Consider the following 197,800-nt stretch of genomic DNA (forward strand, 5'->3'; position numbering starts at 1 on the left):
GAGTTCCAGCAGGGCGTTGGCGGCGCGGGAGACCTCGTCCTTGAGCTGGGCGTAGGTGATCGAGCGGCTGTCGCCGGGCTCGCCCTCGAAGTGGAGGGCGATCCGGTCGCCGTTGCCCGCCTCGACGTGCCGGTCGACGCAGTTGTAGGCCACGTTGAGCCTGCCGTCGGCGAACCACTTGGCGAACGGCGGGTTGGACCAGTCGAGCGTCTCGGTGGGCTCGACGGCCCAGCTGAGGCGGCGGGCCTGCTCGGCCCAGAAGCCCAGGCGGTCCTCGGAGGCCCGCGCGTACGCGGCCGCGGTGACGTTGGCGGCTGCGGCGAGCTCTGCCGGCGGGGCGAAGCGCCGCTCCTCCTTGAGCAGGTTGGCCAGGCTCTCGTTGCTCAACGCGCACTCCTCATCGAGTCATGATCGGGGTCGTTCCCGTGCGTGGGGATTGTCCCGTGTGTCCCAGCGCACAGCTCACCAGGCGAAGAGGCCTGTTGACAAGAGGCTCCTGGGAATTGGTGTAGACCTTTGATCGAGTGTCGAACGCGTAGGTCGAACTGGGGGGCGGCCCGCGCCCCCGCCCGCCTGGTGGGGGCGCGGGCCGGCTCTCAGGCGGCCAGTCGGGGATCGCCCCCGGTCGTGGCGGTGACGTCCAGGCCGGCTCCGGCGACCTGTTCGATTTCGTTCACCCGCTCGGGCGTGTCGCAGGGCGCGGAACCGGCCGTTCCGGCGTGGAGCGCCTCGACCGGGCTGAACCGGCCGCTCTCGCGGTCGAGCACGTAGGCCTGGGCGGTGGCGAAGTCGAAGTACATCCCCACCAGCCGCAGCGTGCCCTCGGCGACCCGGCGCTCCACCGCGGGGTTCGCCATCAGCTGGTCCAGCTGCTGGACCACGTTGGTGATGCAGAGCTGTTCGACCAGGTCGACCACCGGCCGGGCGGTGAACTCGGCGGGGACGCGGCGCAGCCGGTCGAGCGAGCCGCGGCCGTTGCGCAGCCAGCGGGCCAGCGCGGTCGGCGGCCCCGGGAGCTCGTGCACGCCGTCCAGCAGGGCCTTCATCGCGCCGCAGCCGGAGTGCCCGCAGACCGTGATGGACCGCACCTCCAGCACCTCGACGGCGTACTGCACCGCGGCGGCCACCGAGTCGTCGTTGGCGCCGGGCTCGAACGGCGCGGGTACCAGGTTGCCCACGTTGCGCACGGTGAAGAGGTCACCGGGGCCGCTGTTGGTGATCATGCTGGTGACCATCCGCGAGTCCGCGCAGGTCAGGAAGAGCTGGGAGGGCGTCTGGCCCTCCCGGGCGAGCCTGGCCAGCTCGGGGCGGATCAGCGGGGCGGTGTGCAGCTGGAAACCCCGCACGCCGTCCAGCAGCCGGCCGTGCGGATCCTCCTGCTGTTCGATGCAGTGGTGCCCGACCCACGGGGTCCAGGCCCGGCAGCGGTGCGGGCCGGGGGAGCTGCCCGTCCGGACCGTCCCGTCCGGGTCGAGCACCTCGTCGTCCTGGCGGCGCGTCACCATCGTGACCCGGCGGCCGGCCGCCTGATGGCCGGCCCGCCAACTGTGCAGCGTCTCGTACGCGGCGTGGTCCAGGAAGGAGCCGTCGTGGACGACCGTCACGTCGGCGGTGGCGGGGATGCCGGCCAGCGCGCGGCTCAGCCGGGGCACGGCGGTGAAGGTGAGCGGGCCGTGCGTCTGCACGGTGACCGAGCCGTCCGGACCGGCCAGGACGTCCACGTGGGCGCGGGTCAGTCGGTAGAGCGCCAGCAGGACGGCCATCGCCGCGCCCAGGGCCACGCCCGACAGGACGCCGAGCAGCACCACTCCGAGCACGGTGATGAGGTAGACCGGGAACTCCCGGTGCCGGTGCACCTTGCGGATGTGCGCGAAGCTCACCATCTGCAGCCCGACGACCAGGACCAGGGCGGCGAGGGCGGCGAGCGGGATCCGGCGCAGCCCGCCGGTGAGCGCCAGCGCCGCGGCGAGCACCCAGGCGCCGTGCAGGATCGAGGACCAGCGACTCCGCGCGCCGGCCCGGACGTTGGCCGTGCTGCGCACCGCGCCGCCGGCGATCGGCAGGCCGCCGAGCAGGCCGCTGACCATGTTGGCGATGCCCTGGCCGCGCAGTTCGCGGTCGAGGTCCCCGGTGCGGTGCGACATCCGGTCGATCGCGACGGCGGAGAGCAGCGACTCGACGCTCGCCACGGCGGTGACGGTCAGCACGGCGGCGAGGATCGCGGCGAGCGGCCCGTGCGGAAGCTCGGGGATGAGGTCGTGCGGCTCCCACGCGGGCAGTTCGACCCGGGCCAGGTCCAGGCCGAGGGTCATGGCGAGGGCCGTCGCGGCGGCGACGGCCGCCAGCGGGCCCGGCAGCTTGGCCAACCGAGTGCCGAACTCCCCGGCCCTGCCCGGGAGTCGGCCGAGCCGTGGCCAGCCGAGCAGGACGGCTGCGGTGAGCGCCCCCACGGTCAGTGCGGCCGGGTGCGGGCCCGCCAACTGGCCGGGCAGCGCCAGCAGGTTGGCGAGGGCCGAGCTTTGCGGGGAACCGCCGAGGACGACGTGCAGCTGGGCGAGGGCGATGGTGAGGCCGACGCCGGCCAGCATGCCGTGCACGATGGCGGGTGAGACGGCGAGCGCCGTCCGGGCCACCCGTCGTACGCCGAGCAGGAGTTGGAGCAGGCCGGCGGCGAGTGTGATGGCGCAGGTGGCCTGCCAGCCGTACTGGGAGATCAGCCCTGCGGTGATCACGGTCAGAGCGGCGGAGGGGCCGCTGACCTGGAGGGGGGTGCCGCCGAGGAGGCCGACCACGATGCCGCCGACGGCCGCCGCGGCGAGGCCGGCCGTGAGCGGGGCTCCGGTGGCCAGGGCGATGCCGAGGGAGAACGGCACGGCGATCAGGAAGACCACCAGGGAGGCCGAGAGGTCCTGCAGCCAGCGGGTGCGGGAGGGCGGGCCCGGCGGGGCGTGGTCGTTGGTGTCGGAGGCGATGGGGGCGCTGGAGATGTCGAGGGTCATTGTCTTCCCGTCTTTTCCGGGGGAACGAACGCAGTCAGGTCCGGCGGTGAGTCCGGTTGTGCGGCTCGGGGAGCCGGATCGGCTGTCGTGGGTCGCGACGGTGTGGCGGGATGGCGTGGGCGCGGCGGGGAGTGCGGGGTGTCACCGGCCGGGCCGTGGACCATCAGCGGGCCTCGACGAGGCGAGGGCGGGCATGCCTCGAAGAGGACCATCAAGACTCGGTAAACCGAGGGTAATGAAAGCTTTGCACAGCGTCATCCCGGGCGACAGGGGGAAAAGCCCGGATTCACCCCATTGGGTGGTAGTCGAACCGAGGGGAATCTGCTGACGCACGGGCGTGTCCGCCCGGCCCGGAGCGGGGCGGGCGACACGCGAACGGGCTGCGGCCACCCCCCGACGGAGGGAGGCCGCAGCCCGTTCGGTGCCGGCCGCCGGAGTCGGCCGGCGGTGCCCGTCAGACGTGCGCGCCCGCCGCGGCGGGCTGCTCGCCGCCGAGCACGAAGTCCCGGTCCACCTGGGTCGCGAGGTCGACGCCGACCTTGGCGTTGGCCCAGCTCTCGGCGTTGCGGAGGTGGAAGAGCACGGCCTGCTCGGTGTAGCGGCGCGGGTCCCGCAGGCCGTGGGCGGCGTCGGCCTCCTCGCGCAGCCGCTCCAGCACGGCCCGGTTGCCCGGCTCCAGCGTCCGCAGCGGCGGCTCGGCGCCCTGCTCCAGCCGGCGCACCCAGTCGGAGTGGCCGAAGGTTGCCAGCAGGTCGTCGCCGGCCTCGCGGCGCAGGAACTCGACGTCCTCCGGGCCCTGGACCTTGTTGCCGATCACCCGCAGCTGCACGCCGAAGTCGCGTGCGTAGTCCTTGTACTGGCGGTACACCGAGACGCCCTTGCGGGTCGGCTCCGCGACCAGGAAGGTCAGGTCGAAACGGGTGAACAGGCCGGAGGCGAAGGAGTCGGAGCCCGCGGTCATGTCGGTGACCACGTACTCGTCCCGGCCGTCGACCAGGTGGTTGAGCAGCAGTTCGACCGCGCCGACCTTGGAGTGGTAGCAGGCGACCCCGAGGTCCTCGTCGGTGAAGGCGCCGGTCGCCAGCAGCCGCACCGAGCCCTCGTCCAGCGCGATCGGGCGGGCGCAGGCCGCGTAGACCGGGTTCTCCTCGACGATCCGGAGCAGGCGCGAACCCCGGCCGGGCGGCGTGGTCTTGATCATCTCGTCGGCGGAGCGGATCAGCGGGTTGCTGCCGCGCAGGTACTCCTTGATCTCGGGCAGGTGGGCGCCGAGCGAGGGCAGTTCGGCGGCCTGGGCGTCCGTCAGGCCGAGCGCGGGGCCGAGGTGCTGGTTGATGTCGGCGTCGACGGCGATGACCGGGCGGCCCGCGGCGGCCAGGTGGCGGATGAACAGTGAGGACAGCGTGGTCTTGCCGCTGCCGCCCTTGCCGACGAAGGCGATCTTCATCTGGGACTCCGGCTCTCGCTCTGGGGCCCGTGCGCGGGGCCGCTTGCTCGGTGCCTCGCCGCTGCTTCCGGGTCGCTCGTTCCGCGCCGCTTCCGCTCCGCGCCGGGGCCGACGATCTCCAGAGTTGGAAATCGTTATCGTCTCCGATAGTGGCATGCTATCCGGGGTTTCGGCTTCCCCGTCGGAGGGGAGTGACGATTGCCTCTAACGGGTGATCCGGGGTTGCTGTTCCGGGAGTGGCCCCCTGGTCATTACCCTCGGGTAGGTGAGCACTGGAACAGATCCCCTCGCCCCGCTGGCCCAGCTCCCCGGGGTGCCCGACGCGGTGGCCGAGGTGCGCAAGGCCGTCGACCGCCTCTACGGGCACCGGGTGATGCGCCGCCGCGCGGCCGAGGTCACCTCCGAGTCCGCGCTGCGCGGCGCCCGCGCCTCGGCGGCGCTGGCCGGGGCGGACTGGCCGCTGGAGGAGGTCCGGCGCCGCAGCGACTTCAGCGCCGACCCCGAGTCGCGCACGGTCGGCGCCGCGCTGCGGATCGCCGCCGAGGCGGGCCAGCTTCTGAGCGTCTGGCGGCACTCCCCGCTCCAGGTGCTGGCCCGGCTGCACCTGCTGGCGGTCGGCGACGCCGACGCCGGCGCGGGCCGGCCGCGGCAGGGCGGGGAGGCCGCCGAGGAGCTGTTCCCGCTGGAGCTCGAGCCGGCGGAGAGCGTCGAGGCCGATCCGGCGGCCGGCGAGCCGGTGGCCGCGCTGCCGCCGGCCCCCGGCGCCGACGAGGTCGCCGCCCGGCTCGACCAGCTCTCCCGGCTGCTGGTCGCCCGGGCCGAGGGGCAGGGCGTCGGGACGCCGGCCCTGGTGGTGGCCTCGGTGGTGCACGGGGAGCTGCTCGCGCTGCGGCCGTTCCGCTCGTACAACGGCGTGATCGCGCGGGCGGCGCAGCGCATCGTGCTGATCGCGGAGGGGCTCGACCCGAAGTCGATCTGCCCGGCCGAGGTCGGGTTCGCGGAGCTCGGCACGGACGCCTACCGGCGGGCGCTGGCCGGCTACCTGTCGGGGACCCCGGAGGGGATGGCGGCCTGGATCGCGTACTCCGGCCGGGCGCTGCGGCTCGGCGTGCGGGAGAGCACGGCGGTCTGCGAGGCGATGCAGCGCGGCATGGTCTGAGTCCGGAGCTCCGGACGGCGAGATGCGGCGACGGCGAGATGCGGCGACGGACAGAGAGATGCGGCGGCACCTGATCCTGCCGGGTGCCGCCGCTGGCACAGGTACCGGGTGACCAAGCATGCACCGGAAGTGCCCATCAGACGGGGATCCTGCCCGTTCGTCTGGTGCGGCGGCCCGACAGCGGGTCGGCTGCATGTGGGTGCTCGGTTATCTGTACGCGCGGTCCGTGGGGCCTGAACTGCGTTGTCGGTTTGACCTCTTCGGTCCTGACCGGGTCTCGCGGGCCGTGCTTCATTTGTATCGCGTTTCGGGCGAAAGGGGAACCCGAAACGAGAAGTCTTCGGCTTTTGCCCGTTTTGTCCCAAAAGTTGCCGCTTGGCCCGGGTGTTCGGGTCGCCGTCCGGGCCGGACGCCGGCCCGCCCCGGGCGGCGATCCCGCCCGGGGCGTCCGGCGGTTGCTCAGGCGGCCGGCCGGCGGCGGCGCGCCACGTACCAGATCACCCCGGCCGTCAGCACGGCCGTCCCGACCGCCACGGCGGTGAGCACCGAGCCGCTCGGCGCGGAGAACTCCGGGAGCCGCCGCCGCAGTTCCACCGGGCGGTCGAAGACCAGCACCGGCCACTCGCGGGCCGCCGCCTCCTTGCGCAGCGCGCGGTCCGGGTTGACGGCGGACGGGTGGCCGACCGCCTCCAGCAGCGGCAGGTCGGTGGAGGAGTCGCTGTAGGCGTAGCAGTCGGCGAGGTCGTAGCCCTCGGCCTCGGCCAACTCCCGGATGGCGGCGGCCTTGTTCTCGGCGTAGGCGTAGTACTCGATCTCGCCCGTGTAGCAGCCGTCCTCGATCTTCAGCCGGGTGGCGATCACGTGGTCGGCGCCGAGCAGCGCGCCGATCGGCTCGACCACCTCGGAGCCGGAGCTGCTGACGATCACCACGTCGCGGCCGGCCGCGTGGTGCTGCTCGATCAGCGAGGCGGCCTCGTCGTAGATGATCGGGTCGATCAGGTTGTGCAGGGTCTCGGCGACGATCTCGCGGACCTGCTGGACGTTCCAGCCCCGGGTGAGCGCGGAGAGGTACTCGCGCATCTTCTCCATCTGGTCGTGGTCCGCGCCGCCGACCAGGAAGACGAACTGGGCGTAGGCGCTGCGCAGTACGGCCCGACGGTTGATCAGGCCGCCCTGGTAGAAGGGCCGGCTGAAGGCCAGGGCGCTCGACTTGGCGATGATGGTCTTGTCGAGGTCGAAGAAGGCCGCGGTCCGGGGGCCGGCCGCGCGCGGCCGGGCGGCCGGGGGCCTGGGATCGGCGTTCCCGGCGTTCTCGGCGTTCTCCGCGGGCGCGGCGGTGGAGTCCGGGGACTCGTCGGCGTACTCGTCGGCGTTCTCGGTGGTGTCCACGGGAACCGAGGATAGAGGGCGCCGCAAAAGGGCCCGCCATTCGGCGTACTCGTGGGCGCGCGGGTTTGTGTTTCTGGCCGCTCGGGTACACCATGGAAGTCACGGATCGTTCGCGACCGTGCTAACCCGGTCCGGCTCCTCCCCCCCGAGTCGGGCTGTGGATAGACGACCCCCGCTCTCCCCCCCGGCGGGGGTCGTCGCACGTCCGGGGCCATTTTCAGGGCTTGAAGGCTGCTGGGGCCGATCCGGCGGGGGCCGCGCGGCGGTCTACAGGGGGTGTCGGGGCGCGGCGGCGCCGGACCACTTTCGTCACTCTGTGTTGCTGCTTGCTCATGACTGCCCGCGGGCCGGGTCGGGCTGCCGAATCGGCCCCTAGAGCCCTCCCGGGGACCTCGGCGGCGCCGGGCGGGGCCGCCCGGCGGACGGTGCCGGTTCTTCTCGGTGAGGCCCTTTCGTCAATTCTTTGCTCAATAGCCCCCCGCCCGGGTGAACGTTGTTATCCACAACCCCGAGTTGTCCACAGGGATTCGGAACCGGGCTGACGGAATCCCGATCTCCCCCCCACCGTGATGCACGGCAGCGGTTCCCGGGCGCCTCCTACGGGCGCTCCCGGCCCACCGCCTGCCGGAACCATCCGGACGTGGGCCCCTGGCGCCACCCCCGGGCCGGGGCGGGCCCGGGGGGGCCACCCTGTCGACCCCGATCACCGGGGCCGCCGCGTGTCCCCGGCCCGGGGGCCCCGGGCCCCCCCGGCGGCCGCGCCCCCCCCCCGCCCGCCCCCACCCCCCGGCCGGGGCCCCCCCGCCGCCCCCGGCGGGCGCCCCCGGCACAGGGGAGACCACCATGTCGACACCGATCACCGGGCACGCCGCCGTCCACGGCCCGGAGGCCACCGGGCCGCTCGTCGTCACCGACGACGAGGGCCTGGCCGAGCACCTGCTGCGGCTCTGCGCGGCCGCCGGCACCGAACCGCAGCTGGTCCGGGGCGGCGCCCCGCCGCCGCGCGGGCTCTGGGAGGGCTCGTCCCTCGTGCTGGTCGGGGACGACCAGGCCGAGCGGTGCGCCGGGCTGCCCCGCCGCACCGGGGTGCTGCTGCTCGGGCTGGACCTCGACGACTCCGGGGTGTGGGTCAGAGCCGTCCAACTCGGCGCCGAGCACGTGCTGTTCCTGCCCGATGCCGAGGCCTGGCTGCTCGACCGGATCGCCGACGCCGCCGAGGGCATCGGCACACCGGCGCTGACCGTCGCCGTTCTCGGCGGCCGGGGCGGGGCCGGTGCCTCCACCCTGGCCTGCGCGCTCGCGGTCACGGCCGCGCGCACGGGCCGGCGGACCATACTCGTCGACGGCGATCCGCTGGGCGGCGGGCTCGACATCCTGCTCGGCGGCGAGACGGCCGGCGGGCTCCGGTGGCCCGACCTGGCCGGCTCGCGCGGCCGGGTCAGCGGTGCCGAGCTGGCCAAGGCCCTGCCGGTGCTGAAACGGCTGACCGCGCTGTCCTGTCTGTCCTGGGACCGCGGGGACACCCTCGCGGTGCCGCCGGAGGCCATGCGCAGCGTGCTGGCCGCGTCCCGGCGGCGGGGCGGGCTGGTCGTCGTCGATGTGCCGCGCCACCTCGATCCGGCGGCCGGGCAGGCGCTGGAGCAGTCCGACACCGCGCTGCTGGTGGTACCGGCCGAGCTTCGCGCGGTGGCGGCCGCGGACCGGGTCGCGGCCGCCGTCCGGATGCGACTGGACGACGTCCGGGTGGTGGTCCGCCCGCTGCGCTTGTTCGGCCTCCCGGCCCACCGGATCGCGCGGGGGCTGCGGCTCCGGCTCGCCGGGGAGCTGGCGGCGGAGCCCGGGCTGGCAGCCGACGTCGAGCAGGGCGTGCCGCCCGGCATCCGGGAGAACGGCCCGCTGGCGCGGTTCTGCGAGAGCTTCCTGGCCGAGGTGCTGCCGCCGGTTCCGGCCGTCGGGGGAGGTGTGTACTGATGGTCCGTCTGCGCGGAACGGGCACCGGCGGCGGCGCGGGAGCCGGGGCCGACGGCCGGGGCGGCGGCGTGCGGGAGCGGCGGCCGCTCAGGAACGTCACGGCGGCGGCGCAGCCAGCGGGGCCGGCCGGGCCGCCGCCGTACGGGCGGACGGCCCGGGAGGAACGCACCGCGGCGCTGCTCGACGCGGTACGGCTCAGGCTGGCCGAGTCCGGGGCGCCGCCGACGGCCGGGTCCGTCGCGGCGGTGCTGCGGGCCACCCGGCCGCCGCTCGGCGGCGACGAAGTCCTCGACACCGTGCGCACGCTGCGCGCCGAGCTGGTGGGTGCGGGCCCGCTGGACCGGCTGCTGGCGGCGCCGGACGTCACGGACGTGCTGGTCAACGGCCCGGACGAGGTCTGGGTCGACCGGGGCGGCGGTCTGCGGCGGGCGGTGGGTGTGCGCTTCCCCGACGCCGAAGCGGTCCGGCGGCTGGCCCACCGGCTGGCCACCGCCGCCGGGCGGCGGCTGGACGACGCCCGGCCCTGGGTGGACGCCCGCCTGCCCGACGGCACCCGCCTCCATGCGGTGCTGCCGCCGATCGCCACCGGATGCACGCACATCTCCCTGCGGGTCTGCCGTCCACGGCCGTTCACGCTCGACGAGCTGGTGGCGGGCGGGGCGCTGCCCGCCGCCGGGGCCGAAGTGCTCGCGGGCATCCTGCGGGCGAGGCTGTCCGTCCTGGTCAGCGGCGGCACGGGGACGGGCAAGACCACCCTGTTGGCGGCACTGCTCGGGCTGGTCGGGCCGGACGAGCGGATCGTCGTCGTCGAGGACTCCGCCGAGTTGCGACCCGCCCATCCGCACGTGGTCCGGCTGCAGAGCCGCCCGCCCAACCAGGAGGGCCTGGGCGAGCTGGCCCTGCGCGACCTCGTGCGCCAGGCCCTGCGGATGCGCCCCGACCGGCTGGTCGTCGGGGAGGTCAGGGGCGCCGAAGTCGCCGACCTGTTGGCCGCGTTGAACACCGGCCACGAAGGCGGCTGCGGCACCGTGCACGCCAACACGGCGGCCGACGTGCCGGTCCGGCTGGAGGCGCTCGGGGCACTCGCCGGGCTGGACCGACCGGCCCTGCACAGCCAACTCCGCGCGGCGCTCGACGTGGTGGTGCACCTGGTCCGGGAGCCCGCCGCCGGGCGGCGGCGGGTCGCCGAGATCCACGTGCTGGCCGGCGACCGGGCGGGCCTGGCCGTCACCACCCCGGCGGCGACGTTCACGCCGGACGGCGCCGTCGTCCCCGGGGAGGGGTGGGAGCGGCTCATCCGCCTGCTGGCGGTGCGCGGAGTGGTGCTCAGGGGCGGTCCACCGTGACGGCGGCACGGGCGGAGGTGCTGTTCGTCCTGTGGCTGTGCGGCTGCGTGGTGGGAGCCCTGGCGTTGCTCGGGCCCGGCGTGCGACTCCCGCCCGCCCGGCCGCCCGCCCGGCGAAGGAGAGACGCCACCGAGGTCGTGGCCGAGCAGGACGGAAGGAAAGGAAGGTCATCGAGGTGATGAAGGATCAGATCGCGTTGTGCTGGGTGGCGGTGCTCTGTCTGGGTGCGCTCGCCGCGTGGTGCGCGCTGCAACGCGCGGCCACGGGTGCGCGCGGCCGCAGGCTCCTGCCGGCCGGTAACGGCCCTGGGGGAGAGGGTGGTTGTGGGGCGTGGGCTGCCCGCTGGAGTCCGGTGGCGGCCACGGCCGGGTGGCGGGCGCGGCACCGGCCCGAATGGCTCGGTCCCGAACTGCTGGTCTTCCCGGGCGGGTTGTCCGCCTGGCCGGTCACGGGCTCACCCGTCCCGTTGCTGGTGTCCGCGCTGGCGTACGTGCCGCTGCGCCGCTGGCGGCAACGCCGCGGTGTGGCGGCGCAGGCCGGGCAGCGGGCGGCGGCGATCGTCGACCTCTGTGCCGGGCTGGCAGGGGAGTTGCGCAGCGGGGCGACACCCGAGCAAGCGTTGCACGTGGTGACGACGCGCATCGCCGCCGACCGCGAGGCACTGCGCCGGCTCGGCGCGGAACCGGTGGCGCGGCTGGCTGCCGGCCGCTACGGCGGGGACGTCCCGCTGGCGTTCCAGCTGCTCGCGGAGCTGCCGGGTGGCAGCGGGGCGACCGCGATCGCCGCCTGCTGGCGGGTCACCGCCGACGGCGGCTCGGGCCTGGCCGCGGGGTTGGACGGGGTCGCCGAAGCGCTGTGCGCGGAACAGGCGTTGGCCGAGGAGATCACCGCCGAGCTGGCGGCTCCGCGGACCACGATCGCCGTCCTGGCGGCCCTCCCGGTGGCCGGCCTGCTGCTCGGGGCCGCGCTCGGAGCCCGTCCGCTGACCGTCTTGCTCCACACCCCTGCCGGCCTGGCCTGTCTGGCGGGCGGGGCTGTCCTGGAGGGCCTGGGCCTGGCGTGGACGGCGCGCATCGTCCGGGCGGCGGCCCGAGGAGCCCTGGAGACGCCCCAGGACGTCGAACGGGCGGAGCCCGCGGCCGGGGCGGCGGCAGGGCGGGGCGGGTGGCGCTGCGGCCTCTCGCGCACGAGGGCACGGCCGGGGCGGCCGAGCGGTTCGTTCCGGGCGGAGGTGATGTCCGCATGAGGCGGGCGGCCGACTGGGCCGTCCTGGTGTCCGCGGCGGCGGCGGGCGGGCTGCTCCTCGGCGGGTGGTCGGCGCGGTGGACGGGACGGCGGCGGTCGGCGGCCTGGCTCGGCACCCGGGCCCGGTCGCGGGTTCGGGTCCCCCGTCGGCGCGCCGGACCGGGCCGGCGGGCGGCGCCTCGTCCCGGTCGGCGCGACGGTGCCGGTCAGGCGCGGCGGGCGGTCCTGGCGGCCGGTGCCGGGATCGGTGCCGTGGTGGTGCTCGGGGGCGGCACCGGACTGGCGGTGGGCGCGCTGCTGGCCGTGGCGCTGCACCGGTGGCTGCCCAGGGCGAGGTCCCCGGACGAACGGCGGGCCGTGCTGGAGGAGGAACAGCTCACCCGGCAACTCCCGCTCACCGCCGAACTCCTGGCCGCCTGTCTCGGTTCGGCCGCCTCTCCGGCCGTGGCGGTCGCGGCGGTCGGCCGGAGCGTCGGCGCCCCGATGGGGCCCCGGCTGGTGGCGATCGCGGCCGAACTGGCCCTGGGGGCGCCGCCGGAGGTCTGCTGGATCCGGTTGGGCGACGAGCACCCGGCGCTGGCGCCGTTGGCCCGCTGCCTGGTCCGGACGAGCATCAGCGGGGCTCCGGCGGCCGGGCTGCTGATCGGCCTGGCGCACGGCAGGCGGACGGCCGCCGCCCGCACGGCGCACGCCCGCGTCCGGCGGGCCGGGGTCCTCGCCACCGCGCCACTCGGCCTCTGTTTCCTCCCGGCCTTCGTGCTGATCAGCGTCGTCCCGGTGGTCATCGGGCTCACCACGCGTTTTGCGCAGGCGATGTGAGCCCACGGCGGCGGCCTTCGCCCGGCGCCTGACCAGCGACCCACTCACTCCCTTACCAACTCACCCACTCGACACGAGGAGAAGTCCATGGCCGTAGTGCTCTCACCCGAACGCGTCACCACGCGGCGCCCGGGTCACCGGCTGCTGGAGCTGTGCCGCCGACGGGGCCGCTGGGCGGCCGGCCGGGCCAGACAGTCGGCCCGGATCAGGGGCAGGTCGGATGCCGGAATGACCACGGCGGAATACGCGGTCGGCACGCTGGGGGCCTGTGCCCTGGCCGCCGCGCTGTACAAGGTGGTGACCAGTCCGACCGTGATCAGCACGCTGACCGAGCTGCTGGACCGGGCGCTCCATGCGACGTGACGGCACGTCGGTGCGGCGGCCGCGGCGGATCCGCCGGTGTCCCTGGCGCTGTCGGCGGCGGCGACGGGGCCGAGGCCGGGGCGACGCGGGCTTCGTCACGGCTGAGACGGCGGTCGCCCTCCCGGCGCTCGTGCTGCTCGCCGTGATGCTGATCTGGGGTGTGCTCGCGGCCGGTGCGCAGCTCCGCTGCGTGGACGCCGCACGGGTGGGCGCCAGGGCGGCCGCTCGCGGGGAGCCGGACGCGGCCGCGATCGCCGGTTCGGCGGCCCCTCCCGGGGCGGTGGTCCGGATCGCGGTGGAGGGCGACACGGTCCGGGTCACGGTGGACGCACCGTCGGCGGCTCCGGGCCGGCTCGGGGCCCTGTTGTCGGTGCGGCTGGGCGCGGCCGCCGTGGCGGCCCGCGAGGACACCCTGACCGGGAGCGGAGGAACAGGAGGTGGCCCGTGGCCGTCCTGAGGCAGGGTGCGGTTGCGGCGGTGAAGGGGCTGCGGGAGGGGTCGCGGCGGGCAGGTCGCCGTGTCGTCCGGGGCCGCACCGCCCGGGCGGTGGCAGCGGGCCGCCGTGGCGACGCAGGGTCCGCGACGGTGTGGCTGGTCGCGTTCGCGGTGCTCGGCTGCGCGGCGTTCACCGCGACCCTCGCGGTGGGGGCGGTGGCCGCTGCCCGGCACCGGGCGGAGTCCGCCGCCGATCTGGCGGCCCTGGCTGCCGCCGACCGGCTGCTGTCGGACGTGGACGGCGGCTGCGGCCGGGCGGCGGGGATCGCGGCCGCGCAGGCGGCCACCGTGGTGTCCTGCACGGTGGACCGGGAGGCGGACGCGGTCGAGGTGGTGGCCGAGGTCCCGGTCGGCGGGCTCCCGGTGCGGCTGCCGGTCGGGCCGGCCCGCGCCCGGTCCCGCGCCGGCCCGGTCCGAGCGACGGCGGCCGCGACGGCTGCGGTGGACACGGACGCGGCCGCAGTCGCAGCCGCAGCCGCGTCCGCCGAGGCCGTCGCGGAGGCGGGTACGACAGGGGCCGCGGCGGGGGCTGCGACAGGGGCCGCGGGCTTGGGCCTCAGGGCGACGGCGGGTGGCTCATGAACCTTCCGCGCCCCTGTCCGCCTCCCTGGCCTCCGTCGGCTCCCCGGGCGCCTCGGCCGTCTCGGCCCGGGCCCCGGTCCCGCCGCCGTCCCCGGTTCCGGTCCCGCCGCCGTCCCCGGTTCCGGTCCCGTCCCCGTCCCCGTCCGCCGTGCTCGCCGCCGTCGGGGCGCCGGCGAGCAGGATGTCCAGCAGCCGGACGGCGGCCGCCTTGTCCAGCGGGTCGTTGCCGTTGCCGCACTTGGGTGACTGCACGCACGAGGGGCAGCCGCGCTCGCACTCGCAGGCGGCGATCGCCTCCCGGGTGGCCGTCAGCCACTGGACGGCCCGCTGGAAGCCGCGTTCGGCGAAGCCGGCCCCGCCGGGGTGGCCGTCGTAGACGAACACGGTGGGCAGCAGGGTGTCGGGGTGCAGCGGCACCGAGACGCCGCCGATGTCCCAGCGGTCGCAGGTGGCGAACAGCGGCAGCAGGCCGATGGAGGCGTGCTCGGCGGCGTGCGCGGCACCGGGCAGCTGGTCGGGCGGGATGTCCGCGTCGAGCAGCTGGTCCTCGGTGACGGACCACCAGACCGCGCGGGTGCGCAGGGTCCGGGGCGGCAGGTCGAGCTTGGTCTCGCCCATGATCTCCCCGGTCGAGATCCGCTTGCGGAGGTAGCCGACCACCTGGTTGACCACCTCCACAGAACCGAAACTGAGCCGGCCCTCGCCCCAGTCGACGGAGGTGTCGGTCGAGAGCACGGAGATGGAGGTGATGTCCCGGGCGGAGGTCGTGTAGGGCGGGTCGGCCGGGTCGACCAGGGCGACGGAGCTCTCCAGGTCGAGGTCCCGGACGAGGTAGCTGCGGCCCTGGTGGAGGTGGACGGCCCCGGTGTGGACGGTGGTGTGGGCGGCGGAGGCGTCCACGGTGCCGAGCAGCCGGCCGGTCGGGGCCTCGACGATCTGCACCGGGCTGCCCCCGCTGCCGCGCAGGTCCACGGCGTCGGCGGCGCGCTCGCGGCGGGTCCAGTACCAGGCGTCGCCCCGGCGGCGGAGCAGTCCGCGGCGTTCCAGGACGGGCAGCAGCTGGCCGGCCGAGGGGCCGAACAGCTCCAGGTCGGGGTCGGTGAGCGGCAGCTCGGCGGCCGCCGCGCAGAGGTGCGGGGCGAGCACGTGCGGGTTGTCGGGGTCGAGCACGGTGGCCTCGACGGGCGTCGCGAACAGCGCCTCGGGGTGGTGCACCAGGTAGGTGTCCAGCGGGTCGTCCCGGGCGATCAGGACGGCGAGCGCCCCCTGGGCCTCGCGCCCGGCCCGTCCGGCCTGCTGCCAGAGCGAGGCCCTGGTGCCGGGGTAGCCGGCCATCAGGACGGCGTCGAGGCCGGAGATGTCGACGCCGAGTTCGAGAGCGGAGGTGGAGGCGAGGCCGAGCAGACGGCCGGTGTGCAGGTCGCGTTCGAGGGCACGGCGTTCGTCGGCGAGGTAGCCGCCGCGGTAGGCGGCCACCCGGTCGGCGAGCGGCCGGCCGAGCTGGTCCTGGGCCTGCAGGGCGACCAGCTCGGCGGCCCGGCGGGAACGGACGAAGACGACGGCGCGGGTCTGCCGTTCGACCAGGTCGGTCAGCAGGTGGGCGGCCTCGGCGGTGGCCGTCCGCCGGACGGGCGCGCCGTGCTCGCCGACGTTCTCGGTGAGCGGCGGCTCCCAGAGGCCGAAGACCATCGGGCCGCGCGGCGAGGCGTCCTCGGTGACCGCCTCGGCCGGCAGTCCGGTCAGCCGGCGGGCGGTGACGGCCGGGTCGGCGGTGGTGGCCGAGGCGAGCAGGAAGGTGGGCGAGGACCCGTACCGGGCGCAGATCCGGCGCAGCCGCCGCAGCACCTGGGCGACGTGCGAGCCGAACACGCCGCGGTAGCTGTGGCACTCGTCCACGACCACGTAGCGCAGGGTCTTGAGGAAGGAGGACCAGCGGGCATGGGCGGGCAGGATGCCGCGGTGCAGCATGTCCGGGTTGGTGAGCACGTAGGAGGCGTACTGGCGGACCCACTCGCGTTCCTCGGGCGGGGTGTCGCCGTCGTAGAGGGCGGCCCGGACCCTGGGCGGGGCGAGTTCGGCGGCCCGCCGGCGCTGGTCGGCGGCGAGCGCCTTGGTCGGGGCCAGGTAGAGCGCGGTGGCGCCGCGGCCGTTGCGGGCCTCGGTGCCGTCCAGCAGGTCGCTCAGCACCGGGGCCAGGTAGCCGAGCGACTTGCCCGAGGCGGTTCCGGTGGCGATCACCACGGAATGACCGGTTTTGGCCAGATTCATGGCTTCTGCCTGATGGGCCCAGGGCTGTTCCACGCCCAGGTCCAGCGCGGCGTTCACGATCTCCGGCCGGATCGAGTCGGGCCACGGCGAATAACGGGCAGGTCGGGCGGGAAGGTGCTCCGTATGGGTGAGCCGGTCCGACCGCCCCCGGGTGGTGGACAGGGTCGCGAGCAGTGCCTCGGGCAGGCTGTGACGGGGCGGCATGAGGACCCAGTGTGTCACCGGCGTGACGGAGAATCGTTGTAAGCCATCGTGCGGGCATGGTCGCAGGTGGTTGAATGTGGCCGTGACGGCCGTACGGCCGGGGGTCGCAGCGCTGAGGCTTGCCACGCGTTCGCTGGGCGCGCCCGGGGCTCGCGACCATGCGGTGGCGGCCGTCCGGCCGAAGATCGCAATGACGTAGCAAGGCAAGGTGCTGGAGGTTCCGTGGACCTGTCCCTGTCGACCCGTACAGTCGGCGATCGCACGGTCGTCGAGGTTGGCGGCGAGATCGATGTGTACACCGCCCCGAAGCTGCGTGAGCAGTTGGTCGAGCTCGTCAACGACGGCAACTACCACCTCGTCGTCGACATGGAGGGCGTTGACTTCCTCGACTCGACCGGTCTGGGCGTACTGGTGGGCGGTCTGAAGCGAGTGCGTGCCCACGAGGGCTCGCTGCGCCTGGTGTGCAACCAGGAGCGCATTCTGAAGATCTTCCGCATCACCGGCCTGACCAAGGTCTTCCCGATCCACAACTCGGTGGACGACGCGGTCAACTCGACCGACTGACGCGGCCGGGCCGGCCTACGCGCCGGCCCGCCCGATTCCTGCGTCCGGCGGCGCCGGGGCCGCGTGCGGCCCCGGGCCGACCCGGCGCTCCAGGGCCGGTGCGGACCGGCCCAGGGGCCGCATGCCCGGGGCCCCGGTCGGACACCCCGAAGGGGAGAAGATGGCAACCGTCGAACTTCGATTCAGTGCGCTTCCCGAGCACGTGCGTACGGCCCGGCTGGTCGCCGCGGCGGTCGCGAGACGGGCGGGGGTCGACGAGTCGGTGCTCGACGAGGTGCGGCTCGCCGTCGGTGAGGCGTGCTCCCGCGCCGTCGGCCTGCACCAGCGCGGTGGCATCACCGGCACGGTCCGGGTCGCGCTCATTGACCAGGAGAAGCGTTTCCTCATCGAGGTCGAGGACGAGGCGGGCCATGCCACGGTCCCGGCCCCGGGTGCTGCCGAGGGCGCCGACCCGGAGGAGGACACCCTGGGTCTCGCGGTCATCACCGGCCTGGTCGAGGACCTGGAGGTCAGCAACGGCGCCGACGGCGGCGTGATCCGGATGAGCTGGCCGGTTTCGGTCGGCGCCGTGGCGGTCTGACCCCGGCCCTCCGGCCTGCGCGGGTCCAGTTCCCGGGCGCGCGTTGACAAACTGTTGAGCATGGCGGTTCGCTGCTCTCGGCACGACCGGGTCCGATCGGTGATCGGGCCTGTCGTATGAAGAGGGAACCCCATGCGGATACGCATTCTGTGGCCGGCCGGGCAAGCGACCGCCACGCTGGCGGCGACGCCCACCACCGAGGCGCTCTGGGACGCGCTGCCAATCAGTTCGTCGGCCAACACCTGGGGCGAGGAGGTCTACTTCGACACCCCGGTCAGCGTCCCGAGGGAGCCCGACGCCCGGCAGGTCGTCGAGCCCGGCACGGTGGCGTTCTGGACGGACGGTGACAGCCTCGCGCTCCCGTACGGGCCGACGCCGATCTCGCGGGACGGCGAGTGCCGACTGGCCAGCGCGTGCAACGTCCTCGGGGCGCTGGACGGGGACGCCCAGGTCCTGCGCACCGTCCGGCCGGGCGATCCGATCCGGGTCGAACGGGCCTGAGCGTCGAGCGGGCCTGAAGGCCGAACGGGCCTGAGCGTCGAGCGGGTCCGAGTGTCGAGCCGCGTCTGAACCCGGCCCGAGCCAGGTGGGCCCGGCCCCGATCGGGCAAGGCCACGGCCTCGGCAGGGGCCGGGGGTGGGCCGAGCGCGGGCCGAGGGCGGGAACCGGGGGCGGGGCGGCGGCCGTGTAGGTTCGCAGTTCGACGACCGAAGACGAACGCGACCGAAAGGCTTCCCCCGGTGAACAAGCGACTGCTGGCCGTACCCGCGCTCGGCGCGCTGCTTGCGTTCGGCGCCGTCGGCTGCGGCGACGACAACAGCAAGCAGCTGGAGTCCTGGGCGACGAGCGTCTGCGGCGCGGCCAAGGACCCGATCGCCCAGGCGCAGACCGCGCTCGCCGACTCCGGGCAGGTGAAGACCGGCGAGGCCCCGGCCGACCTGCAGAAGCGTCTCTCCGCGGACATCGGCCGGCTGGCCAAGACGAACCAGGACATCGCCACCGCCATCGATTCCGCCGGGGCGCCCAAGGTGGACGACGGAGCCACCCTGCAGAAGGACACCGTCGCCGAGCTGAACAAGGCGGCGGACGGCTACCTGGAGGTCCAGAAGAAGCTGGACGCGCTGACCAACACGGACCAGGCGAAGTTCGCGGACGGGCTGCGCAGCGTCGCCGACCAGGTGCAGAAGCTGGCCTCGCTCTCCACCGAGGCGCAGGCCAAGCTGCAGCGCGGCGAACTCGGTGCGGCGATGGCCAAGCAGGACGGCTGCAAGCCGGGCGCCGCCGCCGCGGCCCCGACCGGCGGCGCGAGCGGTACCCCCGCGGCCGGGGCCACCGGTTCGCCGGCGGCCGGCGCGACGCCCGGGGCCACCGCTCCCGCGACGGACGGCGCGAGCCCTGCCGCCGTCCCGTCCGCGAGCCAGGCCGCCGCGTCCACCCCCGCCCCCTCGGCGAGCTGACGGACCACCCGCGCCGACCCGGCAGTCCCGCACTCCCCGCATCCCCGCACTCCCCGCATCCCCGCACTCCCCGCATCCCCGCACGCCCCCTCCGCCCCCGGCCGAGGGGGCGCGTCGGTCCGGGCGCGTCGGTCCGGGCGCGTCGGTCCGGGAAGCGGCGCGGGTGTCCCGACGGCAGGGGCCGGGCGAAGCCGGGAGGGCGACGGCCGTCGCGGACGGGCACGGCCCGCCGCGCGGGGGACAATGGCGGGGTGATCAGTAGCCCCGCTCTCGACCCGACCCGCCTCGCCAAGCTGCGCGAGGCGCTGCTCGCCGCCTCGTTCACCGCCGACGGCTGCCTCGACCTGCTCGGGCCCACCGGGTACGCGGCGCTGGCCCGCAGCGAGGCGGTGCCGGCGCTGCGCGCGACCCGTGGCGGCAGCCCGCTGGAGACGCTGGTGCGGCTGTTCCTGCTGCAGCAGCCCGTGCCGTACAAGGCGGCCGCCGCCGCGCTGCCGGTCGAGGACTGCCTGGCCGACGGCTGGCTGCGCCCGGACGGCGACTCGGTGCGCGCCACCGTGGACGTCCGCCCCTACGCCAACGAGGTGGCCGGCCTGCCGAGTTCGGACGCCTGGGTGGTCTCCGACCTGGGCTGCGCGGTCGGCGGAGCGGGCGGCATCGGCTCCGGCGAGACCGCGCACGGCGTGGACCGCAAGGACCTGGTGCTCGGCGTGGGCGGCGCGTCCACCACGCTGGCCAACATCACCGTGCGCCGGCCGGTCCGGGCGGCGCTGGACCTCGGTTCGGGCTCCGGTGTGCAGGCGCTGCACGCCGCCCGGCACGCCCAGCGGGTCACCGCGACCGACCTCAACCCGCGCGCGCTGCGGTTCACCGAGCTGACTCTCGCGCTCTCCGGTTTCGAGAACACCGACACCGCCGCCGGCAGCCTCTTCGAGCCGGTCGGGGAGCGGAAGTTCGACCTGATCGTCTCCAACCCGCCGTTCGTGATCTCGCCCGCCGGCCGGTTCACCTACCGCGACGGCGGGATGGCGGGCGACGACCTCTGCCGCAGCCTGGTCCGCTCCGCCGCCGCCCACCTGGAACCCGGCGGTTACTGTCAGTTGCTCGCCAACTGGCAGCACGTCAAGGGCGAGGACTGGCGCGAGCGGCTGGCGGGCTGGGTGGCCGGCACCGGCCTGGACGCCTGGATCGTCCAGCGGGAGGTCCAGGACGTCGCGCAGTACGCCGAGTTGTGGCTGCGGGACGGCGGTGACCACCGGGGCCCGGGCGGCGACTACCAGGCCCGGTACGGCGAGTGGCTGGAGGCGTTCGAGGCGGGCCGGGTCGAGGGCATCGGGTTCGGCTGGATCACGCTGCGGGCGAGCGGCGCCGAGCGGCCGACCGTCCGGGTGGAGGAGTGGCCGCACCCGGTCGAGCAGCCGCTCGGCCCGCACATCGAGGAGTGGTTCGCCCGGCAGGACTTCCTGCGCACGCACGACGACGCGGGGCTGCTCGCGGCCCGGTACGTGCTCGCCGACGAGGTCGTCCAGGAGCAGGTCGGCGCGCCCGGGGCGGAGGACCCGGAGCACGTGATCCTGCGGCACAACCGGGGCATGCGCCGGGCCACCAAGGTGGACACGGTGGGTGCCGGGTTCGTCGGCGTCTGCGACGGGACGCTGTCGGCGGGCGAGATCGTGGACGCCATCGCGCAGCTGCTCGGGGAGGACCGGGTGGTGCTGCGGGACCGGGTGCCGGAGTCGCTCCGCTTGCTCACCGAGCAGGGGTTCATCCAGCCGCTGGGCTGAGCCGCCCGGAGGCGCCCGGTTCACCTCGCCGTACTCCCTGGTTCGCCCGGCGGTCGCCGGGCGGCCGTCCCCCGTTGGCCCCCGGCTGTGAGGCTCTGTCCACAGGCTGTGGACAGAGCTGGGGGCGAGGGGTGGAGACGACGACGGCCGCGGTGGGTGGCGCGGTGCTCGCACTGTTCGGCGGCGCGCTGCTGTTCTGGTGCGCCGCCGAGGTTCGCCTGCGCCACGGTGTGCGCCGCCGGGGCACGGCGGCGGTGGCCACCGTCGTCGCCGAGACCGAAGCGCACGGCGGACTCGACAGCGCGCCGCTGCTCACCTTCTCCGCCCCCGCCGTGATCGGCGGTCCCGGCGCGGCCCGCCGGTCCGAGGTGGTGCTCACCCGCCCGCGCGGTCACACTCCGCTGCGCCGCCCGCCCCGGTTCACGCCCGGCACGTCGGTCCGCGTCTCCTACGACCCGCGACGGCCGAGCCGGGTGGTGCTGGCGGCGACGGAGACCGGCCGGGCCGTGGTGACCGACCTCCTGTGGACGGCCCTGGGCGTCGGCTGCTTGGCGGCGGGGGCCGTCCTCCTCGCGGCGGTCGCCCCCGCCGGCTGAGCCGCCCGCGCCGCGGCACCGTCGGCCGAGCCGCCCCCACCCGCCTCCGCCGGCCGAGCCGCGTGCCGCGCCTCCGCCGGCCCAGCCGTCCGGCCGCCTCCGCCGGCCGAGCCGTCCGGTCGCGCCCTGCCGACCGGCCCGAACCGGCCGCCGTGTCCGGAAAACGCCCCCGGACGAAGCGCCCGGATCGTTCGCGGCACCCCTTACCACCAGCACCGCCGCCCGGCGCCGATTTTCCGTTGACAGATTTTGAAATCCGTCATTCCATCCTTCGAAACCCGCCGAAGCCCCCCTCCACGGGGCGCGATCCTCCATCATCGGGTTACCGTTCGAGTGGCGTCGGTCGGCCTTGCCGGTGAAAAAGCGGGATCCGTCCGTTTGACAAGGGTGGCCGGGGTACGGTCACACTCCGCTGGTGGGGTCGTCGTACAGCGGCAGCCCCGGGACGGTGGAGGGGTCGGGCGGAGCGCAGCCCGTGCTGCCAGCGCCGACCAGCTCACATAACGACCGGGAGAGAAGAGCGAAGGTGTCCCCGAGCAGCGAGACCGCGCACGGACAGCGACTCGTCATTGTCGAGTCGCCGGCCAAGGCGAAGACGATCAAGGGCTACCTTGGCCCCGGCTACATCGTCGAGGCGAGCGTCGGGCACATCCGGGACCTGCCCAGCACGGCGGCCGAGGTCCCGGACAAGTACACCGGCGAGGTGCGCCGCCTCGGGGTGGACGTCGACCACGACTTCGCCCCCATCTATGTGGTCAACGCGGACAAGAAGTCCCAGGTCAGCAAGTTGAAGTCGCTCCTCGCGGAGTCGGACGAGCTCTTCCTCGCCACCGATGAGGACCGCGAGGGCGAGGCCATCGCGTGGCACCTCCAGCAGGTGCTGAAGCCCAAGGTGCCGGTGCACCGGATGGTGTTCCACGAGATCACCAAGTCGGCCATCCAGGAGGCCGTGGCCAACCCGCGCGAGCTGAACCAGCGCCTGGTCGACGCCCAGGAGACCCGCCGCATCCTCGACCGCCTGTACGGCTTCGAGGTCTCGCCGGTGCTGTGGAAGAAGGTCATGCCGAAGCTGTCGGCGGGCCGCGTGCAGTCCGTCGCGACCCGGCTGGTGGTCGAGCGCGAGCGCGAGCGGATGGCCTTCCGCACCGCCTCCTACTGGGACCTGGTCGGCACCTTCGGCACCGGCCGCACCCCGGCCGACGCCGCCAACCCGGAGACGTTCGGCGCCCGGCTCTCCGCCGTCGACGGCAAGCGGATCGCCAGCGGCCGCGACTTCGGCCCGGACGGGCAGCTCAAGGCCGGCAGCGCCAACACCCTGCACCTGGACGAGCAGGCCGCCCGCGCGCTGGCCGCCGCCCTGGAGCAGACCGCGTTCGGCGTCCGCAGCGTCGAGTCCAAGCCCTACCGCCGCTCGCCGTACGCGCCGTTCCGCACCACCACGCTCCAGCAGGAGGCCAGCCGCAAGCTGGGCTTCGGCGCCAAGCGGACCATGCAGGTGGCCCAGAAGCTGTACGAGAACGGCTTCATCACCTACATGCGCACCGACTCGACGACGCTCTCGGACACCGCGATCGCGGCCGCCCGGGCGCAGGTCACCCAGCTCTACGGCGCCGACTACCTGCCGGACGCGCCGCGCACCTACGCCAGCAAGGTGAAGAACGCCCAGGAGGCGCACGAGGCCGTCCGCCCGTCCGGCGACCGCTTCCGCACCCCGGCCGAGACCGGCCTGAGCGGCGACGACTTCCGGCTGTACGAGCTGATCTGGATGCGCACCGTCGCCTCCCAGATGAAGGACGCGGTCGGCCAGTCGGTCACCGTCAAGGTCGGCGGCCGCGCCGCGGACGGCCGGGACGCCGAGTTCTCCGCCTCCGGCAAGATCATCACCTTCCACGGCTTCCTCAAGGCCTACGTCGAGGGCGCCGACGACCCGAACGCCGAGCTCGACGACCGCGAGCGCCGCCTGCCGCAGGTCGCCGAGGGCGACCCGCTGGCCGCCGAGCGGCTCACCCCCGAGGGCCACGCGACCAAGCCGCCGGCCCGCTACACCGAGGCCTCGCTGGTCAAGGAGCTGGAGGACCGGGAGATCGGCCGCCCCTCCACCTACGCCTCGATCATCGACACGATCATCGGCCGTCGCTACGTCTTCAAGAAGGGGACGGCGCTGGTGCCGTCGTTCCTCTCCTTCGCCGTGGTCAACCTGCTGGAGAAGCACTTCGGCCGACTGGTCGACTACGACTTCACCGCCAAGATGGAGGACGACCTCGACCGCATCGCGGCCGGCGAGGCGCAGTCCGTGCCGTGGCTGAAGCGCTTCTACTTCGGCGAGGGCGAGGGCCACGCGACCGGCGGCGCCGCCGAGGCCGGCAACGGCGACGGCGACCACCTGGGCGGGCTGAAGGAGCTGGTCACCGACCTCGGCGCGATCGACGCCCGGGAGATCAGCTCGTTCAAGGTCAGCGACGACATCACCCTGCGGGTCGGCCGCTACGGCCCGTACGTCGAGCGCGCCTCCGCCGTCGAGGGCGAGCCCGGCCAGCGCGCCGACATCCCGGACGACCTGCCGCCGGACGAGCTGACCGTCCAGCTGGCCGAGGAGCTGCTGGCCAAGCCCAGCGGTGACTTCGAGCTCGGCCGGGACCCGGTCACCGGCAACCTGCTGGTCGCCAAGGACGGCCGGTACGGCCCGTACGTGACCGAGATCCTGCCCGAGGGCACGCCGAAGACCGGCAAGAACGCCGTCAAGCCGCGCACCGCGTCGCTGCTCAAGACGATGTCGCTGGACACCGTCACGCTCGAGGACGCGCTGAAGCTGCTGTCGCTGCCGCGCGTGGTCGGGGTCGACCCGGAGGGCGTGGAGATCACCGCGCAGAACGGCCGGTACGGCCCGTACCTCAAGCGGGGCAGCGACTCGCGCTCGCTCACCAGCGAGGAGCAGATGTTCACGGTCACCCTCGAGGAGGCCCTGGCCATCTACGCCCAGCCGAAGCAGCGCGGCCGGGCCGCCGCCGCGCCGCCGCTGAAGGAGCTGGGCACCGACCCGGTCAGCGAGCGTCCCGTCGTGGTGAAGGACGGCCGCTTCGGGCCGTACGTCACCGACGGCGAGACCAACGCGACGCTGCGCAAGGACGACGACGTCGAGACCATCACGCCGGAGCGCGGCTACGAGCTGCTCGCCGAGAAGCGGGCGCGCGGGCCGGTGAAGAAGGCGGCGAAGAAGGCCCCGGCCAAGAAGGCCACCGCGAAGAAGACGGCGACCAAGACGGCGGCGACCAAGACGGCGGCGAAGAAGACCGCCACCGCCAAGACGGCCGCCAAGAAGACGACCACGGCCAAGACCGCCACCGCCAAGAAGACGGCGGCGAAGAAGACGGCCGCCGGCAAGACCGCCACCACCGACGAGGGCTGACCCCCCGCCAGTGGCACCGGGCCCGCACCTCCCCCTCCGGAGGTGCGGGCCCGCGGCGTCGGGGCCTCGTCGCAGGCCCCGCCCGCGGCTCGGTGGCATAGCTGTGCGCGGTGCGTCACAACCCTGCAATGACGGGCATCCGGAAGGCCGCTCCCCCCTTTTGCGGCAACCGTCGACCGCTACGCTGACCGTATGACGAGCGAGGAGCAGCCCACCCCCAGCGCCGGCGCGGCCGCCGGAGCCGGCGCGCCCGACCTGCCCGAGGTCGCGCCCGCCGGAACCCCCGGCGAGCGGGCCCGCGCGCTGCTGCGGCTGCGGCCCTACCGCCGCCTGTGGACCACCCAGCTGATCGGCGGCACCGCCGACCGGCTCGGCCTGTTGGTGCTGCTCGCGCTCACCGTGGTCGCCGCCGCGGTCGGCCGGCCGTTCGGCGACCTGCCGCGCAGCCTCGCCTTCGCGGTCGCCGCCGTCTTCGCCGTCCGGCTGGCCGCCACCGTGCTGGTCGGCGCCGCCCTGCTCGGCCCGGTGCACGGGCTGCTCAGCGGCAGCCTCGACCGCCGCTGGACGCTGTTCGGCGCCGACGCGCTGCGGGCCGTGCTGGTCGGCGTCGCGCCGTGGTGGATCGTCTGGCTGGGCTCCGGCAGCGAACCCTCCGGCACCGCGACCTACGTGCTGCTCGGCACCGTCTTCGTGACCGGCGCCGCCGAGCGGGTCTGGGCGATCGCCAAGGGCGCCGCCGTCTCCGGCCTGCTGCCGTCGGCCAACCCCTACGCGGCCCCCGCCGAGCGGCGCCCGGCCGCCGCCGACCTGGACACCGTCCGGACGCTCGACCGCCGCACCGGCTGGGCCACCGTGCCGCTCGCGGCCACCGCGCTGGTCGGGCTGACCCTGCTCAACAACGTCTTCGCGGCGCTCGGCTCGGACTGGCTGCGCGCCCACCAGACCACCTTCGCCGCGCTCGGTGCGGCCGCGCTGTTCGCGGCCTCCGCCGCCCGGGTCTACGTGCAGGAGCTGCCCGGCGGACCCGCCGCGGTCGCCCCGCAGTCCCCGCTGCAGGGCCTGCGGGCCCCGACCGACGCGACGCCCGGCCCCGCGCTGAGCAAGGGCCGCACCGGCTCCGCCCCGTACTTCACCTTCTCGGTCGCCGCCGCCTACGCCTCGATGGCGGGCGTCGCCGCGCTCGCGCTGCTCACCGCCGTCGAGCACCGGGCCGGGCCGATCGGCTACGGCCTGCTGGTGCTCGCCGCCGCCGGTGCGCCCGCGCTCGGCTCCCGGCTCACCCGGGCCACCCTGCCCTCGCTCTCCCGCCGCCGGCTGCTCGCGCTCGCGCTGCTGACCCAGGGCGTCGCACTGATCCTGGCCGGCCTGGTGCTGGACTTCGTGCTGGTCCTGCTGCTGACCGTGCTGGCCGGTCTGGCCGCCGGGATCGTCGTCTCGGCCGGGCGCACCCTGCTCGCCCAGGAGGTCGAGGAGGCCCGGCTGCCGAAGGTCACCGAGCACCTGTTCGCGGTGCTGCGGGCCGTGGTGGGCGCCGCGCTGGTGGTCGTGCCGCTGATCGCCGCCGGTTTCGGGGACGTGAAGTACGGCACGGTCGAGCCCGGCTCGTTCACCTTCATCCACGGCGGTGCGGCCCTCGCGGTCGCCACCGCGGGCCTGCTGACCCTGGTGCTGGCCGCCGTCGTGCTGCTCAAGACCGACGACCGGCGGGGGATCGCACCCTTCGGCCGGGACCTGCTGGAGGCCCTGCGCGGCGAATCGGCGCTGCCGCCGCACCGGACCACCGGCACCGGGTTCTTCATCGCCCTGGAGGGCGGCGACGGTGCGGGCAAGTCGACCCAGGCGCAGGCCCTCGCCGAGTGGATCAGGGGCAAGGGCCACGAGGTGGTGCTCACCCGCGAGCCCGGCGGCAGCCCGGTCGGGCAGCGGCTGCGCGGCCTCGTCCTGGACGTCGCCAACACCGGCCTGTCCCACCGTGCCGAGGCGCTGATCTACGCGGCCGACCGCGCCGAGCACGTCGAGAACGTCATCCGGCCCGCGCTCGCCCGCGGCGCCGTGGTGATCACCGACCGGTACATGGACTCCTCGATCGCCTACCAGGGCGCCGGCCGCGACCTGGCCGCGACCGAGGTGGCCCGGATCTCGCGCTGGGCGATCGGCGGGCTGCTGCCCGACCTGACCGTCGTCCTGGACGTCGACCCGACCAAGGCCCGCGAGCGGTTCACCGAGGCGCTGGACCGGCTCGAATCCGAGCCGACCGAGTTCCACCAGCGGGTCCGGGCCGGCTTCCTCGCGCTGGCCGCCGCCGACCCGGCGCGCTACCTGGTCGTCGACGGCAGCCAGCAGCCCGGCTTCGTCACCACCGCGATCCGCCACCGGCTCGACCGCGAGCTGCCGCTCTCCGAGCAGGAGAAGGCCGCCCGCGCCGAGCAGGAGCGGCTCGCCCGGGAGGAGGCCGAGCGCCGCGCCGCCGAGGAGGCCCGGAAGAAAGCCGAGGCGGAGGCTGCCGAGCGCAAGCGGCAGGAGCTGCTGGAGCAGCTCCGGGCCGAGCAGGCGGAGAAGGAGCGGCTGGCCAAGGAGGAGGCCGAGCGCAAGGCCGCGGAGGCGGCGCGCAAGGCCGCCGAGGAGGCCCGGCGCAGGGCGGAGGAGCAAGCCCGCCGGCAGGCCGAGGAGGAGGCGAAGCTGCGCGCCGCCGAGGAGGCCCGGCTGGCCGCCGAGGCCGCCGAGCGCAAGCGGCTCGCCGACGAGGCGGCCGCGCAGGCGGAGCTCCAGCGGCAGCGGGAGCTGGCGCGCGAGGAGCAGCGGCGGCGGGCCGAGGAGGCGCTGCAGCGGGCCGAGGAGGCGCGGCTGGCGCAGGCCGCCGCGCTCGCCGCGGCGGCCGCGGCGGCCGAGAGCGCCGCGGACCGGGCCGAGGGCGGAGCGGACCGCGCAGGGAGCGCTGCGGACCGGGCCGACGGTGCCGGGGCTACCGACGCCGCGGACCGGGCCGACCGTCCGGCTCCGGGGGAGGCCGTCACCACCGAGCTGCGGATGGTGAAGGGGAACGACGACGTCACCCAGGAGATCTCCGAGCGCGACCGCCGCGCCGCCGTCCGGGCGGCCGAGGCGGGTGCCGGGCCGATGCCCGGTGAGGTCGACGCGACGACGAAGCTGCCGGTCGTGCCCGCCGCTCCCGCGGACGAGACGGCCGTGCTGCCCCGGGTGCCCTCGGCGGACGTCCGTCCCGCTCCGACCGACCGGACCGAGGTGCTGCCGCGGATCGAGCCGGGCGGTCCGGCCGACCGGGTGCCGCCGGGCCTCTGGCGGGACGGCCAGGCCGCTCCGGCCGGGCGGGGCGCGCAGCCGCAGCCGGTCGACAGCACGCGGGAGCTGCCGGTGGTCGACGAGGAGCCGCCGTCCCCGGAGCCGCGCCCCCGGCCGTCCTGGGCCGAGGAGACCCCGATGGACGACCTGCCCAGCCTGACCGACACCCTGCTCGGCTCGCGCGACGAGTGGGCCCGCTGGGAGCAGGGCGGCCGCGCCCAGGCGGGCCCGCAGGACCCGCGCCTCGCCCACGGCGGCGACGCGGCCGGCCAGGACGGCGGCCAGGGCGGCCAGGACGAGGACGGCAAGGGCAAGGGCCGCCGTTGGGGGCGGCGCCGGGGCTGACCCCGGACGGCCGGTGGCGAGCCGGCGCCGGACGATGGGCGACGGACGACTGACGTGGCCCCGGACGACGGACGGCGGACGGCGGAGGTGACGGGCGGTGCGGCCGGGGCGGTGCTCCGGCGGCACCGCCCGCCGTCGTAGGGCGTGCTTCCGCACGCACCGCCCGCTGTCGTGGCGGGCACGTATCCTCGACCGCGGGGATCGGGAGACCGGGCCGGGCACGAGGCCCGGGGTCCGTCCGAGGCCCGAGGCAGTCCGTACCGAGCTTGGGAGCAGCAGTGGCCGTCTGGGACGACCTGGTGGGCCAGGAGCGGGTGGTCGAGCAGCTGACCGCCGCGGCCCGGGCGGCCGGGGCGACGGTCGCCGCCGGCCGCGGGGCCGCGCCGGAGCCGGGCGGCAACGCCTCGCTGATGACGCACGCCTGGCTGTTCACCGGGCCGCCCGGGGCCGGCCAGACCACCGCCGCCCGCGCCTTCGCCGCCGCCCTCCAGTGCACCAGTCCGGACCTCGCGCTCGGCGGCACGCCCGGCTGCGGGTTCTGCGACGGCTGCCACACCGTGCTGGCGGGCAGCCACGCGGACGTGAAGTACGTGCGCACCGACGGCCTGTCGATCGGCGTCGGCGACATGCGTGACCTGGTGCTGCGCGCGTCCAGTTACCCGACCGGCGGCCGCTGGTCGGTGATCCTGGTCGACGCCGCCCACCGGCTCACCGAGGCCGCCGCCAACGCCCTGCTCAAGGGCGTCGAGGAGCCCTCGCCGCGCACCGTCTGGCTGCTCTGCGCGCCCTCCGTCCAGGACGTGCTGCCGACCATCCGCTCGCGCTGCCGCCTACTGGTGCTGCGCCAGCCCTCCGCCGACGCGGTCGCCGACATGCTGGTGGGTCGCGACGGCGTCGACCCGGCGACGGCCCGGCTGGCCGCGCTCGCCGGCCAGGGGGACATCGAGCGCTCCCGCCGGCTGGCCGTGGACGAGGAGGTCCGCAGCCGCCGGGCCGAGGTGCTGCGGATCCCGCTGGAGGTCGCCGACATCGGCGGCTGCCTGGCCGCCGCCCAGCGGCTGGTCGACACCGCCAAGGCGGACGCCGAGGCGCTCGCCGAGACCCAGGACGCCAAGGAGACCGACGACCTCAAGGCCGCCTACGGTGCGGCCGAGGGCGGCAAGGCGCCGCGCGGCATGGCCGGGGCGGTCAAGGAGCTGGAGAAGCGGCAGAAGAGCCGGGCCACCCGCACCCGCCGCGAGACGCTCGGCGTCGCGCTGCTCGACCTGCTGGGCTTCTACCGGGACGTGCTCGCCCTGCAACTCGGCTCGACCGGCGCGCTCGCCAACGAGGACCAGCGGCCGGCGCTGGACCGCGTCGCGCAGGCCGGCCCGCCGGAGGGCACCCTGCGGCGGATCGAGGCGGTGCTCGCCTGCCGGCAGGCGCTGGACCGCAACGTCGACCCGCTGCTCGCCGTCGAGGCGATGACGGTGGCGCTGCGCGCGGGCTGAGCCGCCGCCTTGGGCGTGGGGCGTTCCAACGCCTGGCGGTCGGTAGGGCTTCCCGCGCTAGCCGGATGTCCCACCTTCGAGTGAACGGGCCGTACGCGCCGGGCACACCCGCGTGTGACCGCCGGGTCGTCTTGCACGCTGGGGCCGACTGCGCCCCGACGCCGGGGCCGTCGCTCCCGTCCGGCACCGGCCCCACCGGTGGCCCGGCCCTCCTCCCGAGGCGGTGCGTCCCATGGTCCGTTCGCTCCTCGTCGTCCCCCTGCTGGCCGCCGCCGCGGGCGGGGTCTGGCTCGCGCGCGGCGCCCTGCTGCGCTGGCGCGACCTGCGGGCCGCCGAGACCTACGAGCTCACCGGTGACCAGCGGCCGATGCTGCTGCGCGCGGCCGGGGCGATGGTGTGCGGCGTCTGTGTCACGGCGCTGGCCCTGCTGACGGCGCTGGGGACGTTCGGCGGCCCGGGCGCGCCGGGCCCGCGGTCCGGCTCCGCGGAGGTCGGCTCCGGTCCCGGTCCCGGTTCCGGTTCCGTGTCGGGCTCCGACTCGGACGCCGCGGCCGGGGCCACCCGGCAGGCGGCCCCGCCGGCCGGCGGGAACGCCCAGGCGGCCCCGGCCCAGGCCGCCGCGGCCCCCGCCGCGGCCACCCCCGCCGTGGTGCCCGGCCCGCCGCCGGCCCCCGCGCCCGTGGCCAGCCGGTTCGACAGCGTCGGCCACCCGGGCGGCGGCGAACTGCTGCAGTCCGCCGTGCTCGGCCCGGACGGCCACCCGCGCAACGTCCGGGTCTGGCTGCCGGCCCAGTACGCCAAGGACCCGAACGCCCGCTTCCCGGTGGTCGTGATGCACGCCGCCACCCCGCGGAAGACCGCCGACACCGAGGTGCCCGACGTCTTCGAGGGCCTCGGCTCGGCCGTCCAGACCGGCAAGGCCCGCCCGTTCATCCTGGTCGCCCCGGAGGCGCCGAACGGCACCGCGCACCCCTGCGACCTGGTCGCCGCCGCCCCGCAGGCCGTCGCCGACGACGCCGCGCTGCGCGCCACCATCGCGGCGACCTTCCGCACCCTGCCGGCCGGCCCCGCCTCCTGGGGCGCGCTCGGCGTCGAGGGCGGCGCGCCCTGCGCCGCGGCCGCCGCGCTGGCCCGCCCGGACCTGTACGGCGCGGCCGCCGCGGTCTCCGGCCGGTACGACGCCGCGGCGCTGACCCAGACCGGCGCCGAGGCCCCCGGCAACGCCGCCCCCAAGCTGCTGCTGGCCGCCGCCAAGGCCGACACCGCCGGGCTGGATGCGGCCCGCAAGCTGCAGACCGCGCTGCGCGGCGGCACCGGCGCGGCGGCCCGCGCCGAGGTGCGGATCTCCGACAACGTGCAGGACTACACGCCGGACCGGGAGCGGCTGCGGCTGGTCCGGCAGGCGGCGCAGTACCTGGCGGAGACGCTGGCCAAGACGTCCTGAGCGACAGGCCCCCGCTCTCCGGCGGGGCTACGCTTCGCCGTACGCGGGCGCCGGCAGCGGCCGCGTCCCAGCACCCGAGGGGGAGCAGATGAGGGCAGAGCGCGACCGACGCGGTGCGGCGGTGGCCGCGGTGCTGGCCGCCGGACTGCTGCTCGGCGGGTGCAGCTCCAGCCCCTCCACGCCGGGCGCCTCGTCCTCGGACACGGTCGCGCCCGGCCCGGCCACGGCGAGCGGCGGCGCCACCCCGACGGCGGCGGCCTTCCGCGCCGGCGTCACCCCGCTGGAGCCGCTCCCGGCGGCCGTGCCCGCCGCGCTCGCTCCGTACTACGGGCAGAAGCTCGCCTGGCAGCCGTGCGACGAGGGCTTCGAGTGCGCCACCTTCACCGTGCCGCTGGACTACGAGCACCCGGCGGGCGGGGACCTCACGCTGTCGGCGGTCCGCGCCCCCGCGGGCTCCTCGGGAGGGCCGGCGGGTTCGGCGGCGGGCGCGTCCGGCGCGGGGCGGCTCGGTTCGCTGCTGCTCAACCCCGGTGGCCCGGGCGGCTCGGCGGTCGAGTACGTGGAGGGCGTCGCGAAGACCTACGACAGCGGGGTGCGCGCCCGCTACGACCTGGTCGGCGTCGACCCGCGCGGGGTCGGTCGCAGCGCCCCGGTGACCTGCCTGAGCGGCGAGCGGATGGACGCGTACACCGCCGTCGACATCACCCCCGACGACCAGGCCGAGATCGACGCCCTGGTGGCCGCCGACAAGGAGTTCGCCGAGGGCTGCCGGCAACGGGCGGGCGACCGGCTCGGCCACCTGAGCACCGTCGAAGCCGCCCGCGACCTGGACGTCCTGCGGGCGCTGCTCGGCGACGAGAAGCTGAACTACGTCGGCAAGTCCTACGGGACCTTCCTCGGCGCCACCTACGCCGGGCTCTTCCCGGGCCGCGTCGGCCGGATGGTGCTGGACGGCGCGATGGACCCGTCGCTGGACGCGCTCAGCGGCAACCGCACCCAGGCCGGCGGCTTCGAGACCGCCTGGAGGGCCTTCGCCCAGGACTGCACCAAGCGCGAGGACTGCCCGCTCGGCCGGACCGAACAGCAGGCGGGGGAGCAGCTCACCGCCCTGTTCCGGACCGTCGACGCCCAGCCGCTGCCCACCACCGACGGCACCCGCCGGCTCACCGAGGCGCAGGCCACCACCGGCGTCATCCAGGCCATGTACGCGGACTTCCTCTGGCCCAAGCTGCGCACCGCGCTCGCCGACGCTAAGGCCGGCGACGGCACGGCCCTGCTCAAGCTGTCGGACTCGTACTACGAACGCGGCTCGGACGGCTCGTACCCCAACCTGATGTTCGCCAACATGGCGGTGAACTGCCTGGACCTGCCGGCGCCGTTCACCGGCCCGGCCGACGCCCAGCAGGCGGTGCCGGACTTCGAGCGGACCTCGCCGCGGTTCGGCCGCGACATGGCCTGGATGGCGCTGACCTGCAGCTACTGGCCGGTCAAGGCCACCGGCGCGCCGCACACCGTCCGGGCGGCCGGCGCCGCCCCGATCGTGGTGGTCGGCACCACCCGCGACCCGGCCACCCCGTACGCCTGGGCGCAGTCGCTCGCCGGGCAGCTGGAGTCCGGTCGGCTGCTGACCTACGAGGGCGACGGGCACACCGCGTACGGCCGGCACGACGCGTGCGTCGACGGGGCGGTCAACCGCTACCTGCTGGGCGGGGAGACCCCGGAGCAGGGCAAGCGCTGCGGCGCGTAGGGCCGGAACGAGGCCGGAGCGGGGCAGACCGGGTAATTTCCGCTTCAACTGCCACCCGGTGCGAAGTTACGATGAGCGGCCTCATCCGCCCGTCCCCGCCCACCCCCACCGGAGCCGCACCGTGCTCGGAGTCAACGACCTGGCGACGTACGTCCTCGGCGCCCTCGTCATCATCCTCCTCCCCGGCCCCAACTCGCTGTACGTGCTGTCCGTCGCCGCCCGCAAGGGCGTCCGGACCGGCTACACCGCCGCCGCGGGCGTCTTCGTCGGCGACTTCACCCTGATCAGCCTCACCTCGCTGGGCGCCGCCTCGCTCCTGGAGGCCAACCCGGCCGTCTTCGCCGTGGTGAAGTTCGGCGGCGCCGCCTACCTGCTCTGGATCGGCATCGGCATGCTCCGCGCCGCCCGCCAGCTCTGGCGCGAACGCCGCGCCGCCGCCGAGGCCCCCGACACCGCCGCCACCCCCGCCCCCGAGCCCACCGAGCGCCCCTTCCGCCGCGCCCTGGTGATCAGCCTGCTGAACCCGAAGGCGATCCTCTTCCTGCTCTCCTTCTTCACCCAGTTCGTGGACCCGTCCTACGGGAAGCCCGCGCTCTCCTTCGCCCTGCTCGGCGGCATCCTGCAGACCTTCAGCATGCTCTACCTCACCATGCTGATCTTCGCGGGCACCACCCTCGCCACCGCCTTCCGCCGCCGCAAGCGCCTCTCCGCCGGCCTCACCAGCGGCGTCGCCGTCCTCTTCGCCGGCTTCGCCGCCAAACTCGCCGTTTCCTCCGCCTGACCCCCCGGGACCCCACCCCGGTACGGATCACCCCCGAACCTGTGTAGACTGGCCCGCGTTGCCACCACATGTGGCAGCGGCGCCGCCTTAGCTCAGTTGGCCAGAGCAACGCACTCGTAATGCGTAGGTCATGGGTTCGAATCCCATAGGCGGCTCAGTAAAGGCCCAGGTCAGATAGCCGCTGACCTGGGCCTTTTGTTGGTTCTCGGCGTGCGGGCAGACGTCGCCGGGGCGCTACGGGATCATCTGCGTGAGCGATGCGTGAGCGCCGGTGTCGATCTTGGGTCAGACCTTGGTCTTCTTGGCCTTGGTCGTCGCCTTCTTCTTCGCGGCCTTCCGTTCGGCCTTCTCGGCTTCGGCCGCGGCCTTGGTGCGGGCCTCGGCCTCGGTCTTCCGCTGGAGGGGTACGAGCCGCGCGGCGGCCTCGGCCGCGCCCTTGGCGATCTCGGGCAGGACGCTGGTGTAGGTGTCCGACGTGATCTTGATGGAGGAGTGGCCGAGCATCTCGGACACCACCTTCATGTCCACCCCGCCGGCGAGGGCGAGCGTGGCCGCGCCGTGGCGGAGGTCGTGCAGGCGGATCGGCGGCTGCCCGGACGCGGCGATCAGCCGCGCGAACATCTCGGTGACCTTGCCGGGGTGGAGCCAGGACCCGTCCTCGTTGGTGAAGACCCGGCCGGTGTCCTTCCAAGCCAGTCCCCAGTCGGCCCGTTCCTTCCGCTGCTGCTCGCGGTGGCGCCGCAGGACGGCCACCGTGTCGTCGTCGAGGGCCACCGTCCGGAAGCTTCCGTCGGTCTTCGGGGCGGACTCCCCGACCTCCCAGCCGTCCTGCACGAGCTGGGTTGTCACCGTCAGCGAGCTATCATCGAGGTTGGTCTCGGACCACAGTTGCCCGCACGCCTCGCCTCGGCGAAGGCCGCGGAAGGCGATCACGTGCCACATCGCGTACAGCCGGTCGTCGGCGACGGAGTCGAGGAACGCGCCGGTCTGCTGCGGCGTCCAGACCATCACGGGGGAGGGCTTCACGCTGGTTTCCCGCCACTGCGCGACCCGCTCGGGCTTCCAGACCAGGCCCTTCGGCTTGGTGGCCGGGTCGAGCTTGACGTGGGCGGCCGGGTTGAGGGTGATCAGGCCCTCGGGGATCGCGGCGTTCAAGGCGGTCCGGAGCGTGGCCCTGATGCGCTGGCGGGTGGCCGCGCCGGTCGTGCGTCGGAAGGGTGGCATCCCGGCGAGCTCGGCGTGCAGGGCCTTGCGGCGGGCGCGGTTCTCCGCGCCCTTGTGCGGGACCGTGGCCAGCTCGGCCTTCAGCGCGTGCCGCAGGGCGTTGTTCTCCAGGATCTCCTCGTTGGCGTCGGCGATGGCCGTGAACATCTCGGCGAGCGTGCTCACCCGCAGCCGGTCGACGCGGATGTGCCCGATGCGGGGCTTGAGGTGGATCCGGACGTCGCACTCGTACCGGGTGAGGCCGGACTTGCGGATCTTCTTGCTGGCCAGCCAGGTGTCGAGCCACTCGCCCACGGTGACGCGGGTCGAGAGGTCCTGACCGCTCTTCAGACGGTTGCGGGTCTCCTCGATGTCGGGCAGCTGGGCCTTCTCGTCGGCGACCTTCACCAGGAGCTCCGCGACCAGGGCCAGGTCCTCGGCGTCGTCCTTGCCGAGGGCGAGCAGACCGCGGACGTGGTCGAGGTCGGCCTGGGCCTCCTTGAGCGTCCCGTAGCCGGAGCGGTTGAACGAACGGCGGGTGCCGTCCTCGGCGTTGGGCAGCTCCTGGCGTATGGAGTAGGCGCCGTGCTTGCGGCTGCCGAGCTTCGGGCACGCCTTGCCGAGCGGCTTGCCGGTCTCGGCATCGCGGCAGTAGCAGCGGTGGTAGGTGGAACCCTTCATTCGTCCTCCAGGTCGAAATCGGTTTTGAGAGTGGGGAGTTCGGCGTCGAGAAAACCGAGGCTTGGTGCGAGGGGCGGAACTTCCAGGCCGATCTCGCGCAGGCGTGCCCTGACGGGTTGAAGCCGCTCGCGGACGGCGGCGACGAAAGCGTCGAGTTTCTCCTGTGAGCCGGGAGGCCATTCCTCCCGGAACAACTTGAACTCCAGCTGGAACGCATCGTGATGCTCCTCCTGGAGCTCTTGCCAGACCCGTTCGTGCTCCCGGTAGAGGCGGAGCCGGTACATCCCGAGCGAGTGGCGGGCCTCTCCTGTGAAGTGGGTGAGCGCCGACCAGCGGTTGCTGGGCATCTCTGGCAGGTAGTCGACCCAGCCGCCGAGGGCTGGGGAGAAGAGCAGCTCGACCGGTGCGATGTCCAGGGCCTCGGCCACGACGATCAGCTCGGGAATCGTGATCGTCTTGCGCCTGCCGGACTCCCAGTTGGCGATGACGTTCCGGGGTACTTCGTAACCCAAGACCCCTGTTTCGTCGGCCAGATCCTGCGCGGACAGTCCAAGGTCTTTCCTCCTTCGGGTGATTGCTTGGATCACGTCCTTGGTGATCCGTTCGGGCCAGTCGGGCGCGTCTTCGTCGTCGGGGGACCAGTGTTCCTCGCGGCGTTGTGTCATATCGACACAGTAGCCACTGGAAAGCTCTTCTCCGTTGCGGCACTCCGCCGCAGCCCCCCGTCCGGGGGGCAGCTCGGATTTGGAGTTCATGTGCGAACTGGTGACATATCGGCGACGGCGCAGGGGATGGGTCGGGCCGAACTTCTCAGGCTGCCGGCGGCGATCGACCTCGACACCGCCAACCGGGCCATCGGCCTCGGGCGGAGCAAGGGCTACGAGCTGGCCCGCCTCGGCGCCTACCCCTGCCGGGTCCTGCGGCTGGGCAAGAAGTACCGCGTGATCACAGCGGATCTTCTGCGCCTGCTCGGCATCGACGGGGCGCTCGGCGAAGGTTCGGCGGCTGATGCAGCTTGACGTGGTTAGAGCCCGATCCACAAGCCTGTCTGCCGTGGGCGTACTTGCCCGATTGGAGTGGATCTTCCAGCGGCATGACCGTACGTTCGTGGTCCCTCGGCGGCCGAGGCCGCTGAGGGACCACCGCCAAGGTGCAAGCAGTCCCTGTGAGTTGAGAGGGCCAGGATCTCCGGCCCGACCGCCCCAGGGCGCACGAAGGCCCCCGGTGCTGCGAACACCGAGGGCCAGGCGAAGTCCTTACCCACGACCTTCATCGGCGGCGCGCGACGGATCAGGTCCCGCGTCCCAGTCTGGAGCTTCAGCATGGAGTCTACGTCTCACCAGCCTGATCCGGCAGCTTCCACCGTGAGTTGGCCGCCGGTCGCCAAGCCGGGCGAGCCCGGATCCTTCCTGCAGGGCCAACAGCCCGAGCCTGTGTCCCCAGCCTGTGGGCAGGATGCCGAGGCGGCGCCTGCCGAGCCTGCTGTCCCGGACGGGTCCGACCTGATGCCCGACACCGAGGCGACCGAGGGCGCTGACCTGCTCGCGCAGATGAGGGCCCAGATCGCGAAGTTCGTGATCCTTCCCTCCGACCAGGCCCTGGACGCCACCACGCTGTGGGTCGCCGCGACCCACCTGCAAGGCTCGTGGCAGCACGCCCCGCGCCTGGCCGTGGTCGGCCCGGCCAAGCGCTGCGGCAAGTCCCGCCTGCTCGACGTCCTCACCGAGACGGTGCACAACCCCGTGGCGACGGTGAACTCGTCTCCAGCCGCGATTTTCCGCTCCATCACCGAGGAGCCGCCCACCCTGCTGGTGGACGAGGCGGACACGATCTTCGGCAGCCCGAAGATGGCCGAGAAGAACGAGGAGATGCGCGGCCTGCTCAACGCCGGGCACCAGCGCGACCGCTACGTCCTGCGCGTGGTCGGCAAGGAGCACGCCCCGGGCAGGTTCCCCACCTTCGCCATGGCGGCCATCGCCGGTATCGGCGACCTCCCCGACACGATCATGGACCGCTCCATCGTGATCCGCATGCGCCGCCGCGCCGAGGGCGAGCGCGTCTCCCCGTACCGCACCAAGCGCGACCGCCCCGCCCTGCACGCGATCCGCGACAAGATCGCCCGCTGGACGGCACCGCTCGCCGACCAGGCCCTGTGCCTTGAGCCCGCCATGCCGGTCGAGGACCGCGCGGCCGACACCTGGGAGCCCCTGGTGATCATCGCCGACCTCGCCGGAGGCCCCTGGCCCCGCCGTGCGCGCCAGGCGTGCAAGCGCATGGTCGACGCCGAGGCGAAGGCGGAGGAGGACAACCCCGGCGGCGCGCGGATCCTCGCCGACATCCGCCGGATCTTCCACGCCAACCGCGAGGCGGACAGCCTGACCACCGACCAGCTGCTGCGCGAGCTCAACGACAACGCCGAGGCCCCGTGGGCCGAGGTGGCCCGAGGCGGCCTGACCCCGCGCGCACTCGGCGCGATGCTCCGCGAGTTCGGCATCACCTCCGGCAACGTGCGCCTCGGCGACGGAACCCAGCGCAAGGGCTATACGCGCCACAAGTTCCTCGACGCCTGGCGCCGTTACTGCCCCGCCGTCCACCCCGTCACCACGGCCACGGCCGAGAGTACGGGCACGGGCAGCAGAGGCTGACCAGCCTCCCCGAACTGCCGTCCTTGCCGTCCCTGCCGTAACAGCGCAGGTCACAGCACCTGCCGCCGGGACGGAACGGCCGCCCAAGGCGGAAACGCGCCCACCCCGGGACGGCAGTACCCCGCCTGCAAGACGGCGCGTGGGACGGCAACCGCCCCACGCCGTCATCGGCCCGCCGCCGCCCGAACCACGGTGCGAGCGGGGCCCGCCCCGGGACGGGAACCACAACCGTCTTGTGCCGTCCCAGCCGTCCCTGCCGTAAAGCCGCAGGTCAAAGGCCCTTCCGCTGGGACGGATACGGGACCCAAGACGGATACGCGCCGTGTCCCGAACCTGAACAGCGCCGCGCCCACGGTGCTACCGGCCAGCCGCGCCCGCCCCAGCCCAGAGCCCGTCCGACAGCGCCAAGACGGCAAGACGGCAAAGACGGCAATCCCGCAAACCACCACCCGATCCGCGAGGACCACCTTCCGCATGACCGCCACCAACTCCATACGCCCCCGCCTGGACGCTGTCCTCGTGCAGGCCGCCATCGCGGGCGCCCTGTCCTTCGCCCACCTCCACGACATCGCCGAAGCCGCCGGACAACACGGCTGGAAAGCCTGGGCCTACCCCGTCTCGGTCGACCTGCTGCTCGTCGCCGCCTGGCACCGCATGCGCAACCTGCGCACCACCAGCCGCCCCGCCGGCGCCGCCTGGACCTGGTTCGCCATCGCCCTGACCGCCTCCCTCGGCGCGAACGTCGCCACCGCTGGACTCCTAGACCTCGACCGCGTCCCGGCCTGGCTGCGGATCCTGGTCGCCGGATGGCCCGCCCTCGCCTTCTTCGGCGGCACCCTCCTCGCCCACAACACCACCACGACCAAGGCCCCCGCCGAACCCGAACCCGCCAAGGACGAACTCCCGCTCCACGAAAACCCCGAGCCCTCCCCGGCACCCCAGCCCGTACCAAACGCGGAGCAGGACGGCCTGTCCAGCCCCGCGCCGGTGGCTGAGCACAGGGACGACGTCCCGGCCTCCGCCGAAGAACCGGCCGCGCCTCGCAAGCGCACCGGACGCCCACCGGCGAAGACCATGGACCAGCTCGTGGAGATGATGCGGCCGGTCATCGCCGAGCACGGTGTCAGCGTCGCAGTGGTCGAGAAGGCCCTCAGCGACGCCGGGATTCCGATCAGCAGCAAGCGGCGGACGGAGCTGATGACGCTCCTGCGGGATGAGCCGGCCGACCCTCAGCCCGACCACGCCGACCGCGAGCCTGAGCAGGCGCGTGAGCACCCGGTGCCCGCCTGACGCGTCACCGCCCCATGGGTGGCCGCCCGCCAACGACCCGCACGGCGCTTGGCGGGCGGCCCCTTCATCGCCAAGTGGTCTGGCGGATGTCCACCTCGTGGTCAGCGAGATCCGCCAAAGCACCGGATCACCCTTCCGCCGAACCGGTCGCCGCCCGAACCGGTCCCGCGCCGCGTTCGCATCCCGCTCGCACCACAGCACCTCGACGACCCCGCAACAGGAGATCAGCCAGTGACCGACACCCAGTACCCGCGCGGCGCCGCCAGCGAGAGCGCGAAGGAGAGGAGGAAGTCCCATACCGTGAAGGGTCTTTGGCAGCGGGCGTTCGGTAACCGTGCCCCTGGCGGAGCCAGTAGTACCGCGTGTCCGACTCGTGGCCGGACTCGCGGGATCTCCGCCCCAGGGGTGGCGGAGACGGCCCAGCGCGAGGGCGCGCTGGGCAAGGAGGTCGGGGCCGAGGACGGCCCCGACCAGGACAAGCTCCTTGCTGTCCAGCAGCAGATCCTCGCCGACGTCCGCCCGACCGAGACCGACAACGAGTCCTCCGACCACAGCACCGCCGATGATGCCGCGCCGAAGAACCGCCGCTACACCGGCACCAAGCGCGAAGAGCGCGTCGGCCCTCTGCGGTTCGAACCCGAGGAAGAGCCTCGGCTGCGTGCTGCTGCCACCGCCAACGGCTACCGCGGCCTGTCCGGGTTCGCCGCCGACGTCGTCCTGGCCTTCATAGCCGGCCGGTTCTTCATCGACCTGCCCCTGGCGGAAGAACGCCGACTCATCCACGAGTTCCGCGCCCGCGTCCTTCGCCAGATCAGCGGTATCGCCAGCAACGTCAACCAGATCGCCCGAGCCCTCAACGGCGGATACGAGCCACCGGTCGACATCCGCCGCACCCTCGACGAACTGCACGGCCTGCTCACCGAGATCGCCGAGGCCCTTCGCCAGCCCGCCAACCAGGAAGACCGAACACCGCCGTGATCGCCCCCATCAAGAACCCCGGCTCCAACACCCGCGGCCTGCTCGCCTACCTCTACGGACCCGGCCGCCACGACGAGCACCGCGACCCGCACATCGTCGCTGGCTTCGCCATGCTCGCCATGCCCGACCCCGGCCGCGACGAGAACGCCACCCTCACCCAGCTCGCCCGCTACCTCGACGAGCCCGTCCGCCTGCGCAACAGCGAGCCCGGCAAGAAGCTCACCGACCACGTCTGGCACTGCCCCGTACGCGCCGCACCCGAGGACCGCTACCTCTCCGACGCCGAGTGGTCCGAGATCGCCGAGCGCATCGTCCGGGCCGCCGGCATCGCTCCCAAGGACGACGACCTGGCGTGCCGGTGGATCGCTGTGCGCCACGCGGACGACCACATCCACATCCTCGCCACCACCGTCCGCGAGGACGGCCGCCGCCCCAAGCTCCACAACAGCGGCCAGCGCGTCGGCGCCCAGTGCCGCGAGATCGAGGAGGACTACGGCCTGCGTCGGCTCGGGACCGGCGACCGGACCGCCGAACGCCGCCCCACCCAGGCCGAGATGCACAAGGCCAAGCGCATCGGCTGGGAACAGACCAGCCGCGAGTGGCTCCAGGACCGCATCCGCGCCGCCATCCCCCACGCGAGCAACGCTGAGGAGCTTCTCGCCTACCTCCAGGCCGATGGTGTCGAGGTCAAGATCCTCCGTTTCCCGTCCGGCGACCTTCGGGGCTACTCCGTCGCTCGCTCCGGCGACCTGAAAGCCAACGGGCAGCCGAACTACATCCCCGGCGGGAAGATCGCCCCCGACCTGTCCCTGCCCAAGCTCCAGGCGCTCCTTGCGGCCGGCAAGCCGGAGGAGCACCCCACTGCCCGCCGCAACAAGCCCGCCACCCGCTGGCAGCACGCCACCAATGCCCTCGACACATTCACCACCGACCACGACACCACCGACGACAGTGGTGACGCGCGTGCGCAGGCGCACATCACCGCCCTCGGGGAACTGATCGAGGCCACCGCCCAGACTGCGCCCCAGGACCTGCGCGCCGAACTCCGAGTAGCAGCAAAGACCTTCGCCCGCGCCCAGCGCTCCCAGATCCGTGCCGACCACGAGGCCGCCTCCGGCCTGCGGCAAGCTGCCCGCGACCTCGTGAACGCCAGCAGCGGCAAGGACGGCAGCACCCTCGCCGCCTTCGTCGCAGCCCTCGTCTGGGCCGCGATCCTCTCCCAGCGCTGGCACACCGCCAAAGGCCATGCCCAGCAGGCCGAAGCCGCGCGCCGAACCGTCCAGCACCTCCAGGCCGCCTACGACCAGGCCGCCGCCGACCAGCTCGCCTTCCTCGCCCAGCGCCAGCCCAAGGAGCAGACCCGCAACACCCTCGCCAGCGACGTCCGCGCCGCCATTCCCGACCACGCGACGCGGATCCTCGCCGACCCCAACTGGCCCGCCCTCGCCACCGTGCTCGCCGACGCCGAGGCTGGCGGCTACATACCCCACCAACTCCTCACCGAGGCCGCCGCCCGCCGCGAACTCGGCAGCGCCCACCTGCCCGCCAAGGTCCTCATCGCCCGCATCCAGCACACCAGCTACAACCCCGCACCCAACCGCACCGTCGAGGCGGCACTCCTGCGCTCGTCTGCCGCCCCGACCGTCCGCCACCCCACGACCAACCCGTCATCCGCCACGACTGCCCTGCAGCGCCCCGTCACCCAATCCCGACACCGCTGATCACCAGCGACCGGAATTCTGCTGCCGCTGTGGGCGGCCACCAGTTGGTGGTCGCCCTTAGCTGTTCACTCAGCCCTTGAGCGCGATATCCAGGTATGCCTGCACTGGCTCGAAGATCCCGTATGGGACGTATTCGGGGATCTCTGCAAGCGCCACCCACGCCAGTGCGTCCAGTTCTCGTAGGTCACCGACGGCAGCGGTGCCGCTGACGATCTCGCAGACCATGTACGACATCCATCGGCCAGTCTCCGGGTGGACGCGCTCGCCGAGGACCTTGATGGCGGCCACGTTCAGCCCCGTCTCCTCCGCGGTCTCGCGAACAGCCGCTTGCTCGGGAGACTCGCCGGGCTCGATCTTGCCTGCCGGGAACTGCCACGAGAGCTGGCCCTCGCTGACTCGGCGCCGGACCATCAGCACCCGACCCTCTCGGATCACGATCGCGGCAGCGATACCTGGCTGTCCGTCTGAAGCCGGGTGCATCGGCTAATCCCTCTCCGTCGCTGAGGCCGCCACGGGGCGGAGCAGGTCGAGGACGTGGGTCCAGTTGTACCTGTCGCGGCCCCCGCCAGCCTTGGGCTTGTGGGGGACGTAGTCGCCGATCAGGACGCCTATCGACCGGAGCCGGGCCAGGCTCTCCCCGTACGCCGGGTGGGCAGCCTGGGCGGAGTTGACGTAGGGCTGGACGGCCACGGGGATGCCGAGTCCGTAGGCCTCGCAGAGGATGCCGAGCGCGAGAGTGTCGGAGATGCCGGCGGCCCACTTATTGATGGTGTTGAAGGTGGCCGGGGCGACGGCGATGGCGTCGGCAGGGGGCAGCGGCTGGGGGATGCTCGGTGTGCGCCAGACCGAGCGGATCGGGTAGCCGGTCTGGGCTTCGATGGCTTCCTGGTCTATGAACCCGAGTCCGTTTGGGGTAGCGATCACGCCAACTCCCCAGCCCTCGGCATGGGCAGCGGTGACCAGCTCGCCCACTCCGTCGGCGATGCCCGACGCGCAGACGACGACGTACAGGAACGGCTTGCGGTGCTCGGTCAAACCTGGACTCCCAACTCCTGGCAGAAACGGCGAAGCTCCGGGACGGCGGTGCGTCGGTCGCGAGCGGCCATGTCACCGGCCAGCTCGAGCACGCTGGGCCGTCGGCGGATGTCCTCCGAGGCACAGCTCTCCGCGATCCTGAGCGCTTTGTATCCCTCGGCCAGTCTGCCCTGCTGGCTGTAGGCACGTGCAGCCTCCACCCACAGTGCCGCCCGGCGTTCGGGGACCGGGATGCGCCTGCGCATCAGCGGCTGGGCGGCTTCCAGCGCCGCTCCGGCGTCGCCCAGGACGACCGAGGCGCTCACCGAGTGGAGCGCGACGTTGGTCGGACTGAAGTTCGCCCACGCTTCGGGGCTGTCGAGGTCGACATAGCGTGCGACCTCCTGGGCCTCGGCGAGGAAATCGGCGGTCGTAGCGCGGTCGCCGCCGGCGCTTGCGGCCGTCACCCCGCGAAGGAGCATGAGCCCCAGCGCGGCGAGGTACTCGGGTGGGCGCCGGTCGTAGCTGCCGGAGAGCTGGTCGGCGGTGTGCCGGATGAGGCTGATGGCGGGCGCGGTGTGCCTGTCGCGCGCGAGGACGTGCGCTTGGACGCGGACGCTGGAGGCCATCACGACGGGGTCGGCGCTCCGTTCGGCCTCGGCCATGGCACGGCCGACCGCCAGCCAGGCGTTGCCATGGTCGCCGAGCTTGAGCAGCAGGCTGACCGCGGTCTGGTACGCCGTCGCGAGGAGGCCGGACAGGACCTGATCGCCGCCGTGGGAGGCATCCTGGGCCTGGCGAAGGTCGGCGATCAGCGACGGCAGCGTGCCTTCGAGTTCGGCGTACCGGCAGGTGTAGAAGAGCCTCCGCGCCTGGGAGAGCCGGGCCGCGAGTGCGGCCTGGGGTTGTGGCGCGTGATCGGCTGGAACAGGTCCAGGCAGCAGCGCCTGGACCAGCTCTATCCCCACGCGGGGACGGGGCGTCGGGGTCGCGAGCGCGGCGACGCTCGCGGCCAGGAAGTTGCGACGGTGCATGTCGTCCGTCCTGCTGTCCGCACTGGTATGGGAGGACAGGCCGAGGCTTTCCAGTGGGATGTCGAGCACGGCTGCGACAGAGCGCAGGACGTCGATGTCCTGCGTCCCCTTGCCGCTCTCCAACCGGCTGATCTTCGACTGGTGGTAGCCCAGTTCGGTGGCCACGTCCGCCTGCGACCGGCCGCTCAACACTCGCGCGCGGCGGATCACCTCTCCGATCCCACCCGCAGCGGAGTGTCCTGTGGCCGTCCGCGACATGGCTTCTCCTGCCAATGCTGATCCTGCCCTGGCGAGCGGAGCGTAGCCGCACCAGGACAACCCGGCATGCACGATCTGCATGGATCATGCACGCGGAGCCCATGCCCTAACCGTGGTGCATCGAGATGGAGTTGTCTGGACGTCAGCAGCTCGACCACCCTCGCAGCTCGCGATTCCCCGCTCCCGCATGACCGAGGCCCATCTGCGGTCATGCGCGGCTCTACCCAGTGGCTAAGGAGAAGCGCCGATGACCCTCCGCTCGAACGCCCAGAGAGGCGCTACCACGCACCAGCGGGACGCGGACGCGGCGGCCGTTCCTCTCGCTTCGGAAGACGGCCGGGCGTCGAACGCAACCGCGAGCCCCACGGATCACGCCGCTGAGCGTCGCGAGCGCCTCGCCACCGCCAGCACCCACGCCCGAGAGGTCCTCGACCGCCACCAGTTCGAGGACGGCCGGTGCAGCGATGGCTGTGGCCCCTGGCCGTGCAACAGCGTTGTCGACGCGGTCCAAGCCTGCGACGGTGACCAGTGATCGCCTCCACTCACGCCCGACGTATCTCGCTCATCGGCACCAGGCGCGACCACGTCCCGCCGGCCCGGGAAGCCGTCGTCCGAGTCGCCCGCTCGTGGGGGATCGACCCGACTTCGCTGGGTGACATCGCGCTGGTCGCCGACGAGCTGCTCGCCAACGCGGTCATCCACGCGCCAGGAAGACTGCTGGTCGGCATCTACCTCTCCCCGGACGGCGACCGGGTGGTGATCGAGGTCTACGACCCGTCGCGCCGGATGCCCACCGGGGCCGCCAACTTCGGCAACGACGAACTGACCACCGGCCGAGGCATGTTGCTGATCGAGGGCCTGTCGGAGACCTGGGGCGCGGAGCCGACGACCCATGGCAAGAAGGTCTGGGCTGAACTGGCGGTGCCCGCTGTCGCGGTACCCGAGCACCCTCGCTCGGCCCGCAGGGCGGCACTCATCGCCAGCCTCGTCCGCACCGACCGTCCCAGGCCCCGTCCCCACGCGCCCGCCTGGCCCAGCGCCCGCGCGTACAGATGGTTCTCGCAGCGCCGCTCGCCGCGCGCCTACCGACTCCGTCCGTGCTGGTCCAGGCGCACCGGCCGGGCGGTGACGGGGGCCGGTCGCTCTTTCCCCCGGGAGCGGCCGGCCCCACCCCGTCCGACTCGCGCGGAGCAGCCGTGCTCCACCCGAACTCTGCTCTACGGAAGGATGGATGGATGAGTGACTGGGAGTTCGTGAAGGACAGAACGGCCACGCAGGGCGCGGTGTGGAGGTCCGCCGACGGCCTGCTCTACAAGCGGACCGGCGGTGAGGATCTGCGGGTTGAGACCGAGTTCCAGCAGCTGGCCGCCGGCCTTGGTTACCCGGTGCCGGAGATCGTCGACAGCGGGTCGGAGAACGAGACCTACTTCGTCATCGAGCGCGCCATCGGCGACAGCTCGCTTCACGAGGAGGCGCTGGCCGACGCCAGGCAGGACGGTCAGGTCAGCTACCAGGTGATCAGCACGGCGGCGGGCGTCGCATCGAAGCTCCTGCAGGCCCAGGCGAGGCACCCCCTCCCCGCCACGCCGTGGTTCGAGAAGGCGGCCTTCGCGGCAGAGGTCTTCGAGGAGAACCCGGACTTCGACACCCCGCGCGTCCACGAAGCGGTCAAGCACGCCCTCGACCGGCTGGCCCAGCTCCCGATGGTGCACGGGCATCTCGACTACGGCCTGCCCAACGTCCTTCAGGACGGCGTCATCGACTGGCAGCACCACGGACCGGTCCCGCTCGGCTACGACGTCTACCCCGCGCTCGACATCGTGGCCTTCAAGGGCGGAGGCAAGGGCTACAGCATCACCTTGGAACAGCGCGCCGCCTACACCGGCGCACTCGACGAGACCACCGCATCCCTGATCGGGCAGCGGGTGAGCGAGTATCTGGGCGACTTCCTGCTCGTCAAGTGCTTCTTCTTCCTCGCCCTCATGCGGCCCACCGACCCCACACGGCACGACAAGCACATCAAGTGGCAGTACCGCCGCACCCTCTTCACGATGGGACTTGATCAGTATGAGTCGTCCAACACGATCGACACCGGCACCTTCCCCACTCTGGAACGGTTCACCGCTGAACACCGGTAGGCCGGTTCCCACCGTTCGTGACCGCGACTACCTGATGGACCACCACGGAGTCGTCTTCAAGGTCATCGGCGACAGCCACCCCGGCAGCCACTACCTCGGCTACGTCAAGTACCACCCCGACGAGAAGGGCGACCGTCGGCTCTTCGACCGGACCTACCGGCAGAACAGCGTCGTGTCGAAGTCCTTCGGTATCCTCGCCGGCAGGCCGGAGTGCTACGTCTACTCCGACACCCTCGGCTGTGTCATCACCGGCATCCCGCGCGAGGACGTGGCCGTCCACTACTCCTGCCGCCAGGCCCTCGCCGCCATCCACGAGGAGCCTGGCGCGGTCGCCGACAACCCGGCAGGCAAGGACCTCCTGGCGATCACCGAGTGGATCACCGCGAACGGCGCCCAGGGCCTGATCGGCGTCACCGGCTCCTTCCTCGTTGGCTGCTTCAACGAGCGCTCCGACATCGACCTCGTCTGCTACGGACCCGAGGGCTACCAGGCCGCACAGGAGCTCTTCCAGCAGACCGAGCTGATCCGGCCGTACGACGGAGACGACCTCACCCGGCTGTACATCCGCCGGGCCAAGTACCTGGAGGGCACTTCCTTCGACGCCCTCGTCAAGCAGGAACGCCGCAAGCTCCAAGGACTCACCGCCAACGCCGGCGCGCACATCAACTGCGAACCCATCCGCTCCGACCGCGACAAGACCTTCGCCCGGATCTCCTCCAAGGAGATCGGCGAGATCTCCCTCCTCGCCAAGATCACCGACCACGCCGAGGGCCTCACCACCCCGGCCGTCTACGGGATCAAGGTCAAGACCATCCTCAGCTCGACCATCGACCAGGCCGACTCCTTCGCCCGCCGGATCACCCACATGCGCTCGTACCTCGGCGCCTACACCGGAGCGTTCCGATCCGGCGACACCGTGCACCTGTCCGGCAAGCTCGTCCACACCCAGGACGGCGAACGCAGCGGCTTCGGCATCGAACTCACCCCCTGGACCGTCAGCGGCTCCTACGTCGCCAATCTCGCCGGATAGGAGCCTCGTCTTGCCCCTGCTCGTCATCCGGCACGCCGAGTCCGTCGAGAACGCCGACAAGGACAACGGCTTCTACCAGGACCCCCGCCCCTACAGCGGAGCCGCCGCGCACGCCATTTCCCGCACCATCGTCGGCCTGACCCCGCGCGGCTTCCGGCAGGCCCAGTGGCTCGCCGAGGTCCTCCCGCAGCTCGCGGGCTCCGAGCTGCTGCACGTCTACACCTCGACCTACCGCAGGGCGATCGACACCGCCGCGATCGCCCTGCCGGCCCTCCCCGATGGCTGGCCCCGGCAGACGGCGCTCCTGGACGAGCAGCACTACGGCGACGCCACCTACATGACCAAGCGCGAGCTGTACGAGAGCTACCCCGCACTCGCCGAGGACCGCCGCCTGCGCAAGCACGTCTGGACCGCGCCGGGCGGCGGTGAGTCGCTCGCCGAGGGCGTGCTCAGCCGGGCCGCCGAGTTCGCCGCCCTCGCCCAGGCCGAACTCCAGGGAGCGCGCACCGTCGTCGCCTTCACCCACCAGACCGCTGCGGTGGCGCTGCGATCCCTGCTCGAATCCCGCGCCTTGCCCGAGATCCTCGCCGAGGAGCGGAAGGGCAAGATGCCCAACGCCGCGATCCTCCACTACGAACTGCGAGACGGCCGGTTCACCCGGACGGGAACCACCACCCCGCCGATCTAGGAGGAGCCCGTGCGACACCTGTTCCTCAACGGGCCCGTCCAGAACGGCCCCTTCACCTTCGACACCCGCCCCGGCAAGGCCGTGGGCATCCGCCTCGCCGCCGCCCTCAACGCCATCCTGGGCTTACCGTCCGCACCACACCTGTGGAACACCGTCACCCTCGCCGGAGACCTCCGCCACCGCCAGGCCGAGGGCCCGAAGATCCCCCGCCAGCGGTTCGAGGCCGACCTGATAACCGACAAGTACCCGCCCGGACAGTTCCCGGTGGGCGGCATCATGACCGACACCGACGCGGAGGTCGCCAACCTCGCGCTGGAGATGATCGAGAACAACCTCCGCGCCGGCACCCTCACCATCAGCCGCGAGACCGTCCCCACTTGCCGGTCCTGCGGTCACATGACCGGCACCGGCAGCCACCACTGCAACGCCTGTGGCAGCACCGAAACCGAAGACTGCACGGGCCTCCACCTCGTCGCCGAACTCGCGAAGGACCGCCCCGTCCTCGACCGCTCGGACATCCACGCCAGCCACCGCCAGCAGCCCAAGCACCTCCAGCACACCGCCGGCAATGTAGCCGAGCGCCTGATCCTCTCCCGAACCCGCGACCACGGCATCGACCTCTCGCCCCTCGGCCTCAACCGTCTCGTCCTCGACCCGCGCGTCGGCATCCACGCCACCGTCCTCGCCGCAGCCCGAAGGCGCGAAGCGGACATTGCCGTCATGACCATCACCGAGAACGCCGCCAACCACATTGCCGCCCACGGCCAGTACTTCCGCGAACACGACGGCACCCGGCTCCAGTACGCCCTGCACGGCCACCTCCCGTACGACCACATGGCCAGCCTGCAGCCGCTGCACGACGCTTACCGAGCCACCCAGGTGATCAGGGATGACTTCGAAGCGTGGTTCCTCCCGGTCTTCTCACTGAGAGCCAAGACCGGAACTCGGCCGGACCAGTTGCGCGCGCTCTTCAAGCAGTACATGCGCGCATACCTGGCCAAGCCTGCCGCAGCCGACGAAGCCGTGCTCGAAGCGGTTCGGCAATCGGTCTCTGCTGGGGACACGGAATGGGTGACGAAAAAGCAGGCGCTGGCCAACGTGATGGCTGGCTGCAGGACAGCGCCAGCCGCTGCCGCCGGTACCTGACAAGCCGCTCCGACGTTTGCGCCTCGGGCTCAGGGAGTGCCGAGGTCGAGGAACATGTCGGCGGCTGGATGGGGCCATGCGAGTGAGTCGTAGCCGCTGACCTGCTGCTCGATATGCGCCTTTGCAATGGCGATCAGCGATTCGGGATCGTAGACCACCCCGCCGTGGGTGCGCCGACGACCGTCGTGCACGGTGTCCCACATGCTCTTCTTACTCTTGCGGGTAGTGGCTCCCTGCTCCTTGCTGCCGAAGCCCTTGAGCCTGCTGTTCCAGATCGGCTGGTAGCCGACGCGCAGACCATTTTCGCCCAGATCGGCGTGCACATCGGGGAGCAGGAGAGCCCGGAAGCGGAACTCGGCGATGGGCAGGCCACCCTCGATGATCGAAAGCCGGTGCTGCTTGAGGCGACTGTGAAGGGGGAACTTCTCCCGGACCTTCTCCCCGGTGGCACTGTTACTGGAGAGCGCCTGGCCCGCGTACACGGGGATCTGCAGGTGAGCGAGGGGCGAGTACAAGTCCACGCTCGTGCCCCGGTAATAGAGCGCGTACAGCCCAGAACCCTCGAATCGAGGGATCTCGTGGGTCATGGAGACCAGCGGCTGTCGTTCGAAGGTCTCGCAGATGGTGTTCGCGATCTGCTCGGTCGACAGGGGATCGAACGAGTTCGGCGTGTACTCGGGGGCCATGTCTTCTCTGCTCAATCAGAGCCAGGTCCAGCCTGGGCCGGCGGGCGCGGCCAGGCTGGGATCGGGCTCATTGGCTGGTGGGCTTGCGAGATCAATCCTCGTCGAAGATGTCGTCCTGGCCCATCTCCTCGGGTGAGGCCTCGGGCTCAGCGTCGAGCACCGTCCCGGACCGGAAGTATCGCCACGCGCTCTTGTACTCGTTCGGCGAGTCCCCGTACATGATCACGTACCCCATGAGAGCCGCAACCTGCCATGCTTCCGGCAGCGCCTCGGAGAGCATGCGGAATGCGTCGTTGGCCGACAGCCCACCGTGCGGCACAGTCACGAACGAGGACTTCGAGCGCGGTGGCTCCGCGTATCGGAAGTTGTAGGGCAGCCCACCCTTGAGTGCCTTCAAGAAGGCGTGGAGAGAGGTATCACCCGGGACAAGCCCTTCGACTGGTCGATCCAGGTCGATCGGGAACACGACGTCGAAGTGGTTGTTCTTCAGAATCGTGCTGTCACGCTGGCGCCCCGGGTCCTTGTTGCCGAAACCGTTGTTGTTCCAGGGGATGTTGCCCATCTCCTTGTGGTGGCTGATGAGCAGCTGCTCCGGCGCGAGGGCGGAGAAGTCCTCCGCGACGTACAGGCAGGAGAAGGCGACGTCGGCGAGGTCGATGTTGCGGCGCCCCGAGAGCTTGCGCAAGTGGTTCCTCAGCCGCCCGGGCAGGGTCTTGTCGGCCTTACCGACGTAGACGAAGTCGCCATCGAGGTAGAGCTGGTACACGCCGGGCCGGTCGTCGAGTTGCGCGAGGTTCTCGTCGGCCAGGGGCGCGCGCCCCAAATGGGACAGCGCATCGGCCAGCTGATCACCAAGGGCCTTGGTGATGCTCAGCCGGAAGTCGTCGTGGTAGGTGCCCCGACCGTTCCGCCTGGCCGCCTGCGTCATGTCGCCCCGCTCATAGTCCGACGTTGATCAAGGCAACCCTATGTTCTTGCTCACTATCGGGGGACACGTTCGGGTGAAATCCTGCCAAGATCGCCATCTCCGCGGTATGGTTCTCGCATGGTTGACCAGCCACAAGACATGAAGAAGCCGCGCACTAGTGTTGAGCTGTTCGCGGGCGGGGGCGGCCTTGCCATGGCGGTCCACCAGGCGGGCTTCCGCCCGCTACTGTTCAACGAGTTCAACAACAGGGCCTGCGAGACCCTCGTGGCCAGCGCGCGGAAGACTCTTGGTGTCGACGGCCTGCTGCGTACCGAGGAGCGGAAGCCCATTCCTCCGAAGCCCGGCGAGGCGGCCCCGCTCTATCCGGGGGACGTCCGCGATCTCGACATGAGCGCGCTCGAGGGGAAGGTCGACGTCCTTGCCGGCGGGCCCCCGTGCCAACCGTTCAGCGCCGGCGGAGTCGCCAAGGGCGACGAGGACAAGCGCAACATGTTCCCCGCCATGTTCAAGGCTGTGCGGGAGATCCGGCCGAAGGCCGTCATCTGCGAGAACGTCCGGGGCCTGCTGCGGCCGTCGTTCGCGGAGTACTTCCAGTACATCCAGAACGAGCTCAGCCTCCCGTTCGAGAAGCGCGATGACGAGGTGAGGTGGCAGGACCACAACGCGCAGCTGACACGCATCCTCGGAGGACTCTCCGATGACGACGGCGACCCCGACCACTACAAGGTGGTGATGGTCCCAGTCAACGCCGCCGACTATGGCGTCCCGCAGATACGGAATCGTGTGGTCATCGTGGCCTTCCGGGCCGACCTGGGCGTCGACATCGAGGCCTTCACGAAGTACGTCAAGACGCAGCGGTTTTCGGAGCCCGCTCTGCAGCGCTCCATGCGTGACGAGGACGGCCCCTATTGGCAGCGCCACCCGGATGTGCCAGGTCACGTGCGTGACCGGGTTCGGGCCCGCCTGCCCAAGGTAATCAAGGAAGACGACTGTCAGCCATGGCGCACGCTCCGCGACGCCATCCAGGGCTACGGCACGGACGCAAGGCTTCCCGCGCTGCCGGCGGTGGACCTGAACCGACTGTACGAGAAGTTCGACTTCGGCAAGGAGATCGGCGTCGTCGATCACATCGGCTGGCCAGGTGCCCGGATCTACAAGGGCCACACGCCGAACGAGCTCGACCGGCCAGCCAAGACCGTCAAGGCCGGCGTTCACGGCGTTCCCGGAGGAGAGTCGGTAATGCTTACCGACAAGCTTGTCCGTGGTTCCTCGTCGTTCGACGGCGAGACCTACCAGCACCGCTACATGACCGTGCGGGAGACCGCCCGCGTCATGACGTTTCCCGACGAGTGGCTTGGCTCCGGCCCCCGTGGCGAGCAGATGCGGCAGCTGGGCAACGCGGTTCCGGTTGTGCTCGGCGAGTTCTTCGCCAACGCCGTCGCCGACGCCCTGACGGCAGCGGGGCACTGATCACATGCCGCAGATAGGGGACGGGGGGCACTGGAAAGAGCGGCTCCCCCCGGAGCGCGCGTACAAGCGACGCGCTGGCTCCATCGCGCCAGCGCTGGAGCAGGACCGCGCCGCTGGAGGCCGCAACCATCGCAGCGTCGCTCTCGGAGACGGGCGCTACGCGCGTGCCTCGATCACCCTTCGGCTGTACCGGCGTACGCGACGCATTCGCGCGTACCTGCGCTGGTCGCAGGACGGTGAAACCCAGGAGAGGTACGTCTGCGAGGTCGAGCGAGACTCCCGCAAGGAGAACTTGGCCGAGGCATGGCGACACGCACGGGAAAAGGGGTTGGTGACGGAGGAGCCGCTGCCGCCCGAGTCGACGGCCTCCTCGCAGGAGGTGCGCGCATCTATGCGAGCCAACCGAGGCAAGGACACCGGACCGGAACTGGCGCTGCGCAGCCTGCTCTACAATCGCGGCCTGCGTTACAGGGTCAACGCCAGGCCGCTGGCTGAAATTCGACGCAGCGCGGACCTGGTGTTCCCGCGCGACAAGGTCGCGGTCTTCGTAGACGGGTGCTTCTGGCATGGCTGCCCCGAGCACTACCGGCCGGCGACCAGGAACGCGGACTTCTGGCGAGAGAAGATCGAGGGCAATCGTGCCCGGGACGCCGAGACCACGGAGAAGCTGAGTGCGGCTGGCTGGACGGTCATCCGAGTCTGGGAGCACGAGGACCCAGCCGCGGCAGCGGAACGGGTCGACCAATGGCTCCGACAGCTGCGGAGCTCGGTGCCTTCCGGGAAGCCAACAGTGGTTGGCGGTTGAAGTGCCGTCACCGGTTCCGAGCTCCCGCCGGCAATGGCGCTCGGCCTGGTTGTCCGAAGACGGGGTCTGTCAGCGGCAGCGCGACATCGCGGCGCACTGCGGCATCGACCTGGCTCATCTGCACCAGACCATGATCGTAAATCCGGACTACGTGGGCTGAAGCCGCCTCGCCGATTGGGATCGCGTCGTCGCAGACGGCGGCTCGTTGGCTGCCGCCGTCTGCAACTCATCAGATCAGTTCACTCTGCGGGCTGCGGTAGCCAAGAAGCCGGTCGGACCGAAGAGGGAAGTCCGGTTCAGGTAGCGGTTGAAGTAGTCGCAGGCGGGTTCCCCGAGATGCAGGCACGCATAACAGGCGCCGCCGTTGCGCTCACACGCGGGATCCATGGCGCACCTCGATTCCGCACCAGCGATGGTTGCCAGGAGGAGGTGGAGGTCATTCTCGAAGACGGCCTGCAGCCCGCCCAGCACGAAGTCCCCGCGGCTGGCAGCGAAGACGAAGAATCCGTTGTGCCTCGGGACGAGGTACTCGCCGAGACCTTCACGGTCAACGCCGGCGAAGACAGCGAGTTGACGGATGGCGCGGTGGGCGTAGGAGTGGATGAGCGTCAGCAGGTCCCGGCCCACGGGTGCGGCGTCCACTGGGTCGCTGAACCGCGAAGGCGGGGCCACCTGAGCGGCAAGGACACTCCGAGCAGTGCGCGCGTCCTGGGCGGCCGGCAGGGAGTGGCCCCGCTGGCTCAGGGCGGCGTGGACCAGCAGGGGGTCGAGGCGGAAGAAGAGTGCTTCCGTTGCGCGCAGGTCAGCGTAGACGCGACGGCCACTTCTACCTGTGAACAGGCTCAAGCGAGACGCCCCTGGCTCGCCGCTTCCTCGGGTGTAGCCGTAGACGGCTTTGAGGACGGGGAAGTCGGTGAACAGATCGACCCCGGCCAGTCCAGCCCGGCGCAGTGCGGCGGGGTACTCCACCTCGTAGCGGTGGAGCGCATCAGCGGGCGTCGTAGGCGTGACGAGGTCGCCGATGCGTCGACGCGAATCCTTCTCGGTGGCAGCGAGCGCGACATCGACAGCCTCACGCTCGGCCGCTTCGATCTGCGAGGCAGGCGCACTTGCCAGCGCTCCAAGGTCCTCTTCGACGCCAAGTTCTCCTGCCTGACTGGCCACAGTCGCCATTTGCTCGGCCACTGCCCGCGTCAGGCCTGACGCCACCAGCTGGTCGACCAGGGAGGTCTGGGTCTGGCGGCCTGCCCCAGGCTCTGCGTCCTCGAACCCGCCCAGCGCCCAGGTTAGTGCTCGTCGCGGACCACCGGACTCGGTGACGCGGCGCATCGCGGCACGGCTGGCAGGGTTTACCTGAGTGAAGGTCTGAGGGGTATAGACACTGGCTGAGCGGTGCACGTTGTAGCGGATGAATTCGGCGGCCTTCCCTTCCGAGTAGCGCCGCCCGCACGGACACTTGCGGAACCCGAAGCCCTTCTGGAGCTCCCGGTGGCATACCGGGCAGTCGAAGCGAACGCGTGCGGCATCCATGCTGGACTGGTGCGGCATGCGCACCTGGTGATGCTCGCGGCATCTTGGAATGACAGGCTGCTCAAGTAGCCCGCAGTCGTGGAACCCGACGAAGTGCAATTGCTCCCAGCGGTTGTTGCCGCATGGGCAGCTCTTGGGGTTGCCAGTCTCCACCCGGCGACAGACCCGGCAAACCCAGACGAGCGGGAAACGCTCCACGCGCACGCCGCGTTCGGGGTTGACTGCCACCACCTCGATCGGCCCCCCGGAGCGCAGGAAGCTTACGGCGCTAGGGTCCATGCCATGCTCAACCCAACCCTGCAGTTCAGCGATGAGGCGTCCCCGGATGATCGCGTCGTCGACATCAACGACGCGCGGATCCTTCCACTCGGTGGTGCGCCAGATTCCGCCCTTGAGATCGGCGGTCTGCTGGGGCAGGAAGCCGTACAGGATCTGTGAGCCGCTGCGCTGGTCCTTCATGTGTGCTTCTCCGAGTTCGGTCAGTCGTCGCTGACAGGGATCTGCGCCTCGACGTCGCGCAGCGAGCGCATAGGAGCGCGTGAGAGCAGTTGCTGTGGCCATCGGGCACCGTCGCCGGGGTTCTCCAACCGCATGAAGTACGTCTCCAGCTGGCGAGCGACATCTCCGACCGCCAGGTGGTGCTGGCTTTCCAAACCGAGGGCTACGGCGCAGGCTCGGGCTTCCTCGCCGGCCGCCAGGCCCGTTTGGCTCGCGTACTTGCGAAGTAGATCCACTGTGGTCAGTCGGCCGCCAGCGGACCGCGGCTCGTGAACGAAAAGGCGGCGCGCCTCAATGGCAGCGCTGGTTGTCAGCTCAAGGACACGGCGGCTCGACCGGGTGACGGGGATGGGTTCCACGAACCGGTCACCCTGCTCAATGAAGGGAATGAAGTGCGAGAAGACAGCGGCGTCGCGTTCGCGCCCGATCTTGTGAATGACGTAGACCAAGCCTGGGTGGGCTCGCCCAACACGCGCGGTGGCCTGAATGAACTCGGCGGTGGTGAGCGGCACGCCAAGTACGGTCATGATGTTCAGACGGTCGACGTCCACCCCGTGAGAGATCATCGACGAGGCTGTGATCACGTGAAGACGGTCATGGAAATCCTCCTCCGGCCGAAGCAGCCGACGCAAAGTCTCGCGGACCTCGTCAAACGGTGTCTGACCAGTCAACTGAGCGGTGTTCAGCGGACTGACAGGCACCTGTGTCCCCAGAGAGCGCCTGGCTGCCTCCACATCGCGCACGGTGTTCCCGTACACGACGTGCGTACCGTAAAGATCGAGGAGCATCGGTACATGGATCGTGTCGATGCCGGCCTGAGCACAAACAACGTCAGCGTCTTCGAGAAGCCGGCGCACTGACTGCTGCACGATGGTCGTAGTGCGGTCGGAGACCCACTCAAGGGTGACTCCGCGAGGCCACACCGCGACGAATCTGCGCAGCGGATTGTCCGTCTCACGAGTCCAGAAGGATTCGCGAGCCGATGGTCCGGGGACGGGGAAGACCCGGCCGGAGCGGTTGTACAGGACCTGTACCTGCCGATCGAACCCTGTCAGAGTTGCGGATGAGGCGATGATCTTCGGCGTGTGGCCGGTAAGTTCCAGCTGCAGCGCGTCCAACAGTGACTCGTAGTGGGAGTCCACCGCGCCCAGGGAGTCGCGCAAGAGGTGCAGTTCGTCCTGCAGTCGGAATGACGGAGCGAAGCGCACGCGCGTCGCAGGGCTCAGCGGAACCACGCTCGCCTCGCAATCGGGAACCAGGCAGCCGCTCGGGCGCTTGGAACGCTTGGCGTAGGTGAAGCCGTGGCCGGGGCGTGAGCACTCGCCCGCCGGGCCTTCAACGAAGGCGCGCATGCCTGCTTGCATAGCGATCAAGGCGGCCTTGTCCAGGGTGCCGATGACCACGGTGGGCAGGAAGCGATAGATCTCCTGATCGACAACGTAGACAGGGAGCGGTTGGCCTCCCGAGGGACATTGGGGCGCCGGACAGACATGACGCAAGGTCCAGTCGCCCCGGTGGAATTTCATGCGGATCTGTTCCGATCCGCAGAATGGGCAGGCGTTGAGCACCTGGTACCGATTGGCCATTCCGGGCTCGTCAACATCGATCGGGTTGAACTCGGTGGGTGCCGTAGGGATCTCGTTGGGTGTGGCGCTGGAACCGATGAAGTAACCAAGCGAGATCGGCGAGCCGACCACATCGTACTCGCGGCGGACCAGTTCGGCCGCAGCCAGCGCGTCCGCGAAGCGCTGGGTCTGCTGCAGAGACAGCATGCGCAACGGAAACCTGCTCCAGGCGGTGATGCCCGCCAGCTTCCCCCGGAGACGGTCGTAGAAGGCAGCGAGTACGAGCAGCCCCAGATAGGTCTCCGTCTTGCCGCCACCAGTGGCGAACCAGACGGTGTCCACCGTCTGCCAGTCAGTGCCCTGGCGGACGAGCGACGGCAATACCGAGAGCACGAAGCCGATCTGGAACGGGCGCCATCCTTCGTACCTGCCCCGAGCCGCGCGGTGCATCGCCCGATTCATCAGCCTAAACGCCTGGCGAAGATTGTCGTCCATCTCAAGCGCCGTGACTCCAGCGCGCAGTCGTTCCAGCTCGACGACGTGTTCAGCGGCCGCATCCCGGGCCTGGTCGAGCATCTCAGGCTGCCACTGTCCCTCCGCGGCTCGACGTTTCAGACTGTCCGGTGACCAGTGATCGTCCCCCCACGACGCGTAAGCGTCGACCAACTGCGTCAGCGTGGCAATCGGGTCCTCCGACAGCCGCTCGAAAGTCAGCGACAGGACCGCCGGATCGGTGCGCTCGAAGGTGTATTCGGGCCGACGCCGCTCAACAACCACCTGGTCGGTGGTGGTCAGCTCGCGGGGGCTCACGACGTCCACGCCGCAGTTCATTCCGATCGCTGGAATACGCCGGTCGTAGCGGAAGCTATCGGGCAACGACTCCAGCAGGAACGGCAGAGTCGGGAGTTCCTGCACTCTGAGCTCTACCTCGAAGAGGTGGCGCTCGCCGCGCTGGCGCGGCCCCTCAGCGGTCGTGTTGACAAGTTCCACCACAAGCTCGGGCGCCCCGCGCCATGACTCGTCAGTGATTCGCACTTCGGCACTGGAGCCGCTGGCTCCGACGCGTTCCAGGGCGACGGCAATCTGTTGCGCCCCGAACCTCTGTCCCACCGCGCCCGCCGGGGCTTCGATGTGCACGAGCTCATCGATGCACCCGGTCTTCTCCCACTTTTCGTTCCGCTCCTGCGCGTCCCTCACTCGGTTCCAGGCCAGTGCACGCACTCGGACCGCGAAGGACCAAGGGCCCGACTGCGCAGGACGCAGACGCATCCCAATGGCACAGGGATCCATGCGTCGCTCCCGGCCCACCGCCGCGGCATCGCTTTCAGGCGCGAGCCGTCCCAGCCAGTACACCCCAGACGGATCAGCGTCCAGCACATCGTCGCCATCGCCTCGCCCTTCGGCCGTGACCTGCCGGTCAAGCCAGGCCACGAAGCGGCTCTGGGCCTCAATCACATCCTGCGTCATGCCGCTGCCTCCCGTCCCAAGTACTCCGCCGTCAGCGTCTTGAGTCCTTCGTTCGTCTTCAGTCGCTCGAGCAACTTCTTCTCCAACTGGCGCACGCGCTCGCGAGTGATGCCGAACTCCTTGCCCAGCGCGTCCAAAGTCATCGGCTCCTCGCCGTCGAGGCCGAAGCGGCCCTCGAGCAAGCGGGCGAGCCGCGGATCTGTGCCAGCTAGCAGGGTGTTGATTGTGTCGAAGATCTGTTCCCACAGGAGATGCCGCATGGACTCCTCCTCCGGAAGCTCGACCTTGGACGCGAGTACGAGATCCCCCAGAGTCGCGCCGCCCTCCTCATCGACCGGCACGTCCAGGTGGATGACGGGCGCGGAGTAGTCCAGCAGCGCGCGAATCTCCGCTGGCTTCTCCCCGAGCCCTTCGGCCAGCTCCGCCAGCGAGGGCTTCCGGCCGTTGCGCTCCTCGAAGCCACGCGCGTATCGATCGACACGGCGGAGATCCTCGCGCACATGCACTGGCAAGCGCACCACTGAGCCCGTGTTCGCGATGGCGCGACTGATGGACTGTCGAACCCACCAGGTCGCATACGTTGAAAACTTGTACCCCAGTGTCGGGTCGAACTTCTCCGCAGCGCGGTTCAGCCCCAGGACACCTTCCTGGATCAAGTCGTCCAGCTCCAGGTCGCCCGCGCCTGGGAGAAACCGCTTTGCGATGTCGATCGCCAGGCGCACGTTGTGACGAACCAGGGTGTTGCGAGCGGCCTCGCCGTCCTGTACTAGCTCAGCGGCATCGCCCAGCTTTTCGCCGGCAGCTAGAGACAGGGCCGCGCGCTGGCCCATCTGAATCGTCCGCCCGAGCCGTACCTCCTCCTCGGCGCTCAGGATGCGGTGGCGACCGATCTGGTTCGCGGACGCCCCTGAGTGAGGTGTCCTGGAGCCTGCTGGCTCCGAGTTGACCACGTCATGGGCAACCTCTACCCGTACGGCGGACCCGTCATTGAGCACCCCGTGATCGCGTAGAACCGCAAAGGCGTGATCTAGCTGTTTCGGGGTGATGCCTCGTCGGCTCGCCACTTGCACGACGTGCTCTCGTTCAAGCTGCCCGAGGCGCTCGCTGTCTTCCAACAGCGCCTCAACGAAGTCCTCGATCACTTCATCCATTACCGAGGACGCCTCCCAACGAGGTCGAGAATAGAAGCCCTAGAGCCTGGTGGCGGCGGCCCTTCTGCCATCCGGGCCGCGCCATGAGAAAGCTAGGGGCGCAAGTCGAAATGATGCAAGCGGAAAGCCGATTTCTCTCATATTGATCCTTTAGGGCTAGTTTATCTGCTAGGCGTACCTTGTTCATCATTGACCGCTATGCCGGACTCGTTGACTGAGGGCGGACGGCTCGCTAAGTTGGCCGTACGGCGGTGAACTCCAGCGCGCTAAGCGCGGCTTGGGCTGGGTAGCCGGCATGTCGGACGCCGCGCAGTTTGACTGAACATCGACATCGGCGCGTCTCGGGGCCCGGTGCCTCATGCTCCCTGGCGGTCCAGAAAAATTCAATGGACCGCTCATTCGGGCGCATTATTTCCAGCGCCTCGGAGTGGCTTTGTAAATTATGGCGGCAGTAGTAAGAGGTGAATTTTTCGATTCCCCTTGGCCTGTCGGTGCCTGGAATCATGATTGGCCTATGGCTGCTCCCTCTTGCGTCACAAAGCTCGCCGCCCAGATCCAGGCCCATCCCGGCGGCGGCCCGTTCCCGCTGGCTCGCCGCTGAACCGCTGGGTAGGTGGCGGACTGATCCGCGAGCCTCGTGTCGGCCGATACGCGGTTGCACTGCCCTCAGAAGCCTCTTGGCGGGGCCGTCGAAGCGCTAACCACCCGGTTGGTGGAGGTTTCCCGCTGACTAGACCGCTTGATGCTGGGGCGGTCGGTTTCGGAGGGAGCGGCCCAAGGTAGTGGGCACGCTCGGATGGCGCGAGGTTTGGCGCGCCACCTTCAGAGAGAGCGACCGGCCTGGACCTGGGCCTGTGTCAGCGGCCAGTTGGATTCCCCCGAGGACGGCCACTTGACGGGGAGTCATCTGGCCGCGCCGGCCGCTACATTCAGTGATATGAATACCGGCGTGTGCCTCTTGGTGCTCATGGAGGGACTCGGGGCTACTCAGGTCGGCCCCGGGGTCCGGCCGTCCAGGTGTCCGCCTCGTAGTCACACCGGGAACGGCAGCGGGTGCTGGCCGCGGTCTACCGCCAGCTGAGTACGGCGATTGGCAGCAGCAGATCGCCACCTCTCGGGATCACGGTCCCTCCCCGCACGGTCAGCGCACCGTGCGCACTTGGCCTCCCGCAGGCTGTTGTCCATCGCGCCGGCCAGGCAGCTGCCACCGCAGGCCAGGTCGAGCCACTGAGTAGGCTGCCCTGCCCGGGACAGCCGCCGACGGGCCAGATGGTTGACCCGCCCGCCGGCCACCCGGACCACGAGCGGCCAGGGGTCTGCCCCGGCTTCCTCCGCCATGTCTCGCCTCCGTTCTCGCGGTCGGCCCTGGAGCACACGATCACTCGGCAGCGGCCCGCTCAGACGAAACGGCGTCGGTCGAGCGGGTCACGGGCCGTAGTCGGCGGTCCGCTGGTGGGGAGCGTAAGCGGCCGCCAGCAGGGGCCGCCAGTGGGGAGGAGCTGGCCGTCCACGGGGAGATGATCTTGGCCGCTAACAGGCCTGCGCGTGAGCGATGCGTGAGCGGACGGGGCAGCACGTGCCGGTTCGGGCGGGATCGTGGATCACGGCGCAACGTCCTGACCTGCAGGTTCATTACCAAGCGATCGATGCTGGCAGCAGCCATCATGATCACTCTTGGGCTCGTAATGCGTAGGTCGCGGGTTCGAATCCCGCAGGCGGCTCCGGTGCGAGAGGCCCGGTCGGACTTGTCCGATCGGGCCTTTCGGCGTTTCCGGGGGCCGGCGCCGGGGGGTGACGGGTCATCCGGTGGGGGTGGGCAGGCGGGGGGCCGGGGTGGGGGTGGTGGTCGGGGAGGCGGGGGCCGGGGTGCGGCGGGGGCGGAGGAGGACCGCCACCAGGGCGGCACCGGCCAGGGCGGTGAGGGAGGCGGCCGCCAGGGTGTGGTCGAGGGCGGTGGCGAAGGCCGCGCGGACCAGGGTCTCCGGGGTGCCGGCCGGGAGGTGGCCGGTGCTCAGGGTGTGGGCGGCGGCGGTCGGGTCGGGGACGGCGGGGTGGCCGGCCAGGGAGGTGCGCAGGCCGTCGTGCAGGACCAGGCCGAAGACCGCGATGCCGAGCGCCTGGCCCAGCTGGCGGAAGGTGTTGAGCGCGCCGCCGGCCATGCCGCCGCGCTCCGGCGGGACGGCGGCCATCGCGGTCGAGGCCAGGACGGGGCTGACCGCGCCGACGCCGAGACCGGTCAGGGCGAGGCCGGGCAGCAGGGCGGGCCAGTCGGACGAGCCGTCCAGGGTGGCTTGGAGGAGGCCGCCGGCGCCGATGACGGCGAGGCCGCCGCCGAGCGGGAGGGCGGCCGGGAGGGTGGCGAGCCGGCGGCCGGCCGCGGCGGAGACGACGAAGGCGACGGCGCTCATCGGCAGCAGGGTGAGTCCGGCGGCGAGCGGGCCCTGGCCGAGCACCGCCTGCAGCCAGAGCGAGGTGTAGGGGAGGTAGGAGAAGGCGGCGGCGGAGTAGACCAGGCCGCAGATCAGCACGCCGGTGAAGGACGGCCGGCGGAACAGCCCGAGGTCCAGCAGGGGGTGCGGGCTGCGCGCCTCGATCAGCAGGAACGCGACGAGGGCGACGGCGGCGAGCGCGGCCAGCGCGAGGACCGGCGTCGAGGTCCAGCCGTCGGCGCCGCCGCGGATCAGGACCAGGACGAGGGCGCCGGCCGCGACGGTGAACGCGGCGGCCCCGGGCAGGTCGGTCCGGCGGGCGGCGGGGTCGCGGGACTCGGGCAGGGTGCGCAGGGCGAGCGCCACGGCGGCGACGCTGACGGGCAGGTTGACCAGGAAGACCGACCGCCAGCCCAGGTACTCCGTGAGCAGGCCGCCGGCCACCGGGCCGGTGGCGGCCGCGGCGCCGCTGACCGCGCCCCAGACGCCGAACGCCACGGCCCGGTCGCGGCCCCGGTAGGCGAGGTTGAGCAGGGCCATGGCGGTGGCGAACATGGCGGCGCCGCCGGCCGCCTGGACCACCCGGGCGGCGATCAGGACCGGGCCGTTCGGGGCCAGCCCGCAGGCCAGCGAGGCCAGGGCGAAGACGGCCAGCCCGGCGGTGTAGACGCGGCGGCGCCCGTGCCGGTCGGCCAGGGCGCCGAGGCCCAGCATCAGGGCGGCCAGCGCGAGCGCGTAGCCGTCCAGGACCCACTGCAGCCCGGCGAAGTCCATGCCCAGCCCGGTGCCGACGTCCGGCAGCGCCACGATCACGATGCTGACGTCGGTCAGCAGCATGAACACCCCCAGGCTGACCGCCACCAGCGGCCACCACTTCCGCATCCCCGTACTCCCTGCTGCTCGTCGAACCGCGTCGTTCCGGTGCCCCGGGCCGGGCGGCCGGGGCACCGCCACTCTCGGCCCGGGGCGGGTGGGCGCGCCGGGAACCGGCCCCGATCCGACGGATCTCGACACCGGGTACCGTCCTGCTGGTGGAAACCGTGACGCTGGACGCGCTGGACCGCGCGCTGTTGCACGCCCTGCACGTGGACGGCCGGGCGCCGTTCCGGCGGATCGCCGAGGTGCTCGGGGTGTCCGACCAGACCGTGGCCCGCCGCTACCACCGCCTGCGCGCCGACGGCCTGGTGCGGGTGGTGGGGCGGACCCGGGCGCGGATGCTCGGTGAGGTCGACTGGCTGACCCGCGTCCGCTGCGTGCCGGACGCGGCGGCGGCGATCGCGGAGGCGCTGGCCCGCCGTCCGGAGACCTCCTGGGTGAGCCTGCTGTCGGGCGGCGCCGAGATCGTCTGCAACACCCGCTCGCCGGCCCGGCCGGACCGGGAGGAGCTGCTGCTGGGGAAGCTGCCGAGGACGCCGCGGGTGCTCTCGGTCAGCGCGCACTACCTGTTGCGGACCTTCGTGGGCGGGCGGGCGGCGTGGAGCGGGCGCACCTCGGCGCTGAGCGCGGAGCAGGTGGCCCGGCTGCGGGCGGCCGGGCCGCGCGACGGCGGGGCGGGGGAGTCCGGGGGTGCGGGGGCCCCGGCGGTCCCGGTGGTGCCGGACGCGCTGGACCGCGCGCTGCTGACGGCGCTCGCGGTCGACGGGCGGACGCCGCTGGCCGAACTTGCGGCCCGGACCGGCGGTTCGGAGGCGACGGTGCGGCGCCGGCTGGCCGGGCTGACCCGGTCGGGCCTGCTGTTCTTCGACGTGGACGTGGACACCCGGCAGCTCGGCTTCGAGATCGAGGCGTTCTGCTGGCTGACCGTGGCGCCGGGCCGGCTGACGGCCGTCGCCCAGGAGCTGGCGGACCACCCCGAGGTGGGGTTCGCCGCCGCGACCACCGGGCCGGCGAACCTGGTGGCCGGTCTGGTCTGCCGGGACGTCGAGGCGTTCTACGGCTATCTGACGGACCGCCTGGGGGCCCTGGACGGGGTCGGCTCGTTGGAGACGGCGCCGGTGATCCGCAGCGTCAAACGTGCAGGTCTATTGATCCGATAATCAAATACATTTCCTCGGAAATTACTCGCCGAACTGGCTGGTAATTTTCCAATCTATTATCAGAAAACCCTTGGCGCTTGCGATTCCCTCCCAAAATGCCTCGCGCCGCCTTCCGGTCGCCGTTAGTATCGGAACGATTGCTTTCGGTGATCGTTCGGCGGTGGATCGCGAAGGGGGTAGCCGTGAGGGGGCAGCTGTGCACCGTGCTGCGTCATGCCGCATACCCGGCCCTGCTGTTCGCGGTCGTGTCGATATCGGTCGCCGCCCTGCGCTGGCGCTGGGACCTCGGGCGGACGAGCCAGTTCTTCCTGCTCGGCGCGATCGGTTTCCTGACGGTTCTTGAACGGTTGATCCCGTACGAACCCGATTGGCAGCCACGGCCCGCCGAGTGGGGCTGGTACGGGCTCTACTTCGTGCTCACGATGATCGGCGGAGGCCTGGCGCAACTGCCGGTCGCGGCCGCGGTCGGGTGGGTGGCACCGCCGCACCCGGCGCTGCCGCTCTGGGCGGAGATCCCGGCGGCGCTGCTGCTCGGTTCGCTGGCCAACTACCTGATGCACCGCTGGAGCCACAGCAACCCCTGGCTGTGGCGGCTGCACGGGGTGCACCACGTGCCCGAGAAGGTCAACGTCGCCAACAACGGGGTGAACCACGTCCTCGACGTGCTGGTCACCCAGGGGACGGTCCAGCTCGCGCTGGCACTGGCGGGGTTCTCGGCGGAGTCGGTCTTCGTGGTCGGCCTGTTCGTGGTCGCCCAGGGCTACTTCGTGCACGCCAACATCGACGTCCGGATCGGTCCGCTCAACCACGTCTTCGCCGGCCCGGAGCAGCACCGGCTGCACCACAGCGTCGACCTGGCGGAGGCCGGGCACTACGGCTCCGACCTCTCCGTCTGGGACCACGTCTTCGGCAGTTTCACCTGGCGGCCGGGTCGCCGGCCGGTCGCGGTGGGGCTGCACCGCCCGTCCGAGTTCCCCCGGACGCGCGAGGTGGTCGCCAGTCACCTCCAGCCGTGGCGCCGGCCCGCCCGGGCCGACGACGTCCCGGCCTGAGTCGCCGCCCGGCCTGACCCACCGCCAACCCCCTCCTCCCTGACTCCCTTCCGGCCTGCCCGTCCCCCTCGGCCGGCCCGGCCAACCGGCATGCCCGGAACCGGTCCACGGCCGCCGTCCCCATGCCCGCGCGGCCTCCCACGTACGTGCCGCGCGCGCGAACGCAGCGACCCAAGGACTCGACCATGACGGATTCACGCCTCGCCGCAGTACCCGATTCCTCTCATTCCCCGTCCGCCGCCCCTTCTGCGTCCCCTGCCTCTTCTGAGTCCCCCGCCCCCGCCACCGCGAGCATCCCCGGCCCCGCCCGCACGCCCGCTCCCGTCCAGTCCGAGCGGATCGCCGTCATCGGCATCGGCTGCCGGCTGCCGGGCGGTGCCAACGACCACCGGTCGTTCTGGCAGAACCTGGTCGACGGGAAGGACTGCATCACCCCGACCCCGCGCAGCCGGTACGACGTGGCCACCCTGGGCAGCCGGGACAAGACCAAGCCCGGCCGGCTGGTCGGCGGCCGCGGCGGCTACATCGACGGGTTCGACGAGTTCGACCCGGCGTTCTTCGGGATCAGCGGGCGCGAGGCCGACCACATGGACCCGCAGCAGCGGAAGCTGCTGGAGGTGGCCTGGGAGGCGCTGGAGGACGGCGGGCAGAAGCCGGCCGAGCTGGCGGGGCGTGACGTCGGCGTCTACGTGGGCGCGTTCACCCTGGACTACAAGATCGTGCAGTTCTCGGACCTGTCCTTCGAGGGCCTGGCCGCGCACACCGCCACCGGCACGATGATGACGATGGTGTCGAACCGGATCTCGCACTGCTTCGACTTCCGCGGCCCCAGCGTCTCGCTCGACACCGCCTGCAGCTCCTCCCTGGTCGCCGTCCACCTCGCCGCCCAGAGCCTGCTGCGCGGCGAGACCGACCTCGCGCTGGCCGGCGGCACCCTGCTGCACATCGCGCCGCAGTACACGATCGCCGAGACCAAGGGCGGGTTCCTCTCCCCGGAGGGCCGGTCGCGCACCTTCGACGCCGCGGCGGACGGCTACGTGCGCGCCGAGGGCGTCGCGGTGGTGGCGCTCAAGCGGCTCTCCGACGCCCTGCGCGACGGCGACCCGGTCCACGCCGTGATCATCGGCAGCGGGGTCAACCAGGACGGCCGCACCAACGGCATCACCGTGCCCAACCCGGACGCCCAGGTCTCCCTGATCGAGCGGGTGTGCGCCGAGGCCGGGATCGCGCCGGGCAGCCTCCAGTACGTGGAGGCGCACGGCACCTCCACCCCGGTCGGCGACCCGATCGAGGCGAACGCGCTGGCCCGGGCGCTGGCGGTCGGCCGCCGTCCCGGCGACGCGTGCTACGTGGGCTCGGTCAAGACCAACATCGGGCACACCGAGTCCGCCTCCGGGCTGGCCGGGCTGATCAAGACCGCGCTGGCGCTCAAGCACCGGCTGATCCCGCCGCACATCAACCTGGAGCGGCTCAACCCGGCGATCGACCCGGCCACCCTGCCGTACCGGATCCCGACCGAGCCCACCCCCTGGCCCGCGCACCAGGGCCCGGCCCGGGCCGGCGTCAACTCCTTCGGCTTCGGCGGCACCAACGCGCACGTCCTGCTGGAGGCGGCCCCCGAACCGGAGCCCGCCCCCGAACCGGAGGCGGCCCGGGAGCCGGCCCGGGAGCCGGAGCGGCCCCGGTGGACCGTGCTGCCGCTCACCGCCCGGGACGCCGCCGCGCTGCCCGAGCTGGCGGCCGGCATCCGGGGCGAGCTGGCCGGGGTCCGCGGCGGCACCCCGGTCCGGCTCGCCGACCTCGGCCACACCCTGGCCCACCGACGCCAGCACCTGGACGCCCGGCTCTCCGTGGTGCACGACTCCCGGGAGTCGCTCGACGAGGCGCTCGCCGCCCACCTGCGCGGCGAGCCGCACCCCAGGGTGCTGACCGGCCGGCGCCGCGAGGCCCGGGACCGCCGGCTGGCCTGGGTGTTCACCGGCATGGGCCCGCAGTGGTGGGCGATGGGCCGGCAGCTGTTCGCGACCGAGCCGGTCTACCGGGAGGCCGTCGAGGCCTGCGCCGCGCACCTGGCCGAGCTCACCGGCTGGTCCCTGCTCGACGAGCTGGCCGGCGACGAGGCCGACTCCCGGATGGCCGAGACCTGGCTCGCCCAGCCCGCCAACTTCGCCCTCCAGACCGGACTGGCCGCGCTCTGGCGCAGCCGCGGCGTCCACCCGGACGCCGTCGTGGGCCACAGCACCGGTGAGGTCGCCGCCTTCCACGAGGCCGGCGTCTACGACCTCGCCGACGCGGCCAAGGTGGTGGTGCACCGCAGCCGGCTGCAGCAGGGGCTGGCCGGGACCGGCGGCATGCTGGCCGTCGCGCTCTCCGAGGCCGAGGCGCTCCGCCGGATCCGCGCGTACGGCGACGCGGTGTCGGTGGCCGCGGTCAACAGCCCGACCTCGCTCACCCTCGCCGGGGACACCGACGCGCTCGCCGAACTGGCCGCCGCGCTCACCGCCGAGCAGGTCTTCGCCCGCCGGCTGACCGTCGAGGTGCCGTACCACAGCGCCCGGATGGAGCCGATCAAGGACGAGCTGCTGGAGTCGCTGGCCGACCTCAAGCCGCGGCCGGCGCGGGTGCCGCTCTACCTCACCGGCCAGGAGGGCACCGCGTACGGCACCGAGCTGGACGCCGCCTACTGGTGGCGCAACGTCCGCGACGGGGTCCGCTTCCGGCAGGCGGTCGAGCGGCTCGCGGACGACGGGTTCAGCCTCTTCCTGGAGCTCGGGCCGCACCCGGTGCTGGGCCGGTCGATCCAGGAGACGGTGGGGGCCCGGCCCGTCCGCCCCGGCGACGCCGACCGCCCCGAGGTGCTCACCCTGCCCTCGATCCGGCGGCAGGAGGACGAGCAGGTCACCTTCACCGCCTCGCTGGCCGCGTTGCACAACCTGGGCGTCGAGGTCGACTGGTCGGTGCTCCAGCCCACCGGCCGGCCGGTCCCGCTGCCGCGCTACCCGTTCCGCCGGGAGCGGCACTGGGTGGAGCCCCGCCCGGTGGAGCTGGTCCGGCAGGGCCGGCAGGACCACCCGCTGCTCGGCCGCCGCCTGGCGGGCGCCGAACCGGCCTGGGAGGCCCGGCTGGACGCCGAGGCGCTGCCCTACCTGGAGGACCACCGGATCCAGGGCCGGGTGCTCTTCCCCGCCGCCGGCTACCTGGAGATGGCCGTCCAGGCGGTCCGCGCGCTGACCGGCGGCACCGACGCGGCGCTGACCGGCATCGAGCTGCGCAAGGCGCTCTTCCTGCCGGACGACGGGACCCGGGCCGTCCGGCTCACCCTCTCCGCCGAGAACGGCGTCTTCACCATCACCACGGGCAACGACGAGATCGCCGCGGGGAACGACGAGATCGCCGCGGGGAACGGCTCGCGCGCCGTCCACGCCACCGGCACCGTCCGGCCGAGCCAGCGCCGGCGCCGCCCCGGCCACCGGCTGGACGTCGACGCCGTCCGCGACCGCGCCGCCCGGCACCTGGCCGGCCCCGACTGCTACGCCGCGCTGGCCGCGCTCGGCTACCACTACGGCCCGGCCTTCCAGGGCATCCACGAGGTCTGGATCGGCCCCGGCGAGGCCCTGGCCGTCGTCCGGCCGACGGCGGCGATCGCCGGGCAGGGCGCCGGCCACCAGGTGCACCCGGTGCTGATGGACGCCTTCTTCCAGACCCTGCTGACGCCGCAGCTGCTGGCGGACGGCCCGGCCGGTGCCGGACCGGACGGCGCGGCCGGGACCGGGATCAAGCTGCCGCTGGCCGTCGACGAGGTGCGGCTGGAGGCGGTCGGCGAGCGCCCGCTCTGGGTGCACGCCACCGTCACCCGCGACGACGGGGACGAACTGGTCGGTGACATCGCCGTCCACGACGAGGACGGCCGCCCGCTCGGCGGGGTCACCGGCTTCCGCGCCGCCGACGTGGAGAAGGCCTCCACCGCCGTGGGCCTCGCCACCATCGACGGCTGGCTCGCCGAGCCCGCCTGGACGGAGCTGCCGGACGCGTCCGGGGCCCCCGACCTGCTGGCCGAACACCCCGACCACTGGCTGCTGTTCGCGGACGCCCGGGGCGTGGCCGAGGAGCTGGCCGCCCGGATCACGGCGCGGGGCGGCAGCTGCGGGCTGGTCCGCCCCGGCACCGGCTACCGGCCCGCCGGGCCGGACGGGGCGGCGGCCACCGTCGAACCCGGCTCCGCCGCGGACCTCCGTCGGCTGCTGGCCGACCGGCGGGCCGCCGGAGACCCCGACCCGGCCGCCGTCGTCCACCTCTGGAACCTCGACCGGCCCGCGCTGGCCGACGCCGACCACGCCACCGTGGCGGGCCACACCGGCGCGGGCGCGTACAGCCTGGTCGCGCTCGCCGCCCTGCTGCCCGGCGAACTCCCCGGGGCCAGGCTGCACATCGTCACCCGCACCGCCCAGGCCACCGAGCCCGGCGAGCCGGTCGAGCCGCTCGGTGCCCCGGCCTGGGGCATCGGCCGGGTGCTGCGGCACCAGGAGCTGCCCGGCCACCCCGGCAAACTGGTCGACCTCGGCCCGGCCGGCGACGCCACCGTGGAGGCGGACGCGCTGCTGCGCGAGTTCGCGCTCGCCGACGAGGACGAGATCGCCCTGCGGTCCGGCCGCCGGCTGACCAGCCGGCTGCGCCCGGCCGAGGGGCTGACCGGGCCGCTGCCGCCCAGCCTGCGCCCGGACGGCGCCTACCTGGTGACCGGTGCGTTCGGCGCGCTCGGCCGGCTGCTCTGCCGCACCCTGGTCCGCCGCGGTGCCCGCAGGCTGATCCTGGTCGGTCGCCGTCCGGTGCCCCCGCGCGAGCAATGGCGCGGCCTCGACCCGCAGAGCCGGGCCGGCCGGAACACCGCCTTCCTGCGCGAGCTGGAGGCGCTCGGCGCGCAGGCCGTCCCGGCGGTGCTGGACGTCACGGACGAGGCGGCGCTGGCCGCCTGGCTGGCCGAGTACCGGGCCCTGGAGTCGCCGCCGATCCGGGGCGTCTTCCACCTGGCCGGACAGGTCCGCGACACCCTGGTGGCCGAGCTGGGCCGCGAGGTGTTCGACGCCGTCCACGGTCCCAAGGTGCTGGGCGCCTTCGCCCTGCACCGGCAGCTGGCCGGCGAACCGCTCGACCACTTCGTGCTGTTCGCCTCGATCGCCTCGCTGCTCACCACCGCCGGCCAGACCAACTACGCCGCCGGGAACGCCTTCCTCGACGCGCTGGCGCACCACCGCCGCGCCCTCGGGCTGCCCGCGCTCAGCCTCGACTGGGGGCCCTGGGCCACCGGCATGATCGAGGAGCTCGGCCTGGTCGACCATTACCGCGACAGCCGCGGCATGAGCTCGCTCGCGCCCGGGACCGGGATGGCCGTGCTGGAGCGGGTGCTCGGCCAGGACCGCGCCCAGCTGCTGGTCGCCACCGTGGTCGACTGGCCGGTCTTCCTCTCCTGGTACCCGGCCCCGCCGCCGCTGGTGGCCGAGCTGGCCGCCGCCGCCCGGGAGAGCGCCCCGGCGCCGCGGCGGAGCAGTCTGCTGGAGGCGCTGCGGGCGGCGGGCGAGGAGGAACGGCTGGCGCTGCTCACCGAGCGGTTCGGCGCGCTCGCCGCCGCCGTGCTGCGGGTGCCGGCCGAGCAGGTCGGGCCCGCCACCGGCCTGAGCGGCCTCGGCCTGGACTCGCTGCTCGCGATGGAGCTGCGGGCCCGGCTCAACACCGAACTCGGCACCGCGCTGCCGGTGGTGGCGCTGCTCTCCGACGCGCCGGTGGCCGAGCTGGTCGGGCAGCTGCACGCGGCCCTGGCCGAGCTGTTCGAGGAGGAGGACGGCGGCGGGGTGGAGGTCGTCCGGTACGAGGACGAGTCGAACCACCCGCTGACGCAGAACCAGAAGGCGCTCTGGTTCCTCAAGCAGCTCAACCCGGACGGCTTCGCGTACAACATCGGCGGCGCGGTCGAGGTCCGGGTGGAGCTGGAGCCGGCGCTGATGGAAGCGGCCTTCCGGGCGATGGTCGAGCGGCACCCCGGCCTGCGGGCCAACTTCGTGCTCGACGGCGGCCGGCCCGTCCAGCGGGTCTCCGCCGCCGTCGAGCCGGACTTCGGGGTCTTCGACGTCGAGGGCCTGGACTGGCCCGAGGTCCACGACCTGATCGTGCGCGAGTACCGCCGGCCGTACGACCTGGAGCGCGACCCGCTGGTGCGGTTCCGGCTGTTCCGGCGCGGGCCGGAGCGCTGGGTGATCATGAAGGCCGTCCACCACATCGTCTCGGACGCGATCTCCACCTTCACCTTCATCGAGGAGCTGCTCGCCGTCTACGAGGGGCTGCGGCAGGGCCGGGCGCCCGAACTGCCCCCGGTCGGCGCCCGCTACCTGGACTTCCTGAACCGGCAGAACGCGTTCCTGGCCGGCCGCGAGGCACCCCGGATGCTGGACTACTGGCGCTCGCACCTGCCCGCCGAGGTGCCCGTCCTCAACCTGCCCACCGACAAGCCGCGCCCCGCGGTGCAGACCCACAACGGCGCCTCCGAGTTCTTCGTGCTGGACGAGGAGCTGAGCGCCCGGGTGCACGCGCTGGCCCGCGAGCACAACGTCACCGTGTTCATGGTGCTGCTCAGTGCCTACTACCTGCTGCTGCACGCGTACTCGGGGCAGGAGGACGTCATCGTCGGCAGCCCGGTGACCGGGCGCACCGACGAGGAGTTCGCCGGGGTCTACGGCTACTTCGTCAACCCGCTGCCGCTGCACGTCTCGCTGGCGGGCGCGCCGACCGTGGCCGAGCTGCTGGCGCGGGTCCGCGCCACCGTGCTGGGCGGGCTGGACAACCAGGAGTACCCGTTCGTGCTGCTGGTGGAGCAGCTCGGGCTGCAGCACGACCCGAGCCGCTCGGCGGTCTTCCAGGCGATGTTCATCCTGCTCCACCACAAGGTGGCCGCGGAGAAGTACGGCTACCGCCTGGAGTACATCGAACTCCCGGAGGAGGAGGGGCAGTTCGACCTCACGCTGTCCGCCTACGAGGACGAGGCGGAGCGCCGGTTCCACTGCGTGCTCAAGTACAACACCGACCTCTTCCTGCCGGAGACGATGGCCCGGGTCGCCCGCCACTACGTCCACCTGCTGGACGGGCTGACCACGGCCGGTGCGGACCGCCCGGCCACCCGGCTGGAGCCGCTGGGCCGGGACGAACGGGCCCGGGTGCTCCACCGGTGGAGCGGGGCCGACCGACGGGTGGCGCACGAGGAACCGGTGCACGAGCTGATCCTGCGGGCCGCCGCGGCCGGCCCGGACGCGCCCGCCGTCGCCGCCCCGGCAGAGTCCGGTCCGACCGCCCGGCTGGGCTACGGCGAGCTGGCCGAGCGCTCCGGACGGGCGGCGGCCCGGCTGCGGGCGCTCGGGGCCGGGCCGGGATCGGTGGTGGCGCTCTGCCTGGACAAGTCGCCGGAGCTGATCACCACCCTGCTGGCGGTGCTGCGCACCGGCGCCGCGTACCTCCCGCTCGACCCCGGCCACCCGGCCGACCGGCTGGCGTACATGGTGGAGAACGCCGGCGCCGGGCTGCTGGTCGGCGACCCGGAGCGGTTCGCCGGGCTGCCCGTCCGGGTGGTCGCACCGGCCGAACTCGAATCCCGCGGCGGCGAGTTCGGCGGCGAGTTCGACGGCGAGTTCGGCGGCGAGTTCGGCGCCGGGTTCGACGGTGGACCCGCCGGTGGGTTCACCGACGCGCCGGCCGACCTGGACGCTCCCGCCTACGTGATCTACACCTCCGGCTCCACCGGCCGCCCCAAGGCGGTCGAGGTCTCCCACCGCAACCTCGCCTCCGCCTACCAGGCCTGGCGCACCGAGTACCGGCTGGAGACCGACGCCCGGGTCCACCTCCAGATGGCCGGCCCCTCCTTCGACGTCTTCACCGGGGACGTGGTCCGCGCGCTCTGCTCGGGCGGCACCCTGGTGCTGGTCGGCCGGGAGCTGCTGTTCAACACCGCCCGGCTGTACGAGGTGATGCGCACCGAGCGGGTGGACGCCGGGGAGTTCGTCCCGGCGGTGGTCCGGACGGTGACCGACCACTGCGAACGGTCGGGCCTGCGGCTGGACTTCATGCGGTTGCTGGTGGTCGGCTCGGACGTCTGGAAGGTCGAGGAGTACCGCCGGCTGCGCGCGCTCTGCGGCCCGCGGACCCGCCTGGTCAACTCCTACGGCCTCACCGAGGCGACCATCGACAGCGCGTACTTCGAGGGCCCGGCGGACGGTCTGGAGCCCAGCCGGATGGTCCCGATCGGCCGGCCCTTCCCGAACAGCGCGTGCTACCTGCTGGACGCGCACGGCCGGCCCGTCCCGCCCGGCGTGCCGGGGGAGTTGTGGATCGGCGGCTCCGGGGTGGCCACGCGCTACGTCGGCGACGCGGAGCAGACCGCCCGGCGCTTCGTCACCCTGCCGCTCGGCGGTGCGGACGGGACCGAACCGGTGCGGCTCTACCGCACCGGCGACCTGGCCCGCTGGGACGCCGACGGCGGGGTGCACCTGCTCGGCCGGGCCGACTCCCAGATCAAGGTGCGCGGCCACCGGATCGAGCTCGGCGAGATCGAGACCCAGCTCGCCGAGTGGCCCGAGCTGGAGCGGGCGGTGGTCGCCGTCCGGCCCGACCGCAGCGGGGAGAGCGTGCTCTGCGCCTACTGCGTCCCCGCCCCCGGGCGGACGCTGGACCGGCGGGCGCTCCGCCGTCACCTGGCCGGTTACCTGCCGACCTTCATGATCCCGGCGCACTTCACCGAACTGCCCGCCCTGCCGCTCACGGCCAACGGCAAGGTGGACGTCGCCGCGCTGCCCGCCCCCCGGGGGGACGCCGCCGAGCAGGCCGCCGAACCGCCGGTCACCCTCTACGAGGTCCGGATGGCCGAGCACTGGCGGGCCCTGCTCGGGATCGAGGAGCCCGGTCTGCAGCACGACTTCTTCGAGTGCGGCGGCAGCTCGATCCGGCTGATCGAGCTGATCCACGGCCTGCAGGGCGAGTTCAACATCAGCATCCCGGTCAGCCAGCTGTTCAAGGTCACCACGCTGCACGGGATGGCCAAGACCGTGGAGGACATCATCACCGGCCGGATCGAGGGCGCCCAGCCGTACCTCTGGTTCAACCGGGAGCAGCGGCAGACCGTCTTCTGCTTCCCCCCGGCCGGCGGCCACGGCCTGGTCTACCGGCAGTTCGCGGCGCACCTGCCGGAGTACCGGATGGTCGCGTTCAACTACGTGGCCGGGGACGACAAGGTCGACCGCTACGCCGACCTGATCGAGACCATCCAGCCGGACGGGCCGTGCGCCCTGCTCGGCTACTCGCTCGGCGGCAACCTCGCCTTCGAGGTGGCCAAGGAGCTGGAGCGGCGCGGCCGGGCGGTGCCCCATGTGGTGATCATGGATTCGCACCGGATCGTGGAGTCCTTCACCCTCGGCGACGAGCACCTCCAGGCCTTCGAGCGCGAGCTCGCCGAGCACCTGAAGCGGCACACCGGCTCGGACGTCGTCGCCCGGGAGACGCGCGAACAGGCCCGGGACTACCTGCGGTTCTGCAGCCGGACGCCCAACCTCGGGGTGATCACCGCGCCGGTCAGCGTGATCTCCGACGACGCCAAGGTGGCCCGCTACGCGGTCGGTGAGCAGGGTGCCTGGCACGGCAGCTCGGCCACCGGTACGGCGGTGTTCCAGGGCTTCGGCACCCACGCCGAGATGCTCGACCGCGAGTACATCGCGCGCAACGCCGGGTTGGCCCGGTCCATCCTCGCCGGAGGCGCCGCCCGTGCCCGCTGAGACCGGCACCCGCCCACCGAAGCCCAGCAGCCCCCCACGAGAGGCGAACCGCCCCATGCTCAGGCAGCACCAGCCGCTGTCCTACCCCTTCGAGCCGCTCGGGCTCGAACTGCACCCCCGCTACGCCGAGTTGCGCGAACAGCCGCTGGCCAGGATCCGGCTGCCGTACGGCGACGGCGCCTGGCTGGTGACCCGCTACGAGGACGTGCGCACGGTGCTCGCCGACCCGCGCTTCAGCCTCGCCGAGGCGATGGGCCGGGACCAGCCCCGCATGCGACCGGTCGCCCGGACCGGCGCCGGCCTGTTCTCCACCGAGCCGCCCGAGCACACCCGGCTGCGCTCGCTGGTGGCCCGCGAGTTCAGCGCCCGACGGGTCGAGCGGCTGCGCGCCCGGGCCCGGGCGCTGGCCGGCGAGCTGGTGGACGCCTTCGTCGCCGCCGGTCAACCAGCCGACCTGGTCGAGGACTTCGCGATCCCGCTGCCGACCACCATCATCTGCGAGGTGCTCGGCATCCCCGCCGAGGACCACCGGATGCTCTGGCACTGGGCGGAGACGGTGCTCTCCGCCGTCACCCCCGGCGAGGTGCTCGCCGTCGAGGGAGAGGCCTTCATCGCCTACATGGCCGGCGTGCTGGACCTGCGCGGCCGCGAGCCCGGCGAGGACCTGCTCACCGTCCTGGTCCGGGCCTGCCGCGAGCAGGGCCTGATCACCGAGGAGGAGCTGCTCTCGATCGCCTGCGACCTGCTGATCGCCGGTTTCGTCTCCACCACCAACCAGATCGGCAACTTCTTCCACCAACTCCTCGTCAACCCGGTCGAGTCGAAGCGCCTCCGGGAGTGGCCCGAGCTGATCCCGAGGGCCGTCGAGGAGCTGATGCGGTACGTGCCGCTGCTCACCGGATTCAGCCTGCCCCGGTACGCCACGGCCGACGTCGAGCTGGGCGGGGTGACCGTCCGGGCCGGCGACGCGGTGATGATCGCGACCGCCGCCGCCAACCGTGACCCGGACGTGTTCGAGGACCCCGAGCGGCTGGTGCTGGACCGCCCGGGCAACCCGCACATCGGCTTCGGCCACGGCGTGCACTACTGCGTCGGCGCCCACCTGGCCCGGCTGGAGCTGCAGGTGGCCATCGAGACGGTGCTGGACCGGCTCCCCGGCCTGCGGCTGGCCGTCCCGGAGGACGAACTGCGCTGGAAGGCGGACGCCATGGTGAACGGCCTGCAGGCGCTCCCGGTCGCCTGGTGACCGGCCCGGCGACCACCGCATCGGCATCGGCATCGGCAACGGCAACGGCAACGACGAGGACGACGAGGAAGGCCGGCGAATTGGCACGGGACACCAGAGCACGGGACACCACGGCGGGGGACACCGCAGCGGGGGACACCGCGACGCACGACGCCGCGACGCCGGGCACCGCGAAACGCCGGACACCGACCCGGAAGGCACCGCCGAGACGCCGGGAGACGATGATCATCATCGGTGGCGGTCTCGGTGGCCTCTCCACCGGCTGCTACGCCCGGATGAACGGCTACCGCACCCGGATCTTCGAGATGCACGAGATCCCCGGCGGCTCCTGCACCGGCTGGGACCGCAGCGACTTCACCTTCGACTGGTGCATCAGCTGGCTGCTCGGCAACGGCCCGGGCAACGAGATGTACCAGATCTGGCTGGAGCTCGGCGCCCTCCAGGGCAAGGAGATGCGGCACTTCGACGCGTTCAACATCGTCCGCGGCCGGGACGGTCGGGCCGTCTACTTCTACTCCGACCCGGACCGGCTGGAGGCCCACCTGCTGGGGATCTCCCCGGCCGACGCCGCCCCGATCCGGGAGTTCTGCGACGGCATCCGCACCTTCCGCAAGGCGCTGGCGGTCTACCCGTTCCTCAAGCCGGTCGGGCTGATGGGCCGGCTCGAACGCTGGCGGATGCTGGCCTCGTTCCTCCCGTACTTCTCCACCATCCGCAGGTCGATCACCGTGCTGATGAGCGATTACGCGAGGCGGTTCCGCGACCCGCTGCTGCGCGAGGCGTTCAACTTCATCCTCTACGAGAAGCACCCGGCCTTCCCGGTGCTGCCGTTCTACTTCCAGCTCGCCTCGCACGCCAACCAGGCCGCCGGGGTGCCGGAGGGCGGCTCGCTCGGCCTGGCCCGCTCGATCGAGGAGCGCTACCGGAAGCTGGGCGGCGAGATCACCTACAACGCCAAGGTCGAGGAGGTCCTGATCGAGGACGACCGGGCGGTGGGCGTACGGCTCAGCGACGGCCGGGAGTTCCGGGCCGACATCGTGGTCTCCGCGGCCGACGGCCACACCACGGTGATGAAGCTGCTCAAGGGCCGCTACCTCAACGACACCTACCGCAGGCTCTACACCTCGCTGATCGACGAACCGGGCCAGCTGTCGCCCGGCTACGTCGCGCTCTTCCTGGGCCTGCGCCGGCCCTTCCCGGAGGGCGACCCGTGCACCACGTACCTGCTGAGCGAGCGGGAGTCCGCCGAGCTGACCGGCATCCGCTGCCCCAGCATGAACGTGCAGTTCCGCACCCGGCACTACCCGGAGCTGGCACCCCGCGAGTCCACCGTGGTGTTCGCCACCTACTTCTCCGACATCGCCCCCTGGCGGGCGCTGCACGAGGGGCCGGAGCAGGCCTCCCGGGTCCGGCGCGGCGAGGAGCTGCACACCCTGCCGGTCAAGCACGGCCGGGAGTACATCGCGGCCAAGCGGAAGGTCCGGAACGGCATCGTCGCCTTCCTGGACGAGCGCTTCCCCGGGTTCAAGGACGCGGTCGCCGTCGCGGACGTCTCCACCCCGCTCACGCAGGTCCGCTACACGGGCGTCTACGACGGCACCTTCCCGGGCTGGAACCCCTTCGTGGAGGGGGCGGAGACCATGGAGAAGGAGATCAAGAAGCGCGGCCCGGTGCTGCCCGGGCTGGCGAACTTCTACCTCTCCGGGGTGTGGGCCACCATCGGCGGCCTGATCCGGGCGGCCGCCGCCGGCCGGCACGTGACGCAGTTCATCTGCCGGGACGACGGCGTGGAGTTCACCGCCGAGATCGACCTGAGCGCGCCGCCGCCCACCCATCTGATCCTCCCGGTCGGCCGGCCGACGGAACTGGCCGAGCTGGTCGAGGAGATCCCGTCCACCAGCACCGCATCGACAGGGGCCCTGGCATGAAGATCGAGAAGTGGGTGGTCCGCGAGCACCTCGACGGGGTGCCGGACGTCAACCGGATCTACCGGAAGGTGGTCGAGGACGTCGAGATCAGCCTCCGCCCGGACGAGATGCTCTTCCGGACCAGGTACGTCTCGGTCGACCCGTACCAGAACGGCCTCGCCCTGGAGACGCCGGTCGGCGACCACATGGGCGCCGACTCGATCATGGAGGTGCTGGAGGCCGGGCCGGAGGCCGCGTTCCGGGTCGGGGACCTGGTCCAGGGCTTCGGCGGCTGGCGCAGCCACGTCGTCCACAACGGCGCCGAGGAGGTGTGGAAGACCGGCGTCTTCCCGATGGTCTTCCCGGCCTACCGGCGGCTCGACCCGGCCTGGTACGACGACCGGCTGCCGGTCTCCACGGCGCTCGGCATCATGGGCGCCCCCGGCATGACGGCCTGGGGCACGCTCACCACGTTCCTGGACGTCCGCCCCGGCGACACCGTGGTGGTCAGCGGCGCCTCCGGTTCGATCGGCACCCTGGTGGGGCAACTGGCCCGGCGCGCGGGGGCCGGCCGGGTGGTCGGCACCACCGCCTCGCCCGGCAAGGCCGGCTACCTCAAGGAGCTCGGCTTCGACGAGGTGGTGCTGTACGACCAGGCGGACGACGCCGAGGCGGCCCGCGAGGCGCTGCTGCACGCCGCCCCCGACGGGGTCGACCGCTACTTCGACAACCTCGGCGGGACGATCACCGACGCGGTGTTCACCATGCTCAACGTGGACAGCCGGGTCGCCGTCTGCTGGCAGTGGGCGACCACGGTGAACGGCGAGCTGACCGGGCCCCGGCTGCTGCCGTACATCATGTTCCCGCGCACCACGATCCGCGGGATCTTCGCCCAGGAGTGGTTCACCGGGCCGCGGTTGGCGGCGATGCACGAGGAGCTCGGCGGGCTGGTCCGGCGCGGCGAGGTCCGCTACCACCAGACCGTGCACAAGGGCTTCGACGCGATCCCGCAGGCCTACCGGAGCCTCTACCTGGACCGGGAGGCGAACCGGGGCAAGGTGCTGGTCGAGGTGTGAGCCGTGCCGGCCGGCGGGAGGGGGCACCGCGCCCCCTCCCGCCGCCGGTCACTCGTCGTCGAGGTCCAGGCCGCCGGCGTCGCTGCCGTCCGGGGTGCCGCTGATCGCGTACCCCTGGCGGCGCGCCTCGTAGCAGGCCACCGTCGCGGCGGCGGAGACGTTCAGCGAGCCGACCCGGCCCAGCTGCGGGACGAACACCACCTGGTCGCAGAGGCCCAGCGCCTCGGGGGTGATCCCGCGGTCCTCGTGGCCCAGCACGAAGGCGACCGCCGGGGTCAGCTCGGCGGCGAACATCGGCACCGCCTCGTCCGCCAGTTCCAGCCCGACCACCTTGAAGCCGTCGGCCTTGGCGGAGGCCACCGCCTCGGCGACCGTCGGGAAGTGCTCCACCTTGAGGTACTTGTCGGTGCCCATGGCGGCCTTCTGCGCGCCGGCCGAGCGCACCGACGGGGTGTCGCCGGTCAGGTACAGCTTCTCGGCGCCCATCGCGGCGGCGGTCCGGACCACCGAGCCGACGTTGAACGGCGACTGCAGGTTCTCCAGGATCAGCGCGAGCCGGGACTCGTTGCTGCGCCGCCACGAGCGGTGCAGCCGCTTCAGTTCGGTCCCGCGGAGCTGCTTCACGACGTCGTACCTCGTCCACTCTCGGGGCCCTCGCCCTCCGGGCGGGGCCGCGCTTCCAGAATCCGGAACCCGTTGACCGACGTGACCCGGGTGGTCGGGTAGCCCTGCTCGTTCAGCCACTTCTGCAGCGAGTCCGAGCCCAGGTTCTTCTGCACCACCAGGAACGCCGAGCCGTCCGGGGTGAGCCGGCCGAGCCACTGGTGCAGCAGCCGGCGCAGGGCGGCCTTGCCGATCCGGATCGGCGGGTTGGAGTAGATCGCCGCGAACCGCAGGTCCTCGGGAACCTCCTCCGGCAGCGCCGCCTGCACGTTGCCCAGCCCGAGCGCCTCGGCGTTCAGCCGGACCAGCTCCAGCGCGCGGGTGTTCACGTCCACGCCCCAGACCGGCAGCCGCTTGCGCCGGGTCGCCCAGGTCAGGGTGATCGGGCCGTAGCCGCAGCCGACGTCCAGGATCGGGCCGCGGACCCGCGGCGGCGGCGCGTGCTCCAGCAGGATCCGGGTGCCCGGGTCCAGCCGGTTGCGGGAGAACACGCCGGTGTCGGTGGTCAGTTCCAGGGTGAGGTCCGGCAGGGTGACCGTGATCGGACGGCGCTCGCTGGCGACCTCGGGTGCACCGGAGAAGTAGTGCGAGCCGGACATGATTTCCCCGTCGTTCGTAAGGGCTTCGGGGCCACCGGGTGGGTGTGGGTAAGCCCTGCTGGTACGCGACTGATCGTACCCCCGGCGGCCGGGCCCCCGTTTTCCGCGCCTCCGGGGCCCGCCGCACCGGCCCCGGCGGCGGCTCGGACAACACGCCGAGCGGCCGGCGGCACGTCGCGCCCCGGCGGCCGCGGACGGATACTTCCAGTACCCCCTGACGTGCCCGTGGGCGCCTCCGAGCAGCGAGGACGGATGCCATGCCGCAGAATCACGAGGAGTATCTGATCGACGAGGTCGACGAGGCGGTGGCGCCGGACGACGCGGCCGAGCAGGACGACGAGTACGACGAGCTGGCCGAACGCCGGGCGCTCGGAGCCGACCCGGCGACCGAGGTGGCGGACGTCGCGGAGCAGAGCAGGGTCGTGCAGCTCGACGAGGAGGAGTACCGGGAGTAGCGCGGGCGGACGACGGGAGGTTTGAACACAGGCCCTAGAGAGCCCCGCGCCGCTGGAGCCAGGCGAACGCCGCCCAGCCCGGCAGCACCGGCAGGACCAGGGTGAGCAGGCGGTAGAGCGCGACGGCGGCCAGCGCACCGCCCTCCTCCATCGACGCGGTGTGTTCCAGCAGCGTCACCAGCGCGCTGTCCACGGCGCCGGCCCCGCCCGGGGTCGGCGCCGCGTTGCCGACGGCGTTGCCGATCAGGAACACCACGGCCACCGAGGCGAAGCCCGGCTCCCGCCCCACGGCCCGCACGCAGCAGTACAGGCAGGCGACCAGGCAGAGCGAGACCAGCAGCTGGCCGGCCACGCCCACCGCGAGCCGCCCGGGGTTGCGCAGCAGCTCCAGCAGGCGCGGCAGCACCTCGGAGGTCAGCGGCCGCAGCCGGGCGGCCAGCCAGCGGCGGGCCGGCGGCACCGCCGAGACCCCGGCGAGCAGCACCGCGGCCCCGGCCAGGCCGCCCACCACGGCCGGCAGCGCGTCGAGCTCGGAGCCGCCGGGTTCGAGGTCCAGCAGGTAGACGAAGGCGCCGAGCTGCAGCAGGTGCAGGGTCAGGCCGAAGATCTGGCCGACGCCCACGCTGGACAGCGCCTGGGCGGTCGGCAGGCCGGCCCGCTGGAGGAAGCGCGTGTTCAGGGCCACCCCGCCGACGCCGCCGGGCGAGACCAGCTTCACGAAGGAGCCCGCGACCTGGGCGAGCACCGCGTGGCGGAAGTTCAGCCGCTCCGGGACGAAGCCGACGAAGCCCATCGCGGCGGTGAAGTGGCTGGCGGTCGCGGCGGCCAGGGCGAGCACCAGCCAGAGCGGGTCGGCGTCGGCGACGGCGGCGATCGGATTCTGCTCGCTCGCGAACAGCTGGGGCAGCAGCAGCCAGCCGGCCACCACACCGCCGGCGACCGCCAGCAGCGTGCGGGGGCGCAGCCGCTCCAGCTTGACCGGTCGCACCGGCGCCTGCGGTTGGGTCCGCAGGACCTCGGTGCGGATGGCGTCCAGCAGCTCGCCCGGCGGCGGGGCGGGTGCGGGTGCCGCACCGGCCGTACCGGCCTGGCCGCCCGGCGCGGCGTCGGCCGGTGCCGCCTTGCCCGGTGCCGCGTCGGCCGGCGCGGTGACGGGGCGGGCGCCGGCGGCGCGGGCGGCCGCGGCGGCGCGCTTGAGGTCGGTGCGGGTGGTGCGGGCCAGGGCGATGGGCTGGAGCAACGGGAGGGCCGCGCCGACCGCGTCCCGGCCGAGGACCGCCACCGCGCTGCGCACCGCCCGCTCGGCGCCGGTGCGCAGCGCGAGGGTGGTGAGCAGTTGGGCGACGTCGCACTGCAGCACCAGGTCGCTCGCCGCGATGTCGCCGTCCGCGAGGTCGACCAGGTGTACGGCGCCGGCCTCGTCCACCAGCAGCGCGGAGGGCACCAGCGCCCGGTGCGAGATCCTCCGCCGCTGGAGCAGCGCGAGCTGGGTCCAGGCGTCGGTGAGCAGCTCGTCGGTCAGCTCCTCGTCGGCGAGCCGGTCCAGGGTGCGGCCGGGCAGGTACTCGTGGGCGACCAGGGCGGTGTCGCGGCCGAGCTCGGCGGTGGCGGCGATCCGGCGGGTGCGGACGCCGGCGGCGACGGCCGCGTACGAGACCAGGGCCTCGTGCTCCAGCCCGGTGCGCAGCGAGCGCAGGGCCCGGGGGTGCGGGGCGGTGCGCAGCCGCAGCCGGCGCCAGGCGCGCTGGACCAGGGCGGCGGTGACGGCCTGCCGGTCGAGCAGCTGGACGTCGAGGTCGGGGCGGCCGGCCTCCTGGCGGACCAGGTAGCGGTCGGGGCCGGCCGGGTGGGCGGTGGCCGGGCGCAGGCCCGCCTCCCGCAGGGAGCGCAGCAGCTCGGCGGGCCGGGGCCGCGGGTCGGGGGTGCCGACCGCGTAGCGGGTGCCGTGGGCGGCGGTCCAGCCGATCAGCAGGCCGAGGATCGGTGCGGTCGGGGTGGCGTACCCGGCGGAGAGGCCGGCGAGCGCGGAGACGCCGAGGACGATCCGGGACACCCGGCGTTCACGGGCGTCGGAGGCGGTGATGAAGGCGAGGACCGGGGCGAGGTAGCCGTAGACCGGCTCGGTGTGGGCGGGGCCGCCGCCGGGGAGCCGCTGGCTGAGTGCCGCGACCAGCGAGGCGGGGGCGACGCCGTCGACCCAGAGGTCCAGGGCGAGCGAGAGCCCGTACGCGAGGACGGCGGCGAGCAGCCCGTCGGAGAGGTGCTGGAGGGTGCGCCGGCGGTCGGGTGCCCGGCTGAGGAGCCGGCGGACCGCCGAGTACGCCGGGACCAGCAGCAGGGCGGCGGTGGAGAGCCCGCCGGCGATCCCGGCCAGCGGGCGCGGCACCAACCGGGCGGCCTGGGCGACGTCGTCGGCCAGGCCGACGGTGGTGGCCCGGGCGTAGTCGGCGAGCAGCAGCGTCAGGGCGATCGCGGCGAGACCGGCGAGGAAGGCGATGAGCGCGACCGGCTGGCGGATCCGGCCGGTGCCGGTGGGGCCGGTGGGGTCGGCCTGTGCGGGGGTGGTCTCCGGGGAGCCCGCGTCGCCCGCTGTGTCCGGCGGTGCGCCGGGGCCGGCCTGCCCGGGTATGCCGCCCGTCCGGGCACCGCCGGTGTCGCTGTCCGTGTTCCCCGTTGCTACCGCCACGGATGGCATGCTCCCACGAGGCCTCCCGGGCCTGCCGGGAAACCCGTTCGCCCGGGGAGCCCGCCCGGACCGGGGAGCCGTCCGCGCCCGGGGTTCCCGCCCGGACCGGGGGAGTCCACCCGGACCGGGTTCCCGCCCGGACCGGGGCTCCGCGCCCGGGGTCAGGCCTGCCGGGTCGGCAGGGCGACCAGGTGGCGCAGGTTGACGTGCCGGGGGCGGGTGACGGCGTAGCCGATCAGGTCGGCGATGTCCTCGGCGGTCAGCGCGGGGATCGCGGCGAACATCCCGCCCAGCTGCTCGCGCAGCACCGGGTTGTCGATGTGCCCGCCCAGCTCGGTGTCGGTCAGCCCGGGCTCGATCGCGCTGACCCGGACGTCGCGCGGGCCGAGCTCGGTGCGGAGCGCCGCGGACAGCTGGGTGAGCGCGGCCTTGGTGGCGCCGTACACGGCGTAGTCGGGGAAGACGACGTGCGAGGCGATCGAGGAGACGTTGACCAGGTCGGCGGTGCGGCCCTCGGCGGCGGCCGCGGTGAGGTCGGCGGTGAAGGCGCGGACGACCCGCAGCGCGCCGGTGAGGTTGGTGTCGATCATGCGGGTCCACTCGTCGATCCGGCCGTCGGCGAGCGGGTTGGGCAGCATCACGCCCGCGTTGTTGACCACCAGGTCGACCGGCCCGTACGCGTCGTGGACGGCCTTGGCGGCGGCGTCCACCGAGGCCTGGTCGGTGATGTCGGTGGTGACGGCGACGGCGCGGCCGCCCGCGGCGGTGATCTCGGCGGCCAGGGCGTCCAGCCGCTCGGTGCGGCGGGCCAGCAGGGCGACCCTGGCGCCGCCGGCGGCGAGCAGCCGGGCGGTGGCCTCACCCATGCCGCTGGCGGCTCCGGTGACGACGGCGGTGCGGGTGGCGAGGGCGGGGTAGCTCATCTTCGGCTCCTGGGAAGGGTTTCGCGGGCTGACGAGGACGACTCTGCGCGCGCCGCGCCCGGCCACCCAGGGCTGCGTCCTTCCCGGGACGCGCCGACCTGGGAAAGCCCAACCTGGGAAGGGCGTTACCACCCTCGCGCCCGCGACCCCGGTCTACGCTGCCGGGATGGAGAACACCGTGGGGGACTTCCTCCGCTCACGCCGCGCCCGGATCCGGCCCGAAGAGGTGGGCCTGCCCTCGCACGGCCGCCGCCGCGTCCAGGGCCTGCGCCGCGAGGAGGTGGCCCAGCTCGCCGGGGTCAGCGTCGACTACTACATCCGGCTGGAGCAGGGCCGCGGCGGCAGCGCCTCGGACGCCGTGCTGGACGCGGTGGCCCGGGTGCTGGGCCTGGACGAGGTGGAGGCCGCGCACCTGCGGTCGCTGACCCGGCCGCCCCGGCCCGCCGCCGCGGCGCGCGGCCGCCAGCAGGTGCGGGAGGGCACCCGGCTGCTGCTGGACCTGATGCCCGTGACGCCGGCCTTCGTCCTCGGCCGCCGGATGGACGTGCTGGCCTGGAACGCCCTCGGCGACGCCGTGCACGGGTTCTCGTCCCGTGCGTCGTCCGGCACGGTCAACGCGGCCCGGCACGCCTTCCTCGACCCGGCGGCCCGGGAGTTCTACCCGCAGTGGGAGGCGGTCGCGGCCGAGACCGTCGCCTATCTGCGGCTGGACGCCGGCCGGTACCCGCAGGACGCCCGGCTGGCCGCGCTGGTGGGCGAACTCTCGGTGCGCAGCGAGGAGTTCCGCCGGCTCTGGGCCGACCACCAGGTGCGGGAGAAGACCCACGGGGTCAAGCTGATCCGGCACCCGCTGGTCGGTGAACTGGACCTCGGCTACGAGACCCTGGCCGTCAACGGCTCCGCCGACCAGTTGCTGGTGGTCTTCACCGCCGCGCCGGACTCGCCGACCGCGCAGCGGCTGGCCCTGCTGGCGAGCTGGACGGCGGACGGCCGGCAGGCGGTCGGCGGGGTGCCGGGCGGCACGCGGGAGCCGGCCGGGCCGACGGCCCCGGACCTGCCCGCCGCCGCGGACGTGCCCGCCGCCGCGGACTGAGCGGAGCGGCGGACCGGGCGGCGTCGCGGACCGACCGGAACGGAGCTAGCGGAACGGACCGACCGGCGCCGCCCCGCGGGGCGTGTCATGGGCCGTGGGCCGGGTCGGCCGTCACTACCCTGCGTCCATGAGCGCCTGCGAAGACCTCACCGCGGCACCCCGGGACATCGAGCCCCTCCCGCCGACGGACGGCTGCGCCGACTGCCTGGCCCAGGGGCGCCGGGACTGGGTGCACCTGCGGGTCTGCCTGGACTGCGGCCACATCGGCTGCTGCGACTTCTCGCCGCAGCGGCACGCCACCGCGCACTTCCACAACAGCTCCCACCCGGTGATCCGCTCGTACGAGCCCGGGGAGGACTGGCGCTGGTGCTACGTCCACGAGGTCATGGGCTGAGGCCGTCCCGGGTCGGAGCGCCACGGGGCCGGGCCAGGCCCCGTGCTCCGGGGTCGGGCCGGGTGACAGCGCGGCTCAGGTGTAGGGCGGTTAAAATCCGGACATAACGCCCGTGCGGCCCTCCCGGCCGACGCCCCGTGCGGCCGGAGACCGCCGAAGGGAGGCCCACGATGACCAAGCTGGCACCGAGCATGACCCGCAAGCTCCGCCAGGGCACCCAGGAACTGCTGGAGCGCCGCGGCATGGCGATGACCCCCCGTCCGATGCCACCACGCCTGCGCACCAACGCCCCGCCCGCCGCCACCGGCATGTCCGCCGGGGGCTCCGCCTTCCGGCACGGCGGCCGCGACGCCGAGGTGACGGGCATGCGCTCGGCCCCGGCGATGCACGCCGAACTGAAGGGGCACCGCCACCGCGGCGCGGAGAAGCACTCCGCGCACTGAGCGGGCCCTCCGGCCACCGAGGGCTGGGCGCCGGCTCGCCGCTCCCACCCTGACGCCAGTTCAGGAGCCGACCCCGAGAAGCCCCGGGGTCGGCTCCGGGGTGCCTGGGGGGCCGCCCCGGATGGCCGGTGCGCCGCACTCCAACAGACTCGTTCCCGGAACAGCACGACGACGCGCGGAAAGCGCCCAGGACGAGCCACCGTTGGAGAGCATCCCGATGAACACCCCTCAGCGTGACCGCCGTTGGACCACCCTCGCCGTCGCCGGCGCCCTGCTGGCCGCGGTCGGCGCGGGCGTCGCGACACCGGCCCTGGCGGCCGACCGCCCGGCGGGCGACGCGGGTGCGGTGGCCGCCCTCCGCCCGGCCGCCCCGCTGGACCGGGCCGCCCTGGCGAAGACGCTCGACGGCCTGCCGAGCGAGGGCGTCACCGGCGCGCTGGTCCGGGTGGACGGCCGGGGCGGCCGGTGGACCGGCACCGCGGGGGCCGACGTCCCGGCGGACGCCCGGTTCCGGATCGGCAGCATCTCCAAGGTCTTCACCGCCACCGTGGTGCTGCAGCTCGCCGCCGAGCGCCGGCTCGACCTGGACGGCACCGTCCAGCAGTACCTGCCCGGGCTGCTCCCGGCGTCCTACCCGCCGGTCACCGTCGGCCAGTTGCTCGACCACACCAGCGGTCTGCCCGGTGGCGGCGGCCTGACCTCCGGGGACGGCGGCGAGGGCTGGTTCGCCGCGCACCGGGCGGACTCCTGGACGCCGGCGCAGGTGGTCGCGGACGCCGTCCGGCAGCCGATGGGCTTCGCGCCCGGCACCGCGCAGCAGTACAACGGCATCAACACCTTCGTCGCCGGGATGGTGATCGAGAAGGTCGCCGGCCGGACCTTCGCCCAGGAGGTGCGGGACCGGATCGTCCGCCCGCTCGGCCTGCGCGACACCGCCGTCCCGGACCGCGACGACGTCACCCTGCCCGGCCCGCACGCGCACGGCTACCTGGACCTCCCCGGCCCGGACGGCGGGAAGCAGCGGGTCGACGTCACCGAGCAGAGCCCCTGGCCGTGGGCGGAGGGCGGCATGATCTCCTCCGCCGCCGACCTGGACCGGTTCATGACCGCGCTGCTCCGCGGCCGGCTGCTGCCGCCCGCCCAGCAGGCCGAGCTGTTCGACGTCCCGGACGTGCCCAACCGGCACAACAAGAACTGCGAGATCGGCCCGACCGCCGGCCACGCCTGCTTCAGCAAGGGCCTGATGCGCGCCACCCTGCCCAACGGCGTCGTGGTCTGGGGCAAGACCGGCTCCCGGCCCGGCTTCACCAGCGGTGTCTTCGCGACCAGGGACCTCAGCCGCAAGGTGGTCTACTCGCTGAACCCGACGGACGTCTCCGGCCGCGAGTTCCCGAAGGTGTGGGAGATCGTGACCACCTCCTTCGGCTCCGGCCAGGAGTACGGGGAGCAGTCGCAGTAGCGCCGCCGTCGGTGGTCTGCGGTACGTTTCGGGGCGATCATTCGCTCGGGGCAGCACACGGGGGCGCGGCATGGCCGACCTGATGACGGAGGAGCCGGTCGAGCTCCGGTTGGAGCGGTACCGGACGGAGTTGACGGGCTACTGCTACCGCATGCTCGGCTCGGTCTTCGAGGCCGAGGACGCGGTGCAGGAGACGATGGTCCGGGCCTGGCGCGGCCACCGGGGGTTCGAGGGGCGGGCGGCGCTGCGCTCCTGGCTGTACCGGATCGCCACCAACGTCTGCCTGGACGCGCTGAACGGCCGCAACAGCAGGGCCCGTCCGATGGACCTGGCGGGCCCGTCCACCGTGGCGACCGCGTCCGACGCCCAGCTGCCCGAGGTGAGTTGGATCGGCCCGGCGCCGGACGGCCGGGTCCTGCCCGAGACGGGGGACCCGGCCGAGGTGGCCGCGCAGCGCGAGTCGGTCCGGCTGGCGTTCGTGGCCGTGCTGCAGCGGCTGGCGCCCCGTCAGCGGGCCGTGCTCATCCTGCGCGAGGTGCTGGGCTGGAAGGCCGCCGAGGTCGCGGAACTGCTGGGGGTCACGGTGGCCTCGGTCAACAGCGCGCTCCAGCGGGCCCGTGCGGTGCTCGCGGCGGACGCCCCGGCGGCGCGGACGGCGCCCGCACTGGACGACGAGCACCAGGCCCTGCTCGCCCGGTACGTCTCGGCCTTCGAGGCGTACGACATGGAGGGGCTGGCCGCGCTGCTGCACGAGGACGTCACGCTGAACATGCCGCCGTACGAGATGTGGCTGCGGGGGCGGGAGGAACTGCGCGCCTGGATGCTCGGCCCGGGGTGCGGCTGCCGCGGTTCGCGGCTGGTTCCGGTGCGGGCCAACGGTGTTCCGGCGTTCGGGCAGTACCGGCCGAGCCCGGCGGGCGGGCACGAGCCGTGGGCGCTGATCGTGCCGGAGGTGTCAGCGGGCCGGATCACCGGGCTCACCAACTTCCTCGACACCGACGTGCTCTTCCCGCTCTTCGGCCTCCCGCCCCGGCTCGAAGCCGAGTAGCCCGCGGCCGACCGGACGGAAGCCGGCCGGTTCGGAGCCGACCGGACGGAAGCCGGCTGGTTCGGAGCCGGGCGGCCCGAAGTCGAGCGGTTCGGAGCCGGGTGGTCCGGCGTCCTCGACCGGCAGCACGCAGCCGAGGCCGCTGAACGCGAGCAGCTCCCGCAGGGGGCCGCTCGCGTTCTCCAGCCGGACCCGGACGCCGTGCCGGGCGGCCGCCAGCCGCAGCCGGGCGAGCGCGTCGACCACGGCCAGGTCGGGGGCGGTGAGGGCGCCGACGTCACACGTCAGCGCCGGGGGCAGGGGGGTTTCCCGGTCGGTGTTCACGGAGGTTGGACCGGCGCGGCGGGCCCGGCTCATCGGCCTGCCGGCGGATTGCCGGAGAATTCCTCCGGCGGGGGCGATGAGCTCGCCGACCCCGGCCGCCGGCCGGGGGATGGCAGAGTGGGGCGCAGTTGCCCCTGCGCCGGAGGAGGACCGCGTGTCGGCCGAGCCGTTGAAGTCCAAGGAAGAGTGGCTGGCGTCCCTGCCACGGGTCTACGCGGCCGCCGGCTGCGTCCTGCGGGACGCCTCGGGGCGGATCCTGATCGTGAAGGCCGGGTACCGGGAGCACTGGCAGTTCCCGGGCGGCACGATCGACCTCGGCGAGGGACCGGCCGAGTGCGCGGCGCGTGAGCTGACCGAGGAGACCGGGCTGGTCCGGCCGGCCGGCGACCTGCTGGCCATCTCCTGGACCCACCCGTCCGGCGAACTCGACCACCCGGCCGAGCACTTCCTCTTCGACTTCGGCACCGTCCCGGACGGCACCCCCGTGACCGTCCCGGCCGGCGAGCTGGACGACTACCGCTGGGTCACGGACGAGGAGGCCCTCGAACTCCTCGGGCCGGCCCGGTCGTTGCGCCTGCGGGCGGCGAACGAGGCGGCCGCCGACGGCCGGGTGCGGATCATCACGACCCACGTGTCCGGCTTCTGAGCCCGCTGCCGCGCCCGTGACCGCGGCGCGGGGCGCGGGGCGTGCCGCGGGGCTCCGGAACTCCGGTGCCCCGCAGCACCGGTGACGCCGCCCCGGGGCGGCGCGCCCCGGCTCAGGCCGTCGACTCGGCGCGCGCCGCGATGTACGCGGCGACCGCCTCCGCGGTGAAGGTCTCGGCCTCGGGCTTGTCCACGCCGAGGTCGGTCAGCACGCCGGCGCCGTTCTCCTGCTCCAGCAGCGCCAGCAGGATGTGCTCGGTGCCGACGTAGTTGTGCCCCAGCTTGAGCGCCTCGCGGAAGGTCAGCTCCAGCACCTTCTTGCCCTCGGCGTCGTAGGGGATCAGCCCGGGGACCTCCTCGGCGGCGGCCGGCAGGACGGCGGTCACCGCCTCCCGTACGGCGCCCGGGGTGACGCCCTGGGCCGCCAGCGCCTTGACGCCGAGGCCCTCCGGCTCGGCGAGCAGGCCGAGCAGGAGGTGCCCGGTGCCGATCTCGGCGTTGCCGGCCGCCCGGGCCTCCTCCTGCGAGGCCATCACGACGTGCCGGGCCCGCGGGGTGAACCGGCTGAAGCCCTGGCCGGGGTCGAGGTCGGCGGGCGTGCCCGGGTCCTTGGGGACGAACCGCTTCTGGGCGGCCTGCTTGCTGACGCCCATGCTGCGGCCGATATCGGTCCAGGAGGCACCGGAACGGCGGGCCTGGTCGACGAAGTGGCCGATCAGGTGGTCGGCCAGCTCGCCGAGGTGGTCGGCCGCGATGACCGCGTCGGAGAGCTGGTCGAGCGCGTCGGTGTGCACCTTCTTGATGGCCTCGATCAGGTCGTCGAGGCGCAGCGGTGTGGTCTTGGGAACGATCGGATTCTCCATGCGTCAACCGTAGGTTGTCGACCCGAGGGTCGTCAACCATCAGTTGACGATGTTCCGAGTTGGGCTCCGTCCGGCGTCCGTCAGGCCTGCTTCTCCCAGACGTAGGCGGCGGAGACCGGGTGGCTGCGGTACTTCTCCCACTTCGGCTTCAGCGCGATCCAGGTGTCGTCCACCACCGCCTCGGCCATCTCCACCAGGGTCCAGCCGGCCGCCAGCCCGGTGGTCAGGTGGTCGGAGACCAGGTGGACGTGGGTGGTGATGGCGATGTCCTCGCCGTCGGTGCCGGTGAAGTGGGTGGGCATGCCGGCCGCCATGATGAAGTACGGGTGCAGGCCGACCAGGACGAAGCGGCCGCCCGGGCGGGCCAGCCGGAAGGCCTCGCGGTAGAGCGGGCCGAGGTCGGCGAGGTGCTCGTCGATCAGCGAGGAGATCGCCAGGTCGTAGCCGCCGCCCGGGAGCCCGGTGGCGGCGACGTCGGCCTCGGTGAGGCTGTCGTGGACGCCCTTCTCCTTGGCGGCCGCCAGCATTTCGGGGGTGAGGTCCACGCCGTCCAGCACCAGGCCGGCGGCGGCCTTCGCGCGGAGCCAGGCGCCCGTCCGGCCGGTGCCGCAGCCGAGGTCGGCGGCGCGGGTGACCTCCGCCCAGGCGGGGGTGGTGAGCCGGTCGAGCACGGCGAGGTCCATGGCGTCCTCGACGGTGCGCTCGTAGGTCTCCACCCATCGGGCGTAGCCGGTGCGGACGTCCACGGTCGGGTAGTTGCGGGTGTCGAAATCGGAGAAGTCCACCATGCGGCCGAGTATCGCGGCCGCCCCGGCGGTGGGCGAACGATTTTCGCCGCCGAGCCCGCCGAGCCCGCCGAGCCCGCCGGACCCGCCGGGTCCAACGGGCCGGTCAGAGTGCCAGTTTGAACCCGTCGTGGCTGCGCGCGAAGCCGAGCGAGGCGTAGAAGCGATGGGCGTCGCCGCGGCGCTTGTTACTGGTCAGCTGGACCAGCGTGCAGCCGCGCCCCCGGGCCCGGGCGATCGCGCGGGTCAGCAGCTCGCGGCCGAGGCCGGCGCCCCGGCGGTCCGCGCGGACCCGGACCGCCTCGACCAGCGCGCGCTCCTCGCCGTGCCGGCCGAGCCCGGGGATGTAGGTGAGCTGGAGGCAGCCGAGCACCGTGCCGTCGCCCTCGTCCAGCACCATCAGCTCGTTGCGGGCGTCCGCGTCCACGGCCGCGAAGGCGCGGGCGTAGGCTTCGTCGACCACCACGTCGGCCGGGTCGATCACCCGGTCCTCGTCGGCGAGCAGGGCGATGACGGCGGGCAGGTCCTGGCGGGTGGCGGTACGGAAGATCACGCCCATAGTCTGCCAGAGCGGGTCCGGACGGCCCGGCGGGCCGGGGGAGTCGCGCGGGGCACGCGGGCCCTGACCCGGCCGGAGGCCGAGGTGCCGGGTGCCCGGCGAACGCGAGCTGCTACAGGCCCAGCAGCCGGGCGCGGACGGCGGCCAGGGCGGCCGGGTCGACGCCGGCGGCGAGCAGGTAGCCGGCCGGGTCGAAGCCGTCGAGGGCGGCGTGCACGGCGGCCTCGGCGGTCGTGCCGGCCTCGGCGAGCACCGCGTCGATCCGGCGGTACTGGTCCGGCAGGCCGAGCATGCCGTACAGCGGGCGGACGTTGGGCGCGCTCAGCAGGTAGTCGGCGACGATCTCGTCCGGCTCGGTGCCCGCGAGGGCGAGCAGCAGGAGGGCGGCCAGTCCGGTGCGGTCACGGCCGGCGCCGCAGTGCACGACCACGCCGCCGGGGCGGGCGCCGGCGACGGTGGTGACCAGTCGGGCGGCGGCGTGCGGGCAGTGGTCCAGGTACGGGCGGAGCGCGAGCGGGGTGCCGTCCAGCTTCCCGTACGTCTCCCACCAGGCGGAGCCGGCCAGTTCGTCCAGCGGGACGCGGATCAGCTCGACGCCGTCGGGGAGCGGGAGGAGCGGCTTGTGCTCGGCGAGGTCGCGCAGGTCGACGACGGTGCGTATGCCGTGGTCGAGGAGGGCGTCCCAGCCCTCGGCGGTGAGGCGGTCCAGGTTGTCGGCGCGGACGATCGCGCGGTGGGCGGTGCGGGCGCCGTCGGTGGTGCGCAGGCCGCCGAGGTCGCGGACGTTGAGGCAGCCGTCCCAGACCAGGGCGCGGTCCTCGGTGGTGGTCGGCGTGTGCGTCCGGCTCATCAGATCCCCGTTTCTTGCCGGGGGTCCGTTACCCCCTCGTTATCACGACTCCCGGGGCGGCCGGATGGTTCCTCGGGCGGGTGACCGGGCGTCAGCGGGCGGACGGCTCGGCGGTCTCGGCGCTGACCAGCTTCTCCATCGGGTCGGCGGCGATCTGGCCGAGCACCGAGCCGGCGGCGATCGCCGTCACCAGGAACACGGTGGAGAGCCAGGCCATGGTGGACACCGGCAGCGTGAAGGCGCCGACCACCCGGGCCGCGCACTCGGTCAGCAGGGCGGTGCCCCAGATGCCGGAGAACAGCCGCTCGTGGCGGCGGAAGGCGCGGGACCCGGCCGCCCGGCCCCCGGCCAGCCGCTGCCAGGCCGCCGAGCGGGCCCGGTCGCCCTTGGTGGCGAAGGGCATCAGCGCCGGGGACATCATCGGCCGGCCGATCAGCGCGGAGACGAGGACCGCCAGGGCGAGACCGCCGCTGAGCGCGCCGTCCTTGGCGAGCATCAGCCGGGCGTCCCCGGTGACGGTGGTCAGCGCCAGGCCGAGGACGTTGACGCCGAGCATCATCGAGGCCCAGAGGTTGAGCCTGCGCTCGCGGACCAGGCCGAGCACGGTCCGCACGGCCGGAACGGCCCCGCTCCAGGCGAGGGCGGCGAACTCGCTCATCCCGAAGGCGGAGTGCAGCAGGTAGTAGCCGGCCAGCGGGACGGCGACGTCCAGGACGAGCGGGCCGAACGCGGAGCCGGCCCGGCCCGGCGCCCCGGCGGCCTCGACGGTGGTGACGGCGGCGGGGGCGCTGATGGTCTGGCTCACGGTGGGTCCTCCCCGGACTGGCTGCTCGGCCGCGGGCCGGTGCCCGCGTCGTGCCTCCACTCTTCCGGTCCGACCCTCCGCCAGCGCAGTGCCGTCCGTTGCGGGATCCGCATGACAGTTGTCACGGCGGGCACCGTGACACCGCCCCCGGCCTGCGGGTTCACCGGCCGGTACGGTCGAAGGACCAGAGCTCGCGGCCCGGCGTGTCCAGGCAGCGCACCGCGTGGAAGCGGTGGTCCTCGGCGGAGAGGAAGCCCGGGCTGAGGTCGAAGGTGGAGCGGACCCGGCCGTCGACGTGCCGGTCGACCAGGCCGAGCAGCGCCCAGTGCGTCTCGTCGGGGAGGCAGAACGTCCGGTGGGCGCTCGTCCGGGGCGGCGGGCGGCCGGTGGGGACGGCCGGGGCGCGTCGGGGCGCGGCTCGCGCCGGGGGGCGGACACGAGCGGTCGGGGCTGGTGGGGCCGCAGGGGCGGGGGGTTCGTCCGGACCGCCCGGCCGCTTTCCACGGTAGGCAGCGGGGCCCGCCGGGGCCGTGGACGAAGGCCGGCGATCCGCGGGACCAAGGGCCCGTCCGCGGACTCCCGGCGGCCCGCTCGGGTCCGGACCCGCCCGGCTCCGGGGGCGCGGCGGGCAGGGGCGGGGGCGTCCGCGGCACCGGTGTGTCGGACGGAGTCGCCCGGATGGCGCATCATGTGGCGGGTGCAGAGTGCAGAACGCCCCGGAGCGGGCAGCGACAGGCCCGCCGGCCGGTCCGGACCGGTGCCGAACCCAGACCCCCCGTCCGCCCCGGGCGGCGCCCCGGCCGACCTCTCCGAGGCGGTGCGGGCCGCCCAGAACGGCGACGAGGAGGCGTTCCGGCTGCTGTTCCGCAGCGTCCAGCCGGGCCTGCTCCGCTACCTCCGGGTGCTGGTCGGCGGCCGGCCCGAGGACGTCCAGGACGCCGAGGACATCGCCTCCGAAGCCTGGCTGCAGATCGCCCGTGACCTGCGCACCTTCTCCGGGGACGGGGACGGCTTCCGTGGCTGGGCCGCCACCATCGCCCGCAACCGGGCCCTGGACCACCTGCGGGCCCGGCGCCGCCGCCCGGTCGCGGACCTGCCGTTCGAGTACCTGTCCGAGCTGGCCGCCGGGGACGACACCGCGGGCGCGGCCCTGACCGCCGTCGGCACCTCGGACGCGCTGGCGCTGATCTCCCGGCTGCCGCGGGACCAGGCGGAGGCGGTGCTGCTGCGGGTGGTGATGGAGCTGGACGCGGAGAGCGCCGCCCAGGTGCTCGGCAAGCGGTCCGGCAGCGTGCGGATGGCGGCCCACCGGGGGCTGCGCCGGCTGGCCAAGCTGCTGGAGCAGTCCTTCCCCGGCGGGGTGGGGATTCCGGCGCAGCAGCCGGCGACTGGGCCGACCGGGCAGCCGGCCCAGCCGTCCACGGGACGAGCCGGTTCGCGGGGTGCTCCGGCCCCCCGCAGAGCCGCCGACCGGGGGGCCGGAAGAGCCGGGAAAAAAAATTCTGCGCAGGGTGTGACAGAACACCGGGCCGCGACGCTGAAGGACATGAGATGAGCACCAACCGATCCCGCCGGATCGACCCCGACACGGCCGAGCAACTGCTCGGCGGCGCCGTGGGCGGACCGTCGGCCGGGCAGGAGGCCTCGCTCACCGGACCGGACGCCAGGACCGGGCACACGGCAGTGGCCCACGTGCTGGCGGCGGCCGCCGCTCCTGCGGTGGCGGGCGAACTGGCCGGGGAGGAGGCGGCCCTGGCCGCGTTCCGGGAGGCTCGTCTCGCGCCCGCCCCCGCTGTATCCGCTTCACCCGTCCGGAGACGATCGATGGCAACCGCCACGCTGGCCAGGGCCTTCAGCACGAAGGCCGTTGCCGTCGTGCTCGGCGCCACCGCGCTCGGTGGCGTCGCGGTCGCGGCCGGTACGGGCAACCTGCCGTCCCCGCTCGGCGGGTCCGGTGGGTCGGACCACCAGCCGACGGTGGCCGGCACGTCCGCTCCGGCGGCCGGGTCCGGTACGCCGGGCAGTGGCCCGGGAGCGCGGCAGCCCGCCTTCGGGCCGTCCACCGGCGCCCCGTCGGCCGCGGAGCCGTCGACCGGGGCGGCGAAGCCCTCGTCGCCGGGTGCCCCGGCCTCCGGCGAGGCCAGGGGCGGGTCGGTTCCGAGTGCCCAGATCGCCCTCTGCCGGGGGTTCACCGACCGGACGGGCAAGGGCGAGCGCCCGCGCACGCTGGTCACGGACCCGCAGTTCGGCGCGCTGGTCGCGGCGGCCGGCGGTCCGGACAAGGTGGAGGAGTACTGCGGGGAGGTTCTCCGGCGGGCGAGCGACGACGACCGCCTGGGCGCCACCCCGCAGCCCCGCAGCAGCAACGACGGCACCAACGGCAACGCGAACGGCACCACCGGCGGCAACACCGGCGGTGGTGACGGCAGGAGCGGCGGTACCGGCGGCAAGGCCACGGCGACCACCCCGCCCGTGCCCGTCGTGCCGACGCTCCCCGAGGTCCACCCGAAGCCGGACCTCACGGACAAGCCGGTCGAAGCCTCACCCAAGAGGTAACCCCGAGAACTCCGGATGGGCGGCGGGCGAATCCCCCCGGGCCCGCCGCCCATCCGGACCGAACCACCCGCAACACCAGCACCACCGCACCACCGCACCACCGCACCACCGCACCACCCGCAGTACCCCGCTCCACCCCACAGACCCCGGGTGGCCGGTCGGCTCCCCCGTGCCCGCCGTCCGCCCGGCCGGCCCCGGCCGGACCGGCAGGCGCACCCCGGACGCGCCCCCGGTCCGGCCGGGACCGGACCCTGTGCGGCCCGTCCGCCCGCAGTCGGGCGGGCCGCACCCCGATCGACAGACCTGGACCGACCGTGACCGTCGCCTTGTACGACCACGAGCCGGCGGCCGGGGATCCGCTGCCCGGTTCCCCGGCCGCCTTTCCTTCCGAACAGGCAGCCGAGACCACCGCCCCCCCGGTGTTCGTGGACTCCTCCGGCCGCCGCCAGCGGCGGGTCCGCCGCCTCGGCCTGGTGCTCGCCGTGCCGGCCGCCGGCTACCTGGTGCTGCTGGCCAGCACGGTGCTCGGCGGCCCCACCGTCAACGCGCCCTTCCTGCCGTTGCCGGCGGCGCCGAGCGCCGCCGCGCCCGCGCCCGCCGAGCAGCCCCCGGACCCGGAGCCGACGATCACCGGCACGCCAGGGCCGGACAGCGTCCAGCCCGGTTCGGCGCGCGCGACGGCACCCGATCACCGCAACAGCACCCCGGAGACGGCCACCACGAGGCCGCCCGCCCCGGCGGCCGGTCCGTCCGCGCCGCCGCCCGCCGCCACCCCCGGCGGGAACGGCAACGGGAACGCCACCGGTGCCCCCACCGCCGCCCCGACCCCCGGCCACGGCCGCCCCACCGACGCGCCGGGCAACTCCGGCAACACCGGCGGCAAGGCCGGCAAGCCGTCCCCGACCCCCTGAGAGGGTGCCCGCCCCCCCCCCGGCACCCGCTCAGGCCCTCCCGAAAGCACCCCCGTGAGCACTTCCCGCCGCCGGAGAGTCGGCCGTCCCGGCCGCGCCGTCGCGCCGGCCCCCCGACGCGGCCGGCGCGGCGTCGTCCGCCAGGGCCCGCTGCGCACCCACTGGCTGCTGCTGAGCGCCCTGCTGCTCACCCTCGCCGCCACCCTGGTGCTCCAGGGCTACACCCAGCACCTCTTCGACCACCGCCCCGACCAGGACGCCCGCCCGGCCGGCGCGGCGACCGTTCCCGAGGAGATCCGCACCGGCGGCCCGGTGATCGACGCGGCCGGCCCGCAGCCCCGCAGCGCCGGCCCGAAGCCCGGCACCGTCGCGCTGACCTTCGACGACGGCCCGGACCCGCGCTGGACCCCGGAGGTCCTGGACACCCTGCGCCGCAACGGCGTGCACGCCACCTTCTTCGTGGTCGGCACCCAGGCCGCCGCCCACCCCGACCTGGTCCGCCGGATCGTCGCCGAGGGCCATCAGATCGGCGTGCACACCTTCACCCACACCGACCTCGGCACCCAGCCGGAGTGGCGCCGCTCGCTGGAGCTGCGCGAGACCCAGCTGACCCTGGCCGGCGCCGCCGGGGTGACCAGCTCGCTGCTGCGCCCGCCGTACTCGTCCACCGCCGAGGCGCTGGACGACCCGGCCTGGTCCGCCGTCCGGCAGGCCGGCCGCGAGGGCTACCTCACCGTGCTCACCACCCGGGACAGCGAGGACTGGCGCCGCCCGGGCGTGGACGAGATCATCGACGCGGCCTCCGCCGGGGCCGGCGACGAGGGCCGGATCCTGCTGCTGCACGACGCCGGCGGCAACCGCTGGCAGACCGTCGCCGCACTGGACGGCCTGCTCCCCAGGCTCAAGGCGCGCGGCTTCCGCTTCACCACGGTCAGCGAGTCGGTCGGCCTGCCCGACCCGGTCCACCCGGCCACCGGCGCCGAGCACTGGCAGGGCCTCGCCCTGATCCAGGTCCTGCGCACCGGCGACTGGACGCTGACCGTGCTGGGCTGGCTGCTGTACGCGGCGGGCGCGGTCAGCGTGCTGCGCGCGGCCGCCGTCCTGGTCGCCGCCCGCCGGCACAAGAAGCTGCGCCGCCGCAACCCGTGGGGCCCGCCGGTCACCGAGCCGGTCAGCGTGATCGTCCCCGCCTACAACGAGTCGGCCGGCATCGAGGCGGCCGTCCGCTCGCTGCTCGCCTCCGACCACCCGGTCGAGATCATCGTGGTGGACGACGGCTCGACCGACGGCACCGCCGACCTGGTGGAGTCGCTGCGACTGCCCTACGTCCGGGTGATCCGGCAGCAGAACGCGGGCAAGCCGGCCGCCCTCAACACCGGCATCGCCGCCGCCCGCGCCGAGCTGCTGGTGATGGTCGACGGTGACACCGTCTTCGAGCCGGACGCCGTCCGGATGCTGGTGCAGCCCTTCGCCGACCCGTCGGTGGGCGCCGTCTCCGGCAACGCCAAGGTGGTCAACCGGGGCGGCCTGCTCGGCCGCTGGCAGCACATCGAGTACGTGGTCGGCTTCAACCTGGACCGCCGGCTGTTCGACCTCGCCGAGTGCATGCCCACCGTCCCGGGCGCGGTCGGCGCCTTCCGCCGCTCGGCGGTGCTCGCGGTCGGCGGCGTCGGTGACGAGACCCTGGCCGAGGACACCGACCTGACCATGGCGCTCTGCCGGGACGGCTGGCGGGTCGTCTACGAGGAGCGCGCCAAGGCCTGGACCGAGGCGCCGGCCTCGCTCTCCGCCCTGTGGCGGCAGCGCTACCGCTGGTGCTACGGCACCCTGCAGGCGATGTGGAAGCACCGCGGCGCGCTGCGCCAGGGCGGCCAGGCGGGCAAGCTGGGCCGCCGCGGCCTCGGCTACCTGCTGACCTTCCAGGTGCTGCTGCCGCTGCTGGCCCCGGTGGTGGACGTCTTCGCGCTGTACGGGCTGGCCTTCCTCGACCCGGTGCGGATCATCGGTCTCTGGGCCGCGTTCCTGCTGCTCCAGCTGCTGATGGGCGGGTACGCGTTCCGGCTGGACAAGGAGCGGCTCGGCCCGCTGTGGAGCCTGCCCCTGCAGCAGTTCGTCTACCGGCAGCTGATGTACCTGGTGGTGATCCAGTCGGTGTTCACGGCACTGGCCGGCTCCCGGCTGCGCTGGCAGCGGATGCAGCGGTACGGCAGCCTGCGGGTGCCCCCGCAGGGTGTGGCGGCGGACACACCTCCGGAGCCCGTTGGCGTCGGCGGCTATCGTGCACAGGTGCACGAGGCGGTCCGGGACCCCGGGCAGGGCACGTGAGGGGAGTTCCAGGTGATCGGACGGGCGCTCAACGGGCGTTACGAACTCGTCGAGCTACTCGGCGTCGGCGGGATGGCCACCGTCTGGCGGGGCGTGGACCACGTCCTGGGCCGCCAGGTGGCCGTCAAGGTCCTCAACGGCGGCCTCGCCGACGACCCGCGCTTCGCCGAGCGGTTCAGCCGCGAGGCGCAGCACGCGGCGATGCTGGTCCACCCGCGGATCGTCATGGTCTTCGACTCCGGCGTGGACGAGGGCTCGCCGTACATCGTCATGGAGCTGGTGCAGGGCCGCTCGCTGGCCACCGTGCTCGCCCAGCAGCCCGGCCTGCCGGTCGAGCGGGCGGTCGGCATCGCGGCGGCCGTCTGCGAGGCGCTGACCGTGGCGCACGGCGCCGGCCTGGTGCACCGGGACATCAAGCCCGGCAACATCATGATCACCGACGACGGCGGGGTGAAGGTCGTCGACTTCGGCATCGCCCGGGCCGGCTCCTCCAACAACCTCACCCAGACCGCCTCGGTGCTCGGCACGGCGGCCTACCTCTCGCCCGAGCAGGCCACGGCGTCCGAGCTGGACGGCCGCACCGACCTGTACGCGGTCGGCTGCGTGCTGACCGAGATGCTCACCGGGGCGACCCCGTTCACCGCCGAGACCCCGGTGGCGATCGCGTTCAAGCACGTCAGCGAGGCCCCGCTGCCGCCGTCGGCGCACCGGGCCGGGGTGCCGGCGGCGCTGGACGCGGCGGTGCTGCGGCTGCTCGCCAAGAACCCGGCCGACCGCCCGGCGGACGCCGCGACCGCCCGGGCCGAGCTGCTCGCCTGCATACCCGGGCTGGTGGTCGGCGACCCGACCGGCGAGCTGCTGGCCGGCGCCTCGGCCGGCCAGGCCACCCAGCTGCTGCCGCCGGTGCCGGTGCCGCCCGGGCCGGTCCAGGCCGCCACCTCGGTGATGGCGCCGATCCCGGCGCGGCCGCCGTTCGGCTCGCCGTCCTTCGACCGGGAGCCCGCCGCCCCGGAGCGGGAGAGCCGGCGCAAGCCGCTCGTCCTCGGGGCCCTCGGCCTGGTCGGCATCGCCGGCGCCGCGATGCTGGCGCTCACCGCCTTCGACGACCCGGCGAAGCCGACCGCCGCCCCCAAACCGTCGCAGACCGTGGCGACCGCCCCGACGTCGGCCGCCCCCACCACGCCGGCCGCGCCCACCACCACGGCCGCGGCCCCCACCACGCCGGCCACCCCGGCCCCGCCGCGCGCCCAGAGCCCGGCCGTCCAGCTGAACGCCCTGCGCCAGGCCGTCGCGCAGACCCAGGTCGGCAAGGAGCGCGACCGTCAGGTCGACCTGCTGCACTCCCTGGACGACGCCGCGGCCCGCCTCAACGAGGGTCAACCGGACGACGCCGCGCAGGAGTTGAAGAACGCCCAGCGGACCGTCCGGGACCTCGCGAAGAAGCACGCCATCGACGGGCGGACCTCGCAGGACTGGAACTCCAGACTGGGCTCGCTGATCACCTCCCTCAACGCCGCCGCCGACCACGACGGTTGAGTCCGGCTCAGCTGTTCGTCCGCCTTTCCCCTGTTTGTTACCCGCGGGTATTGGCCTCCGCCGTAGGTTGCAGTACGTTCTCGCCGACCCACGTGCGTCGAACGTTCCCCTACGGAGAGGCCTGCTCCCCCACATGAGCATCAAGGCGAAGCTCGTCACCACCGCGGCCCTGACGGTCGCGATCACCACCGGCCTGGCCGCCCCCGCGGTCGCCGCCCCGGCCGCCCCGGCCACCCCGGCTGCCGCGGCGCCCGCCGCCGTCACGACGAGCGGCGGCGCGGTGACCGAGCAGCAGTGGCTCGCCGACGTCACCGCCGCCATCGCGCCGGCCCGTGCGTACGTCGAGCAGCGCACGGCCGCCGGAGCGTCGGACGAGGCGCCCGCGATCGTCTTCGACATCGACAACACGACCCTGGCGACGCACTTCCACCCGATCACGATGCAGGGCATCAAGCCGGTGGTGGAGCTGGCGCAGTACGCCCACGCGCGCGGCGTCGCGATCATCTTCGTCACCGCACGGGTCGACTTCATCGCCCCCGTCACCCGGTACAGCCTGGAGAAGGCGGGTTACACCGTGGACGAGCTCCACGGCCGCGCCCTGTGCGACCTCTTCAAGCCGGTCCAGCAGTACAAGACCGACGAGCGGGTCAAGGTCGAGAACGAGGGCTACACGATCATCGCCAGCGTCGGCAACAACTGGACCGACCTCGACGGCGGCCACGCCGAGCGCACCTTCAAGCTGCCGGACTACGACGGCCTGCTCTCCTGACCCTTCCGCGGCCAGGACGCCCGCGGCCCCCGCGCTCCGGAGTGAGCGCGGGGGCCGCGGCTCTGCGGGCCCGGAGCGCGCCGGCGGATCAGGCCGGCCGGGTCATGGGCCGGAACCGGAAGGAGAGCGCCTCCATCAGCGGTTTGCGCTGCGTCTTCTGGACGGCGGCGATCCGCCAGGAGCCGTCCGCCTCCCGGACCACCGTGTAGGTGGCGAGCTTGCCGAGCCGCTTCGGGCGGGCGCCGCGCTTGGCGACGTCGCCGCGGGTGACGGCGATCGCGGCGTCCGGGCCGAGGGGGCGCAGCTCGGTGATCTCGACCGTCAGCGCGGTGCCCTTGAGGAAGCTGTCGAACAGCGCCTGGTGGGCGCGGCCGATCTCGTCGCCGCCCCGGTAGACCGTGCCGACGTAGGTGACGTCGGTGGCGTCCTCGGTGAAGCACGCGCCGTAGGCGGTGCCGTCGCCGTTCGCCCAGGCGGCGCTGCTGCGGTCCAGCAGGGCGCGGATGGCGGCGGCGTCCGTGGAGTCGATGGTGGCAGGCATGGCGGGTCCCCTCCCGTGGTAACTTCTCCGAAGAAGTTACTGCATCGAAGATTTCTCTTCCTTGAGGAAGAGATTAGGGGAGGGGGAGCCCGTGTCAACGTCCATGCCGTCCGATGCGAGTGCGGTCTACCGCCGGTACCTGAGCGCCGTGATGCTCCACGGCCACGCGAGCGCCAAGGCGTGCGCGCTCGGCGCCACCGACCTGTACGCGCTGAACATCATGGAGCTGGCCGGGCCGCTGACCCCCGGCGAGCTGGCCGCCCGCACCGGCCTGACCACCGGCCCGACCACCCGCCTGATCGACCGGCTGGAGCAGGCGGGCTACGTCCGCCGCGCACCCGATCCCGGCGACCGGCGCAAGGTCATCGTCGAACCGGTCGACGGGCCCGCCGACCTCGACCGCGTGCTCGCTCCGGCCCGGCGGCGGGTCGGCGAGATCCTCGCCGGCTACGCGCCGGAGCAGCTCGACGTCCTCTTCGACTACTTCGCGCGGGCCGCCGACGCCTACCGCGAGTCCGCCGAGGAGCTGCGCACCGAGGAGGACTGACGCCGGCTCAGGCGCCCAGGAGGCGCTGCAGCTCCGCCAGCAGGTAGTTGGCGCAGGTGTAGCCGGCGCCCTGGAACCAGAGCTGGTCGTCCACCTCGAAGGCGCGGTGGGCCCGGACCGCGCCGAGCGCCTGCCAGCCGGGGCCGGCCAGCGCCGCCGTGGCGCCGGCCCGCCCGGGGTCGCCGTAGGTGGCGTGGACGATCAGGTCGCCGTCGGCCCTGGCGAGCTGGTCCAGGGGGATCTCGACGTCGGACTGGTCGGTGTTCTGGGCGTCCGGGCGGCCCAGCTGGACGTCGGCCAGCACCGTCCCCGGGAAGTTCTGCCTCCCGTACAGGCGGATCCCGCCGCCCTCGACGAAGCGGACCAGGCTGACCTTCCGGCCCGAGGCCTTGGCGCCGGAGAGCGCCTGGACCACCTGCGAGACGTGCCGCTGGTACGAGGAGACGAACGCCGCCGCCGCGTCCTGGCGGCTGAGCGCCTGGGCGTGCAGCTGGAAGTTCGCCTTCCAGGCGGCCCCGTTGCCCTGGGTGAGCACGGTCGGCGCGATCTCGCGCAGCTGGTCGTACCGCGCGCCGTCACGGGCCTGGTTGGAGAGGATGAGGTCCGGCCGCAGCGCCCGCAGGGTGGCCAGGTCCGGGGCGCCGATCGCGCCGACCCGGGTGATCCCGCTCAGCCGGGAGGCCGGCCAGTAGTCGGGGAAGCCGGAGTCCAGGGGGGCCAGGGCGGCCCCGACGGGGGTGATGCCGAGGGTGAGCGCCGAGTCGAACTCGGCGGTGTCCAGGGTGACGACGCGCATCGGCGCGCCCGGTACCAGGACCGGCCCCACGGCGGTGTTCACGGTGACCGGGGGGACCGGCGGCGGGCTGGGCGGCACCGCGGCGGCGGCCGTGTCGACGGGTGGGGTGGCGTGCCGCACGGTGCATCCGGCGAGGGCGGTGGCGCCGAGCCCCGCGAGCAGGGTGCGGCGGGTGAGCGGGGGCATCGGCGGTCCTCGGGCACGGGCGGACGAACGGACGAACGAACGGACGGACAGACGGAAACGACGAACGGACGGAAACGAACGGGCGGGACGAAGGGCAGGAGCGGGCAGGGCTCCAGGCGCGTCGATTATGTCCGAATTGCCTGCTAGGCGTCCGTCTTCACCGCCCACGGCGCGCCCGGCACGACCAGCGGGGTGCCCGTCACCGGGTCCGGCACGACCACCGAGTCCAGCCCGAACACCTCCCGCACCAGCTCCGCCGTCACCACCTCGCGCGGCCCGCCCTGCGCGACGATCCGGCCGTCCCGCATCGCCACCAGGTGGTCCGCGTACCGGGCGGCCTGGTTGAGGTCGTGCAGCACGGCGACCACCGTCCGCCCGCGTTCGACGTTGAGCCGCCGGACCAGGTCGAGCACCTCCACCTGGTGCGCGAGGTCCAGGAAGGTCGTCGGCTCGTCCAGCAGCAGGACGTCCGTGCCCTGGGCGAGCGCCATCGCGATCCACGCCCGCTGCCGCTGCCCGCCGGAGAGCTCGTCCACGCTGCGCTCGGCCAGCTCCGTGGTGGAGGTGCGCTCCAGCGCCTCGGCCACCGCCCGCTCGTCCTCCGCCGACCACTGCCGCCACCAGCTCTGGTGCGGCTGCCGGCCGCGCGAGACCAGGTCGGCCACCGAGATGCCCTCGGGCGCGGTCGGGGACTGCGGCAGCAGCCCGATCCGCTGGGCGATCCGCTTGGTCGGGACGCGGGCCAGCTCGGCGCCGTCCAGCAGCACCGCGCCCCGGACCGGCTTCAGCAGCCGGCCGAGCGCGCGCAGCAGCGTCGACTTGCCGCAGGCGTTCGGGCCGACGATCACCGTCACCCGGCCGTCCGGCACGACGAGGTCCAGCCCCTCGACGACCGTCCGCGCCTCGTAGGCGAGCGTCAGGCCCCGGGCCTCCAAACGGTGGCCGGGGGCGGGGGTGAGGCCGGGAGCGGGGGTGAGGCCGGGGGCGGGGTCGGCGGTCATCGGCGGCCTCCAGCGGCGGTCGTGGGCGGTTCTCCAGCGGTCATCGGGCGGTGTTCCATCAGGACGACGCCCCCCGGCGGGATCGGATCAGCAGCCACATCAGGTACGGCGCGCCGACCAGGCCGGTCACCACGCCGACCGGAAGCTCGGTGGGCGCGAGCAGCCGCCGGGCCAGCAGGTCGGCCAGGACGACGACCAGCGCGCCGGTCAGGGCCGAGCACAACAGCGGGATCTGCGCCGAGCGGGCCAGCCGCAGCGCGATCTGCGGGGCCATCAGCGCGACGAAGTCCACCGGGCCGGCCGCGCCCGCCGCGCAGGAGGCGAGCACGACGCCGAGCAGCGCCATGCCGAGCCGGATCCGGTCCAGCCGCAGGCCGAGGCCGACGGCGGTGGCGTCGTCGAAGGAGATCGAGCGCTGCGCCCGCGCGGCCCACAGCGCCACCGGCACGGCGGCCAGCAGGACCCGGGCGAGCCACCCGGCCTGGTCGTAACCGGAGCCGTTGAGGCTGCCGGTCATCCAGACCTTCGCCGCCTGCGCCTGGAAGCCGTCGCCCTTGGTGAGGAAGACGGAGGTGAGCGAGGAGAGGGCGACGGAGATCCCGATGCCGATCAGGACGAAGCGCTGGGCGTGCAGGCCGCGCCGCCAGGCCAGCAGGTACACCAGCAGGCCGGCCACCAGGCCGCCGGCCACCGCCGCGTACGGCACCTGCCCGGCGGCGCCGACCACGCCGTACGCCAGCAGGCCGACCACGGTCGCGGTGGCGCCCCAGGAGACGCCGACCACGTCGGGGCTGGCCAGCGGATTGCGGGCGACGGTCTGGATCAGCGCGCCGGCCAGCCCGAGCGCGGTGCCGACCAGCAGGCCGACCACCACCCGGGGCAGCCGGAACTCGCCGACCACCAGCTCGTGCGGGCTCGGCCGGCCGAGCACCACCTTCACCACCTCGGCGGGGGAGACGGTGGACTCGCCCAGGCAGAGCGAGGCGACGACGGTGGCGGCGAGCAGCACCAGCAGGCCGAGCGCGGCGCCCGCCGAGCGCCGGTGCAGCAGGAAGGAGGCGCGCCCGGCGCGCAGCACGGTGTAGCCCCGCAGGGCGACGGCGGTCACGCCGCGACCACCCTCCGGCGCCGGACCAGGGCGACCAGCACCGGCACCCCGACCAGCGCGGTCATCACCCCGGCGGGCACCTCGGACGGCGGGAAGAGCACCCGGCCGAGCGCGTCGGCGAACAGCAGCAGCGCCGGCCCGAGCACGGCGGAGAGGGCGAGCACCCAGCGGTGGTCCGCGCCGGCCACCGCGCGGGCGGCGTGCGGGACGGCGAGGCCGACGAAGGCGACGGGACCGGCGGCGGCGACCGCCGAGCCGGTCAGCACGGTGGCGCCGAGCGCCCCGACCGCCCGGACGGCGCCGGTCCTCGCGCCGAGCCCCTTGGCGGTGTCGTCGCCGAGCGCCAGCGCGTCCAGCCCGCGCGCCACCGCGCCCACCAGCACCGCCCCGACCAGCAGGAACGGCAGCAGCTGCCAGGCGACGTCGGCGGTGCGGCCGGAGAGCGAGCCGACGTGCCAGAACCGGAACCGGTCCATCGCGGCGGCGTCCGTGGTGAGCACCAGGGTGTTGAGCGAGGCGATGAACGCGGACATCGCCGAACCGGCCAGCGCCAGTTTGACCGGGGTGGCGCCGCCCCGGCCGCGCCCGGCCAGGCCGTACACCAGCACCGCGGCGAGCGCGGCCCCGGCGAAGCCGAACCAGACGTAACCGGTGAGGGTGGAGACGCCGAAGGCGGAGATCGCCAGCACCACGCCGGCCGCCGCGCCCTGGCTGACGCCCAGGATGCCCGGGTCGGCGATCGGGTTGCGGGTGATGCCCTGCATCACGGCGCCGGCCAGGCCGAGCGCGGCGCCGACCGCCAGGCCGACCACCGTCCGGGGCACCCGCAGCTCGCGGACGACCACGGCGTCGGGGGTGTCCCCGCCGTGCAGCAGCGCGCCGACGGTGTCGCCGAGGGGGATGGTGCGGCTGCCGACCGCGAGGCTCAGCAGCACCGCGGCGGCCAGCAGGACGAGGGCGGCGGCGAGCCACCGGACGCGACGGCGCAGCAGTCGCCGTTGGCCGGGCGCGGTGACCGGCCTCGCGGCCGGCGCGGTGGTGTCGGTCATGGCTCTCTCTCGCAGTTAGCTGAGGCAAACCTAAATACCGTGGAGAAGCCGGGGCAAATCGCCTGCGCACTCCCGTTCCCTTGCGGGCCCGTCCCCGCTCACCCCCCGGTCCCGGCGCACCCCCGGCCCGGTGCACCCCGTTGGATAGCCTGACGGCATGTCTTCCACCCCGGTAGTCCCGCTCACCGTCGGTTTCGACCTCGACATGACCCTGCTGGACACCCGGCCCGGCATCCGGGCCACCTACGTGGCGCTCTCCGCCGAGACCGGCACGCACATCGACGCCGACCTGGTGGTCACCCGGCTCGGTCCGCCGCTGCTGGAGGAGCTGGCCAACTGGTTCCCGGCCGAGCGGTTGCCGGCCGTGGTCACGCGCTACCGCGAGCTCTACCGGGAGCACGCCTTCGCCCCCACCGTGCCGCTGCCGGGCGCGCACGCCGCGGTCGAGGCGGTCCGCGCGCACGGCGGCCGGGTCGCGGTGATCACCGGCAAGTACGAGCCGAACGCCCGGCTGCACCTGGAGCACGCCGGGCTGCGCGCGGACGCCCTGGCCGGCGACCTCTGGGCGGAGACCAAGGGCGAGGCGCTGCGCGAGCAGGGGGCGGGCGTCTACGTCGGCGACCACCTCGGCGACATCGTGGGCGCCAGGCACGCGGGCGCCGTCGCGGTGGGCGTGGCCACCGGGCCGTACGGCGCGGACGAGCTGCTGGCGGCGGGCGCGGACGTCGTGCTGGCCGACCTCACCGGCTTCCCGGCCTGGCTGGCCGGCTACGTCGGGAGCCGCGCGGACCGCGTGTCGGACGCGTCCTAGGACCGGACCGGCGGCTCAGGCCCGGACCCGGCGGCGCTGGGCGCGGGCGGAGAGCAGCAGGCCGGTCAGCGCGAGCAGGAAGCCCAGCGGCATCAGCATGCTGAGCCAGTACGCGGCCGTCGGCAGCGGCGTCAGGTGCAGGAACAGCGGGACGAAGGTGACGAGGGTGGCGAGCGCGCCGAGCCCGAAGACGATCGCCCCGGCCTTGACGTAGCTGTCGCCGCGGTCGGCGCTCTGGCTGCTCACTGGGCTTGCTCCTCCACGGGCCGGGGCGGCCCGGCGGGCCTGTTCGGGTCGGTCTGCCGTCCCAGTCTGGCAGAGCGCCCTGGGCGCGGCGGCGCCGGACCGGGGGGCGGCGGACCGGTCACGTTGCGCAGTTTCCCGGGAGCTGGGAGTTTTGATCCCTGCTGGGCGGGGGTATGCAGGCTGTGCCAAGGGGCGCGACAGGTGCGCCCCGTCTCCTCGGACCGGGGGTGTGAGCCAGTGGAAAGCGCCGAGTTGCGCCCCGGCCATGCCAGTACCGGATCGGCCGTGGCCGCGAGAGCCCCGTACGGATCCCTCGCGGAACGCGGATGAGGCAGTGACGGACCGTTAGTCTGCTCCCTACAGCGTGCTGACCATGAGCGCCCGCACGGGCGCCGAGCCGAGGTCGGCCCGCCCTTCCACCCAGTGATCCCCGGCCAGGGCCGGGATCCCTCACACCCACATCGAGGACTGTTCGAGATGCCCACCGGCCAGGTCAAGTGGTTCAACGAGACGAAGGGCTTCGGCTTCCTGTCGCGCGACGACGGCGGCGACGTCTTCGTCCACACCAAGGCGCTGCCCGCCGGTGTCACCGCGCTGAAGCCGGGCCAGCGGGTCGAGTTCGGCGTGGTCGCGGGCCACCGCGGCGACCAGGCGATGGCCGTGCAGCTGCTGGACGCGCTGCCGTCGGTGGCGGCCGCCCAGCGGAAGAGCCCGGACGACATGGCGGCGCTCGTCCAGGACCTCATCACGATGATGGACTCGGTGCTGCCCGGCCTCCAGCACGGCCGCTACCCGGCCAAGCCGGCCGGCCAGAAGCTGGCCGGGCTGCTGCGTGCGGTGGCGGACCAGTTCGACGTCTGACCGCCCGGTCCGGCGGGTGACCGGGCAGCCCGGTCTCAGACGTCCAGCGCACCCGGGCCGAGCGGGGGCACCAGCCCCTCGGCGGCGGCCCGGGTGAGCAGCGCCCGGACGGCGCCGTAGCCCTCCTCGCCGAGGTCCGCGGTGAACTCGTTGACGTAGAGGCCGATGTGCTGGTCGGCGACGGCCGGATCCATCTCCTGGGCGTGCGCGAGCACGTAGTCGCGGCTGGCCGACGGGTCGGCCCAGGCCTGCCGGACGGAGGCGCGGATCGCCCCGGAGATCGCGCGCAGCCGCTCGGCGCCGAGCGAGCGCTTGGCGATGATCGCGCCGAGCGGGATCGGCAGGCCGGTCTCCCGCTCCCACGCCTCGCCCATGTCGGCGAGCCGGTGCAGGCCGTACTCCCGGTAGGTGAAGCGGGCCTCGTGGATCACCAGGCCGGCGTCCACCCGGCCGTCCCGCACGGCGGGCATGATCTCGTGGAACGGCAGGACGACGATCTCGCCGAACCCGCCGGGCACCGCCTCGGCCGCCCAGAGCCGGAACAGCAGGTAGGCGGTGGACCGCTCGGAGGGGACGGCGACGGTCCGGCCGGTCAGGTCGCCGCCGCTCTCCGGGCGGGTCAGCACCAGCGGGCCGCAGCCGCGCCCGAGCGCGCCGCCGCAGGGCAGCAGGGCGTACTCGTCCAGGACCCAGGGCAGGGCGGCGTAGCTGACCTTCAGGACGTCCAGCTCGCCGCGCTCGGCCAGGCCGTTGGTGACGTCGATGTCCGCGAAGGTGACCTCGGGGGCGTCCGCGCCGGGCACCAGGCCGTGCGTCCAGGCGTGGAAGACGAAGGTGTCGTTCGGGCACGGCGAGTGGGCGATGGTGAGCTGTTCAGCCACGGCGGGCCTCCTTCAGGAACTCCGGACGGGGCAGCGCGGCGAAGGCCCGCTCCAGGGCGGCCAGCGCCTCGCCGATCCGCCAGGCGGCCCGGTCGCGCGGGCCCACCGGGTTCGAGACGGTGCGCAGCTCGAAGGCCGGCACGCCGTGCCGGGCGGCGGCCTCGGCCACGCCGAAGCCCTCCATCGCCTCGGCCACCGCGTCCGGGTGGCGGGCGGTCAGGGCGGCGGCGCGCTCCGCGCTGCCGGTCACCGTGGAGACGGTCAGCACGGTGCCGGTGACGGCGCCCAGGGCGTCCGCGGCGAGCGCCACGGCGGCCGGGGCGGGGGTGTGGCGGACGGTCCCGAAGCCCAGCTCGGTGACGTCGGCGAACCCGTCCGGGGTCTGCGCGCCGAGGTCGGCGGCCACGATCGCCGCGGCGAGGACGGTCGCGCCGACCGGCGCCAGCGGGGCGAAGCCGCCCCCGATGCCGGCCGAGACCACCACGTCGTACCGGTGGGCGGCGAGCGCGGTGGCGGTGGCGGCCGCGGCGGCGGCCGGTCCGACCCCGCCCGCCAGCACGTCCGCGGTGACGCCCGAGGGGTGGGTGACGCGGTGCAGCTCACCGCCGGGCAGCGGCAGGCGGTCGACGGCACCGGGCGCCGGCCCGGCGAGGCCGCGCAGCACCGCCTCCGCCTCGGCGGCCACCGCGACGACGACGAGCAGCCGGCCCCGCCCGGGGGCCGACTGCTCGTCGGAGAGGCGCTCGGTCACCGCCGGGCCGTCAGGAGCCCTGGGTGTTCAGCTGGAAGTACCAGACGGCGTAGATGCCGTCGGGCTGCTTCGGGTCCGACTCGACCACGGTGACCAGGGTCTTGCCGGAGGCGTTGATCGCCTTGGTGGCCGGCACCGAGCCGGAGTAGGTGACGTCCTTGGCCGCGGTGGCCAGGGTGAACCGGCCGCCGGAGGCCTGGCCGCCGCCGTTGGTGTTGGCCCACCAGCCGCGGTCCGCCACGTCGGGGGTCACGCCGAGGCCGATGCGGTCGCTGGCCACCACGTCGGACTTCGGGAGCTTGCCCTCGTCCAGGGCCTTGCTCGCCTTGTCCTGGCACTGCTCCTGCTGCTCGTCGGTGAGCGGCTTGCCGTCGTTGAAGCAGAACGGGCTCTCCTCCATGGAGGAGTTCCCGACGGTGAGGGTCACGCGGTGGTCGCTCGGCGCTTCCTGGCCCGAGGCGTAGGCGATGGACCCGCCGACCGTGCCGGCGCCGATCACGACGACGGCGCCGAGGGCGGCGATGACACGGGTGCTGAGGCTCATGCGTCAGAGGCTACCGGGCTTTGCCGATCACGCTACGCGGGGGTGGGCAACCGCGTGTTGTGGTCCGCGGACGACGGGTCCGCGGGGTCCGGGCGCGCTACGCCACGCGGGGCGCGGCCGAGTGGCGGCGCAGCCCCACCCGGAACAGCGAACGCAGCGTCCAGAGGAACACCAGGCCGACCACCGCGGCCGCCAGCGAGAGACCGAGGACGCCGTTCAGCGGCAGCACGATGCCGACCGCGCCGCCCGCCACCCAGGACAGCTGGAGCAGGGTCTCCGACCGGGCGAAGGCGGACGTCCGCACCGCCTCCGGGACGTCCCGCTGGATCAGCGCGTCCAGCGCCAGCTTGCCCAGCGAGGCCGCCACCCCCGCCGCCGCGGCGACCACGATCACCGTCACCACGCCGTACCAGAGCGCGGCGGCGGCCGTCGCGCAGGTGGCCAGCAGCAGCATCGCGGTGACCGTCGTCTCCGGGCCCCGGGTGCGCAGCCAGGAGCCGAGGACCGAGCCCAGCGCGTTGCCCGTGCCGGCGGCCAGCGCCACCAGGCCCAGCGCCAGGGTCGGCTTCAGCCCGCCGATCGGCTCCTCGCGCAGCAGGAACGCCAGGAACATCACCAGGAAGCCGACCAGCCAGCGCAGCGCGGACATCGCCCGCAGCGCCAGGATCACCGAGGGGCCGACGGTGCGCAGCGAGGCCTTGGGCGGCTTCGGGGCGGCGGCGTCCCGGGCGGCCCCGGCGGGGGCCGCGCCCGCACCGGCCGCGGCGTCGCCGTGCACCTCCGCGTGCAGCACGGCGCGCTGCTCGCCCTTGGCCGAGTCCACCTTGTGCGGCAGGTGGAAGGCCATCAGCGTGCCGATCACGAAGACCAGGAAGGCGCCGCGCAGCGGCCAGCCCGGCCCGATCAGGTGCAGCAGTCCGCCGACCCCGGCCGCCACCATGGTGGCCAGCAGACCGGCCAGGGTGACCCGGGAGTTCGCCTTCACGAGTGAGAGCCGGCTGGGCAGCAGCCGGGGCACCACGACGCTGCGCACCACCCCGTACGCCTTGGACGCCACCAGGACGCCCAGCGCCTCCGGGTAGAGCGCCAGCCCGCCGCCGGCCACGGTGCCGGCCATCGTCCACGCCAGCACCGCGCGGGCCAGCATCGACATCGCCATCGCGGCCCGGCGGCCGTGCGGCAGCCGGTCCAGCAGCGGGCCGATCACCGGCGCGAGCACCGCGAACGGCGCCATGGTGATCAGCAGGTAGAGCGCCACCCGGCCGCGGGCCTCGCCGGTGGGGACGGAGAAGAAGATGGTGGACGCCAGCGCGACGGTGATCAGCATGTCGCCGAAGGAGTTCAGCGCGTGCAGCTCGATCAGTTTGGCGAGGCCCGACTCGCCGGCGCCCTCGGCGGAGGTGGCCTTGCGGATCCGGCGGCCGGTGCCGTGCACGACCTTCCCGGTGCGGGAGCCGGCCGCGGAGGCGGTGCGGACCAGGAAGTGCCGCCGGGGCTGCTCGGCGAGCTCCTCGGCGGCGAGCTCCTCCTCGGTGATGTCCGCGGGATCCGTGATGCCCGGGGGATCCGCGGGGTCGGCGGGCCCGGCGGATCCGGTGAGGTCCGGGGGCGTCGTGGAGGTGCCCACCGGCTGCGGTTCGCCCGCAGCGTGGACCGGAGGCTGCTGTCGCGGCACGGCGTTCGCCTCGTCGGGGCTGCCGTCGGCCTGCGAGGCGCGCAGTGCGTGCTGCGACGGGTTTTCGTCCGCCACAAGCCCATCCTGCCCCAGAATCGTGACGGCGACGCGGGATTCCGGTCCGCTCGGCGCGGCCGTCGCGGCGCCGCGCGGGGTGCCCGGCGGCACCGAGCGCCGCCCCGGACTGTGCCGGGTGGCCGACCGGCGGGTAGCCTGCCCAGGGTCCGCCCGACGGCCGGCCGGGAGCCGGCCGGACCGGACGAGCGGCGCGGCCGGTATCCGAGGCGGCCCGTGGTCGCGCAGAATGGACGAGGGAAACCGTGCCGCGACCGGACAGGCGACACGCCGTGGGCAACAGAAGAACTGGGAGAGAATCGACGCCGTGAGTGCTGCGATGCGAAGCCGTACACCCGATCGGCTCTGTGCCGAGGCCGTCGAACTCGCCCGGCAGGCAGCGGACGAGGCCGTCGGAGCAGCGACCGTCGGTGCGCACCTCGGCGTCCAGGCGGACGCCGACCGCGTCGTCACCCACACCTTCGAGTGCCTGGACGCCGCCTACCGGGGCTGGCACTGGGCCGTCACCGTCGCCCGCGCCCCGCGCGCCAAGAACGTCACCCTGGACGAGGTCGTGCTGCTGCCCGGCCCCGACGCCATCCTCGCCCCGCAGTGGGTGCCGTGGAGCGAGCGGCTGCGCCCCGGCGACATGGGCCCCGGCGACCTGCTGCCCACCGACGCCGACGACCTGCGCCTGGAGCCGGGCTGGACCGGCGAGGACGAGCCGGCGCCGAACTCCGTGGTGGCGATGGCCGCCGAGGAGGACGTGGTGGTCACCGACCCGCACATCCAGCCCGCCCCGGCCCGCGCCCAGATCAGCGCCGTCGCCGAGGAGCTCGGCATGGGACGCAGCCGGGTGCTCTCCCGGCTCGGCCTGCACCTCGCCGCCGACCGCTGGGAGAAGGCGCACGGCCCGCAGACCCCGATGGCGCAGGCGGCCCCCGCCGCGTGCGCGAGCTGCGGCTTCCTGATCCCGATCGGCGGCTCGCTCGGCCAGGCCTTCGGCGTCTGCGGCAACGAGTTCGGCCCGGCCGACGGCCAGATCGTCTCCTTCGCGTACGGCTGCGGCGGCCACTCCGAGGCGGCCGTCATCCCGGCCCCGCCGGCGCCGTCCGAGCTGATCCTCGACGAGCTGGTGGTCGAGCCGCTGCAGCTCCACCCGGACCGCACCTCCGGCTCGGTCGAGCCGGACGCCCCGGCCGAGGAACTCGGCCACTCCTGAGCGGACCGCCGGTGGCCCGCCCCACCGCACCGGTGGGGGCGGGCCATCGGCGTGTCCGGGGCCCGCGAAGGGCCAACCGGCTCAGCGGCGGCCGAACGGGCCGCGCTTCGGCGGGACGGGGTCCACCGGCGCGGCCGCCGGCCGGGGCGCGGGCGCCTCCCCCTCGGTGTGCACCAGCTCGCCGACCGTGACCCGGAAGTGCCGGACCCAGCCGGAGCGGCGGAGCTCGACCAGGAAGCCGCCGTCGGGCAGCCGGAAGACCCGCCGGGCCGGCGTCCCGGCCGGCTCCGGGCCCTCGCGCGGGACGTACGTCCGGGCCGCCTCCTCCGCCAGCGCGACCGCCTGGTCCCGGCCCAGCGGGGCCTCCCGGGGCTCGGTCAGCTGCCAGCGGTAGTACACGGCGTCGCCGTAGTCCCGCCGGTCCCGCTCGATCAGGACGTACCACGAGCCGTCGGACATCGCGGTGATCCCCCTCACCCGCCGGAACAGGGGCCTCAGCATAGCCAGCGGCGGGCCCCGGTCCGCCGGGGGTGCCCGTACGGGGGAGAATGCCCCCCGTACGAAGTACAGGGCGGCGGAAGGCGGCAGGTCCAGTGGAACCTCGGATCATCGGCAGCGGCACGGACGAGCACCTCGCGGACCCTTTCGGCAGCGCCGGACTGCGCCGCCGGGTGCTGGCCGCCTGGGCCGCCTCCCCGGCCCGGTTCCGGGAGGACGCCAACGCCGAGGAGGAGCTCGCCCTCGGCGGCTACCGCGACCGGCTGGTCGTCGAGTTGGCGCAGAACGCGGCCGACGCGGCGGCCCGCGCCGGCGGCGGGCCCGGCCGGCTGCGGCTCACCCTGGCGGACGGCGTGCTGGCCGCCGCCAACACCGGCGCGCCGCTGGACGCCGCCGCCGTCGAGTCGCTCTCCACCCTGCGCGCCTCCTCGAAGCGGTCGGACGAGCTGCCCACCGTCGGCCGGTTCGGCGTCGGCTTCGCCGCCGTCCTCGCCGTCACCGACGAGCCCGCCGTGCTGGGCGCCGCCGGGGGCGTGCGCTGGTCGCTCGGCGAGGCCCGCGCGCTGGCCGAGGCCCAGCCCGCGCTGGCCGAGGAGCTGCGCCGCCGGGACGGCCACGTACCGCTGCTGCGACTGCCGTTCGCCGCCGAGGGCCCGGCGCCCGAGGGCTACGACACGGTCGTCGTCCTGCCGCTGCGCGACGCCGCCGCCGAGGACCTCACCCGCCGCCTGCTGGCCGGCATCGACGACGCGATGCTGCTCACCCTGCCCGGGCTCGCCGAGCTCGTGGTGGAGACCCCGGAGGGCGTCCGCACGCTCACCCGGTCCGCCGCCGAGCCGCGCCCGGACGGTGTCACCGAGGTCACCGTCACCGACGACGCCGGCGGCCGGCTGCGGCAGACCGTCTGGCAGACCGCCGGCGCCTCCGGCGGCCTGGACGCCGGGCTGCTCGCGGACCGCCCGACCGAGGAGCGCGCCCGCCCGTACTGGACGGTGACCTGGGCCGTCCCGGTCGGCGCCGACGGCAGCCCGCAGGCGCCCGGGATCGCCCCGGTGCTGCACGCGCCCACGCCCAGCGACGAGCCGCTCGGCCTGCCCGCGCTGCTGATCGCCTCCTACCCGCTGGACTCCACCCGCCGGCACGTCGCCCCCGGCCCGCTCACCGACTTCCTCACCGAGCGCGCCGCCGAGGCCTACGCCGACCTGCTGCGCGCCCGCGGCGGCGACCTCGGCTCGCTCGGCCTGGTGCCCGGCCCGCTCGGCGAGGGCGCGCTGGACAACGCGCTGCGCGCCGCGATCCTCTCCCGGCTGCCCGGCACGCCGTTCCTGCCCCACCCCGGCCCGGTCGAGCAGGGCACGCCCGCGCTGCGGCCGCGGGACGCCACGCTGCTGGAGGGCGCGGACGGCTCCGTGGTCGAGGCGCTGGCGCCGATCTTCCCCGGGCTGCTGCCGGCCGGCCTGGAGCGCCGGACCGAACTGCGGGTGCTGAACGTGCGCCGGGTGCCGCTGGCCGAGGTGGTCGACCAGCTCGGCGGCCTGGACCGCGAGCCCGCCTGGTGGCGCAACCTGTACGCGGCGCTCGGCGCGGCCGACCCGGAGGCGCTCGGCGCGCTGCCGGTGCCGCTGGCCGACGGGCGGACGGTCACCGGACCGCGCCGCGTCCTGCTGCCCTCCGACGACGCCGACTGGGCGGCCTTCCCCGGCTACCCCGAGTCGCTGGCCGGCGCGCTGGCCCTGCTGGACCTGCGCCTGGCCCACCCGGAGGCGGCGCACCCGCTGCTGGCCAAGCTCGGCGCCGGCACCGCCACCCCGGCCGGCGTGCTGGACACGCCCGAGGTGCGGGCCGCCGTCGCCCGCTCCTACGAGCTGGCCGAGGACGACCTGGAGGCCGCCGTCGACCTCGCCGACTCGGTGCTCTCCCTCGTGAAGGCGGCCGCCCCGGCGGTCGGCGAGCACCCGTGGCTGGCCCGGCTGGCGCTGCTGGACGACGAGGGCGAGCCGGCCCGCGCGGGCGAGCTGATCCTGCCCGACAGCCCGCTGGCCGCGCTCGCCCGGGAGGACGACGCCGGCTGGGTGGACGACGAGCTGCTGGAGCGCTGGGGCCCGGACGTCCTGGCCGCCGCGGGGGTGCTGGCGGACTTCGTGCTGGTCCGCGCCGAGGACGTGGTGCTCGACCCGGACGACCTGGAGCGGCTCGACCCGACCGCCCCCGCCGACCGCGCGGCCGGCGGCCAGCCGACCGGCCTGCTGGACGAGGCGCCGGACGGTCTGGCCGAGTGGGCCGAGGACGTCCTGGAGGTGCTGCACGCCGACGACGAGGACGCGGTGGGCGTGCCGCCGGTCGCCGCCGAGCTGCTGGCCGTCCGCGACCTCGACCTGGTGGACGACGACGCCTGGCCGGAGGCGCTGGCCGCACTGGCCCGCCCGCCGTACCGGGACGCCGTGGTCAACCCCGTCCGCACCCTGCTGCCCGACGGCTCGTACGCCGACCTGCCGCCGTACACCGCCTGGTGGCTGCGCGACCACCCGGTGCTGGACGGCCGGGAGCCGGCCGGGCTGCGCGCGGCCGGCGCCGACCCGCTGCTGCGCGGCCTCTACGACGAGGCCCGGACCACGCTGGACGAGCAGTTCCTGCACGCGCTGGGCGTGCGCACCACGCTGGCCGCGCTGCTGGCCGAGCCGCACGGCCCGGAGGAGCTGCTGGACCGGCTCACCGACCCGGAGTCGGAGGTCGGACACCGCCAACTGCACGGCATCCACACGGCGTTGGCCCGGGTCGAGGCCGGGCGGGTCGAGCCGCTGGACGTCGTCCGGGCGCTGCCGCCGCTCGACCCGGAGACCGGCCGCCGGCCCGCTCACACCGTCCTGGTGGACGCCACCGAGGCGGTCGTCGCGGACGCCCCCGACCTGGTGCAACTCCTGCACCCCTACCCGCTGTTGCCGGTCGCCCCGGCGCTGGCCGCCGACCTCGCCGAGCGGCTGCACGTCTCGCTGGCCAGCGAGGTGGCCGGCGGCCGGGTGCTCTCCGAGGGCGTGCTGCACCGGGTGCCCGCCGTGGTCCGGGAGTTGCTGCCCGGCTGTCCGGTGGCCTACGAGGAGCACGAGGAGCTGCTGGTGGTCGGCCCGGACGGCAACGAGGCCGCCGTGGACTGGCGTTGGGACACCGCCGCGGACACCCCGGAGGCGCCCTACGACCCGGAGGCGGCCGAAGCGGCGGACGAGGACGACGAGTTCGAGCTGCCGCCGGTGCCCGGGCTGCTGCACGCGGCGACCCCGGAGGGCCTGGCGGCCGGGCTGGCCTGGTCGGTCGGCCAGTGGCACCGCCGGTTCGAAGTGCTGGCCGCGCTCACCGAACCGGACCGCGCCTACGAGCTCTCCGCCGCCCGGGACTTCGAGGGCTAGCGGGTCGGGTCGCCGGTCGCGGTCGTGGTCCGCGGGTCGTGGGTTGTGGGTTCACGGGTCGTGGGTCAGCGGGTCAGCGGGTCCGCCCTCCGGGGTGGACCCGCCCGCCCCGCCGGAGCCACCGGTAGAGGCCGACCGTGGTGGCCAGCCAGACCGCCGCGACCAGCAGCTTCGCCGCCCTGGGCGCCCACGGCCCCGACGGGACGGTCACCGCGGTGCCCGTCATCACCCAGCCCGCGCCCAGCATCGCCAGCACGGTCAGTCCGGCCGCCAGCAGACCGCCCAGGAAGGCGGTGAACGCCTCCACCTGCCCGGTCTCGCGCTCCACCTGTCCGGTCTCGCGCTCCGGCTCCCCGGTCCCGCGCCGCGCTTCCCCGCCCCTGTCGGCCATGTCGGCACCCCCCGGAGGCATCATCCACGGCGGGCGGGCCGAACGGACGGACGCCACGGGCCCGGCGTGTCAGTCGGCCGTCCGGAGCCTCATGACGCGCCAGGTGATCTCCAGCACCACGCAGGAGATCAGCGCGATGGCGACGGCGATCCACGGGTCCCGGGTACCGGCCAGCGAGAGCTGGAAGAAGTCCGACAGCGGCGGCACCATCAGGACCAGCGCGAACGCGCCGCCCATGGTGGCGATCAGCAGCAGCCGCCACCAGTTGTACGGGCGGGCGACGATGGCGAGCACCCAGAGGGCGACCAGGAACAGCGTCAGGGTGGCCACGCTGGTGTCGGCCTTGAGGTCGGTGGCGTGGTTGGCGCGGGCCAGTGCGTAGGAGACGAAGGTCGCGGTGCCGGCGATGATGCCGCCGGGCACGGCGAACCGCAGGACGCGCCGCACGAAGCCGGTGCGGGCCCGTTCGTTGTTGGGCGCCAGCGCCAGGAAGAAGGCCGGCACGCCGATGGTGAGCGTGGAGAGCACCGTCGAGTGCCGGGGCAGGAACGGGTACGGCGAGTGGGTGAAGATCACCAGCAGCGCGAGCAGCACCGAGTAGACCGTCTTCACCAGGAAGAGCCCGGCGACCCGCTCGATGTTGCCGATCACCCGGCGGCCCTCGCCGACCACCGAGGGGAGGGTGGCGAAGGAGTCGTTCAGCAGCACGATCTGGGCGACCGCCTTGGTCGCGTCGCTTCCGGTGCCCATCGCCACGCCGATGTCGGCGTCCTTGAGCGCCAGCACGTCGTTGACGCCGTCGCCGGTCATCGCCACGGTGTGACCGCGGGACTGCAGCGCGCCGACCAGCTCGCGCTTCTGCTGCGGGGTGACCCGGCCGAACACCGTGGTCCGCTCGGCGGCGTCGGCGAACCCGGCCCGCTCGGCGGGCAGCGTCCGGGCGTCCAGCGGGTGTTCGGCCCCGGGCAGGCCGAGGTGGGCGGCGACGGCGCCGACCGAGACGGCCGCGTCACCGGAGATCACCTTCGCCTGGACCCGCTGCCCCTCGAAGTAGCGCAGGGTGTCGGCGGCGTCCTCGCGCAGCCGCTGCTGGAGCACCACCAGGGCGAGCGGCTGGAGGTCGGCGGCCGGGTCCGGGGCGTCCAGCGGGACGGGCGTGCGGCCGAGCAGCAGCACCCGCAGGCCCTTGGCGCCCAGCTCGTCCACCTCCGCGAGCGCGGGGTGCCCGGCCGGCAGCAGCACGTCCGGCGCGCCGAGCAGCCAGCTCGCCTCGCCGCCCTGCGGCTCCAGCAGCTGCACGCCGCTCCACTTGCGGGCGGAGGAGAACGGCATCGCCTCGATCACCCGCCAGCCGCCGCCGTTGCCGTTGCCGTCGTCCGTGCCGTAGGCGTCGATGACGGCCCGCATCGACGGGTTGGGCCGGGCGTCGGCACCCGCCATCACGCCGAGCGCCTGCTTGATGACGGCCGGGTCGGCCAGGACGCGCCGGGCGAGCGGGGCGTCCGGCCGCGGGTGGCCGTCGGCCTCGGGCACCTGCGGCAGGGTGCGCAGCTCCACCACGTCCATGCCGCCCTCGGTCAGGGTGCCCGTCTTGTCCAGGCAGACGGTGTCCACCCGGGCCAGCCCCTCGATCGCCGGCAGCTCCTGCACCAGGCACTGCTTGCGGCCGAGCCGGACCACACCGATCGCGAAGGCCACCGAGGTCAGCAGCACCAGCCCCTCGGGGACCATCGGCACGATGCCGGCCACCATCCGGCGGACCGCCTCCCGCCAGTCCCGCCCCTCCACCGCGAGCTGGCTGATCACCAGGCCGACGGCGGTGGGGATCAGCAGCCAGGTGATGAAGCGCAGGATGCTGTCGATGCCGCTGCGCAGCTCCGACCTGACCAGGGTGAACCGGCTGGCCTCCTCGGCGAGCTGCGCCGCGTACGCCTCGCGGCCCACCTTGGTGGCGGTGAACGCGCCCGCGCCGGCCACCACGAAGCTGCCGGACATCACCTGATCGCCGGGCTGCTTGAGGACGGCGTCGGGCTCGCCGGTGAGCAGCGACTCGTCGATCTCCAGCCCGTCCGCCTCGGTGACCTCGCCGTCGACGATCACCTTGTCGCCGATGCCGAGCAGCACGGTGTCGTCCAGCACGATCTGTCCGGTGGGGATCTGCTGGACGGTGCCGTCCCGGCGGACCTGCGGCCTGGCCTCGCCGATCAGCGCGAGGCTGTCCAGGGTCTTCTTGGCGCGCAGCTCCTGGACGATGCCGATCGCCGTGTTGGCGACGATGACCAGGCCGAACAGGCCGTCCTGGATCGGGCCGACGACCAGGATGATGCCGAACATCACGCCGATGATCGCGTTGAAGCGGGTGAAGACGTTGGCCCGGACGATCTCCCGGGCCGAGCGGCTGGACCGCACCGGGACGTCGTTGACGTCCCCGCGGGCGACCCGGTCGGCCACCTCGGCGGCGGTGAGGCCGCCACGCCGTCCGGGCAGCAGCCCGAGCGGGTGGGCACCGTCGTGGCGGGTGCTGCTCTCGCTGTCGCGGTCCCCGTCGCCGGGCGGCTCTTCCGCGGGCTGCGCAGGCTGCGTCATGGCACCGACTCTACGGGTGCCCCATGGCCGACGCGTGCTGCTGGAGGACGGTTCAGTCCGACCGGGTGGCCGGGTCCGCGCCGTTCCCCTCGGCGGCCCGCCGCGTGGTGCCGGACTCCGCCTCGGCGGCGCGGCTGCGGGCGATCGCGTCGCGGCGGGCGCGGCAGTACCAGAGGCCGATCAGACCCAGGCCGGCGCCGGAGAGGCAGATCCACGGCCAGCTGCCGTGACCGTGCTCGGAGAGCGTGCTCTGGAACGGGACCAGCACCAGGAAGGCGACGAACCACAGCACCGTGCCACCGCCGACGATGGCGACGTCGTTGGCCTCCAGCGGCGGGGGCGAGGGGTGCAGCGGGGTCTTCGGCATGCGCCCTAGCGTACGGCTCCGGGGCCGGGTGTCCGCTACTGTGCGGGATGCGTTCGCGCCGCTTCGGGTCCCGAAGGGTCTACGCGCGAAGATAGCGTGGGTGCGATCGGGGAACCCATACTGAGGTTTCCGGTTGGCCGTGCCATGCCCAGGACGCCTGTGTTCACGCCCGTCCCGCCGGGCCCGCCCGGCCACCGTCGCTCCGGGCGTCCCCCACCCTCCTCAGCCCCCACCAGAGGACGCACGCATGCCTGTGGCCCAGCCGACCATCGAGTCGCCCGAGTCCACTTCCGCCGCGCCGAAGCCCCCCGCCGGCGCGCTGGACCGCTTCTTCCGGATCACCGAGCGCGGCTCCACGCTGCCGCGCGAGATCCGCGGCGGCATCGCCACCTTCTTCACCATGGCCTACATCCTGGTGCTGAACCCGATCATCCTCGCGAGCGCCACCGACATGACCGGCGCCCACCTGGACAACGCCCAGCTGGTCACCGCCACCGCCCTCACCGCCGGTCTCACCACCCTGCTGATGGGCGTGATCGGCAACGTACCGATCGGCCTGGCCGCCGGCCTCGGCGTCAACACCATCGTCGCCCTCCAGCTCGCCCCCAAGATGACCTGGCCGGACGCCATGGGCATGGTGGTGCTGGCCGGCTTCGCGATCATGGTCCTGGTCGCCACCGGCCTGCGCGAGCGGGTCATGAACGCCGTCCCGCTCGGCCTGCGCAAGGCCATCGCGATCGGCATCGGCCTCTTCATCGCCCTGGTCGGCCTGGTCGACTCCGGCTTCGTCAGCCGCATCCCGGACGCCGCCCACACCACCGTCCCGCTCCAGCTCGGCGGCAACGGCCACCTGCTCGGCTGGCCGGTCCTGGTCTTCGTGCTCGGCCTGGTGCTCACCCTGGTCCTGATCGTCCGCAAGGTCCCCGGCGCGATCCTGGTCTCCATCGCGGCCATGACCGGCCTCGCCGTGGTGATCGACAAGCTCGCCGACATCCCCGCCCTCACCTGGGGCCTCACCGTCCCGTCCTGGCCCGGCAACCCGGTCGCCGCGCCCGACTTCGGCCTGGTCGGCAAGGTCAGCCTGTTCGGCGGCTTCGAGAAGGTCGGCGTGCTCACGGGCGTGCTCTTCGTCTTCACGGTGCTCATGTCGTGCTTCTTCGACGCGATGGGCACCATCCTCGGCGTCGCCGACGAGGCCCACCTGCTGGACGAGAAGGGCGACCTGCCCGGCATCAACCGGATCCTCATGGTCGACGGCATCGCCACCGCCGCCGGCGGCGCCACCTCCTGCTCCGCCAACACCTGCTACGTCGAGTCCACCGCCGGCGTCGGCGAGGGCGCCCGCACCGGCTTCGCCTCGATCGTCACCGGCCTGCTCTTCGTGGTGGCCCTCTTCCTCACCCCGCTGGCCACCATGGTCCCCGCCCAGGCCGCCACCCCGGCCCTGGTCGCGGTCGGCTTCCTGATCCTGGCCAACTCGGTCAAGGAGATCGACTGGGCCGACCACACCATCTCGATCCCGGCCTTCCTCACCATCGTGATGATGCCGTTCACCTACTCCATCACCAACGGCATCGGCTTCGGCTTCATCACCTTCTGCGTCCTCCGCCTCGCCGCCGGCCGGGGACGCGAGGTCCCCGCCGCCATGTACGCGGTGTCGGCGGTCTTCGCCTTCTACTACCTCATGCCCGCCCTCGGCCTGCTCTGAGCCCACCCCCCACCCCCCACCCCCCCGGCCGGGGACGGCCGGTGGCCCCGCGCTCCTCGGAGCGCGGGGCCGCTTTCGATATCGGGAATGCGCCTGGGTCGATATCGTCTTCGCGTTGTCAGTCGAGGGAGGAATGGCCATGGCTCGAATGTTGATTGACCTCGATGATGATCTTCTGGCCGAGGCGCAGCGCCTGTTCGGCACGACCACCAAGGTCGCCACGGTCAATGCGGCGCTGCTGGAGGCCGTGAAGCTGTCCAGGCGGACAGCGCTTGCCGATGCCATCGTCAACGGAGAGTTCGATCTTCTTGACCAGTCGGGCAAGCCGACGGCGTGACCCGAGAACGCTTCTTGATCGACAAGTGGGCTCTGGTGCTCTGGGGAAAGCCGGTCGTGGGGCCGTCGGCGTTCGGTTGCGCGGCAGGAAGGCCGGTATTCGTCAGTCTGACGCAAATTTGCCGGAGTGGGCGCTCTGGCCGCCGCTCTCTGAGATGCTGAAGGTCCGTCGAGAGGGGCCGTAGCCATGCAGTGGAAGATCCACGGGGAACGTCCGATCTACGAGAACCCATGGGTGAACCTGTGGCTGGCCGACATCGAGCAACCTGACGGCCGCCGCTGGGAACACCACGTGGTCAAACTGCGGCACCTCGCTGTGGCCGCCATCGTGAACAGCGAGAAACAGGTCCTCATGATGTGGCGGCATCGCTTCATCACCGACACCTGGGCCTGGGAGCTCCCGATGGGGCTGATCGAGCCGGACGAGACCCCCGCGGATGCGGCAGCCCGCGAGGCGCTGGAGGAGACGGGCTGGAAGGTCGACGAGGTCAAGCCCCTGATCTACGCTCAACCGGCGAACGGGATCACCGATTCCGAGCACTTCGTCTTCCGGGCCGAGGCTGTCGAGTACGTCGGTCCGCCGACCGAGCGCAACGAGTCCGACCGGATCGAGTGGATTCCGCTGGCGGAGCTACGCGGGATGATCGACCGGCGCGAGATCGTCAGCAGCGGCGCACTGGTGGGAGTGCTTTACCTGCTGCTCGATGAGGCCGGCCTCTGATCAGCCGGCCAAGTCAGAGATTCGGCTGGTCAGTTCGGCCGCAGCCGGAGTGTGGCGGTAGGGCCTGAGTAGCTGGCGGAACTCTCGAAGGTGCGCGATCACCCTGGGAGACTCCACGATGGCCGCAAGGTCGAGTGCCTGCGCGGCCGTGGTGCAGGCCAACTCGACTTTGCGGCCCTGTAGTTGTGTCCGCGCAAGCCAGAAGGTGTGGAACGCTCGGCCTCGCAGATTCGTCGTTGGCTCGGTTCGCAGAGCCTCGGCGATGAGAGGTTCGGCTGCGGTCGCGTCTCCGAGTTGGCCGAGTGCGATCCCGGTGTCCACGGTGAGCTTGGTGTGATCGAAGTACTGTACCCAGGCCGGATCGTCGTCCGACGTGGCAATACGTCCGAAGTGGCGCTGTGCCTCGTTGATCGCCTCGTAGGTGGCCTCGTGGTCGTGGGCGCTGGCATGGCCGAAGGCTTCGCGCATGTGGAGCATGGCCAGAAGTCTGGGTGTGCCGCCGTCGAGGCGCGCGCTGTCCTGCGCGGCCCGGGCGAGCGTGATGGCGTCCTCGGCTTTGTCCTGGTAGGTCGCCTGGAGGCTGAGGCAGGCGAGCACATTGGCGATGAACGGGCGGTCGTCGATCTCCCGCGCCAGCCGTAGTGACTCGGTGAAGTAGCCGCGAGCGGTGCTGTGTTGGCGGGCATCGAAGTACGTCCATCCGGTGAGACGTGCAAGTTCAGCCGCGATGCCGTGGAGGCTGCGCCGGAAGTTGGGGTCAGTGGTCTCCTGCAGTATGTCCTTGACGTACTTGAGCTGGCCGATCACGGCTGGGCGGAGGGCTTCCCCTCCGTGCTCGTCGTCGCGCCTCCAGTAGTCCTCGATGGACGCTTGGAGAGATCGCAGCACGGTGGGCGTGACCCTGGTGCCGGCTGCGATGGCGAGGATGTCGTCCAGATCGCTGCTCGCCCCCGTTGCCGCCGGCCACGCTTCTTGGACTGGCTTGGCCGCCGCCACGGTCGGCTGGCGCTGCGCGGGGAGCGCTGGCCGCTCCCAGCTTCGATCAGCGAGGCCGAGCATGTGTCCGGGAATCCGGAGGCCGTCCGCGATCCGCTCGATGACGTCCATGTTGGTGATCTTCGGCTTACCTCGCATGACTTCGCCAACCCTGCTGGGTGTCAGTTCGCAGGCTCGGGCGATGCGTGATGGATGGAATCCGCCTTTGCGCTTGGCGAGTTGGAAGATCCGGGCAAAGTCTCTGGCCGCGCAAGCGGAGATCATCTCCGGGTCTGCCAGCAGCCGGCTCGGCAGCCCTGGTGACGCTGTGGACTCACTCACGTCCGGCACCCCCGGGCCCGGGAAGATCATCACTGGGTGTCACTTGGGATAACTGAAGGCGAGTTTACCCACCGTGGGTACACGCCCTGGCCTTATTCCGACACTGGCCACCCGGCAATCCTGAGGTTCCCCGAGCGCTGCCGGGGGTTCGATGGAAGCGGAGGGTGGTCCGTACCGATGAGCCCGTTGGATGCGGCGTCCTTTCCAGTGCCGCAGGAGTGGGACGTTGAGCCGGATGCGACGGCTGTGGCCCTTGCGCGGCGCTTGATCCTCGACATTGCGCGCTTCTGGCGGGTGCCGCTGTCGGAGGCGGCGTTGCGCGATGTGGAGCTGTGCGCGAGTGAGGTCCTGGCGAACGCCGTGGAGCACACGAAGGCGCGGTGCCGGGTGACGGTGCGATGGACCGGTGAGCGGCTGCGGGTGGAGGTCGCGGACAGCAGCCGTCGCGAACCTGAGCCTGGGCGCCCTGAGGACATGGCGACGGGTGGCCGGGGGCTGCTCCTGGTCGAAGGGGTCGCGCACTCGTGGGGCTGGTACCCCAAGGGCGCGGGCAAGGTCGTGTGGTTCGAGGTTGCGGCCGACCAGGTGGTGACTGGTACCCGTCGCCTGGCTGTCCTCGTCAACGCCGCTCACGCCCGAGTCGCGGACCGCCTCTCCCGCTCGGCCTGAGTGTCACCTCAGTTTCCGCCCGCGCACGTTGTAGGCGCACCGGCCGGGCGGACGGGTGCCGGTCGCACCGTTCCCCCGAGGGGCGGCCGGCACCGCTTCACCCACTGGAGAACCTCTGATCGAGAGGAGTACCGCATGTCCTACGACCCGCCGGAGAGGCCCCCGGGCCCGATGCCGCCCGACAAGGGCTGACCGCTGAACCACCCCCGGCGGGTCCGGTACCTGGCTCGCTATGGGGCCGGGGATCGGCCCCGCTGGGGCAGACGCCAAGACGAGATCTTCAGGAGGATGACCATGGGAAAGCACGGCGGAGGTTCGGGCAGCGACGGGAAGGGCAACGGCAAGGGCGGTTCCCACTCCGGGAAGCCCGACACCGCTCCGCTCGACGGGAAGCGCGATGCTCCCCCCACCAACCTGCCGAAGCCCGGGGGCAAGTGATGACCTGGGCTGACCTGACTGCGGCTCTGCAGGAGTCGGGAGCGCTCACGGCGGAGTGGGAGAAGGCGTTCGCCACGGCGCCGCGCACCGCGTTCACCCCCGATCGCATCCACTACGCGGGCGAGTGGATCGACCGGGGGAAGGACAGCGCGCGATGGTCGGAGCTGGTCTGCTCGGACCTGCCGTTGGCCACCCAGCTCTACGAGGACGGACAGACTCCCTCGTCGTCCAGCTCGATGCCCACGGTGGTGGCCACGATGCTGCGGCACCTGGACGTCGCCGACGGTATGCGGGTGCTGGAGGTCGGGACGGGCACCGGTTGGACGTCCGCGCTGCTGGCGCGTCGACTCGGGGCCGAGTCGGTGACCACTATCGAGGTGGACAGCGATCTCGCCGACACCGCCAGGAACCGGCTCGGTGGTGCTGGCCTTGGGGTCACTGTGGTGGCCGGGGATGGCGCCCTCGGCTACCCGGAGAAGGGGCCGTTCGACCGGCTGCACGCCACGGCGGCGGTCCGGACGGTGCCGCCCTCGTGGATCGAACAGGTCCGGCCCGGCGGCGTGATCCTCACCCCGTTCGGCACCGCGTTCTGCAACGGCGCGTTGCTCAAGCTCGCCGTGGCCGACGACGGGTGTTCGGCGTCGGGTCGGTTCGTCGCGGACGTGGCGTTCATGTGGGTCCGCGATCAGCGTCCCGAATCCGGTCCGTTCGACATCGACGACGTGCGCCACAGCCCCTCCGTCATCGATCCGAAGTGGGTGGATGAGGAAACCGCAGCGGCCTTCGCGATCGGGCTGCGCGTTCCGGGGCTGTTCCGCCAGCGGGTCTGGGCGGGCTACGACCCGCTTGGAACCGGCCGTTCCGAGGTGTGGGACGGGGTCAGTTACGCGCACTGCCGGTTCGCCGACTGGAACGGCCCGCATGCGGTCAGCCAATCCGGCCCCCGCGATCTGTGGGAGGAGATCAGCGCCGCGTACGCGTGGTGGGAGCGCAACACCAAGCCGGACCCGACGCGCTTCGGGGTCACGGTCACCACGGCCGGCACTCAGCGCGTTTGGCTGGACGATCCGGAGAACGTGATCGACTGATCTGCGAATAAGCGGTGTCGGCCTGCTTTGATGCGCGCCTAAGCTGCGGATGCCGTCGGCCCCGTCCTCCGTGGAGGGCGGGGCCGACGCTGTATTGGGGGACTATCGGATGGCTGGGATCGCGCCCGACTTCCAGTCGTTGATGCGCTTCCGGATACTGGGGAGCATCGGGAGGCCGTCCACCTCCTCGGGGGAGAACCACGCCACTTCGGAGGATTCGTCGGAGACCCGGAGCGTGCCCCCGACGGGGCGGCCGAGCAGGCAGACCGAGAACTCCTGGCGGACCTCGCCGTCGTCGTACGCGAAGACGTGGCCGGGGTTGGTGTAGGTGCCGACGATGCCGGTGATCTCGACGTCGATGCCGGTCTCCTCCCGGGTCTCGCGGACACCGCAATCCGCGAGGGATTCGCCCAACTCCATCTTTCCGCCAGGCAACGCCCACATCCCGTTGTCGGTGCGCCGCTGCAGCAGCACCCGCCCGGTCGCGTCCACGACCACCACCGAGGCGGCCGGTACGAGACTGTTCGGCTCGGGCGCGTTCGGGTCGTCCTCGTAGTCACGCCTGGCCACGGTCGGCCACCTCCCGGATGTCGCGTCCTCGACTCCACAACTCTTCGCCATGATCGGCGATGCGCGGTCAGTCCTTGACCCGGTCGTTGCAGAAGACGGCCTTGATGAGCTTGTCCAGGGCTTGCGGGAACACCTGTGCCGGGTCGATCGCGGCGTCGCCGGTGGTCAGGCCGGCGGTCAGGGTCCTGCTGCCGTCGGGCGTGCTGATCATCAGGGCTCCGTAGCCGCCCGGGGCGCCGCCGTTGTGGTGGACGATGGTGGTTCCGCCGCAGTCCGGGCCCAGGTCCTGGACGAACAGCCCCAGGCCGTAGTTGAGCATTCCGTGCGGCGTGCGCATCTCGGCCAGCAGCGGGGCCGGCAGCAACCTGCCGCCCAGCAGCGCGGAGAAGAACGTGTGGAGGTCCCGGGTGGTCGAGATCATGTCGCCGGCGCCGGCCAGGAGGGAGAGGTTCTGGCGGGTGACGTCGACGACCTTCCACTCGCCGGCGTCCTCGTAGCGGCAGTAGCCGTGGGCGTGCGGCTCGGGGAGCTCCGGCGAGTCTCCCGGCACCACGGTGTCCCGCAGGCCGAGCGGCTCCAGGATCCGCTGCTGCATCTGTTCGGCGTAGGAGTGGCCGCCGGCCTTCTCGATCAGCAGCAGGGCCAGCGTGTAGTTGGTGTTGGAGTAGCTCTGGTCGGTTCCCGGCTCGAACCGGGCCGGCTCGGCGAGGGCGAACCGCACGAGTTCCTCCGGCCGGTAGGTGTGGAACCGGTTGTCCACCCATGGCTTGCCCACCGCGGGGATTCCCGGCACGAACGTCCCGTCAGGGCCGAGATCGCCGGTGTAGCTGGGCAACCCGCTGGTGTGCTGCAGCAGCATCCGCACGGTGATCCGCTCGTCCAGCCCGAACTCGGGCAGGTGGTCGGCCACCGGGGCGTCCAGTGCGAGGACGCCGTCGGACACCAGGTGCAGCACCAGGGCCGCGGTGAAGGTCTTGGTGGAGCTGCCGACCCAGAACCGTCCGTCCGTCGGCGGCTTGTCGCTCCCGCCCAGCTCGAGCACCCCGGCGCTGCCGGTCCACTCGCCCCGCTCGTCGTGCACGCGCAGCTGGATCCCGGCGAAGCCGGCGTCGACGAACTCCTGGACGGCCTTCTGCAGGTCCGGGCGCTCGGGCCCGGCGGTGTAGTGGGACTCGCTCATGGTCGTTCCTCGTCTCGTGGCAGGAGGTGCGGGACGTGCGGGATGTGCGGGACGTTCAGGACGTATCCGGGTGGCGGCGCGCAAGCGCGATCGCGGTGGTGCTCAGAGGCTGCGGGCGGTGATGTCGCCGTAGGACGTGGTCGCGGTGATGGTGAGGCCGGCGGTGGCGCCGTCGGTGTTGTGCAGCGCGTTGTGGATCCGGCCGTAGGAGGTGCCGGCGTCCAGCGAGGCGGACACGCCGCGGGCGGCGCCGACCTGGATGTCGCCGTACTCGGTGCGCAGCGTGACCGCGCCGCCGGTGGCCTCGGTGACGGTGAGGTCACCCTTCTGGGTGCTGAGCCGGGCGGGGCCGGTGAGGCGGCCGAGGCGGATGTCGCCGGCCTGGAGGGTGACGCGGGCGCTGGCGGCCTCGTCGAGCTTGACGGCGGCCTGGGCGCCCTCGAAGGTGACGTCGCCGAGGCGGCCGACGCCGCGGAGTTCGGCGAGGGCGGCCTTGGCGTCGACGCGGGAGCCGGCCGGCAGCTGGACGGTCACCTCGACCTGCCCGGAGTCGCCGAGGATCCGGTTCTTCGCCGCCGGGGCCCCGATCCGCAGGACGCCGTCGCCGTACTCGACGGCGATCTGCTCCGCAGCCTTCACGTCGCGGCTCTTCGACGCGTCCTGCGGGAGGACCTCGACCGTGGTGTCGCTCCGGTCCGCGGCGATGAACCGGATCAGCCCCGCCGGGACGTCCAGGACGGCGGCGACCGGGGCGGGGGTGTCGAACTTCTGCATGGTGTCTCTCCTGCGCTCGTGCTCGGTGTTTCCGACAACGGAAAAGCTACGTTGCTTTCCATGTTCCGGCAACAACCATGTTGCGCAACATTGCCATAACTGCAGGTCAAGCCAGGGAAATCGTTGCAGTGACGATGAGAGATAATGCAACGACCGCTATCGGCTCATTGCAATGGAGTGAAGCTGAACGCTACGCGAACGGGCCCGCTCCCCCCGAGGTGGGGGGAACGGGCCCGTTCGCGTGGGTGGTGCTCAGTCCTCCGGGTCGGTGAACTCGTGGGTCTCCCGGCGGTAGGGGCCGGGGACCTCGGCGAGGCGGTTCGGCGGCCACCAGTCGGAACGCTCGCTGAGGATCAGCTCGCCGTCCAGGCGCACCAGCCAGACGTCCTCGTAGTCGAGGTGGAGAGCCGCGTCGCCCGGCACCCGGGAGAGCAGCGCGACGGCGAGGCGGGCCATGTCGTCCTGCTGGCCGGCGATGTCGTCGTCCTTGCCGAGCCGGAAGGCGACCGAGACGGTCGGGGTGAAGGCGCGGCCGCCGAGCAGCTGGTCCCCCCACGGGGTGGGCTTGCGCGTCACCACGCGGGTCCAGGTGCCGTACGCCGTGACCGCGCCGTCGTCGAGCAACTGGTCGGCCGTCGTGGACGCGTCGAAGAGCCGCAGCGAGCGGGCGACCTCGGCGAACTCTTCCGCGACCGCGGCCGTGGGCAGCGGAGTCACGAGTTCGAGGCTGTAGGAGATGGCCATGTTCGTCTTTCTCTGGGTGCTCTGGGTGGCTCTTGCCGGCTCCGTCCGACAGGGGACGGCTGGAACCGGGAGACGGCTGCGGACCGGGGGGACGGCTAGGGGTACAGCGGGACGACGTTGCCGGCCTTGTCGATCACGGTGACCTCCTTGAGGCCGTCGATCGGCCAGTCGTTCAGCTGCTTGCGCATGGCGGCCAGGTCGACCTCGCTGTCGGACAGGTTCAGCACGATACGGTCCGCCTGCCCCTCGTCCACCTTCTTCTGGATCCCGGTGGCGATCGATCGCGGGTTCTTGGCGGTGGGCGCGTAGCAGTCCATGACCTCGCCCTCGACGCGGTAGTCGGGGTTCTTGGTCGTGTCGGTCAGTTTCGGGTTCTGCTCGACCTTGTAGCCGTTCTTCGCCAGGATCTCGGCCGACTCGTTCTCCCGGGTGAACGCGCGCCTGGTCGTGTCGTCGGCGTTCTTGGGGATGCTGGTGGTGTGCCCCTCGGGGGTGGCATTGGGGTCGGCGCCCCGCGAGGGCTGGGTCCGGACCTCCGGTGCGCTGCTCCCGCCGCCTCCGCCCTCGCTCTCCATGTGGACCCGGTTGGGCCCGACCGCGTCCTGGGCGATCTGGCTCGCGCCCACGCCGGCCAGACCGAGGCCGGAGGCGATGACGCCGGCGGAGACGACGTTGACCGGCACGCCGAGGACCGCGCCGGCTCCGGTGAGGTCGAGGCCGAAGCCGAGGACCTCGCCGCCGGCGCCCAGGGCCGCGAGGCCGAGGCCGCCGGCCACCTCCAGGGCCGCGCCGGGGTTGTGGATCATCGCGTTGCCGACGGAGGCCAGGTCCTCGACGGCGACCCGGCCGACGTCGAGGAGGAAGTCCCCGGCGTCGGAGAAGAAGTCGCCGATGTCGTCGAGCCAGTCCGGCTCCTCGGGGGCCTTGTCGCGCACCTTGGCGATCTTGTCGGCGGCGGTGTCGCCGGCGCTCTTGAGCTGGCTCCGCGCGTTGTCGAGCGTGTGCTTGGCGGTCCCGCGGGCGCCCTCGCCCGGGTCGGTGAACGGCAGCTCGTGGCCGGCGTTCTTCTCGGCGTCCTGGTGCTCGGACTTGGCCTTGCTGCTCGCGGCCTGCGCGGCGTCCCACTGCCGGATCGCGTCGGCGGCCTGCCCCTGGGCCCAGGTGAGGGTCGCCGCGTAGGCGGTGAGGGCGGTGGCGGCGTCGTGGAAGCAGTCGCCGGCGTCCAGCCACTTGGTGGGTTCGCCCTCGAAGGCCTCCCGGAAGGCGTCACCCGCCTCCCCGGACCATCCCTCGGTCGTGTCGATCCGCTTGAGTCCCTCGCCGGCCGAGTGCAGGGTGTCGCCGTAGCTCTTGAGCCAGGCGCTGGTCGAGGAGACCGACTCCGGGTTGCCCGGAACCAGCTCCTTCGGGTCGGACGTCTGTCCCAGTTCCTTCGCCACTACTTCGCCCCAGGATCCTTGCCGCTGTCGCGGCTCAACGTGCCGTCGAGATGGCCGACGATGCGGCCGTCGACCTCGCGGTAGGCCTTCACGCTGGCGTTCAGCCGCTTGGCGACCGACTGGCCGTCCTTCGCCAGGTTCTCCACGCCGATCTCCCACCGGGTGCAGAACTTCTCCAGGACGTCGGCCAGGTGGCCGTGCCCGATGTCGTCCTTGTTCGGGTCGAGATCGCTGACCTTCTTGAACTGCAGCTTCGCCAGGGTGTCGGTGATGCCTGAGGCGGCGGCCTCCAGTGCACCCAGGTCGACCTTGAACCCCTCTGCCATGAACCCTCCCCGTTGTCCTCTTGCTCGGCCGGGCCCTTCGAACGGCCGGGTGAAGGGACGGCCGGATGAAGGGACGGCAATCCTATGATCCCGGTTCCGAACCGGTCATAAGTGTGCAGATCGTGAAGGAGTCTCAGGCGGGTGGCGGTCGGGCCCTCAGTGCACGCAGAACTCGTTGCCCTCGGGGTCGGCCATGACCGTCCAGGAGCCGCCCGGCTCGTCGACGTGGCGCAGGACGGTGGCGCCGAGCGCCTGGAGGCGGTCCACGGTGGCGGGGCGGGCGTCGGGGCCGGGGTGGAGGTCGAGGTGGAGGCGGTTCTTGACCGTCTTGGGCTCGGTGACCTGCTGGAAGAGGATGCGGCGCCCGAGGCCGGTGTCGCTGGCGGGGTCGTACGGGTCCTCGGGGTGGCGGACGGCGGCGAGGGTGCGCCAGGCGCGGCGGCCGTCGGCCTCGGTGAGCTGGTCGGGGGTGATCGCGCCGGCCGAGAGCAGGCGCTCGATGAGGCCGCCGTGGTCCTCGGCCGTGTAGTCGAGGGCGGCGGCCCAGAACGCGGCCTGGCGGTGCGGGTCGGCGCAGTCGATGACGAGCTTCCAGTGCAGGGGCATGTAACCCGTTATATAGGTTACCTCGCTGACGGGCAATCACCGGCGAACGCCGGGTGTCAAAAAGGGGGCCGTGTAGGGCAGTTGGTGGTGGGCATACTGCCTGGACGGGAGACGGGAAGGGGGCTCGACCGATGGTGCAGGAAGATCCGCCCGTGGGTGACGAGGCGAAGCTGCTGCCGGAGCTGTTCTGGACGGCCGACCGGGCGTCGGTGGACGGCCAGCGGCAGACGCTGCGCTGGTACCGCGGACTGATCGCGATGCTGGTGGTCGCCGCCGTGGTGGGCTCGCTGCCCGGGCCGGAGCACCGCGGGGACGGCGACGTCACGCCGCTCTTCTCGGTGGTCGCGTTCCTGGTCGCCGGGTACTTCTGGTCCCGGCTGCGCCGCAGCAACCCGCAGGGGCGCTGGTACGAGGCCCGGGCGGCGGCCGAGTCGGTCAAGACGCTCGCCTGGAAGTACGCGGTGCGGGCCCGGCCGTTCGACGGCCCCGCCGAGTCCGGGGACGTGGACCGCGGCTACCTGCTCCAGGTGGAGGACGTGCTGCGCGCCTTCGAGGACCCGGAGATCGTGCCGCCGGGCACCGTTCCGGAGATCACCCCGGAGATGCGGCGGGTCCGGGCCGGCAGCCTGACCGCCCGCCGGACGTTCTACCTGCGCACCCGGGTCGAGGGCCAGCGCACCTGGTACCGCTCGCGGGCGGAGGCCTGCGAGTCGCAGGCGGTCTCCTGGGGGCTGGGGATCGCGGCGCTGATCATCATCGGTGCGGCGGCGGCGATCGCCCAGGCGGTCGGGGCGCTGCCGGTGCACGTCTTCGGTGCGAGCTCGGCGGCGGCCGCGGCGGTGATCGCCTGGACCCAGCTGAAGCAGCTGCGTCCGCTGGCCGCCGCGTACCAGCTGGCCGCGCGCGAGCTGGAGAACGTCGGCAACCAGCTCTCCGACCTGGACCTCAGGGCCCCGGACGCCGAGCAGCGCTGGGCCCGGCTGGCCGCCGAGGCGGAGGACGCGGTCTCCCGCGAGCACACCACCTGGCGGGCGCGGCGCGCCTTCCCGCGCTGACACCGAAGCTAGCGCCGGCGCCGGCGCCGGCTCCGGCGCCGGAGTCGGAGTCGGGAGCCGACGCCGGAGCCGGAGCGTCTCCGGGCCCGCCGGTGTCACGGGCGGAATCGGGAGGTCGTGGGGAGATCGGGCGAAGCGCGGGCGGCGCCGGGAGCACAGGTGTGCGGGGTGGGTGAGGGTCTGCGAGGGGCGGCCCGACCGTAATCATTACGTGTCCATGCCCTGGTTTCATCGCCTGCGCGCACGACGCCCGTCACCGCCCGGAGGCCCCCTTGCGCGTTCTTCTGATCGCCAGCGCGTTCAACAGCCTGACCCAGCGCGTCCACACCGAGCTCCGCGAACGCGGGCACGAGGTGGCGGTGCAACTCGCGCTCGGCGACGAGCAGGTGCGGGCCGCCGTGGAGCGGACCGATCCCGAACTGGTCATCTGCCCGATGCTCACCAGGGCGGTCCCGGAGGACGTCTGGTCCACTCGGACCGTCCTGATCGTGCACCCCGGGCCCAAGGGCGACCGCGGCCCCTCCTCGCTCGACTGGGCGATCACCGAGGGCGCCGAGCGCTGGGGCGTGACCGTCCTTCAGGCCGTCGGGGAGATGGACGCCGGGGACATCTGGGCCTCCGTCGACTTCCCGGTGCCGGCCTGCGGCAAGAGCGAGCTGTACCGCAACGAGCTCGCCGACGCCGCCGTCGAGGCGGTGCTGCTGGCCGTCCGCCGCTTCCAGGGCGGGCTGTTCACCCCCGAGCCGCTGGACTACGCCCGTCCGGACGTCCGCGGCGAACTGCGGCCCTTCCTCACGCAGGAGGTCCGCCGGATCGACTGGTCCGCCGACGACACCGCCACCGTGCTGCGCAAGCTGCGCTCCGGCGACTCGCAGCCGGGCGTGCTGGACGAGCTGTACGGGCGCGAGTACTTCCTGCACGGCGGCCACCCCGAGGACGAGCTGCGCGGCCCCGAGCCCGGTGCGGTGATCGCCACCCGGGACGGCGCGGTCTGCCGGGCCACCGTGGACGGCGCGGTGTGGATCCCGCAGCTGCGCCCGCGCCGTACGCCCGGCGGGCCGGCCACCTTCAAGCAGCCGGCCGCGACGGTGCTGGCCGACCACCTGTACCGGGTCCGCGAGGTGCCGGTGAGCCCGGCCGCGGCGGCCGGCCGGGAGACCTGGTCGGAGCTGCGCTACCACGAGCAGGACGAGGTCGGCTTCCTCGAATTCGCCTTCGCCGGCGGGGCGATGAGCACCGACCAGTGCCGTCGGCTGCTGGCCGCCTACCGGGCGGCGGCGGACCGGCCGACCTCGGTGCTGGTGCTCGGAGCGGCCCGGGACTTCTTCTCCAACGGCATCCACCTCAACGTGATCGAGGGGGCGTCGTTCCCGGCACTGGAGTCCTGGGAGAACATCAACGCGATGGACGACCTGGTCGAGGCGGTCCTCACCACCACCGACAAGGTCACCGTCGCGGCCCTGGCCGGCAACGCGGCCGCCGGCGGGCTGATGCTGGCGCTCGCCGCCGACGAGGTCTGGTGCCGGGAGTCGACGGTGCTCAACCCGCACTACCGGCTGATGGGCCTGTACGGCTCCGAGTACTGGACGTACACGCTGCCCCGCCGGGTCGGTGAGGAGCGGGCCGAGCGGCTGACCGCGGAGGCGCTGCCGGTGGGCGCGGCGCACGCGGCGCGGCTGGGCCTGGTGGACCGGACGGCGGGCGGCAGCGCGGCGGAGTTCCGCCGCTGGGTGGCCCGGGAGGCGGGGCGGCTGGCCCGCTCGCCGGAGCTGACCGGCCGGCTGGTGGAGAAGAAGCGCGCCAGGGCCGCGGACGAGGACGCGAAGCCGCTGGCCGAGTACCGGGCGGAGGAACTGCGCCGGATGCACCGCAACTTCTACCGGGACGGCGAGCCGTACCACGGGCTGCGGCGGAACTTCGTGCACAAGGTCTGCCCGGCCGCCACGCCGGAGCACCTGACCGGCCTGCTGGGCCGGCCGGAGTGACGAGCAACGGGTAGGACGGGACGGGCAACGGCAGGACGGGACGGGCAACAGCAGGACGGGACGTGCGGCGGGGCCCGGTCGTGGGGGAGACCGGGCCCCGCCGCACGGGCTCGGTCAGCGCCCGCGCGTGGCGAGCGGGGCCGCCCGGCCGACCAGGACCGGCTGCGCGTTGGCGGTGCTGCGGCTCGGCGACACGGCGAAGGCCAGCGAGCCGAAGAAGATGTAGCAGCCCAGGCCGACCACCAGCGGGAAGATGAACTGCAGTGCCATCACCCCGTCCTGGGTGCCGTGCGCGAAGTCGAGCCGGACGGAGACGGCGGCCATCCCGGTGTAGTGCATCGCGCACACGGCGACGCCCATCACCGGGGCCGCGGCCAGCACCGCGACGGTGCCGCGGATGTTCAGCGCGGCCCAGAGCGCGGCCGTCGCGGCGAACACCGCGATGCCGACGGAGAGCCACACCGTGGTGCTGTCGTAGCCGACGTGGCCGGGCAGCACCATCGCGGCCATGCCGAGGTAGTGCATCGCCGCCACCCCGAGCCCGGTGGTCAGCCCGCCGGCGAGCAGGGCGGGGACGCGGCGGCGGCTGTAGCCGACGGCGAACATGCCGAGCCCGACCACGAGGATCGCGACGAGCAGGCTGAGCACGGTCAGCCCCGGGCGGTAGGTGATCTCGATCCCGGTGACCGAGAAGCCGAGCATGGCGATGAAGTGCATCGACCAGATGCCCGCGCCGAGCGAGGTCGACGCGAACAGCAGCCAGTAGACGCGGGTCCGGCCGGTGGAGACGAGTGCCCAGCGGGCGCTGCGCAGGGCGACGAAGGCACCCAGGCAGGCGACGAAGTACGAGACCGCGGGTGTCACCCAGCCGTGGTCCGCATGATGGATCTCACCCACGAGGAAACTCCTGACGGGGTTCGGACGGGAGGACTGACGCCAGGGGTGCGGGCGGATGCGCCGGCCGGGGACGGGCCGGGCGGGAGAACGGGTGCGCGCGGGGGTGGCCGCCCGGGGGGAGTCTGGCCTGCTGTGCCCCTGACAACGGGGGACAGTAGCCACTGACACTGCGTCGCACAAGGTTCGGGCTTTTGGTGAAACCGCAGGTCAGGGCGGTTCTTCACGCGACCGGCAAGATCTTGGCACCAAGCCCTGACGCCGCCTGCGCAGAAGGCAGCCGACCCCTTGGAGGTCACTCCAAGGGAGCTAGACCGAACGGGTGGCCGGCCGGGTCGATCAGCACCTTGAGCGTGCGGCCGTGCTGGTACTGGGGCTCGGTGGCGCCGAGCGCGAGCGCCTTGGCGGTGGCCTCGTCCAGGTCGTCGACGTAGAAGTCCAGGTGGAAGTGCTTGCTGCCGTCCGGCTCGGTCCACGGCTCCGGCCGGTACCCGGTGACCCGTCCGAAGCCCAGCGGGCTGCCGCCCTCGGGGTTGTCCAGGATGGCGAAGTGCTCGTCCACGTGCCGGGTCTCCCACCCGAGCAGCTCGCCGTAGAAGGCGGCCAGCGCGACCGGGTCGGCGCAGTCGATGGTGACCATGGCGAGGCGGGCGAAGCCGGTGTCGCTCTGCTCGGTGGCGAGGTCGGACATTTCTGGTCGGCCCTTCTCCTGAGGGGTGGGGTTCTCCTGAGGGGTGGGTGCGGAACCCGTCATGACCAGCATCGCGCTCGGCGCCGCGCGCGGCGCGGGGAGACGGGTCGGGGCGGGGGAGGGGCCGGGGCGGCCGTGGCCGGTGGGGCGGCGGGGAAAGCAATTTTCCTTAGCGAGAGTAATGACGTAGGCTAAAGAACATGCCCGAGATGTCCGAGCAGGACCTCGCAGCCATCAGTCAGCTGCGGTCGTCCACCATGCGCCTCTCCCGTCGCCTGCGTCACCAGCGGGTCGAGGAGTCGCTCAGCCCCACCGAGATGGGGGTGCTGGGCACCCTCGCACGCTGCGGGAAGGCCACACCGGGTGAGCTCGCCCGGAAGGAGCACGTCCAGCCGCCGTCGATGACCAGGATCGTCGCGATGCTGGAGGAGAAGGGCCTGGTGCGGCGCGAGCCGCACCCGGAGGACCGCCGTCAGGTGGTGGTCAGCAGCACCGAGCAGGCGGAGGTGATCCTCCAGGAGAGCCGCCGCCGGCGCAACGCCTGGCTCGCCGAGCTCGCCGAAGGGCTCGACGAGGAGGAGTGGGCCGTCCTCCGGGAGGCCGCGCCCGTGCTGTACAAGCTCGCACATCTCTGAGGCACCCCGATCCGGTCAGCCGCCGGAGGACGAAGGAGAACCGCATCACCGCAGGACCGACCACCGACACCAGGAGCGCGACGGCCCCCCGACGGGTCGTCGCGCCGCGAGGGGAGACCACCGTGACACCGCCGGCCGCAGCCAGCGCCGCCGCCATCCGTACCGACGACCCGATCACCGACCCCGCCGCGGACAGTGCCGCGGCCGCCGACGCCCAGGCGCCCGCCCCCACGGGGCTGCCCGGCAACGGCGACGACGACCCCGACGAACGCACCGCGGCGGTCCACCCCGCCGCTCACGGCAGCTCCCGCGCTGCCCCGTCCCCCACAGGCGCCCGCTTCACGAGGCCCGGGGGGATGTTCTCCTCCCTGCGCGTTCGCAACTACCGCTACTACTTCGCCGGCCAGGTGGTCTCCAACACGGGGACCTGGATGCAGCGGATCGCGCAGGACTGGCTGGTCCTCAGCCTGACCGGCAGCCCGCTCGCCGTCGGCATCACCACCGCCATGCAGTTCCTGCCGATGCTGCTGCTCGGCCTGTTCGGCGGCGTGCTCGCCGACCGGATGCCCAAGCGCCGCCTGCTCGTCCACACCCAGGGCGCGATGGGCCTGCTCGCCGCCGGCCTGGCGGTGCTGACCATCGCCGGCGTGGTGACGCCGTATTACGTGTACGCGTTCGCGCTGCTGCTCGGCCTGGTCACCGTGGTCGACAACCCGGCCCGGCAGGCCTTCGTCTCCGAGATGGTCGGCCCGAAGGACCTCGCCAACGCGGTCAGCCTGAACGCCGCCAACTTCCAGACCGCCCGGCTGGTCGGCCCCGCCGTCGCGGGCCTGCTGATCGCCGCGGTCGGCAGCGGCTGGGCGTTCGCGGTGAACGCGCTCTCCTTCGCCGCCGTGATCGGCGGCCTGCTCGCGATGCGCGAGAGCGAACTGCGCCCGACCGAGCCGATCGCCCGCGAGAAGGGGCAGTTGCGGGAGGGGCTGCGGTACGTGAAGGAGCGGCCCGAGCTGCTCCTGCCGATGGTGCTGGCCGGCTTCATCGGCACCTTCGGGTTCAACTTCCCCACGCTGCTCTCCGGCTTCGCCTACGACACCTTCCGGGTGGGCGCCGGGCAGTACGGCCTGCTGAACACCGCGATGGCGGTCGGTTCGCTGGCCGGCGCGCTGATCGCGGCCCGCCGGGGCGCGCCGCGGCTGCGCCGGCTGGTGGGCGCGGCGCTGGCCTTCGGCACGCTGGAGATGGCGGCCGCGTTCGCGCCCGGCTACTGGACCTTCGCGGTGCTGCTCACCCTGATCGGGGTGTTCGGGCTGAGCTTCAACACCTCGGTCAACTCCGCCCTGCAGCTCGCCACCGACCCCGCGATGCGCGGCCGGGTGATGGGCCTGCTGGTGCTGGTCTTCACCGGCGGCACGCCGATCGGCGCGCCGGTGGTGGGCTGGGTGACGGCCTCGTACGGGCCCCGACTCGGGCTGCTGGCCTGCGGATTGGTGTCGGCCCTGGCAGCCGGCGTGATCGGCCTGGTGCTGGCCCGCAGCGCGGACCTGCGGGTCCGGTTCGACCTGCACCCGGGCCGCGGCGGCCGGGTGGTGGCCTTCGTGCCGCGCACCCGAACCACCGCCAAGTCCGAGTTGGCGGCGGCCTGCTGACGACGCGTGGCGGCCCCGGGGGCGTCCGGCCCCCGGGGCTCCCGGTCAGAGCCTGATCTCCAGGACCTGACCGGGCCAGGGGCCGGCCGGCTGCTCGACCTCGAAGGACTCGGTCTCGGTGAACCCGAGCGCCCGGTACTGGCCGACCAGCTTGCGGTCGGCGCCCGCGTAGCAGTCCACCCGCACCAGGCCGATGCCGCGGCGACGGGCCTCGTCGAGCGCGTCGGCGATCAGCGCTGCGCCGATGCCCGAGCCCTTCCGGGACCGGTCGGTGACCAGGTTGCGGATGTACAGCTCGCGCTCCGGCACCGCGGGGACGTACGCGCCGCGCTCCTCGGAGACGACGCAGCAGCCGACCGTGCGGCCCTCGTCGTCCACCGCGAGCCGGATCAGGAACGGCTCGCGGCTGTACTTCTCGACGTGCTCGACCCTGGCCGGGATGGTGCTGAACGGCTGGTCGCCCCACTGGCCGGTGCGCCCGCGGGCGGCCAGCCAGGCCACCGCCTCGTCGAGCAGGGTCAGGATGTCGGCGGTGTCGTCGGGGCCGCCGGTGCGGATCGTCATCGTGTTCGTACGCGTCACGAGATCCGTTCTAGCCCAATCGGCTCCCGGCGGGAAGGCGTCGCCGTGCTCCGCGCCGGCGGGATGATGGCTGTATGAGGCTCTTTGTGGCGGTACTGCCGCCGGTCGAGGCGTTGCAGGGGCTCCACGACGCGGTGGCGCCGGTGCGCGGGCTGCCCGGGGCGGACCGGCTGCGCTGGACCGGCGTCCAGGGCTGGCACCTCACGCTGGCCTTCCTCGGCGAGGTGCCGGAGCAGCGGCTGCCGGAGCTGGAGGCGGGGCTGGCCGCGGTGGCGGAGGTGCACCCCGTGCACCGGCTGTCGATCTCCGGGGCCGGGCGGTTCGGCGACCGGGTGCTCTGGGCCGGGGTGGACGGCCAGACCTGGGCGCTGCGGCGGCTCGCCGAGGCGGTGCACGAGGCCACCGCGGAGGTGACCGGCGAGACGGACGCGTTCGCCTTCCACCCGCACCTGACCCTGGCCCGGGCCGGCTCCTCGCGCGGCCACCGCCGGGCGGTGCAGCGGGTGGCCGCGGCGGAGCTGGACGGCCTGGCCGCGGCGCTGGCCGACTACCGGGGACCGGAGTGGGAGGCCGCCGAGCTGCACCTGATGGAGAGCGTGCCGGACCGCGGCGCCATGCGCTACGAGACGGTCCGCGCCTGGCCGCTGGCCGCCTGGGGCCGGGCGGAGGGGGCGTGAGGAGGAGCGGGCGGGGCCGGCGCCGTTCTTCGTCGTCCAGCAGGGCCTGGGGCGGCTCCGGGACGGCGGCCGGATCGTCAACGCGTCCCCCGGCGTCACCCGGGCGGCCTTCCCCTCGGCGGTTTCGTACGCGATGACGAAGGGTGCGCTGAACACCCTCACGCTGACGCTCGCGGAGGAGCTCGGCCCGCGCGGGATCACCGTCAACGCCGTGCTGCCGGGCGTCGTCGCCACCGACGTCAACCCCTGGCCGGACGACCCGGAGGCGCGGGCCCGGGTGTCCGGCTACGCGGCCCTCGGCCGGGTCGGCGAGGCGGCCGACGTGGCGGCCGACGTGGCGGACGTCGTGGCCTTCCCGGCCTCGGACGACGCCCGCTGGATCACCGGGCAGAACCTGGACGTCAGCGGCGGGGCCAGCCTCGGCGTCCGACCTCGGCGTCCGGTCACCGCCCGGGCCCGGGTACGCTCGATGACCGTGGATCCCAAGACTCGCATGCGTATCGTGACCGGCGCCCTGGTGCTGCTGCTGGCCGTCGTGGTGATCGGCTCGCTGGTCAACAGGTAGGCCGGCCGGTGGCCGCGGACGCGCAGAGGGCCACCGCCCGCGGGCGGTGGCCCTCTGCCGTGCGTCGTGCCGGCGAACCGGTCAGAGCTGCTCGACCACGTAGTCGATGCAGGCGGTGAGCGCCTCGACGTCCGCCGGGTCGATCGCCGGGAACATCGCGATGCGCAGCTGGTTGCGGCCCAGCTTGCGGTACGGCTCGGTGTCGACGATGCCGTTGGCACGCAGTGCCTTGGCGACGGCGGCAGCGTCCACCGCGTCGTCGAAGTCGATCGTGCCGACCACCTGCGAACGCTCGGCCGGGTTGGCCACGAACGGGGTGGCGAACGAGGACTTCTCGGCCCAGCCGTACAGGCGGGACGAGGAATCAGCCGTACGGGCGACCGCCCAGTCGAGGCCGCCGTTGCCGTTCAGCCACTCCAGCTGGTCGGCCAGCAGGAACAGCGTGGCGATCGACGGGGTGTTGTACGTCTGGTCCTTCGACGAGTTGTCGATGGCCGTCGGCAGGTCGAAGAACGGCGGGATGTAGCGGCCGGAGGCGGCGATCTCGGCGGCGCGCTCCAGGGCGGCCGGGGAGAAGGACGCCAGCCAGAGCCCGCCCTCGGAGGCGAAGGACTTCTGCGGGGCGAAGTAGTAGACGTCGGTCTCGGTGATGTCGACCGGCAGGCCGCCGGCGCCCGAGGTGGCGTCCACCAGGACCAGCGAGCCCTGGTCGGCGCCGGCCGGGCGCTTGATCGGCATCGCCACGCCGGTGGAGGTCTCGTTGTGGGTGAGTCCGTAGACGTCCACGCCGGCCTCGGCGACCGGGAGCGGGTGGGTGCCCGGGGCGGTCTTGATCACGGTCGGCTCGGCCAGCCACGGGGCGGCCTTGACCGAGGAGGCGAACTTGGACGAGAACTCGCCGAAGTCGAGGTGCTGGGACTTCTCCCGCACCAGGCCGAAGGCCGCGATGTCCCAGAAGGCGGTGGAGCCACCGTTGCCGAGCACCACCTCGTACCCCTCGGGGAGGGAGAAGAGGCTGCTCACGCCCTCGCGCACGCGCTTGACCAGGTTCTTCACCGGGGCCTGGCGGTGCGAGGTGCCGAGCAGGGAGGTCTCGGTGGCGGCGAGGGCACTCAGGGCCTCGGGGCGCACCTTGGACGGGCCGCAGCCGAAACGGCCGTCTGCGGGCTTGATGTCAGCGGGGATCTGGATCTTAGCCACGCTCGGCAGCCTACCGGCCGATGCGGAGAAAGTGTGGCGGTTGTCCGTTCGCTGAGATGTGATCTTTCCGGCCCCCGGACACGGGAACAGCGGATCCGGCCGAGGCCGGATCCGCTGTCCCCCGCAGCACTTTTCGGGACCTGTCGGGACAGGCCGGGCGGGTCAGTGCGCGATGGCGTCGTAGCCCTCGATGTCGCGCGGGCTGCGCGGGCCGGGGCCGATGTAGCGCGCGGCCGGGCGGACCAGGCGGCCGGTGCGCTTCTGCTCCAGGATGTGGGCCGACCAGCCGGCGGTGCGGGCGCAGGTGAACATCGAGGTGAACATGTGCGCCGGGACCTCGGCGAAGTCCAGCATGATGGCGGCCCAGAACTCGACGTTGGTGGCCAGCACGCGGTCGGGGCGGCGGTTGTGCAGCTCCTCCAGCGCGGCCTTCTCCAGCGCCTCGGCGACCTCGAAGCGCGGCGCGCCGAGCTCCTTGGCGGTGCGGCGCAGCACCCGGGCGCGCGGGTCCTCGGCGCGGTAGACGCGGTGGCCGAAGCCCATCAGGCGCTCGCCCTTGTCCAGCGCGTTCTTGACCCACTTGGTGGCGTCGCCGGTGCGCTCGATCTCCTCGATCATGCCGAGCACGCGGGACGGCGCCCCACCGTGCAGCGGGCCGGACATCGCGCCGACCGCGCCGGAGAGCGCGGCCGCGACGTCGGCGCCGGTGGAGGCGATGACGCGGGCGGTGAAGGTGGAGGCGTTCATGCCGTGCTCGGCGGCGGACGTCCAGTAGGCGTCGATGGCCTTGACGTGCTTCGGGTCCGGCTCGCCGCGCCAGCGGATCATGAAGCGCTCGACGACGGTCTCGGCCTTGTCGATCTCGCTCTGCGGGACCATCGGCAGGCCCTGGCCGCGGGCGGACTGGGCGACGTAGGAGAGCGCCATCACGGCGGCGCGGGCCAGGTCGTCGCGGGCCTGCTCGGCGGAGATGTCCAGCAGCGGCTTGAGGCCCCAGACCGGGGCGAGCATGGCGAGGGCGGACTGCACGTCGACCCGGATGTCGCCGGAGTGGACCGGGATCGGGAACGGCTCCGCGGCCGGCAGACCGGGGTTGAACTTGCCGTCGACCAGCAGGCCCCAGACGTGGCCGAAGGAGACGTGTCCGACCAGGTCGTCGATGTCGACGCCTCGGTACCGCAGGGCGCCGCCTTCACGGTCGGGTTCGGCGATCTCGCTCTCGAAAGCGACGACTCCCTCAAGCCCGGGTACGAAGTCGGACATGCGACGGCTCCTTCAGTTCTGCGATCGGCGGGACCGCCGTGGTGGGGCGGTACGCCAGTGACCGAATGGTGGTTGGCACTCGGTGCCAGCGTGACAGGCACAGGGTGCATTACGCCATACACCACGTGGTGATGTTTCCCGCGGGCCCGCTTGACTTTTCGCCCGGAGGCCGGTCGTGCCCGGGAAATCTCCGGAACCAAACCGCAGGTTCCGGACAATTCACCGTAGGCCGGGCGGTCAAGCGGTGGCGAGTCACCTTATCTCCCACCGGGGTTTGTCCGGAGGTAGCGGTGGCGGTTGCTTGTCTTACGGGATGATGTTGGGGTGACCCCGGAACGCGCCCAGTCGACGCCCCTGAGCCCCGCCACCCGGATCCTGGCCGACGAGGCCCGGCCCGGGCCGGACCTCACCGTGATGCGCAAGCACTACACGCACGAGGGCCTGGTCGAGGAGCAGCTCGCCGCCGAGCCGATCGCCCAGTTCACCCGCTGGTTCCACGAGGCGGACGACGCCGGGGTGGTGGAACCCAACGCGATGGTGCTCTCCACCGCCGACGCCGAGGGGCGGCCCAGCTCGCGGACCGTGCTGCTGAAGGGATTCGACGCGCGCGGCTTCGTCTTCTTCACCAACTACGGCTCGCGCAAGGGCGCCGAGCTGGCCGCCAACCCGTACGCGGCGCTGCTCTTCCCGTGGGTTCCGCTGGCCCGCCAGGTGATCGTCCAGGGCCGGGTGGAGAAGGTCGGCCGGGACGAGACCGCCGCCTACTTCCGCACCCGCCCGCACGGCTCCCAGCTCGGCGCCTGGGCCAGCGAGCAGTCCAGCCCGGTCGGCTCGCGCGAGGTGCTGGAGCAGCGGTACGCGGAGCTGGAGCGCCGCTACCCGGAGGGCGAGGGGGTGCCGGTGCCGCCGTTCTGGGGCGGGTACCGGGTGGTCCCGGAGCGCGTGGAGTTCTGGCAGGGCCGGGAGAACCGGCTGCACGACCGGCTGCTGTTCCTCGCCGACCCGTCGCTGCCGTCCGGCTGGCGGGTGGAGCGGCTCTGTCCGTGACCCGGTGACCCCGTGACCCCGTGACCCCGTGACCCGGTGACCCGGTGACCCGGTGTCGCGGTGTCGCGGTGGCGCGGAGGATCCGGGGGCCCGGGAGGCCCGGGGGGTGCCCGACGGCGGGTGTGCCGTGGCGGCCGGGCCCGTGCGCCCGTCGTGCGCTCCTGCGTGAACCGGCCGCCCTCCGGTGCGATCTGATCCGGCGTCACACCGGGCGGTAGCGTGGACGGAAGGGCCCCGGCTGCGGGCCGGGGCCACCACTCCTCCTGAGAGGGTGAGGCAATCGATGAGTGACACCGCCACCCCCACCGGTGCACCGCTCGGGCCGGGCGACGGCCCGGAGCGGCCGACGCTCGGCGAACTCGCCGGCCGGGCGCCGTCCTTCGTCGGTGAACTGGTCCGCCGGGCGGGTGTGGACGAGGACCGTCCCGGCGCCGTGCCGGTGGCCCGGTTCCAGTCCGCGGTCTGACCGCCCCGACCGGGGGCGCCGCGTCCACCGGACCCGACCGCCCCGACCGGGCGCAAGCCGAGCCGGGATCTTTCCCCAGTCCCGGCTCCGCATCAGGGTTATCTCCCCGCCAGTCCCAACTCCCCGTTATCGTAAGCCGAGTTCGCGAACCGGCCCGGGGGGTGCTGTAGTGCGGCCGTACTTCTTCTTCAGCTATGCCCGGCGGGACCACGAGGCCGGCGGGGCCTTCGTCGACCAGTTCTTCAGCGACCTCCGGGACGAGCTGGCCCGGATCGAACCCGCGGCCGGCCCGGGCGAACTCGCCTACCGGGACACCGAACGGCTGCGCGTCGGCGACGACTGGGAGCAGCAGCTCTCCCGGATGGTCGCGGTCAGCCGCACCATGGTGGCGCTCTACTCCCCGGCCTACTTCGCCAGCCTCTACTGCGGCAAGGAGTGGACGGCCTTCCACGGGCGGATGCGCCGGCACCAGAAGCTGACCGGCGAGGCGGTGCCGGCCCTGATCCCGGTGCTCTGGGAGCCGCCGCCGGACGACCTGCCGGCCGAGGTGCTGCGGATCCAGTACATCCAGCACGACCTGGGCGTCTCGTACGCCACCGGCGGGCTGCGGGACCTGCTGCGGGCCGATCCGCACGGGCCCGACTACCGGCGGGTGGTCCGGGCGATCGCCGAGCGGGTGCGGGAGGCGGCCGTGCAGCCGGTGGCCGAGCTGGCCCAGCTGGACCTGGGCCGGGTGGAGGGGTGCTTCCCGGTCCCCGCGACCGTGCCGCCGCCGGGCCGCAGCGGGATGGTCCGGATCTTCGTCGCGGCCGGCCGCGCTCCCGCCCGCCGCCCCGCGGCCGCCCCCGCGCCGGCACCGCCGCGGCCACGGGACCGGGACGGCAACGGCGGCGGCGACCAGGCCGGAAACCAGGCCGGAAACCAGGTCGGCAACCAGGCCGGCGACCAAGCCGGAAACCAGGCCGGCGGCCAGGACCAGGACCGCTACCGGGGCGGCTGGTACGGGCACCGGCCGTGGGACTGGGCGCCCTACCACCCGCCGCGGCTTCCCTCGCTGGTGGTGCAGGCCCAGCAGGCGATCACCCGCGCCGGGCACAGCACCACGCTGGACGAGGTCGGCCCGGGGCTGGCCGCCCGCCTGGACCGCGCCCGGGAGGACAACCAGGTCAGCGTGCTGCTGGTGGACCCGTGGGCGGCCGGTGCGGAGCCTTACCGGGAGGCGCTCCAAGAATTCGACGACCAGAACCACCCGGTGACCGCGGTGCTGGTGCCGGCCGGCACCGACGACCCGCCCCCGGGACCGGCGCACAGCCGGCTCTGGGGCCGGGTGCGCGAGGTGTTCCCTCGCAACTGGCTGAACCGCAGTGGGCCCGAGCCGCTCTTTCGGGTGCGCGTTTCGCGGGAACGCTTCGAACGAGAACTCCTCAGCACCGTGTCCGTAGCGCAGAACAGGCTGTTAGACGAGGCGGACGAGGACGATCCGCTCGCGGTCAGGGCGGCCTTCGGCCTGGGCGCCCCGAGCACCCCGGCCATGCCCGGCCTGACCATTCCCGCCTGGCCGCCTGCCGCGCCGCCGGGCCCGCCCCCGGCACCCCCGGAACCCCGCGAAGGAGACACCGAACGATGACCGCCGACCAGGTCGCCCTGGCGGGCAGCGAGTCCAGCGAGTCCGCCGCCGAGTCGACACCCGGGACCGGATCGGTCGTCACGTTCTACTCCTACAAGGGCGGCACCGGCCGCACCATGGCGCTGGCCAACGTCGGCTGGATCCTGGCCAGTCAGGGGCTGCGCGTCCTGGTGGTGGACTGGGACCTGGAGGCGCCCGGCCTCCACCGGTACTACCACCCGCTGCTGATCGACCCCGAACTCCACACCACCGACGGCCTGATCGACCTGCTGCGGGCCTACGTCGAGCAGGCCCTGCCCCGCCCCGGGGACGCGGCCGGCGCGGAGCCCCGGCAGTGGCTCGCCGAGCCCGGCCGGCTCGACCGCTACCTGTGCGGCCTCGCGCTCGACCTGCCGGCCGGCGGCCGCCTCGACCTGATGCCGGCCGGCCGCCAGAACGCCGCCTACTCGGCCGCCGTCACCAGCTTCAACTGGCGCAGCTTCTACACCCGCGGCGACATCCGGGGCGCCGAGTTCCTGTACGCGCTGCGCGAGCGCTGGACCGACTCCTACGACTACGTGCTGATCGACAGCCGGACCGGGGTCAGCGACACCTCCGGCATCTGCACCGTGCTGATGCCCGACACCGTGGTGGACTGCTTCACCCTCGGCGCCCAGAGCATCCGCGGCGGGGTCGACGCGGCCCGCGCCATCGTGGACGCCGACGAGCGCGACATCCGGGTGCTGCCCGTCCCGATGCGGGTCGAAGAGGCCGAGCGGGCGGGACTGGCGGCCGGGCGCGACCTCGCCCACGACGCCTTCGCCCCCTACCTGGACCGCTGGCTGGGCGTCGAGCGCCGGGCCGAGTACTGGCGGGACGTCGAGGTGCCGTACAAGCCCTTCTACGCATACGAAGAGGTTCCGGCGACCGTGGTGGACCGGCCGCGGCAGGACCGCAGCCTGCTCGGCGCGTTCGAACGGCTGGCCGCCTGGCTCACCGACGGCCGGGTCCGCGAGCTGCGGCCCGTCCCGGACCGGGCCCGCCGCCGGCTCTACGCGGCCTACCTGCGCACCGGCCGCACGCAGTCCCGCCAGGTGTACCTCAGCTACGCGCCCGAGGACCGGATCTGGGCCGAGTGGGCGGCCGCCGTGCTCACCGGCCTCGGCTACCTCACCTCGCTGCACAGTGCCGCGGCCCCGCTGGAGGACGGGCCGCCGGAGCACGCCCCGCTGCCGGAGGCCGACAGCCCGCTGGACGGCGACGGCCGGGTGCTGGTGCTGATCTCCAAGGCGTACGCGGCGCTGCCGCGCGGCCGGGAGATCTGGCGCCGGCTCACCTCGCCCGAGGAGGAGGGCGGTTCGGGGGGCCTGCTGGCGCTCTCGGCGGAGCGGGACGGCGCGCTGCCCGAGCCGTTCACCGGGCAGCAGGTGCTCAGGCTGGCCGGCGCCACGGCCGGCGCGGCCGAGACCCGGCTGTTCGAACTGCTCGGCCCGCCGCCGGGCGCCGGCCGCTGGCTGGAGGCCGAGGAGGAGACCGACCCGCCGCCCGCCCGCTTCCCGGCCCGCCGACCGGAGACCGCGAACCCGCCGCCGCGCCTGGCCACCTTCACCGGCCGCGCCCGGCTGCTGGAGCGCCTGCGGGACGGCTTCACCCTCGGCCCGGGCGAGCCGGTGCAGGTGCTGTACGGCATGGGCGGGGTCGGCAAGTCGCAGACCGCCGTGGAGTACGCCCACCGGTTCGCCCCCGCGTACGAGGTGGTCTGGTGGGTGCCGGCCGAGGACCCGGCCGGCGTCCCGCAACGGCTCGCCGAGCTCGCCCCCGGGCTGGGCCTGGAGAACGGCCACGACGCGGCCCGCACCGCCCGGGCGGTACTGGAGGCGCTCGCCGCCGGCCGCCCGTACCAGCGCTGGCTGCTGGTCTTCGACAACGCCGAGGCCCCGGAGCAGCTCGCCCCCTGGCTGCCGGACGGCTCGGCGCACGGGCACGTCCTGGTCACCTCGCGGGACCGGCGCTGGGCCGGGCACCGCGGCCGGACCGAGGTCGACGTCTTCGACCGGGCGGAGAGCATCGCGCTCGTCCGCCGGTTCAACGCGGGGGTCGCGGCCGCGGACGCCGCGCGGATCGCCGAGCTCCTGGGCGACCTGCCGCTCGCCGTCGGCCAGGCCGCCGCCTGGCTGCACGAGACGCCGATGCCGGCCGGCACCTACGCCGACCTGCTGGACGAGGCGCTCACCGACATCCTCGACCGGTCCGTCCGGGCCGACGCCGAGTACTCGACCGTCGCCGCGGCCACCTGGCGGATCGCCGGTTCGGACCTGCGCCGGATCAACGCCCCGGCGGCCCGGTTGCTGGAGGTCTGCGGCTTCCTCGGGCCGGACGCCATCCCGATCCGGCTGCTCTACAGCGCGCCCGTGATGGAGGCCATCGGGCTGTCCCCGGACTCCGCCGACGGGCCGTTCGCGATCAGCGGCCTGCTGCGCGCCGTGGGCCAGTTCAACCTGGCCCGGTACGACCTGACGGGCGGCACGCTGAGCGTGCACCGGATCACCCAGGCGCTGCTGCGCGAGCAGGTCGCCGGGGCCGACCGCGAGCGGCTGCGCGCCGCCGTGCACGACGCCCTCGCGCTCGCCGACCCGGGCGACCCGGACGTCCCGGCGAACTGGCCCCGGTACGCCGAGCTGCTGCCCCACCTGGGGCCGTCCGGCGCCGCGGAGTCGGCCGACCCGGCCGTGCGGCAGTGGATCGTCCGCTCGGTCCGCTACCTCTGGCAGCGCGGCCTGAACGATGCCGGCCGGGACCTCGCCGAGCGGGTGCTCGACGGCTGGGGCGGGGCCGGAACGGGCGACGTCCCCACCCTCCTGCTGCGGGTCGAGCTCGCCAACATCCAGCGGCTCCAGGGCCTCGTGCAGGAGGCCTACGAGACCGACCGGGACGTGTTGGACCGGCTCACCGCCGTGCTCGGACCGGACCACCTGCACACCATCGCCGTCGCGAACGGCCTGGGCGGCGACCTGCGCCACCTCGGCCGCTACCGGGAGGCCCGCGAGCTGGACCGGAAGACCCTGGCCGCCGCCCAGCGGGTGCTCGGCTCCGACCACCCGCGCACCCTGATGAGCGGCAACAACCTGGCCGTGACGGCCATGCTCTGCGGCGACTTCGACGAGGCGATCCGCCGCCACCGGGAGGTCCACGAGCGCCAGCACGAGCTGCTCGGCGCCGACAACCCGTACACGCTCGCCTCGGCCACCAACCTCGCCCACGACCTGGGCGCGGCCGGACGGCTGCAGGAGGCGCTGGACCTGCTGCAGGACGCCGTGAGCCGCTGGTCGGGGGAGGTCGGCGCCGACCACCACGGCCTGCTCCGGGCCCGCCGCCACCTCGGCGTCGCGCTGCGCCGGCTCGGCCGGACGGCGGAGGCGCTCGACAACGACGAGGACGTCCACCGCCGGATGCTGGACCGGTACGGCACCGACCACCCGGGCACCGCGGCCGCGGCCGGCAACCTGGCCGGCTCGCTCGCCGCGGCCGGGGCCACCGCGCGGGCCCTGCCCCACGCCGAGGAGGCCCACCGGTACTACCGCACCCACCTCGGCGACCGGCACCCCGGCACCGCCGCGGCCGCCGCCAACCTGGCCGTGCTGCTGCGCCGGTCCGGCCGGACGGAGGAGGCCCGGCGGCTGTCCGCCGAGGCCCTGGAGGGCCTGCGCGAAGCCCTCGGCGGGCAGCACCCGTACGTCGGGACCGCGATGCTCAACCACGCCAACGCGCTGCACGCGGCCGGGGAGCCGGCGGCGGCGCTGGCCCTGGAGGAGGAGGCCGTCCCGTTGCTCACCGAGCTGCTCGGCGCGGCGCACCCGGCCGCGCTGGCGGCGGCGTCCAACCTCGCGATCGGCCTGGCGGCCGCCGGCGACCGCGACCGCGCCGCCCGGCTGGCGGCGGACGCCCTCGCGGCGGCCCGAGAGGCGCTCGGCGAGGACCACCCGATCACCGTGGCGGTCCGCGAGGGGGTGCGACTGGACGGCGACATCGAGCCGCCGCCCGTATGACGGGACCGGCCCCGGGGCGCTGACCGTGTGGCGTGCGACGCTCCGATGCGACCGCCGAGTGGGTGAACTTTCCACGTGACACCGCAGCACGGCGGGGTGCGGGGCACGGAGGTGCACGGAACAGTACGGCGCTGCTGTCGCGCGGGCACTACATTGGTCCGCGAGGCCGGGCTATATACCCGGCGTCTGCTCTCTCTAACCCCCATCGTGGAAGAGAATCGAACATGACACCCGCACTGGACACCAGGCCCACCAGCGAACTGACGGACCCTCAGGACGACGCGGACCGGCCGACCCTGGCCGACCTCGCCGCACTCGGGGCGGACGAGCTGGCGGCGCGGCTGCGACGCGCACTCCCCGGCTCCGATTCCGGACTGGTGCCGGTCGCGGCCTTCAACTCCTCCATCTGACCAGCCGATCCTCCATCGGCTCCGGCTGAAACCGGCTGACCATGACGCGATCCCTGCTCCCGTTCACGCAGTTCGTGGTGAAGGTGCACAGCCGGTGCGATCTCGCCTGTGACCACTGCTACGTTTACGAGCACGCCGACACCAGCTGGCGTGCCCGGCCCAAGGTCATCGGCGACGAGGTCCTGGCCAAGGCCGCCGAACGGATCGGCGCGCACGCGGCCGAACACGGCCTCGCCGTCGTCCGGGTCGTCCTGCACGGGGGCGAACCCCTGCTGGCCGGCCCGGACCGACTGCGCCGCGCCGCCGGGGAGTTCCGGGCCGCCCTCCCGCCCGGCTGCGCGCTCGACCTGCGGATCCACACCAACGGGGTGCTGCTGAGCCCCGCCTTCTGCGAGCTCTTCGACCGCGAGGGCATCAAGGTCGGCGTCTCGCTGGACGGCGACCGCGCGGCCAACGACCGGCACCGGCGCTTCGCCGACGGCCGCAGCAGCCACCCGCAGGTGCTCCGGGCGGTGGGCCTGCTCCGCCGGCCCGAGTACCGGCACCTCTACGCCGGCCTGCTCTGCACCATCGACGTCGAGAACGACCCGGTCGCCGTCCACGACGCGCTGGCCGAACTCGAGCCCCCGGCCGTCGACTTCCTGCTCCCGCACGCCACCTGGGACCAGCCGCCGAAACGCCCGGCCGGCCTCGGGTCGACCCCGTACGCCGACTGGCTGCTGGCCGTCTACGACCGCTGGGAGGAGGCCGGCCGGCCGTTCGCCGTCCGCACCTTCGAGTCGGTGCACCGCACCCGGCACGGGCTCTCCAGCCTGACCGAGTCGCTCGGCCTGGAGCCCGCCGCCCTGGTGGTGCTGGAGACCGACGGCAGCTTCGAACAGGCCGACAGCCTGAAGACCGCCTACGACGGCGCGCCCGCCACCGGCCTCGACGTCTTCACGCACAGCCTCGACGAGGTCGCCCGCCACCCCGGCATGGCCGCGCGCCAGCTCGGGCTGGACGGCCTCGGCGCCACCTGCCGCGCCTGCCCCGTCGTCCGCTCCTGCGGCGGCGGCCTGTACGCCCACCGCTACCGGAGCGAGGGTGGTGGCGGAAGTTTCGACAATCCCTCCGTCTTCTGCGGGGATCTCATGACACTCATCAACGGCATCGCCGACCGGGGCGAACCACTCCCGGGGCCCGGCGTACCCACCCAGGCCGGCGAGCGGGTCGTGCCGGCCGGACTCACCGACCGGCAGCTGGACGAGCTGGCCCGCGGCCACGGCGGCACCGACACCGTCCGGGCCCTGGTCCGCTCCCAACTCGCGCTCACCCGGGCCATGCTGGCCGCCGTCCGGAGCACCTCCGGGCTGCGGAGCTCGGCCGCCTGGGACCTGCTCGCCGAGCTCGACTCCGCCGCGCCGGCCGCGGTGGACGCGGTGCTCGGCCACCCGTACGCCCGGGCCTGGGCGGCCCGGCGGCTCGCCGGGGACCCGGCCGCCGGACTCGGCCCGCTGGCCGAGCTGGCCGCCGCCGCGGCCGTCCGGGCCGGGCGGGGCGACCAGGTGGCCGTCCCGGTCCGGGCCGGGGCCCTGCACCTGCCGACACTGGGCCGGTTCGTCGTGGGCGCCGCCGCCGGCGAGGCGCTGGTCACCGGCGGCGCCGGCGCCGGCTTCACCGTCCGCACCCCCGACGGGGAGACGGTGACGGTCGCCGGCGGTCCCGCCGACCCGCGCTGGCAGCCGGTCCGGCGGATCCGGCCGGCCGGGGGCTGGACGCTCGCGCTGGAGGACACCGACCCGCAGCGCGACAGCCACCAGTGGCCGGTCGCCGACCGGCTCGACGACGCCGAACTGATGGCCTGGTCCGGCGGGTTGCGCGAGGCCGCGGAGCTGCTCGACCGCGACCTGCCCGCCTACGCCCAGGGCCTGCGGGCCGGCCTCACCACCGTCACCCCGCTGCGCGCGGGCCCGCCCGGACGGGACGTCAGCGCGGCGGCCCGACAGGCCTTCGGGGCGGTCGGGATCGCCCGCCCGGCCACCGCGCCGATCCTGGCGCTGCTGCTCGCCCACGAGTTCCAGCACGTCAAGCTGGGCGCGGTGCTGGACCTGATGGACCTCTACGACCAGACCGACACCACGCTGTACGACGCGCCCTGGCGGCCCGACCCCCGCCCGATCGAGGGACTGCTGCAGGGCACCTACGCGCACCTCGCGGTGACCGCCTTCTGGGGCACCCGGACGGCGATCTACGACGGCCTGCCCGGCGTGGCCGCCGAGCACGCCAGGGCGCAGTTCGCGCTCTGGCGCCGCTACACCGCCGAGGCGGTCGAACGGCTGGCCGGCTCGGGTTCGCTGACCGCGGCCGGGCTGCGCTTCGCGGACGGCATGCGGGAGACGGTCTCCCCCTGGCTGGCCGTGCCGCTGCCGAGAGCGGCCGAGCAGGCCGCCCGGGAGGCGCGGGAGGCCCGCCGGCCCGCCACCGCCGGCTGAGCGGGCGTCACCGGGGCCGCCCCGGCGACGCCCAACCCCCCGAGGTCACCGACCGGTGACAACTGGCCCAACACGAGCGGCGATCGCCGGTCGTCGATGCCGCCCGGCGCGCCCGCTGCGGAGGTACTCTCGCACTCATCCCCCAACCGGCTCCGGAGCCCCCTCCGAGCCCATCACCCTCGGGAACCGCCATTCCTCACGAACCGCGTCCCGTGCCGTCCCCGCGGGACATATCGCACAAAGTTCTGACACGAGCGCAGCTCGCCGGACAGCTGACCGAACTCGGTGTGCGGCCGGGTGACGTCCTTCTCGTCCAGGCCTCGCTCCGGGCCCTCGGCCCGGTGGCCGGGGACGGCGCCGTCGTCGACGCGCTGCTGGACGCGCTCGGCGGCCCCGAGGAGGGCACCCTGGTCGCCTACACCGCCACCCCGGAGAACTCGGACACCTCCCGGCTGGTGCGGACCATGACCGCGACGTGGACGCCCGAGCAGGTGGCCGCGTGGCGGGCGGGCATGCCACCGTTCGACCCGGCCGAGACGCCCTCCTCACCGACCATGGGCCGGCTCTCCGAGCTGGTCCGCACCCACCCCGGCGCGGTGCGCAGCACCCACCCCCAGTCCTCCTTCGCGGCCATCGGAGCCCGCGCCAAGGAGATCACCGAACTCCACCCGCTGGAGTGCCACCTCGGCACCGACTCCCCGCTCGGGCGGATGTACGAGATCGACGCCCGGGTGCTGAGCATCGGCGTCGAGCCCGCCAAGTTCACCGCCTTCCACCTGGCAGACCTGCGGATGCCCGACATCCCCGTCCGTCACTACGGCTGCGTCGTCAAGGACGGCGGTCGCAGCCAGTGGGTCCGCTTCGACGGCCCGCTGCTCGACGACCTGCACTTCCAGGTCCTCGGCGAGGAGGTGCTGCGCCGCGCCACCGGCGTGGTGACCGGCCGCGTCGGCGGCGCCTCCTGCCGACTGGTCCCGATGCGCGAGGCGGTCGACCTGGCCGTCGGCATCCTGCACGAGCGTCCCGAGCTGCGCCCCGGCGCCCCCCAGCTCGGCGACTGACCCGGGCGGCCCGCAGCGCCGCGGGCCGCGCACCACCACCCGGCCGGTCCCCCCCGGCCCTCCCGCCGCACGGTCCGCCGCCGCACCGTGTCCGCTCCGTCCTGCCGTCCGTTGGTAGCACCAGTATCAGTAGTTGGAGCCGTTCGCCGGCACGAGCCGCCCGTTGCCGGCGACCGCTCATCGATGTCGTTCCGTTCCCCGGACACCCTCGCCGGGGGTTGCCACCCAAGGAACTGTCATGCCCACTTCCGATTACTTCGAACGATCCGGACTCCGCGAGGAACTCGCCGCTCTCGGGGTCCGGCCGGGCCGGGTCCTGCTGGTCCAGGCCGCGCTGCGCAGCCTCGGGCCGGTGCGGGGCGGGGCCGCCACCGTGGTCGACGCGCTGCTGGACGCCCTGAACGCGCCCTACCAGGGCACCCTGGTCGCGTACACCGCCACCCCGGCGAACTCCGCCACCTCGCGCGAGGCCGCCGCGGCGACCCGCGGGTACTCACCGGCGGAGGTCGAGGCCTTCCGGGCCGGCATGCCCGCGTTCGACCCGGCCACCACCCCCTCCTCGGTGAGCATGGGGGTGATGTCCGAGATCATCCGCAAACACCCGGGGGCGGTGCGGAGTTCCCACCCGCAGACCTCCTTCGCCGCGATCGGCCGGCTGGCCCGGTGGATCACCGACGATCACCCCCTCGACTGCCACCTGGGGGAACGCTCCGCGCTCGGCCGGCTCTACGAGCTCGACGCCAAGGTGCTGATGATCGGCGTGCCGATGGCCCGCTTCACCGCCTTCCACCTGGCGGACCTGCGGATGCCCGACGTGACGGTCCGCGAGTACCGGTGCCGGGTGCGGGAGGGCTGGATAGCCTTCAAGGCACCGGACCTGGACGACCTGCACTTCGCCGACCTGGGCGAGAAGGTCCTGGAGCGGGTCACCGGTGCGACCGAGGGGCTGGTCGGCGGTGCGTTCTGCCGGCTGATCCCGATCCGCGAGGCGGTCGACCTGGCCGAGCGGATCCTGCGGGAGGAGCGCGGTCTCGGCCCCGCCGCGTAGGGGCCGTACGGGGGCGGTCGTTTCGGTCATGTCAATTCGTGCGGGTCGTTGTGCTATTCCATTGGAGCCTCAGTCGTTCCTACACTGAAGCCCCGCACACGGGGACTCGCGGGAATGAGGTTGCCGGCGGGCCAGGGGGAGGCGCGTGTGAACGACCATGGCTGGGACGAGGACGCCTCCCGGCCGTACTTCTTCCTCAGTTACGCCCACACCCCGAAGGCCGGTGCCCGCGGTGCCGGTGATCCGAACCACTGGGTGCGGCAGCTGTACCGCGACCTCTGCGAGGCGGTGCTGCAGCTCACCACCGTGCCCGCGGGGGTGCCGGTCGGGTTCATGGACGAGTCCATGCACCAGGGGGAGTTGTGGGCCGAGCGGCTCTCCGAGGAGCTGGCCACCTGCCGGGTCTTCGTGCCGCTGTACTCGCCGCGGTACTTCAACAGCCTGCCGTGCGGCCAGGAGTGGCACTCCTTCACCCGCCGCCCGGTGTACCCGGCCAACCTCGACTCCGTGCAGACCAGCGGCATCGTCCCGGTGCTCTGGGCGCCGATGAGCCGCTACCGGCTGCCCCGGGTCGCCAGCGAACTCCAGTTCAACCACGCCAGTTTCGGCCCCGAGTACGCCACCGAGGGCCTCTACGCGCTGATGAAGCTGAGCTACTTCCGCGCCGCCTACGAGCTCGCCGTGTACCGGCTGGCCCGGCGGATCGTCGAGGTGGCCGAGGAGACGGTGATCCCGGTCGGGCGCCGGCTGGACTTCAACGCCCAGCCCAGCGCGTTCAACGTCGCCGCGCCGACCAGGCAGCTGCGGATCTCGGTGCTCGCCCACCGCCGGGACGAGGTGCCGCCGGAGCGCAACCCCGACTACTACGGCGTCAAGCGCACCGACTGGCACCCGTACCGACCGGCCGCCGCCCGCCCGCTGGCCGAGCACGCGGTCCGGATCGCCCGGCAGCTGGGGTTCCAGGCCACCGTGCACGAGTTCGACGGCGAGGCCGAGGCGATCATCGCGGGCGGCGAACCCACCGCGCCCGGCCTGCTGCTGCTGGACCGCTGGGTCCTCAAGGACGAGCGGTGGCGCGAACTGGTCCGCCGCTTCGACGCCTCGGACTGCACCTGGGTCAGCGTCCTGGAGCCGTGGAGCCTGGACGACCCGGAGTGCGCCGACCAGCACCGCGAGATGAGCGACCTCAGTGACCGGACCCTGCGGTTCACCCATCGCGCCGTCCGGCCGAGCTTCCTCGGCGCCACCGGCGGCCGGCCCGGCCTCGGCACCCTGGACGAGTTCGACGACGCCCTGCCCCGCGCCGCCATGAAGGCCAAGTACGCCTTCGAGGGCCGGACCAGGACCGAACCGGAGGAACCGCCGCCGCCCCGCCCCAACCTGCGGGACGCCTTCCGGCACGGACTCGGCCGGGACGGGCCGGGCAGCGACCCCTTCGCCGCCGAAGACGACCACCCAGCACGCGACTCAGGCGCCCGCCCGGACGACGGGACGCCCACCGGGGGAGGAACCACATGAGTGAGAACCGCACCAGGAACCTCCGGATCGGGGGCTTGAGCGCGGCCGAACTCGCGGCCCAGCGGGAGGCGGAGCAGGACCGGCAGGGCCGGATCATCACCTTCTACTCGTACAAGGGCGGCACCGGGCGCACCATGGCGCTCGCCAACACCGCCTGGATCCTGGCGGCCAACGGCTTCCGCGTGCTCACCGTGGACTGGGACCTGGAGGCGCCGGGCCTGGCCAAGTTCTTCCACCCGTTCCTCGACCCGGCGGTGCTGGCCGGCACCACCGGCATGATGGATCTGATCGCCGAGTACCGGGAGGAGGCACTCCGGCCGGTCGACCACGCCGAGGGCTGGCACCTCGACTTCGCCCGGGTGCATCCGCACGCGCTCTCGCTCTCCTGGCCGATGTTCCCCGCCGGCGGCAGCCTGGACTTCCTCTCCGCCGGCCAGTTCAACCGGGACTACTCCGAGGCCGTCACCCACCTCGACTGGGACATCTTCTACGACCGCTTCGACGGCGGGCAGTTCTTCGACGCGCTGCGCGCCGACATGAGCAAGCGCTACGACTACGTGCTGATCGACTCCCGGACCGGCCTCTCCGACATCGCCGAGATCTGCACCGTGCAGATGCCCGACGACCTGGTGGTCTGCTTCACCCTCAGCGACCAGTCGATCGACGGCGCCTCCCGGATCGCCCAGCACATCCACGAGCGCTACCGCGAGCGCGGCATCCGCATCCTGCCGGTGCCGATGCGCATCGACGAGGGCGAGAAGGAGAAGGCCGACGCCGGCCGGGCGCTCGCCCGGGTCCGCTTCGACGGCCTGCCGGCCGGCCTGGGGGCCGAGGAACTCGCCCACTACTGGGGCTCGGTGGAGATCCCGTACCGGCCCTTCTACGCCTACGAGGAGATCCTCGCCACCTTCGGCGACCAGGGCGGCACCCAGACCTCGATGCTGGCCGCCTGCGAACGGCTGACCGGCGTCATCACCGAGGGCCGGGTCACCGCGCTGCCGCCGGTGGACGAGGAGGTCCGGCTGCGGTACGTGGACGCCTTCACCCGGCGCCGCCCGTCCGTGCCCGCCGACCTCTACCTCTCCTACGTGCCCGAGGACCGGATGTGGGCGGACTGGATCGAGTCCGTCCTGACCCGGGCCGGATTCCGGGTGCTGCCCCGGGACCTCTCCGCCGGCTCGGACCCGCGGCAGGAGACCGAGCGCGGCATCGACGCCGCGTACCGGACCGTCGCGGTGCTCTCGCCCGCCTACCAGCGCTCCCCGCAGGCCCGCGCGCTGTGGGAGTCCGTGGTCAGCTCCGACCCGTCGGGCACCCGCCGCCAGCTCGTCCCGGTCCGGGTCGGGGACGTCCGGCTCACCGCGCCGTTCAGCAACCGCAACCCGGTCGACCTGGTCGGCCGGGACGAGGTGCAGTCCGTGCAGACGCTGCTGCGCGCGCTCGGCCGCGGTGACGTGCCGCTCGCCGAGACCACCGGCACCGGCCCGCGCTTCCCCGGCAGCAAGCCCGCCGTGTGGGACGTGCCGCCGCGCAACCCGTCCTTCACCGGCCGCGCCGCCGTGCTGGAGCAGCTGCGCAACCAGCTGCGCGGCGGCATGGCCGCCGTGCTGCCCACCCCGCAGACGCTGTACGGGCTCGGCGGCGTCGGCAAGACCCAGGTCGCGCTGGAGTACGCGCACCGCTTCATGTCCGACTACGACCTGGTGTGGTGGATCGACGCCGAGCAGACCGAGCTGGTCGCCCCGGCGCTGGCCGACCTGGCCCGCCGGCTGGGCCTGCGGGTCGGCGACTCGGTCACCGAGGCCGCCGAGGCCGCCCGCGAGGCGCTGCGCCGCGGTGTGCCCACCTCGCGCTGGCTGCTGATCTTCGACAACGCCGACGAGCCCGCCGAGATCCGCCGGTTCTTCCCCGGCGGCTCCGGCCACATCCTGGTCACCTCCCGCAACCAGGCCTGGTCCGGGCACGCCGAGGCGCTGGAGGTCGACGTCTTCACCCGCGGCGAGAGCGTCGAGCACCTGTGCCGGCGCGCCCGCGGCCTCTCCCGCCCCGACGCCGACCGGGTCGCCGAGGCGGTCGGCGACCTGCCGCTGGCCGTCGAGGTCGCCGCCGCCTGGCTGGACACCACCGGCACCCCGGTCGACACCTACGTCTCCCAGCTCCAGGCCGAGGCCGCCCGCGCCCTGGCCGGCGCCCGCCCGGCCGACTACCCCACCCCGGTCGGCGCGACCTGGAACGTCTCGATCGCCCGGCTGCGCACGCAGTCCCCGGCGGCGGTGCGACTGCTCCAGCTCTGCGCGTTCTTCGCGCCCGAGCCGATCTCGATGAACCTCTTCTACAGCGACCAGATGATCCGCGCGCTGGTCCAGTACGACGCCGACCTCAGCGACAAGTTCATGCTGGGCAAGGTGATCCAGGCGATCGGCCGGTACGCGCTGGCGAAGGTCGACGCCGGCACCAACAGCTTCCAGGTCCACCGGCTGGTCCAGGCGGTGATCCGGGCCGAGATGACCGAGGACGAGCAGGAGATCGCCATCCACGAGGTGCACCGCATCCTCACCGGCGCCCGGCCCGTCCTCGGCGACACCGACGACCCCGCCAACTGGCCCGCCTTCGACGAGATCTGGCCGCACCTCTCGCCGTCCAAGGCGCACAACTGCGACGAGGCCGACACCCGGCAGCTGCTCATCGACCGCGTCCGCTACCTGTGGAAGCGCGGCGAGCTGGACCGCGCCCGCGACCTCGGCCACGCCCTCGACGACGAGTGGACCAGGAAGCTCGGCGAGGACGACCGGCAGACCCTGCTGCTGCGCTTCCAGCTCGCCAACGTGCTGCGCTCGCAGGGCAACTACGCCGAGGCGCTGGCCCTGGACGAGGCGACCCTGGAGCGCCAGCGCGCCCTGCTCGGCGAGCACCACCCGTACACCCTGATGACCGCGGGCTCGCTCGGCGCCGACCGGCGGGCGCTGGGCCGGTTCCAGGCCGCGCTCGAACTGGACCGCGAGATCCTCGACCAGTTCCGCGAGCTGTTCGGCGACGACCACCCGCGCACCCTGGCCATGGCGAACAACCTGGCGATCGACTACCGGCTGGTCGGCGAGAGCGAGGCGGCCCGCGAACTCGACCAGGAGACCCTGGACCGGCGCACCGCCGTGCTCGGCGCGCGCCACCCCTACACCCTCAACACCAAGTCCGCGCTCGCCCGTGACCTGCGGGAACTCGGCGACTACCGGGGCTCGGTGGAGCTGCTGCGGGAGGTCACCAACGACCTCGGCGACGTGCTCGACCCGGACCTGCCGGAGAACCTGCGCAACGCCAAGTCGCTGGCCGTCTCGCTGCGCCGCACCGGCCAGCTCGCCGAGGCCCGCCGGATCACCAAGGAGACCTACGAGCGCTACCTGGAGCGGTACGGCGCCGACGCGCCCGACGCGCTGGCCTGCGCGCTCAACCTGGCCGCCGACCACAGCGCCTCCGGCGACAAGGAGGCCGCCCGCGACCTCTGCGCCACCGTCTACGAGGGCCACCGGCGGCTGTTCGGCGACGAGCACCCGTTCACCCTGGCCTGCGCCAACAACCTCGGCATCTACCTGCGCGGCAGCGGCGACATCCAGGGCGCGATCGAACGCGGGGTGGCCACCGTCGAGGGCCTCACCCGGTCGGTCGGCCCGGACCACCCGTACACCCTCAACGCGATGATCAACCTGGCCAACGCCTACGGCGAGGACGGCCGGATCGCCCTCGCCGAGGAGCTCGGCCGCACCGCCTACGCGGGCCTGTGCGACCGCTACACGCCCCGGCACCCGGACGCCGTGGCCTGCGAGGCCAACCTGGCCGTCACGCTGCGGGCGGCGGGCCGGCACACCCAGGCGGCCGAGCTGCGGGCCAAGGCGATCGCCGAGCTGATCCGGCAGTTCGGCGAGGAGCACCCCAACACCGTCTCGGCCCGCGGCTGGAAGCGGATCAACCGCGACCTGGAGCCGCAGCCGGTCTGACCGGGGCCCGGGGGTACGCTGCGAGGCCTATGACTCCGCAGCCACTGCCCCCGGTCCTGGTCACCCGCCGCCTCGCGCCCGGGGTGATCGAGCGGCTCACCGCGCACCACGCGGTGACGCGGCACGACTCCGACCTGCCGATGCCGCGCGCCGAGCTGCTGGCCGCCGTCCACGGCCGGTCCGCGGTGGTCACCACCCTGGACGACGTGGTGGACGACGCCTTCCTGGACGCGGCCGGCCCGGGCCTGCGGATCGTCGCCAACCACGCCGTCGGCCACCACAACGTCGACCTCGCCGCCTGCGCGGCGCGCGGCGTGCTGGTCAGCAACACCCCCGGCGTGCTCACCGCGGCCACCGCCGACATGGCCTGGGCGCTGCTGCTGGCCGCCACCCGCCGGCTCGGCGAGGGCGAGCGGTGGCTGCGCTCCGGCCGGCCGTGGGCCTGGGCGCCGAACTTCCTGCTCGGCCTGGAGTTGGCCGGCACCCCGCTCGGCGTCCTCGGGATGGGCCGGATCGGGCAGGCGGTGGCTCGCCGGGCCCGCGCCTTCGACATGCCGGTGAGCTACCACAACCGCCGGGAACTGCCGCCCGGGCAGGCCGAGGGCGCCGCCTGGCTGCCGCTGGACGACCTGCTCGCGCGTTCCACCGTGCTGGTGGTGACCTGCCCGCTCGGCGACGCCACCCGGCACCTGCTGGACGCCCGCCGGCTGGCCCTGCTGCCGCGGGGCGCGGTGGTGGTCTCGATGACCGCCGGGGTGGTGGACGAGGAGGCGCTGGCCGCCGCGCTGGAGTCGGGTGCGCTGTTCGCCGCCGCGGTGGACAACTTCGAGCGGGAGCCGGCGGTGCCGTCCGCCCTGCTCGCCCAGGAGCGCGCGGTGCTGGCCCCGCACCTGGGCAGCGCCACCGTCCGGACCAGGCAGGCGATGGGCGGGCTGGCGGTGGACAACGTGCTGGCGGTGCTGGCCGGGGGTGCGCCGGTCACCCCGGTCACGGTGTGAGGGCCGGACCGGCCGAGGTGTGACCGGCGGCCCAGGCCAGCGCGGTGGTCATCACCCGGAACGCGCCGAAGTGGGCCGCGCCGGGCTCCAGGAAGAGCGTGGCCCCGGGGATGTGGTCGGCCAGCCAGCGCGAGTGCTCGACCGGGGAGAACTGGTCGTCGGCGCCGTGCCAGAGCCAGGTCGGCACGGTGATGTCCTGCACCTTGAAGCCCCAGTCGGTGGTGAACGCCAGCACGTCGTCGATCCAGCCGTCGGCGCCGTGCCGGAACGCCTCGCGGTAGTTGCTCTGCAGCATCCGGCGCAGCCCGGTGTCGGCCACCACCGCGCGGTCGGTGGGCGGCAGTTCCGGCCGCAGGCCCTTGAGCAGCCGGACCGGGTCGGCCCTGATCTGTTCGGAGCGGAACCGCATCGCGTCGGCGATCCGGTCGTGCCCGCGCTCCGCCTCCCGGTAGGCGCGGACGTTGGACTCCGTCATACCGCCGTACCAGTCCAGGCCGGTCGCGTTCCGCGGCGCCAGGCCGACCAGGACGGCGACCCGGGCGACCCGCTCGGGCAGCAGCGCCGCGCAGGCCAGCGCGTGCGGGCCGCCGCCGGAGCGTCCGAGCACCGCGAAGCGGTCCAGCCCGAGCTCGTCCGCGATGGTGCGGACGTCGGCCGCGGCCGCGCTCACCCGGCGGCCGGGCAGCCGGGTCGAGTCGCCGTAGCCGGGCCGGTCGAAGGAGATCAGCCGGATCCCCAGCCGGTACAGCACGGTGTTGCGCGGGTGCGGGCCGACCCGGCTGCCGGGCATGCCGTGCAGCAGGAACACCGGGCGGCCGCGCGGGTCGCCCACGGTCTCGACGGCGATGGCGCGGCCGTCCGGTGCCTTGACCATCCGTAACGACACGCGCGGTCTCCTCCTCGGTCCGGCTGTTCGCCGCTCGGTGGTGCCGGTCTCAGGTGGTGCCGGCCTCAGGTGGTGCCGGTCTCAGTGGTCCCGGTCGGTGGTGCCGCGGACCTCGCGGCGGGCCTGCCAGGTGGTGTGCTCCCGGGACACCGCGTCCTCGGCGTCCCGGGCCAGCCGGGCCCAGATCTCCTCGGCGTCGGGCGCCCCCGCGTCCAGCCGGGCCAGTTGGCTGCGGATCAGCTCCAGCTCGTCGGCGGCCAGGCCGTAGGCGGCGGCCAGCGGACGGTACTGGCGCAGCTGGGCCCAGGCGGTGACCGAGGCGGCCACCGCCGAGACGGTGCCGAGCGCGTCGTAGCCGAACTCGCCCATCGCCCGCAGCACCGCCACCACCAGGCCGAGCAGCGGCAGCACCACGCCCAGCACGCCGGTCCAGAACCCGGCCCGGGCGCAGTACCGTGCCTTGGACCGGTACCAGTCGTGCTGCACCTGGATCCGCTCCCGCAGGTACACCTCGCGGCGCACCTCCAACGGCTGCTCGCGCAGGCCGCGCATCGCCTCGGTGATCGCGGCCCCGCCGTCCCCGGTGCCGGCCGTGCCGACCGCGCGGCTGTCCCGGAAGGCGTTCAGCACCCGGCCGAGCTGGAAGCTGTACAGCCCCTCGGCGTCCGGCAGGGTGCGCGGCGGCGGCTGGTAGGCGTCGGCCCGGACGGCGAACTTCCAGGCCAGGGTCTTCACCGACTCGGCGGCCGCCCGGCCCTCGTACCAGAGGCCCTGCGGGTTCTGCCGGCTGATCACCAGGGCGAGGCAGATCGCGCCGAGGTAGGCCACGGCGGCCGGCCAGGCCCACGGCTCGCCGTCGGCGGAGCCGAACACCGCGGCCGCGACCAGCAGCACCAGCTCCCAGGCGGAGAGCAGCACCGAGCGGCGCTGCCCCTGCAGGGACGCCGAGTCGGCGGACCAGAACAGCGCGGGCAGCAGCTCCTGCTCGCGCACCCTTCCCATCGGACCCGTCCCCGACGCCATCCTCGGCCCCCACCAGTCGCTCCGGTCGCACCGCTCTCCTGCCCCGCCCGCCGGGCCGGTACGCCTGGCGGCGGTCCGGCCCGGCCGCATTGGCCGGGATGCCGCCGGAGGTTGTCCGGTACACGCGGCACCCGCGCGTCAGTAGGTGTAGAAGACCCGGTCCGCGTTGTCGGCCATCTGCTTGGCGTTCCACTCGGTGCCGCCGGGCACGTTGCCGGAGCGGAACAGCGGCGGGGTGGGGCCGGTGCCGGCCGCCGCCGCGTCGGCCAGCCGGCCGACCGCCGAGGCGACCACGGCCTGCATCAGCGCGCTGGTCACGATGGTGGAGACCGGGCCGAAGGTGGTCTCGGCGGCCGGGTGGGTCAGCTCGCCGTCCCCGACCGAGATCTTGCTGTCCAGGACGACGTCGCAGTGGTCCTTCAGGTAGGTGCCGGAGGGGTGCGCCGAGGGGACCTCCCCCGGGTACGCCAGCGAGGTCACCCCGATCACCGTCAGGCCGCGGCCGCGCGCGTACTGGGCGAGCTCGACCGGCATGACCTGCCGGCCGGAGAGCGAGATGACGAAGAGCAGGTCCCCGGCGGTGGCCGGGGTGAGGTCCAGGGTGGTGGTGGCCAGGCCGGAGACCCGCTCCAGCGCGCTGGAGAGCGGGGCCGGCATCACCGTCACCCCGGACATCCCGGGGACGTCCAGCAGGTTCACCGGGACGAGCCCGCCGGCCCGGTAGACCACGTCCTGGGCGGCCAGCGAGGAATGGCCGGATCCGAAGGTGAAGACCCTGCGGCCCTCGGCCACCGCCCCGGCCAGCAGCGCGCCGGCCGCCTCGATGCTGCCGGCCTCCTCGGTGCGGACCCGCTGGAGGTGGGCGATCGCGGCGTCGAAGTACCGGCCGACCAGCTCGCTCATCTGTGCCTTCGCTCTCTGCCGGTGGGGGAGCCGGCCGGGTGGGGAGGTCCGGGGTGGTCCAGACCGCCGATGGAGAAAGCTACGGCGAGCACCGTGCTGCCTCACCCGTGCCGCTGTCAACAGGAACGAAAAGCCGCCCCGGGGGCCCCTGCGCGGGCCCGGTTGTCGGTGCGGTAGGTCAGAATTGGCGGTGAGGACACCGAAGAACGGAGCCAGCGGCGATGTCTGGGCTGATCGACACCACTGAGATGTACCTTCGCACCATCCTTGAGCTGGAGGAGGAGGGCATCACCCCGATGCGCGCCCGGATCGCCGAGCGCCTGGAGCAGAGCGGCCCCACGGTCAGCCAGACGGTCGGCCGGATGGAGCGCGACGGTCTGCTCCAGGTGGCGGGCGACCGCCACCTGGAACTCACCGAGGAGGGCCGCCGGCTCGCGGTGCGGGTGATGCGCAAGCACCGCATCGCCGAGTGCCTGCTGGTCGACGTCATCGGGCTGGAGTGGGAGCAGGTGCACGAGGAGGCCTGCCGCTGGGAGCACGTGATGAGCGAGACGGTGGAGCGCAAGGTGCTCGCCATGCTCGGTCACCCCACCCAGTCCCCGTACGGGAACCCGATCCCGGGCCTGGACGAGCTGGGGGACGCCAAGGCCGAGGGCGAGGGCTTCGACGCCGCGCTCGTCCCGCTGGACTCGGTCAGCCCGGGCGACGCCGGCGCCGACGTCGTGGTCCGCCGGATCGGCGAGCCGATCCAGACCGACGGCGAGCTGATGCGCACGCTGCGCCGGGCCGGGATCCGGCCGGGCTCGACGGTGCGGGTCACCGCCGGGGTCGGTGGGGTGCTGGTCGGCACCGGCGACAACGCGGCCGAGCTGGGCAAGGAGATCGCCTCGCACGTCTTCGTCGCGCAGTCCTGACCGCGGGGCTTCCGGCCACGGCCGGATGACGAATGAGCGGGGCCCGGTGCATCCCCGTGCACCGGGCCCTGCTCGTCCTCCCCTTTTCCCTCCCCGCTTCCGCGGCACCGGCCTCCCCGAACCCGGCCGGTGCCACGGCCCCTCCCGCTCCCCTCCTGTTCCCTCCCGTCCCCTCCGGTCCCTCCCGACCGCCCCGCCCGGCTTCCCCGTCCGAGCGCCCCTTCCGGCGTCCCCTCACGATGGAATTCCTCCCCTCGGCAGATCATGGCAATCCTTGAGCGTTGTCACTCGTACGAGGGGCTTCCGCCGTTGACCAGCGGGTACACCGAAGCCTTATCCGCACATGCGTCTGACGGGCCCCGCCTCCGGTGGGAGGCAAGGCCCGTCAGTCGCGCGCGGGGTGTCGCGCGCCGCGCGCCCTCACCCGATAGGCGTAGGGCGGCCGTTCACGGGACGGTGAATCCCGGACGTTCCCCGGGGCCGTCCGGCCCAGGACCGGGCGGGCCGTCCGGCCCAGGGCCGGACGCGAACCGGGCGTGAACCGGTCCGGGAGGGGTCGGCGAGGGGTCAGCGCACCGCGGCCGGCTGGGCCGGCTGGGAGCGCGGTGACGGGGCCTCGCGCCCGCAGGCGTAGGCGAGCGGGCTGATCAGCTCGGCGGCGTCCGGCAGCCAGCGGTTGAGGGCGGAGGGCGATCGGGCCCACTGGGCGAAGCCGCTCGGGCCGACCCGGGACGGCGGGGCCACCGTCCAGTCGCCCTCGCCGCGGGCCACCAGGTCGAGCCGGCCGGGCGGCCAGCCGAGCTTGCGCAGCATCTCCGGCAGCTTGGCCGCCACTCCGGGGAGCACCAGGAAGTGCAGCCGGCGGCCGGACCGCCCCGGCGCGGCCGGCACGGCGACGACCGGGCCGAGTTGGAGGTCCATCCGCTCCATCCGGGCCAGCGCCAGGCAGCCGGCCACCTCCGGCACGTCCAGCACGTCGAAGGACCGGCCGGTGGGCAGCAGGATCGAGGCGTCCGGGCGCTCCGTCCACCAGCGCCGGACCGCGCCCGGGCCGGCGCTCGCCTTGCGGGCCCAGTCCGTGTCGATCGGGTGCGCGCCGGGCAGCGCGCAGCGCGGGTCGCCGCAGGAGCAGCGGGCGGGCCCGTCGCCGTCGATCAGCCAGGCGCCCGGCGTGACCTCCCAGTGCCGGTTCTCGGCATAGCTGACGGCTTCGATGAGCAGCGGGGGGAGTCCGGCGGTGCCGCCCTGGTCGGGGGAGTCTGGGATGTCTTCCACGCGCTGCTCAACTACCGTGCGTGAGGCTGGTTACGGCCGAGTGGGGGTCGGTCTGCCGCGTGTCGGCAATGTCACCCGAACCGGTGAGGCAACCGAGTTGGTGCGGGCGGGGGTGGGCGCAGTGGGGGCGCACGGGAGCATTTCCCAGGGCGCGTGGGGGGTGGGGATCGTCACCGTGGGTATCCCGGTGGCGTTGCTGATCGCTAACCTGGTGTCAGATTCCTTGGACGGTCGGACAGTCGGCAACAGATCAGCAGAATCGTCGCCCGCCGGCCGGGACCGGAGGGTGTGGGGAGGCGAAGCCCAATGGCCGCGAGACCACTTGTCGCACGACAGCCCAACGAGCGTCTGCAGCAGCTGATCCAGGAGGCCAGCTGCTCCAACGCCGGTCTGGCGCGGAGAGTCAACCTGTGCGGCGCGGAGCACGGTCTGGACCTGCGGTACGACAAGACGTCCGTCGCGCGCTGGCTCCGCGGCCAGCAACCGCGCGGGCAGGCCCCGGCGGTGATCGCCGAGGCGCTCGGCCGCAAACTGGGGCGGAGCGTGTCGGTCGAGGAGATCGGCATGGCCGACGGCAAGAACCTCAGCTCCGGGATCGGGCTGCAGTTCGCGCCGACGCTGAACGCCGCGCTGGAGCAGGTCTGCGAGCTGTGGCGCAGCGACGTCGGCCGGCGGGACTTCCTGACCGGGGCGACGGTGGCGGCCTCAGCGCTGGTCGAGCCCAGCCGGGACTGGCTGATCACCCCGCCCGACCCGGTGGTGGCCCGCACCGGCGGCACCCGGGTCGGCCCGACGGACGTCGCGGCGATCAAGGCGACCACCGCGATGCTGGTCGACCTCGACCACCGCTTCGGCAGCGGGCACGTCCGCCCGGTGGTCGTGCACTACCTCAACAGCGTGGTCTCCGGGCTGCTCGGCGGCGCCTACCGGGAGGAGACCGGGCGGCAACTCTTCGCGGCGGTCGCCCGGTTGACCGAGCTGGCCGGCTACATGGCGGTGGACACCGGGCAGCCGGGCCTGGCCCAGCGCTACTACATCCAGGCGCTGCGGCTCGCCCAGGCCGCGGACGACCGCGGCTACGGCGGGTACGTGCTGGCGGCCTCGATGAGCCACTTGGCGGCCACCCTGGGCAACCCCCGGGAGATCGCCCAGCTCGCCCGCGCCGCCCAGGAGGGCGCCCGTTCGGTGGCCACCCCCACGGCGATGGCGATGTTCTACGCGGCCGAGGCGCGCGGGCACGCCCTGCTCGGCGACGCCCGCTCCTGCGAGGCGGTGGCCGCCAAGGCGCTGGAGGCGATGGAGAAGCGCCGTCCGGAGGACGACCCGGACTGGATCGTCCACTTCGACGACGCCTACCTGGCGGACGAGCTGGCCCACTGCCACCGGGACTTGGAGCAGGCCGGCCAGGCCGAGCACTACGCCCGCCGGGCGCTCGACCTGCACCCGCCGACCCGGGTGCGGCGCCGCGCGGTCGACCTCGTCCTGCTGGCCACGGCCCAGTTGCAGCAGCGGGACTTGGAGCGGGCCTGTGAGACCGGTGCGCAGGCGATGCGGCTGCTGAGCGGGCTGCGGTCCAACCGGGGCGTGGAGTACCTGGACGAGTTCCGGCGGCGGCTGGAGCCGTTCCGGGAGCAGCGGGTGGTCCGCGAGTTCCAGGCCCGGGCCGAGGCGGAGGCCGCCTGAGCGACGTCGGTCGCCGCGTGATCGGCGCCTGATCGACGGCGGGCCCGGCGCCGGGCCCGGTGGCAGGCCCGGTGCGGGGCGCGCCCGACCGGCGACCTGCCGGCGCCTGGTCACGCGGTTCGGCGCGCGCGGGGAGGGACGGTGAGGGATGGACCGCCCACGTGGTCACCCGGTTCGGTGAACCGGTAGCGTGGGCGCGACGTCCAAGGAACTGTGATGCTCCCAAGAACCGACGAGATGTGGTCCGCCGTCAGCGCGCGGTCGTGCACAGGTGAGGAATCGCGTTGAGCCAGCGCCGCTCGTACCCCAACTCGGGTGACTTCAACCTGGACGACCTGTTCCGCCCCGAGCCCGGCCAGCCGCAGACCGGCCAGCCGCAGGGCCAGCCGCAGCCGGGCGGGCCCCAGGGCGTGCCCGGCCAGCAGTCGGCCGGCCCGGCGTACGGGCAGCCGTCCGGCCAGCCCGAGTACCTCGGCGAGGGCGCGCACGCGCTGCCGACCCAGGCGATGCCGGCGCAGGGCGCCCAGTGGGGCGGTGCCCCGCAGCCGGGCTACGGCGCCGCGCCGCAGGCGGAGCCGGCCCCGGACACCCAGTACCTGCCGCCCTACCCCACCGCGGACCCGCAGGCCGGCTACCCGGCCGCCCAGCCCGGCTACCCGCAGCCCGGGCCGGCGCCGGTGCAGGCGGCCCCTCCGGGCTTCCCGCCGCAGGCGCAGCCGCCGGCGGCCCCGGGCTACCCGGCGTACCAGCCGGCCCAGCCCGGGTACCCGGCCCAGCCGGAGTACGCCGGGCAGGACCGCCCGACCGGACCGGTCGCCGCCCGCGGCGGTCTCGGTGGCGGCCTCGGCGGACGTTCGTCCAACAAGCTGATCATCGGCGGCGTGGTGGCCGGCTGTGTGGCGGCCGGCGTGCTGGTCGCCGTGCTGATGAGCGGCGGCGACGACAAGACCGGCTCGGAGAAGCAGGCCGCCCCGGCGGTCACCGGCAGCGGTGCGTCCGCCGGCACGCCGGCCGCGAGCGGCTCGGCGGCGACGGTCAGCCCGGAGGTCAAGGCCCAGGCCCAGCCGCTCTCCGACCTGCTCGGCACCGCCAGCGACAGCCGGACGGCGGTGGTCAACGCCGTCGGCGCGGTGCAGAAGTGCGACAAGCTGCCCGAGTCCCAGCAGGCGCTGACCGACGCCGCCGGCAAGCGCCGGGAGTTGCAGTCCAAGCTGTCGGCGCTGAAGACGGACAAGCTGCCGGGCGGCCCGCAGCTGGTCGAGCAGCTCAACGCGGCCTGGACGGCCTCGGCGACGGCCGACGACGAGTACGCGGCCTGGGCCGCGGACATGCAGGCGGGCTGCGACGCCAAGAAGACCGACAACCAGCACTACAAGAACGCCGTCCAGGCCAGCGGCGCGGCGACCAACGCCAAGAAGCAGGCCTCCGGCCTCTGGAACACCATCGCCGGCCAGACCGGCCTGCCGACCCGCGGCGACGGGGACCTCTAGGACCGGCGAGGACCTCAGGACCCCGCAGGCCCCTGCAAGACGTTCGGGATGTTCGGGCCCACGAGGCGCCGAGGGGTCGCACCGGCCGTCCGGTACGACCCCTTCCGTCCGTTTCGCGCCCGCCGTCACGCCGGCGGCTTGGCCCCCGTGAGCACCCAGCGCACGTCCACGAAGCCCGGCTGCTGCAAGGTCATCCGCCCGCCCTTGACCACCTGGTACGTCACCCAGGTGTTCACCAGCCGCGGCGACTCGGTGCTCGGCAGCATGTTGGTGGTGCCCCAGTTCAGCGGCGGCGTCAGCCCGACGTCCACCTGCTCCCCGCTGTCCAGCAGCGCGGTCACCGTCTTGGCGTTGACCGGCCGGCCCGCCGCGTTCAGCCGCTCGGAGACCTGTCGGAACACCTCGTACGCGACCCAGGTGGTCTGCACGCCCGGGTCGGCGACGTCGATGCTGCGGCCGCCGGCGGCGTCACTGCGGACCACCGCGCGCAGCCCGTCCCAGATCCTGGCCGACTCCGGGGGGTACCAGCCGGTCACGTAGGCGCCGGCCAGCGGGCCGCTGTCGCCGCCGGTGGAGTCCACCACCGACTGCTGGACGCTGCCGATCACCGAGGCGATCCGGGTGTTCTTCGGCGCCACCCGGCGGTAGGCGTCGAGCAGGTTGCTGGTCGGCTCGGCGGCCAGGGCGGAGGTGATGCAGTTGCCCGACTCGTCCTTGCCGACCGCCTTGCGGATCACCTGTGTGTAGTCGGAGGACTGCTCCGGCGCCTTGACGTCGAGCAGCTTGATCCCCGCCGGCTTGAGCGCGTTGGCCAGGTAGCCGAGCAGGTTGTCGCCGGCCGGGGTGTCCGGCCGGATCAGCGAGACGGCCTTGCAGCCGGCCTCCACCAGCTGTCGGCCGCTGCCGCCGATCAGCGACGGCATGCCGCCCGCCACCGGGTACGACAGCGGGCTGCTGAACTCGGGCTGGGAGATCCCGTAGCCGCCGATCAGCGGGATGCCCGCGCGCTCCAGGACGGGCATGAACCGGTCGCCGTACTGGCTGTACGAGCCGATCACGGCGACCGCCTTGGCGTCCACCGCCTGCTGGGCGCAGGCCGTGGCGCCGTCCGCGGTGTTGTGCTCGTTGCAGGTGAGCACGTGGATCCGGCGCCCGTTTAACCCGCCCTTGGCGTTGACGTCCCGGCCGATCGCCTCGGCGAGGGCGGTCATGCCGGGCCGGTCGGCGGAGCCGGTGCCGGACGGCGCCCAGGTCATCACGGTCAGGTCGCCGTCGTTCGTGGCGGCATCGGCCGGTCCGCCGCACGCGGAGGCCGTGAAGAGGGTGGGGAGCAGCGCCACGACGGTGGCGGCTGCGGCGATCGGACGGCGACGGCGCCGTGCCACGATCGGTGGTTGAGCCTCGAACGAGCCCCTTCGGCTGGTCATCGGTCTTCCCTCCCGGGGCGCTCTGCTGCGCACCGGCACCAGCCAAGCCCCGGTGACACACGTCGAGAGGGCCGAAAAGGGAACGCACGGCAAACGCCGGCCGAACTCCGGGTACGGACGCGTGTAGAGCGGGAGTGGAGTACGAACGGTGGGGGAACGTACGATCGTTCACCATGTCCGCCAGCACAGATTCTTCGCATCGGTCCGCCCGAACCCCTTCTCGTCCGGGCCACCGCTCCAGCACGATGGGCGGCATGCCGCTCAACGACCTGCCCTGGTGGCGCTGGCGCGCCCGACTGCGCTCGGCGCTGCACATGCTGTCCGACCCCGGCTTCCAGCAGGAGACCTGGCTGGCCGGCCGGGAGGGCTTCGGTGACGTGACCGACGCCGTCTACCGGCTGGTGGAGGACACCTGGCTGGACCGCTGGTCGGCCGAGAAGTACGTCGGCACGATCTTCCGGGACTCCGCCGAGGCCGCCGTGGTGGACGTCGCGGTGCTGCGCGTGGTCCGGATCCTGCACGAGGTCGGCGCGGACGCCCCGGCCTCCGCCTACCTCGGCCACCACGGTTGGCCGGAGGCGGTCCGGGCGGCCCGCGAGGCGCACGTCAAGCTGGCCCTCGGCGACGGCGAGGACCCGGACGTCCCGCCGCGCTCGCTCGAGGTGCTCCGCATCCTGACCGCCGGCTGAGGTCCCCGCCCCCGCCGGGAGGCCGGCCCGCGCCCGGGGACCGGTCGGGGCCGTCCCGCAGTGCGGGCAGCCCGACGGCGGCTGTCCAGGATGTGACACGCTGGACCATTCACCGACAACCACGACCTCAGGACGGGACAACCCCACCGTGGAACAGCAGACGGCCAGTGCACAGTACGTCCTCACGCTGTCCTGCCCCGACAAGCAGGGCATCGTCCACGCGGTCTCCAGCTACCTCTTCATGACCGGCTGCAACATCATCGACAGCCAGCAGTTCGGGGACGGGGACAGCGGCCTGTTCTTCATGCGGGTGCACTTCTCCGCCGCCGAGCCGGTCACCCTCGACAAGCTGCGGGCCAGCTTCGCCGCGATCGGGGCCTCCTTCGGGATGGACTGGCAGATCCACCCGACCGAGGAGCGGATGCGGATCATCCTGATGGTCAGCAAGTTCGGGCACTGCCTGAACGACCTGCTGTTCCGCAGCCGGATCGGCGCGCTGCCGGTGGAGATCGCCGCGGTGGTCTCCAACCACACCGACTTCCAGGGCCTCACCGAGGGCTTCGGCATCCCGTTCCACCACATCCCGGTGACCAAGGAGACCAAGGCCGAGGCGGAGCAGCAGCTGCTGGACCTGGTCGCCAAGGAGAACGTCGAGCTGGTCGTGCTGGCCCGCTACATGCAGGTGCTCTCGGACCAGCTCTGCACCGCGCTGTCCGGCAAGGTGATCAACATCCACCACTCCTTCCTGCCGAGCTTCAAGGGCGCCAAGCCGTACCACCAGGCGCACGCCCGCGGCGTCAAGCTGATCGGCGCCACCGCGCACTACGTCACCGCCGACCTCGACGAGGGCCCGATCATCGAGCAGGAGGTGGCCCGGGTGACCCACGACGTCACCCCGGACCAGCTGGTCGCGCTCGGCCGGGACGTCGAGTGCCAGGCGCTCGCCCGCGCGGTGAAGTGGCACAGCGAGCACCGCGTGCTGCTGAACGGCAACCGCACCGTCGTCTTCGCCTGAGGCCCTGAGGCCCTGAGGCCCCCGCGGCCCGAGGCCCTGAGCCTCCCGCGGCCCTGAGCCCCGCCGGTTTCACGGTCCGCCGGGCTCAGGGCTCGCCCGGTTCAGGGCCGGGAGAGCAGCGGCGCCGCGTGCAGCACCTCGCGGATCGCGGCCCGGTCACCGTGCGCGCCGACCGGCAGCCGGTCCGGGTCGCGGTGCGCGGCGGCCAGCTGGCAGAACTCCAGCCCGTCCAGCACCATCGCGGCCACCGGCTCCCCGCCGGGCGGGCCGCTCTCCTGGCCGTCCAGGGGGATCAGCCACTCGCCGGCCGCGGGGCCGTCGATCACCAGCCGGACCAGCCGGCCCGTTCCGCCGCTCCGGCCGTCGCCGTCCCGCGCGGCCGCGGGCGCCCCGGCGTGCTCGGGCCGCGCGGCGCGCAGTCCGGCCAGGGCCGGCGGGAGCATCCGGACGGCCAGGTCGACCATCTGCCGCAGGTGCTGCGGCGCCGGCGGGTCGTACGGGTACGCCACCGCACGGGCCACGTCCTCGCCGTGGACGTAGCACTCGAAGGCCCGGTCGACGAAGGCGTCGCGCAGCGGGACGGTCGCGAAGCCGTAGTCGACCGGGGTGTTGCCCTGCGGGGCCAGCGCGGCGGTGCGGACCAGCTCGTGGCAGTGCCGGCGCCACCGGGCCCGGACGGTCTGCGGCGGCTGCCCGGCCTGGTCGGCGGTCAGCCGGGCGGTGCGCTCGGTGATCCCGGCCCACGGGCCGCCCTGCGCGGGCACCTTCGGTGCCGGCGGGCCGGGGTCCTGCGGCGGCACCCGGCGGCCGGCGGCCGGGGCGGGCCCGCCGGGGACGGGAACGCCCGGGACGGGGTCGGGCAGGCCGAGCGCGACGGCCAGGTACCCGTCGACGGCGGCGAGGTGGCAGAGCACCTCGGCCGGGCGGAGGTACTCGGTGCCGCCGTGCCAGGGGAGTTCGGCCACCTCCTGCCACTCCTCCGGGCCGAGGTCGCGCAGCAGCGCGTCGAGCTTGGCGGTCTCGGCGGTGTAGGCCGCGCCCCAGGCCGGGACGGGCAGGTCGGCCGGGCGCCGGGCCAGGCACCAGTCGAGCACCTGCTGGCGCAGCGAACCGGGCTGGTCGAGCGGCTCGTCGAGGGCGAGCCAGCCGGCCGCCTCGCGGAGCCGGGCGGCCTCGGCGGCGCAGTCCGGGCAGGCCCGCAGGTGCCGCTCCAGCTCGGCGGCCTCGCGGGGCGGGCAGGCGCCCAGGGCCCAGGCGCCGAGCAGCGAGCGCAGGGCCTCGTGCTGCTCTTCGGTGGTCGTCACGTGCCCCCGTCCTCGTTCCGGTGCCGGTCGTCGTGCACTGCTTCGTCGTGCACTGCTTCGTCGTGTGCTGTTCCGTCGTGCGTCGCTCGGCCGTGCGCTGCTTCGTCGTGCGCTGTCGCGTCCTGCGGTGCCGTGTCCCGCCGTGCCGTGTCCCGCCGTGCCGCTCCGTGGTGCTCCGCTCTGCGCGCTGCCGCCTCGTCCGGGCCGGCCGCGCCCGGCTCCGGCCGGTCCGGCGCCGCCGCGTCCGACGAGTGCCCGCCCGACGCCGCCCCGCCCGGCCGGTGGCCGCGCTGCTGGGCCTGCCGGGCCTGGCGGGCCTGCTGCTGGCGCTCGCGTTCTTCGGCGAGCTCGGTGGCCAGCAGCTCCAGGCCGAGCCGCATCCGCTGCTTGGCGATCTGCTCGCTGATGCCGAGCCGACGGGCGGTCTCCTGGTAGGTGCGGCCGCCGTAGTACGACACCGTGATGGTCTCGCGCAGGGTCTGCGGCAGGGAGTCGACCACGTACTGGATCCGCGCGGCGGTGGCGACGGTCCGGATCTCCTCCTCCACGGGGGAGTTCGCGTCGTACCGGCTCCCGCCGTACGGGTCCCCGTCGGGCCGGCTCCCGCCGTACGCGCCGCCGGTGCCCTGGTCGAGGCCCTCGCCCTCGGCGGCGCGCCGGATCCGGAGGCGGTCCACCGCGCGGCGGTGCGTCAGCGAGCCGATCCAGGACCGGAGCGAGCCCTGGGCCGGGTCGAAGGAGTGCGGGTGCTCCCAGACGTGGGCGAAGATCTCGCGGGTGAGCTGGGCGGCGGCGGCCTCGTCGGCGAGGATCCGGCCGGCCAGCCCGTGCACCATCGGCGCCAGTTGGTCGTAGAGTTCGCCGAGCGCGGTCTCCTCGCCGCGGGCGAGCCGGCGCTGGAGCTGTTCGTCCCAGCGCGGGGAGCGGCCGGGGGCGGCCATCGGGAACCACCCTCCTACCGTGGGGTTCGCTGACTTACCCAACGGTATCTTGCGGCCTTCCGGGGGCGGGCGGATTCGGTGAAGATCGGAGCTCGCGGTTTCGGATCGTCACATCGTGGGATCTGCAGTCCGATTCCCCCTGTTCGACGGGCGCTGGACACGTGTCGCACGGGTGGTTCGCGAGTGGCGGTCCCGGTTCCGGGGGCGCCCGGCGGTAGGTTCACCTCTGCGTGTCCGGCCCGCCGGGACCGGGCCGGACGAGCGCCGGTGCGAGGCTCGCGAGAGTGAACGGGACAGTATGCACTGCGCTGTCCCCCGATCGCTGGAATATGCCCGAAGCGCTTGCTGCGCCCCTCCCGCCGACTCATCCTGAGGCGTATTCGTGTCGCAGCCTGTGCGCGACGTACGAGATGGCGCGGGTGCGACGGACCGGGTGTGCCGTGCGGTGGGCGAAAACGTGCGACGCGGCCCGGGGTGTGCGGTGGCCCGGCGGGTGCCGGGGCCGGCCGGCTGGACGATCCGGCCCGATCGAGACGACGGCCGAACTGCGAGTGCGGGTGGTGGAGCGGTGCAGGTTCTTCAGGTACAGCTGGCGGTGCGGGCCGATCCGGCCGAGGTCGGGCGGGCCCGCCGGTGGGTGCGCTCGCGGCTGCTCAACCACGGCGTGGACCCGGACGCCCCGATCGCCGAGACGGTGGTCCTGGTGGTCTCCGAGCTGGTGACCAACGCCGTGGTGCACACCGGCTGTCCGGCCGTGCTGCGGCTCTGCTTCCCGATGGAGTGCGCCGCGCCGGGCGCGGAACGGGCGGCGACGGGCGCCCCGGGCGCCGCCGGGGCGCACGGGGAGCCCGGAGAGCCCGGGGCGCCCGCCCTGGGCCCGCTCCGGGTCGAGGTCGCGGACGCCAGCCAGGCGGCCCCCGCCCCCCGCCGCGCGGGCGCGGACGCCGACGCCACCAATGGGCGCGGCCTGGAACTGGTCGAGCTGCTCTGCGACCGCTGGGGTTGGTATCCGGACGGTTCGGGCAAGCGGGTCTGGTGCGAGATCGGCGCGGACGCCACGCCGGTGGATCCGCTGGCCGCTGTGGACTGGGCCGCGCTGGCGCAATGACGCCGCTCCGCAGGGCCGTTCCCGCCTGCGACGATCATCGGGCCGAAACCTGACGCAACCATTCCGAATTTCCGACAAGCCATTGACGTGACGTATCCGACTGATCACGCTTGGGAGCAGCGCTCCGTCGCGAGGGGACGCCGAGGGAACACCCGAATGCCGCTACGGTGCTGCTGTCCAGGGGGACCACGTCAGCAGGGGGGCCATAGCAGGCCGATCGCGGGGTGGCTCCTCGGCGAGTGCGGAGAGCGGTGGCGCGGGTTCAGGGCCCGTGCTTCGCGGTTGGATGGCGGCCTGCCGTGCCGTGCTCGGGGTGCGTGCGGCCTGCCGCCATCCAATCCGCCCATTCCGGCGGTCGCTTTCCGGCCACCCGCCGGATCGTTTTCCGGGGGCTCCGGTTCTGGTCGCTCCGGTCGCCGGGGCTCCGGTTCCGGTCGCTCCCGTTCCTGAGGCTCCGGTTCCGGTCACTCCCGTTCCCGGGGCTCCGGTTCCCGGTCGCTCCGGGGTGAGTCCCGGCGTCGGCCCGTCAGTCGGCCGGCGCGGTCGTCCGGAAGGTGCGCCGGTACGCGCTCGGCGCGACGTCCAGCCGTCCGCGCAGCTGCAGCCGGAGCGAGGCGGCGGTGCCGAAACCGGACTCCCGCGCGACCTGGTCGATCGTCAGGTCGGTGCGCTCCAGCAGCTGCCGGGCCCGTTCGGTGCGCTGCACCGTCAGCCACTGGCCCGGACTGGCGCCGGTCTCCTCGCGGAACCGCCGGGTGAAGGTCCGCACGCTCATCCCGGCCCGGTCGGCGAGCAGGCGCAGCGGCAGCGGCCGGTCCAGGTGCTCCAGCGCCCAGGCCCGGACGGCGGCGGTGCCGGGGCCGGTCTCGACGGCCGGGCGGGGGAGCGTCACGTACTGCTTCTGGCCTCCCTCGCGCCACGGCGGCACCAGGCAGGTGCGGGCCACCGCGTTGGCCACCGTGCTGCCGTGGTCGCGGCGCACGATGTGCAGGCAGAGGTCGACGCCGGCCGCCACCCCGCCCGAGGTGAGCACGTCGCCGTCGTCGGTGAACAGCACGTCCGGGTCGAGCCGGACCTTCGGGAAGAGCGCGGCGAACCGGTCGGTGTAGCTCCAGTGGGTGGTGGCCGGGCGGCCGTCGAGCAGGCCGGCGGCGGCCAGCACGAAGGAGGCGGTGCAGATCGAGACCAGCCGGGTGCCGGGCCGGATCCGGGCCAGTGCCGCGGTCAGGTCGGGGCCGAGCTCGGCGTCCACCTGCTTCGGCCCCGGGTCGGCGGAGGCCGGGATGACCACGGTGTCGGCCCACTCCAGCAGTTCGGGCCCGTGGTCGACGGCGACCCGGAAGTCCGTGCTGGTGGCGACCGGCCGCCCGTCCACGGTGCAGGTGGCCACCCGGTAGTACGGGACGCCGTCGGCGTCCTTGGCCGACTCGAAGATCCGCGCGGGGATGCCCAGTTCGAAGGCGATCACCCCGTGCAGGGCCAGTACCGCCACTTTGTGCGCCACCCCGTGCTCCTTCCGCCGGTCGTCCGTCGGGCCAGCGTACGCCGGGCCGGTGGCCCGATCTTTGCGAAAGCTGGCAGTCAGGCCACTCGTGGGCGTTCGGGCCGTTCGGGAGACTCGGCCGGGTGAACGAACGGAACGCCCCCACGCTCGAAGCCGCCCCCACCTCCGCGGGCACCCGCGCCCCGCGCGTGCACTACGCCTGGGTGGTGGCCGCCGTCGCCCTGCTGGTGCTGCTCGGCTCGGCCGGGTTCCGCTCCACGCCCGGCCTGATGATGGACGCCCTGCACAACGAGTTCGGCTGGTCGATGGGGACGATCTCCAGCGCCACCTCGGTCAACCTCACCCTCTACGGCCTCACCGCCCCCTTCGCCGCCGCCCTGATGGACCGGTTCGGCGTCCGGCTGGTGGTGGTCTGCGCGCTGCTCACCGTCTCGGTCGGCGCCGGACTGACCATGCTGATGCGCGAACCCTGGCAACTGGTGCTCTGCTGGGGCGTGTTGGTCGGCCTCGGCAGCGGCTCGATGGCCGGCGCGTTCGCCACCACGATCACCGGCCGCTGGTTCCGGGCCCGGCAGGGGCTGGTCACCGGCGTGCTCACCGCGGCCGGTGCGGCCGGCAACCTGGTCTTCCTGCCGCTCGGCGCCTGGCTGGTCGAGGAGCACGGCTGGCGCTCGGCGGTGGTGGTGGTCTCGCTGGCGGCCAGCGCGGTCGCCGTCCCGGTGCTGCTGCTGATGCGCGAGCGCCCGGCCGACCTCGGCCTGCTCCCGTACGGCGCGACCGAGGAGCCGCCCGCCGTGCCCGCCGACGGGCGGGCGCTGGCCCGCTCGCTGCGGGTGCTCCGCGACGCGGGCCGCAGCCGGGCGTTCTGGCTGCTGGCGGGCTCCTTCGCGATCTGCGGCGCGACCACCGCCGGGCTGGTCGGCACCCACTTCATCCCGGCCGCCCACGACCACGGCCTGCCGGTCACCACCGCGGCGAGCCTGCTCGCGCTGATCGGCGTCTTCGACGTGGTCGGCACGATCGCCAGCGGCTGGTTCACGGACCGCTTCGACTCCCGGCTGCTGCTGGTCGTCTACTACGCGCTGCGCGGGCTGTCGCTGTTCCTGCTGCCGCAGTTGTTCGCCGGTTCGCTGGAGCCGCCGATCCTGGCCTTCGTGATCTTCTACGGCCTGGACTGGGTGGCCACCGTGCCGCCGACCGTCGCACTCTGCCGCCGGCACTTCGGCGAGGACGCGCCGATCGTCTTCGGCTGGGTGCTGGCCTGCCACCAGATCGGCGCCGCGGTGGTGGCCGGCCTGGCGGGCCTGGCCCGGGACGCGCTCGGCAGCTACGACCTCGCCTGGTACGCGGCCGGCGGGCTCTGCGCGGTCGCCGTCGTGCTCTGCCTGGCCCTGCGGGGGACCGGTGCACCCCGGGTGGTCCCGGTCCTGTCGTAGGGGCTGTCCCGGGCCCTGTCCCAGGCCCTGGTCCGGGCCCGGTTCCAGGCCCTTTCGTAGCGGCCCGACCGGCAGGGCGGCGGGCCCGGCCGGCGGGTAGGCTCCGCGATCATGGCGCTCTCCTTCACCCTGGACCCCGTGCTCGACCCCGACCTGCGTGCCCGGATCGTCCGCCTCTGGACGGACGTCACCAACGCGGGCGGTGCCGTCGGCTTCGTCGCCCCGGTGACGGAGGACGAGGTCTGGAAGACCGCCGACGCGCAGTTCGCCGGCGTCGGGCCCGGCGAGCCGGACCGGCTGCTGGTGGCGCACGAGGCCGCGACGGGGCGGCTGGCCGGCCTGCTGTTCTTCGAGTCGATGCGGTTCGGGCCGATGGACCACTGGCGGCTGCTCAAGCGGGTCATGGTCCACCCGGACTTCCAGGGGCGCGGCTACGGCGCCGAGCTGATGGCCGAGGCCGAGCGGGTGGCCCGGGCCTGGGGCCTGGACGGCGTCCGGCTGACCCTGCGCGGCGGTCTCGGCCTGGAGACCTTCTACGGCCGCTGCGGGTACACCGAGGTCGGCCGGGTGCCCGCGGCGATCCGGGTCGCCCCCGGGGACGACCGCGACGACGTCACCATGTGGCTCGACCTGCGCTGACGGGGCGGTCGCGGCGGCCGGCCGGCGCGGGACCGGGCGACGGGACGGGCGACCCCTTCCCCGCGCGGCCCGTCAGGCATGCTTCACTGGGAGACCGGCCGGCCCCGCGCAGAGAAGGATGTGTCCCCGGTGAGCAAAGTGAGCGACAAGTCGCACGCCACCCTCCGCTACACCTCCCTGCGGGTCAGCGTCTTCCTCGGCTGCCTGCTGGTCATGCTGCTGCTCGGCCACTTCCAGCTGATCCCGGTCAAGGGCGAGCTGGGCGTCGTCTTCCTCTTCCTGCTCGCCGCGGTGTTCTCGGCGCCGCTCAGTTACGTCCTGCTGAGCAAGCAGCGCGACGAGATGTCGGCCCAGATCGCCGGCAAGGTGACCGGCCTGCGCAACCGGACGGCCGAGCGGATCGCTGCGCAGAACGCCGAGGAGGACGCGGCCGACGAGGCCGCCCGCTCGGCGGCCGTCAACGGCTGACCCGCACCACCGCCGTGCCCGCACCAGCCTCAGGTCCAGCGCCCCGGCACGACGAGCGCGCGCACGGGAGGTCGGCCGGTCCGACCTCCGGTGCCTCCGCACTGCCCGGGGGGCCGACCGCCGCGTCCGGCGATCAGACCGGCACGTCCGGCGAGCCGGCCGCCGCGTCCGGCGAGCGGGCCGCCGTGCCCGCCGAGGGCGCCAGCGGGACGTGGCCGGCGCCGGTCCGCAAGCCCACCGGGCGGGACGTCGCCCGGCTCGCCGGGGTCTCCCAGGCCACCGTCTCGCTGGTGTTCTCCGGCTCGGAGGCCGGCCGCCGGGTCTCCGACGCCACCCGCGAGCGGGTCCGGGAGGCCGCCCGCAGCCTCGGCTACCGCCCCCAGGCGGCCGGCCGGCAACTGCGCCTCGGCCGCAGCGGCATGATCCTGCTGGCCGTGCCGAACATCCTCGGCCCGTTCTTCGGCCGGGTGCTGGAGGGCGTCCACGAGGAGGCCGGCAAGCACGGCCTGGCCGTCGTGGTCAGCTCCGGCTGGGGCAGCGCCACCCTGGCCGACGCGGCCACCACCAGCCGCTTCGACGGCCTGCTGATCTGCTCCCCGGACGACAGCCAGCTCGGCGAGCTGCCCGCCGACACCCCCGCCGTCTTCCTGGACGCGGACCCCGGCACCGACCGGGCCCGGCCGACCATCGAGCTGGACGTGGCGGGCGGCATGCGCGCCGCCGTCGAGCACCTGGCCGGGCTCGGCCACCGCCGGATCGGCCGGCTGCGCTCCACCCACTCCGCCTACACCTTCCGGGTCCGCCAGGCCGCCTTCGAGGAGGCGGTCGGGGCGCTCGGCCTGGACGTGGTCGAGTTCGGCGTCAGCCTCAACGAGGGCCAGCCGGCCGCCCGCAGCGTCGCCCGCAGGATGCTGGAGCACCCGGACCGCCCGCACGCGGTGATCTGCGACGACGACGTGGTGGCCTCCGGCGTCTACCAGGCCGCCGCCGAGCTCGGGCTGAAGGTCCCGGACGACCTCTCGGTGGTCGGCATCGACAACGTGCCGGTGGCCGCGCTGCTCGCACCGCCGCTCACCACCGTCGACCTGCCCGGCGAGCGGCTGGGCCGGGCAGGCGTCGCCGCCCTCGCCGACCTGCTCCGCGGCGAGCCGGTCACCCCGGTGCCGCCGCTGGCCACCTCGCTGGTCCTGCGCTCCTCCACCGCCGCCTCGGCCTGATCCGACGGCGGCTCAGGCGGTGTCGTCGTCCGGGGCCGTTCCGGGCTTCGTGTAGAGGACCTCGCGGGCCTGCTCCGCGGCGCGGACTATCCCCTCGTTGACGAAGTCGAGGAAGCGGGCGACGTTCTCCAGACGGGTGGCGGCCGGGGTGCCCGGGCCGAGGACGCTGACGCCCTGCAGTGCGGTCTCGGAGAACTTGGCGTTGTCCCGGGCGCTGCGGAGCATCGACTGGTACCAGAGGTCGTCGTCGACGATGTAGCGCTCGCGGCGGCCTTCGTCGCGTTCGCGGCGGACGAGTTCCAGGCTCTCCAGGAAGGTGATCGCCTTGGAGACGGACGCCGGGCTGACCTGGAGGCGCTGGGCGAGTTCGGACGCGGTGAGGCTGCCCGCGTCGGTGGTGTAGAGGCAGGCCAGCACCCGGGACATCATCTTGGGCGCGCCCGACTGCATGAGGACGGTGGTGAGCGTCTCCTCGTACTCGCGCACGGCCTCGGCGTCGCGTCCGTGCGGCAGGGGGGCCGACTCCGGCCCCCGGGAGGAGGCGGGCCGGCGCCGGTGGGCGCGGCGTTCGGTGGCGCGGTGGGCCAGGTCGGCGCGGTAGGCGGTGGGGCCGCCGTTGCGCATCACCTCACGCGTGATCGTCGAGGTCGGACGTTCGAGGCGGCGGGCGATCTCGGCGTAGGGGAGCCCGTCGGCCACCCCTTGCGCGATCTGCTGGCGTTCCTGCTGGGTGAGCCTGCCTCCCGGCATCGGGTCTCCTTCGTGGTCGCGTGGTGGCCCCAGCATAGCGTTCACCCTCACTCCATTGCAACGAACGAGCGCGGACGTTGCGTTAAGCGTCAGGGTTGTTGCAATGATTTTCCGGCCTTCACCTGCATTGATGCTGATTTTGCGCAACGAGCATGTTGCCTGACATTGGAAAGCAACGTAGCTTTTCCAATGTCAGAAACACGAGCGAGCTCAGGAGAGCACGATGCAGAAGTTCGACACCCCCGCCCCGATCGCCGCCGTCCTGGACGTCCCCGCCGGCCGCCTCCAGTTCATCGCCGCCGACCGCACCGACACCGTCGTCGAGGTCCTGCCGGCCGACCCCGCCAAGGGCCGTGACGTTCAGACCGCCGAGCAGACCACCGTCTCCTACGCCGACGGCGTCCTGCGGATCCACACCCCCGCGCCGAAGAACCAGCTCTTCGGACCCTCCGGCTCCGTGGAGATCACCGTCAAGCTGCCCACCGGCTCCCGCGTCGAGGCCGAGTCCGCCAGCTCCGAGCTCCGCGGCGTGGGCCGGCTCGGCGACGTCGTCTTCGACGGCGCCTACCGCCGGATCAAGATCGACGAGGCCGCGGGCGTCCGCCTCACCGCGACCGACGGCGACGTCGAGATCGGCCGCCTCGGCGGTCCCGCGGAGATCAGCACCCAGCGCGGCGACATCCGGATCGCCGAGGCCGTCCGCGGCACGGTCCGGCTCAGCACCCAGTCCGGCGACATCACGGTCGGCGCCGCCGCCGGCGTCTCGGCCACCCTGGACGCCGGCACCGCCTACGGCCGCGTCACCAACGCCCTCCGCAACGACGGCACCGCCGCACTCGACATCCACGCCACCACCTCCCGCGGCGACATCACCGCCCGCAGCCTCTGACCCGACCGGTCCGGGACCCGAGCCGAGCGGGCGCCCGAGCCGAGCCGGGGCCCGAGCCGGGACCAGAAACGCGCCCGGGCCCGAGCCGGGCCGCGACCAGAACCGCGCCAGGAACGCGCCGCGCCAGAACCACGCCAGAACCGCACCACGACCGGAGCCGAGGCGGACCCGCCCGGCCCCGACACGACAAGGGGGGAACCCATGACGAACAACAGCACCGCCCCGACCGGTTCGGCCTGGACCGGCATGGTGCCGGTCGACGACACGGCCCTGGCCGTCACCGACACCGGCGGGCCCGGCATCCCCGTGCTCTACCTCAACGGCCACTTCGCCACCCAGGGGTACTGGCGGCGGGTCATCGCCGAGCTGGGGGCGGGGTGGCGGCACATCACCTACGACGAGCGCGCCCGCGGCCGGAAGTCGCGGCCTTCGGCGGACTACTCCTTCGAGGCCGCCGTCCGGGACGTCGACGCCGTCCTCGCGGCCAGGGGCGTGGAGCGGGCGCTGGTAGTGGGCTGGTCCTACGGCGCGTTCGTGGCGGCGCACTGGGCCCAGCGGAATCCGGAGCGGGCCCTGGGCGCGGTCATGGTCGACGGCGCGTTCCCCTACGACTGGCTCGACGAGGCCATGGAGCGGCGGATCCGCAAGCAGTTCCGGCAGTGGAGCTGGTTCATGCCGCTGCTGCGCCCGACGGGCCTGGTCCCGCGGATGAACGCCGAGCAGATGGCGACCAGCAACATCGAGCTCGGCAGGATCTCCCGCGAGCGCGAGCTGGGCCCCGTGCTGGACGGCATCACCGCGCCGGTGCGGTACGTGGTCGCCTCGGGGTCCTCCCTCGGAAGCCGCGGTGACGAGCAGGAGCGGATCCGCACCAGCCTCGACGCGGTGACCGCCCGCAACCCGAACATCAGGATCAGCGCGAAGGTCGCGAGCAACCACGGCGCGCTCCTGAAGAAGGACGCCCCGGCCATCGCCGCCGCCGTCCGCGAGGTCGCCGCGCTCGACCGCGGGGAGCGCTGAGCGAGCCGCCCGGCGCCGGATCGACCGGGGGCGCCGAAGAACCGTGGGAGGAGCGGGAGCGGCCGCGCCCGTCGGCCAGACCACCTGTCCGACGGGCGCGGTCGCGTCTGGGGTGGTGGGCGCTCAGCCCACCGGGACCGGCTCCGCCACCGGTGCGGCGGCCACCGGCGCGGGCCGGAACCAGCGGCGGGCGCCGAACAGCAGCAGCCCGCCGAGCCCGATCCCGCCGGCCGCGCAGAGCGCCACCGAGTGCAGCGAGCCCTCGGCGAGGTGGCCGGAGACGGCGTAGCCGAGCGAGTTGCCGGTCGCGAAGAGCGTGACCAGCCAGGCGAACGCCTCGGTCACGGTGCCGGCCGGCGCCAGCTCGGCGACCAGGACGAAGGCGGCCGCGAGCAGTGGCGCCAGCCCGATCCCGGAGAGGAAGGCCAGCCCGGCCATCGCCCACGGCCCGGGCAGCACCACCAGCGGCAGGTAGGAGACGGCCATGCCGACCGCCATCACCCACGTCCGGGTGGCGGTGCTGCTGCGCCACCGCACCGCGCCGTAGGCGAGCGCGCCGAGCAGCCCGCCGAGCGCGGCCAGGGCCAGCAGCGTGCCGGCGCCGCCGGGCAGTGCGCCCTCGTGCGCCTCGGCGTAGGCGATGAACAGCACGTTCTGCGCGCCGACCGCCCAGCCGGCGCCGGCCAGGCCGATCAGCAGCAGGACGAGTCCGGGGGAGCGGAGCGGCCCGAGCAGGCCGGCCGAGTGCGCGCGCGGCGGCGCCTGCCAGGCCCGGGCCGGTGCGGTGGTGGCCACGATCAGGGCCCCGGCGAGCCCCAGCCCGGCGGCGACCCAGAGCGCCGCGACCGGGCTGACCGCGCCCGCGATCCCGGCGACCGCGAGCGGTCCGGCGACGTAGAGGATCTGCTGCGAGGCGGAGTCGAAGGCGTACGCGGTGTCGAGCTGCTCCTCCTCGACGACATCCGGCCAGAGTGAGCGCAGGCAGGGTTCGAGCGGCGGCATGGCCAGGCCGGCGACGGCGGCGCCGAGCGGCGCGGCCAGCGCGGAGCCCGGGGCGAGCGCGAGCAGCGCGTAGCCGCCGCCGGCGATCACCGCGGAGGCGAGCAGCACGCGCGGCTGCCCGGTGCGGTCCACGATCCGGCCCAGGACCGGCCCGCCGACGGCGGCCGAGATCGCGTAGGCGGCGGTGGCCAGCCCGATCCGGCTGTACGGCGCTCCGGCCTCGCGCAGGGCCAGTGCGATCACCAGGGCGGTCATGCCGGCGGGGAGGCGGCCGAGCAGGGTGCCGAGGAGGAGGCGGCTGACGTGCGGGGCGCGGAGCAGGGCGACGTAGCCCATGGGCACGGTTCTCCGGTCGGGCAGGCGTGGGCGGGGGACGCTGTCCAAGTTATACGTATAACCGGCAGGCGGTCAATCGGGCGGGATCCGAAGATCTGATGGTGCGTCAGTCTCGTTCGTGTCCGGAATTGATCGGAGGGCGCGGCCTATCTCAAACAACAACTTTGAACATCTCAAACCTTTACTGCTAACGTGTCGGCCATGACCACCTCAGGAGCACCCCGGATGAACGGCCTGGGCACCATGCCCGGCGCCGCCCGCCGGTGCTGCCTGCCGGGTGCTGTGGACAGCCCGCGCCGTTGTCGCGCCATGAGCTGTATGCGGGCGGCACGCCCCTGACCGGGGGTCGCACCCTCACCGTTCGGCCCCTGCGCCGTGCCGCCTTCCCGCGCCTCACCCCACCGTCAGCAACGCCCTCCCCGGAGTCGCACCGTCATGTCCACAGCGCCCGAGGCGACCTCGTCGCCCTCCGTGCTCGCCCGCGTCCGCAGGACGCCCTTCTGGGTCCAGATCGTCGCCGGCCTCGTCCTCGGCGTCGGCCTCGGCTACCTGGCCCGCGCCGCCGACGTCTCCTGGCTGGCCACCACCCTGGAGACGATCGGCAAGACCTTCGTCCAGCTGCTCAAGCTGGCCGTCCCGCCGCTGGTGTTCACCGCGATCGTGGTGTCCGTCGCCAACCTGCGGAACGTGACCAACGCGGCCCGGCTGGCCGTCCGCACGCTGCTCTGGTTCGCCGTCACCTCGCTGATCGCCGTCGCGATCGGCCTCGGTCTCGGCCTGCTGACCAACCCGGGCGAGGGCACCGACCTCAAGACCGAGGGTCTGGCGCCGCCGAAGTCCACCGGCAGCTGGGTCGACTTCCTGACCGGCGTCTTCCCGACCAACATCGTCACCGCCTTCACCGAGGTCGAGGTGCTGCAGATCGTCTTCCTGGCGATCGTGGCCGGCGCGGCGATCATCAAGCTGGGCGGCAAGGCCGAGCCCGTGCTCAAGCTCAGCGAGTCCGTGCTGGAGCTGGTGCAGACCGCCCTGTGGTGGGTCATCCGGCTCTCCCCGCTCGGCACCCTCGGCCTGATCGGCAAGTCCGTCGCCAAGTACGGCTGGGACCTGCTGGAGCCCTTCGCCACCCTGACCGTCGACATCTACGTCGGCTGCGCGCTGGTGCTGTTCGGCGTCTACCCCCTGCTGCTGAAGTTCGCCGCCGGCCTCAACCCGCTGAACTTCTTCAAGGGCGCCTGGCCCGCCATCCAGCTGGCCTTCGTCTCGCGCTCGTCCGTCGGCACCCTGCCGGTGACCCGGCGCGTGACCGAGCGGCTCGGGGTGCCGGGCGAGTACGCGAGCTTCGCCGTCCCGTTCGGGGCGACCACCAAGATGGACGGCTGCGCCGCGATCTACCCGTCGCTGGCCGCGATCTTCGTCGCCCAGGTGTACGGCATCGACCTGGGGATCAAGGACTACCTGCTGATCGCCTTCGTCTCGGTCATCGGTTCGGCGGCGACGGCCGGTCTGACCGGCGCGATCGTGATGCTGACGCTGACCCTGTCGACCCTGGGCCTGCCGCTGGAGGGCGTCGGCCTGCTGCTGGCGATCGACCCGATCCTCGACATGATGCGGACGGCCACGAACGTCGCCGGCCAGGCGCTGGTGCCCGTCCTGGTCGCGGCCCGGGAGAAGACGCTCGACCTGGTCGCCTACGGCAACCCGACCGGCGACCTGCTCGCCGGCCCGGCGGTCACCGTCCCGGCCCAGGCGGCCGAGGCGCCCCAGGCGGCCGAGGGCGTCACGGCCACCGCCTGACGGAACGTCACTGCCGCGGCCCGGCGGCCCGGCGGCCCTGCGGCCCGGCGGCCCTGCGCCCCTGCGGCCCGGCGGCCACGGACAACGGGCCCTCTCCCCGGTGTGGGGGAGAGGGCCCGTTCTTTGTCGGCCTGTCAGCTCAGGAGGTCACGGGTGACGAGGTCGCGGGTCACCGGCGGGGTCACCAGCGCCCGGTGATCGGCGTGTCGGAGGCCTCGCCGAACCGCACGCTGTAGAGCGGCGAGCCGGAGTCGTAGAACGCGCCGTAGAAGGCGGCCGCGCTCGGCCGGAAGATGCCGACCTTGTCCGTCCCGCTCCCGTTCCAGTCGCCCTTGACCGGGACGTCGCCCTGGTCGCCGAACAGGACGGAGTGGTCGATGGTGACCGAGGTGTTGGAGTTGCTCAGGTAGAAGCCGTGCGTGCTCGGCCGGTAGATGCCGACGGTGTCCTTGCCCGTGCCGCTCCAGTTGCCGACCATCGGGATGTCGCCGCGGTCGCCCAGGCTGATGGAGAGGCTCACCGTCCGGTTGTCGTTGGTCAGGTAGAACGCCGCGTCGCTCGGCCGGTAGATGCCGATGGTGTCGCGGCCCTGGCCGGTCCAGTCCCCGACCAGCGGGACGTCGCCGCGGTCGCCGAAGGGGACGGCGATGGTGACCGTCGCGTTGTCGCTGGTGAGGTAGAACGAGGCGTCGCTCGGCCGGTAGATGCCGATGGTGTCGCGGCCCTGGCCGGTCCAGTCCCCGACCAGCGGGACGTCGCCCTGGTTCCCGAAGGCCACGGCCCGCACGAGGCCGCCGCCGCTGTCGGCCATGGCGAAGACCTGGCTGCTCGGGCGGTAGATGCCCGTCAGCGTCTGGCGCCCGCTGGGCGTGGTGGCGACCTGGACGTCGAGGTAGTCACGGTCGATGTTGATCGTGACGCCGCCCCAGGTCTCGGTGACGTCGCCGTCGTGCTGGTGGATGCGCTGGTGGTTGTTCCAGGCGGCGCTCGGGACGGCCGCGTCGTTGGTGTCCGCCACCCCGTTCCACCGCGCGGTGAACAGCACGTCGGGCATGGTGTAGCCCTTGCCGCTCCCGGCGTTGGAGACCAGGTCCGCGATGCCGGTCGAGGCGCTGCTGTAGACGCCCGAGTTGTAGCCGCGGGCGTGGAGTCCGGCGTTCCAGGCGGACAGGAAGACCTGGACGGTCGCGGAGTACGTCGCGACGTTGTAGGACTCCATGTCGTAGTACAGGACGCTCCCCGGCGCGAGCCCGAGGGCCGACGCCTGCGCGACGGCGTCGTCGGCCGCGGCGGCGCCCTGGGCGGCCGGCGAGGTGATCTTCGAGGCCTGGAGGCCGACGTACACCGGCATGAAGCGCCAGCCGGCGGCGTACTGCTGCTGCATCCAGGACGCCGTCAGGTTGGGCTGGCTGCAGGCCCGGCCGGCTCCGCCGATGTAGATGCCGACGGCCTGGTACGGCGAGTTGGCGCGCCAGGCGGCCATCGTGGCGGCGTCGGGCGCCGAGCAGGCGTCGAAGCCCTTGCCCGTGTACCTGGTCGCGTCGGCGGGCAGCGCGGCCCCGGCCGCCGGTGCCGCGGCGGGTGCCCCCGCCGCCGAGGGCGCCGCCGCCGCGGACTCCATCGGGGAGGACGCGGCGGCCCCGGCCGACGGCTTGGTGCTCCGGGTGGGGGCGGGCGCCGGCGCCTTCGTCGCCGTGGCGGGGAAGCCGGCCGAGGCGAGGACGGTCCGGACGAGCGCCTGGTCGCCGTCGTACACGCCGGTGGCCGTGATCCCCGGAGCGGTGGCGCGGACCTTCCGGTCGACGTCCGACACGGTCGTGGCGGACGGCGCGTCGGCGGCACCGGGCTCCACGAGCAGCGCCTCGGTGCGGCCCACGAGGTGCGCGGGGCAGTTCTGGCGGGTCCCGGGGGTGCCCAGGTAGACGGCGTGCTGGTCGAAGCGGACGCAAGCCGTCGGATCGGCCGTCAGGTCGATCACCGGCCAGTCGGCCGGGACCTTGAACGTGTGACCGAGGTAGGGGACGTCCTTGGTGGGGGCCGTCGGCGTGCCGGTTGCGGCGTGTGCCGCACCCAGGCTCCCGGCGGACAGGATCGCTGTCACGCCGAGGGTGGTGAGTATTCGGCGACGAGGGCCGGTGTGCGTGGTGATGACGTTCTCCCTGGGAAGCGGAAGAGGCCCGGGCGGCGCCGGGCTGGAGAAGGCGGTCCTGCGCACCCGAGTCGGCTACCGGAAACCGGGGCGCGGCAGCACAGCATAGGGAGCGCGGCTGACAGGCCGACAGCGACCCCCCTGCCGCCGACGTCCCGCCAAAACCGGCCGATACCGGGATGTTTGAGGTGATGCGGTCCGCCGGGCCGGCTCAGGGGCGGTCCGGGCCGGCTCCCGCGGGCCGTGCGGACGCGCGCCCGGCGGTGCCCGGCCGCCGCGCCCCACCCCGTGCGGTGTGCGGGCGGGCGCCGCGGGCAGGGGGCGGAGCGGCCCGCCGTACGGCCTCGGTCACGCCGCTGACCAGCGGGTTAGGCTCGTCGCCATGTCCGCCGAGCACCCCCATGTCTGCGCCTGCTGCACCGAGCCGCTGGACGGCCCGCCGCTCTCCTACGGGGCTCCGGCCCCGGTGGGGTGGAAGCCCCGGTACGCGCGGCGCCGCGACAGCGAGCTGACCGCCGACGTCTGCGTGATCAAGGGCCGGCACTTCTACGTCCACGGCCTGATCGAGATCCCGGTGCGCGACAGTGGAGAGACGTTCGCCTGGGGGGTGTGGGTCTCCCTGAGCGAGCCGAACTTCGCCCGGATGCACGACCTCTGGGAGGACCCGGCGCGCGTGCAGGAGCCCCCGTACTTCGGCTGGCTGTCGACGGAGCTGCCCGTGTATCCGGACACCACGCTCCTGCTCAAGACCCATGTCCTCACGCAGGCCGTCGGGCGGCGTCCGTTGATCGAGCTGGAGCCGACCGATCACCCGCTCGCGGTGGAACAGCGCGAGGGGATCACCGCGGACCGGGTGCGGGAGTTCGCGGACGTGCTGCTGCGCGGCTGACCGGGACTGACCGCGGCTGACCGCGGCTGACCGCGGCTGACCGTGACGGGCCGGGCGTTGCCGGGCGTTGCCGGGCTGCGCCGGGCGTTGCCGGGCCTCGCCGGGGTGGCGGGGCCCGGCCGCCCCCCGGTGGCGCGGGTCGTGGCACCCGGTTCCGGGTGGGGGCTGTTGTGTGCCCGGGGCGGTGGGAGTAGCATCTGGCTCGATTTTGAACGCGTTCAATATCGGGGGTGGGTCGGTTGACGGGCGTACGGGCGTGGTGGCGGCCGCCGGCCGCGGTGCTGGTGGCGGCGCAGCCGGTCGGGCTGGTGGCCTGGTGCCTCCTGTCGCGGCAGGTCGACTTCTGGAGCCTCGCCCCACTGGAGGCGTCGGGCGCGGTGGCCGGGCTGTTCCTCGCGAGCCGGCTGCTGGTCCGGCGGTCGAGGGCGAGGTGGCGGGCGGAGATGCGGTGGCTCGGGCGGGCGGTGGTGCAGTACCTCGTCTGCTGCCTGACGCCGTTCCTCCTGCTGACCACGGCCGTGTGGCTGATCGTGACGGGTGGACGGGACGCCCCGGGGATCGACCTCGGCCTCGCCCTGCTCGGCCTGGTGGTGATCTGGGTGCACGTCCCGACCGTCGTGCTGCTGCTCGTCCAGGCCCCTCGCGCGGAACGCGGTGCCGAGGTCGGTGCGCTCGTGGGCCTGTTGCCCAGCGCCCTGCCGATGCTGATGGTGCTCCTCGCCGGGCTCTGGCCGCTGCTCCTGCTGATCGTGGCCCAGCTGTTCTTCGCCTTCCTGGTGCTGCCGGGGCACGTGCCGCTGCCCTTCCTCGGGGTGCCGGCGGTCGAGGGTGGAGCGGGAAGTCGGCCGGGCCGACTTCCGGTGCGGGGCGCCGAGGCGTGAACGCGGCGGGCCCCCGCCGTGGCGGCGAGGGCCCGGGTGCCGGATGAGGGTTCAGTCGGGAATGCGGTGCCGTCCGCGGGTGGTCGGCGGTCGGGGGACCTCGGGGCCGAAGTGGCCGGCCTGGCGGGCGATCCAGGCGTATTCGTGGGTGCCGTCGGGGAGTCGGCGCAGTTCCCAGCGGCCGTGCCGGGTGATGGGCGGCGGCGCGGTGGCGTCGGCGGTGACCCTGAGGGCGGTGACGACGCCGAGCGCGACGGTCGCGATGGCGAGCGCCACGAGCACCGCGAAGGCCGTGAGGGCGATGGCGTTCACCGGCGGATCCCGAGGACGCGGTGGCCGAGGTGGGCGGCGAGGCCGTGCAGCAGTTCGTGCGCCTGGTCGCGGGTGAGGGCGAAGGCGAGCTGTTCGCCGGGTCCGGCGTGGACGTCGAGGTCGACGGCCAGGCGGAGTTGGACGACGGCGTCGGGGACGCGCTCGACGGCGAGGTAGGCGGCGGTCGTGCGCTCGACGCGGGGGATCAGGACGTCCACGGCCGGCTCGCCCCCCTGGTGGTGCGGAGGAGGTCGAGCAGGTTGACGAGGGTGGCGACGGGCGCGGCGCCGAAGTTGATCAGGAGGCGGCCGTCGACGGTGCTGTGGTGGGTGGTGGCGGAGCCCCACTGGACGCCGAACTCGCGTCCGATGGTGTGGAGTTCCCGGAGGAGGGCGGTGACCTCGGGCTCGGTGTAGGTGCGCATCCGGGGGTCGTCGGGCGCGATCGGGGTGCGGTCGGCGTTCACGCGGCGGCGTCCAGCTCGAACCAGACGGACTTGCCGCCGTGCTTGCGGGGGTCGGTGCCGAACCGGTGGGTGAGCGAACGGACGAGGTGCAGGCCCCGGCCGGAGAGCTCGTAGGGGTCGGCGGAGACGCGGGGCTCGGGGAGGGCGGGGCTGTCGTCGGCGACCGAGACCCGCAGGGTCCGGTCGAGGAGCAGGACGACGACCAGCGGGGCGGGGCTGCCGCCGTGCCGCCAGGCGTTGACGAAGATCTCGTGCAGGGCGAGCTCGGCGTCGTGGATGAGGTCGTCCGGCCAGCCGGCGGCGGAGAGGGTGGCGCGCAGCTCCTCGCGGGCGGCGGACCAGTCGGGCGGGTTGAAGGCACACATGGGGAACCTCCGGAAGGAAGGTGGTGTGGTGGATTCGTTGACCGGCGGAATCGTCGCCGTGAGCCAGGCCAGGGCGGGACTGGAAAGGACACGCGTGGCTGCTCTGCGGTGCGCGGGCAGCAGGCGCCTACTGCCCGGGGAACAGGCGTTACTGACGACCCGTCGGATCGCTATGAGGAAGACCATAGCGCACGGCGCCACAGATTTGTGGCGAGCCGATGGAAGTTCCCTCCATCGTGGCTGCGGCTCTGAGGCAAACTGGGTCCCACCACCGCAGAGAGGACCCCATGGCGCTTCGTTCGAACCCAACTCTCCGCCAGCGGCGGTTGGGTGCCGAGCTACGCAGGATGCGGGAGCAGGCCGGCCTCGGAGGCAGTCAGCTCGCCCGCGCGCTTGGCATCAACCCTGCCCATGTGACACAGATGGAGAGCGGGAAGACCGGTATCAGCGTTGAGCGCCTGCGCACGATCGCTGGACTGTGCATGTGTGTCAATCAGCCCTTGATCGATGCGTTGGCAGACATCATCACCGAACGCGACAGAGGCGGCTGGTGGGAGGAGTATCGAGGAACCCTCTCGGAAGACTTCCTTGAGGTTGCCGAGATCGAAGGCCGCGCAAGCAGCCTCTCGACCTACACGATGGCTTTCATTCCCGGGTTGCTTCAGACCAGCGCGTACGCCTCTGCCGTCTTCACTCGGTCCTTCTCGCCCCTTCCCCGTCACGAGATCGACCTGAGAACGGTCTTCCGCATGAAGCGGCAGCACATCGTTCGATCCGGAGCAACGCCATACACGGCGTTCATCCACGAGGCGGCGCTGCGCATGCAGTTCAGCGGACCGAAGGTTCAGGCTGAACAACTGGGGAGCCTCATCGAGGTCTCCGAGCAGCCGACCATCTCGGTACGAGTCGTGCTCTTCGATGTCGATGTGCTTCCGGTCCCGAATGAGAACTTCACCTATGCCGAAGGTCCGATCCCCGAGCTCGACACGGCACAAACCGACACCAGTCTCGGCTGCCTGCTCTTCGATGCACCGGCCCACACGGCTCGGTTCCGATCCCTGCTCGCCCGGATCGACTCGGCGGCCCTCTCGGAAGAGGATTCCCAGGAGCTCATTCGATCCATCAAGAAGGACATGGAAAGCAAATAATGCCTAACCATAGCTGGCAGAAGTCCAGTTACTCCGGTGCAAACGCCGACTGCATCGAGGTGCGCACAGCCGAGGGGCTGATCGAGCTGCGCGAGTCCGATGACGGCGAGGTCATCGTCCGCACTACCCCGGCCAAGTTCGCCGCCTTCCTCCAAGGCATCAAGGCTGGCGAGTTCGACCACCTCGCCAACCCCAGCATGTAGGCGCCGGAGACCACACCCATCGCGAACCCAGGAGGGGCAAATGGCGAGCTCCGCGTGGCATAAGTCCAGCTACTCCGGCTCAAGTAACGCATGCGTCGAGGTTCGTGCCACAGACGGGCTGATCGAGCTGCGCGAGTCCGACGACGGCGAGGTCATCGTCCGCACCACCCCGGCCAAGCTCGCCGCCTTCCTCCAAGGCGTCAAGGCCGGCGAGTTCGACCACCTCGTGTAGCAGCGTGGCGGCCCCCTCGCTCTCAACTGAGCGGGGGGCCGCAAGGGAAAGGGGGAACGTCTTGGAGTGCCCGGAGTGCGGGGGTGAAACCGGCCGCTTGCGTGGCGCTCTACGCCGCCGCGAGGAAATGAGCTGGTTGCAGTGCCGCGTGTGTGACTGGTTCGGCTATCAGCAGCTCAGCAAGCCCACGGAGCTGAGGACGCTCCACCGCTACGAGGGCGCCGAAGCCCGCTGCCCCTGGTGCGGCGAGGACGACTTCGTCTACGAGGTGGCCACCCCGATCACCGAGCACCACGGCAGATCCGGCCGCTGGGTCAACGACATCTGCCTCGCCTGTGGCCGCGTGGGCGTCTGGTTCCGCAAGGAGCCGGCCACCGGAGCCGGTTAGGCGGGCTCGTCCGGTGGGCCGTCCTGGCACGGATGAACCCCTGGAGCATGCGCCCCAGGGGTTCGCCGTCCGCGCGGGTGACTCAGTGCTGCTGGGCGGCCTTGACCAGGTCGAGCTGCTTCTTCACGACACCCTGGTCCGGCTGCGGCACGGATCCCGTCGCCACGTTGCTGACGCTGATCATGACGTCCCCGCTCCGGACGAAGACGTAGGAGTACTCGCCCGACGACTGGCCGGTGAAGGACAGCTTGAAGGCCAGGGTCCCGTCGCCGAGCGTCGAGTAGCCCAGCTTCGACACGGAAATCGTGATCTTCTGGTTGGCGTTCCCGGGGACGGAGCCCGGGATGCTGGAGCACGACTCGAGCACGGCCGCGGCGGACGACAACGCCTTCTCGCCCTGGCCGGCGCCGAACTGGCTGAGCTGGACCATGACCCCGCCGGAACCCGTCTTGAACATGCCCTGCACGCCCGCGGCCGGCTTCGTCGCGCCGTTCATCGGGTCGATCAGATCGAGCACGGGCTGGCAGGCGGCCTTGTCCGCGACCGTCTTGCTGTCACCGCCGGCCGGGCCGCTGTCCGACTTGGTGGTGCCCGGCACGTCCGCCTTGGTCAGCAGGGCCTTGGTGAGCTCATCGGACGACAGGGCCTTCGCCGGACCCGGCTTGCCCGTCGGGGCGGCGGTGGCGGTCGGTGCGGCGGTGCCCGCCGGCGCGGCGGAGCCCGTGGGTGCGGCCGTGGCCGTCGGCGCGGCCGTTGCGGTCGCGGCGCCGCCCGGGTCGGCGTTGTCGGGGCCGCACTGGGCGGCCATGCTCCCGAGGAGAGCGATCGGCAGAACGGCCGTCACGAGGAAGCGCTTGTGCGAAGCACGCATGGTGAAGAGTCCCCCTTGATTTGGATCACGGTACAACTGCCATGCGGGAGCCAGGTCATGGTGTTCGCCGGGGCCCCCGCTGCAGCGATCAGCAACGATCCCTGGATGAGGGATCCGGGCCGGTCCAGGGGGCGGATTCCGCCCGCGGGTGGGCCACCGCGCTGAGGCGTGCCAAGTTATCGCAAATCTCCGGCGAACGAGTACACGTGATCATCTGACGGCTCGGAAGTGATCTCGTTCGGAGACTCTGCGGACTCGGATGAGCACCCCAGCGCCCCGCGACGGCCCACCTCGGAGCAGGAAGTCGGCCGGTCCGACCTCCTGCTCCGAGGTGGGGGAAGTCGGTCCCGGTGCGGGGCAGGTACCGCGTCGGCCGGCCGACCCCCCTCAGCGGTCGGCGTGCTGCATCAGACCCAGGAGCACCACGAAGAGCAGCATCCCGACCACCATCAGCCCGGCGGTCCACCGGCGGCGGGCCCACACCGCGAGGCCGGCCACGCCGAGGGTGGTCGCCATGAAGTAGCCGATCCGGTTGGCCTCCTGCTGCCGGATGCGCCGGATCTCCTCCTGCCCGGCGAGGCCGTCGTACGACCGCGCCCACTTCTCCATCGCGGCCCCGAACTCCCCGTACACGAAGAACACGGCCAGGACCATCAGCAGGAACACGCCCAGTGCGACATCCGCGCCGGTGGACGTCGGCCCGGGTCGCCACCGGCGCCCGCGACGGGAGGGAGTTTCGCTCACCCGCCGATTCTGGCCACCGGCCTCCACCGAAGTCCTGAGTACGCGTACTCACTTCTCCCGGAGGCTCCGCCCGCCCCCGTTGCGGCACCCCCGGCGGGGGGGGGGGGGGGGGGCCGCCCCGCCCCCCCCGCCCGCCGGCCCCCCCCCCCCCCAGCAGCGGGCCGCCCCCCCCCCAAGGCTACGGACAACCCGAAAACGCACGCG

Annotated in this window: 168 protein-coding genes, 1 tRNA gene and 1 pseudogene; 100 read left to right on the forward strand and 70 right to left on the reverse strand. The window is 73.5% G+C overall.

Features of this window, described 5'->3' with window-relative positions; genetic code table 11:
* From ACFVHB_RS01850 to ACFVHB_RS01860, 3 genes are all read right to left on the reverse strand, one after another.
* Window positions 1-387: acetyl-coenzyme A synthetase N-terminal domain-containing protein (locus ACFVHB_RS01850; RefSeq protein WP_380314265.1), on the reverse strand; the 387-nt coding region annotated here is incomplete at its 3' end.
* A 209-nt stretch (window positions 388-596) separates the two neighbouring features.
* The gene (locus ACFVHB_RS01855; protein WP_380314266.1) at window positions 597-2,999 is read right to left on the reverse strand and encodes a SulP family inorganic anion transporter; all 2,403 of its coding nucleotides are present in this window, start codon (window positions 2,997-2,999) and stop codon (window positions 597-599) included.
* Window positions 3,000-3,453: 454 nt separating this feature from the next.
* Complete coding sequence (locus tag ACFVHB_RS01860; RefSeq protein ID WP_380314267.1) at window positions 3,454-4,446, reverse strand: ATP-binding protein; 993 nt, start codon at window positions 4,444-4,446, stop codon at window positions 3,454-3,456.
* A gap of 265 nt (window positions 4,447-4,711) precedes the next feature.
* Between ACFVHB_RS01860 and ACFVHB_RS01865 the strand changes: the two genes are divergently transcribed.
* A complete protein-coding gene (locus ACFVHB_RS01865) occupies window positions 4,712-5,605 on the forward strand; it encodes an oxidoreductase (RefSeq protein ID WP_380314268.1) in 894 nt (297 codons plus the stop codon).
* A 459-nt stretch (window positions 5,606-6,064) separates the two neighbouring features.
* Here ACFVHB_RS01865 and ACFVHB_RS01870 read toward each other — a convergent pair whose 3' ends face one another.
* Window positions 6,065-6,994, reverse strand: a complete 930-nt coding sequence (locus tag ACFVHB_RS01870; RefSeq protein ID WP_380314269.1) for an HAD family hydrolase — start codon at window positions 6,992-6,994, stop codon at window positions 6,065-6,067.
* Between the two features lie 843 nt (window positions 6,995-7,837).
* On the opposite strand from ACFVHB_RS01870, the gene ssd reads away from it, so the two are divergent.
* The 7 genes from ssd to ACFVHB_RS01905 all read left to right on the forward strand — a co-directional run bounded on the left by ssd (window position 7,838) and on the right by ACFVHB_RS01905 (window position 13,815).
* Window positions 7,838-8,965: a septum site-determining protein Ssd gene (ssd, locus tag ACFVHB_RS01875; protein ID WP_380314270.1), complete on the forward strand. Its 1,128-nt coding sequence runs from the start codon at window positions 7,838-7,840 to the stop codon at window positions 8,963-8,965.
* Window positions 8,965-10,311 (forward strand): TadA family conjugal transfer-associated ATPase, encoded by a 1,347-nt coding sequence (locus tag ACFVHB_RS01880; protein WP_380314271.1) that lies wholly within the window; start codon window positions 8,965-8,967, stop codon window positions 10,309-10,311. The genes ssd and ACFVHB_RS01880 overlap by 1 nt, the downstream gene beginning before the upstream one ends.
* 352 nt (window positions 10,312-10,663) lie before the next feature.
* Window positions 10,664-11,557: a type II secretion system F family protein gene (locus tag ACFVHB_RS01885; protein WP_380314272.1), complete on the forward strand. Its 894-nt coding sequence runs from the start codon at window positions 10,664-10,666 to the stop codon at window positions 11,555-11,557.
* A gap of 251 nt (window positions 11,558-11,808) precedes the next feature.
* Entirely contained in the window at window positions 11,809-12,375 is a 567-nt protein-coding gene (locus ACFVHB_RS01890) for a type II secretion system F family protein (RefSeq protein ID WP_380314273.1), read from the forward strand.
* Between the two features lie 87 nt (window positions 12,376-12,462).
* Complete coding sequence (locus ACFVHB_RS01895; protein ID WP_380314274.1) at window positions 12,463-12,738, forward strand: DUF4244 domain-containing protein; 276 nt, start codon at window positions 12,463-12,465, stop codon at window positions 12,736-12,738.
* Window positions 12,728-13,195 carry a TadE family type IV pilus minor pilin gene (locus ACFVHB_RS01900; RefSeq protein ID WP_380314275.1) on the forward strand — a complete coding sequence of 156 codons (468 nt, stop codon included), beginning with the start codon at window positions 12,728-12,730 and terminating at the stop codon, window positions 13,193-13,195. Before ACFVHB_RS01895 ends, ACFVHB_RS01900 begins: the two co-directional genes overlap by 11 nt.
* 89 nt (window positions 13,196-13,284) lie before the next feature.
* Window positions 13,285-13,815 carry an Rv3654c family TadE-like protein gene (locus tag ACFVHB_RS01905; protein ID WP_380314276.1) on the forward strand — a complete coding sequence of 177 codons (531 nt, stop codon included), beginning with the start codon at window positions 13,285-13,287 and terminating at the stop codon, window positions 13,813-13,815.
* Here ACFVHB_RS01905 and ACFVHB_RS01910 read toward each other — a convergent pair.
* Window positions 13,810-16,287, reverse strand: coding sequence for a DEAD/DEAH box helicase (locus ACFVHB_RS01910; RefSeq protein WP_380314277.1), 2,478 nt, complete (start codon window positions 16,285-16,287; stop codon window positions 13,810-13,812). The two genes, ACFVHB_RS01905 and ACFVHB_RS01910, sit on opposite strands and share 6 nt — an antisense overlap.
* 222 nt (window positions 16,288-16,509) lie before the next feature.
* Here ACFVHB_RS01910 and ACFVHB_RS01915 point away from each other — a divergent pair, with 222 nt between their 5' ends.
* The 13 genes from ACFVHB_RS01915 (at window position 16,510) to ACFVHB_RS01975 (ending at window position 33,936) form a co-directional block, all read left to right on the forward strand.
* Window positions 16,510-16,851: an STAS domain-containing protein gene (locus ACFVHB_RS01915; protein WP_380314278.1), complete on the forward strand. Its 342-nt coding sequence runs from the start codon at window positions 16,510-16,512 to the stop codon at window positions 16,849-16,851.
* 160 nt (window positions 16,852-17,011) lie between these two features.
* Window positions 17,012-17,431: an ATP-binding protein gene (locus tag ACFVHB_RS01920; RefSeq protein WP_380314279.1), complete on the forward strand. Its 420-nt coding sequence runs from the start codon at window positions 17,012-17,014 to the stop codon at window positions 17,429-17,431.
* 132 nt (window positions 17,432-17,563) lie between these two features.
* A complete protein-coding gene (locus ACFVHB_RS01925) occupies window positions 17,564-17,932 on the forward strand; it encodes a cyclophilin-like fold protein (protein WP_380314280.1) in 369 nt (122 codons plus the stop codon).
* Between the two features lie 239 nt (window positions 17,933-18,171).
* A complete protein-coding gene (locus ACFVHB_RS01930) occupies window positions 18,172-18,888 on the forward strand; it encodes a small secreted protein (protein ID WP_380314281.1) in 717 nt (238 codons plus the stop codon).
* A gap of 251 nt (window positions 18,889-19,139) precedes the next feature.
* Window positions 19,140-20,672, forward strand: a complete 1,533-nt coding sequence (locus tag ACFVHB_RS01935) for a methyltransferase (RefSeq protein ID WP_380314282.1) — start codon at window positions 19,140-19,142, stop codon at window positions 20,670-20,672.
* A gap of 131 nt (window positions 20,673-20,803) precedes the next feature.
* Entirely contained in the window at window positions 20,804-21,268 is a 465-nt protein-coding gene (locus ACFVHB_RS01940; RefSeq protein WP_380314283.1) for a DUF3592 domain-containing protein, read from the forward strand.
* Window positions 21,269-21,794: 526 nt separating this feature from the next.
* Window positions 21,795-24,674 carry a type I DNA topoisomerase gene (gene topA / locus ACFVHB_RS01945; protein ID WP_380314284.1) on the forward strand — a complete coding sequence of 960 codons (2,880 nt, stop codon included), beginning with the start codon at window positions 21,795-21,797 and terminating at the stop codon, window positions 24,672-24,674.
* Between the two features lie 192 nt (window positions 24,675-24,866).
* The gene (gene tmk / locus ACFVHB_RS01950; protein ID WP_380314285.1) at window positions 24,867-28,319 is read left to right on the forward strand and encodes a dTMP kinase; all 3,453 of its coding nucleotides are present in this window, start codon (window positions 24,867-24,869) and stop codon (window positions 28,317-28,319) included.
* A 278-nt stretch (window positions 28,320-28,597) separates the two neighbouring features.
* Window positions 28,598-29,809, forward strand: coding sequence for a DNA polymerase III subunit delta' (locus ACFVHB_RS01955; RefSeq protein WP_380314286.1), 1,212 nt, complete (start codon window positions 28,598-28,600; stop codon window positions 29,807-29,809).
* Window positions 29,810-30,041: 232 nt separating this feature from the next.
* A complete protein-coding gene (locus tag ACFVHB_RS01960) occupies window positions 30,042-31,253 on the forward strand; it encodes a hypothetical protein (RefSeq protein ID WP_380314287.1) in 1,212 nt (403 codons plus the stop codon).
* A gap of 88 nt (window positions 31,254-31,341) precedes the next feature.
* The gene (locus tag ACFVHB_RS01965) at window positions 31,342-33,000 is read left to right on the forward strand and encodes an alpha/beta hydrolase (protein WP_380314288.1); all 1,659 of its coding nucleotides are present in this window, start codon (window positions 31,342-31,344) and stop codon (window positions 32,998-33,000) included.
* Between the two features lie 121 nt (window positions 33,001-33,121).
* Entirely contained in the window at window positions 33,122-33,781 is a 660-nt protein-coding gene (gene leuE, locus ACFVHB_RS01970; protein ID WP_380314289.1) for a leucine efflux protein LeuE, read from the forward strand.
* 81 nt (window positions 33,782-33,862) lie between these two features.
* Window positions 33,863-33,936 (forward strand) — tRNA-Thr (locus ACFVHB_RS01975).
* 130 nt (window positions 33,937-34,066) lie between these two features.
* On the opposite strand, the gene ACFVHB_RS01980 is transcribed toward ACFVHB_RS01975, so the two are convergent.
* Both ACFVHB_RS01980 and ACFVHB_RS01985 read right to left on the reverse strand, forming a co-directional pair.
* Window positions 34,067-35,665: a tyrosine-type recombinase/integrase gene (locus tag ACFVHB_RS01980; protein WP_380314290.1), complete on the reverse strand. Its 1,599-nt coding sequence runs from the start codon at window positions 35,663-35,665 to the stop codon at window positions 34,067-34,069.
* Window positions 35,662-36,330 (reverse strand): helix-turn-helix domain-containing protein, encoded by a 669-nt coding sequence (locus ACFVHB_RS01985; RefSeq protein WP_380314291.1) that lies wholly within the window; start codon window positions 36,328-36,330, stop codon window positions 35,662-35,664. The genes ACFVHB_RS01980 and ACFVHB_RS01985 overlap by 4 nt, the downstream gene beginning before the upstream one ends.
* 126 nt (window positions 36,331-36,456) lie before the next feature.
* Here ACFVHB_RS01985 and ACFVHB_RS01990 point away from each other — a divergent pair, with 126 nt between their 5' ends.
* From ACFVHB_RS01990 to ACFVHB_RS02010, 5 genes are all read left to right on the forward strand, one after another.
* Entirely contained in the window at window positions 36,457-36,684 is a 228-nt protein-coding gene (locus ACFVHB_RS01990; RefSeq protein ID WP_376086973.1) for a hypothetical protein, read from the forward strand.
* 303 nt (window positions 36,685-36,987) lie between these two features.
* Window positions 36,988-38,310: a DUF3631 domain-containing protein gene (locus tag ACFVHB_RS01995; RefSeq protein ID WP_380314292.1), complete on the forward strand. Its 1,323-nt coding sequence runs from the start codon at window positions 36,988-36,990 to the stop codon at window positions 38,308-38,310.
* Between the two features lie 474 nt (window positions 38,311-38,784).
* Window positions 38,785-39,600 carry a DUF2637 domain-containing protein gene (locus ACFVHB_RS02000; RefSeq protein WP_380314293.1) on the forward strand — a complete coding sequence of 272 codons (816 nt, stop codon included), beginning with the start codon at window positions 38,785-38,787 and terminating at the stop codon, window positions 39,598-39,600.
* A 405-nt stretch (window positions 39,601-40,005) separates the two neighbouring features.
* Window positions 40,006-40,578 (forward strand): MobC family plasmid mobilization relaxosome protein, encoded by a 573-nt coding sequence (locus tag ACFVHB_RS02005; RefSeq protein ID WP_380314294.1) that lies wholly within the window; start codon window positions 40,006-40,008, stop codon window positions 40,576-40,578.
* On the forward strand, window positions 40,575-42,299 hold the full coding sequence (locus ACFVHB_RS02010) for a relaxase/mobilization nuclease domain-containing protein (RefSeq protein WP_380314295.1): 1,725 nt from the start codon (window positions 40,575-40,577) through the stop codon (window positions 42,297-42,299). The genes ACFVHB_RS02005 and ACFVHB_RS02010 overlap by 4 nt, the downstream gene beginning before the upstream one ends.
* A gap of 69 nt (window positions 42,300-42,368) precedes the next feature.
* On the opposite strand, the gene ACFVHB_RS02015 is transcribed toward ACFVHB_RS02010, so the two are convergent.
* The 3 genes from ACFVHB_RS02015 to ACFVHB_RS02025 are packed head-to-tail and all read right to left on the reverse strand — an operon-like array spanning window position 42,369 to window position 44,605.
* The gene (locus ACFVHB_RS02015; RefSeq protein ID WP_380314296.1) at window positions 42,369-42,779 is read right to left on the reverse strand and encodes an NUDIX hydrolase; all 411 of its coding nucleotides are present in this window, start codon (window positions 42,777-42,779) and stop codon (window positions 42,369-42,371) included.
* Window positions 42,780-42,782: 3 nt separating this feature from the next.
* Window positions 42,783-43,334, reverse strand: a complete 552-nt coding sequence (locus tag ACFVHB_RS02020; protein ID WP_380314297.1) for a flavoprotein — start codon at window positions 43,332-43,334, stop codon at window positions 42,783-42,785.
* Window positions 43,331-44,605 (reverse strand): helix-turn-helix domain-containing protein, encoded by a 1,275-nt coding sequence (locus ACFVHB_RS02025; RefSeq protein ID WP_380314504.1) that lies wholly within the window; start codon window positions 44,603-44,605, stop codon window positions 43,331-43,333. The genes ACFVHB_RS02020 and ACFVHB_RS02025 overlap by 4 nt, the downstream gene beginning before the upstream one ends.
* Before the next feature lie 247 nt (window positions 44,606-44,852).
* Between ACFVHB_RS02025 and ACFVHB_RS02030 the strand changes: the two genes are divergently transcribed.
* The 6 genes from ACFVHB_RS02030 to ACFVHB_RS02055 are packed head-to-tail and all read left to right on the forward strand — an operon-like array spanning window position 44,853 to window position 49,607.
* Window positions 44,853-45,137 carry a hypothetical protein gene (locus tag ACFVHB_RS02030; protein ID WP_380314298.1) on the forward strand — a complete coding sequence of 95 codons (285 nt, stop codon included), beginning with the start codon at window positions 44,853-44,855 and terminating at the stop codon, window positions 45,135-45,137.
* Window positions 45,134-45,844, forward strand: coding sequence for an ATP-binding protein (locus ACFVHB_RS02035; protein ID WP_380314299.1), 711 nt, complete (start codon window positions 45,134-45,136; stop codon window positions 45,842-45,844). Before ACFVHB_RS02030 ends, ACFVHB_RS02035 begins: the two co-directional genes overlap by 4 nt.
* Window positions 45,841-46,743, forward strand: a complete 903-nt coding sequence (locus ACFVHB_RS02040) for a phosphotransferase (RefSeq protein WP_380314300.1) — start codon at window positions 45,841-45,843, stop codon at window positions 46,741-46,743. Before ACFVHB_RS02035 ends, ACFVHB_RS02040 begins: the two co-directional genes overlap by 4 nt.
* A gap of 34 nt (window positions 46,744-46,777) precedes the next feature.
* A complete protein-coding gene (locus ACFVHB_RS02045) occupies window positions 46,778-47,773 on the forward strand; it encodes a nucleotidyltransferase domain-containing protein (RefSeq protein WP_380314301.1) in 996 nt (331 codons plus the stop codon).
* A 10-nt stretch (window positions 47,774-47,783) separates the two neighbouring features.
* Window positions 47,784-48,461: a histidine phosphatase family protein gene (locus tag ACFVHB_RS02050; protein ID WP_380314302.1), complete on the forward strand. Its 678-nt coding sequence runs from the start codon at window positions 47,784-47,786 to the stop codon at window positions 48,459-48,461.
* A gap of 9 nt (window positions 48,462-48,470) precedes the next feature.
* Entirely contained in the window at window positions 48,471-49,607 is a 1,137-nt protein-coding gene (locus tag ACFVHB_RS02055) for a hypothetical protein (RefSeq protein WP_380314303.1), read from the forward strand.
* A 29-nt stretch (window positions 49,608-49,636) separates the two neighbouring features.
* Here the strand turns inward: ACFVHB_RS02055 and ACFVHB_RS02060 are convergent, their stop codons facing one another.
* Together ACFVHB_RS02060 and ACFVHB_RS02065 are read right to left on the reverse strand one after the other, a co-directional pair.
* A complete protein-coding gene (locus ACFVHB_RS02060) occupies window positions 49,637-50,293 on the reverse strand; it encodes an Eco29kI family restriction endonuclease (protein WP_380314304.1) in 657 nt (218 codons plus the stop codon).
* 91 nt (window positions 50,294-50,384) lie between these two features.
* Window positions 50,385-51,221, reverse strand: coding sequence for an Eco29kI family restriction endonuclease (locus ACFVHB_RS02065; protein ID WP_380314305.1), 837 nt, complete (start codon window positions 51,219-51,221; stop codon window positions 50,385-50,387).
* Between the two features lie 117 nt (window positions 51,222-51,338).
* Here ACFVHB_RS02065 and ACFVHB_RS02070 point away from each other — a divergent pair, with 117 nt between their 5' ends.
* Window positions 51,339-52,691, forward strand: coding sequence for a DNA cytosine methyltransferase (locus ACFVHB_RS02070; RefSeq protein ID WP_380314306.1), 1,353 nt, complete (start codon window positions 51,339-51,341; stop codon window positions 52,689-52,691).
* A gap of 4 nt (window positions 52,692-52,695) precedes the next feature.
* Window positions 52,696-53,496 carry a very short patch repair endonuclease gene (locus ACFVHB_RS02075; protein WP_380314307.1) on the forward strand — a complete coding sequence of 267 codons (801 nt, stop codon included), beginning with the start codon at window positions 52,696-52,698 and terminating at the stop codon, window positions 53,494-53,496.
* Window positions 53,497-53,730: 234 nt separating this feature from the next.
* Here the strand turns inward: ACFVHB_RS02075 and ACFVHB_RS02080 are convergent, their stop codons facing one another.
* From ACFVHB_RS02080 to ACFVHB_RS02095, 4 genes are all read right to left on the reverse strand, one after another.
* Window positions 53,731-55,485 carry a hypothetical protein gene (locus ACFVHB_RS02080; protein ID WP_380314308.1) on the reverse strand — a complete coding sequence of 585 codons (1,755 nt, stop codon included), beginning with the start codon at window positions 55,483-55,485 and terminating at the stop codon, window positions 53,731-53,733.
* Window positions 55,486-55,505: 20 nt separating this feature from the next.
* A complete protein-coding gene (locus ACFVHB_RS02085; RefSeq protein WP_380314309.1) occupies window positions 55,506-58,556 on the reverse strand; it encodes a helicase C-terminal domain-containing protein in 3,051 nt (1,016 codons plus the stop codon).
* A complete protein-coding gene (locus ACFVHB_RS02090; protein ID WP_380314310.1) occupies window positions 58,553-59,707 on the reverse strand; it encodes a sigma-70 family RNA polymerase sigma factor in 1,155 nt (384 codons plus the stop codon). Before ACFVHB_RS02090 ends, ACFVHB_RS02085 begins: the two co-directional genes overlap by 4 nt.
* Window positions 59,708-61,506: 1,799 nt before the next feature.
* The gene (locus ACFVHB_RS02095; protein ID WP_380314311.1) at window positions 61,507-63,018 is read right to left on the reverse strand and encodes an MFS transporter; all 1,512 of its coding nucleotides are present in this window, start codon (window positions 63,016-63,018) and stop codon (window positions 61,507-61,509) included.
* 149 nt (window positions 63,019-63,167) lie between these two features.
* Here ACFVHB_RS02095 and ACFVHB_RS02100 point away from each other — a divergent pair, with 149 nt between their 5' ends.
* The 6 genes from ACFVHB_RS02100 to ACFVHB_RS02125 all read left to right on the forward strand — a co-directional run bounded on the left by ACFVHB_RS02100 (window position 63,168) and on the right by ACFVHB_RS02125 (window position 79,256).
* The gene (locus tag ACFVHB_RS02100) at window positions 63,168-64,172 is read left to right on the forward strand and encodes an Lrp/AsnC family transcriptional regulator (RefSeq protein ID WP_380314312.1); all 1,005 of its coding nucleotides are present in this window, start codon (window positions 63,168-63,170) and stop codon (window positions 64,170-64,172) included.
* A gap of 203 nt (window positions 64,173-64,375) precedes the next feature.
* Entirely contained in the window at window positions 64,376-65,224 is an 849-nt protein-coding gene (locus tag ACFVHB_RS02105) for a sterol desaturase family protein (RefSeq protein WP_380314505.1), read from the forward strand.
* A 185-nt stretch (window positions 65,225-65,409) separates the two neighbouring features.
* Entirely contained in the window at window positions 65,410-75,027 is a 9,618-nt protein-coding gene (locus tag ACFVHB_RS02110; RefSeq protein WP_380314313.1) for an amino acid adenylation domain-containing protein, read from the forward strand.
* Window positions 75,028-75,082: 55 nt separating this feature from the next.
* Entirely contained in the window at window positions 75,083-76,273 is a 1,191-nt protein-coding gene (locus ACFVHB_RS02115; RefSeq protein ID WP_380314314.1) for a cytochrome P450, read from the forward strand.
* A gap of 221 nt (window positions 76,274-76,494) precedes the next feature.
* Window positions 76,495-78,201, forward strand: coding sequence for a phytoene desaturase family protein (locus tag ACFVHB_RS02120; RefSeq protein ID WP_380314315.1), 1,707 nt, complete (start codon window positions 76,495-76,497; stop codon window positions 78,199-78,201).
* Complete coding sequence (locus ACFVHB_RS02125; RefSeq protein WP_380314316.1) at window positions 78,198-79,256, forward strand: MDR family NADP-dependent oxidoreductase; 1,059 nt, start codon at window positions 78,198-78,200, stop codon at window positions 79,254-79,256. The genes ACFVHB_RS02120 and ACFVHB_RS02125 overlap by 4 nt, the downstream gene beginning before the upstream one ends.
* A 48-nt stretch (window positions 79,257-79,304) precedes the next feature.
* Here ACFVHB_RS02125 and ACFVHB_RS02130 read toward each other — a convergent pair whose 3' ends face one another.
* Window positions 79,305-79,880, reverse strand: a complete 576-nt coding sequence (locus tag ACFVHB_RS02130; protein WP_380314317.1) for a TrmH family RNA methyltransferase — start codon at window positions 79,878-79,880, stop codon at window positions 79,305-79,307.
* On the reverse strand, window positions 79,877-80,518 hold the full coding sequence (locus ACFVHB_RS02135) for a class I SAM-dependent methyltransferase (RefSeq protein ID WP_380314318.1): 642 nt from the start codon (window positions 80,516-80,518) through the stop codon (window positions 79,877-79,879). The genes ACFVHB_RS02130 and ACFVHB_RS02135 overlap by 4 nt, the downstream gene beginning before the upstream one ends.
* A gap of 257 nt (window positions 80,519-80,775) precedes the next feature.
* Here ACFVHB_RS02135 and ACFVHB_RS02140 point away from each other — a divergent pair, with 257 nt between their 5' ends.
* Complete coding sequence (locus ACFVHB_RS02140; protein WP_380314319.1) at window positions 80,776-80,973, forward strand: hypothetical protein; 198 nt, start codon at window positions 80,776-80,778, stop codon at window positions 80,971-80,973.
* A gap of 34 nt (window positions 80,974-81,007) precedes the next feature.
* On the opposite strand, the gene ACFVHB_RS02145 is transcribed toward ACFVHB_RS02140, so the two are convergent.
* Both ACFVHB_RS02145 and ACFVHB_RS02150 read right to left on the reverse strand, forming a co-directional pair.
* Window positions 81,008-83,659 (reverse strand): lysylphosphatidylglycerol synthase domain-containing protein, encoded by a 2,652-nt coding sequence (locus ACFVHB_RS02145; RefSeq protein WP_380314320.1) that lies wholly within the window; start codon window positions 83,657-83,659, stop codon window positions 81,008-81,010.
* A 161-nt stretch (window positions 83,660-83,820) separates the two neighbouring features.
* Entirely contained in the window at window positions 83,821-84,582 is a 762-nt protein-coding gene (locus ACFVHB_RS02150; RefSeq protein WP_380314321.1) for an SDR family oxidoreductase, read from the reverse strand.
* A 166-nt stretch (window positions 84,583-84,748) separates the two neighbouring features.
* On the opposite strand from ACFVHB_RS02150, the gene ACFVHB_RS02155 reads away from it, so the two are divergent.
* The 5 genes from ACFVHB_RS02155 (at window position 84,749) to ACFVHB_RS02175 (ending at window position 89,019) form a co-directional block, all read left to right on the forward strand.
* Entirely contained in the window at window positions 84,749-85,675 is a 927-nt protein-coding gene (locus ACFVHB_RS02155) for a helix-turn-helix transcriptional regulator (protein WP_380314322.1), read from the forward strand.
* Window positions 85,676-85,802: 127 nt separating this feature from the next.
* A complete protein-coding gene (locus tag ACFVHB_RS02160; RefSeq protein ID WP_380314323.1) occupies window positions 85,803-86,069 on the forward strand; it encodes a UBP-type zinc finger domain-containing protein in 267 nt (88 codons plus the stop codon).
* A gap of 170 nt (window positions 86,070-86,239) precedes the next feature.
* The gene (locus ACFVHB_RS02165; RefSeq protein ID WP_380314324.1) at window positions 86,240-86,512 is read left to right on the forward strand and encodes a hypothetical protein; all 273 of its coding nucleotides are present in this window, start codon (window positions 86,240-86,242) and stop codon (window positions 86,510-86,512) included.
* 217 nt (window positions 86,513-86,729) lie between these two features.
* The gene (locus tag ACFVHB_RS02170) at window positions 86,730-87,971 is read left to right on the forward strand and encodes a serine hydrolase domain-containing protein (protein ID WP_380314325.1); all 1,242 of its coding nucleotides are present in this window, start codon (window positions 86,730-86,732) and stop codon (window positions 87,969-87,971) included.
* A gap of 70 nt (window positions 87,972-88,041) precedes the next feature.
* Window positions 88,042-89,019 carry a sigma-70 family RNA polymerase sigma factor gene (locus ACFVHB_RS02175; RefSeq protein WP_380314326.1) on the forward strand — a complete coding sequence of 326 codons (978 nt, stop codon included), beginning with the start codon at window positions 88,042-88,044 and terminating at the stop codon, window positions 89,017-89,019.
* Here the strand turns inward: ACFVHB_RS02175 and ACFVHB_RS02180 are convergent.
* On the reverse strand, window positions 88,927-89,343 hold the full coding sequence (locus ACFVHB_RS02180) for an STAS domain-containing protein (RefSeq protein ID WP_380314327.1): 417 nt from the start codon (window positions 89,341-89,343) through the stop codon (window positions 88,927-88,929). The two genes, ACFVHB_RS02175 and ACFVHB_RS02180, sit on opposite strands and share 93 nt — an antisense overlap.
* A gap of 154 nt (window positions 89,344-89,497) precedes the next feature.
* On the opposite strand from ACFVHB_RS02180, the gene ACFVHB_RS02185 reads away from it, so the two are divergent.
* Window positions 89,498-89,989: an NUDIX domain-containing protein gene (locus tag ACFVHB_RS02185; RefSeq protein ID WP_380314328.1), complete on the forward strand. Its 492-nt coding sequence runs from the start codon at window positions 89,498-89,500 to the stop codon at window positions 89,987-89,989.
* Window positions 89,990-90,101: 112 nt separating this feature from the next.
* On the opposite strand, the gene ACFVHB_RS02190 is transcribed toward ACFVHB_RS02185, so the two are convergent.
* From ACFVHB_RS02190 to ACFVHB_RS02210, 5 genes are all read right to left on the reverse strand, one after another.
* The gene (locus ACFVHB_RS02190; protein ID WP_380314329.1) at window positions 90,102-90,851 is read right to left on the reverse strand and encodes a Clp protease N-terminal domain-containing protein; all 750 of its coding nucleotides are present in this window, start codon (window positions 90,849-90,851) and stop codon (window positions 90,102-90,104) included.
* Window positions 90,852-90,931: 80 nt separating this feature from the next.
* Window positions 90,932-91,639, reverse strand: a complete 708-nt coding sequence (locus tag ACFVHB_RS02195) for a class I SAM-dependent DNA methyltransferase (protein WP_380314330.1) — start codon at window positions 91,637-91,639, stop codon at window positions 90,932-90,934.
* A gap of 103 nt (window positions 91,640-91,742) precedes the next feature.
* The gene (locus ACFVHB_RS02200) at window positions 91,743-92,195 is read right to left on the reverse strand and encodes a GNAT family N-acetyltransferase (RefSeq protein ID WP_380314331.1); all 453 of its coding nucleotides are present in this window, start codon (window positions 92,193-92,195) and stop codon (window positions 91,743-91,745) included.
* Window positions 92,196-92,307: 112 nt separating this feature from the next.
* Window positions 92,308-93,045: a tyrosine-protein phosphatase gene (locus ACFVHB_RS02205; RefSeq protein WP_380314332.1), complete on the reverse strand. Its 738-nt coding sequence runs from the start codon at window positions 93,043-93,045 to the stop codon at window positions 92,308-92,310.
* A 91-nt stretch (window positions 93,046-93,136) separates the two neighbouring features.
* Window positions 93,137-93,850 carry a VC0807 family protein gene (locus ACFVHB_RS02210; RefSeq protein WP_380314333.1) on the reverse strand — a complete coding sequence of 238 codons (714 nt, stop codon included), beginning with the start codon at window positions 93,848-93,850 and terminating at the stop codon, window positions 93,137-93,139.
* Between the two features lie 757 nt (window positions 93,851-94,607).
* Between ACFVHB_RS02210 and ACFVHB_RS02215 the strand changes: the two genes are divergently transcribed.
* From ACFVHB_RS02215 to ACFVHB_RS02240, 6 genes are all read left to right on the forward strand, one after another.
* Window positions 94,608-95,405, forward strand: coding sequence for an RNA polymerase sigma factor (locus ACFVHB_RS02215; RefSeq protein ID WP_380314334.1), 798 nt, complete (start codon window positions 94,608-94,610; stop codon window positions 95,403-95,405).
* Window positions 95,402-96,406, forward strand: a complete 1,005-nt coding sequence (locus tag ACFVHB_RS02220) for a hypothetical protein (RefSeq protein WP_380314335.1) — start codon at window positions 95,402-95,404, stop codon at window positions 96,404-96,406. The genes ACFVHB_RS02215 and ACFVHB_RS02220 overlap by 4 nt, the downstream gene beginning before the upstream one ends.
* Window positions 96,407-96,720: 314 nt before the next feature.
* Entirely contained in the window at window positions 96,721-97,317 is a 597-nt protein-coding gene (locus ACFVHB_RS02225) for a hypothetical protein (RefSeq protein ID WP_380314336.1), read from the forward strand.
* 54 nt (window positions 97,318-97,371) lie between these two features.
* Entirely contained in the window at window positions 97,372-99,642 is a 2,271-nt protein-coding gene (locus ACFVHB_RS02230; RefSeq protein WP_380314337.1) for a bifunctional polysaccharide deacetylase/glycosyltransferase family 2 protein, read from the forward strand.
* A 12-nt stretch (window positions 99,643-99,654) separates the two neighbouring features.
* On the forward strand, window positions 99,655-101,178 hold the full coding sequence (locus ACFVHB_RS02235; RefSeq protein ID WP_380314338.1) for a protein kinase: 1,524 nt from the start codon (window positions 99,655-99,657) through the stop codon (window positions 101,176-101,178).
* 133 nt (window positions 101,179-101,311) lie between these two features.
* Window positions 101,312-101,947: an HAD family acid phosphatase gene (locus tag ACFVHB_RS02240; RefSeq protein ID WP_380314339.1), complete on the forward strand. Its 636-nt coding sequence runs from the start codon at window positions 101,312-101,314 to the stop codon at window positions 101,945-101,947.
* Between the two features lie 88 nt (window positions 101,948-102,035).
* On the opposite strand, the gene ACFVHB_RS02245 is transcribed toward ACFVHB_RS02240, so the two are convergent.
* Entirely contained in the window at window positions 102,036-102,488 is a 453-nt protein-coding gene (locus ACFVHB_RS02245) for an SgcJ/EcaC family oxidoreductase (protein ID WP_380314340.1), read from the reverse strand.
* A 91-nt stretch (window positions 102,489-102,579) separates the two neighbouring features.
* On the opposite strand from ACFVHB_RS02245, the gene ACFVHB_RS02250 reads away from it, so the two are divergent.
* A complete protein-coding gene (locus ACFVHB_RS02250; RefSeq protein WP_380314341.1) occupies window positions 102,580-103,035 on the forward strand; it encodes a MarR family winged helix-turn-helix transcriptional regulator in 456 nt (151 codons plus the stop codon).
* A gap of 7 nt (window positions 103,036-103,042) precedes the next feature.
* Here ACFVHB_RS02250 and ACFVHB_RS02255 read toward each other — a convergent pair whose 3' ends face one another.
* The 4 genes from ACFVHB_RS02255 to ACFVHB_RS02270 form a co-directional block, all read right to left on the reverse strand.
* Complete coding sequence (locus ACFVHB_RS02255) at window positions 103,043-104,017, reverse strand: ABC transporter substrate-binding protein (protein ID WP_380314342.1); 975 nt, start codon at window positions 104,015-104,017, stop codon at window positions 103,043-103,045.
* A 143-nt stretch (window positions 104,018-104,160) separates the two neighbouring features.
* On the reverse strand, window positions 104,161-105,018 hold the full coding sequence (locus ACFVHB_RS02260; RefSeq protein WP_380314343.1) for an ABC transporter ATP-binding protein: 858 nt from the start codon (window positions 105,016-105,018) through the stop codon (window positions 104,161-104,163).
* A gap of 58 nt (window positions 105,019-105,076) precedes the next feature.
* Entirely contained in the window at window positions 105,077-106,126 is a 1,050-nt protein-coding gene (locus tag ACFVHB_RS02265) for a FecCD family ABC transporter permease (protein ID WP_380314344.1), read from the reverse strand.
* The gene (locus tag ACFVHB_RS02270) at window positions 106,123-107,175 is read right to left on the reverse strand and encodes a FecCD family ABC transporter permease (RefSeq protein ID WP_380314345.1); all 1,053 of its coding nucleotides are present in this window, start codon (window positions 107,173-107,175) and stop codon (window positions 106,123-106,125) included. The genes ACFVHB_RS02265 and ACFVHB_RS02270 overlap by 4 nt, the downstream gene beginning before the upstream one ends.
* Before the next feature lie 157 nt (window positions 107,176-107,332).
* Between ACFVHB_RS02270 and ACFVHB_RS02275 the strand changes: the two genes are divergently transcribed.
* Complete coding sequence (locus tag ACFVHB_RS02275; RefSeq protein ID WP_380314346.1) at window positions 107,333-107,986, forward strand: HAD family hydrolase; 654 nt, start codon at window positions 107,333-107,335, stop codon at window positions 107,984-107,986.
* Between the two features lie 15 nt (window positions 107,987-108,001).
* Here ACFVHB_RS02275 and ACFVHB_RS02280 read toward each other — a convergent pair whose 3' ends face one another.
* Window positions 108,002-108,232, reverse strand: a complete 231-nt coding sequence (locus ACFVHB_RS02280; protein ID WP_380314347.1) for a hypothetical protein — start codon at window positions 108,230-108,232, stop codon at window positions 108,002-108,004.
* A gap of 477 nt (window positions 108,233-108,709) precedes the next feature.
* Between ACFVHB_RS02280 and ACFVHB_RS02285 the strand changes: the two genes are divergently transcribed.
* Window positions 108,710-109,093, forward strand: coding sequence for a cold-shock protein (locus tag ACFVHB_RS02285; RefSeq protein ID WP_380314348.1), 384 nt, complete (start codon window positions 108,710-108,712; stop codon window positions 109,091-109,093).
* 35 nt (window positions 109,094-109,128) lie between these two features.
* Here the strand turns inward: ACFVHB_RS02285 and ACFVHB_RS02290 are convergent, their stop codons facing one another.
* From ACFVHB_RS02290 to ACFVHB_RS02305, 4 genes are all read right to left on the reverse strand, one after another.
* Window positions 109,129-109,974, reverse strand: a complete 846-nt coding sequence (locus tag ACFVHB_RS02290) for a 1,4-dihydroxy-6-naphthoate synthase (RefSeq protein ID WP_380314349.1) — start codon at window positions 109,972-109,974, stop codon at window positions 109,129-109,131.
* Window positions 109,967-110,725, reverse strand: coding sequence for a futalosine hydrolase (locus ACFVHB_RS02295; protein WP_380314350.1), 759 nt, complete (start codon window positions 110,723-110,725; stop codon window positions 109,967-109,969). Before ACFVHB_RS02295 ends, ACFVHB_RS02290 begins: the two co-directional genes overlap by 8 nt.
* Window positions 110,726-110,735: 10 nt before the next feature.
* On the reverse strand, window positions 110,736-111,269 hold the full coding sequence (locus ACFVHB_RS02300) for a hypothetical protein (RefSeq protein WP_380314351.1): 534 nt from the start codon (window positions 111,267-111,269) through the stop codon (window positions 110,736-110,738).
* A 97-nt stretch (window positions 111,270-111,366) separates the two neighbouring features.
* The gene (locus ACFVHB_RS02305; RefSeq protein WP_380314506.1) at window positions 111,367-112,749 is read right to left on the reverse strand and encodes an MFS transporter; all 1,383 of its coding nucleotides are present in this window, start codon (window positions 112,747-112,749) and stop codon (window positions 111,367-111,369) included.
* A gap of 589 nt (window positions 112,750-113,338) precedes the next feature.
* Between ACFVHB_RS02305 and ACFVHB_RS02310 the strand changes: the two genes are divergently transcribed.
* Window positions 113,339-114,220 (forward strand): DUF3027 domain-containing protein, encoded by an 882-nt coding sequence (locus ACFVHB_RS02310; protein ID WP_380314352.1) that lies wholly within the window; start codon window positions 113,339-113,341, stop codon window positions 114,218-114,220.
* 81 nt (window positions 114,221-114,301) lie between these two features.
* On the opposite strand, the gene ACFVHB_RS02315 is transcribed toward ACFVHB_RS02310, so the two are convergent.
* Window positions 114,302-114,679 carry a hypothetical protein gene (locus ACFVHB_RS02315; RefSeq protein WP_380314353.1) on the reverse strand — a complete coding sequence of 126 codons (378 nt, stop codon included), beginning with the start codon at window positions 114,677-114,679 and terminating at the stop codon, window positions 114,302-114,304.
* Window positions 114,680-114,813: 134 nt separating this feature from the next.
* On the opposite strand from ACFVHB_RS02315, the gene ACFVHB_RS02320 reads away from it, so the two are divergent.
* Window positions 114,814-118,119: a sacsin N-terminal ATP-binding-like domain-containing protein gene (locus ACFVHB_RS02320; protein WP_380314354.1), complete on the forward strand. Its 3,306-nt coding sequence runs from the start codon at window positions 114,814-114,816 to the stop codon at window positions 118,117-118,119.
* Window positions 118,120-118,192: 73 nt separating this feature from the next.
* On the opposite strand, the gene ACFVHB_RS02325 is transcribed toward ACFVHB_RS02320, so the two are convergent.
* From ACFVHB_RS02325 to ACFVHB_RS02335, 3 genes are all read right to left on the reverse strand, one after another.
* Entirely contained in the window at window positions 118,193-118,510 is a 318-nt protein-coding gene (locus ACFVHB_RS02325) for a hypothetical protein (protein ID WP_380314355.1), read from the reverse strand.
* A 69-nt stretch (window positions 118,511-118,579) separates the two neighbouring features.
* On the reverse strand, window positions 118,580-121,096 hold the full coding sequence (locus ACFVHB_RS02330; protein ID WP_380314356.1) for a cation-translocating P-type ATPase: 2,517 nt from the start codon (window positions 121,094-121,096) through the stop codon (window positions 118,580-118,582).
* 52 nt (window positions 121,097-121,148) lie between these two features.
* The gene (locus ACFVHB_RS02335; protein WP_380314357.1) at window positions 121,149-121,463 is read right to left on the reverse strand and encodes a DUF2530 domain-containing protein; all 315 of its coding nucleotides are present in this window, start codon (window positions 121,461-121,463) and stop codon (window positions 121,149-121,151) included.
* Between the two features lie 247 nt (window positions 121,464-121,710).
* Here ACFVHB_RS02335 and ACFVHB_RS02340 point away from each other — a divergent pair, with 247 nt between their 5' ends.
* The 3 genes from ACFVHB_RS02340 (at window position 121,711) to ACFVHB_RS02350 (ending at window position 124,228) form a co-directional block, all read left to right on the forward strand.
* A complete protein-coding gene (locus ACFVHB_RS02340) occupies window positions 121,711-123,171 on the forward strand; it encodes an NCS2 family permease (RefSeq protein WP_380314358.1) in 1,461 nt (486 codons plus the stop codon).
* A 139-nt stretch (window positions 123,172-123,310) separates the two neighbouring features.
* Window positions 123,311-123,508, forward strand: a complete 198-nt coding sequence (locus ACFVHB_RS02345; protein ID WP_380314359.1) for a type II toxin-antitoxin system VapB family antitoxin — start codon at window positions 123,311-123,313, stop codon at window positions 123,506-123,508.
* 186 nt (window positions 123,509-123,694) lie between these two features.
* Window positions 123,695-124,228: an NUDIX hydrolase gene (locus tag ACFVHB_RS02350; RefSeq protein WP_380314360.1), complete on the forward strand. Its 534-nt coding sequence runs from the start codon at window positions 123,695-123,697 to the stop codon at window positions 124,226-124,228.
* Here the strand turns inward: ACFVHB_RS02350 and ACFVHB_RS02355 are convergent, their stop codons facing one another.
* Window positions 124,229-125,545: a hypothetical protein gene (locus ACFVHB_RS02355; RefSeq protein WP_380314361.1), complete on the reverse strand. Its 1,317-nt coding sequence runs from the start codon at window positions 125,543-125,545 to the stop codon at window positions 124,229-124,231. It abuts the gene before it with no gap.
* A gap of 177 nt (window positions 125,546-125,722) precedes the next feature.
* On the opposite strand from ACFVHB_RS02355, the gene ACFVHB_RS02360 reads away from it, so the two are divergent.
* The 3 genes from ACFVHB_RS02360 to ACFVHB_RS02370 all read left to right on the forward strand — a co-directional run bounded on the left by ACFVHB_RS02360 (window position 125,723) and on the right by ACFVHB_RS02370 (window position 127,740).
* The gene (locus ACFVHB_RS02360) at window positions 125,723-126,214 is read left to right on the forward strand and encodes an ATP-binding protein (protein ID WP_380314362.1); all 492 of its coding nucleotides are present in this window, start codon (window positions 125,723-125,725) and stop codon (window positions 126,212-126,214) included.
* Between the two features lie 294 nt (window positions 126,215-126,508).
* Window positions 126,509-126,652, forward strand: a complete 144-nt coding sequence (locus tag ACFVHB_RS02365) for a hypothetical protein (protein WP_380314363.1) — start codon at window positions 126,509-126,511, stop codon at window positions 126,650-126,652.
* Window positions 126,652-127,740, forward strand: coding sequence for a protein-L-isoaspartate O-methyltransferase (locus ACFVHB_RS02370; protein ID WP_380314364.1), 1,089 nt, complete (start codon window positions 126,652-126,654; stop codon window positions 127,738-127,740). Before ACFVHB_RS02365 ends, ACFVHB_RS02370 begins: the two co-directional genes overlap by 1 nt.
* Before the next feature lie 102 nt (window positions 127,741-127,842).
* On the opposite strand, the gene ACFVHB_RS02375 is transcribed toward ACFVHB_RS02370, so the two are convergent.
* From ACFVHB_RS02375 to ACFVHB_RS02405, 7 genes are all read right to left on the reverse strand, one after another.
* Complete coding sequence (locus ACFVHB_RS02375) at window positions 127,843-128,310, reverse strand: NUDIX hydrolase (RefSeq protein WP_380314365.1); 468 nt, start codon at window positions 128,308-128,310, stop codon at window positions 127,843-127,845.
* A 67-nt stretch (window positions 128,311-128,377) separates the two neighbouring features.
* Window positions 128,378-129,490 (reverse strand): serine hydrolase domain-containing protein, encoded by a 1,113-nt coding sequence (locus ACFVHB_RS02380; protein ID WP_380314366.1) that lies wholly within the window; start codon window positions 129,488-129,490, stop codon window positions 128,378-128,380.
* A gap of 102 nt (window positions 129,491-129,592) precedes the next feature.
* On the reverse strand, window positions 129,593-130,264 hold the full coding sequence (locus ACFVHB_RS02385; RefSeq protein WP_380314367.1) for a DUF4097 family beta strand repeat-containing protein: 672 nt from the start codon (window positions 130,262-130,264) through the stop codon (window positions 129,593-129,595).
* A 252-nt stretch (window positions 130,265-130,516) separates the two neighbouring features.
* Entirely contained in the window at window positions 130,517-131,008 is a 492-nt protein-coding gene (locus ACFVHB_RS02390) for a SitI3 family protein (protein ID WP_380314368.1), read from the reverse strand.
* 95 nt (window positions 131,009-131,103) lie between these two features.
* On the reverse strand, window positions 131,104-132,447 hold the full coding sequence (locus tag ACFVHB_RS02395) for a putative T7SS-secreted protein (protein WP_380314369.1): 1,344 nt from the start codon (window positions 132,445-132,447) through the stop codon (window positions 131,104-131,106).
* Window positions 132,447-132,773, reverse strand: coding sequence for a hypothetical protein (locus ACFVHB_RS02400; RefSeq protein ID WP_380314370.1), 327 nt, complete (start codon window positions 132,771-132,773; stop codon window positions 132,447-132,449). The genes ACFVHB_RS02395 and ACFVHB_RS02400 overlap by 1 nt, the downstream gene beginning before the upstream one ends.
* A gap of 156 nt (window positions 132,774-132,929) precedes the next feature.
* The gene (locus tag ACFVHB_RS02405) at window positions 132,930-133,379 is read right to left on the reverse strand and encodes a VOC family protein (protein WP_380314371.1); all 450 of its coding nucleotides are present in this window, start codon (window positions 133,377-133,379) and stop codon (window positions 132,930-132,932) included.
* 131 nt (window positions 133,380-133,510) lie between these two features.
* Here ACFVHB_RS02405 and ACFVHB_RS02410 point away from each other — a divergent pair, with 131 nt between their 5' ends.
* Together ACFVHB_RS02410 and ACFVHB_RS02415 are read left to right on the forward strand one after the other, a co-directional pair.
* The gene (locus ACFVHB_RS02410; RefSeq protein WP_380314372.1) at window positions 133,511-134,434 is read left to right on the forward strand and encodes a DUF4231 domain-containing protein; all 924 of its coding nucleotides are present in this window, start codon (window positions 133,511-133,513) and stop codon (window positions 134,432-134,434) included.
* A gap of 272 nt (window positions 134,435-134,706) precedes the next feature.
* Window positions 134,707-136,419 (forward strand): hydrogenase maturation protein, encoded by a 1,713-nt coding sequence (locus tag ACFVHB_RS02415; RefSeq protein ID WP_380314373.1) that lies wholly within the window; start codon window positions 134,707-134,709, stop codon window positions 136,417-136,419.
* 114 nt (window positions 136,420-136,533) lie between these two features.
* On the opposite strand, the gene ACFVHB_RS02420 is transcribed toward ACFVHB_RS02415, so the two are convergent.
* Both ACFVHB_RS02420 and ACFVHB_RS02425 read right to left on the reverse strand, forming a co-directional pair.
* Window positions 136,534-137,316 carry an MHYT domain-containing protein gene (locus ACFVHB_RS02420; RefSeq protein WP_380314374.1) on the reverse strand — a complete coding sequence of 261 codons (783 nt, stop codon included), beginning with the start codon at window positions 137,314-137,316 and terminating at the stop codon, window positions 136,534-136,536.
* A gap of 292 nt (window positions 137,317-137,608) precedes the next feature.
* On the reverse strand, window positions 137,609-138,004 hold the full coding sequence (locus tag ACFVHB_RS02425; protein ID WP_380314375.1) for a VOC family protein: 396 nt from the start codon (window positions 138,002-138,004) through the stop codon (window positions 137,609-137,611).
* Window positions 138,005-138,204: 200 nt separating this feature from the next.
* On the opposite strand from ACFVHB_RS02425, the gene ACFVHB_RS02430 reads away from it, so the two are divergent.
* Window positions 138,205-138,639, forward strand: a complete 435-nt coding sequence (locus ACFVHB_RS02430; protein WP_209412939.1) for a MarR family winged helix-turn-helix transcriptional regulator — start codon at window positions 138,205-138,207, stop codon at window positions 138,637-138,639.
* A 122-nt stretch (window positions 138,640-138,761) separates the two neighbouring features.
* Window positions 138,762-140,285 carry an MFS transporter gene (locus tag ACFVHB_RS02435; RefSeq protein WP_380314376.1) on the forward strand — a complete coding sequence of 508 codons (1,524 nt, stop codon included), beginning with the start codon at window positions 138,762-138,764 and terminating at the stop codon, window positions 140,283-140,285.
* 45 nt (window positions 140,286-140,330) lie between these two features.
* On the opposite strand, the gene ACFVHB_RS02440 is transcribed toward ACFVHB_RS02435, so the two are convergent.
* Complete coding sequence (locus tag ACFVHB_RS02440; RefSeq protein WP_380314377.1) at window positions 140,331-140,867, reverse strand: GNAT family N-acetyltransferase; 537 nt, start codon at window positions 140,865-140,867, stop codon at window positions 140,331-140,333.
* 74 nt (window positions 140,868-140,941) lie between these two features.
* Between ACFVHB_RS02440 and thpR the strand changes: the two genes are divergently transcribed.
* Window positions 140,942-141,544, forward strand: a complete 603-nt coding sequence (thpR, locus tag ACFVHB_RS02445; RefSeq protein ID WP_380314378.1) for an RNA 2',3'-cyclic phosphodiesterase — start codon at window positions 140,942-140,944, stop codon at window positions 141,542-141,544.
* A 19-nt stretch (window positions 141,545-141,563) separates the two neighbouring features.
* Window positions 141,564-141,971 (forward strand): annotated as a pseudogene (locus tag ACFVHB_RS02450) (SDR family oxidoreductase); the annotation flags it as partial.
* Window positions 141,972-142,190: 219 nt separating this feature from the next.
* Here the strand turns inward: ACFVHB_RS02450 and serC are convergent.
* Window positions 142,191-143,309 carry a phosphoserine transaminase gene (serC, locus tag ACFVHB_RS02455; RefSeq protein WP_380314379.1) on the reverse strand — a complete coding sequence of 373 codons (1,119 nt, stop codon included), beginning with the start codon at window positions 143,307-143,309 and terminating at the stop codon, window positions 142,191-142,193.
* Between the two features lie 162 nt (window positions 143,310-143,471).
* Window positions 143,472-144,572 carry a citrate synthase 2 gene (locus ACFVHB_RS02460; protein ID WP_380314380.1) on the reverse strand — a complete coding sequence of 367 codons (1,101 nt, stop codon included), beginning with the start codon at window positions 144,570-144,572 and terminating at the stop codon, window positions 143,472-143,474.
* Window positions 144,573-144,986: 414 nt separating this feature from the next.
* Between ACFVHB_RS02460 and pdxH the strand changes: the two genes are divergently transcribed.
* From pdxH to ACFVHB_RS02515, 11 genes are all read left to right on the forward strand, one after another.
* Window positions 144,987-145,619: a pyridoxamine 5'-phosphate oxidase gene (pdxH, locus tag ACFVHB_RS02465; protein ID WP_380314507.1), complete on the forward strand. Its 633-nt coding sequence runs from the start codon at window positions 144,987-144,989 to the stop codon at window positions 145,617-145,619.
* Between the two features lie 283 nt (window positions 145,620-145,902).
* Window positions 145,903-146,085, forward strand: a complete 183-nt coding sequence (locus tag ACFVHB_RS02470; RefSeq protein WP_380314381.1) for a hypothetical protein — start codon at window positions 145,903-145,905, stop codon at window positions 146,083-146,085.
* A 169-nt stretch (window positions 146,086-146,254) separates the two neighbouring features.
* Window positions 146,255-147,712, forward strand: a complete 1,458-nt coding sequence (locus ACFVHB_RS02475; protein ID WP_380314382.1) for a TIR-like protein FxsC — start codon at window positions 146,255-146,257, stop codon at window positions 147,710-147,712.
* Window positions 147,709-151,737, forward strand: coding sequence for an FxSxx-COOH system tetratricopeptide repeat protein (gene fxsT / locus ACFVHB_RS02480; RefSeq protein WP_380314383.1), 4,029 nt, complete (start codon window positions 147,709-147,711; stop codon window positions 151,735-151,737). Before ACFVHB_RS02475 ends, fxsT (ACFVHB_RS02480) begins: the two co-directional genes overlap by 4 nt.
* A gap of 224 nt (window positions 151,738-151,961) precedes the next feature.
* Window positions 151,962-152,147 (forward strand): hypothetical protein, encoded by a 186-nt coding sequence (locus tag ACFVHB_RS02485; protein WP_380314384.1) that lies wholly within the window; start codon window positions 151,962-151,964, stop codon window positions 152,145-152,147.
* A 41-nt stretch (window positions 152,148-152,188) separates the two neighbouring features.
* Window positions 152,189-154,618 (forward strand): FxsB family cyclophane-forming radical SAM/SPASM peptide maturase, encoded by a 2,430-nt coding sequence (locus tag ACFVHB_RS02490; RefSeq protein WP_380314385.1) that lies wholly within the window; start codon window positions 152,189-152,191, stop codon window positions 154,616-154,618.
* Window positions 154,619-154,830: 212 nt separating this feature from the next.
* Complete coding sequence (locus ACFVHB_RS02495) at window positions 154,831-155,679, forward strand: aminoglycoside N(3)-acetyltransferase (protein WP_380314386.1); 849 nt, start codon at window positions 154,831-154,833, stop codon at window positions 155,677-155,679.
* 238 nt (window positions 155,680-155,917) lie between these two features.
* Window positions 155,918-156,727: an aminoglycoside N(3)-acetyltransferase gene (locus ACFVHB_RS02500; protein ID WP_380314387.1), complete on the forward strand. Its 810-nt coding sequence runs from the start codon at window positions 155,918-155,920 to the stop codon at window positions 156,725-156,727.
* A gap of 147 nt (window positions 156,728-156,874) precedes the next feature.
* A complete protein-coding gene (locus ACFVHB_RS02505) occupies window positions 156,875-158,245 on the forward strand; it encodes a TIR-like protein FxsC (RefSeq protein WP_380314388.1) in 1,371 nt (456 codons plus the stop codon).
* Window positions 158,242-162,234, forward strand: a complete 3,993-nt coding sequence (fxsT, locus tag ACFVHB_RS02510) for an FxSxx-COOH system tetratricopeptide repeat protein (protein ID WP_380314389.1) — start codon at window positions 158,242-158,244, stop codon at window positions 162,232-162,234. Before ACFVHB_RS02505 ends, fxsT (ACFVHB_RS02510) begins: the two co-directional genes overlap by 4 nt.
* 29 nt (window positions 162,235-162,263) lie before the next feature.
* On the forward strand, window positions 162,264-163,232 hold the full coding sequence (locus ACFVHB_RS02515; protein WP_380314390.1) for a 2-hydroxyacid dehydrogenase: 969 nt from the start codon (window positions 162,264-162,266) through the stop codon (window positions 163,230-163,232).
* Here ACFVHB_RS02515 and ACFVHB_RS02520 read toward each other — a convergent pair.
* The 3 genes from ACFVHB_RS02520 to ACFVHB_RS02530 all read right to left on the reverse strand — a co-directional run bounded on the left by ACFVHB_RS02520 (window position 163,222) and on the right by ACFVHB_RS02530 (window position 166,044).
* Entirely contained in the window at window positions 163,222-164,106 is an 885-nt protein-coding gene (locus ACFVHB_RS02520) for an alpha/beta fold hydrolase (protein WP_380314508.1), read from the reverse strand. The genes ACFVHB_RS02515 and ACFVHB_RS02520 overlap by 11 nt on opposite strands.
* 93 nt (window positions 164,107-164,199) lie before the next feature.
* Complete coding sequence (locus tag ACFVHB_RS02525) at window positions 164,200-165,111, reverse strand: DUF4231 domain-containing protein (RefSeq protein WP_380314391.1); 912 nt, start codon at window positions 165,109-165,111, stop codon at window positions 164,200-164,202.
* Between the two features lie 168 nt (window positions 165,112-165,279).
* The gene (locus ACFVHB_RS02530; protein ID WP_380314392.1) at window positions 165,280-166,044 is read right to left on the reverse strand and encodes a sugar isomerase domain-containing protein; all 765 of its coding nucleotides are present in this window, start codon (window positions 166,042-166,044) and stop codon (window positions 165,280-165,282) included.
* 221 nt (window positions 166,045-166,265) lie between these two features.
* Here ACFVHB_RS02530 and ACFVHB_RS02535 point away from each other — a divergent pair, with 221 nt between their 5' ends.
* A complete protein-coding gene (locus tag ACFVHB_RS02535; protein WP_380314393.1) occupies window positions 166,266-166,958 on the forward strand; it encodes a metal-dependent transcriptional regulator in 693 nt (230 codons plus the stop codon).
* Window positions 166,959-167,525: 567 nt separating this feature from the next.
* Here ACFVHB_RS02535 and ACFVHB_RS02540 read toward each other — a convergent pair.
* Window positions 167,526-168,224 carry a bifunctional DNA primase/polymerase gene (locus ACFVHB_RS02540; RefSeq protein ID WP_380314509.1) on the reverse strand — a complete coding sequence of 233 codons (699 nt, stop codon included), beginning with the start codon at window positions 168,222-168,224 and terminating at the stop codon, window positions 167,526-167,528.
* 315 nt (window positions 168,225-168,539) lie between these two features.
* Between ACFVHB_RS02540 and ACFVHB_RS02545 the strand changes: the two genes are divergently transcribed.
* Together ACFVHB_RS02545 and ACFVHB_RS02550 are read left to right on the forward strand one after the other, a co-directional pair.
* Window positions 168,540-169,916 (forward strand): transcriptional regulator, encoded by a 1,377-nt coding sequence (locus tag ACFVHB_RS02545; protein WP_380314394.1) that lies wholly within the window; start codon window positions 168,540-168,542, stop codon window positions 169,914-169,916.
* Between the two features lie 284 nt (window positions 169,917-170,200).
* Window positions 170,201-171,406 carry a hypothetical protein gene (locus ACFVHB_RS02550; RefSeq protein WP_380314395.1) on the forward strand — a complete coding sequence of 402 codons (1,206 nt, stop codon included), beginning with the start codon at window positions 170,201-170,203 and terminating at the stop codon, window positions 171,404-171,406.
* A 125-nt stretch (window positions 171,407-171,531) separates the two neighbouring features.
* On the opposite strand, the gene ACFVHB_RS02555 is transcribed toward ACFVHB_RS02550, so the two are convergent.
* A complete protein-coding gene (locus tag ACFVHB_RS02555) occupies window positions 171,532-172,833 on the reverse strand; it encodes an ABC transporter substrate-binding protein (RefSeq protein WP_380314396.1) in 1,302 nt (433 codons plus the stop codon).
* Between the two features lie 245 nt (window positions 172,834-173,078).
* Here ACFVHB_RS02555 and ACFVHB_RS02560 point away from each other — a divergent pair, with 245 nt between their 5' ends.
* Together ACFVHB_RS02560 and purU are read left to right on the forward strand one after the other, a co-directional pair.
* Window positions 173,079-173,522: a hypothetical protein gene (locus tag ACFVHB_RS02560; protein WP_380314510.1), complete on the forward strand. Its 444-nt coding sequence runs from the start codon at window positions 173,079-173,081 to the stop codon at window positions 173,520-173,522.
* A gap of 148 nt (window positions 173,523-173,670) precedes the next feature.
* Window positions 173,671-174,537, forward strand: coding sequence for a formyltetrahydrofolate deformylase (gene purU, locus ACFVHB_RS02565; RefSeq protein WP_380314397.1), 867 nt, complete (start codon window positions 173,671-173,673; stop codon window positions 174,535-174,537).
* A gap of 101 nt (window positions 174,538-174,638) precedes the next feature.
* On the opposite strand, the gene ACFVHB_RS02570 is transcribed toward purU, so the two are convergent.
* Window positions 174,639-175,841, reverse strand: coding sequence for a zf-HC2 domain-containing protein (locus ACFVHB_RS02570; protein ID WP_380314398.1), 1,203 nt, complete (start codon window positions 175,839-175,841; stop codon window positions 174,639-174,641).
* Complete coding sequence (locus tag ACFVHB_RS02575; RefSeq protein ID WP_380314399.1) at window positions 175,838-176,782, reverse strand: sigma-70 family RNA polymerase sigma factor; 945 nt, start codon at window positions 176,780-176,782, stop codon at window positions 175,838-175,840. Before ACFVHB_RS02575 ends, ACFVHB_RS02570 begins: the two co-directional genes overlap by 4 nt.
* A gap of 568 nt (window positions 176,783-177,350) precedes the next feature.
* Between ACFVHB_RS02575 and ACFVHB_RS02580 the strand changes: the two genes are divergently transcribed.
* Complete coding sequence (locus tag ACFVHB_RS02580) at window positions 177,351-177,890, forward strand: ATP-binding protein (protein ID WP_380314400.1); 540 nt, start codon at window positions 177,351-177,353, stop codon at window positions 177,888-177,890.
* Between the two features lie 526 nt (window positions 177,891-178,416).
* Here ACFVHB_RS02580 and ACFVHB_RS02585 read toward each other — a convergent pair.
* Window positions 178,417-179,394 (reverse strand): GlxA family transcriptional regulator, encoded by a 978-nt coding sequence (locus tag ACFVHB_RS02585; RefSeq protein WP_380314401.1) that lies wholly within the window; start codon window positions 179,392-179,394, stop codon window positions 178,417-178,419.
* A 122-nt stretch (window positions 179,395-179,516) separates the two neighbouring features.
* Here ACFVHB_RS02585 and ACFVHB_RS02590 point away from each other — a divergent pair, with 122 nt between their 5' ends.
* The 4 genes from ACFVHB_RS02590 (at window position 179,517) to ACFVHB_RS02605 (ending at window position 183,154) form a co-directional block, all read left to right on the forward strand.
* Window positions 179,517-180,830, forward strand: a complete 1,314-nt coding sequence (locus tag ACFVHB_RS02590; protein WP_380314402.1) for an MFS transporter — start codon at window positions 179,517-179,519, stop codon at window positions 180,828-180,830.
* A gap of 111 nt (window positions 180,831-180,941) precedes the next feature.
* Window positions 180,942-181,469, forward strand: a complete 528-nt coding sequence (locus ACFVHB_RS02595) for a GNAT family N-acetyltransferase (protein ID WP_380314403.1) — start codon at window positions 180,942-180,944, stop codon at window positions 181,467-181,469.
* 129 nt (window positions 181,470-181,598) lie between these two features.
* Window positions 181,599-181,937 (forward strand): DUF4229 domain-containing protein, encoded by a 339-nt coding sequence (locus ACFVHB_RS02600; RefSeq protein ID WP_380314404.1) that lies wholly within the window; start codon window positions 181,599-181,601, stop codon window positions 181,935-181,937.
* A 185-nt stretch (window positions 181,938-182,122) separates the two neighbouring features.
* Window positions 182,123-183,154, forward strand: a complete 1,032-nt coding sequence (locus ACFVHB_RS02605; protein WP_380314405.1) for a LacI family DNA-binding transcriptional regulator — start codon at window positions 182,123-182,125, stop codon at window positions 183,152-183,154.
* A gap of 12 nt (window positions 183,155-183,166) precedes the next feature.
* On the opposite strand, the gene ACFVHB_RS02610 is transcribed toward ACFVHB_RS02605, so the two are convergent.
* Window positions 183,167-183,904: a helix-turn-helix domain-containing protein gene (locus ACFVHB_RS02610; RefSeq protein WP_380314406.1), complete on the reverse strand. Its 738-nt coding sequence runs from the start codon at window positions 183,902-183,904 to the stop codon at window positions 183,167-183,169.
* 223 nt (window positions 183,905-184,127) lie between these two features.
* Here ACFVHB_RS02610 and ACFVHB_RS02615 point away from each other — a divergent pair, with 223 nt between their 5' ends.
* Window positions 184,128-184,793 (forward strand): DUF4097 family beta strand repeat-containing protein, encoded by a 666-nt coding sequence (locus ACFVHB_RS02615; RefSeq protein WP_380314407.1) that lies wholly within the window; start codon window positions 184,128-184,130, stop codon window positions 184,791-184,793.
* 201 nt (window positions 184,794-184,994) lie between these two features.
* On the forward strand, window positions 184,995-185,813 hold the full coding sequence (locus ACFVHB_RS02620) for an alpha/beta fold hydrolase (protein WP_380314408.1): 819 nt from the start codon (window positions 184,995-184,997) through the stop codon (window positions 185,811-185,813).
* Window positions 185,814-185,936: 123 nt separating this feature from the next.
* Here ACFVHB_RS02620 and ACFVHB_RS02625 read toward each other — a convergent pair whose 3' ends face one another.
* The gene (locus ACFVHB_RS02625; protein WP_380314409.1) at window positions 185,937-187,151 is read right to left on the reverse strand and encodes an MFS transporter; all 1,215 of its coding nucleotides are present in this window, start codon (window positions 187,149-187,151) and stop codon (window positions 185,937-185,939) included.
* 435 nt (window positions 187,152-187,586) lie between these two features.
* Between ACFVHB_RS02625 and ACFVHB_RS02630 the strand changes: the two genes are divergently transcribed.
* Window positions 187,587-188,948 carry a dicarboxylate/amino acid:cation symporter gene (locus tag ACFVHB_RS02630; RefSeq protein WP_380314410.1) on the forward strand — a complete coding sequence of 454 codons (1,362 nt, stop codon included), beginning with the start codon at window positions 187,587-187,589 and terminating at the stop codon, window positions 188,946-188,948.
* Window positions 188,949-189,129: 181 nt separating this feature from the next.
* Here ACFVHB_RS02630 and ACFVHB_RS02635 read toward each other — a convergent pair whose 3' ends face one another.
* The gene (locus ACFVHB_RS02635) at window positions 189,130-191,049 is read right to left on the reverse strand and encodes a DUF1906 domain-containing protein (protein WP_380314411.1); all 1,920 of its coding nucleotides are present in this window, start codon (window positions 191,047-191,049) and stop codon (window positions 189,130-189,132) included.
* 430 nt (window positions 191,050-191,479) lie between these two features.
* Between ACFVHB_RS02635 and ACFVHB_RS02640 the strand changes: the two genes are divergently transcribed.
* Window positions 191,480-191,986, forward strand: a complete 507-nt coding sequence (locus ACFVHB_RS02640) for a DUF2199 domain-containing protein (protein WP_380314412.1) — start codon at window positions 191,480-191,482, stop codon at window positions 191,984-191,986.
* 230 nt (window positions 191,987-192,216) lie between these two features.
* Window positions 192,217-192,867 (forward strand): hypothetical protein, encoded by a 651-nt coding sequence (locus tag ACFVHB_RS02645; protein ID WP_380314413.1) that lies wholly within the window; start codon window positions 192,217-192,219, stop codon window positions 192,865-192,867.
* A 51-nt stretch (window positions 192,868-192,918) separates the two neighbouring features.
* Here the strand turns inward: ACFVHB_RS02645 and ACFVHB_RS02650 are convergent, their stop codons facing one another.
* From ACFVHB_RS02650 to ACFVHB_RS02665, 4 genes are read right to left on the reverse strand one after another with little or no spacing between them, the layout of a single operon-like run.
* Entirely contained in the window at window positions 192,919-193,179 is a 261-nt protein-coding gene (locus tag ACFVHB_RS02650) for a hypothetical protein (RefSeq protein WP_380314414.1), read from the reverse strand.
* Window positions 193,176-193,397, reverse strand: a complete 222-nt coding sequence (locus ACFVHB_RS02655; protein ID WP_380314415.1) for a hypothetical protein — start codon at window positions 193,395-193,397, stop codon at window positions 193,176-193,178. The genes ACFVHB_RS02650 and ACFVHB_RS02655 overlap by 4 nt, the downstream gene beginning before the upstream one ends.
* Complete coding sequence (locus tag ACFVHB_RS02660; protein ID WP_380314416.1) at window positions 193,385-193,645, reverse strand: hypothetical protein; 261 nt, start codon at window positions 193,643-193,645, stop codon at window positions 193,385-193,387. Before ACFVHB_RS02660 ends, ACFVHB_RS02655 begins: the two co-directional genes overlap by 13 nt.
* The gene (locus tag ACFVHB_RS02665; protein WP_380314417.1) at window positions 193,642-194,010 is read right to left on the reverse strand and encodes an ATP-binding protein; all 369 of its coding nucleotides are present in this window, start codon (window positions 194,008-194,010) and stop codon (window positions 193,642-193,644) included. Before ACFVHB_RS02665 ends, ACFVHB_RS02660 begins: the two co-directional genes overlap by 4 nt.
* Before the next feature lie 287 nt (window positions 194,011-194,297).
* On the opposite strand from ACFVHB_RS02665, the gene ACFVHB_RS02670 reads away from it, so the two are divergent.
* The 4 genes from ACFVHB_RS02670 to ACFVHB_RS02685 all read left to right on the forward strand — a co-directional run bounded on the left by ACFVHB_RS02670 (window position 194,298) and on the right by ACFVHB_RS02685 (window position 195,981).
* The gene (locus ACFVHB_RS02670; RefSeq protein ID WP_380314418.1) at window positions 194,298-195,158 is read left to right on the forward strand and encodes a helix-turn-helix domain-containing protein; all 861 of its coding nucleotides are present in this window, start codon (window positions 194,298-194,300) and stop codon (window positions 195,156-195,158) included.
* Window positions 195,158-195,361, forward strand: coding sequence for a DUF397 domain-containing protein (locus ACFVHB_RS02675; protein ID WP_380314419.1), 204 nt, complete (start codon window positions 195,158-195,160; stop codon window positions 195,359-195,361). The genes ACFVHB_RS02670 and ACFVHB_RS02675 overlap by 1 nt, the downstream gene beginning before the upstream one ends.
* Window positions 195,362-195,401: 40 nt before the next feature.
* Window positions 195,402-195,593, forward strand: coding sequence for a DUF397 domain-containing protein (locus ACFVHB_RS02680; protein ID WP_380314420.1), 192 nt, complete (start codon window positions 195,402-195,404; stop codon window positions 195,591-195,593).
* Between the two features lie 127 nt (window positions 195,594-195,720).
* On the forward strand, window positions 195,721-195,981 hold the full coding sequence (locus ACFVHB_RS02685; RefSeq protein WP_380314421.1) for a hypothetical protein: 261 nt from the start codon (window positions 195,721-195,723) through the stop codon (window positions 195,979-195,981).
* Between the two features lie 82 nt (window positions 195,982-196,063).
* Here the strand turns inward: ACFVHB_RS02685 and ACFVHB_RS02690 are convergent, their stop codons facing one another.
* Complete coding sequence (locus ACFVHB_RS02690; protein WP_380314422.1) at window positions 196,064-196,852, reverse strand: hypothetical protein; 789 nt, start codon at window positions 196,850-196,852, stop codon at window positions 196,064-196,066.
* Window positions 196,853-197,239: 387 nt separating this feature from the next.
* Complete coding sequence (locus ACFVHB_RS02695) at window positions 197,240-197,596, reverse strand: DUF6234 family protein (protein WP_380314423.1); 357 nt, start codon at window positions 197,594-197,596, stop codon at window positions 197,240-197,242.
* Between the last annotated feature and the right edge of the window lie 204 nt (window positions 197,597-197,800).

It is taken from the genome of Kitasatospora sp. NPDC127111, from assembly GCF_042677465.1.
Lineage (GTDB): Bacteria > Actinomycetota > Actinomycetes > Streptomycetales > Streptomycetaceae > Kitasatospora.

Coding starts and splice junctions, on each gene's coding strand:
- ACFVHB_RS01855 (WP_380314266.1), bottom strand. CDS start 2,999: ATGACCCTCGACATCTCCAGCGCCCCCATCGCCTCCGACACCAACGAC.
- ACFVHB_RS01860 (WP_380314267.1), bottom strand. CDS start 4,446: ATGAAGATCGCCTTCGTCGGCAAGGGCGGCAGCGGCAAGACCACGCTG.
- ssd (WP_380314270.1), top strand. CDS start 7,838: ATGTCGACACCGATCACCGGGCACGCCGCCGTCCACGGCCCGGAGGCC.
- ACFVHB_RS01880 (WP_380314271.1), top strand. CDS start 8,965: ATGGTCCGTCTGCGCGGAACGGGCACCGGCGGCGGCGCGGGAGCCGGG.
- ACFVHB_RS01895 (WP_380314274.1), top strand. CDS start 12,463: ATGGCCGTAGTGCTCTCACCCGAACGCGTCACCACGCGGCGCCCGGGT.
- ACFVHB_RS01900 (WP_380314275.1), top strand. CDS start 12,728: ATGCGACGTGACGGCACGTCGGTGCGGCGGCCGCGGCGGATCCGCCGG.
- ACFVHB_RS01910 (WP_380314277.1), bottom strand. CDS start 16,287: ATGCCGCCCCGTCACAGCCTGCCCGAGGCACTGCTCGCGACCCTGTCC.
- ACFVHB_RS01920 (WP_380314279.1), top strand. CDS start 17,012: ATGGCAACCGTCGAACTTCGATTCAGTGCGCTTCCCGAGCACGTGCGT.
- ACFVHB_RS01925 (WP_380314280.1), top strand. CDS start 17,564: ATGCGGATACGCATTCTGTGGCCGGCCGGGCAAGCGACCGCCACGCTG.
- tmk (WP_380314285.1), top strand. CDS start 24,867: ATGACGAGCGAGGAGCAGCCCACCCCCAGCGCCGGCGCGGCCGCCGGA.
- ACFVHB_RS01960 (WP_380314287.1), top strand. CDS start 30,042: ATGGTCCGTTCGCTCCTCGTCGTCCCCCTGCTGGCCGCCGCCGCGGGC.
- ACFVHB_RS01965 (WP_380314288.1), top strand. CDS start 31,342: ATGAGGGCAGAGCGCGACCGACGCGGTGCGGCGGTGGCCGCGGTGCTG.
- ACFVHB_RS01980 (WP_380314290.1), bottom strand. CDS start 35,665: ATGAAGGGTTCCACCTACCACCGCTGCTACTGCCGCGATGCCGAGACC.
- ACFVHB_RS01985 (WP_380314291.1), bottom strand. CDS start 36,330: ATGACACAACGCCGCGAGGAACACTGGTCCCCCGACGACGAAGACGCG.
- ACFVHB_RS01990 (WP_376086973.1), top strand. CDS start 36,457: ATGGGTCGGGCCGAACTTCTCAGGCTGCCGGCGGCGATCGACCTCGAC.
- ACFVHB_RS01995 (WP_380314292.1), top strand. CDS start 36,988: ATGGAGTCTACGTCTCACCAGCCTGATCCGGCAGCTTCCACCGTGAGT.
- ACFVHB_RS02000 (WP_380314293.1), top strand. CDS start 38,785: ATGACCGCCACCAACTCCATACGCCCCCGCCTGGACGCTGTCCTCGTG.
- ACFVHB_RS02015 (WP_380314296.1), bottom strand. CDS start 42,779: ATGCACCCGGCTTCAGACGGACAGCCAGGTATCGCTGCCGCGATCGTG.
- ACFVHB_RS02025 (WP_380314504.1), bottom strand. CDS start 44,605: ATGTCGCGGACGGCCACAGGACACTCCGCTGCGGGTGGGATCGGAGAG.
- ACFVHB_RS02030 (WP_380314298.1), top strand. CDS start 44,853: ATGACCCTCCGCTCGAACGCCCAGAGAGGCGCTACCACGCACCAGCGG.
- ACFVHB_RS02040 (WP_380314300.1), top strand. CDS start 45,841: ATGAGTGACTGGGAGTTCGTGAAGGACAGAACGGCCACGCAGGGCGCG.
- ACFVHB_RS02045 (WP_380314301.1), top strand. CDS start 46,778: ATGGACCACCACGGAGTCGTCTTCAAGGTCATCGGCGACAGCCACCCC.
- ACFVHB_RS02060 (WP_380314304.1), bottom strand. CDS start 50,293: ATGGCCCCCGAGTACACGCCGAACTCGTTCGATCCCCTGTCGACCGAG.
- ACFVHB_RS02065 (WP_380314305.1), bottom strand. CDS start 51,221: ATGACGCAGGCGGCCAGGCGGAACGGTCGGGGCACCTACCACGACGAC.
- ACFVHB_RS02070 (WP_380314306.1), top strand. CDS start 51,339: ATGGTTGACCAGCCACAAGACATGAAGAAGCCGCGCACTAGTGTTGAG.
- ACFVHB_RS02075 (WP_380314307.1), top strand. CDS start 52,696: ATGCCGCAGATAGGGGACGGGGGGCACTGGAAAGAGCGGCTCCCCCCG.
- ACFVHB_RS02080 (WP_380314308.1), bottom strand. CDS start 55,485: ATGAAGGACCAGCGCAGCGGCTCACAGATCCTGTACGGCTTCCTGCCC.
- ACFVHB_RS02085 (WP_380314309.1), bottom strand. CDS start 58,556: ATGACGCAGGATGTGATTGAGGCCCAGAGCCGCTTCGTGGCCTGGCTT.
- ACFVHB_RS02090 (WP_380314310.1), bottom strand. CDS start 59,707: ATGGATGAAGTGATCGAGGACTTCGTTGAGGCGCTGTTGGAAGACAGC.
- ACFVHB_RS02095 (WP_380314311.1), bottom strand. CDS start 63,018: ATGCGGAAGTGGTGGCCGCTGGTGGCGGTCAGCCTGGGGGTGTTCATG.
- ACFVHB_RS02110 (WP_380314313.1), top strand. CDS start 65,410: ATGACGGATTCACGCCTCGCCGCAGTACCCGATTCCTCTCATTCCCCG.
- ACFVHB_RS02115 (WP_380314314.1), top strand. CDS start 75,083: ATGCTCAGGCAGCACCAGCCGCTGTCCTACCCCTTCGAGCCGCTCGGG.
- ACFVHB_RS02120 (WP_380314315.1), top strand. CDS start 76,495: ATGATCATCATCGGTGGCGGTCTCGGTGGCCTCTCCACCGGCTGCTAC.
- ACFVHB_RS02125 (WP_380314316.1), top strand. CDS start 78,198: ATGAAGATCGAGAAGTGGGTGGTCCGCGAGCACCTCGACGGGGTGCCG.
- ACFVHB_RS02135 (WP_380314318.1), bottom strand. CDS start 80,518: ATGTCCGGCTCGCACTACTTCTCCGGTGCACCCGAGGTCGCCAGCGAG.
- ACFVHB_RS02140 (WP_380314319.1), top strand. CDS start 80,776: ATGCCGCAGAATCACGAGGAGTATCTGATCGACGAGGTCGACGAGGCG.
- ACFVHB_RS02150 (WP_380314321.1), bottom strand. CDS start 84,582: ATGAGCTACCCCGCCCTCGCCACCCGCACCGCCGTCGTCACCGGAGCC.
- ACFVHB_RS02155 (WP_380314322.1), top strand. CDS start 84,749: ATGGAGAACACCGTGGGGGACTTCCTCCGCTCACGCCGCGCCCGGATC.
- ACFVHB_RS02160 (WP_380314323.1), top strand. CDS start 85,803: ATGAGCGCCTGCGAAGACCTCACCGCGGCACCCCGGGACATCGAGCCC.
- ACFVHB_RS02165 (WP_380314324.1), top strand. CDS start 86,240: ATGACCAAGCTGGCACCGAGCATGACCCGCAAGCTCCGCCAGGGCACC.
- ACFVHB_RS02170 (WP_380314325.1), top strand. CDS start 86,730: ATGAACACCCCTCAGCGTGACCGCCGTTGGACCACCCTCGCCGTCGCC.
- ACFVHB_RS02175 (WP_380314326.1), top strand. CDS start 88,042: ATGGCCGACCTGATGACGGAGGAGCCGGTCGAGCTCCGGTTGGAGCGG.
- ACFVHB_RS02190 (WP_380314329.1), bottom strand. CDS start 90,851: ATGGAGAATCCGATCGTTCCCAAGACCACACCGCTGCGCCTCGACGAC.
- ACFVHB_RS02195 (WP_380314330.1), bottom strand. CDS start 91,639: ATGGTGGACTTCTCCGATTTCGACACCCGCAACTACCCGACCGTGGAC.
- ACFVHB_RS02200 (WP_380314331.1), bottom strand. CDS start 92,195: ATGGGCGTGATCTTCCGTACCGCCACCCGCCAGGACCTGCCCGCCGTC.
- ACFVHB_RS02205 (WP_380314332.1), bottom strand. CDS start 93,045: ATGAGCCGGACGCACACGCCGACCACCACCGAGGACCGCGCCCTGGTC.
- ACFVHB_RS02220 (WP_380314335.1), top strand. CDS start 95,402: ATGAGCACCAACCGATCCCGCCGGATCGACCCCGACACGGCCGAGCAA.
- ACFVHB_RS02240 (WP_380314339.1), top strand. CDS start 101,312: ATGAGCATCAAGGCGAAGCTCGTCACCACCGCGGCCCTGACGGTCGCG.
- ACFVHB_RS02245 (WP_380314340.1), bottom strand. CDS start 102,488: ATGCCTGCCACCATCGACTCCACGGACGCCGCCGCCATCCGCGCCCTG.
- ACFVHB_RS02255 (WP_380314342.1), bottom strand. CDS start 104,017: ATGCCCCCGCTCACCCGCCGCACCCTGCTCGCGGGGCTCGGCGCCACC.
- ACFVHB_RS02260 (WP_380314343.1), bottom strand. CDS start 105,018: ATGACCGCCGACCCCGCCCCCGGCCTCACCCCCGCTCCCGGCCTCACC.
- ACFVHB_RS02270 (WP_380314345.1), bottom strand. CDS start 107,175: ATGACCGACACCACCGCGCCGGCCGCGAGGCCGGTCACCGCGCCCGGC.
- ACFVHB_RS02275 (WP_380314346.1), top strand. CDS start 107,333: ATGTCTTCCACCCCGGTAGTCCCGCTCACCGTCGGTTTCGACCTCGAC.
- ACFVHB_RS02285 (WP_380314348.1), top strand. CDS start 108,710: ATGCCCACCGGCCAGGTCAAGTGGTTCAACGAGACGAAGGGCTTCGGC.
- ACFVHB_RS02300 (WP_380314351.1), bottom strand. CDS start 111,269: ATGAGCCTCAGCACCCGTGTCATCGCCGCCCTCGGCGCCGTCGTCGTG.
- ACFVHB_RS02310 (WP_380314352.1), top strand. CDS start 113,339: ATGCGAAGCCGTACACCCGATCGGCTCTGTGCCGAGGCCGTCGAACTC.
- ACFVHB_RS02315 (WP_380314353.1), bottom strand. CDS start 114,679: ATGTCCGACGGCTCGTGGTACGTCCTGATCGAGCGGGACCGGCGGGAC.
- ACFVHB_RS02325 (WP_380314355.1), bottom strand. CDS start 118,510: ATGGCCGACAGGGGCGGGGAAGCGCGGCGCGGGACCGGGGAGCCGGAG.
- ACFVHB_RS02330 (WP_380314356.1), bottom strand. CDS start 121,096: ATGACGCAGCCTGCGCAGCCCGCGGAAGAGCCGCCCGGCGACGGGGAC.
- ACFVHB_RS02335 (WP_380314357.1), bottom strand. CDS start 121,463: ATGCCGAAGACCCCGCTGCACCCCTCGCCCCCGCCGCTGGAGGCCAAC.
- ACFVHB_RS02340 (WP_380314358.1), top strand. CDS start 121,711: ATGCCTGTGGCCCAGCCGACCATCGAGTCGCCCGAGTCCACTTCCGCC.
- ACFVHB_RS02345 (WP_380314359.1), top strand. CDS start 123,311: ATGGCTCGAATGTTGATTGACCTCGATGATGATCTTCTGGCCGAGGCG.
- ACFVHB_RS02350 (WP_380314360.1), top strand. CDS start 123,695: ATGCAGTGGAAGATCCACGGGGAACGTCCGATCTACGAGAACCCATGG.
- ACFVHB_RS02360 (WP_380314362.1), top strand. CDS start 125,723: ATGAGCCCGTTGGATGCGGCGTCCTTTCCAGTGCCGCAGGAGTGGGAC.
- ACFVHB_RS02365 (WP_380314363.1), top strand. CDS start 126,509: ATGGGAAAGCACGGCGGAGGTTCGGGCAGCGACGGGAAGGGCAACGGC.
- ACFVHB_RS02370 (WP_380314364.1), top strand. CDS start 126,652: ATGACCTGGGCTGACCTGACTGCGGCTCTGCAGGAGTCGGGAGCGCTC.
- ACFVHB_RS02380 (WP_380314366.1), bottom strand. CDS start 129,490: ATGAGCGAGTCCCACTACACCGCCGGGCCCGAGCGCCCGGACCTGCAG.
- ACFVHB_RS02385 (WP_380314367.1), bottom strand. CDS start 130,264: ATGCAGAAGTTCGACACCCCCGCCCCGGTCGCCGCCGTCCTGGACGTC.
- ACFVHB_RS02390 (WP_380314368.1), bottom strand. CDS start 131,008: ATGGCCATCTCCTACAGCCTCGAACTCGTGACTCCGCTGCCCACGGCC.
- ACFVHB_RS02400 (WP_380314370.1), bottom strand. CDS start 132,773: ATGGCAGAGGGGTTCAAGGTCGACCTGGGTGCACTGGAGGCCGCCGCC.
- ACFVHB_RS02405 (WP_380314371.1), bottom strand. CDS start 133,379: ATGCCCCTGCACTGGAAGCTCGTCATCGACTGCGCCGACCCGCACCGC.
- ACFVHB_RS02410 (WP_380314372.1), top strand. CDS start 133,511: ATGGTGCAGGAAGATCCGCCCGTGGGTGACGAGGCGAAGCTGCTGCCG.
- ACFVHB_RS02425 (WP_380314375.1), bottom strand. CDS start 138,004: ATGTCCGACCTCGCCACCGAGCAGAGCGACACCGGCTTCGCCCGCCTC.
- ACFVHB_RS02430 (WP_209412939.1), top strand. CDS start 138,205: ATGCCCGAGATGTCCGAGCAGGACCTCGCAGCCATCAGTCAGCTGCGG.
- thpR (WP_380314378.1), top strand. CDS start 140,942: ATGAGGCTCTTTGTGGCGGTACTGCCGCCGGTCGAGGCGTTGCAGGGG.
- ACFVHB_RS02460 (WP_380314380.1), bottom strand. CDS start 144,572: ATGTCCGACTTCGTACCCGGGCTTGAGGGAGTCGTCGCTTTCGAGAGC.
- pdxH (WP_380314507.1), top strand. CDS start 144,987: ATGCGCAAGCACTACACGCACGAGGGCCTGGTCGAGGAGCAGCTCGCC.
- ACFVHB_RS02470 (WP_380314381.1), top strand. CDS start 145,903: ATGAGTGACACCGCCACCCCCACCGGTGCACCGCTCGGGCCGGGCGAC.
- fxsT (WP_380314383.1), top strand. CDS start 147,709: ATGACCGCCGACCAGGTCGCCCTGGCGGGCAGCGAGTCCAGCGAGTCC.
- ACFVHB_RS02485 (WP_380314384.1), top strand. CDS start 151,962: ATGACACCCGCACTGGACACCAGGCCCACCAGCGAACTGACGGACCCT.
- ACFVHB_RS02490 (WP_380314385.1), top strand. CDS start 152,189: ATGACGCGATCCCTGCTCCCGTTCACGCAGTTCGTGGTGAAGGTGCAC.
- ACFVHB_RS02500 (WP_380314387.1), top strand. CDS start 155,918: ATGCCCACTTCCGATTACTTCGAACGATCCGGACTCCGCGAGGAACTC.
- fxsT (WP_380314389.1), top strand. CDS start 158,242: ATGAGTGAGAACCGCACCAGGAACCTCCGGATCGGGGGCTTGAGCGCG.
- ACFVHB_RS02515 (WP_380314390.1), top strand. CDS start 162,264: ATGACTCCGCAGCCACTGCCCCCGGTCCTGGTCACCCGCCGCCTCGCG.
- ACFVHB_RS02520 (WP_380314508.1), bottom strand. CDS start 164,106: ATGGTCAAGGCACCGGACGGCCGCGCCATCGCCGTCGAGACCGTGGGC.
- ACFVHB_RS02530 (WP_380314392.1), bottom strand. CDS start 166,044: ATGAGCGAGCTGGTCGGCCGGTACTTCGACGCCGCGATCGCCCACCTC.
- ACFVHB_RS02535 (WP_380314393.1), top strand. CDS start 166,266: ATGTCTGGGCTGATCGACACCACTGAGATGTACCTTCGCACCATCCTT.
- ACFVHB_RS02545 (WP_380314394.1), top strand. CDS start 168,540: ATGGCCGCGAGACCACTTGTCGCACGACAGCCCAACGAGCGTCTGCAG.
- ACFVHB_RS02555 (WP_380314396.1), bottom strand. CDS start 172,833: ATGACCAGCCGAAGGGGCTCGTTCGAGGCTCAACCACCGATCGTGGCA.
- ACFVHB_RS02560 (WP_380314510.1), top strand. CDS start 173,079: ATGGGCGGCATGCCGCTCAACGACCTGCCCTGGTGGCGCTGGCGCGCC.
- ACFVHB_RS02575 (WP_380314399.1), bottom strand. CDS start 176,782: ATGGCCGCCCCCGGCCGCTCCCCGCGCTGGGACGAACAGCTCCAGCGC.
- ACFVHB_RS02595 (WP_380314403.1), top strand. CDS start 180,942: ATGGCGCTCTCCTTCACCCTGGACCCCGTGCTCGACCCCGACCTGCGT.
- ACFVHB_RS02610 (WP_380314406.1), bottom strand. CDS start 183,904: ATGCCGGGAGGCAGGCTCACCCAGCAGGAACGCCAGCAGATCGCGCAA.
- ACFVHB_RS02615 (WP_380314407.1), top strand. CDS start 184,128: ATGCAGAAGTTCGACACCCCCGCCCCGATCGCCGCCGTCCTGGACGTC.
- ACFVHB_RS02620 (WP_380314408.1), top strand. CDS start 184,995: ATGACGAACAACAGCACCGCCCCGACCGGTTCGGCCTGGACCGGCATG.
- ACFVHB_RS02625 (WP_380314409.1), bottom strand. CDS start 187,151: ATGGGCTACGTCGCCCTGCTCCGCGCCCCGCACGTCAGCCGCCTCCTC.
- ACFVHB_RS02630 (WP_380314410.1), top strand. CDS start 187,587: ATGTCCACAGCGCCCGAGGCGACCTCGTCGCCCTCCGTGCTCGCCCGC.
- ACFVHB_RS02640 (WP_380314412.1), top strand. CDS start 191,480: ATGTCCGCCGAGCACCCCCATGTCTGCGCCTGCTGCACCGAGCCGCTG.
- ACFVHB_RS02665 (WP_380314417.1), bottom strand. CDS start 194,010: ATGTGTGCCTTCAACCCGCCCGACTGGTCCGCCGCCCGCGAGGAGCTG.
- ACFVHB_RS02670 (WP_380314418.1), top strand. CDS start 194,298: ATGGCGCTTCGTTCGAACCCAACTCTCCGCCAGCGGCGGTTGGGTGCC.
- ACFVHB_RS02675 (WP_380314419.1), top strand. CDS start 195,158: ATGCCTAACCATAGCTGGCAGAAGTCCAGTTACTCCGGTGCAAACGCC.
- ACFVHB_RS02680 (WP_380314420.1), top strand. CDS start 195,402: ATGGCGAGCTCCGCGTGGCATAAGTCCAGCTACTCCGGCTCAAGTAAC.
- ACFVHB_RS02685 (WP_380314421.1), top strand. CDS start 195,721: ATGAGCTGGTTGCAGTGCCGCGTGTGTGACTGGTTCGGCTATCAGCAG.
- ACFVHB_RS02690 (WP_380314422.1), bottom strand. CDS start 196,852: ATGCGTGCTTCGCACAAGCGCTTCCTCGTGACGGCCGTTCTGCCGATC.